This is a genomic window from Reyranella sp., from assembly GCF_052439685.1.
Lineage (GTDB): Bacteria > Pseudomonadota > Alphaproteobacteria > Reyranellales > Reyranellaceae > Reyranella.
This window is the reverse complement of record NZ_JBQVQG010000010.1, coordinates 1-184018: the sequence shown is the minus strand read 5'-3', so window position 1 is coordinate 184018 and position 184018 is coordinate 1. Positions and strand designations below refer to the sequence as shown.

Annotated in this window: 166 protein-coding genes, 1 tRNA gene and 1 pseudogene; 87 read left to right on the top strand and 81 right to left on the bottom strand. The window is 66.8% G+C overall.

The window, feature by feature from the left end:
- Positions 1-118 precede the first annotated feature (118 nt).
- The 3 genes from ACT6UX_RS15520 to ACT6UX_RS15510 are packed head-to-tail and all read right to left on the bottom strand — an operon-like array spanning position 119 to position 3331.
- Positions 119-1321 (bottom strand): pyridoxal phosphate-dependent aminotransferase, encoded by a 1203-nt coding sequence (locus tag ACT6UX_RS15520; RefSeq protein ID WP_444776056.1) that lies wholly within the window; start codon positions 1319-1321, stop codon positions 119-121.
- A gap of 20 nt (positions 1322-1341) precedes the next feature.
- Complete coding sequence (locus ACT6UX_RS15515; RefSeq protein ID WP_444776055.1) at positions 1342-2190, bottom strand: DMT family transporter; 849 nt, start codon at positions 2188-2190, stop codon at positions 1342-1344.
- Position 2191: 1 nt separating this feature from the next.
- Complete coding sequence (locus ACT6UX_RS15510; protein ID WP_444776054.1) at positions 2192-3331, bottom strand: amidohydrolase family protein; 1140 nt, start codon at positions 3329-3331, stop codon at positions 2192-2194.
- 85 nt (positions 3332-3416) lie between these two features.
- Here ACT6UX_RS15510 and ACT6UX_RS15505 point away from each other — a divergent pair, with 85 nt between their 5' ends.
- From ACT6UX_RS15505 to ACT6UX_RS15495, 3 genes are read left to right on the top strand one after another with little or no spacing between them, the layout of a single operon-like run.
- Positions 3417-5162 (top strand): flavin-containing monooxygenase, encoded by a 1746-nt coding sequence (locus tag ACT6UX_RS15505; RefSeq protein WP_444776053.1) that lies wholly within the window; start codon positions 3417-3419, stop codon positions 5160-5162.
- Between the two features lie 46 nt (positions 5163-5208).
- On the top strand, positions 5209-5679 hold the full coding sequence (locus ACT6UX_RS15500; RefSeq protein WP_444776052.1) for a CHRD domain-containing protein: 471 nt from the start codon (positions 5209-5211) through the stop codon (positions 5677-5679).
- Complete coding sequence (locus ACT6UX_RS15495) at positions 5679-6446, top strand: SDR family NAD(P)-dependent oxidoreductase (RefSeq protein WP_444776051.1); 768 nt, start codon at positions 5679-5681, stop codon at positions 6444-6446. Before ACT6UX_RS15500 ends, ACT6UX_RS15495 begins: the two co-directional genes overlap by 1 nt.
- A 46-nt stretch (positions 6447-6492) precedes the next feature.
- Here ACT6UX_RS15495 and ACT6UX_RS15490 read toward each other — a convergent pair whose 3' ends face one another.
- Genes ACT6UX_RS15490 through ACT6UX_RS15475 form a run of 4 tightly spaced genes read right to left on the bottom strand, consistent with a single transcriptional unit; the run spans position 6493 to position 8999 of the window.
- Complete coding sequence (locus ACT6UX_RS15490; protein WP_444776050.1) at positions 6493-6858, bottom strand: type II toxin-antitoxin system death-on-curing family toxin; 366 nt, start codon at positions 6856-6858, stop codon at positions 6493-6495.
- On the bottom strand, positions 6855-7082 hold the full coding sequence (locus ACT6UX_RS15485) for a hypothetical protein (RefSeq protein ID WP_444776049.1): 228 nt from the start codon (positions 7080-7082) through the stop codon (positions 6855-6857). Before ACT6UX_RS15485 ends, ACT6UX_RS15490 begins: the two co-directional genes overlap by 4 nt.
- Before the next feature lie 50 nt (positions 7083-7132).
- Positions 7133-7960 (bottom strand): amidohydrolase family protein, encoded by an 828-nt coding sequence (locus ACT6UX_RS15480; protein WP_444776048.1) that lies wholly within the window; start codon positions 7958-7960, stop codon positions 7133-7135.
- Between the two features lie 10 nt (positions 7961-7970).
- Positions 7971-8999, bottom strand: coding sequence for an aldo/keto reductase (locus ACT6UX_RS15475; protein ID WP_444776047.1), 1029 nt, complete (start codon positions 8997-8999; stop codon positions 7971-7973).
- A 64-nt stretch (positions 9000-9063) separates the two neighbouring features.
- Here ACT6UX_RS15475 and ACT6UX_RS15470 point away from each other — a divergent pair, with 64 nt between their 5' ends.
- On the top strand, positions 9064-9717 hold the full coding sequence (locus ACT6UX_RS15470) for a glutathione S-transferase family protein (RefSeq protein ID WP_444776046.1): 654 nt from the start codon (positions 9064-9066) through the stop codon (positions 9715-9717).
- A 162-nt stretch (positions 9718-9879) separates the two neighbouring features.
- Here ACT6UX_RS15470 and ACT6UX_RS15465 read toward each other — a convergent pair whose 3' ends face one another.
- The 6 genes from ACT6UX_RS15465 to gpt all read right to left on the bottom strand — a co-directional run bounded on the left by ACT6UX_RS15465 (position 9880) and on the right by gpt (position 16892).
- Positions 9880-10746: a TauD/TfdA dioxygenase family protein gene (locus ACT6UX_RS15465; protein WP_444776045.1), complete on the bottom strand. Its 867-nt coding sequence runs from the start codon at positions 10744-10746 to the stop codon at positions 9880-9882.
- A gap of 115 nt (positions 10747-10861) precedes the next feature.
- Entirely contained in the window at positions 10862-12202 is a 1341-nt protein-coding gene (locus ACT6UX_RS15460; protein ID WP_444776044.1) for a tetratricopeptide repeat protein, read from the bottom strand.
- Between the two features lie 40 nt (positions 12203-12242).
- Positions 12243-14279 carry a bifunctional aldolase/short-chain dehydrogenase gene (locus ACT6UX_RS15455; protein WP_444776043.1) on the bottom strand — a complete coding sequence of 679 codons (2037 nt, stop codon included), beginning with the start codon at positions 14277-14279 and terminating at the stop codon, positions 12243-12245.
- 8 nt (positions 14280-14287) lie between these two features.
- On the bottom strand, positions 14288-15289 hold the full coding sequence (locus tag ACT6UX_RS15450) for a Bug family tripartite tricarboxylate transporter substrate binding protein (RefSeq protein WP_444776042.1): 1002 nt from the start codon (positions 15287-15289) through the stop codon (positions 14288-14290).
- Positions 15290-15301: 12 nt separating this feature from the next.
- Entirely contained in the window at positions 15302-16315 is a 1014-nt protein-coding gene (locus ACT6UX_RS15445) for a zinc-dependent alcohol dehydrogenase family protein (protein WP_444776041.1), read from the bottom strand.
- A gap of 73 nt (positions 16316-16388) precedes the next feature.
- Positions 16389-16892, bottom strand: a complete 504-nt coding sequence (gene gpt, locus ACT6UX_RS15440; protein ID WP_422034328.1) for a xanthine phosphoribosyltransferase — start codon at positions 16890-16892, stop codon at positions 16389-16391.
- Positions 16893-17031: 139 nt separating this feature from the next.
- Here gpt and ACT6UX_RS15435 point away from each other — a divergent pair, with 139 nt between their 5' ends.
- The 15 genes from ACT6UX_RS15435 (at position 17032) to ACT6UX_RS15365 (ending at position 31215) form a co-directional block, all read left to right on the top strand.
- The gene (locus tag ACT6UX_RS15435; RefSeq protein ID WP_444776040.1) at positions 17032-17760 is read left to right on the top strand and encodes a TerC family protein; all 729 of its coding nucleotides are present in this window, start codon (positions 17032-17034) and stop codon (positions 17758-17760) included.
- Positions 17761-17765: 5 nt separating this feature from the next.
- Complete coding sequence (locus ACT6UX_RS15430; protein WP_444776039.1) at positions 17766-18197, top strand: universal stress protein; 432 nt, start codon at positions 17766-17768, stop codon at positions 18195-18197.
- Positions 18198-18259: 62 nt separating this feature from the next.
- Positions 18260-19435 carry a deoxyguanosinetriphosphate triphosphohydrolase gene (locus tag ACT6UX_RS15425; RefSeq protein ID WP_444776062.1) on the top strand — a complete coding sequence of 392 codons (1176 nt, stop codon included), beginning with the start codon at positions 18260-18262 and terminating at the stop codon, positions 19433-19435.
- Between the two features lie 215 nt (positions 19436-19650).
- On the top strand, positions 19651-21393 hold the full coding sequence (gene argS / locus ACT6UX_RS15420; protein ID WP_444776038.1) for an arginine--tRNA ligase: 1743 nt from the start codon (positions 19651-19653) through the stop codon (positions 21391-21393).
- Between the two features lie 147 nt (positions 21394-21540).
- Positions 21541-22308: an SPOR domain-containing protein gene (locus ACT6UX_RS15415; RefSeq protein ID WP_444776037.1), complete on the top strand. Its 768-nt coding sequence runs from the start codon at positions 21541-21543 to the stop codon at positions 22306-22308.
- 198 nt (positions 22309-22506) lie between these two features.
- A complete protein-coding gene (gene nagZ, locus ACT6UX_RS15410; protein ID WP_444776036.1) occupies positions 22507-23538 on the top strand; it encodes a beta-N-acetylhexosaminidase in 1032 nt (343 codons plus the stop codon).
- A 54-nt stretch (positions 23539-23592) separates the two neighbouring features.
- Positions 23593-24471: a segregation and condensation protein A gene (locus tag ACT6UX_RS15405; protein ID WP_444776035.1), complete on the top strand. Its 879-nt coding sequence runs from the start codon at positions 23593-23595 to the stop codon at positions 24469-24471.
- A gap of 11 nt (positions 24472-24482) precedes the next feature.
- Entirely contained in the window at positions 24483-25592 is a 1110-nt protein-coding gene (gene scpB, locus ACT6UX_RS15400) for an SMC-Scp complex subunit ScpB (protein WP_444776034.1), read from the top strand.
- Between the two features lie 110 nt (positions 25593-25702).
- Positions 25703-25975, top strand: coding sequence for a twin-arginine translocase TatA/TatE family subunit (locus ACT6UX_RS15395; RefSeq protein WP_444776033.1), 273 nt, complete (start codon positions 25703-25705; stop codon positions 25973-25975).
- 28 nt (positions 25976-26003) lie between these two features.
- Positions 26004-26525, top strand: a complete 522-nt coding sequence (gene tatB, locus ACT6UX_RS15390) for a Sec-independent protein translocase protein TatB (RefSeq protein ID WP_444776032.1) — start codon at positions 26004-26006, stop codon at positions 26523-26525.
- A gap of 71 nt (positions 26526-26596) precedes the next feature.
- Entirely contained in the window at positions 26597-27412 is an 816-nt protein-coding gene (tatC, locus tag ACT6UX_RS15385; protein ID WP_444776031.1) for a twin-arginine translocase subunit TatC, read from the top strand.
- A gap of 2 nt (positions 27413-27414) precedes the next feature.
- Positions 27415-28731, top strand: coding sequence for a serine--tRNA ligase (serS, locus tag ACT6UX_RS15380; protein ID WP_444776030.1), 1317 nt, complete (start codon positions 27415-27417; stop codon positions 28729-28731).
- Positions 28728-29525, top strand: coding sequence for a 5'/3'-nucleotidase SurE (gene surE, locus ACT6UX_RS15375; RefSeq protein ID WP_444776029.1), 798 nt, complete (start codon positions 28728-28730; stop codon positions 29523-29525). Before serS ends, surE begins: the two co-directional genes overlap by 4 nt.
- A 9-nt stretch (positions 29526-29534) precedes the next feature.
- On the top strand, positions 29535-30182 hold the full coding sequence (locus tag ACT6UX_RS15370; RefSeq protein ID WP_444776028.1) for a protein-L-isoaspartate(D-aspartate) O-methyltransferase: 648 nt from the start codon (positions 29535-29537) through the stop codon (positions 30180-30182).
- A gap of 148 nt (positions 30183-30330) precedes the next feature.
- Complete coding sequence (locus tag ACT6UX_RS15365; protein WP_444776027.1) at positions 30331-31215, top strand: peptidoglycan DD-metalloendopeptidase family protein; 885 nt, start codon at positions 30331-30333, stop codon at positions 31213-31215.
- Positions 31216-31297: 82 nt separating this feature from the next.
- Here ACT6UX_RS15365 and ACT6UX_RS15360 read toward each other — a convergent pair whose 3' ends face one another.
- Positions 31298-31633, bottom strand: coding sequence for a DUF1491 family protein (locus tag ACT6UX_RS15360; RefSeq protein WP_444776026.1), 336 nt, complete (start codon positions 31631-31633; stop codon positions 31298-31300).
- Between the two features lie 135 nt (positions 31634-31768).
- On the opposite strand from ACT6UX_RS15360, the gene ACT6UX_RS15355 reads away from it, so the two are divergent.
- Positions 31769-33577: an ABC-F family ATP-binding cassette domain-containing protein gene (locus tag ACT6UX_RS15355; protein WP_444776025.1), complete on the top strand. Its 1809-nt coding sequence runs from the start codon at positions 31769-31771 to the stop codon at positions 33575-33577.
- Between the two features lie 329 nt (positions 33578-33906).
- Here the strand turns inward: ACT6UX_RS15355 and ACT6UX_RS15350 are convergent, their stop codons facing one another.
- Entirely contained in the window at positions 33907-35334 is a 1428-nt protein-coding gene (locus ACT6UX_RS15350; protein ID WP_444776024.1) for a M20 family metallopeptidase, read from the bottom strand.
- A gap of 39 nt (positions 35335-35373) precedes the next feature.
- A complete protein-coding gene (locus tag ACT6UX_RS15345) occupies positions 35374-36654 on the bottom strand; it encodes a hypothetical protein (RefSeq protein ID WP_444776023.1) in 1281 nt (426 codons plus the stop codon).
- 178 nt (positions 36655-36832) lie between these two features.
- Here ACT6UX_RS15345 and ACT6UX_RS15340 point away from each other — a divergent pair, with 178 nt between their 5' ends.
- Both ACT6UX_RS15340 and ACT6UX_RS15335 read left to right on the top strand, forming a co-directional pair.
- Positions 36833-38377: a peptide chain release factor 3 gene (locus ACT6UX_RS15340; protein ID WP_444776061.1), complete on the top strand. Its 1545-nt coding sequence runs from the start codon at positions 36833-36835 to the stop codon at positions 38375-38377.
- A 283-nt stretch (positions 38378-38660) separates the two neighbouring features.
- Positions 38661-40379, top strand: coding sequence for an N-acyl-D-amino-acid deacylase family protein (locus tag ACT6UX_RS15335; protein ID WP_444776022.1), 1719 nt, complete (start codon positions 38661-38663; stop codon positions 40377-40379).
- A gap of 91 nt (positions 40380-40470) precedes the next feature.
- Here ACT6UX_RS15335 and ACT6UX_RS15330 read toward each other — a convergent pair whose 3' ends face one another.
- The gene (locus ACT6UX_RS15330) at positions 40471-41310 is read right to left on the bottom strand and encodes an amidohydrolase family protein (protein WP_444776021.1); all 840 of its coding nucleotides are present in this window, start codon (positions 41308-41310) and stop codon (positions 40471-40473) included.
- Positions 41311-41330: 20 nt separating this feature from the next.
- Positions 41331-42566: a CaiB/BaiF CoA transferase family protein gene (locus ACT6UX_RS15325; RefSeq protein ID WP_444776020.1), complete on the bottom strand. Its 1236-nt coding sequence runs from the start codon at positions 42564-42566 to the stop codon at positions 41331-41333.
- Positions 42567-42682: 116 nt separating this feature from the next.
- On the opposite strand from ACT6UX_RS15325, the gene ACT6UX_RS15320 reads away from it, so the two are divergent.
- The 3 genes from ACT6UX_RS15320 to ACT6UX_RS15310 all read left to right on the top strand — a co-directional run bounded on the left by ACT6UX_RS15320 (position 42683) and on the right by ACT6UX_RS15310 (position 44047).
- Entirely contained in the window at positions 42683-43033 is a 351-nt protein-coding gene (locus tag ACT6UX_RS15320) for a RidA family protein (protein WP_444776019.1), read from the top strand.
- Positions 43034-43082: 49 nt separating this feature from the next.
- Positions 43083-43430 carry a RidA family protein gene (locus ACT6UX_RS15315; RefSeq protein WP_444776018.1) on the top strand — a complete coding sequence of 116 codons (348 nt, stop codon included), beginning with the start codon at positions 43083-43085 and terminating at the stop codon, positions 43428-43430.
- A 122-nt stretch (positions 43431-43552) separates the two neighbouring features.
- Positions 43553-44047: a hypothetical protein gene (locus ACT6UX_RS15310; protein ID WP_444776017.1), complete on the top strand. Its 495-nt coding sequence runs from the start codon at positions 43553-43555 to the stop codon at positions 44045-44047.
- A 160-nt stretch (positions 44048-44207) separates the two neighbouring features.
- Here the strand turns inward: ACT6UX_RS15310 and ACT6UX_RS15305 are convergent, their stop codons facing one another.
- A complete protein-coding gene (locus tag ACT6UX_RS15305; protein ID WP_444776016.1) occupies positions 44208-44363 on the bottom strand; it encodes a GIY-YIG nuclease family protein in 156 nt (51 codons plus the stop codon).
- Between the two features lie 225 nt (positions 44364-44588).
- The gene (locus tag ACT6UX_RS15300) at positions 44589-45992 is read right to left on the bottom strand and encodes an FAD-binding oxidoreductase (protein WP_444776015.1); all 1404 of its coding nucleotides are present in this window, start codon (positions 45990-45992) and stop codon (positions 44589-44591) included.
- Between the two features lie 71 nt (positions 45993-46063).
- Here ACT6UX_RS15300 and ACT6UX_RS15295 point away from each other — a divergent pair, with 71 nt between their 5' ends.
- From ACT6UX_RS15295 to ACT6UX_RS15285, 3 genes are read left to right on the top strand one after another with little or no spacing between them, the layout of a single operon-like run.
- Positions 46064-47314, top strand: coding sequence for a thiolase family protein (locus ACT6UX_RS15295; protein WP_444776014.1), 1251 nt, complete (start codon positions 46064-46066; stop codon positions 47312-47314).
- 9 nt (positions 47315-47323) lie between these two features.
- Positions 47324-48220, top strand: a complete 897-nt coding sequence (locus tag ACT6UX_RS15290; RefSeq protein WP_444776013.1) for an SDR family NAD(P)-dependent oxidoreductase — start codon at positions 47324-47326, stop codon at positions 48218-48220.
- 17 nt (positions 48221-48237) lie between these two features.
- The gene (locus ACT6UX_RS15285) at positions 48238-49419 is read left to right on the top strand and encodes an adenylate/guanylate cyclase domain-containing protein (RefSeq protein ID WP_444776012.1); all 1182 of its coding nucleotides are present in this window, start codon (positions 48238-48240) and stop codon (positions 49417-49419) included.
- Positions 49420-49433: 14 nt separating this feature from the next.
- On the opposite strand, the gene ACT6UX_RS15280 is transcribed toward ACT6UX_RS15285, so the two are convergent.
- On the bottom strand, positions 49434-49880 hold the full coding sequence (locus tag ACT6UX_RS15280; RefSeq protein WP_444776011.1) for a flavodoxin domain-containing protein: 447 nt from the start codon (positions 49878-49880) through the stop codon (positions 49434-49436).
- An 80-nt stretch (positions 49881-49960) separates the two neighbouring features.
- On the opposite strand from ACT6UX_RS15280, the gene paaG reads away from it, so the two are divergent.
- From paaG to ACT6UX_RS15265, 3 genes are read left to right on the top strand one after another with little or no spacing between them, the layout of a single operon-like run.
- Positions 49961-50758 (top strand): 2-(1,2-epoxy-1,2-dihydrophenyl)acetyl-CoA isomerase PaaG, encoded by a 798-nt coding sequence (paaG, locus tag ACT6UX_RS15275; protein WP_444776010.1) that lies wholly within the window; start codon positions 49961-49963, stop codon positions 50756-50758.
- Between the two features lie 28 nt (positions 50759-50786).
- A complete protein-coding gene (locus tag ACT6UX_RS15270; protein WP_444776009.1) occupies positions 50787-51569 on the top strand; it encodes an enoyl-CoA hydratase-related protein in 783 nt (260 codons plus the stop codon).
- Between the two features lie 47 nt (positions 51570-51616).
- Positions 51617-52549, top strand: a complete 933-nt coding sequence (locus ACT6UX_RS15265; RefSeq protein ID WP_444776008.1) for an SMP-30/gluconolactonase/LRE family protein — start codon at positions 51617-51619, stop codon at positions 52547-52549.
- Positions 52550-52573: 24 nt separating this feature from the next.
- Here ACT6UX_RS15265 and ACT6UX_RS15260 read toward each other — a convergent pair whose 3' ends face one another.
- From ACT6UX_RS15260 to ACT6UX_RS15235, 6 genes are all read right to left on the bottom strand, one after another.
- A complete protein-coding gene (locus ACT6UX_RS15260) occupies positions 52574-53944 on the bottom strand; it encodes a DUF2235 domain-containing protein (RefSeq protein ID WP_444776007.1) in 1371 nt (456 codons plus the stop codon).
- 83 nt (positions 53945-54027) lie between these two features.
- Positions 54028-55419: a malonyl-CoA decarboxylase domain-containing protein gene (locus tag ACT6UX_RS15255; RefSeq protein WP_444776006.1), complete on the bottom strand. Its 1392-nt coding sequence runs from the start codon at positions 55417-55419 to the stop codon at positions 54028-54030.
- 60 nt (positions 55420-55479) lie between these two features.
- Positions 55480-56316: a hypothetical protein gene (locus ACT6UX_RS15250; RefSeq protein WP_444776005.1), complete on the bottom strand. Its 837-nt coding sequence runs from the start codon at positions 56314-56316 to the stop codon at positions 55480-55482.
- Complete coding sequence (locus ACT6UX_RS15245; RefSeq protein ID WP_444776004.1) at positions 56313-57449, bottom strand: hypothetical protein; 1137 nt, start codon at positions 57447-57449, stop codon at positions 56313-56315. The genes ACT6UX_RS15250 and ACT6UX_RS15245 overlap by 4 nt, the downstream gene beginning before the upstream one ends.
- 97 nt (positions 57450-57546) lie before the next feature.
- Positions 57547-58179 (bottom strand): DNA-3-methyladenine glycosylase family protein, encoded by a 633-nt coding sequence (locus tag ACT6UX_RS15240; RefSeq protein WP_444776003.1) that lies wholly within the window; start codon positions 58177-58179, stop codon positions 57547-57549.
- Positions 58176-58727 carry a methylated-DNA--[protein]-cysteine S-methyltransferase gene (locus ACT6UX_RS15235; RefSeq protein ID WP_444776002.1) on the bottom strand — a complete coding sequence of 184 codons (552 nt, stop codon included), beginning with the start codon at positions 58725-58727 and terminating at the stop codon, positions 58176-58178. Before ACT6UX_RS15235 ends, ACT6UX_RS15240 begins: the two co-directional genes overlap by 4 nt.
- 124 nt (positions 58728-58851) lie before the next feature.
- Between ACT6UX_RS15235 and ACT6UX_RS15230 the strand changes: the two genes are divergently transcribed.
- The 3 genes from ACT6UX_RS15230 (at position 58852) to pcaF (ending at position 62054) form a co-directional block, all read left to right on the top strand.
- Entirely contained in the window at positions 58852-60081 is a 1230-nt protein-coding gene (locus tag ACT6UX_RS15230; RefSeq protein ID WP_444776060.1) for a DUF3419 family protein, read from the top strand.
- Positions 60082-60107: 26 nt separating this feature from the next.
- Complete coding sequence (locus ACT6UX_RS15225) at positions 60108-60731, top strand: class I SAM-dependent methyltransferase (protein WP_444776059.1); 624 nt, start codon at positions 60108-60110, stop codon at positions 60729-60731.
- A 120-nt stretch (positions 60732-60851) separates the two neighbouring features.
- Positions 60852-62054, top strand: coding sequence for a 3-oxoadipyl-CoA thiolase (pcaF, locus tag ACT6UX_RS15220; RefSeq protein ID WP_444776001.1), 1203 nt, complete (start codon positions 60852-60854; stop codon positions 62052-62054).
- Between the two features lie 104 nt (positions 62055-62158).
- On the opposite strand, the gene pncA is transcribed toward pcaF, so the two are convergent.
- From pncA to purD, 5 genes are read right to left on the bottom strand one after another with little or no spacing between them, the layout of a single operon-like run.
- Positions 62159-62767 (bottom strand): bifunctional nicotinamidase/pyrazinamidase, encoded by a 609-nt coding sequence (gene pncA / locus ACT6UX_RS15215; protein WP_444776000.1) that lies wholly within the window; start codon positions 62765-62767, stop codon positions 62159-62161.
- Between the two features lie 12 nt (positions 62768-62779).
- Positions 62780-63904, bottom strand: a complete 1125-nt coding sequence (gene tgt, locus ACT6UX_RS15210; protein ID WP_444775999.1) for a tRNA guanosine(34) transglycosylase Tgt — start codon at positions 63902-63904, stop codon at positions 62780-62782.
- Positions 63901-64944, bottom strand: a complete 1044-nt coding sequence (gene queA, locus ACT6UX_RS15205) for a tRNA preQ1(34) S-adenosylmethionine ribosyltransferase-isomerase QueA (protein ID WP_444775998.1) — start codon at positions 64942-64944, stop codon at positions 63901-63903. The genes tgt and queA overlap by 4 nt, the downstream gene beginning before the upstream one ends.
- 21 nt (positions 64945-64965) lie before the next feature.
- Positions 64966-66093 (bottom strand): MBL fold metallo-hydrolase, encoded by a 1128-nt coding sequence (locus ACT6UX_RS15200; protein WP_444775997.1) that lies wholly within the window; start codon positions 66091-66093, stop codon positions 64966-64968.
- A gap of 58 nt (positions 66094-66151) precedes the next feature.
- On the bottom strand, positions 66152-67432 hold the full coding sequence (gene purD, locus ACT6UX_RS15195) for a phosphoribosylamine--glycine ligase (RefSeq protein ID WP_444775996.1): 1281 nt from the start codon (positions 67430-67432) through the stop codon (positions 66152-66154).
- A 57-nt stretch (positions 67433-67489) separates the two neighbouring features.
- Between purD and xseA the strand changes: the two genes are divergently transcribed.
- The 3 genes from xseA (at position 67490) to ACT6UX_RS15180 (ending at position 70317) form a co-directional block, all read left to right on the top strand.
- Positions 67490-69013, top strand: coding sequence for an exodeoxyribonuclease VII large subunit (gene xseA, locus ACT6UX_RS15190; RefSeq protein ID WP_444775995.1), 1524 nt, complete (start codon positions 67490-67492; stop codon positions 69011-69013).
- A 126-nt stretch (positions 69014-69139) separates the two neighbouring features.
- Positions 69140-69871, top strand: a complete 732-nt coding sequence (locus ACT6UX_RS15185) for a ribonuclease activity regulator RraA (RefSeq protein WP_444775994.1) — start codon at positions 69140-69142, stop codon at positions 69869-69871.
- 11 nt (positions 69872-69882) lie between these two features.
- On the top strand, positions 69883-70317 hold the full coding sequence (locus ACT6UX_RS15180; RefSeq protein WP_444775993.1) for a hypothetical protein: 435 nt from the start codon (positions 69883-69885) through the stop codon (positions 70315-70317).
- Here ACT6UX_RS15180 and ACT6UX_RS15175 read toward each other — a convergent pair.
- From ACT6UX_RS15175 to ACT6UX_RS15155, 5 genes are all read right to left on the bottom strand, one after another.
- Entirely contained in the window at positions 70314-70715 is a 402-nt protein-coding gene (locus ACT6UX_RS15175) for a RidA family protein (RefSeq protein ID WP_444775992.1), read from the bottom strand. The genes ACT6UX_RS15180 and ACT6UX_RS15175 overlap by 4 nt on opposite strands.
- Positions 70716-70734: 19 nt before the next feature.
- The gene (locus tag ACT6UX_RS15170) at positions 70735-71115 is read right to left on the bottom strand and encodes a VOC family protein (protein ID WP_444775991.1); all 381 of its coding nucleotides are present in this window, start codon (positions 71113-71115) and stop codon (positions 70735-70737) included.
- 82 nt (positions 71116-71197) lie between these two features.
- Positions 71198-71458, bottom strand: coding sequence for a hypothetical protein (locus ACT6UX_RS15165; protein ID WP_444775990.1), 261 nt, complete (start codon positions 71456-71458; stop codon positions 71198-71200).
- Between the two features lie 89 nt (positions 71459-71547).
- Positions 71548-72600: a glycosyltransferase family 4 protein gene (locus tag ACT6UX_RS15160; protein ID WP_444775989.1), complete on the bottom strand. Its 1053-nt coding sequence runs from the start codon at positions 72598-72600 to the stop codon at positions 71548-71550.
- Between the two features lie 4 nt (positions 72601-72604).
- Positions 72605-73417: a UDP-2,3-diacylglucosamine diphosphatase gene (locus ACT6UX_RS15155; RefSeq protein WP_444775988.1), complete on the bottom strand. Its 813-nt coding sequence runs from the start codon at positions 73415-73417 to the stop codon at positions 72605-72607.
- 123 nt (positions 73418-73540) lie between these two features.
- Between ACT6UX_RS15155 and ACT6UX_RS15150 the strand changes: the two genes are divergently transcribed.
- Positions 73541-74476, top strand: coding sequence for a diacylglycerol/lipid kinase family protein (locus ACT6UX_RS15150; RefSeq protein WP_444775987.1), 936 nt, complete (start codon positions 73541-73543; stop codon positions 74474-74476).
- 7 nt (positions 74477-74483) lie between these two features.
- On the opposite strand, the gene ACT6UX_RS15145 is transcribed toward ACT6UX_RS15150, so the two are convergent.
- The 5 genes and pseudogenes from ACT6UX_RS15145 to ACT6UX_RS15125 all read right to left on the bottom strand — a co-directional run bounded on the left by ACT6UX_RS15145 (position 74484) and on the right by ACT6UX_RS15125 (position 80003).
- A complete protein-coding gene (locus ACT6UX_RS15145) occupies positions 74484-75704 on the bottom strand; it encodes a lytic murein transglycosylase (protein ID WP_444775986.1) in 1221 nt (406 codons plus the stop codon).
- A gap of 13 nt (positions 75705-75717) precedes the next feature.
- The gene (locus tag ACT6UX_RS15140) at positions 75718-77343 is read right to left on the bottom strand and encodes a TldD/PmbA family protein (RefSeq protein WP_444775985.1); all 1626 of its coding nucleotides are present in this window, start codon (positions 77341-77343) and stop codon (positions 75718-75720) included.
- Between the two features lie 16 nt (positions 77344-77359).
- Positions 77360-77578, bottom strand: a complete 219-nt coding sequence (locus tag ACT6UX_RS15135) for a hypothetical protein (RefSeq protein ID WP_444775984.1) — start codon at positions 77576-77578, stop codon at positions 77360-77362.
- A 143-nt stretch (positions 77579-77721) separates the two neighbouring features.
- Positions 77722-79431 (bottom strand): annotated as a pseudogene (gene leuA, locus ACT6UX_RS15130) (2-isopropylmalate synthase); the annotation flags it as partial.
- 260 nt (positions 79432-79691) lie between these two features.
- Positions 79692-80003: a hypothetical protein gene (locus ACT6UX_RS15125; protein ID WP_444775983.1), complete on the bottom strand. Its 312-nt coding sequence runs from the start codon at positions 80001-80003 to the stop codon at positions 79692-79694.
- Between the two features lie 123 nt (positions 80004-80126).
- Between ACT6UX_RS15125 and ACT6UX_RS15120 the strand changes: the two genes are divergently transcribed.
- The 4 genes from ACT6UX_RS15120 (at position 80127) to ACT6UX_RS15105 (ending at position 84367) form a co-directional block, all read left to right on the top strand.
- On the top strand, positions 80127-81320 hold the full coding sequence (locus ACT6UX_RS15120) for a CaiB/BaiF CoA transferase family protein (RefSeq protein WP_444775982.1): 1194 nt from the start codon (positions 80127-80129) through the stop codon (positions 81318-81320).
- A gap of 46 nt (positions 81321-81366) precedes the next feature.
- Positions 81367-82356, top strand: a complete 990-nt coding sequence (locus tag ACT6UX_RS15115; protein WP_444775981.1) for a Bug family tripartite tricarboxylate transporter substrate binding protein — start codon at positions 81367-81369, stop codon at positions 82354-82356.
- Between the two features lie 115 nt (positions 82357-82471).
- Complete coding sequence (locus ACT6UX_RS15110) at positions 82472-83464, top strand: Bug family tripartite tricarboxylate transporter substrate binding protein (protein ID WP_444775980.1); 993 nt, start codon at positions 82472-82474, stop codon at positions 83462-83464.
- Between the two features lie 198 nt (positions 83465-83662).
- Positions 83663-84367, top strand: coding sequence for a hypothetical protein (locus tag ACT6UX_RS15105; protein WP_444775979.1), 705 nt, complete (start codon positions 83663-83665; stop codon positions 84365-84367).
- A 58-nt stretch (positions 84368-84425) separates the two neighbouring features.
- Here ACT6UX_RS15105 and ACT6UX_RS15100 read toward each other — a convergent pair whose 3' ends face one another.
- Both ACT6UX_RS15100 and ACT6UX_RS15095 read right to left on the bottom strand, forming a co-directional pair.
- Positions 84426-84848, bottom strand: coding sequence for a DUF2852 domain-containing protein (locus tag ACT6UX_RS15100; protein ID WP_444775978.1), 423 nt, complete (start codon positions 84846-84848; stop codon positions 84426-84428).
- A 96-nt stretch (positions 84849-84944) separates the two neighbouring features.
- Positions 84945-85583 carry a TetR/AcrR family transcriptional regulator gene (locus tag ACT6UX_RS15095; protein ID WP_444775977.1) on the bottom strand — a complete coding sequence of 213 codons (639 nt, stop codon included), beginning with the start codon at positions 85581-85583 and terminating at the stop codon, positions 84945-84947.
- 125 nt (positions 85584-85708) lie between these two features.
- Here ACT6UX_RS15095 and ACT6UX_RS15090 point away from each other — a divergent pair, with 125 nt between their 5' ends.
- Positions 85709-86695, top strand: coding sequence for an endonuclease/exonuclease/phosphatase family protein (locus ACT6UX_RS15090; protein WP_444775976.1), 987 nt, complete (start codon positions 85709-85711; stop codon positions 86693-86695).
- Between the two features lie 3 nt (positions 86696-86698).
- Here the strand turns inward: ACT6UX_RS15090 and ACT6UX_RS15085 are convergent, their stop codons facing one another.
- The 3 genes from ACT6UX_RS15085 to ACT6UX_RS15075 form a co-directional block, all read right to left on the bottom strand.
- Positions 86699-88120, bottom strand: coding sequence for an MATE family efflux transporter (locus ACT6UX_RS15085; protein ID WP_444775975.1), 1422 nt, complete (start codon positions 88118-88120; stop codon positions 86699-86701).
- Between the two features lie 97 nt (positions 88121-88217).
- Positions 88218-88796: an HD domain-containing protein gene (locus tag ACT6UX_RS15080; RefSeq protein ID WP_444775974.1), complete on the bottom strand. Its 579-nt coding sequence runs from the start codon at positions 88794-88796 to the stop codon at positions 88218-88220.
- 22 nt (positions 88797-88818) lie between these two features.
- The gene (locus ACT6UX_RS15075) at positions 88819-90336 is read right to left on the bottom strand and encodes a UbiD family decarboxylase (protein WP_444775973.1); all 1518 of its coding nucleotides are present in this window, start codon (positions 90334-90336) and stop codon (positions 88819-88821) included.
- Positions 90337-90366: 30 nt separating this feature from the next.
- Here ACT6UX_RS15075 and ACT6UX_RS15070 point away from each other — a divergent pair, with 30 nt between their 5' ends.
- A complete protein-coding gene (locus ACT6UX_RS15070; protein WP_444775972.1) occupies positions 90367-91089 on the top strand; it encodes a hypothetical protein in 723 nt (240 codons plus the stop codon).
- Positions 91090-91194: 105 nt separating this feature from the next.
- Here the strand turns inward: ACT6UX_RS15070 and ACT6UX_RS15065 are convergent, their stop codons facing one another.
- The 7 genes from ACT6UX_RS15065 to ubiA form a co-directional block, all read right to left on the bottom strand.
- Positions 91195-91854, bottom strand: a complete 660-nt coding sequence (locus tag ACT6UX_RS15065; RefSeq protein ID WP_444775971.1) for a glutathione S-transferase family protein — start codon at positions 91852-91854, stop codon at positions 91195-91197.
- A gap of 16 nt (positions 91855-91870) precedes the next feature.
- On the bottom strand, positions 91871-92755 hold the full coding sequence (locus ACT6UX_RS15060; protein WP_444775970.1) for an HpcH/HpaI aldolase/citrate lyase family protein: 885 nt from the start codon (positions 92753-92755) through the stop codon (positions 91871-91873).
- A gap of 21 nt (positions 92756-92776) precedes the next feature.
- On the bottom strand, positions 92777-93232 hold the full coding sequence (locus ACT6UX_RS15055) for a CreA family protein (protein WP_444775969.1): 456 nt from the start codon (positions 93230-93232) through the stop codon (positions 92777-92779).
- Position 93233: 1 nt separating this feature from the next.
- Positions 93234-94139 carry a DMT family transporter gene (locus tag ACT6UX_RS15050; RefSeq protein ID WP_444775968.1) on the bottom strand — a complete coding sequence of 302 codons (906 nt, stop codon included), beginning with the start codon at positions 94137-94139 and terminating at the stop codon, positions 93234-93236.
- Between the two features lie 139 nt (positions 94140-94278).
- Positions 94279-95031, bottom strand: a complete 753-nt coding sequence (locus ACT6UX_RS15045; RefSeq protein ID WP_444775967.1) for a hypothetical protein — start codon at positions 95029-95031, stop codon at positions 94279-94281.
- 71 nt (positions 95032-95102) lie between these two features.
- Positions 95103-95774: a class I SAM-dependent methyltransferase gene (locus ACT6UX_RS15040; RefSeq protein WP_444775966.1), complete on the bottom strand. Its 672-nt coding sequence runs from the start codon at positions 95772-95774 to the stop codon at positions 95103-95105.
- Positions 95774-96697, bottom strand: coding sequence for a 4-hydroxybenzoate octaprenyltransferase (ubiA, locus tag ACT6UX_RS15035; RefSeq protein WP_444775965.1), 924 nt, complete (start codon positions 96695-96697; stop codon positions 95774-95776). The genes ACT6UX_RS15040 and ubiA overlap by 1 nt, the downstream gene beginning before the upstream one ends.
- Before the next feature lie 60 nt (positions 96698-96757).
- Here ubiA and ACT6UX_RS15030 point away from each other — a divergent pair, with 60 nt between their 5' ends.
- From ACT6UX_RS15030 to ACT6UX_RS15010, 5 genes are all read left to right on the top strand, one after another.
- On the top strand, positions 96758-97546 hold the full coding sequence (locus tag ACT6UX_RS15030; protein WP_444775964.1) for a 16S rRNA (uracil(1498)-N(3))-methyltransferase: 789 nt from the start codon (positions 96758-96760) through the stop codon (positions 97544-97546).
- A gap of 144 nt (positions 97547-97690) precedes the next feature.
- Positions 97691-99055: a glutamate--cysteine ligase gene (locus ACT6UX_RS15025; RefSeq protein ID WP_444775963.1), complete on the top strand. Its 1365-nt coding sequence runs from the start codon at positions 97691-97693 to the stop codon at positions 99053-99055.
- Between the two features lie 14 nt (positions 99056-99069).
- Entirely contained in the window at positions 99070-99924 is an 855-nt protein-coding gene (locus ACT6UX_RS15020; protein ID WP_444775962.1) for a VOC family protein, read from the top strand.
- A gap of 20 nt (positions 99925-99944) precedes the next feature.
- On the top strand, positions 99945-100490 hold the full coding sequence (locus ACT6UX_RS15015; RefSeq protein WP_444775961.1) for a hypothetical protein: 546 nt from the start codon (positions 99945-99947) through the stop codon (positions 100488-100490).
- 1 nt (position 100491) lies between these two features.
- Positions 100492-101478: a ketopantoate reductase family protein gene (locus ACT6UX_RS15010; RefSeq protein ID WP_444775960.1), complete on the top strand. Its 987-nt coding sequence runs from the start codon at positions 100492-100494 to the stop codon at positions 101476-101478.
- Positions 101479-101547: 69 nt separating this feature from the next.
- On the opposite strand, the gene tldD is transcribed toward ACT6UX_RS15010, so the two are convergent.
- Positions 101548-102909 carry a metalloprotease TldD gene (gene tldD / locus ACT6UX_RS15005; RefSeq protein WP_444776058.1) on the bottom strand — a complete coding sequence of 454 codons (1362 nt, stop codon included), beginning with the start codon at positions 102907-102909 and terminating at the stop codon, positions 101548-101550.
- A 198-nt stretch (positions 102910-103107) separates the two neighbouring features.
- The gene (locus tag ACT6UX_RS15000) at positions 103108-104079 is read right to left on the bottom strand and encodes a zinc-binding dehydrogenase (RefSeq protein WP_444775959.1); all 972 of its coding nucleotides are present in this window, start codon (positions 104077-104079) and stop codon (positions 103108-103110) included.
- Positions 104080-104283: 204 nt separating this feature from the next.
- Between ACT6UX_RS15000 and ACT6UX_RS14995 the strand changes: the two genes are divergently transcribed.
- A complete protein-coding gene (locus tag ACT6UX_RS14995) occupies positions 104284-104922 on the top strand; it encodes a 2OG-Fe(II) oxygenase family protein (protein ID WP_444775958.1) in 639 nt (212 codons plus the stop codon).
- A 25-nt stretch (positions 104923-104947) separates the two neighbouring features.
- Here the strand turns inward: ACT6UX_RS14995 and ACT6UX_RS14990 are convergent, their stop codons facing one another.
- The gene (locus ACT6UX_RS14990) at positions 104948-106489 is read right to left on the bottom strand and encodes an AMP-binding protein (protein ID WP_444775957.1); all 1542 of its coding nucleotides are present in this window, start codon (positions 106487-106489) and stop codon (positions 104948-104950) included.
- Positions 106490-106720: 231 nt separating this feature from the next.
- On the opposite strand from ACT6UX_RS14990, the gene ACT6UX_RS14985 reads away from it, so the two are divergent.
- The gene (locus ACT6UX_RS14985; RefSeq protein WP_444775956.1) at positions 106721-107389 is read left to right on the top strand and encodes a hypothetical protein; all 669 of its coding nucleotides are present in this window, start codon (positions 106721-106723) and stop codon (positions 107387-107389) included.
- A 129-nt stretch (positions 107390-107518) separates the two neighbouring features.
- Here the strand turns inward: ACT6UX_RS14985 and ACT6UX_RS14980 are convergent, their stop codons facing one another.
- Positions 107519-109867 carry a Tex family protein gene (locus tag ACT6UX_RS14980; protein ID WP_444775955.1) on the bottom strand — a complete coding sequence of 783 codons (2349 nt, stop codon included), beginning with the start codon at positions 109865-109867 and terminating at the stop codon, positions 107519-107521.
- A 179-nt stretch (positions 109868-110046) separates the two neighbouring features.
- Between ACT6UX_RS14980 and fghA the strand changes: the two genes are divergently transcribed.
- Positions 110047-110895 (top strand): S-formylglutathione hydrolase, encoded by an 849-nt coding sequence (gene fghA, locus ACT6UX_RS14975; protein WP_444775954.1) that lies wholly within the window; start codon positions 110047-110049, stop codon positions 110893-110895.
- An 84-nt stretch (positions 110896-110979) separates the two neighbouring features.
- A tRNA-Leu gene (locus tag ACT6UX_RS14970) sits at positions 110980-111064 on the top strand.
- 70 nt (positions 111065-111134) lie between these two features.
- Here the strand turns inward: ACT6UX_RS14970 and mnhG are convergent.
- Genes mnhG through ACT6UX_RS14940 form a run of 6 tightly spaced genes read right to left on the bottom strand, consistent with a single transcriptional unit; the run spans position 111135 to position 117150 of the window.
- Positions 111135-111515 (bottom strand): monovalent cation/H(+) antiporter subunit G, encoded by a 381-nt coding sequence (mnhG, locus tag ACT6UX_RS14965; RefSeq protein ID WP_444775953.1) that lies wholly within the window; start codon positions 111513-111515, stop codon positions 111135-111137.
- Positions 111512-111793, bottom strand: coding sequence for a K+/H+ antiporter subunit F (locus ACT6UX_RS14960; protein ID WP_444775952.1), 282 nt, complete (start codon positions 111791-111793; stop codon positions 111512-111514). Before ACT6UX_RS14960 ends, mnhG begins: the two co-directional genes overlap by 4 nt.
- Positions 111790-112275: a Na+/H+ antiporter subunit E gene (locus tag ACT6UX_RS14955; protein WP_444775951.1), complete on the bottom strand. Its 486-nt coding sequence runs from the start codon at positions 112273-112275 to the stop codon at positions 111790-111792. Before ACT6UX_RS14955 ends, ACT6UX_RS14960 begins: the two co-directional genes overlap by 4 nt.
- Positions 112272-113894, bottom strand: a complete 1623-nt coding sequence (locus ACT6UX_RS14950; protein ID WP_444775950.1) for a monovalent cation/H+ antiporter subunit D — start codon at positions 113892-113894, stop codon at positions 112272-112274. The genes ACT6UX_RS14955 and ACT6UX_RS14950 overlap by 4 nt, the downstream gene beginning before the upstream one ends.
- Positions 113894-114229 (bottom strand): Na+/H+ antiporter subunit C, encoded by a 336-nt coding sequence (locus ACT6UX_RS14945; RefSeq protein WP_444775949.1) that lies wholly within the window; start codon positions 114227-114229, stop codon positions 113894-113896. Before ACT6UX_RS14945 ends, ACT6UX_RS14950 begins: the two co-directional genes overlap by 1 nt.
- Entirely contained in the window at positions 114229-117150 is a 2922-nt protein-coding gene (locus tag ACT6UX_RS14940) for a monovalent cation/H+ antiporter subunit A (protein WP_444775948.1), read from the bottom strand. The genes ACT6UX_RS14945 and ACT6UX_RS14940 overlap by 1 nt, the downstream gene beginning before the upstream one ends.
- Positions 117151-117451: 301 nt before the next feature.
- Here ACT6UX_RS14940 and ACT6UX_RS14935 point away from each other — a divergent pair, with 301 nt between their 5' ends.
- The gene (locus ACT6UX_RS14935) at positions 117452-118282 is read left to right on the top strand and encodes an alpha/beta fold hydrolase (protein WP_444775947.1); all 831 of its coding nucleotides are present in this window, start codon (positions 117452-117454) and stop codon (positions 118280-118282) included.
- Between the two features lie 64 nt (positions 118283-118346).
- Here the strand turns inward: ACT6UX_RS14935 and ACT6UX_RS14930 are convergent, their stop codons facing one another.
- Positions 118347-119051: a carbonic anhydrase gene (locus ACT6UX_RS14930; protein WP_444775946.1), complete on the bottom strand. Its 705-nt coding sequence runs from the start codon at positions 119049-119051 to the stop codon at positions 118347-118349.
- A 151-nt stretch (positions 119052-119202) separates the two neighbouring features.
- On the opposite strand from ACT6UX_RS14930, the gene ACT6UX_RS14925 reads away from it, so the two are divergent.
- From ACT6UX_RS14925 to ACT6UX_RS14915, 3 genes are read left to right on the top strand one after another with little or no spacing between them, the layout of a single operon-like run.
- Positions 119203-119979 carry an SDR family NAD(P)-dependent oxidoreductase gene (locus ACT6UX_RS14925; RefSeq protein WP_444775945.1) on the top strand — a complete coding sequence of 259 codons (777 nt, stop codon included), beginning with the start codon at positions 119203-119205 and terminating at the stop codon, positions 119977-119979.
- 29 nt (positions 119980-120008) lie between these two features.
- Positions 120009-120485 (top strand): hypothetical protein, encoded by a 477-nt coding sequence (locus tag ACT6UX_RS14920; RefSeq protein WP_444775944.1) that lies wholly within the window; start codon positions 120009-120011, stop codon positions 120483-120485.
- Position 120486: 1 nt separating this feature from the next.
- Positions 120487-122091: a GMC family oxidoreductase gene (locus ACT6UX_RS14915; protein WP_444775943.1), complete on the top strand. Its 1605-nt coding sequence runs from the start codon at positions 120487-120489 to the stop codon at positions 122089-122091.
- A 2-nt stretch (positions 122092-122093) separates the two neighbouring features.
- Here the strand turns inward: ACT6UX_RS14915 and ACT6UX_RS14910 are convergent, their stop codons facing one another.
- A complete protein-coding gene (locus ACT6UX_RS14910; RefSeq protein ID WP_444775942.1) occupies positions 122094-123389 on the bottom strand; it encodes a tetratricopeptide repeat protein in 1296 nt (431 codons plus the stop codon).
- 137 nt (positions 123390-123526) lie between these two features.
- Here ACT6UX_RS14910 and ACT6UX_RS14905 point away from each other — a divergent pair, with 137 nt between their 5' ends.
- A complete protein-coding gene (locus tag ACT6UX_RS14905) occupies positions 123527-124177 on the top strand; it encodes a LysE family translocator (RefSeq protein WP_444775941.1) in 651 nt (216 codons plus the stop codon).
- Positions 124178-124211: 34 nt separating this feature from the next.
- On the top strand, positions 124212-125375 hold the full coding sequence (locus ACT6UX_RS14900; RefSeq protein WP_444775940.1) for an MFS transporter: 1164 nt from the start codon (positions 124212-124214) through the stop codon (positions 125373-125375).
- 15 nt (positions 125376-125390) lie between these two features.
- Here ACT6UX_RS14900 and ACT6UX_RS14895 read toward each other — a convergent pair whose 3' ends face one another.
- The gene (locus ACT6UX_RS14895; protein WP_444775939.1) at positions 125391-127022 is read right to left on the bottom strand and encodes a GMC family oxidoreductase; all 1632 of its coding nucleotides are present in this window, start codon (positions 127020-127022) and stop codon (positions 125391-125393) included.
- 185 nt (positions 127023-127207) lie between these two features.
- On the opposite strand from ACT6UX_RS14895, the gene ACT6UX_RS14890 reads away from it, so the two are divergent.
- From ACT6UX_RS14890 to ACT6UX_RS14865, 6 genes are all read left to right on the top strand, one after another.
- On the top strand, positions 127208-128212 hold the full coding sequence (locus tag ACT6UX_RS14890; protein ID WP_444775938.1) for a Bug family tripartite tricarboxylate transporter substrate binding protein: 1005 nt from the start codon (positions 127208-127210) through the stop codon (positions 128210-128212).
- A 29-nt stretch (positions 128213-128241) separates the two neighbouring features.
- Entirely contained in the window at positions 128242-129078 is an 837-nt protein-coding gene (locus ACT6UX_RS14885) for a phytanoyl-CoA dioxygenase family protein (RefSeq protein WP_444775937.1), read from the top strand.
- A gap of 13 nt (positions 129079-129091) precedes the next feature.
- On the top strand, positions 129092-129856 hold the full coding sequence (locus ACT6UX_RS14880; RefSeq protein WP_444775936.1) for an SDR family NAD(P)-dependent oxidoreductase: 765 nt from the start codon (positions 129092-129094) through the stop codon (positions 129854-129856).
- A gap of 51 nt (positions 129857-129907) precedes the next feature.
- Positions 129908-131380, top strand: a complete 1473-nt coding sequence (locus tag ACT6UX_RS14875) for a two-component system sensor histidine kinase NtrB (protein WP_444775935.1) — start codon at positions 129908-129910, stop codon at positions 131378-131380.
- On the top strand, positions 131377-132030 hold the full coding sequence (locus tag ACT6UX_RS14870; protein WP_444775934.1) for a response regulator transcription factor: 654 nt from the start codon (positions 131377-131379) through the stop codon (positions 132028-132030). The genes ACT6UX_RS14875 and ACT6UX_RS14870 overlap by 4 nt, the downstream gene beginning before the upstream one ends.
- Before the next feature lie 73 nt (positions 132031-132103).
- Positions 132104-132505, top strand: coding sequence for a response regulator transcription factor (locus ACT6UX_RS14865; RefSeq protein WP_444775933.1), 402 nt, complete (start codon positions 132104-132106; stop codon positions 132503-132505).
- Between the two features lie 54 nt (positions 132506-132559).
- Here the strand turns inward: ACT6UX_RS14865 and ACT6UX_RS14860 are convergent, their stop codons facing one another.
- From ACT6UX_RS14860 to ACT6UX_RS14845, 4 genes are read right to left on the bottom strand one after another with little or no spacing between them, the layout of a single operon-like run.
- A complete protein-coding gene (locus tag ACT6UX_RS14860; protein ID WP_444775932.1) occupies positions 132560-133072 on the bottom strand; it encodes a Dps family protein in 513 nt (170 codons plus the stop codon).
- 5 nt (positions 133073-133077) lie between these two features.
- Complete coding sequence (locus ACT6UX_RS14855; RefSeq protein ID WP_444775931.1) at positions 133078-133224, bottom strand: hypothetical protein; 147 nt, start codon at positions 133222-133224, stop codon at positions 133078-133080.
- Between the two features lie 7 nt (positions 133225-133231).
- On the bottom strand, positions 133232-134812 hold the full coding sequence (locus ACT6UX_RS14850; protein ID WP_444775930.1) for a DHA2 family efflux MFS transporter permease subunit: 1581 nt from the start codon (positions 134810-134812) through the stop codon (positions 133232-133234).
- The gene (locus ACT6UX_RS14845; protein WP_444775929.1) at positions 134809-136038 is read right to left on the bottom strand and encodes an HlyD family secretion protein; all 1230 of its coding nucleotides are present in this window, start codon (positions 136036-136038) and stop codon (positions 134809-134811) included. Before ACT6UX_RS14845 ends, ACT6UX_RS14850 begins: the two co-directional genes overlap by 4 nt.
- Positions 136039-136211: 173 nt before the next feature.
- On the opposite strand from ACT6UX_RS14845, the gene ACT6UX_RS14840 reads away from it, so the two are divergent.
- The 6 genes from ACT6UX_RS14840 (at position 136212) to ACT6UX_RS14815 (ending at position 142840) form a co-directional block, all read left to right on the top strand.
- Positions 136212-138506: an FdhF/YdeP family oxidoreductase gene (locus tag ACT6UX_RS14840; protein ID WP_444775928.1), complete on the top strand. Its 2295-nt coding sequence runs from the start codon at positions 136212-136214 to the stop codon at positions 138504-138506.
- Between the two features lie 14 nt (positions 138507-138520).
- Complete coding sequence (locus ACT6UX_RS14835) at positions 138521-140134, top strand: Na+/H+ antiporter (protein WP_444775927.1); 1614 nt, start codon at positions 138521-138523, stop codon at positions 140132-140134.
- Between the two features lie 78 nt (positions 140135-140212).
- On the top strand, positions 140213-141265 hold the full coding sequence (locus ACT6UX_RS14830) for a catalase family peroxidase (RefSeq protein ID WP_444775926.1): 1053 nt from the start codon (positions 140213-140215) through the stop codon (positions 141263-141265).
- On the top strand, positions 141262-141828 hold the full coding sequence (locus tag ACT6UX_RS14825) for a cytochrome b (RefSeq protein WP_444775925.1): 567 nt from the start codon (positions 141262-141264) through the stop codon (positions 141826-141828). Before ACT6UX_RS14830 ends, ACT6UX_RS14825 begins: the two co-directional genes overlap by 4 nt.
- Positions 141829-141897: 69 nt before the next feature.
- Positions 141898-142248: an SET domain-containing protein gene (locus ACT6UX_RS14820; protein ID WP_444775924.1), complete on the top strand. Its 351-nt coding sequence runs from the start codon at positions 141898-141900 to the stop codon at positions 142246-142248.
- 91 nt (positions 142249-142339) lie between these two features.
- Positions 142340-142840 (top strand): DUF421 domain-containing protein, encoded by a 501-nt coding sequence (locus ACT6UX_RS14815; protein WP_444775923.1) that lies wholly within the window; start codon positions 142340-142342, stop codon positions 142838-142840.
- Positions 142841-142845: 5 nt separating this feature from the next.
- On the opposite strand, the gene ACT6UX_RS14810 is transcribed toward ACT6UX_RS14815, so the two are convergent.
- The gene (locus ACT6UX_RS14810) at positions 142846-143826 is read right to left on the bottom strand and encodes a Gfo/Idh/MocA family protein (RefSeq protein ID WP_444775922.1); all 981 of its coding nucleotides are present in this window, start codon (positions 143824-143826) and stop codon (positions 142846-142848) included.
- 235 nt (positions 143827-144061) lie between these two features.
- Here ACT6UX_RS14810 and ACT6UX_RS14805 point away from each other — a divergent pair, with 235 nt between their 5' ends.
- From ACT6UX_RS14805 to ACT6UX_RS14795, 3 genes are all read left to right on the top strand, one after another.
- Positions 144062-153634: a choice-of-anchor I family protein gene (locus ACT6UX_RS14805; RefSeq protein ID WP_444775921.1), complete on the top strand. Its 9573-nt coding sequence runs from the start codon at positions 144062-144064 to the stop codon at positions 153632-153634.
- A 187-nt stretch (positions 153635-153821) separates the two neighbouring features.
- The gene (locus ACT6UX_RS14800) at positions 153822-154628 is read left to right on the top strand and encodes a glycoside hydrolase family 25 protein (RefSeq protein ID WP_444775920.1); all 807 of its coding nucleotides are present in this window, start codon (positions 153822-153824) and stop codon (positions 154626-154628) included.
- 94 nt (positions 154629-154722) lie between these two features.
- Complete coding sequence (locus ACT6UX_RS14795) at positions 154723-156327, top strand: ABC transporter substrate-binding protein (RefSeq protein WP_444775919.1); 1605 nt, start codon at positions 154723-154725, stop codon at positions 156325-156327.
- 7 nt (positions 156328-156334) lie between these two features.
- Here ACT6UX_RS14795 and ACT6UX_RS14790 read toward each other — a convergent pair whose 3' ends face one another.
- The 3 genes from ACT6UX_RS14790 to ACT6UX_RS14780 all read right to left on the bottom strand — a co-directional run bounded on the left by ACT6UX_RS14790 (position 156335) and on the right by ACT6UX_RS14780 (position 159913).
- Entirely contained in the window at positions 156335-157663 is a 1329-nt protein-coding gene (locus tag ACT6UX_RS14790) for an LLM class flavin-dependent oxidoreductase (RefSeq protein WP_444775918.1), read from the bottom strand.
- Positions 157660-159024, bottom strand: coding sequence for an LLM class flavin-dependent oxidoreductase (locus ACT6UX_RS14785; RefSeq protein WP_444775917.1), 1365 nt, complete (start codon positions 159022-159024; stop codon positions 157660-157662). Before ACT6UX_RS14785 ends, ACT6UX_RS14790 begins: the two co-directional genes overlap by 4 nt.
- A gap of 100 nt (positions 159025-159124) precedes the next feature.
- Entirely contained in the window at positions 159125-159913 is a 789-nt protein-coding gene (locus ACT6UX_RS14780; protein ID WP_444775916.1) for a YggS family pyridoxal phosphate-dependent enzyme, read from the bottom strand.
- Between the two features lie 230 nt (positions 159914-160143).
- On the opposite strand from ACT6UX_RS14780, the gene ACT6UX_RS14775 reads away from it, so the two are divergent.
- Genes ACT6UX_RS14775 through ACT6UX_RS14765 form a run of 3 tightly spaced genes read left to right on the top strand, consistent with a single transcriptional unit; the run spans position 160144 to position 164103 of the window.
- Complete coding sequence (locus tag ACT6UX_RS14775) at positions 160144-162375, top strand: VTT domain-containing protein (protein ID WP_444775915.1); 2232 nt, start codon at positions 160144-160146, stop codon at positions 162373-162375.
- Positions 162372-163061 carry an endonuclease/exonuclease/phosphatase family protein gene (locus ACT6UX_RS14770; RefSeq protein ID WP_444775914.1) on the top strand — a complete coding sequence of 230 codons (690 nt, stop codon included), beginning with the start codon at positions 162372-162374 and terminating at the stop codon, positions 163059-163061. Before ACT6UX_RS14775 ends, ACT6UX_RS14770 begins: the two co-directional genes overlap by 4 nt.
- 25 nt (positions 163062-163086) lie before the next feature.
- Positions 163087-164103 (top strand): ATP-dependent DNA ligase, encoded by a 1017-nt coding sequence (locus tag ACT6UX_RS14765; protein WP_444776057.1) that lies wholly within the window; start codon positions 163087-163089, stop codon positions 164101-164103.
- 10 nt (positions 164104-164113) lie between these two features.
- Here the strand turns inward: ACT6UX_RS14765 and ACT6UX_RS14760 are convergent, their stop codons facing one another.
- Entirely contained in the window at positions 164114-164380 is a 267-nt protein-coding gene (locus ACT6UX_RS14760; protein WP_444775913.1) for a DUF6496 domain-containing protein, read from the bottom strand.
- A 330-nt stretch (positions 164381-164710) separates the two neighbouring features.
- On the opposite strand from ACT6UX_RS14760, the gene ACT6UX_RS14755 reads away from it, so the two are divergent.
- The 4 genes from ACT6UX_RS14755 (at position 164711) to ACT6UX_RS14740 (ending at position 168377) form a co-directional block, all read left to right on the top strand.
- Positions 164711-165535 carry a BON domain-containing protein gene (locus tag ACT6UX_RS14755; protein ID WP_444775912.1) on the top strand — a complete coding sequence of 275 codons (825 nt, stop codon included), beginning with the start codon at positions 164711-164713 and terminating at the stop codon, positions 165533-165535.
- Between the two features lie 215 nt (positions 165536-165750).
- Positions 165751-166890, top strand: a complete 1140-nt coding sequence (locus ACT6UX_RS14750; protein WP_444775911.1) for an aromatic ring-hydroxylating oxygenase subunit alpha — start codon at positions 165751-165753, stop codon at positions 166888-166890.
- Positions 166891-166968: 78 nt separating this feature from the next.
- Positions 166969-167487 (top strand): DUF1993 domain-containing protein, encoded by a 519-nt coding sequence (locus ACT6UX_RS14745; RefSeq protein WP_444775910.1) that lies wholly within the window; start codon positions 166969-166971, stop codon positions 167485-167487.
- An 86-nt stretch (positions 167488-167573) separates the two neighbouring features.
- Positions 167574-168377 carry an SDR family NAD(P)-dependent oxidoreductase gene (locus tag ACT6UX_RS14740; protein ID WP_444775909.1) on the top strand — a complete coding sequence of 268 codons (804 nt, stop codon included), beginning with the start codon at positions 167574-167576 and terminating at the stop codon, positions 168375-168377.
- Here the strand turns inward: ACT6UX_RS14740 and ACT6UX_RS14735 are convergent.
- Together ACT6UX_RS14735 and ACT6UX_RS14730 are read right to left on the bottom strand one after the other, a co-directional pair.
- Positions 168374-169465: an MFS transporter gene (locus ACT6UX_RS14735; protein ID WP_444775908.1), complete on the bottom strand. Its 1092-nt coding sequence runs from the start codon at positions 169463-169465 to the stop codon at positions 168374-168376. The genes ACT6UX_RS14740 and ACT6UX_RS14735 overlap by 4 nt on opposite strands.
- The gene (locus ACT6UX_RS14730; RefSeq protein ID WP_444775907.1) at positions 169411-169665 is read right to left on the bottom strand and encodes a hypothetical protein; all 255 of its coding nucleotides are present in this window, start codon (positions 169663-169665) and stop codon (positions 169411-169413) included. The genes ACT6UX_RS14735 and ACT6UX_RS14730 overlap by 55 nt, the downstream gene beginning before the upstream one ends.
- A 195-nt stretch (positions 169666-169860) precedes the next feature.
- Here ACT6UX_RS14730 and ACT6UX_RS14725 point away from each other — a divergent pair, with 195 nt between their 5' ends.
- Entirely contained in the window at positions 169861-171300 is a 1440-nt protein-coding gene (locus ACT6UX_RS14725) for an MFS transporter (RefSeq protein WP_444775906.1), read from the top strand.
- A 1057-nt stretch (positions 171301-172357) separates the two neighbouring features.
- On the opposite strand, the gene ACT6UX_RS14720 is transcribed toward ACT6UX_RS14725, so the two are convergent.
- Both ACT6UX_RS14720 and ACT6UX_RS14715 read right to left on the bottom strand, forming a co-directional pair.
- Positions 172358-173221 carry a response regulator gene (locus ACT6UX_RS14720; protein ID WP_444775905.1) on the bottom strand — a complete coding sequence of 288 codons (864 nt, stop codon included), beginning with the start codon at positions 173219-173221 and terminating at the stop codon, positions 172358-172360.
- 12 nt (positions 173222-173233) lie between these two features.
- Positions 173234-173674, bottom strand: coding sequence for a response regulator (locus ACT6UX_RS14715; RefSeq protein ID WP_444775904.1), 441 nt, complete (start codon positions 173672-173674; stop codon positions 173234-173236).
- 557 nt (positions 173675-174231) lie between these two features.
- Here ACT6UX_RS14715 and ACT6UX_RS14710 point away from each other — a divergent pair.
- From ACT6UX_RS14710 to ACT6UX_RS14695, 4 genes are all read left to right on the top strand, one after another.
- Positions 174232-176181, top strand: coding sequence for an ATP-binding protein (locus tag ACT6UX_RS14710; RefSeq protein WP_444775903.1), 1950 nt, complete (start codon positions 174232-174234; stop codon positions 176179-176181).
- A gap of 532 nt (positions 176182-176713) precedes the next feature.
- Positions 176714-177796: an efflux RND transporter periplasmic adaptor subunit gene (locus ACT6UX_RS14705; RefSeq protein WP_444775902.1), complete on the top strand. Its 1083-nt coding sequence runs from the start codon at positions 176714-176716 to the stop codon at positions 177794-177796.
- Between the two features lie 4 nt (positions 177797-177800).
- The gene (locus ACT6UX_RS14700) at positions 177801-180959 is read left to right on the top strand and encodes an efflux RND transporter permease subunit (protein WP_444775901.1); all 3159 of its coding nucleotides are present in this window, start codon (positions 177801-177803) and stop codon (positions 180957-180959) included.
- Positions 180960-181085: 126 nt separating this feature from the next.
- Complete coding sequence (locus tag ACT6UX_RS14695; RefSeq protein ID WP_444775900.1) at positions 181086-181415, top strand: hypothetical protein; 330 nt, start codon at positions 181086-181088, stop codon at positions 181413-181415.
- Here ACT6UX_RS14695 and ACT6UX_RS14690 read toward each other — a convergent pair.
- On the bottom strand, positions 181403-182974 hold the full coding sequence (locus ACT6UX_RS14690) for a phospholipase D-like domain-containing protein (RefSeq protein ID WP_444775899.1): 1572 nt from the start codon (positions 182972-182974) through the stop codon (positions 181403-181405). The genes ACT6UX_RS14695 and ACT6UX_RS14690 overlap by 13 nt on opposite strands.
- A gap of 49 nt (positions 182975-183023) precedes the next feature.
- On the opposite strand from ACT6UX_RS14690, the gene ACT6UX_RS14685 reads away from it, so the two are divergent.
- Positions 183024-183797, top strand: coding sequence for a potassium channel family protein (locus ACT6UX_RS14685; RefSeq protein WP_444775898.1), 774 nt, complete (start codon positions 183024-183026; stop codon positions 183795-183797).
- Positions 183798-184018 lie beyond the last annotated feature (221 nt).

The window sequence follows — 184018 nt, the reverse complement described above, 5'->3', positions numbered from 1 at the left end:
CGCTAAACGCCGTCGTCAGAGATGGCACTCAATGGCAGCAGCCGCGACCCACCTGAAAACAAGACGGTTGCTCCGCTACGCCTCGCTGCGCTCGGCTTCGGTCGAGACGACGGAATCTTCAATGCAGGTCGGCACAGAATTCCTGGATACGCGTGCAGCCCTCGCGCAGGCTCGCCATGTCGGTGGCGTAGGAAATCCGGAAATAGGGACTCATCCCGTAGGCGGCGCCCTGGACCGTGGCGACGTGCTTCTCCTCGAGCAGGGCGGTGACGAAGTCGGTGTCGCTGGCGATCCGCTTGCCGCCCTTCGTCGTCTTGCCGATGCAGCCCGCGATGTTGGGGAACACGTAGAACGCGCCCTCCGGCATGTGACAGGTGACGCCCTTGGCGGCCCGCAGCATGGCCACGACCTCGTCGCGTCGCTTCTGGTAGTCGGCGGCGCGTTCCTTGAGCAATTCCTGGGGACCGTTCAGTGCGGCGGTAGCGGCGGCCTGGCCGATCGTCGAGATGCCGGAACCGATCTGACCCTGCATGTTGGTCATCGCCGCGATCATCGCGCGCGGGCCGCCCGCGAAGCCGACCCGCCAGCCGGTCATGGCATAGGCCTTCGATGCGCCGTTGACCGTCAAGGTGCGGTCCTTCAGGGCCGGTTCGACCTCGGCCACGGTGCTGAATATCGCGTCGCCGTAGACCAGGTGCTCGTAGACGTCGTCGGCCATCACCAGCACGTGGGGATGCTTCAGCAGCACGTCGCAGATCTGGCGCATCTCGGCCGGCGAACAGACCGCGCCCGTCGGGTTGTTGGGGAAGTTGAGCACCACCCACCTGGTCTTCGCCGTGATGGCGGCGTCGAGATCGGCGGCGCGCAGCTTGAACTGGTTGTTTTCCGGGCAGGAGACCGAGACCGGCCTGGCGCCGGCGATCACCGCCTGGTCGGCATAGGAGATCCAGCCGGGCGCCGGGATGATGACCTCGTCGCCCGGGTTCACGCTGGCCATCAGCGCGTCGTACATGATCTGCTTGCTGCCGTTGGAGACCATGATCTCGTCCAGCGCATAGTCGAGATTGTTGTCGCGCTTGAACTTCCGCTGGATCGCTTCCTTGAGCGACTTCACGCCGTCCTGCGGCGGGTACTTGGTGTCGCCCGCCAGTGCCGCCTGATGCGCGGCCTCGATGGCATGGGCCGGGGTGGGGAAATCGGGTTCGCCCGAGGACAGGCCCACGATCTTCACACCCTGGGCGCGCAGATCGCGCACCTTGCGGGTCATCGCGGCCGAGGCCGACACCTTCACGTTCTTCAGACGATCGGCAACCTCGAACATGTATCCCCTCAGACCTAGCTTCAGCTCTTCTTGCGAATGGTGAGCGCGATGCCGCCCAGGATGGCCGCCGAGGCGAGCAGCAGCCGGGCGGTGATCGGTTCGGCGAGTAGCACCGCGCCGCCCAGGGCGGCAATGGCCGGCACGCAAAGCTGTATTGTGGCGGCCGACGTTGCGGTGAGCGCCGGAAGCGCGGCGTACCACAGCACGTAGCCCAGGCCCGAGGTCACGGCGCCCGAGACGACGGCATAGAACAGACCCATCGGATCGGGGCTGGCCTCCGCGGCTGCAGCCAGACTGATGACAGCAGCGAAGGGCACGGCGCGGATGAAGTTGCCCCCGGTCGCGGCAGTCGGGTCGCCGGCCTTGCGACCGAGCAGGGAGTAGATGCCCCAGGCGAGACCCGCCACCAGCATGAGCGCCGCGGCCAGGTAGGGCGGTGCGGAGAGGCCGGGCAGCAGCAGCCAGACGAGGCCGGCGATCGCCACCAGGACGCCGACCAGCCGCAAGCCTTGCAGCCGCTCGCCGGAGAACAGGCCGTAGGCCGTCATGGTGAGCTGCACGGCGCCGAACAGCAGCAGGGCGCCGGTCGCGGCGGTGAGGTCGCGATAGGCGAAGGAGAAGCAGACGGCATAGCCGAACAGCATGGCCGCCATCGGCCAGCTTCCCGCCGCGGTCGGCCGCTTTCCTCGCGCGCGGAGCAGGATCGCCAGAAGCAGCGCGCCGGAGGCGAGCCGGATCGACGTGAACGTCGCGGCGTCGATCGACGTGTCGCGCAGGGCGACACGGCAGAGCAGCGAGTTGCCGGCGAAGGCGAGCATTGCGAAGACGATCAGGAGGGCGGTGCGCGCGCCTCCGCTCTCCCGACTCATATCAGTGCGCGAGCCCGTAGAGCTTCACCGCATTGTCGCGCACGATCTTGCGCTTCACCTCGGGCGAGACGCCGGTCAGTTCCCTGGCCAGGAACTCCTGGCTGTCGGGCCAGATGCCGTCGGGATGCGGGTAGTCCGAGCCCCACATGACATTGTCCTCGCCGAGATGGCGCAGCAGCTCGATGCCCACCGGGTCGGTCTGGTAGGTCGCGTAGAACTGCCGGTGCCAGTATTCCGACGGCTTCATCTTGAGGTCGAGGTCCTGGAACTGGTCCTCCCATTCGAGGTCCATGTGCTGCAGCACATAGGGGATCCAGCCGAGCCCGGCCTCGCCGATCACGATCTTGAGGTTGGGATAGCGCGCGGGCGCCCCCGAGTAGATGAGACCCATCAGCATGGTGCTCATGTGCATCTGGAAGCCGGTGATGTGCACGGCGAAGATGCGACGCTGGATTTCGGGTGTGAACCTGGCGACGTCGGGTGAGCGGCCGCCGATCGTATGGAAATGCAGCGGGATGCCGGTCTCGTGGCCGAACTTCCACAGCGGCTCCCAGAACGGGTCCCAGAGCGGCGTCATGTCGGGGCGGTTGGCGATATCGAGTCCCTTCACGCCGCGCTTGGCGCAGCGCATCGCCTCGGCGACCGACTCTTCCATGTCGTAGTTCGGGATGTTGGCCAGGCCGACCAGACGATCGGGTGCCTGCTGGCAGAAATCGTGGAGCCAGTCGTTGTAGATGCGCAGCATCACGATCGCGGCCTCTGGATCGTTCAGCCGGCCGCTCGATCCCAGCACGCCGTACAGCACCTCGGCCTGCACCCCGTCGCGATCCTGGTCCTTCAGCCGATGGTCGACCTCGGTCAGCCGGCGGATGCCCTTTTTGCCGTCGCTGTAGAGGCCGGTCGAGGCCATGCGGTCGGAGCGGTGGATGATGCCCGGCACATATTCGCGTCCCGCCGAGCCCATGCCGTTGACCAGTCCGAACTTTGCGCCGTTGGCGCTCGTCCACTCGGGTCCCTTGGGGCCATCGACGACATGCGGCATGCGCGCTTTCATCGATGCGGGTGCGTTGCTGGTGAAGAGATCCGGCGGCAGCCAGATCAGGTCGATGTGTCCATCCGCGGAAATCACGTCGTATTTCATCGTTGGTCCTCCCGGGCGCCCATTCCTCTGGACTCGTCCTTCTTCTAGAGTGCGCCGCCTGCATGTCCGTCGCAATGGGATGACAATGACCGAGACCGAGTGGCTTACCGAATTTGCGTCCGCGTTGAAGCGATCCGACATCGATGCTGCGACGGCGATGTTTGACGAAGAATGCTACTGGCGCGACCTCGTCGCGTTCACCTGGAACATCGTGACGCTCGAGAGCCGCTCTGCGATTTCAGACATGCTCAAGGCGCGCCTCAGCGATGTGAAGCCCGACTCCTTCAAACCCGCAGGGCGGCCGGGCTGGTTCACCTTCGAGACCGCGCAGGGCCGCGGCACGGGGCATGTTCGTCTGAAGGACGGCAAGGCCTGGACCTTCTTCACCGCGCTGATGGAGCTGAAGGACTTCGAGGAGAAGAAGGGGCCGTCGCGCGAGAATGGCACGCAGCACGGGGCCTTCAAGGATCGCGTGACCTGGACCGACCGCCGCAAGGCCGATGCGAAGGAGCTGGGCTACGACCGCCAGCCCTACGTGCTGGTGATCGGCGGCGGTCAGGGCGGCATCGCGCTCGGCGCCCGCCTGAAGCGGCTCGGCGTTCCGACCCTGATCGTCGACAGCAACCCGCGGCCGGGCGACGCCTGGCGCAATCGCTACAAGTCGCTCTGCCTGCACGATCCGGTCTGGTACGACCATCTGCCGTACCTGCCGTTCCCCGATCACTGGCCGGTCTATACGCCCAAGGACAAGATGGGCGACTGGCTCGAGTCCTACACCAAGATCATGGAACTCGATTACTGGTCGTCGACCACGTGCAAGAGCGCGTCGTTCGACGAGAAGAAGGGCGAGTGGACGGTCGTCGTCGAACGCGACGGCAAGGACGCGACGTTGACGCCGAAGCAGCTCGTGATCGCGACCGGCATGTCGGGCTTCCCGGAGATTCCGAACTTTCCCGGCGCCGACCGCTTCAAGGGCAAGCAGCATCATTCCAGCCACCATCGCGGCGGCGAAGGCTGGGCCGGCAAGACATGCGTCGTCGTGGGCTCGAACAATTCCGCGCACGATATCGCCGCCGACCTGTGGGAGCACGGCGCCGACGTCACCTTGCTGCAGCGCTCGCCGACCCTGGTCGTGCGCGCCGATACGCTGGCGCGCAACCGGCCGCTCTATTCGGAGGAGGCGGTGGCGTCCGGCATCACCACCGAGATCGCCGACCTCACCGTCGCGTCGATGCCGTACGGCGCGCTGCCAAGCGCCATGCAGCCTGTGGTCGAGCAGATCCGGCACGACGATGCGGATTTCTATGCGCGACTGGAGAAGGCGGGATTCAAGCTGACCTTCGGCGAGGACAATACCGGCATCGGCCCGATGTATCTGCGGCGCGGCTCCGGCTACTACATCGACGTCGGCGCCTCGGAGCTGATCGCCGACGGCCGCATCAAGCTCAAGTCCGGTGTCGAGATCGAGCGACTGACCGAGGACTCGGTGGTGCTGAACGACGGCACCGAGCTGAAGGCCGATCTCGTCGTCTATGCGACCGGCTACGGCTCGATGAACCAGTGGGCAGCCGCGCTGATCTCGCCCGAGGTCGCCGACAAGGTCGGCAGGTGCTGGGGCCTCGGCTCCGACACCGCCAAGGATCCCGGCCCCTGGGAAGGCGAGCTGCGCAATATGTGGAAGCCGACGGCGCAGGAGAACCTGTGGTTCCACGGCGGCAACCTGATGCAGTCGCGGCTCTACTCGATCTTCCTGTCGCTGCAGCTCAAGGCGCGCCAGGAGGGCCTGCCGACGCCGGTGTACGGCCAGGGCCCGGTGCATCACAAAGCGTGATCGAGGGCGGGGACGCCGGCGCGATTGGCGACGTAGACTAGAAACCATGAGCCTCCCGTCCCGCCGCACGATCCTCTCCTTTGGCCTGTCCCTCGGGCCGCTGCTCGCGGCCTCGGCCTGCTCGTTCAACATGGGCGAGCCCAACCTGCCGAAGACCGACCTGCGCGCGGACCTGAGCGGTGCGCGCGAGGTGCCGGCGACCGACAGCAAGGGCGAGGGCTACTTCGCAGCCACCTACCGGCCCTCGACCAAGGTGCTGGAGTACAAGATCAACCTGGTGCGCCTGAGCGGGCCGGTGCGCCAGGTCGGCCTCTACGGCCCCGTGGCGCCCGACCGGAATGCCGTGCAGGTCGTTCCCATCGATATCCCGTTCTACGCCGACCGTTCGACCATGAACGACGGCGTGACTCTCACCGAGCAACAGGCCCGTGAAGTCCTGGGCGGTCTCTGGTATGTCAACGTGATGACCGAGAAATATCCCGACGGCGAAATTCGCGGTCAGATCGTGAAGCGCTGATGCCCTACCCGGAAATGAAGGGGAAGGTGGCGCTCGTCACCGGCGGCAGCAGCGGCATTGGCCTGGCGACCGTCGCCGCCTTCGCGCGCGAGGGCGCCACCGTGATCCTGGCCAGCCGCAGCGAGAGCCGGGCAAAGACCGCGCTCAAGACCATCAAGGGCGCCGAGCGGGAGAACGTGTCGTGGATCGCCTGCGACGTCTCGAAAGGCAAGGACGTCGCGAAGCTCTGCGCCGCGATCGCGAAGAAGCACGGCCGCCTCGACTATGCGTTCAACAATGGCGGCAGCGGCGGCTATGTCGGCCCGGTGGCAAGCGGCGACGAGACCGGCTGGCGCAAGACAATGGACGGCTACCTCACCTCGGCCTTTCTCTGCCTGCGTTACCAGATTCCGCTGATGCTGGAGCAGGGCCATGGCGTGATCGTCAACAATGCCTCGGTCGACGGGCTGCGCGGCTATCCGTTTCCCGGCGGCGCGGCCTATTCCGCCGCCAAGCACGGCGTGATCGGCCTGACGCGGAGTGCCGCGCTGGAGAATGCCAAGGCGGGCTTGCGCATCGGCGCGATCTGTCCGGGCTGGGTCGACACGCCCGCGATCACCCGATACCTGAAGGATCCGAAGCTGAAGGCCGAGATCCTGCGCCAGACACCGCGCGGAAAGATCGCCTCCGCCGACGAGATTGCAGCGAGCGTGCTCTGGCTCTGCTCGGACGGCGCGTCCTATGTGATCGGCAGTCCGCTGATCATCGACGGCGGCTACATGGCCTGACGCCTGAACGAATCGTTCCGGCGAATTCACTCGGCGAGTGGTTGGTTCAGATTTTCATCCGGAGCCATTTCAGGAGTTCATCGAAGCGGAAGTTACCAGTCTCATGGAGATTCGCGATGAAGGCGTAAGCTTCATCGGCGGGCACGTTCAATTCGACGTCGTTGATGGCAAGGAAGGTATAGATCGCGGCAAAAGCCGTGCGCTTGTTGCCATCGATGAAAGCGTGGCTCTGCGAGAGACTTTCCCACAGTGCTGCTGCCTCTTCGGCAAGATCGGCATAGTAGCCGGTCTGCGGCCGGAACAGAGCCGCTTCGAGAAGGCCGGGATCACGCAAGCCGTGCGATCCACCGTATCGATCTATCTGGTCATCGTGAATCGCCAGCACGTCCGCGATCGTGAGGTAATCCTTCACTTCGCCAGCTTCTTGTAGAGTTCGGCATACTTCGCATGGCTCCGTTGGTACGCTTCCATGACGTGGGCGCGCGGCCGGCCGAGGCGGCGCTTTTCGAGCAGGTCGATAAGCGCCTCATCGACGAGAGCCTGAAGCTGGCGGCCCTCCTTCTCGGCCAGTCGTCGTACGGCCGCCAGCGTCTTTGCATTGACCTGGGTCGCGAATTTCTCTCGGGTAGCAGCCATGTTTGCACCTCCATCTTGATGCATCATGATACATCAAGATGGAGATTCGGTCAGTCGAACTTCAGCTTCCAGTCGATCCATTCGCACAGGCCGCGGCCCATCACGTCCTCGAGGTCGCGTCCCTTCAGCCACGGCAGTTCCTCGGTGAAGAAGGTCACGCACTGGCGGTAGGTGCACTGCATGCGGGTGATATCGGTGCCCCAGAAGAAGCGCTTGGGGCCGAAGGCATCGAAGATGCGGTGCAGCCCGTCCTGGATGTTGCGGAACGGATAGCCCTTGGTCGAATAATGCGGCGCACCGGTTGCCTTGACCGCGACGTTGGGCAGTTTGGCCAGCGCCACCAGCTTGTCGAGATGGATGAAGGCCTCCTCGTCCTGGCCGTGGCGGTTGAGGCCGCAATGGTCGACGATCATCTTGAGGTTGGGGTGCCTCTCGGCGATCTCGCGGAACTTGTCGGGGAAGATGCCGCCCATGGTGGCGACCGGGATGCCCTCCTTCTCGGCGGCCGGCCACACCCAGTCGAGCAGCCCGTCGTTCAGCCATTTCTGCTCGGCCGGCTGCAACAACGCCCAACGCAGGCCCATCATGCCGGGCTGGTCGCGCCAGCCCTTGATGCGATTGCGGCTCTCGGGGTCCTGCAGCGGGAACTGGCCCATCACCGCGAAACGGTCGGGATATTTCTGCGCGGCATCGAGGGCGAGCTGGTTCGAGGTCGGATCCCAGCTGTAGGGCGGATGGATCAGGGCCGCATCGACACCGGCTTCGTCCATCTCCTTCAAGGCCTGTTCGGCGGTGAAGCTCTCGACCTTGCGATGCAGGCCCGAGGGCGGCGTCACGGTCTGCGACCAGATGTGGATCTGCGCGTCGACGATCTTCATGTCGGTTTCCTCAGTTTGGGGTCGGCGCCGCGGTGTCGAGCAGCTTTTCGCTCTTGAGCTCGCTCCACAGCTCGACCGGAATCTTCACGTTCATGTAGGCCACGTTCTGCTTCACCTCCGCGACGCTGAGCGCGCCGGGAATGACGGAGCAGAAAGCGGGGTGGAACAGCGGGAACTGCATCGCCGCGGCGCCGAGCGGCACGCCGTGCCGCTGGCACGCTGCCTCGATCTTCTGCGCCTTCTCGACGAGATGTTGAGGTGCCGCGACATAGTCGTGCGTCGCGCCGGTCTTAACGTTGCCGGTCAGGATGCCGGAATTGTACGGCCCACCCAGGATCACCGAGACGCTGCGCTTCGTGCACTCCGGCAGGAACTCCTCCAGTGCGCCCTGTTCGAGCAGGGTGTAGCGGCCGGCCAGCAGCATGCAGTCGAAGTCGCCGGCCTTGATGAAGCGCGTGCTGGTGTCGCTCTCGTTGATGCCGACGCCGATCGCGGAGATGACACCGGCCTTGCGCAGTTCGTCCAATGCGCGGAAGCCCGAGTCCATCACCGTCTTGAAGCGCTCGTCGAGGATCGCGCGATCCCTGATCGTCCAGAAATCGACGTCGTGGACCAACGCGATGTCGATCCTGTCGATCCCGAGCCGGAGATGCGAATGCTCCAGCGAGCGCATCACGCCGTCGTAGGTGTAGTCGAAGGTCGGCACGAAGCCCGGCAGGCCGTTCTCGCGGAAGTCCTTCGGCAAGACCTCGCCCGGTTTCCTCACATGCAGGATGCGGCCGATCTTGGTCGACAGGACATAGCTGTCGCGCGGCTTCTCGCGCAGGGCGGCGCCCATGCGCAGCTCGCTGCGGCCATAGCCGTAGAAGGGCGAGGTGTCGAAGTAGCGGATTCCGGAATCGTATCCGTCGTTGGTGATCTGCACCGCCTCCGCATCGGAAATGGTGGCGCGGAAACCGCCCATCGGCGCGCCGCCGAGCCCGATCTCGGTGACTTCGAGTTTCGTTTTCCCGACCTTCCGGCGCTTGAGCGCTGTCATGTTCGTTTCCTCCGAGGACGCGCGAGAGTACGAATTGCCTCGGGTCAACGCCACAGGAGAGACCATGCCACCGGAGACAATGAGCGAGCGCCTCGTTCTGCACGGCAGTTTCACGTCGAGCTCGAGCTACAAGCCGATGCTCTTCCTGGCGCTCTCGGGCCTGCCGTTCTCGTTCCGCACGGTCAATCTGAAGAACGGTGTGCAGAAGGAAGCAGCGCATCTCGCGATCAACCGCTACGGCCAGGTGCCGGTGCTGCAACATCGCGGCCTGACGCTGGTGATGTCGAACGTGATCCTCGACTATCTGGCGCGCACCACCGGCCATTTCGAGCCGAAGTCCGAACAGCATCGCTGGCAGGCGCGCGAGTGGCTGTCGTGGGAGAACGACGCCATCTCCAATGTGGCGCGGGTCCGCCACTTCGCGCGCTTCCGTCCCGATGTGTCGCAGGACATCGTGAACTACTTCCGGCCCGGCGCCGAAGCCGCGCTCGACTTCGCCGACAAGTCATTGGCCGGCCGCGAATGGCTGGTGGGCGATGCCTGCTCGATCGCCGACATCGGCTGCTGGGGCCGCATGGTCTTCGCCCACGAAGGCGGCCTGTCGATCGATTCGCGGCCCAACCTCGCGGCCTGGCGCGACCGGATCAAGGCACTGCCGGGCTTCGCGCTGCCCTACGATCTGATCCCAAAGAAGGATACGGAGATTGAGGGGCGCTAAGCGATTGCCAAGAAACCACCTCACCCTGAGGAGCGCTCCACAGGAGCGCGTCTCGAAGGGTGGGCACGAGCACCATGCCTGTTGCCCATCCTTCGAGACGGCCGCTGCGCGGCCTCCTCAGGATGAGGTGATGTTGGTTCGGAAAGCCGGGCGGGTAGGTCTTTAAGCCGCCTGCTGCCCCTCGACCGTCGGGCCTTCGCTCATGGTCGTGGTGCGGCGCAGGTCGCGGACGATGTTTAGATCGTCGAAGCGGCGGACGCGGTGCATGGTCGTGCGGTTGTCCCAGATCACGAAGTCATGCTTCGTCCAGCGATGGACGTAGACGAACTCGGGCTGCGTCGCATGTTCCATCAGGTCGCGGATGAAGGCCATCGCCTCGGGCCGCGGCCAGCCGACGATGGCGCCGATATGGGCCGAGAGAAGGAGTGACTTGCGGCCGGTGACCGGATGGGTACGCACGAGCTTGTGCAGCACCGGCTTCATGCGGTGGCGTTCCTCGTCGGTGAAGTTGGTGAAGCCGAGCTGGCCGCGTGAATAGATCAGCGAGTGCTCGCAGACCAAATCCTCGATCTCGGCCTTGGTCGCGTCGTCGAGCGCGTCGTAGGCGGCGCGCATGTCGGCGAATTCGGTGTTGCCGCCGTCGCGCGTCACGATGCGGCCGCTCAGCAGCGAGTAGCGCGCGGGCACGATGCGGAACGTGGCGTCGGAGTGCCACAGCCGGTTGCCCAGCGCGGCCATGCGACGGCGATCGTCGCGCTCCAGCTTCCTGTTTTCCTTGTCGAGGTTGGAGACGTCGGCGAAGGCATCGTGCAGGCGCATGTCCGCCGCGGTCATGCCCGTGTTGGCGGCTACCTGCAGCGGGCCGAAATTGCGCGTGAAGTCGAGCTGCTGCTCGTCGGTCATGTCCTGACCGGGCATGACGAGCACGGCATACTTGTCCATGCCGGCCTCGAACGCCGCGACATCGGCCGGTGTCAGCGGCCGCGTCGCATCGAGGCCGGTCAGTCGGGCGGCGAACAGGGGCTGCATTTGCTGGAGAGGTTCGATCTGCATTCGCCAAGATGAACATGGCGGGCCATGTCGAGAAACGCCTTTCCTGCAGGGCGGCCGCGCGAAACCGCCGCCCCGTCCCGGCGGTCGCGTGTCAGGCCGTCGGCATCTGCGCGGAACCGGCGTCGCGAGCCCGGGCGAGGAATGCCCGGTTGACCGGGCTGTGGGACTTGAGCGCCAGCCGCTCATGGGCGATCGCCTCGGCGGCGTCGCGCATGTTGCCGCGCAGGGCGGCCTCGGTCAGCGTCCAGTCGATGACATCGCGTTGGGCATGGCTTCCGCCGAAGGCGTTGGCGATGAAGCGCACGGGATGCAGCAGTTCGACCGCGGCGCGATAATCACCGTTCCAGAAGGCGCCGAAAGCCTCGATCAGCGGGAATGCCGTCGCACGTCCCCAGCTGGCGCTTTCGCTCACGGCCGGCTCGTTCTCACGATAGGCCATCGCGAGTCGCGTCACGTCCTTCTGCCGGCCGGCGCCGAGATAGGACATGACGGCATGCCAGTCGTTGAACGGATAGGTGTTCCCGTCGGCGTGCGCATCCCAGGCCGATGCGAGTTCAATCCAGCGATCGCCCACGTCATGGCCCACCAGGTGCAGTCTCCACAGCAGCGCGCTGGCATCGACCATGTCGAGCGCCACGACGCTCTTGTCCTTTCGGATCGCGCCGTCATAGAGCGCCAGCACCTGGTCTCTCTGACCGAGGTCGAGATGATACAATGCGCGGTGCCACCAGTTGTGGACCTTGAAGAAGCAGGCGTCCCCCGCCCAGTAGGGCTCTCGCGCGACCATCCAGCCAATCCCGTCCTGCGCCCGGCCTTGCATCTCCATCACGTGAGCCACGGCGTGGTGGGCCCAGCAATCGAGAGGCTGAAGATCGAGCGCGCGCCGGCCGGTCTCCTCCGCGCGGAGATAGTCGCCGGTCTCCTCCTGGCCGAATGAAAGCATGCCGAGCAGGATGGAGTAGCCCGGCATGTCGGTGGACCAGGAGGGCAGTGCGCGGGCGATGCGGTCGCGCAGGTTGCGCGCATTGGCACGGAAAAAGTCGATCTGGTGGCCGACCTGCAGTGCGATCAGGTCGCGTGGAAAACGCATGCTCAGCCGGTCGAGTGTCACGGCCGCAAGGGTCCAGTCGCCCGCGACCATGTGCTCGAGGGCCGCGAGGTGCCACGCCTCGCGCTCATCGAGGGCGAGGTTCCTGATTTCGCCGATTGCGGCCCGCGCCTGGCCCACGGCGTCCGGCTCGGTCGCAAGTCCGAGCAGATGGGCTTGCAGGAGGTGCGCCATCGCGAAGCGCGGTGCCGCCTCGATTGCCTGCGCGAGCAGGGTCATCGGGTCGCCGTGATAGACGTTGAACGCCTCGACCGCCTTCTCGTAGAGCGCCGCCGCCTCGGTTGTCGTGCCCGAAAGCGCGTGTCCTTGCCGATCCTTGATCATGAGGCCCTCCGCGGAACGGCGCTGCTTGTTGTCTCGGGCGCTATCGCAGGGCGGCCGCGATGTTCCCACCGTCGACGGTCGTGACAGCCCCCGTCGTCTTCGCCGCCTTGGCCAGCGAAACGAAGGCCTGTGCGACATCGTCGGCCGTCACTTCGAGGCCGAGCAGGTTGCCGCCCATATAGTCGGCCTCGCTGAGACCACGTGCCTTGGATCGCTGGGCAATCATGTCATCCGTCAGCAGGCCGGTGCGGATGCGGTCGGCGTTCACGGCGTTGGCCCGGATGCCGTCGCCGCCATGGTCGAGCGCATACTGGCGCATCAGGAACAGGGTCGCCGCCTTGGGCAGGCCATAGGGGCCGAAGTCCGGGCCGGGATTCACCGCCTGCTTGGAAGTATTGAACAGCAGGCAGCCGCCCAGCCCCTGGGTGCGCATGATGCGCACGGCGTTCTGCGCCACGCTCTGATGCGCCCAGAAATTGAGTTCGAAGCTTTTACGCAGCACAGCCTCGTCGACGTCGCCGATGCGACCCTGCCAGGCGGCGCCTGCGTTGGAGACGACGATGTCGACGCCGCCGTACGTGGCTGCGACCGTGTCGAACGCGGCGCGCACCGATTTCGGATCGGTCACGTCGCAGGCGATGCCGAAGCCCTTTACCCTGGAGACGTCGCGGTCGAGTACCGCTACTTCCGCTCCCTCGCGCGCGAAGGCGGCCGCCGTTGCCGCACCAATGCCCGAGGCGCCGCCGGTCACGACGACGATGCGCCGCGCCAGCGGCTTCTCGGCCGCGGCGCTGAGCTTGGCCTGTTCCAGCGACCAGTATTCGATGTCGAAGATGTCGGGCTCGGGAATGCACTCGTAGGTGCCCAGCCGCTCGGCGTCGGCGATGACCGCCACCGTCGTCTCGGCGAGATCGGCCGCGATCCTGGCATCCTTCGAACTGTTGCCGATACCGAACAGGCCGACGCCCGGCACGAGTGCCACGCGCGGGATCGGGTCGAGCTCCTTCTTCGCCGTGATCTGCTTGCCGTTGTAGCGCGAGAAGTAGGCGTGATAGTCGGCTGCGAACTTGGTCAGCGCGGCCTTGGCCTCGCTCTTGAAGGTGTCGAGCTTGCCGGCTTCCGGCGCGGGCGCAATGAAGGCCACGTTCTTGGTGCGGATCGCATGGTCGGGCGTCACCGGACCCTGCTGGCTGTAGCGCGCGATCTCCTTGCCGTTCACATAGGCCAGGATCTCGGGCGAGCTGCGGAACTCGAACACGAAGCGCTGCGTGGCTTCGCGGCCGCCATTCTTCGCCGGCAGCGAGAACAGTCCGCGCAGGATCGGCGCGATCTCGGCGGCCGTCGCAGGGCTCGCGGGCAGGGTGGCGCCGGGGAAGATCTTGCGCGTGGCCTTGGCGAGGCGCTGCTCGGCCATGATCACGAGATCGATCATCCGGACATAGGCTTCCTCGGCGGTCGCGCCCATCGAGAAGATGCCGTGCTTCAGCAGGATCAGGCCCTCGACGTCGGGGTTCGCCTTGGCGATCTCGGCGGTCTTCTTGGCCAGCGCGAAGCCCGGCATGACGTAGGGCACCAGCGCCGCGCGCTTGCCGTAGAGGTCGGCGGCCAGCTCGGCGCCGTCGGGCTGGTCGGTCAGCGCCAGCACGGCGTTGGAATGGGTGTGGTCAATGAACTTGTGGGGCAGGAACGCGTGCAGCAGCGTCTCGACCGACGGGTTGGGCGCCTTGCTGTCGAGCAGGTTGGCGCGCTGGACGTTGACCATGTCCTCGTCGCTGAGCGCCTGCAGCCCCTCCAGCTCGCGCAGCGGGGCGAGGCGGACGGCCGGCAGGCCGGGCGCTTCGATCGTGCCCATGTCCCAACCGCTGCCCTTGACGCAGAGCACGTCGAGCGGCTGGCCGGTGACGTCGGCCATGCGCGTCTTCACCGAGGTGTTGCCGCCGCCATGCAGCACCAGCTTCGGCTCGCCGCCCAGCAGGCGCGTCGTGTAGACCCGCAGGGCGAGGTCCTCGCCGATGCCCTTGGCGGCGTGGCTCGCGATGGCTTGCTGGGCGTCGTCGTCGGACCAGAGGTTCTTCATGGCGCTGCCTATTCTCCCGGCTCGATCCCGGCATCCTTGGCGATCTTCACCCAGGTCGCGATCTCCCGCTCCTGGTAGGGCTTGAACTGCGCGGGGTCGCGCGGCTCGACGGTGAAGCCGAGCTTGTCGATCTTCTCGACGACCTCGGGCTTCTTCAGGCTCTTCATGATTTCGCCCGACAGACGGTCGAGCGCCGGTTGCGGCGTCGCCGCCGGTGCGAAGAAGGCGGCCCACGACGAGGCGTTGGCGCCGGTCACGCCCTGCTCCTCGAGCGTCGGCACGTCGGGGAGCTGCGGGTTGCGCTTGGCGCTGCCGATGGCGATGGCGCGGATCGTGCCCGCCTTGATCTGAGCCAGCACGCTGGGCAGCGTCGAATTGGAGATGTCGATGCGACCGCCGACCAGGTCCTGCACCAGCGGCGGCGCGCCGCGATAGGGCACCTGGGTCATCTTGATGCCGGTGCGCGCCATGAACAGTTCGGTCGACAGATGCGAGCCCGAGCCGATGCCGGTTGAGCCGTAGTTCAGCTCGCCGGGCCTGGCCTTGGCGAGCGCGATCAGTTCCTGGATGTTCTTTACCGGCAGGTCGTTGCGCACGACGAAGACATGCTCGAAGGCGCCGGCGCCGGCCAGCGGCGCGAAGTCCTTCACCGCGTCGTAGCCCGGCTCCTTCAACATGAACATGTTGTTGCCGTGCGTCTGGTTGTTGCCGAACGTGATCGTCTGGCCGTCGGGCTTGGCCTTGGCGACGGCACGCGTGCCGATGGCACCGGCGCCGCCCGAAACGTTCTCGACCACGACCTGCTGGCCGAGCGGGCCGGAGATGTCGGCGGCGACGATGCGCGCGATGACGTCGGTGGGACCGCCGGCCGGATAGGCGACGACCATCTTGATCGGGCCGGACGGTTGCCAGGCCGATTGTGCGTTCTGGGCGAAGGCGGGCCCAGAGAAAACAGACTGGGCGAAGGGCGCGGCCAGCAGGCCGGCGCTGAACAGACGACGCTTGATCATGAGATCTGCTTCCTAGGCGTGTGAAATGACGATCTTGCCGAAATGCTTCTGGCTCTTGAGGTGCCGGTAGGCGGCCTGGGCCTCGGCGAACGGGAACACCTTGTCGATGACGGGCTTCAGTCCGTTGGCCTCGATGGCGCGGTTCATCGCCTCGAACATCTGCGTGCTGCCGACATAGAGGCCCTGGACCTTGAGGTTGCGGCGCAGGATCGGCATGGGATCGAGCGTCGCCATGCCCGTCAGCAGCCCGATCACCGCGATCGAACCGCCGAGGCGCGTGGCCATGAAGGAGCGTGGCAGCGTGCCGGCGCCGCCGACCTCGACGGTGATGTCGGCGCCGCGGCCGCCGGTCAGCTTCAACGCTTCCTGGTCCCAGTCCGGCGTCGTCTTGTAGTCGATCACCGCCTCGGCTCCCATCTGCTTCAGCCGTTCGGCCTTGGCGGTGGAACTCGAAGTGCCGATGACGCGGGCGCCGAACATCCGCGCGAACTGCAGTGCGAAGATCGAGACGCCGCCGGTGCCCTGGATCTGCACCACGTCGCCCGCCTTGATATGGCCGATCTCGACCAGCGCGTTCCACGCCGTGACGGCGGCGCAGGGGAGGGTGGCGCCCTCCTCGTAGCTGAGATGCGCCGGCAGCTTCACGACGCCTTCTTCTTCCAGTACCGCGAGTTCGGTCAGCATACCGTCGATCGCGCCGCCCATGGCGGAGGGCATGGCGCTCTCGCTGATGGCGCCGCCGAACCAGCGCTGCATGAAACAGCCCGCGACCCGGTCGCCGACCTTGACCCGGCTGACCCCGGGCCCGACCGCGACGACCTCGCCCGCGCCGTCCGACAGCGGGATCAGGTCGGGCTTCGGCGCCGAGCGTGCATACTGCGCCTCGATGGTGAGCAGGTCGCGGTAGTTCAGCGAGGTCGCCCTGACCCGCACCAGCACCTGCCGCGGTCCCGGCGTCGGATCCGGCCGCTCGGCCAGGGTGAGCGAGTCGATGCCCTTGGGGGCGGGGATGACGTAGCACTTCATTCGTTGGCTCCCGGTTCGGCGCACATCGTAATGTCCCGCACAATGGCGGTGGTGCAGGCGGGGTGCGCCATCGTCACTTGGCGTCGCCCTTCAGTTCGATGATGGTCTTGGCCATGACGGCCTCCTGGTCCCAGGGGAACAGGATCCAGGTGTCCTGGCTCACTTCGGTCACGTAGCTGTCGACCACCGGCCGGCCGGCGGGTTTTGCATAGACCGTGGCGAAATGAGCCTCGGGCAGCATGGCGCGCACGGCGCGGGCGGTGACGCCGGTGTCAACCAGATCGTCGACGATCAGCCAGCCGGCGCCCTTGTCCTGCTCGGCTGAGGTGCCTTTCAGCAGCTCCACCTTGGCGCCGCGTTCCATGCGGTCGTAGGTCGAGCAGCAGACCGTGTCGATCAGGCGAAGATTCAGTTCGCGCGCAATGATGGCGGCCGGAACGAGCCCGCCGCGGGTGATCGCGACCAGGCCCTTGAAGGGTCCGAGGTCGGCCAGCCGCCAGGCCAGGGCCCGCGCGTCGCGATGCAGTTCCGTCCACGAGACGGGGAACATCCTGTTGTAACCAGCACTGCCCGCCATGCGATTTCGTCCCTGGATCCTGTCCGGTTTGGCTTGCCCCTACGGGAGGGCTGCACTAACACCTTCGGCCGAAGCTTAGAAGCGTGCGCCACGGGGATACAGGGCGCGCGGGAGAATATGGTACGAGGACCGCTGAAAAATGGGATTTGAGCTGACGCCCGCTTTCTGGAGCGGTCTGACCCAGATCATTCTGGTCAACATCATCCTGTCGGGCGACAACGCCCTCGTCATCGCGCTCGCCTGCCGGAACCTGGAGAAGAAGCACCAGCGGCCGGCCATCATCATCGGCAGCGGCGGCGCCATCCTGCTGCGAATTCTGTTCGTCCTGATCGTCGACTACCTGTTGTCGATCCCGTTCCTGAAGCTGTGCGGCGGCCTCCTGCTGCTGTGGATCGGCGTCAAGCTGGTCCAGGGCGAGGAAGAGGGCGAGGACGGCGTCAAGGCGGCCAGCTCGCTGGGCTCGGCCATCCGTACCATCATCATCGCCGACGCCGTGATGAGCCTCGACAATGCCATCGCCATCGCCGCTGCCGCCAAGGGCGATACGGTACTGATGGTGTTGGGCCTCATCATCTCGATTCCGCTGATCGTGTTCGGCGCCACGCTGATCATGGCCCTGCTCAACCGCTTCCCGGTCATCGTCATCGCCGGCGGCGCACTGCTGGGCTGGATCGCGGGCGAGGTACTGGCCACCGACCCGGGCTATGCCGCCAAACTCACCGCGATCACGCCGCACGCCAAGACGATCCTCGAGATCGGCTGCGCGGTCCTGGTCGTCGCTGTCGGCTATTTCCTCCAGCATCGGGCGAAGCAGAAGCACCGGGAGCACGATCCGGTCGATCTCGCGGCAACCAAGGGCAAGGAGTAGCGACCATGCACAAGATCAGTGCCATCCTCGTGGCGGTCGACGGTTCGGAGACTTCCGATCGCGCTGTCCAGCACGCGCTCGACATGGTCGCCACCGGCTGCGCGGCCGAGCTGCATCTCCTGAACGTCCAGCCGAGTGTCGGCGGTGCCGTCTCGTCCTTCGTCTCGCGCGAGCAGATCGATTCCTATCATCGCGAAGAAGGCGAGAAGGCCCTCGCTTCGTCGGTGGCACTGGCCGAGAAGGCCTCGGTGACGGCCAAGAAGCATGTCGGCGTCGGCCGTCAGGGCGAGGTCGTCGCCGACTTCGTCCGCAAGCTGAGCGCCGGCCTGGTCGTGATGGGCACGCGCGGCCATACCGGACTCGCCGGCGTGCTGCTGGGCTCGGTCGCGCAGGACGTGATCGCCCACTCCAAGGTGCCGGTCACCCTCGTCAAGTAGCCATTTCGGCCGCGACGGCGTAGAACGCGGGCCCTGCAGGAGGACCGCGTTTGGCCGAGGAGATGTGGCGACACGAGGCGCTGGCGCCCTATGCGACGCTGCCGTGGCAGAGCAAGGGGCGGTATCATCGCGAGGCCGAGTCGCCGAGCCGAAGCCCGTTCCAGCGCGACCGCGACCGCATCATCCATTCGACGGCGTTCCGGCGGCTGAAGCACAAGACCCAGGTCTTCGTGTTCCACGAGGGCGACCATTACCGCACACGCCTCACCCATTCGCTCGAAGTCGCCCAGATCACGCGCACGATCTGCCGCGTGCTGCGCCTCGACGAGGATCTCGGCGAGGCCGTGGCGCTGGCCCACGATCTCGGGCACACGCCGTTCGGCCATGCCGGTGAGGAGGCGCTGCACGGCGTCATGGCCCCCTATGCCGGCTTCGACCACAACGCCCAGACCTTGCGCATCCTCACCAAGCTCGAGGACCGCTATGCCGAGTTCAACGGGCTGAACCTGACCTGGGAAACCCTGGAGGGAGCAGTCAAGCACAACGGCCCGCTGTTGAGGCCGGGCCGGGCGCTAACCGAATTGCCCGCCGCCATCGTCGACTATTGCAAGGACCACGATCTCGAGCTCGATGGCCATGCCGGGCCGGAAGCGCAGGTCGCGGCGCTGAGCGACGACATCGCCTACAACAACCACGACATCGACGACGGGCTGCGGGCCGGTCTGTTCGAGGTCGCCGACCTGCTCGACCTGCCGCTGGTCGGCGAGATGTTCTCGCTGGTGAGTACCAAGTATCCCGGCATCGACCAGACCCGTCTGATCCACGAGGCGGTGCGCCGGGTGATCAACGCCATGGTCGAGGATGTCGTGGCCGAGACGAGGCGCCGGCTCGCAGAAGCTGCGCCGAAGTCGGTGGCCGACATCCGCGCTCACGGCCGCCCCGTCGTGGCTTTTTCCGAGGCGATGGCCGAGACCGAGAAGACCGTGAAGCGCTTCCTCTACACGCGCATGTACGAGCACTGGAAGCTCAACCGGTCGCATTCCAAGGCCCGCCGCGTTGTGGTCGACCTGTTCGAGCTCCTTTTTGCGGAGCCCAACTGTCTGCCCTCGCCGTGGCGCGAGAAGGCCGAGCAGGCCGGCACCCACGCCCGCGCCCGCGTGGTCGCCGACTACATCGCCGGCATGACCGACCGCTTCGCCCTCGACGAGCACCGGCGGCTTTTCGACCTGTATTCGTAAGGCCTGTAGCGCGTACCAATTAGTTTCCGTCGTCTCGACGGGAGCCTCGCGCAGCGAGGCGTAGTGGACAGACCTTTTTTCGTCCCCGAGGCGGCTATTGGCGGAAAAGAGGTTTCTCCACTCCGCGCCTTCGGCGCTCCGGTCGAAACGACGGATGGTTTGTTGAGAGCCCCCTCCCGGATGACAAAAGGCGCGGATTCGGCAATACCCGCCCCATGAATCCCTACCGTCATTTCATCGGCGAGATCGTCGCGGCCCTCCAGTCCCTGCAGGCCGCGGGCGAACTGCCCGAAAAGCTCGATTTTTCCGCCATCACGGCCGAGCCGCCGCGCGATGCCGCGCACGGCGACATCGCGACCAACGCCGCGATGGTCCTGTCCAAGGCGGCAGGCAAGAAGCCGCGCGACATCGCCGAGCCGCTGCTGGCGCGCCTCAAGGCCAATCCCGACGTGGTCGACGGCGCGGTGGCGGGGCCGGGCTTCCTCAACCTCAAGATCGCCGACGGGTTCTGGCGCGGGCGTCTCGCTGACTGCCTGAAGGCCGGGGTCGCCTATGGCGATTCGACGATGGGCGAGGGCGCCAAGGTGAATGTCGAGTATGTCTCGGCCAACCCGACCGGCCCGCTGCATGTGGCCCACGCACGCGGCGCGATCGTCGGCGACGCGCTGGCCAACCTGCTGCACAAGGCGGGCTTCGACGTCACCAAGGAATACTACATCAACGACGCGGGCGCGCAGGTCGACAAGCTCGGCCAGTCGACCTATCTGCGCTACCGCGAGGCGCTCGGCGAGACGATCGACTCGATCCCCGAGGGACTCTACCCCGGCGAATATCTGAAGGAAGTGGGTGCCGCGATTGCCAGGCGCGACGGCGCGCGCTGGATCGGCAAGCCGGAATCCGACTGGCTGCCGGAGATGCGCGCCTTCGCCATCGCCACGCTGATGACGGAGATCAAGACCGACCTCGAGACGCTGGGCGTCCATATCGACGTCTTTTCGTCGGAGCGCGCCCTGGTCGAGAGCGGTGCCGTCGACCGCGCGTTCGAGGAGCTGACGAAGCAGGGCCTCATCTACCAGGGGCGGCTGGAGCCGCCCAAGGGTCAGCTTCCGGACGATTGGGAGGATCGTGAGCAGACGCTCTTCCGGGCCACCCAGTTCGGCGACGAGGTCGACCGTCCGCTCAGGAAGTCGGACGGGAGCTGGACCTACTTCGCCAACGACATCGCCTATCACCACGACAAGTACCGCCGCGGCTTCGCCGACATGATCGACGTGTGGGGTGCCGACCATGGTGGCTACGTCAAGCGCATGAAGGCGGCGGTGAGCGCCATCACCGGCAAGCAGGGCGAGCTCGACGTGAAGCTCTGCCAGCTGGTGCGCGTCATGCGCAACGGCGAGCTGGTGCGTATGTCCAAGCGCGCCGGCACTTTCGTCACCCTGCGCGACCTGCTCGACGAGGTCGGCCCCGACGTCGTGCGCTTCACCATGCTCACGCGCAAGAACGACGCGCCGTTCGACTTCGACCTCGTGAAGGCCACCGAACAGTCACGCGACAACCCGGTCTGGTATGTCCAGTATGGCCATGCGCGGACGCGCTCCGTGATGCGCCAGGCCACGGCCGCGGGCATTGCGGTCGACGGTCTCGCCGGCGCGCCGCTTGACCGCCTCTCCGACACGGGCGAGCTCGCGCTGATCCGCATGATCGCCCAGTGGCCTCGCCAGGTCGAAGCGGCGGCGGTGGCGCACGAGCCCCATCGCATCGCTTTCTATCTCTATGACCTGGCAGCCGCCTTCCACTCCCACTGGAACCGGGGACGGGAGGAGCCGGGCCTGCGTTTCGTGATCGAAGGCGACTCCGATCTCACCCGGGCGCGACTGGCATTGGTACAGGGAATCGGATTTGTGATAGGATCAGGTCTAAAGGTCTTCGGCGTCACACCCGTCGATGAAATGAGATAACAAATGCATGTTCGCCGGTCCCCCTCCGGCGACGGACCAACAATCTACCGGCCCAACGAGTCGGTAGCTGTGCGGCTCGATCCTCCGCCTCGGCCCGTCGCGCATGAACCCGATTCGATACCCCCGCCGCCGCGGGACTCGCTGCTCATGCGGGTCAACCGTCGCCGCGGCCAGATCCTCACGGTGATGGTGTCGGTCGCGGCCGTCGCGAGCTTCGGATCGGTGGTCTGGTGGGCGCACAACCAGGACGTCAAGGCAGGCGGCCGCGGACTGGAACCGCTGGTCGTGCAGGCGCCGACCACGCCGTCACGCGTCAAGCCGGAGAATGCCGGCGGCCTCGTGCCGCCCAATCAGGACAAGGAAGTCTTCAACCGCATCTCGCCGGGTACTGTGCCGACGCAACCCGAGAAGCTGCTGCCCGTCGCCGTGACGCCCAAGCTGCCGCCCAATGGGCTGCCGCTGCCGGCCGCGCCGAAGGAGACAGAGGCGGCGACGAGGACGCCGACGCCGCTGCAGCCAGCCTCTACCGCGGCGGCGCCGGCCGTCACCGAACCGAAGGTGCCCGCCAATCCGCCGAACATGCAGCCGGCGACCAATACGCCGACCACGACCGAGAGCGGTCCCAGCATCGCCAGCCTGATCGAGAACATGTCCGGTCCTACGGGCGGCTGGCGTATCCAGGTCGCCTCCGTGAAGAACGAAGACGTTGCCAAGTCGACCTGGGCGCGGCTGCAGAGCGCGCACGGCGAGCAGCTGTCGAGCCTGCGCATGCAGGCCGTCCGCGTGGATCTCGGCGATCGCGGCGTCTGGTACCGCGTGCAGGCGGGCCCGCTCGACGAGAAGCAGGCTCATTCCGTCTGCGCCTCGCTGAAGGCCCGCAAGGCCGACTGCGTCTCGGTCCCGCCCGCCCGCTAGGATGTGGATTGAGACGACGGAATTCGCAATCAATCCCTTCCCCATTCAGATGGGGAAGTTCCCCGTCAGACGGGGCGATGGGGTCAAGGGCCGAGCAAAGATCGGCCACTCTCTGACCCCTCCGTCGGCTTCGCCGCCACCTCCCCATTTGAATGGGGAGGAAAGTAATTCTGCTTCGCCCAGAAAGAGGATTTGCCGATGAGCCTCCCGCGCGCTCTGATCCTGGGCTGCGCCGGGACCGAACTGTCGGCGGAGGAGCGGGCCTTCTTCCGCGACGCCGATCCGCTGGGCTTCATCCTGTTCGCCCGAAACATCGGCACGGTCGAAAGCACCCGCCGCCTGGTCGACGACCTGCGCTCCTGCGTGGCGCGCGGCGAGGCGCCGGTTCTGATCGATCAGGAAGGCGGACGGGTGGCCCGGCTGCGGCCGCCGCTGTGGCGCAAGGCGCCGCCCGCCCGGCTGCTGGGCGATCTTTATGCCCGCGACCCCGATGCCGGACTCGAGGCGACGAGACTCAATTCCCGGCTGCTGGCAGCGGACGTGGCCGGGATCGGTTGCGACGTCGACTGCCTGCCCGTTCTCGACATCGCCTTTCCCGAGACCCACGCCGTGATCGGCGACCGCGCCTATGCCGACCGGCCCGAACCGGTCGCAGCGCTGGGCCGGGCCGCGGCCGAAGGGTTGATGGCCGAGGGCGTGCTGCCGGTCATCAAGCACATTCCCGGGCATGGCCGGGCCACGGTCGACAGCCACGAGGCGCTACCCAGGGTCACGGCCTCGCGCGCCGAGCTGGAGCGGACGGATTTCGTGCCCTTCAAGCTGCTCTCGGACCTGCCCTGGGCCATGACCGGTCATCTCCTGTTCGAGGCGATCGACCCCAAGGACTGCATCACCGTTTCTGCCGGCTCCGTGCAGAGCGTGATCCGGGCCCATATCGGGTTCGACGGGCTGCTGCTGTCGGACGATCTTTCGATGCAGGCGCTGGGCGGGTCGCTCGGCGAACGGGCGGCCCGGGCTCTTGCTGCCGGCTGCGACATCGCCCTGCACTGCAACGGCCGGATGGCCGAAATGGTCGAGATCGCGGGCCACACCGGTCAGATGACGGAGCGCGCCCATCGACGTTTCCAGGACGGCCGCAGTTTTCTCGCCCGCCATCGGGACCCCGCAGGCGCCCGCGGGCTCGCCGACGCGGCCCGTCGGGTCGCCGAACTCCTCCCGGAATGGGGATAAGGCGCGGCCAAATCCTGTGGCGGCACGCGCGTCCGCTCACTAAACCGGGACAGCATGACCGAACCCGCCAGCCCGCCCCCCGAGGAGGCGTCCGCCGCCGACGGCGCAGCAGCGCCCGTTGAAGCGACGGCTGCCGCGCCCGCGGCGCCGCCGGGCGACGCGTTCGCCGCGACCGGACCCGACGTCATCGCGCCCGGCGAGGGCGAGCTGATCGTCAATCTCGAGGGCTTCGAAGGCCCGCTCGACCTCCTGCTGAACCTCGCACGCGACCAGAAGGTCGACCTGCGCAAGATCTCGATGGTCGCCCTCGTCGACCAGTATCTCGCCCACATCCACCAGGCGCGCCGCATGCGGCTGGAGCTGGCGGCCGATTATCTCGTGATGGCGGCATGGCTCGCCTACCTGAAGTCGCGCCTGCTGCTGCCCGCGCCACCGGCGGGAGAGGAACCGTCGGGCCAGGAAATGGCGGACGCGCTGCAATGGCAGCTGCGCCGCCTCGAGGCGATGCAGGAGGCGGGCGCGCGCCTCATGGCACGCCCGCAGCTCGGCCGGGACATCTTCTCGCGCGGCCAGCCCGAGGGCATCGTCGTCGTGCGCCGCGCCGTGTGGGACGTGAAGCTCTACGACCTGCTGAGCGCCTACGGCTCGCAGGTCAGGCCGAAGGACGCCGACACCTACCAGATCAAGCCGATGGAGTTCTTCTCGGTCGAGGAAGCGGCGGAGCGCCTCGGCCGCATGCTGGGTATCGCCATCGACTGGCAGTCGCTCGAAGCCTTCCTGCCGGCCGGCCTGACCGATCCCGCGCGTCGCCGCTCGGCGATCGCCGCGACCTTCGTGGCCGGCCTCCAGCTCGCCAAGGACGGCCAGATCGAGCTGCGCCAGACCGAGCGCTTCGGTCCCATCCATTTGCGCAAACGTACTGACCAGCAGTGACGGTCCCCGACATGTCAGACACCGAGAACACCACCCCCCAGGTCGAGGACGCCGACGAGCGCGCGCTCGCCCCCGAAGAGGCCGCCGCGACGGATGAGGCCGGCAAGGACGACGAAAAGAAAGAGGATGACGACGTCGAGGACGGCGACGCGGACGACTCCGAGGATGATGATGATTCGGACGACGACGACGACGACGATTCGGACGACGACGAAGATGATGACGAGTCGGATGACGACGACTCGGACGATGAGGACGAAGACGAAGACGAAGACGATTCCGACGACAAAGAGCAGGGCGAGGATGACGGCGGCGCCGAAAAGCCGGCAAAGGATTCTGCCGTAGAAGAGAATTCGTCACCGGACGCGCCCGTCGAGAATGTCCTGGTCGAGACCGTGGCCGCTGAGGCCGTCGCGGTGGCGGCACTGTCCACGGCGGCGGCGGCTGCCGCCCCGGCCGGCGAGGTGACCGACGTCGTGTCGCCCGATCATGCCCAGCATCTGCGGCTGCTCGAGGCGTTGATTTTCGCCGGCACCCAGGCGCTCGGCGAGAAGGAGCTGGTGGAGAGGCTTCCCAACGATGCCGATGTGAAGCGTCTGCTGGCCGATCTCGCGGAGCTGTATGCCGCCCGCGGCGTGAACCTCGTGCAGGTGGCGGGTGGCTATGCCTTCCGTACGGCGCCCGATCTCTCCGAGAAGCTCAAGATCGAGAAGCCGGTGACGCGCAAACTGTCGCGGGCCTCGGTCGAGACGCTGGCCATCATCGCCTACCACCAGCCGGTGACGCGCGCCGAGATCGAGCAGGTTCGCGGCGTCGGCCTCAGCAAGGGCACGCTCGACCTGCTGTTCGAACAGAACTGGATCAAGCCGATGGGTCGCCGTCGGGCGCCCGGCAAGCCGGTGACCTGGGGCACCACGGACTTCTTCCTCGAGCATTTCGGCCTGCCGAACCTGGACGATTTGCCGGGCCATGAGGAATTGAAGGCCGCCGGGCTCTTGGATGCCCGCTCGCAGCCCCCCATATTCAGACCAGACGAGCCCGATCTGCCGCTCGAGCCGACGGAGGACGAGGCCGACGAGCCTCTCGCCGTCGAGGAAAGCCCCGCGGAACCCGGGCGCTGACGCCTCAGAACCACCTTATTCGACAGGTTGCCGGGGCTTCGTGACGGGTGCCATAATCAGCACACGTAATTCGACACGCCGATTGCAATCGATCTTGGGAGCATTGTGAAATGGGAAGCTTCAGCATCTGGCACTGGCTAATCGTGCTGGCCGTCGTGCTGCTGCTGTTCGGCGGTCGCGGCAAGGTCTCGCAGCTCATGGGCGACTTCGGCAAGGGCCTCTCGGCCTTCAAGAAGGGCGTCGGGGGCAGCCAGGAGGAGACACCGCCGCAGGCTCAGCCGGGTACGCAGCCGGGCGACAGCGCCAAGCCGATCTCGGCGCAGGCGACGACGACCCCTCCGAGCGGAACGGTCCACCACCAGGACAGCGCCGCTAAGGTCTAAGAGCGGCCTTGTGAGGGCCTGAACGGCCATGTTCGGTATCGATAGTCCTGAGTTGATGGTCATTGCGGTCGTGGCGCTCGTCGTCATCGGCCCCAAGGAACTGCCCGGCCTGCTGCGCAGCTGGGGCAAGTGGATGGCGCAGATGCGCGGCATGGCCTCGGAATTCCGCGGCCATGTCGATGAGATGGTGCGCCAGGCCGACCTCGACGACGTGAAGAAGCAGCTGACCGCGACGCCCGGCCTCGACCTGCAGGCACTCGACCCGACGCGGGAGATCAAGAGCGCCCTCCAGGAAGGCATGGCCGAAGGCGAGAAGGCGATGGCCGAGGCCAAGGCCCAGCTCGACAATCCCCTCGTGGAACCCGAATCGGCCCCGCAGATCGCGGCCGAAGCCCAGCCTGCGCTCGAAAGCGCCCCGGCAACGCCCGTCGCGGCCACCGAAGCAATGCCGGCGATGGTGCCGGTCGCTGCCGAATCGGCCGTACCCGAAGCTCCGGCGCCGGTTGTTTCAGCCGATGAGAAGCCGGCCAAGGCCGTCGCGGCCGGCTGAGCGCCAACTTGCGCTTTGAATTGCGCCCCAAAGGGCGGCATAACGCGGCTCCCAACGCTGCGAAGTAATCCGTGACCCAGGCATACGACGGACCCGAAGACGACAAGCCGATGCCGCTTCTCGATCACCTGATCGAGCTGCGGAAGCGACTGATCTATGCGCTGATCTGCTTCTTCGCCGTCTTCTTCGTCACGTTCTATTTCGCCAAGCCGATCTTCTCGTTCCTGATCCAGCCGGCGCTGGCCGACGGCTACAAGGTCATCGTCCTCGATATCTTCGAGTTCTTCTTCGTCACGGTGAAGCTGTCGGCCTTCGTGGCGCTGATCGTGGGCTTCCCGCTGATCGCGGTGCAGATCTGGCTGTTCGTCGCGCCGGGACTGTATCGTCACGAGAGGCGCGCCTTCGTGCCGTTCCTCGTCGCCACGCCGTTCATGTTCTATGCCGGCTGCGCGCTCATGTACTATGTCGTGCTGCCGTACGTGATCAACTTCATGCTGACGCAGTACGCGCCGCCCGACATCGAGAAGACGCTGAGATCGTCCGACTATCTCGAACGCATCCTGCAGCTCGTCTTCGCCTTCGGCTTCGCCTTCGAGGTTCCGGTCCTGCTGACCCTGCTGATCCAGGTCGGCATCGCCACCACCGAGGGGCTGAAGTCCAAGCGCCGCTATGCCGTCGTCGTGGCCTTCGTGATTGCCGCCGTGCTCGCGCCGCCCGACGTGGTGAGCCAGATCGCGCTCGCGATCCCGCTGATGGCCTTCTACGAGATCAGTATCCTGATCGGTGGCGTGATCGAGCGGAAGCGGGCGGCTGAAGAGAAGGCCGCCGAGGAGGCCGAGAAGAAGGCCGAGGAAGCCGAAAAGTCCGACCAGGCGACCGGTAGCTAGACATGCACGACATAAGATTCATCCGGGAGAGCCCCGAGGCGTTCGACGCCGGCCTGAAGAAACGCGGTCTCGCGCCGCTTTCGGCCGAGATCCTGGAGATCGACCGGCGCCGCCGCGCCGCCATCTCCGACAGCGAAGCCATCCAGGCGAAGCGCAAGGCGCTCAGCCAGCAGATCGGCATGGCCAAGCGCAAGGGCGAGAACGCCGACGCGCTGATGGCCGAGGTTGCCAACCTCGAGCAGAGCCTGAAGGACGGCGAGCGCGAGGCGAGTCGCCTCGACGAGGAGCTGCGCATCCGCCTCGAGGTGATCCCGAACCTGCCGTTCGACGAGGTGCCCGAGGGCGCCGACGAGACCGCCAACGTCGAGATTCGCCGTGTCGGCAACCAGCGTAATTTCGGCTTCCCGCCGAAGGATCATGTGGCGCTGGGCGAGGCGACCGGCGAAATGGACTTCGCCGCCGCCGTGAAGATCTCCGGCTCGCGCTTCGTGTTCCTGAAATCGCATCTCGCGCGGCTGGAACGGGCGCTGGCGCAGTTCATGCTCGACCTGCACACGGTCGAGGGCGGCTACACCGAGGTCAATCCGCCGCTGCTCGTGAAGGATACCGCCGTCTACGGCGTCGGCCAGCTGCCGAAGTTCGCCGAGGACATGTTCCACACCGACAACGGCTTCTGGCTGATCCCCACCGCCGAGGTCTCGCTCACCAACCTGGTGAACGACATGGTGCTGGAGGAGAAGGAGTTGCCGCTGCGTTTCACGGCCTTCACGCCCTGCTTCCGCTCCGAGGCGGGGTCGGCCGGCAAGGACACGCGCGGCATGATCCGCCAGCACCAGTTCCCCAAGGTCGAGCTGGTCAGCATCACGACGCCGGAACAGTCGGTCGACGAGCACGAGCGGATGACGGGCTGCGCCGAGGAAGTGCTGAAGCGGCTCGGCCTCGCCTATCGCACGGTCGTGCTGTGCGGCGGCGACATGGGCTTCGGATCGCGCAAGACCTACGACATCGAGGTCTGGTTGCCCGGCCAGAACGCCTATCGCGAGATTTCGAGCTGCTCGAACATGGGCGACTTCCAGGCCCGCCGCATGAATGCGCGCTACCGGCCGAAGGAAGGGCCCAAGGGCAAGGGAGGCGCGACGCGCTTCCTCAATACCCTCAACGGCTCGGCGCTGGCGGTCGGCCGCACCCTGGTTGCCGTGCTGGAGAATTACCAGAACGAGGACGGTTCGGTGACGGTACCGGAGGCGCTGCGCTCCTACATGGGCGGCCTCGAGCTCATTCCCGCGCCCCCTGCGGCGTCTGCGCCGGCGCAGAAATGAAGGTCGCCAACCTCGCCAAGGCACGCATCCTCGTCACCAACGACGACGGTATCCACGCGCCCGGGCTCGAGGCGCTGGTCGAGATCGCGACCCAGCTTTCGAGCGACGTCTGGATCGTGGCGCCCGAGGTCAACCAGAGCGGCGCCGGCCATTCGCTGTCGCTGTCGCGGCCGATCCGCGCGCGCGAGGTGAGCGAGGGCAAGGTCGCGGTCGACGGCACGCCGACCGACTGCGTACTGTTCGCCGTCAAGCACCTGATGAAGGACCGCAAGCCCGACCTCGTCCTGTCGGGCGTCAACCGCGGCACCAACATCGCCGACGACGTGACCTATTCCGGCACCATCGCGGGCGCCATGGAAGGTTGCCTGCTCGGCATCCCCTCGATCGCCTTCAGCCAGGCCTACATGCACGACCATCCGGTGAAGTGGGGCACCGCGACGGCCCACGGCGCCGCCGTGGCGCGCCGGGTGCTGGCGCTCGACTGGCCGCGCAACGTGCTAGTCAATGTCAATTTCCCCGATGTGGTCGCGGGTTCGGTTCGGGGCGTGCGGGTCACGCACACCGGCACGCGCGGCTTCGGCGGCCATATCGTCGAGCGCAAGGATCCGCGCGGCGGCACCTACTACTGGATCGGCTACGCCCCGCAGGAGAGCGAGATCGACGCGGCCAGCGACATCGCCGCCGTCCGCTCGGGCCACATCTCGGTGACCCCGCTGCACCTCGACCTGACGCACGAGAGCATGCGCCGGAAGCTCGTCGCGGAGTTCGAGGCGGCGCCCGTCGAACTCGGCTGAGGGGGCGACGTGAACGTCCCCGCCATGCAGCGGCTGATCGCCGAACTGCGCAACTCGGGCATCACGGACGAAAACGTGCTGGGCGCGATCGCCTCGGTCGACCGCGAGCGCTTCGTGACGCAGACCTTCGCCGAGCGTGCCTGGGAGAATACGGCGCTGCCCATCGCGTTCGGCCAGACGATCAGCCAGCCGCTGGTGGTCGCCGCCATGACCGAAGCGCTGCGGGTCGGTCCGCGCATGAAGGTGCTGGAGATCGGCACCGGCTCCGGTTACCAGGCCGCCGTGCTGGCCAAGCTCGCGCGCCGCGTCTACTCGGTCGAGCGCTTCAAACCGCTCTCCAAGGCCGCCGAGCGATTGCTGCTCGACCTCGGCATCTACAACGTCGTGGTCGACATCAACGACGGCAGCAAGGGATGGCCGGGGCAGGCGCCGTTCGACCGCATCATCGTCACCGCCGCGGCAGAAGAGCGCCCGCAGGCGCTGATCGACCAGCTCGCCGTCGGCGGCATCCTGATCGTGCCGGTGGGCCGCGATCCCACCTCCCAGGTCGTCGAGCGCATCGTCAAGAACGAGAGCGGCCTGCAACGCGACACGCTGATGCCGGTGCGCTTCGTCCCGCTGGTCGCAGGGCCATTGCCGGTATTGGGGTCCGGATAAGCAGCGATCGGGTCAAGGCCCCGGTGACGGTTCTTATCCATTCTGCGCCGTGCGGCCCTCCGCGCTTCGGTCGCTACGCGCCCTGCAACGCTCGGTGCCGCCGGAGGCTCCGCTTTGGCGGAGCGTGCTAATGCGGTACACTTCACACATGAAGAACGCCCCTCGCTTCCCCTCGCGATGGGCCGGCCGCATGCACACGCTGGGTACAATGGCGGTGCTGTCGGTCGCGCTCGGCGCCTGCAATACCGTCATGGGTGCCCGTGAAGGCACCATGGAATATCCCGGATCCGCTGCCGGTCCGAATGCCGTTCCGGTCTATGTCGTTCGGGACAAGGACACGGTCGACGGCCTGTCGCGTCGCTACGGCGTGCCGTCGCAGACCATCATCGATCGCAACAACCTCAAGGCGCCTTATACGATCAAGCCTGGGCAGACGCTCGCCATGCCGGGCGCCCGGTTCGTGCAGGACAGCTACGGGGAGCCGGCCAGCCAGCAGACCGCCGCTGCCAATCCCAATGCACCCTCCTCGGTGAAGCGCGAAGGTCTGGCGCCGCCGCCGGGCTCTTCGCAGGGCGAGGCGCCGCGCTCCGCCGCGCCCGCGGGCGAGCCGACGCCGCTCAGCAAGACTTCGGTTACCGTGCCGGCCACGCCGCCCGTAGCGCGGATGATCTGGCCGGTCCACGGCAAGGTCGTCTCGGGCTATGGCACCTCGGGCGGCCAGAAGAACGACGGCATCGACATCGCCGCCGCCAAGGGCACGCCGGTGAAGGCGGCCGAGGGCGGCAAGGTCGTCTATGCCGGAGGCGAGGTCGCCCGCATGGGTAACCTGCTGCTGATCGACCATGCCGGCGGCTACATCACGGCCTACGGCAACAACGAAGAGCTGCTCGTGAAGAAGGGCGACGTGGTCAAGAAGGGCCAGACCATCGCCAAGGTCGGCAATTCCGGCGGAACGGCCGAGCCTCAGCTCCATTTCGAGGTCCGCCGCTCCGGCAAGACCATCGACCCGAGGACGGTCCTCGGCCCGCAGTGACGGGAAAGGTCATTCGTCCTTACGTCGCTCCCGGACATTGCTGCCCAATGTCCTGACGCTCACGGGCCGAGCTTCGCTCGGCCTATACGATCTTGCCGATCATCTTGTACTCGCCCTTGCGGTCCTCGATTTCGAGGACCCAGAGGTCGGGATCGCGGGCGACCTGGCGGGCGATGTAGGCGTCGGCCTCCGCCTCGGTGACGGGCGCTGGGCCCGTGCCGCGGCTCCACGCCGGCTCGTCGCCGAGCGTGCTGGTCTGGGTGAACACGGTCACGCCGGCCTCGAAGCGGTTGATCTTCAGCAGCACCGTTCCGACATCGGGATCGCCTCGTCGCACGACGGCTGCCGGAATGAACGCGCGGTCGCACAGGCGTATCTGCGCGCTGACCCAAAGTCCTGTCGTGAGCCCCATTACCATGCGGCCTTCATGGCGGGCGCCGCCCGGCCCGTCAAACGCAGGCTTCGCGCTTGCCCCAACCCGGGCTTCGCCCTTGCCCCAACGCGGGCTTCGCCCTTGCCGAGGCGGACGGGTTCGGCCAATACAGCGCGCTCCATGGCCGATCCTCCTCTCCTCGCGCTGAGCGACATCCGCTTCCATCTCGGCGACCAGACCATCCTGGCCGGCGTCGATCTCGGCATCGCGCCGGGCGAACGCCTGTCGCTGGTCGGCCGCAATGGCGCCGGCAAGTCGACCCTGCTGCGCATCCTGGCCGGCGCGCCGATCGCCGATTCCGGTGAGCGCTTCGCCCAGCCCGGCGCGACCGTCGCCACCCTGCCGCAGGAGCCGGATTTCTCCGGCCACGCCACGGTCGCCGACTATGTCGCCTCCGCTCTCACCGATTCGCTGGGGCCGGACGATTATCGCGTCGCCGCCATCCTCGAGGACATGAAGCTCGACAGCGGGCGCGATCCGACCACCCTGTCGGGCGGCGAGGCGCGCCGTGCGGCGCTGGCGCGCGTGCTGATCGGCGAGCCCGACGTCATGCTGCTCGACGAGCCGACCAACCATCTCGACCTGCCGACCATCGAATGGCTGGAAGAGAAGCTCTCGAAGTGGCGCGGCGCCTATGTGCTGGTGAGCCATGACCGGCGTTTCCTCACCAATCTGTCGCGCGCCGTGCTGTGGCTCGACCGTGGCATCGTGCGCCGCCTCGACAAGGGCTATGGCGAGTTCGAATCCTGGTCGAACGACATCATCGAGCGCGAGGCGACGGAGCGGCACAAGCTCGACCGGCTGATCGAGCGCGAGACCGAGTGGGCCGGCAAGTCGATCCGCGCCCGCCGCACGCGCAACGAGGGCCGCCTGCGCGCGCTCAACGCCCTTCGCCAGCAGCGCAGCCAGCAGATCGGCCCCGTCGGCCGCGCCACCATCGAGGCCGGCAGCGCCGAGGCCTCGGGGGCGCTGGTCGTCACGGCGCGCAACATCACCAAGCGCTGGGGCGACAAGCCCATCGTCGAGGATTTCTCGACCCGCATCTTCCGCAAGAACCGCATCGGCCTGATCGGGCCGAACGGTGCGGGCAAGACGACGCTGCTCAAGATGCTGATGGGCGAGCTGGAGCCCGACAGCGGCACGGTGAAGCTCGGCGCCAACCTGATGCCGGTGGTGATCGACCAGCGCCGCATCGGCCTCGATCCCGACAAGACGCCGTGGGAGACGCTGGCCGACCGCAACGACCATGTGCTGGTGCGCGGTCACCTCACGCACGTGATGACCTACCTGCGCGAGTACCTGTTCCGCGACGAGCAGGCGCGCCAGCCGGTGCGCACCCTCTCGGGCGGCGAGCGCAACCGCCTGCTGCTCGCCAAGGCGCTGGCCGCGCCGTCGAACATGATCGTGCTCGACGAACCGACCAACGATCTCGACGCCGACACGCTCGACCTGCTGCAGGAGGCGCTCGACGATTACGACGGCACCGTCCTGCTGGTGAGCCACGACCGCGACTTCCTCGACCGGCTCGTGACGTCGACGATCGTGCTCGAAGGCGACGGCACGGCGACCGAATATGCCGGCGGCTACAGCGACTACGTGGCCCAGCGCGGCCCGAGGGTGGAGCCCACGGGCGTCACGCCGTCGCGCGCCAAGGCGAAGCCTGCGGCGGCCAAGGACAGCGGTCAGGGCAAGGCCCGCCTCGGCTACAAGCGCGAACGCGCCCTGGTCGAGCTGCCCAAGAAGATCGAAGCCCTGCAGGCCGAGATCGCCACGTTGCAACAGGCGCTGGCCGACCCCGACCTCTACCGCCGCGATCCCAAGTCCTTCCAGGCCAAGACCACCCGCATCGGCACCGCGCAGGCCGAGATCGAAGCCGCCGAGACGGAATGGCTGGAGCTCGAGATGCTGCGCGAGGAACTGAGCGGCTAAGGGCTTTCCGCTTCAAGTTCATCCACACCCCGCCCTCATCCTGAGGAGCACGCCGAAGGCGTGCGTCTCGAAGGATGGGCAACAAACGTGGTGCTCGTGCCCATGCTTCGAGACGCGCTCCTGCGGAGCGCTCCTCAGCATGAGGTTGGTGGGGGTGATTCCTTTGCGTCTGGAAGGACTTTGGCTCCCGTCGTCTCGACCGGAGCGCGTAGCGCGGAGTGGAGAGACCTCCTCTCCACAATTTGACGGCAATTGGCAGAGAGAAGGCCTCTCGACTGCGCTTCGCTCCGCTTCGGGCGGGGTAACCCCCGCCCTTAGGCGACGGAGTGTTACTTTTGCTTCCTCGCGTAGTGCGCCGCGATCATCAGCGCGGTCGCGACCGTCACCTTCTTGCCCGTCGGGATGTGCAGGAACTCGTTGGGGCCATGCGCATTCGAGTGGGGGCCCAGCACGCCGGTGATCACGAACTGCGTCTTGGGGAATTTGTCGCCCAGCATGCCCATGAACGGGATCGTGCCGCCTTCGCCCATGTAGGCGACCGGCTCGCCGAACGCTTCCTGCGAGGCGTCGTTCACCGCCGTTTCCAGCCACGGCGCCAGCGGCGGCGCGTGCCAGCCGCTCTGGCCACCTTCGCCGGCGTCGAACTCGACGGTGGCGCCGTAGGGCGGATCGGACTCCAGCGCCTTCTTCATGGCCTTCACGGCCTCCTTGGCGTCGAGCGTCGGCGGCGTGCGCACGCTGATCTTGGCCTCGGTGTAGGGCAGCAGCACGTTGCCGGCATCGACCGGCTCGGGATAGCCCGCCATGCCGACCGTCGCGAGCTGCGGCCGCCAGGTGCGGTTCAGCACCATCTGGCCGAGATCCTCGACCATCGGCTTGGTCGTGCCGGCGAACGGGAACTTGCGATAGACCTCCTCGCCCAGCACGCGCGCGGCCTCCGAGGCCTGCGCGATGCGCTGCGGCGGGATCTGCACGAACAGCTCCGGCAGTTTCATCTCGCCGGTCGCCTCGTCCTCAAGGCGCGTGAGCAGCGCGCGCGTGATGCGGAAGGAGGAGGGCACGATCCCCGACGCGTCGCCCGAGTGCACGCCCTCGTTCAGCACGGTCACCTTCAGCGTGCCGGCCGCGATGCCGCGCAACGACGTGGTGAGCCACATCCGGTCCCAGTCGCCGCAGCCGGAATCGAGGCAGACGACCAGCGACGGATCGCCGATCCGGTCGAGCAGGTGGTCGACGTAGAAGGGCAGGTCGTAGCTGCCGGACTCCTCGCAACCCTCGATCATGATGACGCAGCGGGCGCGCGGCACCTTCTGCTCCTTGAGAGCCAACAGCGCCGCGAAGCAGGCATAGATCGCATAGCCGTCGTCGGCGCCGCCGCGGCCGTAGAGCTTGTCGTCCTTGCGCACCGGGATCCACGGCCCCATGCCCTCGGCCCAGCCCTTCATCTCCGGCTGCTTGTCGAGATGGCCGTAGAGCAGGACGGTGTCGTCGTCGGCGTCGCCCGGGATCTCGATGAAGATCAGCGGCGTGCGCCCCGGCAACCGCACCACCTCCATCGTCGCGCCCGCGAAGGCCGCCACATGCGGCCGCGCCCAGTCGGTCATCAGGGTGACCGCCTGCTCCATGTAACCGTTCTCCTCCCACTTCGGATCGAAGGACGGCGACTTGTTGGGGATGCGGATGTACTCGGTGAGCGACGGCAGGATCTGCTCGTCCCAGAAGCTGCCGATGAAGGTCTTGAGCTGGTCGGGGTTCATGGGCGGGAGTTTAGTCCCCCGCTAGGCCCTCGCAAACTCTCAGCTCTTGGTCGCCTCGACCTTCTTCTCGGATTTATCCTTCTCAGACTCATCCTTCTCGGCCTTCTCCGCCTCGTCTTCGACGGGGGGCTTCGCTTCTTCTTCCGCCGGCTCTTCTTCCTCCGCTTTCACGGCCTTCTCCGCCTCACCCTCGGTGGGCTTCTCCGCCTCGTCTTCGACGGGGGCCTTCGTGTCCTCGTCCGCCGGCTCTTCTTCTTCCGCCTTTACGGCCTCCTCGGCCTTACCCTCAGTGGGCTTCTCCGCCTCGTCTTCGACGGGGGCCTTCGCGTCCTCGTCCGCCGGCTCTTCTTCTTCCGCCTTCACGGCCTTCTCGGCCTCGGCCTTCGCAGGCTCCACCGGCTCGATATTATCGGGATCGAACCATGTCGCGGCGCGGTCGAAGGCGGCGACGAGGGCGGCGGCTTCGATCGGGTCGACCAGGGTTTCGAAGCCGTGGAGGATGTTGTTGCGGATGCGGCGCAGGGTATCGAGCTGGCGCAACCGGTCCTTCGACAGATTGAAGCGTGGATCCTCGAACAGGCTTTCGAGCGGGACGGTCCGGTCGCCTTCCATGTCGGCGTGGCGCTTGACCTCGCGTTCGAAATTCACGGCGGCGTTCAGCACCGCCTGGTAGGGCATCTTGAGGTCGAGCAGCTGCTTCGGCGCCAGCGCTTCCACGGGGGTCCGCTTGGTGGGCGCGTGGGCGAGGTTGCGGAAGAGGGGGCGCTGGCCGTCTTCGGGCTTTTCCGGCTCGGGTTCGGGCAGGGCGCCCTGCTCCTTCAACTCCTCGATGCCGACCCGGATGCTGACGAAGTCGTTGGCGGGCTTGGGGGCGGGCTTCGGGACCGGGCTCGCCGCAGACTCGGGGACGGGTGCCGCGACGGGCACGGGCGCCGGTTCGTCGACCGGTTTGGCGACGGGTTCGACGATGGGTGTGGGGAGGGGCTCGGCCGTCGGCGCGGCGATGAGCGCGGGCGCGGGCTCCGGTTCCTTTTCCGGTGCTTTCTCGGGAGCCGGCAACTTGAGCGGCTCGGGGGCAGGTGCGCTGACGGCGGCCGGCGCCGGTGGCTCGGTCCGGCCCGTCCGCGCGGCGCGCAGGACCAGGCCCTGCGCCGCCAGGATGCAGAAGAACGCCACGCCGCCCGCCGTCACGCCGTCGAGCGGCATCTGCTTGGCCTGTGCCACCAGCGTTCCGTAGGCCGCGCCGCCGGCCAGCGGGAGCACCAGCTCTTTCAGCACGCGTAGCGCGATTGGCGTCCTGCCAGCCTTCTTCTTGTCCATAGACCCCAATCCATTCGCTCCGGCTCCCCTCAGTGAGAGGGCGCTGCCGGAAAAGCCCGCGCCCTACTAACAAACCTCACGAGTTGACGCCAACGGACCCGTCCGCTACCCCCTCGCCACCCCGAAGGACCCCCAAAAAGTGCCCGATTCCGCCGCTCTTCCCGCTTCCGACGCCCGTCTGGCTGGCCATCCCGCCGGGCTCAGGCGCACGTTTGCGATCATCTCGCATCCCGACGCCGGCAAGACGACGCTGACGGAGAAGCTGCTTCTGTTCGGCGGCGCCATCCATGTCGCCGGTGCCGTGAAGGCGCGCGGCGAGGCGCGGCGGGCGCGCTCGGACTGGATGAAGATCGAGCAGCAGCGCGGCATCTCGGTCACCACCTCGGTGATGCATTTCGAGTATGGCGGCGCGGTCTTCAACCTGCTCGACACGCCGGGCCATGAGGACTTCTCCGAGGACACCTACCGCACCCTGACCGCCGTCGATTCGGCGGTGATGGTGATCGACGCCGCCAAGGGCATCGAGGCGCGCACCCGCAAGCTGTTCGAGATCTGCCGCCTGCGCGACGTGCCGATCATCACCTTCATCAACAAGATGGACCGCGAGTCCAAGGATCCGATCGAGCTGCTGGACGAGGTCGCCTCGACCCTGGCGCTCGACGTCTCGCCCATGACCTGGCCGACCGGCTCGGGCCAGAACTTCAAGGGCACCTACGATCTCAACAACAACCGCATGCTGGTGTTCGACAACACCGACAGGAGCCGCATCGGCGAGGTGATCGAGAACTACACCATCGCCGATCCGAACTTCGCCGAGGAGGTCGAGCTGGTGCGCGCCGGCTATCCGGCGTTCGATCTCGAAAGCTATCGCGCCGGTCATCTCTCTCCGGTGTTCTTCGGCTCGGCCTACAACAATTTCGGCGTGAAGGAGCTGCTCGACGCGATCGCCGCCTGGGCGCCGCCGCCGCGGCCGCAGCCCGCCGAGCCGCGTCCCATCGAGCCGACCGAACCCAAGGTCTCGGGCTTCGTGTTCAAGGTCCAGGCCAACATGGACCCCAACCATCGCGACCGCATCGCCTTCCTGCGCCTGTGCAGCGGCAAGTTCCGCCGCGGCATGAAGCTGACGCAGATGGGCACGTCCAAGGTTCTGTCGGTCAATTCGCCGATCCTGTTCTTCGCCCGTGAGCGCGAGATCGTCGACGAGGCGTGGCCCGGCGACATCATCGGCATTCCCAATCACGGCGTGCTGCGGGTCGGCGACACGCTGACCGAGGGCGAGGCGATCAAGATCGTCGGCATTCCCAACTTCGCGCCGGAAATCCTGCGCCGCGTGCGGCTGGAGGATCCGATGAAGTCCAAGCAGCTGCGGCGCGCGCTGGAGGATCTGGCCGAGGAGGGCGTGACCCAGGTGTTCCGCCGGGTCATCGGCGGCGACCATATCGTGGGTGTCGTCGGCGAACTGCAGCTCGACGTGCTCAAGACCCGCGTCGAGGCCGAGTACAACGTCCATATCGATCTCGAGCCCGCGCCGTTCGAGACCGCGCGCTGGATCTCGGCCGAGACCAAGGCCGACCTCGAAGAGTTCATGTCGGCCAATCGCGGCGGCATGTCCGAGGATCGCGATGGCTCCCCGGTGTTCCTCGCCCGCAACGCCTGGGAACTCGGCTACATCGCCGAGAAGAGCCCGAAGGTGAAGTTCTCGGATATCCGCGAACGCGCTTAGCGTCTTATATCAGTCTTCCAAAAAGGCACCTCACCCTGAGGAGCGGTCCACCGGACCGCGTCTCGAAGGGTGGGAACGAGCACTTCGTCTGTTGCCCATCCTTCGAGACGGCCGCTGCGCGGCCTCCTCAGGATGAGGTGGTGGGTGAACTCGACGCGGAAAGACTCTACTGGTTTCGCCGCACTCAGAATGGCCGCACGCCTGTAATGCATGGCTCCGGGCTTTCCGGGCCCGGCCTTGTGTGAAAGGCTTGCCGTCCCAGTACAGAACAGCGGGACGGGCCATGCACGACATCGTCATTCGCGGCGGGACCATCGTCGACGGCACGGGCGCGCCGGCGTTCCAGGGCGACGTCGCACTCTCCGGCGACAGGATCGTCCAGGTCGGCGGCAAGGCCGGTCCGGCCAGGCGCGAGGTCCAGGCCGAAGGCCGGCTGGTCACGCCGGGCTGGGTCGATGTCCATACCCACTATGACGGCCAGGCCACCTGGGACCCGGTGCTGGCGCCGTCCTCGTGGCACGGCGCCACGACCATCGTGTTCGGCAATTGCGGCGTCGGCTTCGCGCCGGTGCGAGCTGAGCACCAGAAGGCCCTGATCGAAATGATGGAGGGGGTAGAGGACATTCCCGGCATCACCCTCACCGAAGGCCTCACGTGGGACTGGGAGAGCTTCCCGGAATATCTCGACGCGCTGGAGCGCCTGCCGCGTACGATCGATATCGGCGCCCAGGTCGCCCACCATCCGTTGCGCGTCTATGCGATGGGCGAGCGCGCCATCAACCGCGAGAGGGCGACCGCCGAGGACATCGAGCTGATGGCGCGGCTTACCGAGGAGGCGCTGAAGGCCGGCGCCGTCGGCTTCACCACCAGCCGCACCGACCAGCACAAGACGCTGGCCGGCGACCTGGTGCCCGGCCGCTATGCCGAGCATGAGGAGCTGATCGCCATCGGCAAGGCGATGGGCCGTGCCGGCGTCGGCACGTTCGGCTTCCTGTCCGACTTCGACGACGAGAAGGCGGAGTGGAGCTGGGTCCGCCAGGTCGCGCGGGAGAGCGGCCGGCCGGTCTGGTTCCTGCTGACCGACCGCAGCTACGATCCGCAGCGCTACAAGCGCCTGATGGACGGCGTGCGCGCCGCGCGCGCCGATAACCTACCGCTTTACGCCCAGGTCGCCGGGCGCCCGGTGGGCCTCACGCTCGGCCTCAACACCTCGCTCAATCCGTTCGGCCTGCGCGAGGGCTATGCCGAGCTGGCCCATCTGCCGCCGGCCGAGATGCTGGCGAAGCTGCGCACGCCCGAGGTGCGCCGCCTGATCCTGTCGCAGGAGGCCTCGCCGCGCCTGCTCGAGGTGCTGCCGCCGCTGTCGCGCCAGATCGCGACGCGCTGGGACCGTATGTATCCGCTGGGCGACAAGCCGGACTACGAGCCGGCGCCGGAGCGCAGCATCGAGGCGCTGGCCAAGGCCCAAGGCGTGACGCCGCAGGAATATTGCTACGACTATCTGGTCGGGGCCGAGAACCGCATGGTCTACTTCCCCGTCACCAACTACGTGCACGGCGATCTCGAGGTCGTGCGCGAGCTGATCGAGGATCCGCACACCATCCTCGGCCTGTCCGACGGCGGTGCGCATTGCGGTGTGATCTGCGACGCCTCGCTCAACACCTCGATGCTGCAGCATTGGGTGCGCGATCGCTCGCGCGGCCCGCGCCTCGGCCTGGAGTTCGTGGTCAAGCGCATGACCAGCAGCACCGCCGACTTCTACGGCTTCAAGGATCGCGGCCGCCTGCAGCCGGGCCTGAAGGCGGACGTCAACGTCATCGACTTCGACGGCCTGACCCTGCACAGCCCCAAGATGATCTTCGACCTGCCGGCCGGCGGCCGCCGCTTGGTCCAGAGCGTCGACGGCTACGACATGACGATCTGCTCCGGCACGCCGATCTTCGAGAAGGGCGTCGAGACCGGCGCGCGTCCCGGCAAGCTGGTCCGTTCGACGGCCGACTGAGACTGAAGCATATCGGTTTTTCCAAAAGCCACCTCAGGATGAGGTGGTGTGGGTGAACTCGAAGCGGAAAGACTCTACAACAACAAGGGCATCACCTCTTCGGCGACCAACCATAGGCCTTGGCGCAGGCGCCGCCCATCAGCATCGCCCGCTCGCTGTCGCTGAGCGTCTTCGTCTCGAGGAACGGCTTCACCGCATTCTCGTAGTTCACCACGGCGAAGGCCCGCGTCCAGTCGGTGCCCCAGAGGCAGCGCTCGAAGCCCCAGGCGTCGAAGATGCGCTTCAGCGGCTCCCAGATGTCGGGATACGGATAGGGCTGCTTCGAGAGCGTGCAGGCGCCGCTGATCTTGATCACGGCGTTCGGGCGCTTGGCGAGCTCGAGGATCTTCGGCAGGTCGGCCCAGGGTTCGGCCGGCGCGGGCGGGACGCGCGGCTGCAGGATGCCGAGATGGTCGACGATGAAGCGCGTCTCGGGATGGCGGTCGATGATCTGCATGCCCTCGTCGACCTGGCCCCAGAACAGGAAGTTGAGCGGCAGGTCGTACTGAACGGCGGCCTTGCAGATGCGGTCGAGGCCGGGATGGTCGGCGGCGCGCTTCTCCTCCTCGCGCAGGAAGATACGGATGCCGACCGCGCCCTGCGTCTCCTTCCACTTCGCGACGACGTCGGCCACGTTCTCGTCGTCGGGATCGACCGGCTTCACGATGGCCATGCGGTTCGGATGACGCCGCGCCACCTCCTCGGCGTAGCTGGCGTCATAACGGTAGGTCGCGAAAGGCGAGATCATGATTGCGCCGTCGACGCCGACCGCGTCCATGGCCGCGACCATCTCGTCTCCCGTCACGTGCGCGGGCCAGTTCGGGATGGTGGCCCAGGGCCGTTGCAGCGTGTTCGCCTCGTAGGCGTGGACCTGGGAATCGATGATCGGCATGGGGTGCTTCCTCTCTTTCGTTACTTCTTCTTCCGCTCGGTCACCGGCACGGTGACTTCATCGGTGCGCAGCTTGCCCAGCTCCTCCGTGCCGAGGCCCAGCAATTCGCCGAGCACCGCATCGGTATGCTGGCCCAGGGTCGGTGCCGGGCGCTTGATCTCCGACTTGCCGCCGGTGTGGAGCCGGATGGGGGAGATCGGCACGCGGGTCTTGCCGCGGCGCGGATGCTCGACATCGACCCAGAAGCCGCGCGCCTCGAGATGCGGATCGTAGGCGACCTCGCGCGCAGTCTTCACCGGGGCACACGGGACGCGCGCTTCGGTGAGCGCGGCCAGCACCTCGTCCTTCGTCTTCGGCAGCGTCCAGGCGCCGACCATGTCGTCGATCGTCGACATGTTCTTGGCGCGGCCCGGCGTCGTCATGAACTCGGGATTGGTCAGCAAATCCTCGCGGCCCAGCATCTCGCACATCGATACCCAGTGCCGCTCGGCCGAGGTGAAGATCGCGACATAGCCGTCGCGGCAGCGATAGGTGTTGTACGGCGCCATCGCCAGCGCGGGGTGACGGTTGCCGGTACGGTCGGGCACGTTCTTGTCGCCGTCCATCACGGCACCCAGCGCCGAGGCGATCGAGATTGCGCCGGCCTCGTGCATGGCGACCTCCACCCGCTGGCCCTTGCCCGTCCGTTCGCGTTGCACCAGCGCGCCCAGGATGCCGGCGCAGAGATGGATGCCCGCCAGGAAGTCACAGACCGCGGCGCCGGCCTTGGTCGGCGGCCCGTCGGCATCGCCGGTGGCGTTGGTGATGCCGCTCATCGCCTGGATGGTGACGTCCATGGCGGCGAGGTCGCGATAGGGACCGTCGAGGCCAAAGCCCGAGCTGCCGCCATAGACCAGGCGCGGGTTCAGTTTGCTCAGCACCTCGTAGCCGAGGCCGAGCCGGTCCATGACGCCGGCGGCGAAGTTCTCGATCAGCACGTCGGCCTTCTCGACCAGCGCCAGGAACAGCTCCTTGCCGCGCGGCTGCTTGAAGTCGAGGACCACCGACTCCTTGTTGGAGTTCAGCATGACCAGCGGATAGGGCTCGACCTCGCGCTTGCGGCGGCGCACCACGTCGCCCTCCGGCGGCTCGATCTTGAGCACGCGCGCGCCCATGAAGGCGAGCTGCAGGCCGCAATAGGGACCATTGTAGATCTGCCCGAGATCGAGGACGAGCATGCCGTCGAGCGGCCGTCGGATCTGGGGCGGGATGGTCATGGCGTTTTCTCCGGTAGGCTTACTCGAACTGTAACGCGATCCGGCCGCACAGGCAGCGCGGAGTGCACATTCGGTCCGTTGTGCGAGGGGACAGTGCCGTTTATGAGGGGCGGATCATGAGCACCATCACGCGAATCGACTGCGGCCCGCGCATGAGCGAGGCCGTCATCCTGGGCAACCGCATCCACTGCTCGGGCATGATCCCCGAGGATACGAGCCTCGACATCACCGGCCAGGTCCGGCAGGCGCTGGCCGAGATCGACTCCCTGCTGGCCAAGGGCGGCAGCGACAAGTCGAAGATCCTCACCGCCACGATCTGGCTGAGCGATATCGCGGATTTCGCCGCCATGAACGAAGTCTGGGATACCTGGGTCACGCCGGGCCACACGCCCGCCCGCGCCACCGTCCAGGCCCGGCTGAACGACCCGGACATGAAGGTCGAAATCATGGTCGTCGCGGCGATCTAGCCTCTGCTAAGGTCCCGCCCGTTTTCCAGTTTCATCGAGGAGAGACAATATGAGCATCAAGCGCATCAACGCCGGCGCCCGCATGAGCAGCGCCGTGGTCCACGGCGATACGGTCTATCTCGCCGGCCTCACCGCCGACGACGCAAAGGCCGACGTGAAGGGCCAGACCCAGCAGATCCTCGCCAAGGTCGACAAGTTCCTGGCCGAGGCCGGCACCGACAAGTCGAAGGTGCTGTCGGCCAACATCTGGCTGACCGACATCTCGACCTGGAGCCAGATGAACGAAGTGTGGGACGCCTGGGTGTCCCCCGGCAACGCCCCGGCCCGTGCGACGGTCGAAGCCAAGCTCGCGGCTCCCGGCCTCTCGGTCGAGATCATGATCCAGGCCGCCAAGTAAGCGCGCACCTGTTTCGAGAGAGAAAGGGCCGGCAGTCGCCGGCCCTTTGCTTTGGCGGGCACCGTCTTGACGGAATTGCCCATCGTCGGCTCTTATCCGCCCGAACTCTGGGGAGAGGTCGGATGTTGGTGAAGAGCGTACTCGCGGGCCTGTGCCTCGCGGGGTTGTCGTCGATGGCGCTGGCGCAGAACAACCCGCAGCCTTACGGCAAGGGCTTCGACAGCTGGAATTTCACGCGCGTGAAAGAGTCGAGCGGCGTCACCAACTGCCGCGCCTTCCGCCGGGTCGGCGGCCGCGACGACATCATGGCGATGCGCACCGACGGCTATTCCTATCTCAGCGTCCGCGCCGAGGGCCGCAAGGGCAAGTTCCCCAATTCCATCATCGTTCCCCTGCGCGAACCGGCGAACGGCATGCAATGGGACAACACGATCGCGGCCGACGGGAAACGCATGTGGGTCGCCCTGCCGCCGGCGGCCATCGAGATCATCGCAGCCAAGGGTGGCTACAGCATGCTGCTGGGCGGCAGCGAGGACCGCGACGACGTCAATCTCGGCAAGAGCGCCCCCGCTGCCTGGAAACGCGTCAAGGAATGCATCGTCGACTCGGGCGGGTGAGGGGCGGTCCGCCATAGCCCGACTTCGGCTGTTTGTTCTTCCAGCTACCCCCTCATCCTGAGAGGCTGGCTCGAAATGAATTGAATCGATTGAAGCACTTACCTCATCCTGAGGAGCGCCGCGAAGCGGCGCGTCTCGAAGGATGGGCCACAGACGTGATCTAAGTGCGTCTCTTCGCCAGCTCTTGAAGTGATCCGTAGTCGCCTCGAATGAGCGCTTCTTTCTTGGCACGGGACCAGCCCTTGAGCTGCCGTTCCACGGCGACGGCGTCGATGATGTTCTGGAAGTGCTCACCCCAGAGCAGCTTCACGGGCAACCGCTTCGAGGCATAGCCGCCATGGGTTCCATTGTTGTGCTCGGATACGCGGCGCTCCCATGCGTGCAGAGCCTACGTCGTAACTATCGTCAGCACATTTCAGCAGATAGACGTAGGCGCCAGGCTCCTCGGACATTCGAGCATTCGTCTTGTTGCCCATCCTTCGAGACGGCCGCTGCGCGGCCTCCTCAGGATGAGGTGGTGCGGGTTGCAGGCGCTTAGCCTCTAATTGATCGGCCCGATGATCTTGCCCGGGTTCATGATGTTGTCCGGGTCGATCGCCTTCTTGATCGCGCGCATCAGCGACATCGCCTCGCCGTGCTCGGCGTAGAGGTACTTGATCTTGCCGATGCCGACGCCGTGCTCGCCGGTACAGGTGCCGCCGAGATGCTGGGCGCGCGCGACCATGCGGTCGTTCAGCGCTTCGGCCTTCGGCAGGTAGGTCGGGTCTTCGGGATCGACCATCATGGTGAGATGGAAGTTGCCGTCGCCGACATGGCCGACGATGGGGGCGTAGAGGCCGTTGGCCTGGATGTCCTTCTGGGTCTCCAGAATGCACTCGGCCAGTCGGCTGATCGGCACGCAGACATCGGTCGCCCACATGCCCCAGCCCGGCTTGTAGGCCTTTGCGGCCCAGGCGGCGTCATGGCGGGCCTGCCACATCCTGCTGCGCTCCTCGGCCTGGTTGGTCCAGGCGAAGTCGCCGCCGCCATGCTCGGCGGCGATGGCCTGCACCATCTCGGCCTGTTCCTTGGTGCCGGCCTCGGTGCCGTGGAACTCGAGCAGCAGCAGGTTCTTCTGCGGCAGCGTGAGCTTGGAATACTGGTTCACCGTGTCGACCGTGTAAGTGTCCATCAGCTCGATGCGCGCCACCGGGATGCCGGACTGGATGGTCTGGATCACGGTGTTGACCGCGCCTTCCAAGGTGTCGAAGGCGCAGGTCGCCGCGACCATCGATTCCGGCGTGCCGTAGAGGCGGAGCGTGATCTCGGTGATGACGCCCAGCGTGCCCTCGGAGCCGACGAACAGCTTCACCAGGTCGTAACCCGCGCTCGACTTCCGCGAGCGGCGGCCGAGCTGCATGATCCGGCCGTCCGGCGTCACGACCTGCAGCGACAGCACGTTCTCGCGCATCGTGCCGTAACGCACCGCGTTGGTGCCCGAGGCGCGCGTGCTGGTCATGCCGCCGATCGAGGCGTCGGCGCCGGGATCGATCGGGAAGAACAGGCCGGTCGCGCGGAGATACTCGTTCAGCTGCTTGCGGGTAACGCCGGGCTGCACGACCACATCGAGGTCGGCTTCGTTGACCTGCAGCACCTTGTTCATGCGGCTGACGTCGAGCGAGATGCCGCCGTTGGGGGCGCTGATATGACCCTCCAGCGAGGTGCCGGTGCCGAACGGGATGATCGGGGTCTTGTGGCGGGCGCAGAGCTGGACGATCTGCTGCACTTCCTCGGTCGATTCGGCGAAGACCACGGCGTCGGGCAGGTGGGCTTCGTGATACGAAATGTCCTTGCCATGCTGTTCGCGCACGGCGTGCGCGGTGCTGACCCGGTCGCCGAACAGCGCCTTCAGCTCGGCGATCGTGGCATCGACGTTGAGGGGTTTCGCCTGGGCCGCTACAGCCATGCTCGTTCTCCTAGCGTAAGCCGTTTGGATACGCTCAAATGCGACCAAAGCCAACCTGAGGAAACCGCCCCATGCGCGACGTCTACATGATCGGCGCCTACACGACCGTCTTCAAGAAGCACCCCGGCCTGAGCTTCGGCGATCTTGCCCGGGAGGCCTATCTGGGCACCCTGGCCGATGCCGGCATGGACAAGGGCACGGACATCGAGACCGGCTGGCTGGGCAATTGCGGCATGGGATTCTGGGGCCAGAACTCGATCCGCGGCCAGGCGCTGTTCCAGCCGCTGGTCGAGGAGGGACTGTTCCCGGCGCGCGTGCCGATGTTCAATGTCGAGAATGCCTGCGCCACCGCGTCGACCGCCTTCATGGGCGCCTGGAAGGACGTGCTGGCCGGCACCCACGAACTCACCTTCTGCCTCGGCGTCGAGAAGCTGTTCAGCCCGGAGGCGCCCGAGCGCACGGCGGGTCTGTTCAACCAGGGCTACATTACCAGCCAGCACGACCGGCTGGTCGAGGAGATGGACCGGGTGGCTGCGATGGTCGGCTCCGAATTCAAGCCGGGCGATGACCGCACGATCTTCATGGATACCTATGCCATGCAGGCCAAGTGGCACATGTGGAAGTACGGCACGACCCAGGCCCAGATCGCGGCCGGCGCCGCCAAGAACCACAATTACGGGGCGCTGAACGAGAAGGCGCAGTACCGCTTCCAAATGACGCCGCAGTCGGTTCTGGAGGACCGCCCGGTGTCGTTCCCGCTGACCCGCGCCATGTGCGCGCCGATCGGCGACGGCGCGGCAGGGGCCTTGTTGTGCTCGGCGGAGTATCTGGCGAAACAGCCGAAGCAGGTCCAGGACCGCGCCGTGAAGATCGCGGGCGTCGGCTTCTCGGGCGGCATGTACCGCAACCTCGACGAGCCGGGCCTGACGCGGGCGGCCGCCGACAAGGCCTACCGGATGGCCGGGCTGGGACCGGAGGACATCGACGTCGCCGAGGTCCATGACGCCACCAGCTTCTGCGAGATCTACCAGTGCGAGATGCTGCGCTTCTGCCCCGAGGGCGAGGGCGGCACGTTTGTCGAATCGGGCGCCACCGGCCCCGGCGGCAAGCTGCCGGTCAACACCTCGGGCGGCCTGGTCTCCAAGGGCCACCCGGTCGGCGCCACCGGCCTGTCGATGCTGGCCGAACTCGCGACGCAGCTGCGCGGCGAGGCCGGTGCCCGTCAGGTGGAAGGGGCCAAGGTGGCGCTCGCCGAGAATGGTGGCGGCGTGATCGGTATGGAAGAGGCCGTCGCCTCGGTCGTAATTCTCAAGAAAGAGTAGAGGACAGACATGACAATCCGCTTCGACAATCGCGTCGCCATCGTCACCGGTGCGGGCAACGGGCTCGGCCGCGCCCACGCGCTGCTGCTGGCCAGCCGTGGCGCCAAGGTGGTCGTGAACGATCCGGGCGGCGCGGTCGACGGTAAAGGCGGCGGCCACGCCGCGGCCGACAAGGTGGTCGACGAGATCAAGGCGGCGGGCGGCATCGCCGTCGCCAACTACGATTCCGTCGCCGAGGCCGCGACCGCCGCCAACATCGTGAAGACCGCCGTCGATGCCTTCGGCACGGTCGACATCGTGGTGAACAATGCGGGTGTCCTGCGCGACAAGACCTTCCACAACATGACGACCGAGGATTTCGAGTTCGTCGTGAAGGTCCATTTCCTCGGCACGGCGTATGTGACCCATGCCGCCTGGCCGATCCTGCGCGCCAAGGCCTATGGCCGCATCGTCGTGACCTCCTCGAACTCGGGCATCTACGGCACGTTCGGCCAGTCCAACTACGGCGGCGCCAAGCTCGCGGTCGTGGGCTTCATGAACGCGCTCCGGCTCGAGGGCCAAAAGTACAACATCATGATGAACGCGCTGGCGCCGATCGCCGCCACGCGCATGACCGAGAGCCTGATGACGCCGGAGGCGTTGGCCAAGCTGAGGCCCGAGTTCGTGTCGCCGATGGTCGCCTATCTGTGCAGCGAACAATGCCAGCGCACCGGCGACATCTGGAGCGCCGGCGCCGGCACCTTCGCGCGCATCGAGTATCGCGAGGCCGAGGGCCTGCGCATCGACGGTCGTGCGCCGACCATCGAGGACGTGGCCGACAATATCGACAAGATCGCCGACGTCTCGGCCAGCCGTGTCTTCCGCACCTCCGGCGAGGAAGTCGCCGCCGTCGTGAGCGGCTCCTGAACGGCGAGGCGCCTCCTGTGACCGCACCGGCAGCGGATCGCCTGCTGCCGGTCGCGAAGTGGCTGATGCGGGAAGGCCGGCTCATCCGGAGGCCGGACGCCTTCATCGAGCAGCTGATGAACCGCGTGCTCGAAGCCGGCGTGCCGGTCTGGCGGATGTATGTCGGCCTCCAGCTCGTCCACCCGCAGCTCCAGGCCATGGGCTATCTGTGGCGGCGCGGCGAGCGCGTCGAATCGGTGGCGCGCGCCTATGGCGTTCAGTTCACCCCGGCCTATATCGGCAGCCCGATCCAGGAAGTGCGTGAAGGGGGAGCGCCGGTCCGCTACCGGCTCGATCGCCTGACCGAGCGTCACCATCACGTGCTGCACGAGGTGAAGGACGGCGGCGGCACTGATTACTTCTCGCTGCCGATGCATGTCCGTCGCGACGGACCGCTGCCGGTCGTGGCCTTCGCGAGCGACCACAAGGGAGGCTTCAGCGAGGCCGACATCGACGACCTCACCCGCCTGGTCGACATGATGGGCGCCGTGACGGAGATGCACATCGAGGAGAGCGTCGCACAGACCGTCGCCCAGACCTATCTCGGCCGCCACGTCGGCGAGCGCATCCTGCACGGCATGATCCGGCGCGGCGACGGCGAGGAGATCCGGGCGGTGCTGTGGTTCTCCGACCTGCGCGACTTCACGGGCCTCAACGAGCGCCTGCCGCCGGACCAGGTGCTCGAGCTGCTGAACAACTACTTCCAGCTCGTGGGCGATGCCCTCGCCAAGCATGGCGGCGAGATCCTGAAGTTCATCGGCGACGGCGTGATGGCCTATTTCCCAGCGGAGGATGCGCTTTTCATGCCGATGGTGACGTCGGCCGCGCTCGACGCCGCGCGCCAGCTGATCGCCGACGCCGAAGCCGCCAACGAGGCGCGCGCCACGGGCGGTGCCGAGCCGATCAGGTTCGGCATCGGCCTCCATGTCGGCACGGTGACCTTCGGCAATATCGGCACCGAGGACCGGCTCGACTTCACCGTCATCGGCTCCGCCGTCAACCGCGCCTCGCGGCTGGAGGGCCTCACCAAGGCGCTGGGCGTCCGCGTCTGTGCCTCAGCAGAATTCAACGCCGATTGCCCGCGCCCGATGAAGTCGCTCGGCAAACACCGCCTGCGCGGCGTCCGCGAACCGGTCGAGATCTTTACGCTGCCGGATTGACGAAGGACCTTTCCTCAGACCTTCGTCTTCCAGCCTTCGATCCAAGTGAGGGCTTCCTCGTCGGGGAGGGGCTGTTCGGAGGCGTCGATTTCGAGACGGTCGCCGACCCTCTTCGCGCCGCACAGTTCCAGGACCTGGTCGACCTTCTTACCCCCGCCGCAGAACGTGTCCTGGTAGGTCATGTCGCCGAGCGCGATGACGCCGTAGCGATGGCCCGACAGATTTGGCTTGTCGCGCTGCAGCGCCTCGACCAGCGGCAGGATGTTGGTCGGGATGTCGCCCGACCCGTGGGTCGCGCAGACGACGAGGAGCACGTCGTGCGCCCGCAGGTCGGCAGCGGTCGCCGCCTTGTCGGTAACGTCGACGGCGTGTCCGGCACTCGCCAGCACGGGTTGCAGCGCGTCGGCCACCATCTGGGCATTGCCCGACTCGGTGCCGACCAGGATCAGGATCGTGGCCATGCATCCCGATACGGGACCGAATGCCGCGATGCGACGCGACCGGATGGCGCGGCCGATTCGGCCATGCCAGTCTTGCTGTCATGGAAGAAACGCCTGTTCTGTCCGCCCTCGAGGGCGGCGTGCTCACCCTGACGCTCAACCGCCCGCAGCGGCTGAACGCGATGAGCCATCAACTGATCGACGCCATGAACGCCGAGCTGAAGCGTGCCCGCGAGGACGATGCGGTGCGCGCCGTCCTGCTGACCGGCACCGGCCGCGGCTTCTGCGCCGGCGCCGATCTGGCCGGCGGCGGCCCCGGCGATGCCTCATCCCAGGGCCCGCGTGACGTCGGCGCCGCGATGGACCGCATCTTCAACCCCATGATCCGGGCCATGCGCGATCTGCCCAAGCCAATCGTGGCGGCCGTCAACGGCGTGGCGGCGGGCGGCGGCGCCAACCTGGCGCTCGCCTGCGATATCGTGATCGCCGCACGCTCGGCGCGGTTCGACCAGGCCTTCGTCCGGATCTCGCTGATCCCCGATCTGGGCGGCACCTGGTTCCTGCCCCACACGGTGGGTGACGCCCGCGCCCGAGCGCTGGCGATGCTCGGCGCCTCGGTGCCGGCCGATGAGGCCGCGCGCATGGGCATGGTCTGGCAGGTCGTCGACGACGCCGCGCTGATGGAAGAGGCCGGCAAGATCGCAAAGAAGCTCGCCACCGGCCCGACCCGCTCCTATGCCGCGATCAAGGGCGCGATCAACGCCGCCGCCACCAACACGCTCGACCAGCAGCTCGACCTCGAACGCGACCATCAACGCGAGCTGGGCAAGAGCGAGGATTTCAAGGAAGGCGTTGCGGCCTTCCTCGCCAAGCGTGCGCCCAACTTCACCGGACGTTAAACAAAGTCAGTCGAGAGACGAGAATCAGATGACCTACGAGAAGATCCAGATCGCCAAGGAAGACGGTCTCGCCACCCTGACCCTCAATGCGCCGGACCGGCTGAACGCCGTGTCGCGCAAGATGATCGGCGAGCTGAAGCAGTGCTGGGAGGAGCTCGCCGCCGATGCCTCGGTGCGCGCCGTGCTGCTGACCGGTGCGGGCCGTGGCTTCTGCGCCGGCGCCGACCTCGCCGACCCCGATCGTGGCAGCACGTCGGACTCGGGCGAGGCGCTCGACAAGTTCTTCAATCCCGTGATCCGCCTGATGCGCAGTATCCCGAAGCCGATCGTGGCGGCGGTGAACGGCCCGGCGGCCGGGGTCGGCATGAGCTTCGCGCTGGCGTCCGACATCGCCATCGCGGCCAAGTCGGCCTCGTTCCTGCAGGCCTTCGCGCGCATCGGCCTGCTGCCCGACGGCGGCAGCACCTGGTTCCTGCCGCGCCTGGTGGGCGAGCAGCGCGCCCGGGCGCTGGCCATGCTGGCGCCGCAGATCAGCGCGCAACAGGCCAAGGACTGGGGCCTGATCTGGGACGTGGTCGAGGATGCCGACCTCATGAAGACGGCGGGCGACCTCGCGCGCCGCCTCGCCGACGGACCGACGATGTCGCTCGCCCGCATCAAGGAGGCGATGAACCGGGCCAGCGGCAACACGCTTTCCCAGCAGCTCGACGTCGAGCGCGACTTCCAGCGCGAGCTGGGCAAGAGCGAGGATTTCAAGGAAGGCGTCGCGGCCTTTCTCGCCAAGCGCAAGCCTGCCTTCAAGGGCCAGTAAGCGTTCAAGGGCCAGTAGGAACGACAAGAACCACGGGAGAGACGACCATGACGACGCCGTTCAAGGAGATCACCTCCGGCCTCAAGTTCCCCGAGGGGCCGGTGGCCATGCCGGACGGCTCGGTCATCCTGGTCGAGATCGCGCGCGAGACGCTCACGCGCGTCACGCCGGACGGCAAGCAGCACGTCATCGCGACGCTAGGCGGCGGTCCCAACGGCGCGGCCATGGGCCCCGGCGGCAAGATCTACGTGACCAACAATGGTGGCTTCAACTGGATAGAGCGGCCCGGTGGCCGACTGTTCCCCGGCACGCAGCCCGCCTCGTACAAAGGCGGTTCGATCCAGGTGGTCGATCCGGAGACCGGCACGTTCGAGACGCTGTACGACAGCTGCGACGGCCGCAAGCTGAACGGCCCCAACGATCTGGTGTTCGACGATGCCGGCGGCTTCTGGTTCACCGACCTCGGCAAGACGCGCGAGTACGACAACGACCGTGGCGCCGTCTACTACGCCAAGGCCGACGGCTCGAAGATCGAGCAGAAGGTGTTTCCGCTGGAGCGGCCCAACGGCTGCGGCCTCTCGCCGGACGGCAAGATCCTCTACGTCGTGGAGACGCCGACCGCGCGCCTGTGGGCCTTCGACCTGTCGGCGCCCGGCACCATCAAGGATGCCAACGGCGCCTATCGCGGCGAGAAGGGCCGGGTGGTGGCGGGTCTCGGCGGCTACCAGATGTTCGATTCGCTGGCCGTCGATTCCGCGGGCCACGTCTGCGTCGCGACCCTGATCACCGGCGCCGTCTCCGACATCTCGCCCGACGGGCAGTCGGTGACGCAGTACAAGCTGCCGGACCCGATGGTCACCAACGTCTGCTTCGGCGGACCGGACCTGCGCACCGCCTACGCCACCCTCTCGATGACCGGCAAGCTCGTCAGCTTCGAGTGGCCGCGCCCGGGCCTGAAGCTCGAATATCTGAACAAGTAGGCTGTTGCGCGGAGCGCCGGCAGGTCAGCTGGTCGGCACGGCGCTCTCGATCGCCGCGAGCGCCTTCGCGGCGTCGGCCTCGTTGTCGGGATCGAGCGTTTCGCCGCTCCAGTCGACGATCTTGATGGGTGACTCCAGGTCCGCCCCGGCATAGGTCTGCCGCACGATCTCGATGATCTCCAGCAGGTTCCGCGGCGCATAGACTTCCGTGCGGCCGTTGACCGTGATCTTCTGATTGAGCCGCTCCAGCAGCGAGATATGGATGGCCTCGCCGATCGTCGTGTCGCGACGATCGTAGGACACGGCTTCCTGGCGCCAGCCGGGCGTGGGGATCGGTCGGTTGGCCAGCGCGCGCCAGGCAAAGGGAAAAAGCTTGTAGGGGAGCGTGCGTGCATCGTGCTGGCCGAGCCGTGAGCAGGCGGTGCCGGCATCCCGCCATTTGGCCTTGGCCCTGTCGATGGGGAAGTCCGGGCAATGGACCGCCAGCCGCTTCAGCATCCAGTCGAGCGTGACGTCGTCCAGCGACGCCAGCTCGGGGTCGCGCCGCCGGCGTTCGGCCGAGACGTAGCCGCCGCCTATGTCGGCATGGGCGCCGGGAAACCAGACCTGCTCGACCTTGCCCTTCAGCTTCTTGAAGCGGGGGCTGCGCCAGACGGCGGCGCGGAACGGCCCGCGATGCTCGTCCACGGCCATCGCCTGCAGGTTCACTTCGGTGATCGACGAAAGCTCGACATCGTGGAAGCCGTACTTCTCCCGGTTGAGCCTGGAGAACCACCATTCGAAGGGGATGCCGAGCGCCCCGACCGTATCGAAGACGGCGAGGCATTTCACGCGCACGTCCGCGCGATCGTGCACCAGCCCGTCGAGCTGAACGCTGACCGCCGGCACCCGGTCGGCGGGCGGCGTGCGATAGTTGCCCCAGGCCAGTGCCTCGTTCTTCCGGCTGCAGTTGCCGCGGGTCAGCAGGCCGGAGGCGCCGATATATCCCACCAGCGAGCGCGCGGTGTAAGCGCCGCGCGAGAAGCCGAAGACGTAGAGGTCGCAGCCCTTTTCGTAGTGATAGGACAGAAACTTGTAGGCGCGGCGTATATTGTCATGCATGCCGATGCCCAGCACGCCGCCCTTGAACCTGTCGAAGGCGCCCGTGCCGACGCCACGCTGGTAGAGGACGATGTTCTCCTGGCCGTCGGTGACGTAGCCGTGCGTCAGCTTGCCAATGGTGGCCGCGGTCTCGGTCGATGTCTCCCGCAGCGTCCTGACGATCAGGTCTTCGAGCCGGACGATGTTGGTGTCGTTGTCGCCGGCCGCCGGGTCGTTCCACGTGCCGTCGAGCAGCAGGATGATGCGCTTCTTCCGGGACGCAGGCACGCCTGCCGCCATCTCCGTCGTCGACATTCGTCGTTCCCCGCAGGTGAGAGGGGAACTACACCATCAATTGCAGGGCGCGACCACATCGCCCGTCGCTGCAGGGGCGCATATCAACCCTTCGTCTGCCCGCGCACCTCGCGGCTGGCGACGGCCTTGCCGGCGGCATAGGCCTCGTGGTTGGCATCGACGTCGGACAGCTTGTAGCGGTAGTTCACCATCATCCCGTAGGATTGCTTGAAGCCGTTGGCGCTGGTGTCGCCCAGCCAGTTCAGCCGCTCGACGACGGCGCCGTTGCCGAGATGGAAGTGCGCCACCCGGTCGAGCGCGCGGCCCTTGTCGGTGGCGGTGAGGTAGACGGCGGCAAGGCGCGTCAGGATCGGCCGCAGCGCCTTGTCGATGGCCGGCACCTCCCACCAGTTCGGCCGCCCCAGCAGCTTGAGGACGGCCGCGGCGCCGTAGGCGTCGTCGATGACCGGCCCCAGCGAGGCGATCTCGCCCTGGGTCAGCGCGCCGTCGCCCTCGGTCTTGAACCGGTGCTCGACATGCTGGCGCAGGCCCGGGATCGGCGAGAGGGTGGCGAAATCCTTGATGTTGGGCAGGTCGCGCGAGAGCTGGTCGGCCACCCGCTTGATCAGGAAATTGCCGAAGCTGATGCCGGCCAGGCCCTGCTGGCAGTTCGAGATCGAGTAGAAGATCGCGGTGTTGGCACGCTTGGGATCGTGCGTCTCGTCGCGCGCGTCGAGCAGGCGCTGGACGTTGCCGGCCATGCCGTCGACCAGGGCCACCTCGACGAAGATCAGCGGCTCGTCGGGCATGCGCGGATGGAAGAAGGCGAAGCAGCGGCGGTCCGAATCGAGCCGGTTCTTGAGGTCGCGCCAGGAGCGGATGGCGTGGACCGCCTCGTAGGTCACCAGCTTTTCCAGCAGGGAGGCCGGCGAGGCCCAGTCGATGCGCACCAGGTCGAGGAAGGCCACGTCGAACCAGCCACCCAGCAGCGAGCGCAGATCCTCGCTCAGCGCCTTGGCGGCCGCATCGCTGCGGCCCAGCGCCAGCAGCTCGGCGCGCAGGTCGACCACGAACTTCACGCCCTGCGGCACGCCGACGAACTCGCGCAGCAGCCGTACTGCCGGTGGCTCCAGCTCCCGTAGCAGCGCCCGGGTGGGCTCCTTGCCCGTGCGCCAACGGTCGACCGTCTTCATCGCGGCCTCGCGCGGCAAGCCGTAATCGCGCGCCAAAGTCAGCAGGAACTTCTTGCGGCCGGCGGCCGACAGCGACAGGTAGGCCTGTCCCAGTTCGGCGGCCCGGCCGCGACGCGCCGTCTCGCCGCCCTTGCCTTCGAGGCAGGCGTCGATCCGGCTCTTCAGGCGGGGGATGTCGTCGTCGGGCAGATCGGGACGGAGCGGCGCCCCCACCGCCTCGCGGGCGCCGCGGGCGGTGTCGACGAAAGCGGTACGAAGTCGTTCGAGGGTACGGTCGACGGTATTGGAGAAGAGCAGGGCCATACGCAGATTATGTCACAGCAAACGTGTCACTCCAGTGGCGGCAGATGAACGCGGCTTTACCTATCTGATGCCATCGTAGAGACGCAGCAAGTTGCCGACACCCAGGGGCGCCTTCTTGTCACGGGCAAGAGCATACGCGGCGCCGAGGTCGCCGCGTTGCGCACGCGCGGTCGCCAACGCCTGCCAGGCTAAATGACCCGGTGCAAAGTCGTTGGAGCCCTGGCGCGATCCAGTAGCGGTCAGCCTTTGCGCGAGACGGCTGCCTGCCTCGAAGTCTCCCGTAAGCGCCAGGGCTTCGCAGGCAAGCGCCAGGAAAAGGTCGCGGGCGGCCTGGCTCTCGATGCGAAGGGCCCATTTGTCGGGATCGGCACGCGTGTCCGTGAGGCGGGTCGCCAGGAAGAGAGTCGCCAGGCCGACGAGCCTCGCCCGCACGACGTCTCCCGCCAACGCTCGACCTGTCGTATCGGCCGCCAGTCTGGAATTGATGTCCTGTGTCGTGCGTTCCGACAGTCTCGAAACCAGACTTGCGGTTTCTCCTCCGAGCCCGGCCTGCGCATAGTCGACCATCCATTGGGGCGTGCGCAGGAATCGACCTTGGTCGCCTTCATCGGCCGCGAGGTAGTGGTCGCCGAGAGTGGCGAGCAGGGCTCGCAGGATTTCAGTGCTTTGCGAGGTTCGTTCCATGGTCCGCCGCGCGGTGATCGAAGCATGCGCCACCGTGAGGGCAAGTGTCTTGTCCTCGGTTCCTTGCAAGGCGGTCGGAAGGGGCGTCGCCAGGTTGCGCGCTGAAAGGCCGGCCGCCATGCCGAGGTAGAGTTTGGGCGGAACGGCGTTGTTCACGAACCTGCTTTCGCGGATCAGCCTCGGCACGTCGTCCGGCGACGACAGGAGCGTCAACATCCGTCCGACGAAATAGGCGTTCCAGCGCTCCGAACGAGCACGTAGTCGCCGCGTCCGCGCAGTTCGACGCTCCCCACATAGTCCAGGATCGACTGGGCGACTGCGTCCTGCTGGGCGCGTGCGAAGGCGACACCCAGCGACAGGAGGGCAGGGGGAACACCTGCTCCACAGTCGACATAGCCGGACTTCGCAAAGCTGTAGTCGGGATCGATCGACAGCAAGGGCTTGGTCGGGCCGGTGCAGTCGTAAACCGATTCGGAAAGTCCGGGAGCACGCATGGCGGTTGCCATCGCAGTCGTGCTGCCCGTTATCAGGCGTGCGATCGCGGTTGCGCTTGTCGTCTGGCCGCGCCGAATCGCTTCGACCGCGGTCAGCTCGATCGCGTTGATGCGGGCAGCCGGGTCGACATAGTGCGGCAGGAGAATGGGAAGTACCGAGGCGTCACCGGATTTCTGCGCAAGGACGGCCGCACGCGTCATGGCGCTGTCTATGTCCCGCGGATCGGCCTTCATGGTGTTTCGCGCCCATCCGAGGAGGTCCGCCACCTTGTTCGTCCGGCAGGCCTCCGTGAGCAGGGCAATCAGCCATTGGTCCTGAGAGCGCATCCACCCCTGGACCAGTTCGTTGGTCGCCAGCGCCTCGCCCTCGGCCCGGGTCTTCTTCACGAAGGCGTCGAGGTCCACGACGGCGCGCTTGCCTGCCTCCAGACCGTCGCGGGAGGTAACGCCGGTCACATACCAGCCGACATAGGCCGGGATCTGGCTGGCGATGGTCTTCTTTGCCACCAGCAGCATTTGAAGGACTTGCTTGTCGCCGGCCTGGATCGACTTGCGGTCCGCTTCGTCCAAAGGCAGGTAGCTGTCGCCGATCTGGGCCAGCAGCCGGTTGCGATCGTCCGGTTTGGTCGCCAGCTCCGCCAGAGACGCTGCTTGTGCCAGCAATCTGGACGCGTCGCCCGGCGCGCCCATCCTTTCGTAGGCCTTCGCGAGATCGATGAGTTCCCAGGGCAACCGGGAACCACCGCTGCCCTGCACCGCCCGTTCGAGGCCGCGTACCGCCGCGAGCTTGGAATCCTGGGTTTGTGCCCAGGTGGGATTCCCCAATACATGAATCCACATCAGGGTGAGCAAATAGAAGTAGCGCTGAGGCTGTGGCGAAGTCATCGGACAGAGGATACGCGGTTGGGTAGCGGAAGCGATACGATATCTGCCTGCGCTTGTGTCGGCCTCAGGGCTGATCGAGCACGCGCCACAGATACCAGCTCGCCACCGTGCGATAGGGCCGCCACTTCCGGCCGGCCTTCTCAAGCGCCTGCGGCGACGGCAGCGCGCGTTTCCTGAAGGCCTTCGCGTAGGCCTTGCGCAAACTGTAGTCGTCGACCGGCAGCACGTCGGGGCGGCCGAGGCGGAACATCAGGAACATCTCGGCGCTCCAGCGGCCGATGCCACGCACCATCACCAGGCGCTCGATCAACTCAGCATCGGGGATCTCCTGTGCCACGTCGAGCGTGGGCAGCTCGCCGTCCTCGACGCGGCGGGCGAGATCCTGGACCGCCAGAACCTTGGCGCGCGACAGGCCGCAGCCGCGCAAGGCCTCGTCCGGCGTCTTCAGGATGTGACGCGGTGTGAAACCGTCGGGCGCGTCTGGGTAGAGCGCCTCGACCCGGCCGTAGATAGTGGCCGCTGCCTTGTTGGAGAGCTGCTGGTAGACGATGGCTTCGGCCAGCGCGCCGAACAGGCTGCGCGCGTGTTTCAGCTCCATGCGGAACGGGCCGACCGTCGCGATGATCGCGGCCAGTGCCGGGTCGGCGGCCCTGAGATGCGCGACGGCTTTGGCGGGCTTGAAGGGAAAGCCGCTCATCGGGCCGCGAACAGCGGTCCCGCGCCGACCTCGGGAGCGCCCTCGATCTCCAGCATGCGCCGCTTGGTCGAGACGCCGCCATTGGCCGAGAAGCCGCCCATCTTTCCGTCGGCGCCCAGCACGCGATGGCAGGGCACGATGATGGCCACCGGGTTCTTGCCCAGTGCCTGGCCGACTTCGCGCGATTCGTGCGGCACGCCGAGGCGCCGGGCGATTTCGCCATAGGTCATGGTGCGGCCGGGCGGGATGGTGCGGGCCACCGCGTAGACCCTGCGGTGGAATTCGGGCGCGGCCTCGAGGTCGAGCGGGATGTCGGCGAGTTCGACGGCGCCGCCCGCCAGCAGCGCCTGCACGCGGTCGAGCGCGCGCTGCACGCCGGCCGGCACGGAATCCGCCTCGGCGGCGCCCGGCCAGCGTCGCTTCACGCGGGCACGCGTCGCGGCGGCGGTCGGCTCGGGCAGCTGAAGACCCGCGATGCCGCGGCCGCTCCAGGCGATGGCGCAGGTGCCGATCGGCGTGTCGAACAGGGCAAATCCTTGGGCGCTCATGGCTGAACCTTCCGGCCTAACCGGTCATCCCGTCAAGTCCGCAAACCCACAGGGTCCGTCATCAAACTGGCACCGACCACGGCTAGCGTCGGCGAGTCGATATAGAGCTGGAGTCGCTGGGTTGATCCATCCGCGGGCTGAGAGCAATTCGCTCCTGAAGCAGGCGGTGCGCCGCCACAAGGTCATGTCCCGCGAAGGGATGCTGGAGAAGCTGTTCGAGCGGCTGTTCCGTGGCCTCGTCTACGCCCAGATATGGGAAGATCCCGAGATCGACCTGGAGGCGATGGTGCTCACGCCCGATTGCCACGTCGTAGCCATCGCATCGGGCGGCTGCAACATCCTGTCCTATCTCACGGCCGATCCGGCGCGCATCACCGCCGTCGATCTCAGCCGCGCCCATGTGGCGCTCAACCGGCTGAAACTCACGGCGGCGCAGAAGCTTCCGGCCTGGGCGGATTACTATCGCTTCTTCGGCGCCGCCGACTCGCGTGCCAATCCGCGCGTCTACGACCGCGAGATCGCACCTCATCTCGATGCCGAGAGCCGCGCCTACTGGGAGGGCCGCAGCCTGCACCGCGGCGGCCGGCGCCGTATCTCGATCTTTGCGCAGAACGCCTATCGCCATGGCGTGCTCGGCCGCTTCATCGGCGCCGCGCACGTCGCCGCGCGCGTCTATGGCGTCGACTTCGGCAAACTCCTCGCCGCGCGGACCATCGAGGAGCAGCAGCGCTTCTTCGACACGGTGCTGGCGCCGCTGTTCGACAAGCCGGCCGTGCGCTGGGCCACGTCGAACCGCCTGTCGCTCTATGGCCTGGGCATCCCGCCGGCGCAGTACGAGGCGCTGGCCGGCGGCCGCGACATGGGCCTGGTGCTGCGTGACCGGGTCGAGCGGCTGGCCTGCGGATTCAGCCTCGACGACAATTACTTCGCCTGGCAGGCCTTCGGTCGCGGCTATGCGCGCGACGCAAGGGGTCCCCTGCCACCCTATCTCAGGCAGGAGAATTTCCCCGCGGTGAAGCGGGGCGCCAAGCGCGTCGACGTCATGAACCGATCGGTGACCGACTATCTCGCCTCCTGTCCCGCTGGCTCGCGCGACCGCTACGTGCTGCTCGACGCGCAGGACTGGATGACCGACGCCCAGCTCAATGCGCTCTGGGCCGAGATCACGCGCACGGCGCGGCCGGGCGCCCGCGCGATCTTCCGTACCGCCGCCGAGCCCTCGCTGCTGCCAGGCCGGGTCGCGCCCGCGCTGCTCGACCAATGGCACTACGAGGCCGAGGCGTCGCGCGCCTTCACTGCACGCGACCGATCGGCCATCTATGGCGGCTTCCATCTCTATGTGCTGAAGCCGTGAGCACGACGCTTGCCAACGCCGGTCTGATGGACCGGATCTACCGCCGCCAGCGCCACGTCTACGATCTCAGCCGCAAATACTACCTGCTGGGCCGCGACCGGCTGATCGAGGGCCTCGCGCCGCCGCCGGGCGGTCGCGTGCTGGAGATCGGCTGCGGCACTGCGCGCAACCTGGTCGCGGTGGCGCATCGTCATCCCGCCGCACCCCTGTTCGGCATCGACCTGTCGCTCGAGATGCTCGACACGGCGCGCCGCCGCGTCGACCGAGAGGGACTGGTCGCGCGAGTGCGGCTGGCCCATGCCGACGCCACGCGCTTCGATCCGGCGCTGCTGTTCGGCGTGCCGGGCTTCTCGCGCATCTTTTTCTCCTACACGCTGTCGATGATCCCGGAATGGGAGCAGGCGCTGGCGCAGTCGGTCGTCTGGCTGCAGCCCGGCGGTGAGTTGCATCTCGTAGACTTCGGCGGCCAGGAGCGGCTGCCGCGCTGGTTCCGCGGCGGCCTGCGCCAATGGCTGGCGCTGTTTCACGTCATCCCGCGCGACACGCTGGAGGCCGCCCTGGCGCGGCTGCCCGGCGACATCGAGGTCCGGCGCTTCGAGCGGCCGCATCTCGGCTATGCCCAATACGCCGTCTGCCGCCGCGCGATCTAGTCCGCCATCCCCTCAAAGACATGGCGCCCCTGTCCCAGGGGCATCGCGCGGGGCATTGGCAACCGCCCGTGGCGGGTGCTAACCCGACAGCAACGATTGCCTGAGTTGGGAGTACCCAAGATGACCGAAGCCTTCATTTGCGACGCGATCCGCACCCCCGTTGGCCGCTACAATGGTGGCCTGGGCGCCATGCGGGTCGATGACCTGGCCGCGCATCCGATCAAGGCGCTGATGCAGCGCAACGCCAATGTCGACTGGGGCTCGGTCGACGACGTCATCTATGGTTGCGTGAACCAGGCCGGCGAGGACAACCGCAACGTCGCCCGCATGGCGGGCCTGCTGGCGGGCCTGCCGGTCGAAGTGGCCGGCGCCACCGTGAACCGTCTCTGCGGCTCCGGCCTCGAAGCGGCGGGCCACGCCGCCCGTGCCGTGAAGCTGGGCGAGGCCGACCTGATGATCGCCGGCGGCGTCGAGGGCATGACCCGCTCGCCCTACGTGATGGGCAAGCCGGAGAGCGCCTTCGACCGTTCGATGAAGCTGGAGGACACGGTGCTGGGCTGGCGTTTCGTCAATCCGCGCATGAAGGCGGCCTATGGCGTCGACCCGATGGGCCAGACCGCCGAAAACGTCGCCACCGAGCACCAGATCAGCCGCACCGACCAGGATGCCTTCGCCTATCGCAGCCAGCGCCGCTGCAAGGCCGCCCAGGATCGCGGCTTCTTCGAGAAGGAGATCGTCAAGGTCTGCGTGAAGAAGGGCAAGATGGAGATCGTCGTCGAGAAGGACGAGCATCCCCGCGGCGACACGACGATGGAGACGTTGTCCAAGCTGTCGGCGGCGTTCCGCGACGGCGGCTCGGTGACGGCCGGCAACTCCTCGGGCCTCAACGACGGCGCCTGCGCCATGATCATCGCCTCGGAAGCCGCCGCCCGTGCCAACGGCCTGACGCCGCGCGCGCGCATCCTCGGCACCGTGTCGGCCGGCGTGCCGCCGCGCGTCATGGGCATCGGCCCGGTGCCGGCGACGCAGAAGCTGCTGGCCAAGCTCGGCATGACCATCGGCGATTTCGACACGATCGAGCTCAACGAGGCGTTTGCCGCCCAGGCGCTGGCCGTGCTGCGCCAGTTGGGTCTTGCCGACGACGCCGAGAACGTGAACCCGAACGGCGGCGCGATCGCGCTCGGCCATCCGCTGGGCGCTTCGGGCGGCCGCCTGATGATCACCGCGCTCAACCAGCTCGAGGCCACCGGCGGCAAGCGCGCGCTCGCCACCATGTGCATCGGCGTCGGCCAGGGCATTGCGCTCGCGCTGGAGCGTGTGTGAGGTCTCGACACCGAGACCTTTTCTGAGGCGTGCGGCGCCCGCGCTTCGGTCGCCTCGCTCCCTGCAGCGCTATACGCCGCCGGTCTGCGCCAGCGGCGCAGCACCTAGGCCGTAGCGTTCAAATTGATGCCCGCGCGGCGCATGTCGCTCATCATGCGCTTGCGGCTGTCGTCGAGGTCGATGGCGGCCGTGGCTTCGACCACCACGGCGACGTCGAAGCCCGCCTGGCGTGCGTCGATGGCCGACCAGGCGACGCAGTAGTCGAGCGCGAGGCCGCAGAAGACCAGTTTCGTGAACCCGCGCGCCTTCAGGTAGCCGTCGAGGCCGGTGCGGGTCATGCGGTCGTTCTCGCGAAACGCCGAATAGGAATCGATGCCGGTGTGGAATCCCTTGCGCACGATCATCTGCGCCTTGGTGATCTCCAGGTCGGTATGGAAGGCGGCGCCCGGCGTGCCCTGCACGCAATGGTCCGGCCACAGGACCTGCGGCCCGTAGGGAAATTGCACGGTGGAGAAGGGCTCCGCGTCCTGCCATGAACTCGCGAACGAGGCATGGCCGGCCGGATGCCAGTCCTGGGTCAGCACGACATGGTCGTGGCGGCCGATCAGGCGATTGACCAGCGGGACGATGGCGTTGGCGCCGGCAACGGCCAGCGCACCGCCCTCGCAGAAGTCGTTCTGGACGTCGACGACGATCAGGGCCTCGTTCGGCATCGGTACGCTCCGCTACAGGGGTGGGATGTCGCCCAGCGCCTGGTCGCGCTCGAACGCGGCGACCCACGACTCCAGGCTCTTGCTCTCGATGGCGCCGCGCAGCCCGCGCATCACGTCCTGATAGTAGTGGAGATTGTGCCAGGTGAGCAGCATGGCGCCCAGGATCTCGTCGGCGCGAATCAGGTGATGCAGGTAAGCACGGCTGTGGTGCCTGCAGGCGGGGCAGCCGCACTGCTCGTCGATCGGACGCGGATCGTCGCGATGGCGGGCGTTGCGCATGTTGAGCTCGCCGCGCCGCGTGAAGGCCTGCGCCGTGCGGCCGGCGCGCGTCGGCATCACGCAGTCGAACATGTCGATGCCGCGCTTCACGGCGCCCACGATGTCGCCGGGGCGGCCGACGCCCATCAGGTAGCGGGGCCGATCGGCAGGAAGCATCGGCACCGTGTAGTCGAGCGTGCCGAACATCAGTTCCTGGCCCTCGCCGACGGCGAGGCCGCCGACCGCGTAGCCGTCGAAGCCGATGTCGACCAGTGCCTTCGCGCTTTCCGCACGCAGCTCGGGGAAGGTGCTGCCCTGCACGATGCCGAACAGGCCGTAGCCCGGCCGCTCCACGAAGGCCCTGCGGCCGCGCTCGGCCCATTTCATGGAGAGCCGCATCGAGAAGGCGGCTTCCGGCTCTTCGGCGGGCCAGCTCGTGCATTCGTCGAACGACATGGTGATGTCGGCGTCGAGCAGGCGCTGGATGCCGATCGAACTTTCGGGCGTCAGGCGATGCTGCGATCCGTCCTTGGGCGAGCGGAAGGTGACGCCGTCGGGATCGAGCTTGCGCAGCTCCTTGAGGGACATCACCTGGAAGCCGCCCGAATCGGTCAGGATCGGGCCCGGCCAGTTCATGAATTTGTGCAGGCCGCCAAGGGCTGCCACGCGCTCGGCGCCCGGCCGCAGCATCAGATGGAAGGTGTTGCCCAGCACGATCTCCGCGCCGGTCTCGGCGACCGACTGCGGCAGCATCGCCTTCACGGTGCCGGCGGTGCCGACCGGCATGAAGGCCGGGGTCTCGATCGTGCCATGGGCGGTCGTGATGCGGCCGCGGCGGGCCGCGCCGTCGTTGCCCAGCAGCTCGTAGGAAAGGCTCATCGGCGCAACAGACAACAATCGCCGTAGGAATAGAAGCGGTATCGCGCAGCGACGGCGTGCTCATAGGCCTGCTTCATGCGCTCGAGCCCGGCGAAGGCGGAGACCAGCATGAACAGGGTCGAGCGCGGCAGGTGGAAGTTCGTCAGCAGCAGATCGACGGCGCGGCACCGGAAGCCCGGCGAGATGAAGATGTCGGTCTCGCCGCTCCATGGCTTGACGGCGCCGTCATGCTCCCGTGCCACGGTTTCGAGGAGACGCAGCGAGGTCGTGCCGATCGAGACGATGCGGCCACCCAGGATGCGCGTTGCCTCGACGGCGCGCGCGGTCGCCTCGGAAACCTCGCCCCATTCGGCGTGCATCGTGTGCGCGTCGGTGTCGTCGACCCGCACCGGCTGGAACGTGCCCGCGCCGACATGCAGCGTCACGCCCGCCGTGGTGATGCCGCTGTCGGCGAGCGCCGCCATCAGCTCCGGCGTGAAATGCAGGCCGGCGGTGGGGGCGGCGACGGAACCGTCATGCTTGGCGAACAGCGTCTGATAGTCCTTCCGGTCCTGCGCGTCGGCGGTGCCGCCGCGAATGTAGGGAGGCAGAGGTACCGTGCCTTCCTGCTCGAGGGCCGTGAGAAAGGCGTGACCCTCCTGGTCGAAGGCCAGGACCAGCGAGCCGTCTTCCGCCTTGGAGTCGACGCGGGCGCGGAGGCCCGGGAAGACCAGCGTATCGCCTGGCTTCAGCCGCTTTCCGGGCCGGGCAAAGGCACGCCAGCGCCGGTCGCCGAGATCGCGGATCAGCAGGGCCTCGACCGCCACGTCCTGACGGATGCCCTGGCCCGGCCGGACGCCCTTCAGCCGCGCCGGGATGACCCTGGTGTCGTTGAAGACGAGGAGGTCGCCACGCCGCAGCAGGCCGGGCAGCGACCGCACCGTGCGGTCGTGCAGCGTCTCGCCCGTGACGTCGAGCAGGCGCGCGGAGTCGCGCGGGGAAACAGGCCGCTGGGCGATCAGATCGTCCGGCAGCGCAAAATCGAAAAGGTCGACGCGCATTGTTTGAGGATCTGGCCTGCGTCAGGTCTGGCCGATGTCCATGACCACGCCGTCCGAATCGTCGGCAGGGGGCAGGGTATTGAGATCGGCCAGCGCCACGAAGCGGTGCACGCCGTCGACGACGACCCGCTTCACGCGCGCGCGCGTCTCCAGGCAATGGAGATGCGCCAGGGTCTCGCCGAAGGCGAAGACGATCTGGTTGTTGTCGAGATGGCGGGGAAACAGGATCGGCACCATGTCCCAGCCGGTCGCGCCCTCCGGTCCCCTGCGGGCGATCGCCACTTCCATGTCGTTCAGCCGCGCATCGTGATGGGCAACGAGCTGGTCGAGCCGCGTGTGCAAGCCGATGAAGGGGAAGCCGTGACTCGGCAGGACCAGCGCGTCAGCCGGCAGGCGGCGGAAACGCGAGAAGCCGTCGAGGAACCAGGTCAGCGCATCGGCCAGCGGCTCGTTGGGCCACACGCCGACATTGGTGCTGATCTTGGGCAGCACCTGGTCGCCCGCGATCATCACGTTGAGTTCGGGGCACCACAGCGAGGCGTGTTCGGGTGCGTGGCCGCGGCCGACGATGACGTCCCAGCGATGCCCGCCGATGGTGATGGGATGCGCATGGATCATGCGGCGGAAGGCGGTCGGCAGCGGCACCACGCCCTTGGCGTAGCCGCCCTTGTGGCGGTGGAAGTTGGCGATGCGGTCGGCCGGCACGCCATTGCGCGCGACATGGGCCGCCCGCGTCTCCTCGCTCTCGACGAAGTCGTTGCGTGCGGCCTGCGCGCTCATGTACTCGCCCAGCGTCATGTAGAGGGGCGCGTTCCACTTCTCGCACAGCCAGCCGGCGAGGCCGATATGGTCGGGATGGAGATGCGTGCCGATCACGCGCACCACCGGCTTGCCCTGGAGCTTCTCGGCGAAGATTTTCTCCCACAGGGTTCGCGTGTCCTGCGAATTGATCCCAGTGTCGACGATCGTCCAGCCGTCCTTCTCCTCGACCAGCCACAGGTTGATGTGGTTGAGCTGGAACGGCAGCGGCATGCGCAGCCAGTAGATACCGGGGGCGACGTTCTTGATGTCGCCGGGTTCCGGCACGTCACCACAGGGAAAGCGAAGCTGGGCCAGCAGGCGCTGGGATTCGGAGAGGGCGTCAGGCATGGGCGGGAAACTAGAGGATTCTCCCGCCGCCGTCTCCGGGGGAGGGCGCATGCCAGCCTTACGAGGCCTTGAGCGCCCGCCAGGCGATGTCCTTGCGGTAGAAGCCCTCGGGCCAGTCGATCAGGTCGATCGCACGGTAGGCGCGGGCGCGGGCTTCCTCGACGGTCGGGGCCATGGCGCTGACGTTCAGGACCCGGCCGCCATTGGCCAGGATCTTCCCGTCCGGGCCGGCCTTGGTGCCGGCGTGGAAAATCTGCACGCCCTCGACCCTGGAGGCCTCGTCTAGTCCGCGAATCTCGCTGCCCTTGGGATAGGAATCGGGATAGCCGCTGGTCGCCATGATCACGGTGACGGCGGCATCGGGCGACCAGCGCAGGTCGAGATGCTTCAATCCGCCCTCGGCACTGGCCAGCAGGGCCGGCACGAGGTCGGACTTCAGCCGCATCATCAGCACCTGCGTCTCGGGATCGCCGAAGCGGCAGTTGTATTCGACCAGCCGCGGGCCCTTGGCGTCGATCATCAGGCCGGCATAGAGCACGCCCCTGAACGGGGTACCGGCCTGGGCGAGCGCCCGCACGGTCGGCAGCACGATCTCGTCCATCGTGCGCTGCTGCATGGCGGCGTCGAAGATCGGGGCGGGCGAATAGGCGCCCATGCCGCCGGTGTTCGGGCCCGTGTCGCCGTCGAAGGCGCGCTTGTGGTCCTGGGCGCCGACCAGCGGCAGGACATGCTCGCCGTCGGTCAGGGCGAAGAAGCTCGCTTCTTCCCCTTGCATGAATTCCTCGATCACCACCGAGGCGCCGGCCGCGCCGAAGCGGTTGCCCGAGAGCATGTCGCGCACGGCTTCGATCGCCTGGTCGACCGTCTCGGCGATGATCACGCCCTTGCCGGCGGCGAGACCGTCGGCCTTGATCACGATCGGCAGGGGCTGGGACCTGACATAGGCCTCGGCCGGTCCGACCTCGGTGAAGCGCTCGTAGGCGGCCGTCGGGATGTTGTTGGCGCGGCAGAGTTCCTTGGTGAAACTCTTGGAGCCCTCGATGCGCGCGGCGGCCTTGGACGGGCCCCAGGCCTTGATGCCCGCTTCGGCGAAGGCGTCGGCCATGCCGGCCACCAGCGGCGCGTCGGGGGCGATCACCACGAAGTCGATCTTCAGCCGCTGCGCCAGCGCCACCTGGCCCGGGATATCCTCAGCGCCGACGTCTTCGACGCATTCGGCAACCTGCGCGATGCCGGCATTGCCCGGCGCGCAGTACAGTTTCGTGCAGAGCGGCGAGGCCGAAATCGCCCAGCACAAAGCATGTTCGCGGCCGCCGCCGCCCACCACCAGGATTCGCATGGCGAGGCTTTGACCACAGTTTGCGCCGGGGGCACAAGCGGCTAGGTTCGGGCCCAGATGGAAAACCTCGACGCCCCGGCTGCCCCCTCGAACGTCCCGGAATTCTCGGTTTCCGAACTCTCCTTCGCCCTGAAGCGCGAGATCGAGAGTTCGTTCCCGAGGGTGCGCGTGCGCGGCGAGATCAGCCAGCCTTCCTTCCCGCGCTCGGGCCACTGCTACTTCCGTCTCAAGGACGAGAACGCCGTGATCGATGGAGTCTGCTGGAAGGGCTCGATCCCGCGGCTCGGCATCAAGATCGAAGAGGGGCTGGAGGTCATCGCCACCGGCAAGCTCACCACCTATGCCGGTTCCTCGCGCTACCAGATCATCGTCGACCGGCTCGAACTGGCGGGCGAAGGCGCGCTGCTCAAGCTGCTGGAGGACCGGCGCAAGAAGCTGCAGGCCGAGGGTCTGTTCGATGCCAGCGCCAAGCGCCCGCTGCCCTACCTGCCGCAGGTGGTGGGCGTCGTCACCTCGCCGTCGGGCGCCGTGATCCGTGACATCCTGCACCGCCTCAGCGACCGCTTTCCCTGCCACGTGCTGGTCTGGCCGGTGGCCGTGCAGGGCGAGAAGGCGGCGGGCGAGGTGGCCCGCGCCATCGCCGGCTTCAACGGATTGTCGGAAGACGGGCTCGTGCCGCGGCCCGATGTGCTGATCGTGGCCCGCGGCGGCGGCTCGCTGGAAGACCTGTGGGCGTTCAACGAGGAGATCGTGGTGCGGGCTGCCGCGACCTCCGCCATCCCGCTGATCTCCGCCGTCGGCCATGAGACCGACACGACCCTGATCGACTTCGCCTCCGACCGCCGCGCCCCGACGCCGACCGCCGCCGCCGAGATGGCCGTTCCGGTGCGAGCCGACCTGATGACCGAGACGCTGGACTATGCCAAGCGCCTGGTCGGCGGCATGACGCGCCTGCTGCGCGAACAGTCGATGGAACTGGCCGGCCTCGCCCGCGGCTTGGGCGATCCGCGGCGCCTGATCGAGGAGCGCCAGCAGCGGGTCGACGTGAGCGGCGAGCGGTTGTCACTCGCCGCGCGTCAGCTCGTCGAACGACGCGCGCATCAGCTCTCGGCCGCGCGCCTCGTAAGCCCGCAGGCGGTGATCGCCGCCAAGGAACAGGCGCTGGTCGCCGAGGGCCGTGCGTTGAACCGTGCGGTCGACCGTTTCAAGAGCGACGCGCTGCAGAAGTATGCCCGCGCCTTCGACCGGCTCGACCAGCTGGGCGACCGCCTGAAGCGCCACGGCAACGACCTCCTGTTGAACGGCCAGCGCCAGGTCGACCAGGCGGCCAAGTTGCTGGAGAGCTACTCCTTTCACTCGGTCCTGAATCGCGGCTTCGCCCTGGTCCGCGACCAGGAAGGCCAACCCGTCCTCGCCGCCGCCGACACAAGCGCCGGCCAGACGATCAGTATCGAATTCAGTGATGGCCGCGTCGGCGCGCGCGTGACGGATGGAGCGGGTGCGGCGAAGCCGGTTGCGGCTCCGCCCTCCTCACCGCGTCGTCGCGATGACGGCACTGGCAATCAAGGGTCGCTGCTCTGACGCACGAGCCTTGATGAGATGAAAATTGTCATCCCGAGCGTAGCGAGGGACCTTTAAGATCAAAGCAAAGATCCCTCGGCTTCGCCTCGGGATGACAATGATGGTGTTGCGAGGGGGAGAGCGCCAATGACCGCTGAACCGCTGTCGGCCGAGACGATCAAAAACTTCCTGTATGCAAGCACGGCGACCGTCTCGATGCAGATGCTGAAGCGCGGGTTTCGCAATGTCGCGGTGAACGGGGTGAAGCCGCTCAATCCGGCGGCGGCGCGGATCGTGGGGCCGGCCTATACGTTGCGCTACATCCCGAGCCGCGAGGACATCGACAAAGCGCCGAGTCCCAGCGATCCGCCGAATGCGCAGCGCACCGCGATCGAGGAATCGCCCGCGGGCTCGGTGCTGGTGATCGCCACCGAGGGCAACACGCGCTCAGGCACCTTGGGTGACATCCTGGCACTGCGTCTCAAGGTGCGCGGTCTCGCGGGCGTGCTGAGCGACGGGGCGATGCGCGATTCGCCGGTGATCGGCAAGTTCGACTTCCCTGTCTATTGCTCGGCCGCCGCGGCGCCGCCCAGCATGGCCAACCTGCGCCCCGTCGAGGTCCAGGTTCCGGTCGGGATCTGCGGCGTTCCGGTCTATCCCGGCGACGTCATCGTGGCCGACGAGGACGGCGCGATCGTCGTGCCCCGGCATCTCGCCGACGAGGTGGCGCGCGATTCCTTCGAGCAGGAGCGGCTGGAGAAGTTCGTCGCGATCCGGGTGGGACAGGGCCATCCGATCACCGGCACCTATCCGCCGAACGACGAGACGAAGAAACTCTATCAGGCGTGGATCAAGGCCGGTGAGCCTGCCGGCGGGTGAGGAGGTCAAACATGCGTGTTTCATCGATCGCCGTGCTGCTGATACTCGGCCTGGCCGCCTGCGAAAGCTCGAACGTGGCGATGGCGCCGCCGGGCCAGGATGTTGCCGGCAAGCAGTTCGCGCCGCCGCCACCCGGCATGGGGGCGCTCTATTTCTTCAATCCGTCGACGGCCAGCCCGGTGCTCAACGTTACCGCCAACGGCCAGGAGATCGGACGTCTCGGCACGCAGACCTGGATGCGCACGGAACTCGCTGCGGGTCCGTACACGCTGCGCTGCCGCGGCGGCGGTTCGGCGAATGCGATGAACATGGAGATCGCGCCCGGCAACATCCGCTACGTCGACGTGCAGATGCTGCCCGGGCAGTATGTCTGTGCGATCCGCGAGACCGATCCGGGCTCGGGTCAGGCGGGCGTGATGAGCGGCAGCCGCGCGGCGCAGTATTAGGCCGCCGCGGGAATGCGGGCGATGACCTTGATTTCGAAGTCGAACCCCGCGAGCCAGGTGACGCCGACGGCCGTCCAGTTCGGATAGGGCGCCTCGCCGATCTCCTCGCCGCGCACCTTCATCACGGTCTCGAACTGGGCCTCGGGATTGGTATGGAACGAGGTGACGTCCACCACGTCGTCGAAGGTGCAGCCTGCGGCCGCCAGAATCGCCCGCAGGTTGGCGAAGGCGCGCCGGACCTGATCCTCGAATACCGGTTCCGGCGATCCGTCGTCACGGCTGCCCACCTGGCCCGACACGAAGAGGAGATCGCCCGAGCGGATGGCGGGCGAATATTTGTGGGCATTGTAGAGCGCATGCCGGCCGTTTGCCGGGAAGACCGCGTCGCGTTTGGCCATGTCGCAAATCCTTCTGAAGCTAACCCGGAGGGTCGCCGTAGGGTTTGGTGATGAGCTCGAGCATGTGGCCGTCGGGATCCTCGAAATAGACGCCGCGCCCGCCGTAGAGATGGTTGATCTCCCCCCGGCCGCTCTTGTTGGGATGGGCGTAGTAGGGGATGCCTGCCTCGCGGATGCGGCCAAACGAGGCTTCGAATTCGGCATCGTCGACGAGGAAGGCGTAATGCGTCGTGCTGGGATGGGGCGTGCCGATGAAATCCAAGGTGACGCCGTTGGACATCTGCACCGGGCGGAACGGACCCCATTGCGGCCCCGCTTCGATGCCCAGGATGCCGGCCAGGAACTCGGCCGACGCATCCTTGTCCTTCACATGGACGATCAGGTGATTGAGGGCTGGCATGGAAGTCTCCTGCGGGCTGTCCTCAACGTAGGCAGGCCGCAGACGACTTCAACCGGTTACGCGCCGGTGAGCAGTGGGACGATCAGCCGCCGCCCTTCTCGCAGACGAAGGCCTTGAAGGTGATGATGTCGCTGGGGACGCCATTGGCCTTGCAGTAGGCTTCGAATTCTTCCGGCGTCACGGGCACCATCTTGATGGCATGCCGACGGCTGCGCCAGTCGGACATGCGGCTCATCTCCTTCATATGCCAGTCGGCATAGGAGCTCAGCGGATAGTGCTTCACGGTGCGCTGCAGCACCTCATGATCGGATGCGGTCACCTTGGCGAAGTACTGGATAGCCATGACAGTCTGCCTTCAGGAATGCGGACGCCGCATCTACTCTCCAACGGGGGTGGGCCGCAACCCAGAATGAATGAGGCTGGTGCCGCCGTTCAAGGCGCGGCGGCGTCGGGCAGCACGCGATTGCGCAGCGGCTGCCAGTGACTGCGCGGAATGACCTGCAGCGCCTCCAGGAACTGCCGCGCACAGCGTTCCCAGGTGAAGGTTTCCGCATGCCGGCGGCAATCCTCGGGATCGCGCGACACCGCGGCGAGGCAGGCCGTGCGAAGATCCTCGTCGAGCGCTCCAACTTTCGGATCGGTCACCACGTCGAGCGGTCCGGGCACGGGATATCCCGCGACCGGCGCGCCGGAGGCGAGCGCTTCGACCATCACGAGGCCGAACGTGTCGGTGACGCTCGGGAAGACGAAGCAGTCAGCCTGTGCATAGCGATACGAAAGCTCGTCGGGGGCGACCGAGCCGAAGAAGCGCGCGTTCGCATAGCGGCGCTGCAGCGGCTTCAGCTGCGGCCCGCCGCCCACCACCCACTTGGTGCCGGGCAGATCGAGGTCGAGGAAGGCCTTGATGTTCTTCTCGATGGCGACACGGCCGGCATAGAGCCAGATGGGGCGCGGATCGCCGGTGTCCTCGTGCGGCTGCGGCTTGAAGGCGGTGATGTCGACGCCGCGCGACCAGGGGACGAGGTTCCTGAAGCCGCGCGCGCCGAGTTCGTCGCGGATCGCCGGCGACACGACCAGCACGCCGGCAGAAGGCGCGTGGAAGCGGCGCACGAATGCGTAGCTCCACGACAGCGGCAGCAAGATGCGGGCACGGACATATTCCGGGAAGCGCGTGTGATAGGCGGTCGTGAAGGGGATGCCGCGCCGCCGGCAGAAGCCGCGCGCCGCCCAGCCGAGCGGTCCCTCGGTGACGAGATGGATGGCATCGGGCGCGAAAAGATTCAGCATGTGGCTGAGCCGCGAGGAGGGGAACAGCGACAGCCGGATTTCGGGATAGGTCGGGCAGGGCAGAGTACGGAACCGGTCGGGGCCGAATACCTCGACCTCGTGGCCTTCGGCGCGAAGGATGCGCGCGACCGTCTCGAGCGTGCGAACGACACCGTTGATCTGAGGCCGCCAGGCGTCGGAAACGATGGCAATGCGCAAGCGTCTACTCCGCGGCGAGCTGGACGTGGGACAGAGGCAGGCGCGACTCGCGGCGAGCCATCTCGTCCGCCCAATGGACGATGCGCAGGCGGCCGTCGAAATCCTCGACGAGCGCCGTGCAACTCTCGACCCAGTCGCCGTCGTTGCAGTAGAGCACGCCGTCGATCATGCGCATCTCGGCGTGATGGATGTGCCCGCACACGACGCCGTCGACGCCGCGGTGGCGGGCCTCGCTGGCCACTGCCCTCTCATAGTCGTTGATGAACTGCACGGCGTTCTTGACCCGGTGCTTCAGGAAGGCCGAGAGCGACCAGTAGGGCAGGCCGAGCTTGCGGCGTCCCCAGTTGAAGATCGTGTTGAGGCGCAGCGCCGCGGCATAGGCCCAGTCGCCGAGGATCGCGAGCCATCGGGCGTAGCGCACGATGCCGTCGAACTGGTCGCCGTGGATCACCAGCAGCTTGCGGCCGTCGGGCGTCTCGTGGATCGCCTCGTCCTGCACGCGCACGTCGCCGAAGGTGAGCTGGCAGTATTGCCGCGCCGCCTCGTCGTGGTTGCCCGGAATGTAGACCACGTTCGTGCCCTTGCGGGCCTTGCGCATGATCTTCTGCACGACGTCGTTGTGGCTCTGTGGCCAGTACCACCAGCGCTTGAGGCGCCAGCCATCGACGATGTCTCCCACCAGGTAGAGATGCTCGCTCTCGTTCTTCTTCAGGAAGTCGAGAAGCAGGTCGGCCTGGCAGCCGCGTGTGCCGAGATGGATGTCGGACAGGAAGATCGCCCTGTGCCGGGCCGGCTGGTGGCGTTCGTGGAGTGTCATGAGGAAGGCACGGTCATGTGGATAGTGTCGGCCGGCACAAAATCTGTTGTGCGAGATTGCACGGTACGCTTGGGATTGTGTAAGGCAGCCGTTGCGTGGAGGTGTATTGGTTGTGACTGTTCTATGACATTCGCCTCGACCATCGGTGCCGCACCATCGGTGCTCCTCATCTTCAATCCGACCGCCGGCCGCCGCCGCCGCGGACTGGTCGACGCGGTCGTGCGCCACGTGCGCGCGCACGGCTGGACGGTCGACGTCGTGGAGACGGCAGCGCCAGGAGACGCGCGCCGCCATGCCGAGCGGTGCGATGCCGGACGCTATGGCGTGATCGCGGTCGCGGGCGGCGACGGCACGATCAACGAGGTGGTGAACGGTCTCGCGGCCCGCGCGGCCACGGCGCCGCCGCTCGCTCTCGTGCCGCTGGGAACCGCCAACGTGCTGGCGCACGAGCTGGGACTGGGCTCGACCGCTTCGGCGCTCGCCCAGGCGATCACGGCCGGCCGCGAGGTGCTGATGCATCCGGGCCGGGCCAGCGGCGCCGACCGTCCTCGCTGCTTCTCGCTGATGGCTGGCGCGGGCTTCGATGCCAAGGTGGTGGCAGGCGTCAGTGCGCCGCTGAAACGCCGCTGGGGCAAGGGCGCCTATGTCTGGCGCTCACTGGTCGAGGCGAGGCGCTACCGTCCGGTGCGTTATGCCGTGGAGATCGACGGCGTCCGTCACGAGGCCGCATCGGTGATCGTGACGCACGCCCGTCACTATGCCGGCCCCTATGTCGTGGCGCCGCAAGCGTCGCTCGACGCCCCGCTGCTGCATGTCTGCCTGTTCGAGCGCTGGGGCTGGATGCACGCGCTGCGCTTCGGAGTGGCCCTCGTGCTGGGCGCGCTGCCGCGGACGCCCGGCTATCGTGTCGTCGTCGGCCGGGAGGTCAGGATATCGGTCCTCAACGATGCCGGCGAACGGCGGCGCCAGCCGGTCCAGATCGACGGCGACGACGCGCTGACCTTGCCCGTTTCGATCGGCCTTTCGACCGAAACGGTGCGGCTGTTGGCGCCGGGCTAGAGCGTCCTCACCGGACGGACTGCAGGCGGCGCACCGATTCCTGCGTCGGATGGCCGTCGGCCGGCAGCGCCTGCTGCTGCTGGAAGAGGCGCAGTGCCGAGCGGGTCTTGGGACCGAGCAGCCCGTCGGCCTCGTCCTTGTAGAGGCCGAGGCGCGCCAGGCGCATCTGCATGTCGATGACGGTGTTGCGCGAGATCGGCGCATCGTCGGCCGGAGCCTGCTGCTGCACCGGCGGGCCGCCTGCGATCTGGCGGGCCAGGATGCCGACCGACAGCGCGTAGAGCGTCGAGCGGTTCCAGTTCATCACCGCCTTGAAGTTCGGATAGATGATGAAGGCAGGTCCCCGGAAGCCGGCGGGCAGCAGGATCGAGGCGGCATCGTCGACCGCGGGCAGGGCGCCGCCGTTCATCTTCTTGACGCCCATCGCGGCCCAGGCCTTCACCGGTTTCTCGACCGTCGTGTCGGCCTGGTCGAGCGGGAAACCCTGGGGCAGCATCACTTCCTCGCTCGACGGGAGACCGGGCTTGAAGCCGACGCCGCGCAGGTAGTTGGAGGCCGAGGCGAAGGCGTCGGGCAGGCTGTTCCAGATGTCGATCTTGCCGTTGCCGTCGCGGTCCACCGCCCACCGGGTGAAGGTCGAGGGCATGAACTGCATGTTGCCCATGGCGCCGGCCCACGAGCCACGCATCTGGTCGCTGGTCATGTGGTTGGTGTTCAGGATGCGCAGCGCCTGGACGGTCTCGTTGCTGAAGAATTCCTTGCGCTTGGTCATGCAGGCGAGCGTCGCGACGGAGCGCACGACGCGGAAGTCGCCCATGTAGGTGCCGTAGTTCGTCTCGATGCCCCAGAAGGCCATGATGTATTGCGGCGGGATGCCGTACTCGGCCTGCAGCTGGTCGAGCAGAGCGCGATGCTGCGCCAGTTTCTGCTGACCCTTCTGGATGCGATCGAGCGAAACCGTACCGCCGACATACTTGGCGTAGGTCAGCGAGAATTCGGGCTGGCGGTTGTCGAGATCGACGACCTTCTGGTCGGGCGTCAGCCCCTGGAAGGCGCGGTCGATGACCGATGCCGGTACGCCCTGCTTCAGCGCATCGGCCTTGATGCCGGCCAGGCAGTCGCGGAAGCCGCCATCCTGGGCCTGTGCGGGCGCAGCCCCGAGGAAGGCGGGGCCGCAGAGAAGCGCCGTCGTTGCGGCGAGAATTCGTGCATTGGGCATGAAGGTCATGCCCGCCAGTTTATCACGAGCCGGCGACGGTCAGCCCTTCAATTCTGACGGTCGGGGCGTTGGTCGAACTCTTGAATTCGAGGTCGTTCGCGGCCGTCATGTTGAGGAACATGTCCTTCAGGTTGCCGGCGACGGTGATGCCGCTCACCGGCCAGGCGAGCTCGCCATTCTCGATCCAGAAGCCGGAGGCGCCGCGGCTATAGTCGCCGGTCACGCCGTTGACACCGAAGCCGATCATGTCGGTGATGTAGAGACCGCTCTTGATGTCGCCGATCAACTCCTTCACCGAAAGCTTGCCCTTCTCGAGATAGAAATTCGAGGTGGTGGGCGAGGGCGGGCCGGAGACGCCGCGCGAGGCGTGGCCGGTCGGCGCGAGGTTGAGCTGTCGCGCCGCCGCGAGGTCGAGCAGCCAGGTGGTCAGCACGCCGTCGTCGATCACCGCGCGGCGCGAGGTCGCGAGGCCTTCGGCATCGAACGGACGGCTGCCCAGTCCGCGCTTGCGCAACGGATTGTCGAGGATGCGGATGCCCTCGGCGAAGACGCGCTCGCCCATCTTGTCCTTGAGGAACGACGTGCCGCGCGCCACGGCGCGGCCGTTGATGGCGCCGGCGAGATGGCCGATCAGGCCGCCCGAGACGCGGCGGTCGTAGATCACCGGCACCCGCGCGCTCTGCGCCTTGCGCGGGTTGAGGCGGCGCACGACGAACTTGCCGGCATTGCGGCCGACCTTGGCGGCCGACATCAGGTCTTCGAGATGGACGGCACTGGCCCACTCATAGTCGCGCTCCATGCCGGTGCCTTCGCCGCCCAGCACCGAGCAGGACAGCGAGAAGCCGCTGCGGCTGTAGCCGCCGGAAAAGCCGTTGCTGGCCGCCAGCATGACGGAGGTGCGGCCCCAGCCGGCTTCGGCGCCCTCGGAATTGGTCACGCCCTTCACGGCGCGCGCGGCATCCTCGGCCTCGCTCGCCAGGGCCAGCAGCTTGCGGGCCGTCGGGCGGGTCCTGTCGTCGAGGTCGAGGTCCGGCCACGTCCGGGCCAGCAGCTCCTCGGGCGCGAGGCCGCAGATCGGGTCTTCGGGGACGGCGCGGGCCATGTCGACGGCGCGGCTCGCCAATTCCCGGAGCGAGGCGGGCGCGAAGTCGGTCGAGGAGACGAAGGCCTGGCGCTTGCCCACGAAGACGCGCAGGCCGAGGTCGCGGCCCTCGCTGCTCTCCAGCTTCTCGCGCTTGCCCAGCCGCTGCGCCACCGAGATCGACTCGCCGTTGACGTAGAGCGCGTCAGCCGCATCGGCGCCGAACTCTTTTGCCCATTTCAGCAGGTCGTTGAGCAGATTGGCGTCGGGTGCCCCCGCCGGCCGCGTCGTGCGAGCAATCTTCGTAGCGGCCTTGGCGGCAGGCTTGCGCGCCGGCAACCTGGCGACCTTCGGTGCCTGCCGCTTCACCGTCTTCGAGGCGACCTTCGTCGGCTTCTTCGGCGCAACCTTCTTCCTCGGCGCAACCTTCTTCGGCATTGCCTTCTTCACCACCTTCCGGGTGGCGGGCTTCGCCGACTTCTTCGCAGCCGGCTTCTTGGAAGCCGGCTTCTTCACAGTCGGCTTCTTCGGGGAGGATTTGGGGGCGGTCTTTTTCGCTTTGGCCATGAGGCCGTTCTACGCGCTAACGGCCCGTGTCGTCGAGATAGTAGGAGAAGAACAACACGCCCGTCGCGACGATACCGAGTGTCCAGAATGTGGCACGCACGAGGTCGGCGATCATGGCCTGCTCGGGCCACAGGCGGGCCACCGCATCGCCCACGAACTGGTGGCCAAGGATGCCGATCATCGTGCCCAGCGTGAGGGAAATCGCGGCGTTCCAGACGTGACGGGCGCCGCGCATGAAGGGGCCTTCGGCCCGCCGGCGTGTCGCAACAGGATCGGGAAGAGCCACTTCTTCAGTCCATGACCAGTGCGGGCGCGCGGGAGGGTTCCCGCGCGCCGGATGCTAACGCCCTCCCGGGAGGGGCGGTACCGCGATTTGAGCGCGGCCGCGCGGTTGGCGGCGCAGGTCACGGCCTTGAGCGAGGCCGCCACGATGTTCGAATCCATGCCGACGCCCCACAGGACCTTGCCGCTCGGCGTCTCGGCCTCGATGAAGCTGACCGCTTGGGCATCGGAACCGGCGCCCGTCGCGTGCTGGTGATAGTCGCGGACCCGGATCTGGATGCCGCAATTCTTGCCCAGCGCATCGACATAGCCCGCGATCGGGCCGTTGCCGCGGCCCGAGATGGTGGCCGATTTGCCGTTGAAGGTCACCTTGGCATCGAGAAGCCGCACGTCGGGATGGTCGGAGTCTGGCACCGTCGTATGGCTGTCGAACTCCACCGGCGAGGCGTTCTCGAGATACTCCTTGCGGAACGTGTCCCAGATCAACGCTGGCTGGATTTCCTTGCCGGTCTCGTTGGCGATCTGCTGGATCACCTTGGAGAATTCGACCTGCAGCAGCCGCGGCATGTCGATGCCGTAGTCGCTCTTCAGGATGTAGGCGATGCCGCCTTTGCCCGACTGGCTGTTGATGCGGATGATCGCCTCGTAGCTGCGGCCGAGATCGGCCGGGTCGATCGGCAGATAGGGCACTTCCCAGACCTTGCTGTTCGAAGAGTCGAGCGACTTGAAGCCCTTGTTGATCGCGTCCTGGTGCGAGCCCGAGAAGGCGGTGAAGACGAGGTCGCCGCCATAGGGATGACGCGGATGGACGGGCAGCTGGTTGCAGTATTCGACCGTCTGCCGGATCTCGTTGATGTTCGAGAAGTCGATCTCGGGATCGACGCCCTGCGTGAACATGTTGAGGCCGAGCGTCACCAGGTCGACGTTGCCGGTGCGCTCGCCGTTGCCGAACAGGCAGCCCTCGATGCGGTCGGCGCCGGCCATGTAGCCGAGCTCGGCCGCTGCCACGCCGGTGCCGCGGTCGTTGTGCGGATGCAGGCTGAGGATCATCGAGTCGCGGTACTTGAAGTTGCGATGGCACCATTCGATCTGGTCGGCATAGACGTTGGCCGACGACATCTCGACGGTGGCCGGCAGGTTGATGATCATCTTCTTCTGCGGCGTCGGCTTGTAGACGTCGCCGACGGCGGCGCAGATGTCGCGCGCGAATTCGAGCTCGGTGCCGGTGAAGCTTTCGGGCGAATACTCGAACACCCATTCAGTCTTCGGGTCGGCGTCGGCCATCTGCTTGACCAGCTTGGCGCCCGAGACGGCGATGTCGATGATGCCGGCATAGTCGAGACCGAACACAACCCGTCGCTGCAGGGTCGAGGTCGAGTTGTAGAGATGGACGATGACGCGCCTGGCGCCGCGGCAGGCCTCGAAGGTGCGCTCGATCAACTCGGGACGGCTCTGCGTCAGCACCTGGATGGTGACGTCGTCGGGGATCATCTTCTTCTCGATGAGTTCGCGCACGAACTCGAAGTCGGTCTCGGAGGCGGCCGGGAAGCCGATCTCGATCTCCTTGAAGCCCATGTCGCAGAGCAGCTTGAACATCCGCGTCTTGCGGTCGGAGTCCATCGGCTCGATCAGCGCCTGGTTGCCGTCACGCAGATCGACCGCGCACCAGATCGGCGGCTTGGTGATCACGGCGTTCGGCCACTTGCGATCGGGGAGGGGCACGGGCTTGAAGGGCACGTACTTCTCGGCCGCGATCGGCATCATGGGCTTCTGGGGATTGGTGTCGTGAGGGTTTTGGGATGACATGACGTAGCTCCTCGCGCCGCGCACGGCCGTATGGCTCAAACGAACACTGCGATGGATGGAATTGAGGCGGCGACTGGTTGGGTAAAACAGAGACGAACGACAAGCGATCCGCAGGGCCCTTCCGGTTTTCCCGGTCGGGCGGCGGATCAGCCAATAAGTCGTAGCGTCGTCAGTCGCAGCATGATGGCGGCGACAATCGTCGATTTGCCCGCGCCCGTCAACCCGCCTTCGCCTGAGTGCGAGAAGCTGGCCTCAGCGGATCACCGCAGGGGAACGTCGATCCCGATGCTGAGATTTCCGCCGCGCGGATAGGCAGGGCCATAGACCGGCGCGTAGGCGACCGGCGGGGCATAGACCGGAGCAGGGTAAACGACCACGGGACGAGGCGCGTAATAAACCGGGCGCGGCGGCGGCACGACGATGACTTCACGGTCGTAGTGGTGGTGATGATGATGGTGCTTGTGGTGCCCCCGGCCCTTCTTCCAATCGCCGGCCATCGCGACGGAGGCGGTGAGCATGACGGCGCTCGCCATCGCAAGCGAACCGGCCAGACGCAGGACGTCGATGTTCATTTTTGCGCTCTCCTTTGCTGCAGGATGAAACGCCCTGCGCGAACCGGATGTTGCCTGTGAATTCGCCCTGGGATGGTGACCAACTTGTGGTAAGCGGGAAGCAAGAATCGGAGGAATCATCAGATGGCAGGTCCGTTGGACGGCGTTCGCATTCTCGACTGCACGACCGTCGTGCTGGGTCCGTGGGCGGCGCAGCAATTGGGCGATCTCGGGGCGGACGTGATCAAGATCGAGCCGCCCGAAGGCGACACGACTCGTCAGCTGGGGCCCGCCCGCAACCCCGGCATGTCCGCCTTCTATCTCGGCTGCAATCGTTCCAAGCGCTCGATCGTGCTCGACCTCAAGCAGGACGCCGGCCGGGCCGCGCTGTTCAAGCTCGCCGAGACCGCCGACGTCATCATGCACAACTACCGGCCCGAGCCGGCCAAGCGACTGGGCGTCGAGTACGAGAAGTTCGAGAAGATCAATCCGCGCATCGTCTACCTTGCGACCTATGGTTACCGCTCTGCCGGCCCGATGGGCGCCAAGGCCGCGTACGACGACATCATCCAGGCGGGCTCCGGTCTCGCGGCGCTGCAGACCGTGGTCGCGGGGCAGCCGCGCTTCCTGCCGACCATCGTGGCCGACAAGACGAGTTCGAACGGCGTTGTCTCCGCCCTGCTGGCCGCCCTGTTCGCGCGCGAGCGCACGGGCAAGGGCCAGTCGGTCGAAGTGCCGATGTACGAGACTCTCGTCTCGTTCGTGATGGTCGAGCATCTCTACGGCGAGACCTTCGAGCCGGCGCTCGACACGGCGGGCTACAAGCGCGTGCTCAACAAGGAGCGCCGTCCCTATCCGTCGAAGGACGGCTACTTTGCCCTGCTGCCCTACACCGACAATCACTGGCGGGAGTTCTGCACCCTGGTCGGCCGCGAGGACCTCGCGCAGGACGAGCGTTTCCAGGGCATGGCCAACCGTCTCAAGAACGTCGAGCAATACTATTCGACGTTGGCCGGCCTGTGCGCCGAGCGCACCAATGCCGAATGGGTCGAGTTGCTGAAGAACTCCAACGTGCCGCACGGGCCGGTGAACACGCTCGACGACCTGTTCGTCGATCCGCAGCTTGAGGCGACCGGCTTCTGGAAGCATGTCGATCATCCGACCGAGGGCAAGCTGCGCATGGCTGACATCCCGCCGCGCTTCAGCAAGACCAGGCCGGAGATCACCCGGCTGCAGCCGCGGCTGGGCGAGCACAGTATCGAGGTCCTGCAGGAGGCCGGGTTTACGCAGGGCGAGATCGACGCCATGCTCAAGTCGGGCGCGACCAGGACGGCCTAGAAGGGCCGCCTCGACGAGGAGTCGCCGCCCATCGGGGGAGGCGACCATGATTCTGCGGACAACGCGGCGCGACCTGCTGCGCTATGGCTCACTCTCGGCGTTGGCGGCGTCACTGCCAGCGCCGGTCCTTGCGCAGGCCTGGCCGGCCAGGCCGATCAAGATCATCTGCACCTATCCGGCGGGCGGACTCACCGACATCTTCGCCCGCGCCTATGGCGAGTACGTCGCCGAGAAGACCGGCCAGCCCGTGATCGTCGAGAACAAGGCGGGCGCGGCCGGCGCGATCGGCGCGGAGATCGTCAGGCAGGCGCCGCCGGACGGCTACACGCTGATGTTCACCAACTCGACGACCATGGTGCAGAACAAGGCGCTGTTCAAAAAGCTGCCTTACGACCCCGACAAGGACTTCGCGCTGGTCGCCTGGTTCAACACCGGACACCTGCCGACGATGGTGAACAAGGACGTTCCGGTGAGGAACATCCCGGAATTCGCCGCCTGGGCGAAGGGCCGGAAGGTCTCGCTCGCCACCTACGGCATCGGCTCCTTCGCCCATATCGTCACCGAAACGCTGAACCGCCATTACGGCCTCGAGATCGAGGGCGTTCACTATCGCGGCGAATCGGCGATGTGGCAGGACGTGGCGTCGGGCGCGGTGCAGGGCGCTACCGGCAGCTACGCCTCCGGTGCGGCGGTCCTGCAGGCGGGCAGCGTCAAGCCGATCGCGGTGCCGACGATGGTGCGCATGAAGAAGCTGCCCGACATCGCGACTTTCTACGAGCAGGGGCTGACGGAGAAAGCGTTCCAAATTCGCGGCTGGGTCGGCTGCGCCGCACCGGCCGGCACGCCACCGGAGGTAGTGCAGAGACTCTCAACGCTCATGGTCGAGGCCGGCAGGACCGAGCGCGTCCAGAAGATCAACGACACCTTCGCGATCGACGAGGGCGCGCGCGACGCCGCGTATTTCCGCCGGGTGCTCGACGAAGAGGGGCCGGTCTCGATCGAGGTCATCAGGAGCCTGGGGATCGAACCCCAGTAGGCTGACCGCACTGCGGCGTGGCCTTTACGCAATGCGAAATCGCGGCCATGCTTCTCCCAGGCGCATCCAGACGGCCCCGACCGTCAAAAAAAATCGCGCCGTAGGGAGGCAATCGATGATCGTGCGTGCGTCGCGACGTGATGTGCTGCGTTATGGCTCGGCCGCGGCAGTTGCTGCTGCTCTGCCGGCTCCGGCGATTTCCCAGGGAGCCTGGCCCAACAAACCCATCCGCATCATCTGCGGTTATCCCGCGGGCGGTCTCACCGACACCTTCGCCCGCGCCTATGGCGAGTACATCACCCAGAAAACCGGCCAGCCGGTGTCCGTGGAGAACAAGACCGGCGCCAGCGGCGCGATCGCGGCCGAGCAGGTGAAGTCTGCTGCGCCCGACGGCTACACGCTGATGTGGACGATCTCGACCACGATGATCATGAACAAGGTGCTGTTCAAGAAGCTGCCCTACGATCCGGACAAGGATTTCGTCCTGATCTCGTGGATGGATGCAGGCCATCTGCCGCTGATCGTGAATGCCAAGCTGCCGGTGAAGACTCTGGCCGAACTCGCCGACTATGCACGCGCCAACAAGACCAGTCTCGGCACCTACGGTGCCGGTTCCTACAGCCATGTCGCCGTCGAGGCGCTCAACCGCCACTACAAGCTCGGCATGGAGGCCGTGCATTACCGCGGCGAGGCGCCGATGTGGCAGGACGTGGCTTCCGGCGCGGTACAGGGCGGCAGCGGCAGCGTCGCCGCTGCCTCGGGCGTGCTGCAGTCGGGCAACGGCCGGCCCATCGCGGTGCCGACCAGAAAGCGGATGGCCAAGCTACCCGACGTGCCGACCTTCCTGGAGCAGGGGGTGACCGACAAGGCCTTCCAGGTCCAGGGCTGGATCGGTCTGGTCGGTCCCGCCGGCATGCCGAAGGAGATCGTCCAGAAGCTCTCGGACCTGATGGTCGAGGGCGGCAAGAGCGAGCGTATCCAGAAAATCCTCGCCACCTTCGGCATCGACAATGCAGCGCGTGATCACGTCTTCTTCGAGAAGATCGTGGCCGAGGAGGGGCCGGTCTGGATCGAACTGGTGAAGGGGCTGAACCTCGAGCCGCAGTAGCGGGCGAAGCGGCCGAATCCGGCCCGGTGCTTGTCCGAGCGCCGGAGTCGGGTGATCTGGTGACGCAAACTCCATGCCGAAAATAGAGGCGTCCGCCGGCTATTCGCGATTGCACTTCTGCTCGTTCTGATTGTACCTGTAGAGAGGGTGCGAGCCGCTACCGCAGTCAGAAATCGAACCGAAGGGACCGGCGCGTTCATGGCCCTAGACGTCTATGTAGGGCCGCTCACGCGCTATTACGCGGGGGCCTGGGAAAGTGCAGCCGAAACCGCAGCGCGCAAACGTGGGGCGCCGCGTCCGGCCGGGTCCGGGGAAGCGACAGGCGCCGCTCGAAGCCAGGACCAGATTCGTCCGAAGGTGCTCGCCTGGCGCGCAGTGCTGGCCAAGGCATTGGGCGATCGGGTCGACGCTCCCCTCGACTGGGGAGAGACCGAAACGGCGCCGTGGTTCACCCATCGGCCGGGTTGGGATGGATTCGGGTCGCTGGTCCTCTGGGCCGCCTATGCGGAGAATCCGAGCTTGCGGATGCCTACGGTGCTGCCGGAAGACTGGGATGACGACGTCGCGCTCGCCCGATCCACCTCTGATGGTTTCCGCTCGCGTTTCTCGCATCTCGTGCGGAACGTCGAGCTGTGGCTGCCGGTCGCCTTCGAGATCACGTTCGAGGGCGAGGATGTCGACGGTCGGCGCGTGGTGATGGGGTCGGTGACGACGCTGCGTCGTCAGTTGGCGGATTTGAATGCTGCAATCTGGAAGGCTTCGGCCGCCGATATCGCAACCTGGGGCCGGATGCCGCCCGAGCAGCGGACTGTGCAAGGGTGCGCGCGCTACGCCTTCGCGCTCCTCGCCGACCTGGCCAAGCGGGCGGACGCCGAACGTCTGCCGATGAAGCTCGACTACTGACGAAAACGCCCGCGGTGTGAACCGCGGGCGCCTCGTGGACAGGCCTTGTCGTTGAGTCTCAGGATGCGCTGGGGGCCGGCGGCGTCTCTGTTGCCGGGCGGTTGCGACGGTCCGCCATGAACTGGTCGAACTCGGCGCGGTCCTTGGCGGCGCGCAGCTTGTCGAGGAAGTCGCGGAACTCGCGCTGCTCCTGATCGAGGCGGTTGATCGTCTCCTCGCGATACTCGTCGAAGGCGACATTGCCGCTGCTGCTGCTGCGGCCCCAGCCGGAGCGCCGCTTCCAGCCGCGGAATTCCTCACGGCACGAGCGGCCGTCGGGCATGTTCCAGTGACCGTAGCGCTTCGAGCAAAACATGCGTCCACTCCCTTTGAGATAGATGAGCAGGGCCAGGCCAACCGGCCAGAACAGGATGAAGCTCAGCACCGTCAGGGCGATCCACGCCGGCTTGCCGAGGTCGTCTATTTTTTCGATCAGGCCCATATGGGAGCCCCCTTTGCTGATGTTAACGATGTGAATGTTAACGACATTTACATTGGGCATCGCGAGCCCGGGAGTCAATGGGTCGGCGAAAAACTTTCAGCGCGACGTGGGAAAGCCCAGTCCCTGCAGATAGATGAGGACCTCCGATTCCAGCAGCTCCTCGGCCGTCATGGGCAGCGGACGGCGTCCTGAATCGCCGCGCCCGAACAGCGAGGCGATCCCGTGCGCCATCGACCAGATGTGCAGGCCCATCATCAGTGCGGGCGGGCGCCCGGCGGCCGGGAGCAGGATGACGAGCTGTTCGGCGGCGGCGCGCAGCACGGCAAAGGCGCGTTCCGAGGCGGTTCGCAGTTCGGGGTTGGTATCGGGCGAGATGCCGGATTCGAACATGGCCGCATAGTAGGCAGGCTCGGACCGCGCGAAGGTGAGATAGGCCCTGCCGATATTGTGGAAGGCCGTGACAGGGTCGGGCTTCCCGTTGGCCCAGCCGGTCGAAAGCATTGCCGCGAAGCGCTCGAAACCTTCACGCGCCACGTCGGCCATCAGCGCGTCGCGGTCGCGAAAGTGGCGGTACGGGGCGGCCGGGCTCACACCGGCGGAGCGCGCGGCGTCGGCGAAGGTGAAGCCTGCCGGCCCCTTTTCCTTGATGAGTTCGCGAGCGGCCTTGATCAGCGCCTCGCGCAGACTGCCGTGGTGATACTTCCGCTCCTCACGGTCGTTGCGCTTCCAGCTCATGTTAAGCCAGTTTACATTAAAGCCCCTGCCTGCAACAGCCGCAGGATATGCGGAGATGGGCCGTGTTGTGGTCGGCCGGATGTTTCTACGCTCTGCCTGCGCGAAGAGGAGAGCGGGGGGCTTTCATGCACCATGGCGACGTGTCACCGGAGATTGCGGCGGGCCTGCTGGCCCTGAAGAAGCGAATCGACGCCGCGAAGATTCCACCCTCGAAGCTCGACGAGACGATCAATGTCGCGGTCTGGAACATCCGTGAATTCGGCAAGAAGCGGCGCACCGTGGCGGCGCTGCATTACATCGCCGAGATCCTCGGCCAGTTCGACCTGATCGCGCTGGTCGAGCTGCGCGACAATCTCGAGGATTTCGGCAGGGTCTGCCAGTTCCTGGGGCCGAGCTGGGATCTCGTCTATTCCGACTGGATGTCCGATGCCGGCGGCAACCGCGAGCGCACGGGCTTCCTCTACGATCGCCGTGCTGTCGTGTTCAACGGGCTGGCGGCCGAGGTCGATGCGCCGCGCGCCAAAAAGGCCACCGAGTATCTCGCCGCGCAGTCCTTCTGGCGCGCGCCCTACATGTGTTCGTTCCGCGCCGGCAATTTCGACTTCATCGCCATCGCCACCCATGCGCGCTGGGGCGACAGCCTCGAAGGCCGCGAAGCCGAGCTCGGCATGCTGGCCGACTGGATCGACGCGCGGCAGAAGGACAAGTCGGTCGAGGATCACGACCTGATCGTGATGGGCGACTTCAACACACCGAGCCTCGACGACAAGACCTTCAAGGCGCTGACGCGGCGCGGCCTGCAGGTACCCGACTCGCTGCTCGAGCTCACGGCGGGTGACGTGGCGGTGAAGGGTTCCAATCTCGGCAAGACGATGCGCTACGACCAGATCCTGCACCTGCCGACGGCCAAGAAGCGCTTCACCAACTTCGGCGGCACGCTCGACTTCCACGTCTCCGACGCGTCGATCAAGCAGCTCTTTCCGCGGCAGGCCATGACGCGCACCCAGTTCACCTACCAGCTCTCCGACCACTTCCCGGTCTGGGTACAGATCAAGACCGACATCGACGGCGAGCGCCTGACGCAGATCGTGCAGAACGCGAAGAAGGATTGACGCTCAACGCGACACTTCGCCGACCAGGATGTCTTCCGTCACCTTGCCGGCAAGTTCTTCTTCCGGCTCGATCAGGCGCTTCTTCTTCCAGTCGCCCTTGGCGTAGAGGCAGAGCGTGATCAGCGCGGTGACGATGTTGGAGACCGGCAGCGCCCACCAGATTCCCTGCTCGTGCAGGTCCGTATGCTTGGAGAGCACGTACGCCAGGGGAAACTGCACGACCCATTGCGACACCAGGGTCAGCACCATCGTCAGCACCATGTTTCCCGAGGCGCGAAACACGCCGGTCAGCGCGAATTGCAGGCCGAGGAAGCCCCAGGCCAGTGACATGATGCGCAGGAAGCCCGCACCGGCCGCGATCACCGCGGGATCGGTCGGGACGAAGAAGGCGACGAACTGTGGCGCGAACAGGAAGACCAGAAGGCCGAACGCGGAGAGGCTGCCAAATCCCAGCAGCCCGCCCAGCCGTCCGATCTGCGCCGCGCGCTCGATGTTGCCGGCACCGATGTTCTGTCCGACCAGCGTCGAGATCGCCATCGACAGACCCATCGCGGGTACCATCACGACCTGCAGGATGTTCGAGCCAACGCCGTAGGCGGCCAGCGTCAGCGTGCCGAAGCTCGCGATCAGGAACGTCATCACCATCAGGCCGAGCGCCCGCGCCGAGAGTTCGACGGAGGCGGGAAGGCCGAGGAAGAACGCGCGCTTCACGTAGCCGAAATCGGGGATGAAATCGCGCCGCCGCACATGGATGCCGTGCAGGCCGATGCGCAGGATGGCGATGCCGATGATGGCCGCGATCGCCTGCGTGACCAGCGTGGCGATGGCCGCGCCCATCACCCCATAGCCGGGCACGGGACCCCAGCCGAAGATCAGCAGCGGGTCGAGCACGAAGTTCAGGAACACCGTGCCCAGCACGATGTAGACCGGCAGGGTTGGCCGGCCGATGCCGCGCATGATCGCCTGGAAGACGAAGAAGGTGAAATTGAAGACGATGCCCACGAACGACACGCGCATGAAGCCCAGCGCACCGGGATAGACGTCGGGCGCCACGCCCATCAGCCGCAGCAGGGCCGGCGAACAGAAATAGCCGATCGTGCCCAGCACGATCGACGCCAGGATCACCATGAGCAGCGTCTGGCCCGCGACGTGCGCTACCATCGTGTCGTTCCGCGCGCCGACATACTGCGCGATCAGTGTCGAGCCGGCGAGCGACAGGCCCGAGCCGATGGCGAAGGTCAGGAACAGGACGGGAAAGCTGATCGACACCGCCGCCACCGCCGCCCCGCCCAGCCGCCCGACCCAGAAGGCATCGATGATCTGGTAGGCCGACTGCAGCACGTTCGCCGTCACGATCGGCACGGCGAGCGTCAGCAGCGAGCGGAGGATCGGACCTTCGAGGAGTTTGTTGGGGGCGGGCGGCACGCAGGTCCCTTGAGGGTGCAATGAGACTTTTCTGCGGGTCTCAACGCACCGAGGGTCACGCGGCTCCTGTCACAAGGAGTGCGGCGGCCTGCGCTGATTACTTGGTCTTCGCGAAGATCGCCGAATAGACCGACGCCTGCTTGGGCGCCTTCAGCACTTCGTCGATCAATGGGCGGAAGGTCTCGATCGGGAGGTTCGGGTAGTTCCTGTCGAAGGCCGGGCTGTCGTACTTCTCGCAGAACTCGACCGTGTCGTTGAAGTACGGGCTGTCCCTGTACTGGTCGCGCGCATTCCGATCGAGGCCGAGCTTGCCCCAGAAGTAGTATCCTTGGAACACGCCGTGCTGCTGCAGGATGAAGTGGTTTCGGTCGTCGATGAAGGGCCGCAGGATCTCCGCGATCACCTCGGCATGATTGTAAGGGGCGAGCGTGTCGCCGATATCGTGGAACAGCGCACAGACGACATACTCCGCGCTGCGCTTGTCGTTGTAGGCGCGCGTCGCCGCCTGCAGGCAATGGTCGTAGCGGTCGATCGGAAAGCCACCGAAATCGCCCTTCAGCAGGCTGAGATGCGCGATCAGGTGATCGCCGACCTTGCTGGCGATCTCGGCCTGGCCCTTGGCGATGGCCTTGAGGTCATCGACCGTCGCGTTCTCGAGATTGTTGAAATCTTCCATCCCATCACCTTGTTGTTCAGGCTCAGCGCCAGATTTTCCTGCCCGATCCGGGCAGCCCCAGACTCGTCCACATCGCGTCGACCTTCTCGACCACCGCGTCGTCCATACGGATCTGCCGGCCCCATTCGCGATTGCTCTCGCCGGGGAATTTGTCGGTGGCGTCGAGGCCGATCTTCGAGCCGAGGCCCGACACGGGGCTGGCGAAGTCGAGATAGTCGATGGGCGTGTTCTCGATCACCGTGATGTCGCGCGCCGGGTCCATGCGGGTCGACAGCGCCCACATCACGTCCTTCCAGTTGCGCGCGTCGATGTCGGCATCCACCACGATCACCCACTTGGTGTACATGAACTGCCGCAGATAACTCCACACGCCCATCATCACGCGCTTGGCGTGGCCGGCATACGCCTTCTTCATCGACACGACGGCGATGCGATAGGAGCAGCCCTCGGGCGGCAGCCAGAAGTCGACGATCTCGGGGAACTGCTGCTGGAAGAGGGGAATGAAGACCTCGTTCAGCGCCTCGCCCAGCACGCTGGGTTCGTCGGGCGGCCGGCCGGTGAAGGTCGACAGGTAGATCGGCTTGCGCCGCATGGTGATGGCGCTGATCGTGAAGACCGGGAACGGCTCGACGCTGTTGTAGTAGCCGGTATGGTCGCCGTAGGGGCCTTCGTCGCCGTAGTCGTCGAGGCTGACATGGCCCTCGAGCACGATCTCGGCCTCGGCCGGCACCTTGAGCGGTACGGTCTTGCACGCGACCAGCTCGACCTTCTTGCCGCGCAGCAGTCCCGCGAACTGATATTCCGACAGCGTGTCGGGCACCGGCGTCACCGCGGCCAGGATGGTGCCGGGATCGGCGCCGATCACCACGGCGGCCGGCAGCGGCTCGCGCTTGCCGGACTTCTGCCAGCGCTGGTGATGCTGCGCGCCGCCGCGATGCTTCAGCCAGCGCATCAAGGTCGTGTTCCGGCCCGTCACCTGCAGGCGATAGATACCGAGGTTGAAACTGTCCTGCTTGTCGCCTTTCGGGTTCGGCCCCTGCGTCACCACCAGCGGCCAAGTGATGAGCGGCGCCGGTTCGCCCGGCCAGCAGGTCTGGATCGGCAGCTTCGAGAGGTCGATGTCGTCGCCGGTGAGGACGATCTCCTGGCAGGGTGCCGAATTCACGGTCTTCGGCTTCATCGCCATGACGGTGCGCACCATCGGCAGCATTTCCAGCGCCTCGCGCCAGCCGCCCGGCGGCTCGGGCTGGCGCAGCAAGGCCAGCGTCTCGCCAACGGCGCGCAACTGGCCGGGCTCGCGGTCCATGCCCCAGGCGACCCTTTCGACCGTGCCGAACAGATTGACCAGCACGGGGATGTCGGAACGCGTGCCGTCGGGCCGCACGACGTTCTCGAACAGCACCGCCGGGCCCTTTTCGGCCAGCAGGCGGGTCTGGATCTCGGTCATTTCCAGGTGCGGCGAAACCGGCGCGGTGACGCGGACGAGCCGGCCACTCTTCTCCAGCCGGTCGATGAAGTCGCGAAGCGAGGCGTAAGGCATGCTAGGCACGTCGTTTAGAGGGGCGGACCGATGAGATCAAACGGCATTCCCGTGGAGTTCGAGGACCTGCTGAGCCGTGCCGGCCGGCGCGTGCTGGCGGGCACCCATCCTTTGTGCGGGGCCCTGGCCAATCCGCGGACGCGGTTTCTGGCGGCGGAGGACCTGCTCGACCGTGCCAGGGCCGCGCGTGTGCGGCGGACGCTCGAAGCCGAGCTGCAGGACGTGCTGGAACCCATCGAGCGGCCGATTCCGCCCGACTCGATCTTCGATATGAAGCAGGACTATGCCGAGCTGCTGCCCAAGAGCAGCCGGGCGCGGACCATCTATTTCGAGAGCCGCCGCGAGCCCGGCGTGAAGGCCGCCGAGCGGATCGGTCTTGCGCGCATGATGCGGTCCGAGAGTTTCCACGCCTTCGCCGAGGCGTTGGCGGGGCGCACGCTCAAGTCGGGCTGGGGCCTGCAGGTGCTGCGCTACGGCCCGGGGGATTATGCCGGGCCGCACAACGACCACCATCCGGAGAACGAGAAGGCGAAGGGCGGATACATCGACCTGCATCTCAGCCTGTGCACCCCCGGCGTCGAGCACCAGTGGCTGGTCTATAGCCGCGCCGGCCATTTCAGCGAGATCGTCTCGGTGGCCAGCCCCTCGACCGTGACCGCCTATCGCCTGCCGTTCTGGCACTACACGACGCCGCTGGTCGGCACCCCGAAGGCCGGACGCTGGGTCCTGCTGGGGACGTTCTTGTATCGGTGATTCGGGCACGCTTGACGGCAGTGCGTACGACGTACGCTTTCAAAATAGAATTCGTCGTCTCGACCGAAGCGCCGAAGGCGCGCAGCGGAGAGACGACGGAGTGAGTTAATCGCGATCCGGGGCGCCCAGCGGGAAGAGCGGCCGGAACGGGCGCGCCTCCTCGACGCAGCGGGCGAACGACGGTCTTGCCAGCAGGCGCGTGCGGTAGGCGCGCAGTACCGGATAGGATTCGGGGATCCGGTGCACCCAGTCGGCGTAGAAGAGCGACGGCGCGGCAGCGCAGTCGGCCATCGTGAAGTCGCTGCCGGTCGCCCAGGTGCGGCCGGCCAGTTCGGAATCGAGCCAGGCGTAGGCGCGTTCAAGCTTCTCGATGGCTGCGTCGTGGCCGTCCTTGCGCTTGGTCGGATCGCCGGTGAGCGCGCCGTCGACCGCGAGCTGCATCATGTTCATCACATGCAGGTCGAAGAAGCGGTCGAGGAAGCGCACGTCGAGCGCCGCCATCGGGTCGGCGGGGATCAGGCGCAGCGCGCCCGGATGCGCGAGCTGCAGATACTCGATGATGATGCTGGTCTCGACGACGGCGCGGTCGCCGTCGACCAACACGGGGAACTTGCGCAGCGGCCAGCGCTTCAGCCACTCGCCGACATGCTCGGGTGTTTCCTGCCCCAGCGCGCGGAACTCGAACGGCGTGGCGTTCTCGTAGAGCGCCATCAACACCTTCTGGGTGTAGGACGAAAAGAGGTGGCCGTAGATCGCAAGCGACATTGCCAGGGACTCCCGTTCAGCCGGTCTTCGTCCAGGAAGCGGCCCGGGCAAGCAAACGTTCCGCCCGGATGACGATGGGCAGGTCGACCATGCTGCCTTCGAAGGCGACGGCGCCCTCGCCATTGGCCTTGGCGACCTCGAAGGCGGCGAGCAGGCGCCGCGCGCGGTCGATCTCGGCGTCGGACGCGCCATATTCCTCGTTGATGATCGGCACGTGGGCGGGATGGATGCAGGAGGCGGTGGTGAAGCCCAGTTCGCGGCCGCGCTTCAGGCCGGCACGGTAGGAGTCGAGATCGTCGATCTTGGCGAGTTGGCCCATCGAACCCATCGGCAGGATGCCGGCGGCGCGGCAGGCGGCCAGCCCCTGCATGGCGAAGACGTACATGCTGTCGGCCGACGGGATGGCGCCCATGTCGGTGGCAAAATCCTCGCCGCCGACCGACATGCCGGCCATGCGCGGCTCGGCGGCGATGGCGAAGAGATGCGGCAGGGCGGCCGTGGTCTCGATCAACACCAGGAAACGCGTGTGACCGATCTCCATGCCGAGCTGCGTCTCGCGTTCGGTCACCAGCTCGGCCAGCAGGCGCACATGCTCGGGGCCCATCACCTTGGGCAACATCAGTGCCGAGACGCCGGGCATCACGGCGGCCTCGATGTCGGGCACCGCCAGCTCCAGCGGGCGGTTGATGCGGACCACGACGTCGGCGCCGTTCTGCGCCACCCGCGGCACGGCGGCGGCGAGGGCGGCGCGCGCCTCGGCCTTCTTCGACGGGATGATTGAATCCTCGAGGTCGAGGATCAGGGCGTCAGCGCCGCGCGTATGGGCCTTGGCGATGAAGCGTTCGGCCAGCACCGGCACGAACATCAGCGAGCGCCAGTTGGGCGTGGGACGGGTGGTCATTCCATTGTTCTCCGGAAGAAGTCAGCGCAGGCCGACGGGGACGACGCTGATCGAGTTCTGCGGGCTGCCCTCGATCACGCGGTCGGTATAGGTGAGATAGATCAGCGCACGGCGCTTGGGATCGTAGAAGCGCACGACCTGCGTGGTCTTGAAGATCAGCGAGGCGCGCTCGCTGAACACTTCGTGTGGGCTCTTGAGCTTCTCGGCCTTGTCGGCATCGACCGGGCCGACCTGGTGGCAGGAGATCGAGGCATAGGGCGGGTCCTCAGCGAGGCCGACCATGCCCTTGAAGCCGCCGGTGCGGGCACGCGCGAGATAGCAGGTGATGCCCCCGAGGTCGGGATCGTCGAACGCTTCGACCACGATCTTGTCGTTGGGGCCCAGCCACTTGAAGCGATAGCCGACCGAGCCGATTTCCTCGGCCGCGGCGGGGAGTGCCACGAGGAGGGCGAGGGCGGCGAGGATCGCGCGTTTCATGTCAGACTCCTTTGCTGGCCGGACGAGTGGCGAGGAACAGGCCGGGCAGAACCAGGGCCGTCCCAATGAGATGGTACCATTGCGGCGTCTCGCCAAGGACGATCCAGGCGAGGATGCCGACATAGAGCGGGCCGAGATACATGGACACGCTGGTGACGGAGGGGCCGAGCTCGCGCACGCAATAGGCGAAGGCGCCGTAGGCGCCGACGCCGGGGATGACGGCGAGCACCAGGAACGAGGCCCAGGTGCGCCAGTCGCCGAGGTCCGGCGCCTGCCAGAAGAGCGCCTCGCCGATCGTGAACGGCAGCAGGACGAGGGAGCCTGCAAAGGAGATGGCGCAGAGGCGCGTCAGCGGATCGAGCGCGCTCGGCCGCGCCTTGAGCAGCACCGAATAGACGCCCCAGCAGGCAGAGGCGGCCGCGATCCAGAGATCGCCCTCGGTGAATTGCACCGACAGGAGATTCTCGATCCGGCCTTTGGCGAACACCGCGGCGACGCCGGCGAGGCAGAGCACGATGCCGGCGATACGGCCCATCGTGAGACGCTCGCGATAGAGAAGGCGGCCCAGCGCCACGACCAGGATCGGCGAGGCGGCGTAGATCAGGCCGATGTTCAGCGCCGGCACCGAGCGTGCGCCGATATAGACCCAGGCGCCGCAGATCCACATGCCGATCGCGCCCAGCAGCAGCAGGTCGCGCCATTCGCGCGCGAGGGATGCGCGATGCCGCACGAGACGTGGCCAGGCGAAAGGCAGCAGCAGGACCGCCACGAAGAACCACCGCCCCAGCGCCAGCGCGTTCGGCGGCACGAAGGTCGCGTAGCGCGCCATCAGCATGTTCACGGCGAACATCGCGGGCGTGAGCAGCAACAGCGTCCAGGCGATGCGGCGGCGGGTGAGGGACGACACGGCGGAGTTCTAGCACGGGGAGGTTCGGAAACAGCCCGTCGTCTCGACCGGAGCCTCGCCCCTCGAATACCTCGGGGTAAACTCCGCGAGGCGCCTGCGGCGCTTCGGTCGAGACGACGGAGAGTATTGGAAGACGCCCTCAGCTCGGGCGCAGGCCGTCCTTGGGATATTCGCCGCCGGCGTCCTTGATGGCCTGCTTGTAATTCTTCTCGGAGTTGAAAGGCTCCATCTTCGGGAAGTCGCGCGGCTTGCCGGGGCGGATCTCGCCGGTCGAGGGCGTCACGATCAGCAGCTCGCCCCTGCGGCCGAGCAGCGGGATCTCGCGCTTCCAGCGTGAGTAGACGCGGCGCGCCGTCGCGGAGAAGGTAACATAGGTGTCGAACTCGTCCTTGTCCTTGATGAAGAGTGCCTCATAGGTCGTGATGAACTCCTCGACGAACGGCCGGTCGACGATCTCGAGGTTGGACATCATCCAGCAGCGATCCTCGAACACCCAGTAGGTACCGATGCCGACGAATTGCTTCTGCCGCGTCAGGTAGGGAAAGAAAGGGAAGCCGCGGCAGGCGATCGTGCGGTTGTCGCGCTCGCAGTGGCGAGCACCCTTGCAGTGGATGGCCATGCAGTCGGAGGTCAGTTCCTCGACGATCATCCGGGTGGAATAGTCGTAGGGCTTGAACTTGGACCACAGGTCGGTGCGGGTCTTGAGCAGCTCCCACTCAGCCTTGTGCACCACCGGGACCGCGTTCTGCGTCGAACAGCAGACCGGCTCTCCGTCGTTCAGCGGCGCGCACTTGCGGCCACAATCGAAGCGCGAGACCGGGGTGTTGAAGCCGTCGTACAGGCTCGCAAAGTCGGCGGCGCTAATCTTTGTTTTCTTGGTGCTAGGGGGCATGGGTCTGCTGTACCCCGATCCGTGTGTGAAAGAACAGTTACGGAATTATAACAGCCTGCCGCCGAATAGCTTCACGAAACGGGCAGGACACGCCAGACGACGGTCTCGCGCATGCCCCGGTTCTCGAGCTGCAGCGAGGTCGGGATCTCGTAGCGTCCGCGCTCCTCGAGGCCCTGGGCGCTGAAATAGTTGCGGCCGGGGTCGCCCAGCAGGACCAGCCGGCCCTTGGCGGCATGGCTGCGCAGCCAGGCCAGGGCTTGCACCGACATCTCGCGCTCGTAACAGACGTCGCCCGCGATCACGACGTCGGCCTCGGGGGCTCCGGGCGCTCCCGCCAGCCAGTCCTCGCTGCTCGTGTCGATGGCAAGACCGTTGGCCGTGGCGTTGAGGCGGGCGGCGACCAGGGACAGCTGGTCGATGTCGTTGGCCACCACCGAGGCCGCGCCGCAGTGTGCTGCCGCCATCGAGGAAACGCCCGAGCCGGCCGCGAAGTCGAGCACGCGCTTGCCCCTGACGAGCCCGGGGTTGTCGAGCAGGTAGCGCGCCACCGCCTGACCGCCGGGCCAGCAGAAGGCCCAGTAGGGCGGGTCGACGTTCTTCTCCTCCAGCCACGACTCGGTGGCCTGCCAGATCGGGACATATTCGCTGGCCAGCCACAGCCTGAACTCCGGCACCATCGCCGGTGCTTCGAGCGCGGTGTTGGTGCGGATGAATCCCTCGGGGTCCTCGGGCAGCTTGGACATCAGGCAATCCTGTCGACGATGAGGGCCGCCAGCATGAGCCAGCCGACGAGGCGATTGGACTTGAAGCGCATCAGGCAGTCGGCCTGGTCGTGGGGTTTCAGCAGCGCGATCTGCCAGCAGAGATGTACGGCGATGCCGGCCAGCAGCACGAAATAGCCGATGCCGAGCGGCGCCAGCACGCCGGTGGCGATCCAGAAACCGATCGCCAGCACCGCAAAGAAGCTCAGCCAGCGCCGGGGCGCGGCGGCGAAGCGGCGGGCCGTCGAGCGCACGCCGACCACCGCATCGTCGCGCTGGTCCTGCATGGCGTAGATCGTGTCGTAGACCATCGTCCAGGCGACGCCGCCGAAATAGAGTGCGACGGTGGCCCAGGAGAGCGTGCCGGTGACGGCGGCGTAGCCGACCAGCGCGCCCCAGTTGAAGGCGAAGCCCAGCACCACCTGCGGCCAGGAGGTGATCTTCTTCATCGTCGGATAGATCGCGACCAGCACCAGAGAGAGCAGCGCCACGCCGCCCGCGAACTTGTTGAGCTTGAACAGGACGGCGGCGCCCACCGCGCCCTGCAGCGCCATCCAGATCAGCGCGTGGTGCAGCTTCAGCTCCCCCGACGGCAGCGGCCGCCCGCGCGTGCGCTCGACACCGGCATCGACCTTGCGGTCGACGATGTCGTTCCAGGTGCACCCCGCGCCGCGCATGGCGATGGCCCCAACCGTGAACAGCGCCATGTAGCCCGCGAGCTGGGCCCAGTTGGGTGTCGCAGCCAGCGCCGACGACCACCAGCAGGGAAACAGCAGCAGCCAGATACCGATCGGCCGGTCCCAGCGCGCCAGCCGCCCGTAGGGGCGCGCCCACGGCGGCAGGTAGCGCAACGTCCAGTGCGTCGTGTCGATATCGGTGAAGCCGGTTGTCCGCCCGGCGGTCATAGCGTCATCATGCGCTTCATGATGCAGCTATGCGCGACAATGATCCATGAAGGCAAATAGATGAGTGCGGCACGTCTCTTCGTCGGGGCGGATCTCGCGCCCGGCGCCGAAGTCCCGTTGGACGAGGCGCAGGTCCACTATCTGCGCAACGTCATGCGGCGGCCCGATGGTGCGCCGCTGCTCCTGTTCAACGGCCGCGACGGCGAATGGCGCGGCACCCTCTCGTTCCGGGGGAAGAAGTCCGCCGTCGCCGAACTGGGAGAGCGCACGCGCGAGCAGGCGCCCGAGCCCGATGTCTGGCTGTGCTTCGCGCCGGTCAAGCGCGCCCGCATCGATTATATCGCCGAAAAGGCCACGGAGCTGGGCGCCTCCGTCCTGCAGCCCGTGGTGACGCGCCACACCGCGGTCGAGAGGGTCAATGTGGGGCGCCTGCAGGCCAATGCGATCGAAGCAGCGGAGCAGACCGAGCGGCTCACCGTGCCCGAGGTGCGCGAACCGGTCGAACTCGGAAAGTTCCTCGACGGCTGGCCCGCGGGACGTCGCCTGATGATGTGCGACGAGACCGGCGGCGGGCCGCCCATCGCCGAGGCGCTGTCGCAGCTCGACGACGCGGCACGCGCGGCACCCTGGGCGATCGTGATCGGCCCTGAGGGCGGCTTCGCCGAAATCGAGCTTCAGGCGCTCCGTCGCATAAAGGATGTAATGTCGGTGGGACTCGGTCCCCGCATCCTGCGGGCCGACACGGCGGCGCTGGCAGCGCTTGCATGCTGGCAGGCGCTGGTCGGCGACTGGCGGCGCCGGACACCGCGTCTCAGCGGCGATTATCGCGCCTCCAGGGTTACCGTCTGAGCGCTTGCGCAGGCCCCCGGCGATGTGGGAGAGAGCGAATCGAACAGGATGAACCAGCCGCGGGCTCGGGTGAGGTTTTCTCATGCGACCGCGCCGCTCCAACAGCCTTCACACGGCGCGGAGCGATCAGGGAGAGTTGATCGTATGTCCGCACCTCCGTCGGGCGGCGGCGCGCCGATCGAAAATCGGCGGCAGCTGATTGAATACTTCGCGGCCGGCAACAAGCCCCGCGCCATGTGGCGCATGGGCACCGAGCACGAGAAGTTCGGCTACCACACCAAGACGCTGAAGCCGCTGGCCTACGACGGGCCTGACGGCATTCGCGCCATGCTCGAAGGCCTGACCCGGTTCGGCTGGGAGCCGGTGGTCGAGGGCAACAACCCGATCGCCCTGCTGCGCGGCAAAGCGAGCATCACGCTGGAGCCGGGCGGACAGTTCGAACTGTCGGGTGCGCCGCTCGAGACGCTGCATGAGGCAGCGGCCGAGAACAGCCAGCACATCGACGAGGTGAAAGAGGTCGCGGGCGAGATCGGCGCGTCGTTCATCGGGCTGGGCTTCGCGCCCGAATGGACGCGCGAGGACATGCACTGGATGCCCAAGGGTCGCTACAAGATCATGCGCGAGTACATGCCCAAGGTGGGCAAGCTCGGCCTCGACATGATGCTGCGCACCTGTACCGTGCAGACCAATCTCGACTTCGACTCCGAAGCCGACATGGTGAAGAAGTTCCGCGTCTCGCTGGCACTGCAGCCGATCGCCACCGCCCTGTTCGCCAACTCGCCGTTCAAGGAGGGCAAGGAGGCCGGCTTCAAGAGCTACCGCAGCCACATCTGGACCGACACCGATCCCGACCGTTGCGGCATGCTGCCTTTCGTGTTCGAGAACGGCTTCGGCTTCGAGCGCTATGTCGACTACATGCTCGATGTGCCGATGTACTTCGTCTATCGCGACGGCAAGTATATCGATGCGGCCGGCCAGAGCTTCCGCGACTTCCTGAAGGGCAAGCTGCCGGCGCGTCCGGGCGAGCTGCCCTCGATCAACGACTGGGCCGACCACATCACGACGGCCTTCCCCGAGGTGCGGCTGAAGCGCTACCTCGAAATGCGCGGCGCGGATTCCGGTCCGCTGGGTGCGCTCAATGCGCTGCCGGCGCTGTGGGTCGGCCTGCTCTACGACCAGGGCGCGCTCGATGCGGCGTGGGACCTGGTCAAGGACTGGAGCACCGCCGACCACGATTTCCTGCGCGCCGAAACGCCGAAGTCGGGCCTCGCCACGATGTTCCGCGGCCGGGTCCTCTCGGAACTGGCGCGCGACGTCGTCGAGATCGCGCATGCCGGCCTGCGCGCGCGCAAGCAGCTCAATGCGGACGGCGCCGACGAGACCATGTACCTGGCGCCGCTCGACCGCGCCGTGGCCAGCGGCCAGGCGCCGGCCGACGAACTCCTCGCCAAGTGGCATGGTGAATGGAAAGGGTCCTTCGCGGCGCTGTTCCGCGACTGCGCCTACTGAGGTAAGGTCGCGACATGCTCGATCGTTGCGACCGCGTCCAGATCGCCGTGCAAGACGCCGCCAAGGCGGCGCAGCGCTTCGGCCAGTTGCTCGGCAGCCAGGTGTCGCGGCAGGACCATAGCCGGCACCTTTCGGCCAAGCGCACCATCCTGGCCGTCGGCGAGAGCGAGTTCGAGCTCTGCGAGCCCGACGGCGCAGGCCTCACCCAGGATTTCCTGAGCCGCCGCGGCGAAGGCCTGATGACTGCCGGCTACTGCACCGCCGACCTCGACGGCATGGTGAAGCGCTGGGAAGGTCTCGGCATTCCCTACGATCTCGACAACGAGCAGCTCTATCTTTCGGCCGAGACGACCTTCGGGTTGCCGATGGTGATTTCCGAGAGCACCTACCGGCCGAGGGTCGGCCCGGTGTCGTTCCTCTACGAGACCACCAACACATTGATGAGCGACTGGCGCCGCGTCGCTGCGGTCTATGCCGGCCTGTTCGGACTCGATCCCGCGCGCTTCAGCGAGATCGGCAGCGAGCGCTTCGGATACATCGGCACACTCACTCTGTTCGATCCGCCCAACCGGCTCGACCGCATCGAACTCAGCCAGGTTACCGACAATGTGCAGGCGATGGGCCGCTACGCTCACAAGCACGGCGACTCGCTCTACATGTGCTACGTCGAGGTTCACGACTGGCCGAACGTGCGTCAGCGCCTGCTCGACGCCGGTGCGCGCTATACGCCGCGTGGCTCGGATCCCGTGACGGATCCCGACGGCGGCTGGATCCACCCGAAGGAACTGCACGGGGTGCTGCTCGGCGTCTCGCGCACCGGTCTGGCCTGGGACTGGTCGGGCCGCGAAGAATTGGTGCCGCCCGCATGAGTTTGTCGAAGAGTATTGGAATGACCCGTCGTTCGTTCGTTTTCACGGCTCCGGCCTTTTCGGCCGTTCCGACGGTCGTCTATGCCCAGTCCGACCAGTGGCAGACCGTTGTGGGGTCCGACCTGCGCTTCCGGCTGGAGATGCCGGCACCGGTCAACAAGAGCACCGCGGGCGAGAAGGAGAAAGGTCACGCCGGCGAGCGGGTCGCCTGGGCCGCCAAGCGCGCCGACGAGATGTTCGACTTCGACTATGTCGACTACGAGCCCGGCTGGTTCTCGTCCAAGGACAGCAAGGAGATGGCGCGCGAACTGGGGCGCGGCGAGGCCGAGAAGGCCTTTCCCCGTGCCACGTTCAAGTACGTGCTCGACGAACCGGTCACCCTGCAGGGCTGGGACGGCTACGCGCTCGATATCGCCGATCAACAGGGATCGCTGGTGATGATGCGCACCTACATCGTAAAGGACCGGCTCTATCGCCTGCTGGTGACGGCAAAGAACGACGAGGAGACGAAGGCCGCGGCGGCGCGTTTCCTGAACTCGCTGCGGTTCGCGGAGACCAAGAGCTAGGATGCGTATCTGCGTTTTCGGGGCCGGCGCGATCGGCGGCAACTATGCGACGCGTCTCGCGGCGGCCGGTAACGAGGTCTCCGTCGTGGCGCGCGGTCCCCATCTCGAGGCGATCCGCGCCAAGGGGCTCACGCTGCTCACGGGGGACAGGACCATCGTCGCCAAGGTCGCGGCGAGCGACCGGCCGGCCGATCTCGGCCCGCAGGACGTGGTGATCTCGACCCTGAAGGCGTCCAGCCTGTCGGCGATCGCCGACACGGTGGCGCCGCTGCTCGGGCCCGAAACGGCCGTCGTCTTCGCCCAGAACGGCATTCCCTGGTGGTACGGGCATGGGCTGGGCAAGGACCGCCCGAAGGCGCCCGACCTGTCGCGCCTCGATCCCGGCGGCGCGCTGCAGAAGTCCGTGGGCTTCGACCGCACCCTGGGCGGCGTCATTACTTCGTCCAACCACGTGATCGAGCCCGGCGTCGTGCGCAACATCTCGCCCGAGCGCAACGTGCTCTGGGTCGGCGAGCCTGACGACAGTCAGACGCCGCGCATCGTGAAGCTGCGCGAGACGCTGATCGCGGCCGGCATATCCTCGCCCTCGACCACCGACATCCGCTACGACATCTGGCACAAACTGATGGCCAACCTCACCGGCTCGACGCTGTGTCTCATCCTGCGCCAGCCGACGACCATCCAGGCGACGCCGATGGTCAACCGCCTGGCCCGCCGGGCTCATGCCGAGGCGCTGGCGGTCGCCGCGGCGCACGGAGTCAGGCTCGACGATTCGTCCGAGGTCCGCTACGGGCCCAAGCGCGTCTACCCAGACCATCGCCCGTCGATCCTGCAGGACTACGAAGGCGGCCGGCCGATGGAGGTCGAGGCGATCGTGCGTGCGCCGGTCGCCTTCGCAAGGGCTGCCGGCGTCGACACGCCCACGCTCGACGCCATCGAAGCGATCTGTGTCAGCCTCGCGGAATCAAAAGGCCTCTATCAGTCCTGACCCCGAGCGTCGCCGCTGGTGCCCAATCGGGCTGCCAGCGACAGGTGCTCGGCTAACGACCTCGCAATCTCAGGTCGCGGTGCCGCCGACCGTGAGCGCGTCGATGCGCAGGGTGGGCTGGCCGACGCCGACGGGGACGCCCTGGCCGTCCTTGCCGCAGGTGCCGATGCCCGGATCGAGCGACATGTCGTTGCCGACCATGCCGACGCGGGTCAGCGCATCCGAGCCGGCACCGATCAGGGTGGCGCCCTTGACCGGGCGGCCGATCTTGCCGTCCTCGATCAGGTAGCCCTCGGTCACGCTGAACACGAACTTGCCCGAGACGATGTCGACCTGGCCGCCGCCGAAGTTGGCGCAGTAGAGGCCCTTCTTCACCGAGGAGATGATCTCCTTCGGGTCTTTGTCGCCGCCCAGCATGAAGGTGTTGGTCATGCGCGGCATCGGCGCGTAGGCGTGGCCCTGCCGGCGGCCGTTGCCGGTCGGCTTCACGCCCATCAGGCGCGCGTTCATGCGATCCTGCATGAGGCCGACCAGGCGGCCATCCTCGATCAGCACGTTGCGCTGCGTCGGCGTGCCCTCGTCGTCGATGGTGAGCGAGCCGCGGCGGTCGTTCAGCGTGCCGTCGTCGACCACGGTGACGCCCGGCGAGGCGATCATCTCGCCCATCAGGTGGCTGAACATCGACGTCTTCTTGCGGTGGAAGTCGCCTTCCAGCCCATGGCCGACCGCCTCGTGCCACAGCACACCCGACCAGCCGGCGCCCAGCACGACCGGCATCTCGCCGGCCGGCGCGTCGATCGAATCGAGGTTGACCAGCGACTGGCGGATCGCCTCGTCGGCTTCCTTCTGCCAATAGGACGGCAGGAAGATGTTGCCATAGGCGGCGCGGCGGCCGCTGCCGGTGCTGCCGGCTTCCATGCGCGAGCCGTCGGCGCAGACAACGCTGACGTTCAGGCGCACCAGCGGGCGGACGTCGGCGGCGCGCCAACCGCCGGCGCGGACGATCTCCACGACCTGCCACGAGCCCGACAGCGAGACCGAGACCTGGCGAGCCTTGGGCTCCTTGCCCCGCACATAGGCGTCGATCTCCTGCATCAACGCGACCTTCTGGGCGAAGGGCACACCGTCGATCGGATTGTCATCGGCATAGAGCAGCCGGTTGGTGCCGCGCGGAGACTCGTCGGAGGTGCCGCCGCGGCCCGAGCGCACGGTCTTCACCGTCTCGGCCGCGCGCTTCAGCGCCTGCTCGTCGAGCGCCGAGGCGTGCGCGAACCCCGTGACGTCGCCCGCCACCGAGCGCAGGCCGAAGCCCTGCGAGGTGTCGTAGGATGCGCTCTTCAGCTTGCCGTCGTCGAACGACAGGCTCTCGCTCTGGACATATTCGAGGAACAGCTCGCCATCGTCGGTGCCGGCCAGCGCGTCGTCGACCATCTTCTCGGTCTTGCGCTTGTCGAGGCCGTCCTTGCCGAAGAACAGGCCGTCGGCGGTGGCGAGATGGTTGATCGACTTGCTCATTGCGGCACACCTTGCTCTTTTGTCGTCCTGAGCGCAGCGAAGGACCAAGCGCCAGCTACAGACACATCGATGTTGTGAGGTCAGGTCCCTCGCTGCGCTCAGGACGACACCGGCTCACACCACCAATACGATCTTCCCAAAATGGGCATTGGCCTTCATGTGCGCAAGCGCGGCGGCGGCCTCGGACAGGGGGAAGGTCTTGTCGATCGGCAGGCTGAGCTTGCCTTCCTCGATGGCCGTCCAGAGGTCCTTGCGGGCGGCCTGCACGATGTCGCGCACCTCCTCGGGGCTGCGGGTGCGGAAGGTCACGCCGATATAGTCGATGCGCTTCAACGCATGCAGGTCGAAGTTGAACTCGCCCTTCATGCCGCCCAGCCGGCCGACATTGACGATGCGGCCGAGGATGGCGGCGGCTTCCATGTTCTGGTTCATCACGCCTCCCGAGACCTGGTCGACGATCACGTCGACGCCCTTGCCGCCGGTCGCTTCCTTGACCTTCTCCGGCCATTTCGGATCGCGCGTGTCGATCGCCACGTCGCAGCCGAACTCGCCCAGCCGGGCGCGACGGGCGTCGTTGGTCGAGCTGCCGAGCACGACCGAGGCACCCATGATCTTGGCGATCTGCATGCCGAGCAGGCCGACGCCCGAGCTGGCGCCCTGGATCAGCACGGTCTCGCCCTTCCTGAGGCGGCCGGCGCCGACCAGCGCATTGTGCATGGTCTGCACAGCCACGGGCATACAGGCGGCCTGCTCGTAGCTCATGTTGTTGGCCGGGATCTTGTGGGCGCGGCCGGCATCGGTGACGGCGTATTCGGCGAAGCCGCCGGCCGCCGCGCTCATGACCCGGTCGCCCGGCTTGAAGTCCTTCACGTCGGGGCCGACCGCCTCGACCTCGCCCGCACATTCGAGGCCGACGATGGTGCCGGGGCCGCCGATGCGGCCGTGCGAATGGCCCGACGCGACCGCGAGGTCGGCGCGGTTCAGCGACGCGGCCTTCACCTTGATCAGGATTTCGTTGCCCTTCGGCGCGGGCTTCGGGGCGTCGGTGAACTGGACGCCCTGGTCGGTGACGACGGCTGCCTTCATGGCGGATCTCCCCTGGAAAAGGCTTGGTGACTCAGGGTTCCTGCTTAGCAGGCAGGAGACCGGGGGCCTATGCCCGTCCCGCGCCGTTCACGGTTTTACTGGAGATCGTTTCGATTGGTGAGGAGGTTCCGGAGGCTGGGTGCCCTTCGTTGTGAAAGAACAAAAAGCGCACTAGAAATCGAAAGACGTGGAGGGGAAGAGGATATGAAAATCAAGCAGCAGGTCCAGGAGCTGTTCCCGACGCCGCTCTGGATCCTCGACATTGCCCCCGCGGACGCGGCGCCTTTCAACGCCAGTCTCAGGGCCGAGATCGAAGCGATCATTGCGCCGCGCCCCCCGCTGCAGAGCGGCCGGAACTGGCAGACGCCGCACGACCTGCATACGCGACCGGGCTTCGCAGAACTGACTGGCTTGATCGAAGTCTCCGCGAAGAGCGTCCTGGAATATCTTCAGCTCGAGCGCTTTCCACTGATGATCACGGGCTGCTGGGCCAACGTGAATCCGCCGGGCAGCTACCATCCTACGCACGCCCACCCGAACAATTTCCTGAGCGGCGTCTACTACGTCGACATACCCGGCAGCGGCACCGATATCGTCTTCCAGGATCCGCGGCCGATCTCGATCATGCCGTGGAGCGGCAAGCCCACGAACGTGACGGCCAATGCATCCGTAGCCCAGCCGCAGCCCGGCCGGATGGTGATGTTCCCGTCGTGGCTGCGCCACCACGTGCCTTCCAACGAAGGCACGACGGAGCGCGTCAGCATCTCGTTCAACCTGATGTTCACCAACTACGCCGAGACGCTGGCCGCCCCGAGGTGGAAGGCGTCGGCGGGCGCTTCGTAGCGGTGGTGCCCGACGTTGCCGCTGACTAGGCGATCTTGCTGGCCATGCCCTGCCAGTAGCGGTCGCGCAGCAGGCGCTTGTAGAGCTTGCCGGTCGGATGGCGCGGCAGTTCCTCTTCGAAGTCGATGCTGCGCGGGCACTTGATCGCGGAGAGGTGCTGCTTGCAGTAGGCGATCAGCTCCTCGGCGAGCGCGGGGCTCGCGTCGGCCATGTCGCGGGGCTGCACGACCGCCTTCACTTCCTCGCCGAAGTCCGGGTTGGGCACGCCGAACACGGCGCAGTCCATCACCTTCGGGTGGTTGATCAGCAGGTTCTCGCACTCCTGCGGGTAGATGTTCACCCCGCCGGAAATGATCATGAAGGCCTTGCGGTCGGTCAGGTGCAGGAAGCCGTCGGCGTCGAGATAGCCCACGTCGCCGAGCGTGCTCCAGCCCTTGGGATGGCGCGACTCGGCGGTCTTCTTCGGATCGTTGTGATACTCGAACGCACGGCCCTCGGCGAAATAGACGGTGCCGGATTCGCCGGTCGGCAGCTCGTTGCCCTCGTCGTCGCAGATCTTGAGCTTGCCGATGATGGCGCGGCCGACCGTGCCCTTGTGCGCCAGCCATTCCTGGGCGTTGCACATGGTAAGGCCGTTGCCTTCGGTCCCGCCGTAATACTCCCAGATGATCGGGCCCCACCATTGGATCATCGCTTCCTTGGTCGGGATCGGGCAGGGCGCGGCGGCATGGATCGCGCACTTCAGCGACGAGACGTCGTACTTCGCGCGCACCTCGTCGGGGAGCTTGAGGAAGCGCACGAACATGGTCGGCACGACCTGGGTGTGCGTGATCCGGTACTTGGGGATCAGCGCCAGATATTCCTCGGCGTCGAAATGCTCCATGATCACCGAGGTGCCGCCCAGCCGCATGACGCTCATGTTGAAGCGCAGCGGAGCCGCATGATAGAGCGGCGCCGGCGACAGATAGATCGTGTTGCTGTCGATGCCGTAGAGCCTGCGGCTGACTGCCAGCAGCGGATTGTCGAAGTCGATCGGCTGCCTCTCGACCACCGGCATGACGCCCTTGGGCCGGCCCGTCGTTCCCGACGAATAGAGCATGTCGTGGCCGGCCGTTTCGTCGGCGATGGGCGTCGCGGGAAAGCGCGCGACCGCTTCCTCCCAGGAGGCGTAGCCGGGGACCGTGCCGTCGATCATGAAGCGATGCGGCGCGCCCTTCATGAGCGGCACCAGTTCGGCGGCCTTGTCGGCCAGGGCCTTCGAGGTGACGAACAGCCGGGCGCCGCAATCGGTGACGATGTAGTCGACCTCGGCGGCAGTGAGGCGCGAACTGATCGCCGTGTAGACCAGGCCCGAGCGCTGGGCGCCCCAGCAGATCTCGAAGAAACGCGGATTGTTCTCGAGGAAGATCGCGACATGATCGCCGGCCTGGAGGCCGAGCGAACGGAAGAGCTGCGCGATGCGGTTGGACTGCTCGTCGAGCTGGCGATAGGTCACCGTCTCGCCGCTGCCGGCCATGATGTAGGCGGGCTTGTCGGGATGGGTGCGGGCGTGATGATAGGGATGCATGACGGCCGCATAAGAGCCGACCGGCACAACACTCGCAAGCGTTGTGCCAGTTCCGCTGGTCGGCTTGTTTGCCGCATCCGGTTGGGCGCGATTGCGAGACAATGGGAAGGCTCGTCTGGCGAAGATCAGGTTTCCCGGCCTTTGACTCCGTGGCCGAGGCTGATGAAGCTCGCGCTTGACGCTCGGTCGTTACCCACGCGGTCGAGTGCAACCTCAATCGGATAAGCTGGCATGCGCTGGACGGCAACGAACTCGGCTTCTGGAATTGGCTGCCTCTTCCTCTCCGTGGTGGCGCTTTCCTGCCTCCCGATGGCGGCTCTTACGAAGGTTCCGGAGGCCCGCGACCCTCAGGGGGCCGACGGGCGTCCGACAACCATTCCTGGCATCATGCAGAGTTTGAAGGCAGCAATCTCAACCGGTGTATTGCTGCAAGAAGGCTTCTATCTCGAAAAGAACCTCAAGAGTTACTTTGGCGCCACCATGGTGGACTGGCGGGAAAAGCCTGCGCCGGATTTTCGATCGGGTTACTTGCCAACTTTTTCAATATCCACCCCGCCTCAAACGATAGGCGGTTCCAAAATCGAGGCGATCTCGGCGACGTTCTTGTATCGCTCAGAGCCAGACAAGGTGACCGCCGTGTGGTCGTTTGTCCTGACAGAGTCTTCCGACGTTGACTTCGACTCCATCGAATCGCTCTACGGCCATGGCTGGCAGGTTGCTCCACCCGAGCTTCCTTCGATTCACAGAAAGCAAGCGGTCGCAACGCGCCCGCGCGGCAACTCCCACATCGTCTATGCCGGCAGCGACGATCGGCAATCCTACGAGATCGAGTTTCGCTTCTATCCGAACGCCACGCTGCTCACGGTGGACGTCGCCCTTGAAAGGAAGGCGCAACCTTGAGTTGACGGGGGAGTGTCGGCGGCGTGTTCCAACGAAGTCGCTCGGCAAGCCACTAAGCGGGCGTCGCGCCTCTACAAGGCGGGACCGTTCTGACGCAGTCGCACCCACCTCTCTCCGATGGCGCGAGGATCAGCGTGTTCCCTTGCCGCCTCCGACGCCGGCCCGGCGCAAAGCGTCGGCAAGGGCGCTAGCGGGGGCGCTGGCCTTTGCCGGTTGCACGCGGGCCTGATCGCGCCTCGAGGCGCCGCCGCCGCTTTCGGGGCGGCCGGAGCGTGCCGCCGGGCTGCCGGCCTCGTCGTCGAGTCGCAACGACAGGGCGATGCGCTTGCGCGGCTTGTCGACGTCGAGGACTTTCACGCGCACGATGTCGCCCGGCTTCACCACACTGCGGGGATCCTTCACGAAGGTCTTCGACAGCGCCGACACGTGCACCAGCCCGTCCTGGTGGACGCCGATATCGACGAAGGCCCCGAACGCGGCCACGTTGGTGACGACGCCTTCGAGGATCATTCCCGGCTCGAGGTCGTCCAGCGTCTCGATGCCGGCCTTGAACTCCGCCGTCTTGAAGGCCGGACGAGGATCGCGTCCCGGTTTCTCGAGCTCGCGCAGGATGTCGGTGACGGTCGGCAGGCCGAACCGCTCGTCGACGAAAGTGCTCGGCGACAGGGCGCGAAGGACGGGCGCATTGCCGAGAACGGCATCGATCCTGCTCTTGGTCGCCTCCAGGATCCGGTGCACCACCGGATAGGATTCGGGATGCACCGCCGAGGCGTCGAGCGGATCGTCGCCGCCGGGGATGCGCAGGAAGCCGGCGCACTGTTCGAAGGCCTTGGGGCCGAGACGCGGCACGTCCTTCAGCGCCTTGCGCGAGCGGAAGGCGCCGTTCGTGTCGCGGTGGGAGACGATGCTCTGGGCCAGCGACGTGCCGATGCCGGAGACGCGCGCCAGTAGCGGCGCCGAGGCGGTGTTGAGATCCACGCCGACGCCGTTCACGCAATCCTCGACCACCGCGTCGAGCGAGCGCGACAGCTTGAACTCGCTGAGATCGTGCTGGTACTGGCCGACACCGATCGACTTGGGATCGATCTTAACCAGCTCCGCCAGCGGATCCTGGAGACGGCGTGCGATCGATACGGCGCCGCGCAAGGTCACGTCGAGGCCGGGGAGTTCCTCCGATGCATAGGCCGACGCCGAGTAGACGGAGGCCCCGGCTTCCGACACCACGATCTTCTGCAGCTTGAGATCCGGCAGACCTTTCACCACCTCGATCGCCAGCTTGTCGGTCTCGCGCGAAGCGGTGCCGTTGCCGATCGCGATCAGCTCGACCTTATGTTCGCGCACCAGCCTCGCCAGGATGGCGAGTGCTTCGTCCCAGCGCCGCTGCGGCTCGTGCGGATAGATCGTGCTGGTCGCCACGACCTTGCCGGTGGCGTCGACGACGGCGACCTTCACGCCGGAGCGGAAGCCGGGGTCGAGCCCGAGGGTCGGCCGCGTGCCGGCCGGCGCGGCCAGCAGCAGGTCGCGCAGGTTCGAGGCGAACACCCGCACCGCTTCTTCCTCGGCTGCCGTCCACAGGCGCAGCCTGAGGTCGATCGACAGCATGATCGTGATCTTGGTGCGCCACGCCCAGCGCACCGTGTCGGCCAGCCACTTGTCGCCCGGCCGTCCCTGGCCGGAAATGCCGTAGGTCCGCATGATGCGAAGCTCGTAGGCGGTGGGAACAGCCTGTGCCGCGGGCGGGCGCGTCGCGGGATCGTCGGGTTCGACGGTCAGGCCGAGGATTTCCTCGCGTTCGCCGCGGCACAGGGCCAGCACGCGATGCGAGGGCATCTTGGCCAGCGCCTCGGAGAAGTCGAAATAGTCGCTGAACTTGGCGCCGGCTTCCTGCTTGCCCTCGCGCACCTTGGAAACGAGGCGACCGTTGGCCCAGAATTCCTCGCGCAGCGCGCCGATCAGGTCGGCATTCTCGGCGAAGCGCTCGACCAGGATGGCGCGGGCGCCTTCCAGCGCCGCCGCGGCCGTGGCGACGTTCTTGTCGGCCGACACGAAGGGCTCGGCGCGGACCAGCGGATCGACGGTCGGATCGCCGAGCAGCAGGTCGGCCAGCGCCTCCAGTCCCGCTTCCTTGGCGATCTCGGCCTTGGTGCGGCGCTTGGGCTTGTAGGGAAGGTAGATGTCCTCGAGACGGCCCTTGCTGTCGGCCGCCAGGATCGCCGCTTCGAGCGTCGCGTCGAGCTTTCCCTGCTCGCGCACGGACTCGAGGATGACCTTGCGCCGGGCTTCGAGTTCGCGCAGGTACACCAGCCGCTCCTCGAGCGTGCGGAGCTGGGCATCGTCCAGCGAGCCGGTGACTTCCTTCCTGTAGCGCGCGATGAAGGGGACCGTCGCGCCGCCGTCGAGCAGCTCGACTGTGGCCTGGACCTGTTGTTCCTTGACCCCGAGTTCTCCGGCAATGCGCGCCTGGATGGATAGCACCAAGAAACACCTCTGGGTCGGATGAGAGAGAGGGGAGCGCACGCGTGTGCCACTCCGGGCCGCGGATATGAACGGCGCGCCTGTGGGACTTCAAGCGGATTGTTCGCTTGCACAATGGCTTGCGAAGCGCTGTGCTCGGCGCCGCCTTCAATGTTCGAAGGTCGCGTAACGATGGTGAGCAGATGGCCGATGTGACGATACGAAGCGAGCAGGCCTGCTTCGGCGGGACGATCGGCTTCTACAGCCATGCCTCGACGGAGATCGGTACCGAGATGAAGTTCTCGGTCTTCGTGCCTGCGCAGGCATCCGCGCGGCCTCTTCCGGCGCTCTACTTCCTGGCGGGTCTCACCTGCACGGAAGAGACCTTCATGATCAAGGCGAACGCCCTTCGTCATGCGGCCGAGCTCGGCCTCGTCCTGGTGGCGCCGGACACCAGCCCGCGCGGTCTCGGCCTGCCGGGCGAGGACGAGGACTGGGATTTCGGCACGGGGGCGGGCTTCTATCTCGATGCCGAGGCCGAGCCGTGGCGGCGGAACTATCGCATGTACTCCTACGTGACGCGCGAATTGCCCGCGCTGGTCGAAGCCCGCTTCCCGGTCGACACGGCGCGGCGCGGCGTGTTCGGTCACTCGATGGGCGGCCACGGCGCGCTGGTGGCGGCGCTCAGGAATCCGCAGGCCTACCGGTCGGTCTCGGCCTTCGCGCCGATCTGCAACCCCGTCGCCGTGCCCTGGGGTGAGAAGGCGTTCGGTAACTATCTCGGCCCGGATCGGGCGCGGTGGGCGTCGTGGGATGCGAGCGAGCTGCTGAAGCAGGGAAGCCGCTTTGCCGGACCAGTCCTCGTCGACCAGGGGCTGAAGGACGAGTTTCTCGGCCCCCAACTGCGGCCCGATGCCCTCGAAGCGGCGGCCGCAGGCGCCGGGCAGGAACTGGTGCTGCGGCGGCATGAGGGCTACGACCATTCCTACTGGTTCATCCAGACCTTCATCGAAGACCATCTGAAATGGCACGCCGAGAGGCTCCGCGCCTGAGTTTTGCCAGCAGGGGGAGGGGACGCGGCCACCGCAGTTGACCCGGTTCCACCCTTCGGCTTTATTCCCCGCGCACGATAGTGTGCCCCCGTGGCGGAATTGGTAGACGCGCCTGACTCAAAATCAGGTTCCTCACGGAGTGTTGGTTCGAGCCCGACCGGGGGTACCATCTCGCCTAGTCTAGAGAACGTGGCAGACGGGCGTTTGTGTTTCCCGAAGCCCCGCTCGGACGGACGCCGTCAGATGGCGTCGCCCGATTTCGTCTCGCCCTCGGTTCTGAGCGGCGGCGGGAGATCGGCGGTGTTCTCGCTGCGATCGCGATAGAGGGCGGCGCGGCCCAGCAGCATCAGCGTGACCGGCGTGGTCACGGTCACGAACACCGCGATCAGAACCTCGTGCACCACCAGGCGCGACTGCAGGACCGAGAACAGGAGGATGGATCCGAGCAGGATGCCGCCGGTGCCCCAGGTGGCGCCCAGGGACGGGGCGTGAATGCGATCGTAGAAGGTCTTGAGGCGCACCAGTCCGATGGCGCCGATCAGCGTGAGGCCGGCGCCCAGCAGGACGAAGAACGAGACGACGAGGGCGGCCCAGAGCGGCAGATCCGCAGCGTGGTTCATTCGATGATCTCCCCGCGCATCAGGAACTTGGCGAGCGCCAGCGTGGCGACGAAGCCCAGCAGGGCGATCACCAGCGCCGCCTCGAAGTAGAGCGTGCTGCCCGTCCGCATGCCGAAGACCAGCAGGAGCAGCATCGCGTTCACGTAGAAGGCGTCGAAGGCCACGATGCGATCCTGTGCCCTGGGACCGCGCATCATGCGGAAGGCGGCGACGACCATCGCCAGTCCGAGCAGGATCAGGGCGACCAGCAGGGACCAGGAGAGGATCGTCGCGCTCATACCAGTATCTCCAGCAGCAGCCGTTCGTAGCGGTTCTTGATCAGGTCTATCCAGTGCATCTCGTCGACCAGGTCGAAGACGTGGATCAACAGTTTGTTGGCGGTCGAATCGTACTCGACCCAGGCCGTTCCCGGCGTGCAGGTCAGGATGCCGGCGAGGACCGCCAGTGCCGCCGGCTCGCGCAGCTCGAGTGGCACGATGACGAAACCGGACACGCGCCTGTGGCCGGTGGGGAACAGGATCAGCCGGGCGACGGCCACGTTCGAGCGCCAGACGTCGATCAGGACGATCGCCACCAGCTTGGGAATGAGATGCCAGCGCCTGATCCGGGACCGCGGCGGCTGCAGCGCGGCGGTCACGTTCGAGGCCGCGACGCCGATCACGCTGCCCAGCACGACATGTCCGAGCGACACGCCGTTCAGCAGCAGCCACATCGCCAGGAGCGAGACTGCGAGCAACGGATAGGGCAGGAGGCGGCTCATTGCAGGCCCGCCTTGGCCGGCGGAATGCGCGGCGCCGACAGCACGTCCTCGACATAGGAAGAAGGGGCGAGCACGGAGCGCGCGGTCTCGTCCATGTACTGCATCACCGCCCCACCCTTCACGGCGAGGACGAGGGTGAGCAGCAGCAGGGCGACGACCGGGGCCACTTCCACCGCGAGGACCCGTGGCGCGATCGCATCGACGGGGGCCCAGAAGGCGCGGATACCGACGCGCGACAACGTCATCAGGGTCGCGACTCCTGACAGGAGCAGCAGCACGATGAAGGACCAGTTCGCGACCGAGAGGCCGGCCGTGGCCCCTTCGCCGGCCGGCGCGAAGAGCGCCGCCAGGAGGGCCAGCTTGGCGACGAAGCCGGACAGCGGCGGCAGGCCGATCAGCAGCAGGGCGCAGGCGACGAAACAGGCGCCGAGGAGGGCCAGGGTACCGGGAAAGCCTATTCCGCCCTCGGTCGTCGTCTCCTCCTCGTCGGGCTCGGCGCCCATCGTTTCAGCCGTGACGGCGATCAGGTCGGCGCCGGGATTCTGGCCTCGCTCGATCAGCTCGATCAGGAGGAAGAAGGCGCTGATCGTGAGGGTCGAACTGGCGAGGTAGAAGAGCGCGCCGCCAGTGACCTGGGTATCCGACAGGCCGATGGCCGCCAGCACCGTGCCGGAGGAGATCATGAGGCTGAAGCTCGCGATCCGGGTCATGGCTTGCGAAGCGAGCACGCCCAGGATGCCGAAGGCGATCGTCGCCAGGCCGCCCGCGAACAGCAGCGTGCCGCCGTAGCCCGCGGCGTCGCCGGCCTCACCGCCGAACAGCAGGGGCCGCAGGCGCAGGAGCGCATAGAGGCCGACCTTGCTCAAGATGGCGAAGATGGCGGCGACGGGCGGGGCTGCTGCCGGATAGGCGCTGAGCAGCCAGAAGCCGAGGGGCCACATCGCCGCCTTCACCAGGAAGGCCATGGCGAGGATCGCCGCGCCGACCTCGAGCAGCACCCGGTTCTCGGCGGCGAGCGCGGGAATCCGCGCGGCCAGGTCGGCCATGTTCAGCGTTCCGGTGACGCCGTAGATCAGGGCGACGCCGACCAGGAAGAAGAAGGCGGCCGTCAGATTCACGACGACATAGTGTAGGCTCGCCTGCACGCGCCGCGGACCCGATCCGTGCAGCAGCAGGCCGTAGGACGAGGCCAGCATGACCTCGAAGAAGACGAAGAGGTTGAAGAGGTCGCCGGTGAGAAAGGCGCCGTTCACGCCCATGACGAGGAACTGGAACAGCGTATGGAAGTGGTGGCCGACCGTGTGCCAGCGCGCCATCGAGAAGATCAGCGACGCGGTTGCGAGGACCGCCGTCAGCAGGACCAGCATGGCCGACAGGCGATCGAGCACCAGCACGATGCCGAACGGTGCCGGCCAGTTGCCCAGCAGGTAGACGCCGGGCGCGTCGGTATCGGCGGCCTGCAGCAGGGCGATGGCGATTGCCAGGTTCGCCAGGGTGGAGAAGAGGTTGATCAGACCCTTCAGGAATTGCCGCCGCTCGTCATAGACCGCCAGCAGCGCGCCCGCCACAAGCGGCACCACGATGGGAGCGATGATCAGATGATGTGCCCAGCCCGCCATCACCGCTCCTGACCGTCGACATGGTCGGTTCCGGTGAAGCCGCGGGCCGCCAGCAGCACCACGAGCAGCAGCGCGGTGGTCGCGAAGCCGATCACGATGGCCGTCAGGACCAGCGCCTGCGGCACCGGATCGGCATAGTCCGCCAGGGTGCCCGTGGTCGACGCGAGAACCGGCGGCGCACCGGAGCGCAGCCGGCCCATGCTGAAGATGAACAGGTTGACCGCCAGCGCGCAGAGGGACAGGCCGATCACGACCTGATAGGTGCGCGGCCTCAGGAGCAGCCAGACGCCGGAGCCGGCCAGGATTCCGATGCAGGTCGCGAGGAGCAGCGCCATCACCCTTCCTCCCGCACGGCCTGGGCCGTCGTGGTGCGCGAGGCGCGGAGGTTGCGCACCGACTGGTGGGCGAGCGCAATCAGCGTGAGCACCGTCGCCCCCACGACCAGGCCGAAGACGCCCAGGTCGAAGAACATCGCGGTGGCGGCGGGCACGCTCCCGATCAACGGAATGTCGACATACTGCGAATGCGAAGTCAGGAACGGATAGCCGAACAGCCACGAGCCCATTCCGGTCATCGCGGCCAGGAGCAGGCTCAGCCCGATCCAGTTGACCGGCAGGATGCGAAGCCTGTCCTCCACCCAGATCGTGCCGGAGGCCAGGTATTGCAGGATGAAGGCGGTCGCGAGCGTGATGCCCGCGGCGAAGCCGCCACCGGGCAGGTCGTGGCCACGCAGGAACAGGTAGATCGCCAGCACGATGATCACCGGGAACAGCCACTTCATGATGACCGACGGCACCAGCAGATAGTCGCCGAGCGTGTCACCCGCCTTGCGGTCGGGTTCGGCTTCGTCGAAGGCGTTCTGCCGGCGCTGCTGCAGCGGCGAGCCGACATTGTCGGGCGCCGGCCGGAAGCGACGCAGCAGGGCGAAGATGGTGAGGGCGACCACGGCGAGCACGGTGATCTCGCCCAGCGTGTCGAAGCCGCGGAAGTCGACGAGGATCACGTTCACGACGTTGCGGCCACCGCCTTCGGTGTAGGCGCGTTCCAGGAAGTAGCTGCCGATGGATTCGGGCAGGGGCAGCACCATCACGGCATAGGCCAATGTCGCCATGCCGGCGCCGACGACGAAGGCGATCCCGAGGTCGCGCGACCGCCGCAGCCGTCGCCGCCAGGGATTCTCCACCGTCGTTATCTCCTCGAAGCGCTTTGGCAGCCAGCGCAAGCCCAGCAGAATCAGGATCGTGGTCACGACCTCGACCAGGAGCTGCGTCAGCGCGAGGTCGGGAGCGGAGAACCAGGCGAAGGTGATGCAGGTCGCGAGGCCCGCCCCGCCCAGCAGGACGAGGGCGACCAGCCGATGGTACTTGGCCTGGTAGGCGGCGCCGACCGCGCAGCCGGCGCCGGCCAGCCAGACCAGCGCGAGCGCGGGATCGATGTCGCTTCCCGCCGGCCATCGCAGGCTGAGGCTGCCCGTCGCGAATGGCACCAGCGCCGCGAGGGCGGCCGCCAGCAGCAGGATGCGCAACTGCGGCTGAAGGCGGCGCGTGCTGACGAACATCTCGGCCGCCCGAGACCATTTCAGGGACAGCACGACCACGCCGCGTTCGAACAGATGACGGCCGTTCAGGTGGCGCAGCAGCGGCGGTCCCTCGGGACTGTGCCGCAGGTAGTTCTTGAGTGCGAGGTAGAGCAGTGCGCCCGCGACGAGCGCCACCGCGCTCATGATCAGCGGCAGGTTGAAGCCGTGCCAGACGGCGAGGCTGAAGACCGGCGTGCGGGTGCCGAGCACGGACTGCACGGCCGTGAGCAGGTAGGGGCCGACGGTCGCCGCGGGGAAGATGCCGACCACGAGGCAGGCCAGCACCAGGAACATGCTGGGGACGCGCATCCAGAACGGCGGCTCGTGCGGTTCGCGCGGCAGGTCGGCGGGCTTGGCGCCGAAGAACACCGAATGGATGAAACGCAGCGAATAGGTGACGGCGAAGGTGCTGGCGATCACCGCGACATAGGGCTGCGACGTGTCGAGCAGCGAGTGGACATGGGTCTCGATTGCCTCGGCGAAGAACATCTCCTTCGACAGAAACCCGTTGAGCAGCGGCACGCCCGCCATGGCGGCGCTCGCCACCATGGCCAGGGTGGCGGTTACCGGCATGTAGTGGAACAGGCCTCCCAGCTTGCGCATGTCGCGCGTGCCGGTCTCGTGGTCGATGATGCCGGCCGCCATGAACAGCGAGGCCTTGAAGGTCGCGTGGTTCATCATGTGGAAGATCGCGGCGACTGCACCCAGCGGACTGCCCAGGCTCAGCAGCATGGTGATCAGACCGAGATGGCTGATCGTCGAATAGGCGAGGAGTCCCTTCAGGTCGTGCTGGAAGATGGCGAAGAACGCCCCCAGCACAAGCGCGGCCATGCCCGCAAGTCCCAGAAGCCCGAACCATTCGGGCGTTCCGGCCATCACCGGCCACAGGCGCGTCAGCAGGAAGACGCCAGCCTTCACCATGGTCGCCGAGTGCAGCAGGGCCGAGACCGGCGTCGGCGCCGCCATGGCATTGGGCAGCCAGAAGTGGAACGGGAACTGCGCGCTTTTGGTCAGCGTGCCCAGCAGGATGAGAATGAGGGCCGGCAGGTAGAGAACGTGCGAGCGGATGGCGTCGCCCGAGGCCAGCACCTGGTCGAGATCGTAGCTGCCGACGATCTGCCCGATCAGTACGACGCCTGCCAGCAGGGCCACGCCGCCGAAGCCCGTAATGACCAGGGCCATGCGGGCGCCGTCGCGTGCACCGGCCGTGTGGTTCCAGTATCCGATCAGCAGGAACGAGAAGATGCTGGTCAGCTCCCAGAAGAACAGGAGGATGATCAGGTTCCCGGCGATGACGATGCCGAGCATGCTGCCTATGAAGGCGAGCAGGAACGAGAAGAAGCGCGGCACGGGATCGTTCGGCGACATGTAATAGCGCGCATAGAGAACGACCAGGAAGCCGATGCCCGTCACCAGCAGGGCGAACATCCAGGCGAAACCGTCGAGGCGCAGCGAAAACCCGAGGCCGAGTGCGGGAATCCATTCGGCTTCGCTGCGCAGCACCTCGCGCTCGACGATCGCAGGATAGGCAGAGACCAGCAGGAAAAGGCAGATGAGCGCGACGCCGCCGGCGAGCCAGGCTTCCGAGTTACGCGCGTTGGGGCGGAACGTCGCAGCGAGGAGGCTGCCCACGAAGGGAAGAACGATCAGGATGGTCAGCAGTACGTCGTCGGTCATGAGCCTTGGCGATGCGTATCCGGGGTGTGTCTGCGGCTAACTCTAGCATTTTCGGCTCAAATAGTTCCTCCGAGACGATTCTTCGCGTGCGGATTTCGATTCCGTGCCGAGCGGACCAGCCCAAGCGAAGCTGCAGGCGGATCGTGGCGATGCGAGGGCCATGGACGGACCTCTGTCGATCCGCTCGGTGCGTGCGATCGATGGATTGTACTTTGGTATAGGGCGTTGCCTGCTCATGTACGATGGCGTCGGCAGGCTTTCTCCGACAACCTCACGTGGCGTTCACGCAAGGAGACATGACATGGCATTCATCACGACGAAGGACGGCACCCAGATCTTCTACAAGGATTGGGGTTCCAAGGATGCGCAGACCATCGTGTTCCATCATGGCTGGCCGCTGAGTGCGGACGACTGGGACGCCCAGATGCTCTTCTTCCTGGGCAAGGGCTACCGGGTGATCGCTCACGATCGCCGCGGGCATGGCCGCTCGACACAGACCGATACCGGCAACGAGATGGACACCTATGCCGCCGACGTCATCGAGCTCGCCGACCATCTCGACCTGAGGAACGCGGTCCATATCGGCCATTCGACCGGCGGCGGCGAGGTCGCGCGGTATGTCGCGCGCGCCAAGTCGGGGCGTGTCGGCAAGGCGGTCCTGGTCAGCGCCGTGCCGCCGATCATGGTGAAGTCCGACAAGAACCCGAAGGGCCTGCCCATCGAGGTCTTCGACGGTCTTCGCACCGCCCTCGCGGCCAATCGCGCGCAATTCTATCTCGATGTCGCCAGCGGCCCGTTCTATGGCTTCAACCGTGAGGGCGCGAAGGTCCTGCCCGGGACGATCCAGAACTGGTGGCGACAGGGAATGATCGGTGGCGCCAAGGCGCATTACGATTGCATCGCGGCCTTCTCGGAGACCGATTTCACGGAGGATCTCAAGGCGATCACCGTGCCGACGCTCGTGATGCACGGCGACGACGACCAGATTGTTCCGATCGCGGACGCGGCCGAGCTTTCTATCAAGCTCCTGAAGCAGGGCACGCTCAAGATCTACAAGGGCTATCCGCACGGCATGCTGACCACGCATGCCGACGTGCTCAATCCCGACCTGCTCGCCTTCATCAAGGCCTGAGTGGTCGATCGACATCGATGCAGGACCTCCTGCATCGATGTCACGACCGGATCCGCGCCGATCGTCAGACCATCATCACCTTGCCAGTGGGCAGGTCATAGTAGGCGCCGACGACCTTGAGCTTTCCTGCGGCGACCATGTCGCCCAGGATCGGCTTCTCGGTCTGCAGGCGGCGGACGTTGGCCTGCACGTTGGCGATCATCGCGCGCTGCTGGAGATCGGGACCCGCGGTCTTGAGCACCGGCTCGATGCCGGGCTTCATGGCGCGCACGAGGTCGCCGATATGTCCGGGCAGGTTGTTGCCCTTCTGCAGCGCGTCGACGGTGGCGTTCACCGCGCCGCAGCTCGTGTGGCCCAGCACCATGATCACCTTCGTGCCGAGCACGGCAGCGCCATATTCGAGGCTGCCCAGCCCGTCCGGCGTGACGAAGTTGCCGGCCACCCGGACGACGAAGAGTTCGCCCGGCGCCTGGTCGAACGCCAGTTCCGGCGCCACGCGCGAGTCTGCGCAACCAAGGATCGCGGCGAACGGTGCCTGGCCCTGTGTGCGGGCGACACGGCCGGCAGAGAAATCACGCTCCGACATTTTACCGGACGCGTAGCGTGCGTTGCCTTCCATCAGGCGGGCCAGCGCGGCATCCGGCGTCTCGACCGAGCGGGTCGGCTGCGCCAGAGCGGATTTCGACGCCACGGCGCCGAGCGCGGCCGTGACGGCGAGACTACCGATGCCCGAGAACAGACCGCGACGCGACGGACAGAAATTGCACATGATTCCCTCCCTTGATTGGAGTCTCAGCATACTTTGTGAAGTAGAGAGAGCAAACCAACTCGGTGCATAGCTGAAGTTGACGGCGTTCGTGCGGCCGGTGCGCTTGAGCGATGCGCGGACGATGTCATGCTGCCCTTCCATGGAGGTCCACATGTCCGCCAACGTTCTCGACCGCTTTTGTCTGACGGACCGCACCGCTCTGGTGACCGGCGCACGCCGCGAAATCGGCAGGGCCATCGCGCTCGCGTTGAGCGGTGCTGGGGCTCGGCTCGCGATCCATCATGCAGGCACCGATGAAGAGGAAGCCGATGCCGCCTCCGTCGTACGCGAGATCGAGCAGGCCGGCGGAACGGCACGGGTCTTTGGACAGGACTTCGCACTTGCGGAAGCGGGGCGCCGGCTGGCGGCGGCCGTCTCGGCCTGGTCGCCGGTCGACATCCTGGTGCTGAACGCCTCGATCGAGATTCCGGAATCCTACGATTCGATTTCGCGCGAGAGGTTCGACCGCCAGATCGACGTCAACCTGCGCAGCCCGCTGGAGCTGCTGCAGGATCTCGTGCCGCCGATGGGCCGTCGTGGCTGGGGGCGTGTCGTCACCATCGGCAGCGTGCAGCAGGTGAGGCCGCACCCGCAGATGATGGTCTATGCCGGGACCAAGGCCGCTCAATTGAACTGGGTCTGGAATCTTGCCCGGCAGTTCGGCGGGCAGGGCGTCACGGTGAACAACGTGGCGCCCGGTGCGATCCTGACGGCGCGCAATCGCGAGCAGATGGCGGTGGAGGGCGAGGCGCTGGTGCAGCGGATCCCGGCCGGCCGTCTCGGCCAACCCGATGATCTCGCGGGCGCCGCCCTGCTCCTCTGTTCGGACGCCGGCGCCTACATCAACGGCGTCAATCTTTACGTCGATGGGGGCCGCGCGATCGCCTAGGATCGTCCCTGTACGTCACCAGGGTTCACATGGCCGCCGCTCCCCAGACTCCGCTTTCCGCCGCCGAAACCGACGTTCTCGAGACAGTCGCCGGAACGATGATTCCCGAAGATGCCGCCCTCGGCATGCCGGCCGCGGACGACCCCGCCATCCTCGACGACATCGTTCGATCGATTGGACGGGACCTTCCATTGGTCCGCGAAGCCTTGAGTGCAATCGTGGCCAAGGCCGGCAATGGCTTCGCCGACAGGGACCGCGACGCGCGGGAAGCCGTGATCAACGACTGGTATGCGGGCGGCGGCGCGCCGGCGGCTGCGCTCGGGCGGGTCATCCTCAGCGCCTATTATCGCGACGATCGCGTCCTCGTGGCGCTCGGGCACGAAGCGCGGTCGCCCTTTCCGAAAGGGTACGTGCTGGAGCAGGGCGACTGGTCGCTGCTCGACGCGGTCCGCGACCGGCCGCCCTTCTGGCGCGACGATCGCATCGTTGGCACTGGAGAGCGCTGACATGGCCGCCAACGAGAAGGTCGATGTCCTGATCATCGGGTCCGGTGCATCGGGCGCGGCGGTGGCGTGGAGTCTCGCCGAAACGAAGATGCGCATCCTGTGCCTGGAGCAGGGCGACTGGATGAAGCCGACCGACTTCCCCAGCAACGGGCGCGACTGGGAGGCGCGGCGCTACACCGATTTCGAGATCAGTCCCAATCGTCGTGGGCGCGAGACCGACTATCCGGTCAACGACGACAATTCGCTGATGAAGATCGCCAACTTCAACGGCGTCGGCGGCGGTACCCTGATCTATACGGCCCACTGGCCGCGCATGCATCCCTCGGACTTCAAGGTGAAGTCGCTGGATGGCGTGGCCGACGACTGGCCCGTCGACTATTGGGCGCTCGAGAAGTTCTACGAAGAGAACGACCGCATGATGGGCGTCTCGGGGCTGGCCGGCGATCCCGGCGTGCCGCCGCGCCATCCGCCCATGCCCCCAATCGGGCTCGGCAAGACCGGTACACGCTATGCCCAGGCGATGAACCGGCTGGGCTGGCACTGGTGGCCGTCGGACACCACCATCGCCACGACCGACTATGAAGGCCGGGCCAAGTGCATCAATCTCGGCCACTGCACGCCGGGTTGCGCGCAGGGCGCCAAGGCCAGCACCGACATCACCTATTGGCCGCTGGCGCTGCGCGCCGGCGTCGAGCTGCGCACGCGCTGCCGGGTCCGCGAGATCACCACCGACGAACGCGGCATGGCGGCCGGCGCCATCTACTACGATGTCGACGGTGTCGAGCATTTCCAGGCGGCCGAGGTCGTCATCCTGGCCTGCAACGGCGTCGGCACGCCGCGCCTGCTGCTGAACTCGGCGTCCGCGAAGTTTCCCAAGGGGCTCGCCAATTCCTCGGGCATGGTCGGCCGGAACCTGATGCTGCATCCCTGGCCGATCGTGTCCGGCTATGTCGAAGAACCGATGGATGGCGGACGCGGTCCCATCAACTGCATCTGGAGCAAGCAGTTCTACGAGACCGATCCGTCGCGCGACTTCGTGCGCGGCTACACGCTGCAGTTCGGCCGTGGCACCGGGCCGGCCACCCAGGCCGTGATGGGCGCCGCGTCGGGGCTGCTGCCGTGGGGCCGCGATCATCATCGCCGCTACGCGAAGATGCTCGATCACCGGCTGAGCATCGGCGTCGCCTGCGAGGATCTGCCCGAGGAGCACAACACCGTCACCCTCGATCCGGTGCTGAAGGACAGCAACGGCATCCCGGCGCCCAAGATCGACTATACGATCAGCGAGAACACCCGCCGCATGATGGAGCACGGCATTGCCCGCGCCGAGGAGATCCTGACGGAGGCCGGCGCCACCGATCTCTTCGCCTCGCGCACGGCGCTCAATTATCCAGGCCATCTGCTCGGCACGGCGCGCATGGGCACCGACCCGAAACGATCGGTCGTCAACGAATGGGGCCGCAGCCACGACGTGAAAAACCTGTTCATCGTCGACGGCAGCATCTGGGTGACTTCGGGCGGCGTGAATCCGACGTCGACCATCCAGGCACTCGCGCTCTACGTCGCCGACCAGATGAAGCAGCGGCTGGCGACCCTGTTCGACTGACTTCAGGCCAGGGCGGCGACGGGCAGACTCGCCGGGCCGGGGCGACGGTCCGCGATCAGGCGACGGGCCTCTGTCTCACACCCGCAAGCCAGATATGCCCGTAGCAACGTCGCTTCCACCAGGTCGCCCTGCGCGCGGCTGCCGCCGATCCGTTCGCGCTCGGGCAGTATCGGCTCGATCAGGCGGATCGTCGTTGCATAATCGCCGCGTTGGTAGGCCGCGAAGGCGCGGGCCACGGCGGGGATGACGGACCCGGAAGGGTAGCGGCCGGCATTGGCCAGCTGTTCGATCGCGTGGGCCCAGTCCTCGAGTGCCGCATCGTCGGCGGTGGCGGCATAGGTGAGGCCGACATGCCAGTCGGCGAGCGACATGCCCGGGCGCGGCAGCTTCTCGCGCGCATAGGCCTTGAGCTTCGCCCAGCGGGCAGGATCGCGCGGATGGCCGGCCAGTTCGGAGCGCCAGAGGAAGGACGCGGAATCGGAGAGCTTCTGGTGAACGGCGCCGCGGTGATCGTCGGCGCAGAAGGCGTCGGCGTAGAGGCGAAGACCGGCTTCCAGGTTGCCGGCGTGAAGTTCGAACAGGCCGAGATGCCAGCTGAGATGGCCGAACAGCCCGCCGCCGCGATCGTAGATCGGCAGCCAGTCGCGCAGGAAGGCGATGCCGGCATCGCGCTCGCCCGTCTCGTAGCAGAGATGGGCGAAGGCATGAGCGCCATAGGCGTTGCGCCGGTACCGCGCGAGGGAGCGCTCGATCATCGGGCGTGCCTCCTCGTGCCGGCCGATCTCCGACAGCGCCATGCCGCGATGGGCCTCGAACCACCAATCCTCGCCGTAATGCGGGTCGAGCCCGTCGAGGAAATCGGCAAGGTCCTGCTCGCGCCCCGAGAGGCCCGACATGCCGATCAATCCGCCCTGGTTGGCCGCGAGGCTCAGCACCAGCGCGTCGCGCGGCCAGGTCTGCACATGGGCCCGCAGCGCAGCCAGAGCGGCAACCGGCTGGCCGGCGAACAGCGACCGAAACACCTCGATCTGGCTTTGCTCGCGCGCCGAGACTCCCGTGGCGAGCGCCGAGGCCGTGGCGAGGTCGGCGCGCATCTCCTCCATCCGGCCGGCGAGCTGGGACGCCCGGGCCCGGCCGATCCAGGCCAGTGCAAAGGCCGGATCGGCGGCGATGGCGCGGTCGAACGCGGCGGCCGCGCCGGGATACACCGTCAGCAGAAGGTCGCCGCCCTCGACATAGGCGTCGCGCGCGATGACGCTCGCGGTCGAGAGGGGAAGGCCGTAGCGGTCCGTCAGCATATCGTCACCACAATCCGTCATTGTCCGCCATCACCGTGCGTCGACCGGGACGCGCTTTCAAGCTTCCGGCAGGGTGGAAGACGTCGCATTGTGAGATCGGTATCGGGTGATCGCCCTGTTGCGGAAGGACGCATGCAATGGACTTCGTGCCCAATCTGGTCGGTCTCGCCACGATGCACCTTCTGATGGCCATGCTGCCGGGGCCGAACACGGTCGTGGTCGGATGGTACTCGGCAACACGCTCCCGCAGCGATGGTCTCAAGGCGGTTGCGGGCGTCGTCGTCGCCTCCTTGCTCTGGGTCGTGCTCGCCATCGGCGGCGTGGGAGCGCTCCTCCTCGAGGCGGGATGGCTCTATCGGGCGCTGCGATTCGTGGGCGCGGCCTACCTTATCTACGTGGGCGTCCGGCTGCTGCGGGCCGGGTTCGGGCCGAAGGGGAACGCACAGGGAGCGCCACCGCAGCTGGCGGGGCGCAACCCCTTCACGGCCGGGCTCCTGACGACGCTCAGCAACCCGAAGTCCGCGGTTTTCTGGACCAGCGCCTTCCTCGTGGCGCTGCCGCCGCATGCGCCGGGCTGGGTCTATCCCATGATCGTGGCCATCGTCGCCGTCCAGTCCGCGATCTGGTACGGCACGCTGGCGCTGTTCTTCTCGACCGGCGTGGCCCAGAAGCTGTACCAGCGCATTGCACGCGCGCTCGACCTTCTCGCCGGCGGCGTGATGGTCGCCCTGGGCCTGAAGCTCGCGGACGAGCTGCGGCGCGAGATTTTCGTCAAGGTGGCGGCCTGAGTTCGGGCCTGCCCGGCCGGCTCGCCAATTGACGATGCGACGTCATCTCCGTGTCCTCGTCGTCCTCGGCCTGACCCAGATTGCCGGATGGGGGATGATCGGCATCCTGCCGGTGATTGCGCCCAGGGTGGCGGCAGAGTTCGGCATCTCCCTGTCGTCCGTATTCCTCGGCACCTCGGCGATGTTCGTCGCCATGGGACTCGCTGCCCCCTGGGCGGGGCGCGCCTTTCGCCGCTTCGGATCGCGACAGGCGATGACCGTGGGCGGCGCCGGGATCGGTCTCGGCCTGTGCCTGCTGGCGCTGTCTGCGAACCTCGCTGTCTTCCTGATGGGCTGGGGCATGATCGGACTGGCCGGCGCCCTGTTCCTGACGACCGCAGCCTATGCCTATGTCGCATCCTATGCCGACGATGATGCGCGCAGCCTGATCGGCACGCTGATGCTGGTGACCGGCCTCGCCGGCAGCGTCTTCTGGCCCGTGACCGCATTCATCGAGAATCTGGTTGGCTGGCGCGGTGTCGGCGTCACCTATGCCGCGATCATGGCGCTGCTCGTCTGCCCGCTGGTCTGGTTCGGCCTGCCCGCGATTGAAGACAAGATGGCCACGCCGTCGAGTAAGGGACAACTGCGCACGGGACCGGTCTTCGTCCTGATGGTGGCCGCCATCGCCCTGAACGGCTTTGTCACCTTCGGCATCGACGCGGTGGGAATTCAGCTCCTCAAGGCGATGGGCATGGACCTCGCCGGCGCCGTCGCGATCGCTTCGCTGCTGGGTGTCTTCAAGGTCGGCGGGAGGGTGATCGATCTGCTGGGCGGACGGCGATGGGACGGCCTGTCCACCGGAGTCGTTGCAGGGGCGATGATCCCGATCGGCCTCGCGGTCATCTGGATGGGGGGCGCGGGCATTGTGCCCGTCGCGGGCTACCTCGCACTTTACGGGCTGGGCAGCGGCGCCTTCGCCGTGGCGCGGGCCACCATGCCGCTCGTCTTCTTCCAGAAGGCCGATTACGCGGCGGCGATGTCGACCATCGCCCTGCCCCTGAACCTGATCAACGCCCTGGCCCCACCTGTTCTCGCCGGGCTCATGTCAGGCATCGGCGCGCAAGCGACCTTTGCGGCGCTTGGCGCGCTCAGCATCACGGCCTTCGCGATCCTGCTGCTGTTGAACCGTATGAGAGGCAACGCTCGCAACATCTGACGGTGCGCCTTTTCCTCACGCCGCCCGCGCCACATCCGCTGCAGCCAGCAGCATCGAAGCGCATTTCTCGCCGATCATGATGGTGGGCGCGTTGGTGTTGCCGCTGGTGAGTGTCGGCATGATCGAGGCGTCGGCGATCCGGAGGCCGGCGATGCCGTGGACGCGAAGTTCGGAATCGACCACGGCGCGCGGGTCGTTGCCCATCTTGCAGGTGCCGACCGGGTGATAGGTCGTCTCGGCATTGTTGCGCACCCATTCGAGCAACTCGGCGTCGCTCTGGAGGTGGGCGCCGGGGGCGATCTCCTGGCCGGTGACTTCCTTGAGCGGCGAGGTGGCCATCAGCTCGCGGCCCTTGCGCAGCACGTTCACGATGCCGGTGCGATCGTGCTCGGTGGACAGGAAGTTGAAGCGGATCGCCGGCGGTTCGGCGGGATCGGCCGACTTGATGTGGACCGAGCCGGTGCTCTCCGAGCGCAGCACGTTCACATTCATGGTGATGCCCTTCTGGGCCGAGACGCGGCGCTCCTTGCCGACCATCTCGTAGAGGAAGGGTGCGATCGAGATGGTGGCGTCGGGCGAATCGAGCCCGACGCGCGTGCGGAAGTAGAGTCGGATCGGTACGGACGTGGAGGCGAGGAAGCCCTCGCGGAGCACCGCGTATTTCAGCGCCTCGCGGGCCAGCCGCCAGCCGCGCGCATTGTCGTTGAAGGTGAGGTTCTTGCCGGTGATCTCGAATTTCATGCGCGGCGAGTAGTGGTCGCGCAGGTTCTCGCCGACCCCTTGCAGCTCGTGCACCGGCGTGATGCCGAGCGCGCGCAGCCGCTCGCCCTGACCGATGCCCGAGAGTTCGAGCAGTTTCGGCGAATTGATCGAGCCGCCGGAGACGATGACCTCGCGAGTCGCCCGTGCCTCGCGCTTCTCGCCGTTGATCGAATAGCGCACGCCGACGCAGCGTTTGCCGTCCAGGATGAGGGACTCGGCGACGGCGCCCTGGTCGATCTGCAGGTTGGCGCGATGGCGTGCCGGATCGAGATAGCAGAAGGCGGTGCTCTGGCGGCGGCCCTTGGTGATCGTCACCTGGGACATGCCGATGCCTTCCTGCGAGGCGCCGTTCTGGTCGGGATTGTAGGGCAGGCCCATCTTCTCGGCCGCTGCGATCATCTTCTCGAGCAGCGGCACCTTGTTACGCGGCGTGTGGGTGACGGGGAGGATGCCGTCGCGGCCGCGGAACTCGTCGGAGCCGCCCTCGAACCGTTCCATGCGCTTGAAGATCGGCAGCACGTCCTGGAAGCTCCAGCCGCGATTGCCGAGCTGGGCCCAGTGATCGTAGTCCTGCGCCTGGCCGCGGATGTAGACCATCCCGTTGATCGAGCTGGAGCCGCCCAGCATGCGGCCGCGCGGCACGGCGATCCGCCGCCCGCCCGAACCTTCGTCGGGCTCCGACGAGTAGCACCAGTTGACCGCCGGATCGTCGATCATCTTGGCGACACCGACCGGCACCTTCGACCAGAAGAAGTTCGAGCCCTGCGTCCCCGCTTCGAGCAGCAGCACGCGATATTTGCCGCTCTCGGTCAGCCGGCTCGCGACCACCGCGCCCGCGGACCCTGCACCGACGACGATGTAGTCATAGGTCGAGTCTCTCTGCATTTCGTTTTCTCCCTTGGGCGTCAGGGGAGCAGGCCGTACGCGTCCTGACAAGACTTGCCGGGGCGTGAAGCGGTCTCGGGTTTCGCCAATGGGAACGGGATACCCGGGTCCCGCCTTGCGGAGTCGGGTTCGGCATCATTGTTGCTGGCTTCGGGAGGCCGGTCCTACAGTTCGAGGCGTTTCCCATGTCCATTCGCACGGTCCATCCGATGCATACCCGCAAGAATTTTCTCAGGCTCGGGCTCGCCGCCGTGGCGACCGCCGGTCTTCCCCGGTTCGCGAGCGCCCAGGATGTCTATCCCGACAAGCCGGTGCGGGTCGTCGTCTCCTATGGCGCGGGCGGCGCGATCGACGTCGTGGCGCGCATCATCTCCGAGCACATGACCGGGACGCTCGGCAAGACGGTGCTGGTCGAGAACAAGCCGGGCGCCGGATCGACCATCGCGGCGGACCTGATCGCCCGTGCCGCACCGGACGGCTACAATCTCCTGGTCACGGGCATGGCACATTCGGTCATCCCCGAACTCTTCCCGCAGGTCACCTTCGATCCGGCGACGGCGTTCCAGCCGATCAGCCATCTCGGCCTGATGCCGTTCGTGCTGGCGGTGCATCCGTCCGTGCCGGCCACCGACTACAAGAGCTTCATCGCCTATCTCCGGGCTCATCCCGGTACCGTGAACTGCGGCTCCGCCGGCCCGGGCAGCTCGGCCGATCTCGGCCAGATGCTGCTGGCCAAGATGGAGAACATCGAATTCACACGCGTGCCCTATCGCTCGACGCCGGCAGCGATGAACGATCTCGTCGCGGGCCGGGTCGGCTTCATGATGGACTCCCAGAACGTGCTGGTGCCGCATGTGAAGAGCGGCGCGGTGCGTGCCTTCGCCGTCTCGTCGCTCGAACGTTCGCGCCTGGTGCCCGAGGTGCCGACGCTCGACGAGCTCGGCCTCAAGGGTTTCGAGGCCGGCAGCTGGCAGGCGATGCTGGCGCCCGCGAAGACGCCGCGGCCCGTCGTCGACCGAATCGTCAAGGCGGTCGAGGCCGCACTGAACGATCCCGCCATCCGCGCCCGCTATATCGAGCTGGGATACAATCTCCCGCAAAAGACCGGCCCCGAGGCGCTGTCGGTCTTCCTCGCCGCCGAGGCGGCCAAGTGGGGGCCGCTGGCCAAGGCGACCGGCACCGGCGGCTGATCTCATTGGAACAGCGAAGGGAGCAACAAGTGACCAAGCTCAGCCAGGCCGAGGTCGACGCCTTTCATCGCGACGGGTTCTTCGCGCCCGTCGATGTCTTTTCCCCGGAGGAGGCGAGGGCCTGGCGCGCTGACCTCGAAGCCTTCGAGCGCACTCTGCCGCCCGGACCCGTCTCGGCGGGCGACCGGCGCAAGCTCCATGTCCGGCTGCCCTGGGCGCGTGACCTCGTCCAGGATCCGCGCCTGCTCGACGTGATGGAGCAACTGCTCGGCCCCGACATTCTGGCCTTCACAAGCACCTTCTTCATCAAGGAACCGAACACCGATGCCATCACCGCCTGGCATCAGGACGCGACCTTCTTCGGCCTGTCTCCCTACGAGCATGTCACCGCCTGGGTGGCGCTCTCCGAGGCCTCGATCGAGGCGGGCTGCATGGAGTTCGCGCCGGGCAGCCATCGGCTGGGTCAGCTCGCGCACGGGCAGACGGCGACGCCGGGCACCATCAATGCCGGTGCCCGCTCGATCAGCGAACCGCTCGACACCTCACGCGCCGTCTTCGCGCCGGTCAAGACCGGTCAGGTGTCGCTGCATCACACGCTGATCGCGCACAATTCGCGGCCGAACCGCAGCGACGACCGGCGTATCGGCTTCGGCATCAGCTACATCCCCGCCCATGTGCGCCATGGTGGCAGCAAGCGCATGACGGCCACGCTGGTGCGCGGCGTTGATCGCTACGGGCATTTCGATCTCGAGGACGATCCACGGACGCTCGATGCCGACGCCCAGGCCGAGGCCCACAAGCGCGCCTATGGACGCTATCGCGAGGGCCATGCCGAACAGCAGGCGCGCTACGGCGTCATCGCCTGACCCCGGAGAGACAATGAAACCGCTGCAGGGAAAAGTGGCCATCGTGACGGGCGCCTCGTCGCCCGTGGGCATCGGCGCCGCCGTGGCGCGCCGGCTGGCGGCATCGGGCGCGAGGCTGCTGCTGGTGGCGGACGATTCGCCGGAGGCGGTGGCAAAGGAATGCGCCGGATTGCTGGGTGATGCCGAAGGCGTGGTGCCCCTCACCGTCGACCTGGGCGATGCCGGCGCGGTGCTGGCCATGGTCGTCGAAGCCGAGAAGCGCTTCGGCCGGATCGACCTGCTGGTCAACAATGCCGCCATCCGCCTGAACCGCAACTTCGGCGACTTCACCGCGGCGGAGTTCGACAAAGCCGTCGCTGTCAATCTGCGCGCGCCGTTCCTGGCCAGCCAGGCGGTGCTGCCGTCGATGCGGCGCCAGGGCGGGGGACGCATCGTGCATGTCGCGAGCCAGCTCGGCTCGGTCGCCTATCAGACGCGCACGATCTACGGCATGACCAAGGCGGCGCTGATCCATCTCGCCAAGTCGATGGCGCTGGAACTGGCGCGTGAGAATATCCAGGTCAACACCGTGTCGCCGGGACCGGTCGCCACCCAGCCGCTGCTCGATCGCGCCCGCGACCAGCCGGAGGAATCCGCCCGGCGCATGGACTACGTGCCGATGGGCCGCTTCGGCCGCCCGGAAGAGATCGGCGAAGTCGTGCACTGGCTGCTCACCACCGATGCCTCGTTCCTGACTGGCCAGGACCTGATCGTCGACGGCGGCTACACGATTCACTGATTCGGTCGCGCGGCAAAGACCGCTCGCTCGCACTGGCGCTGCGAGGCTACCATGCGCGCCAACGTTGTGGAGCGTCTCTTCATGTCCCCTTACGTCCCGGCGCCCCGGAGGACGAGGATCGTCGTGCCCGTGCTGACGGCCATCGTCGCCGTCGCGATCTTCGTCGTCGACACGCTGACGCCGCTCGATATCGCCGTGGCGGTGCTCTATGTCGCCGTGGTCCTGCTGGCGGTCGACTTCGCGGGATATGCCGGCATCCTGGCGATCGCTGCGGGCTGCGCCGTGCTGACGGTCGCGAGTTTCGTTCTCACCCACGATCTCACGCTGGGAACGGGGGCGATGCTGCGCTGCTTCGTCAGCCTCGCCGCCATTGCGATCACCGCGCTGCTGGCAGCGCGCAACCAACTGGCGGTGGCGGCGCTACGCGAGCAGGCCGATCTCCTCGACCTCACGCACGACACGGTGTTCGTGCGCGACCGTGACGACGTGATCAAATACTGGAATCGCGCGGCAGAGGACCTCTATGGCTGGCGCAGCGACGAGGCGATCGGCCAGCCGGCGGCGACACTGCTGAGGAAGATATTTCCGGTGCCCTATCCGGTGATCCTCGAAGAGCTGGAGCGCGAGGGCCGCTGGGAGGGCGAGATCGTCCATACGTGCCGCGACGGCCGGCCGGTCGCGGTGAGTTCGCGCTGGGCGCTGCAGCGCGATTCGCAGGGGCGGACGGCTTCCGTTCTCGAAACCAACACCGACGTCACCGCCCAGCGCGCCGCCGAGGACAAGCTCGACCGCACGCGCAGCGAGCTCGCGCATCTGTCGCGCATCGCCACGATGGGGGAGCTCACCGCCTCGATCGCCCACGAGGTCAACCAGCCGCTCGCCGCCATCGTCGCCAACGGCGAGGCTGGCCTGCGCTGGCTGGGGCGCAGTACGCCGGATCTGGGCGAGACGAAGAAATCCATCGAGGCGATGCTGCGCAACGCCCAGCGCGCCAGCGACGTCGTGCGCCGCCTGCGCGCTCTGTCGGCCAAGGCAGCGCCCGTCCACGCACTTCTCGATCTCGCAGCGGTCGCCGAGGAGACCGTGCAGCTCGTCGAGCGGGAGCTGCGCGTCCAGGGCGTCCGGCTGTCGGCCGACCTTCCCGCGGGCTTGCCGCCGGTGGAAGGCGATCGCGTCCAGCTCCAGCAGGTGCTGCTCAATCTCCTGCTGAATGCCATCCAGGCTCTGGGCGCCGTGCCCGCCGAACGGCGTACGATTTCTGTTAGAGTGCAGCGGGGTAAGCGCGAGAGCCTGGGAGATGCCATCGTGGTGACAGTCGAGGATACCGGCGCGGGGATTGCCGAAGCCGACCTTGTCCGCCTGTTCGACGCCTTCTTCACGACCCGCAGCGACGGCATGGGCATGGGCCTGTCGATCTCGCGCTCGATCGTCGAAGCCCATGGCGGTCGGATCGAAGCCGCCAACCGGCCGGAAGGCGGGGCCACGTTCCGGCTCTGCCTGCCGGTGGCCGGGAGCGCGGCATGAACCGCCGGCAGCCCGCGCCCGGCCCGGCGGAGGCGACGCCCGTGGTCTTCGTCGTCGACGATGACGAGGAGCTGCGGCTGGCGCTCGACAATCTCTTCCGGTCTGTCGGCTTGCAGGCACGGCTCTTCGGTTCGGCCGCGGAGTTCCTGAAGGCGGGCGCGGGCGATGCGCCCGGCTGCCTCGTCCTCGACATCCGGCTGCCGGGCGTCAGCGGCCTCGAATTCCAGGGGCAGCTCGCCCGCATGGGGATCGAGCTGCCCATCGTCTTCATGACCGGCCACGGCGACGTGCCGATGTCCGTGCGCGCCATGAAGGCCGGCGCGGTCGATTTCCTCACCAAGCCGTTCCGCGACCAGGACATGCTCGATGCCGTCGCCTCGGCGATCGAGGCGGACCGGCAGCGCCGCGCCGCCTCAGAAGCTGGACGGGACGTCCGCGCGCGCTTCGAGAGCCTGTCGCCGCGCGAGCGCGAGGTGATGACCCTGGTGACGCGCGGCCTCATGAACAAGCAGGCCGCCGGCGAGCTGGGCTTGAGCGAGATCACCGTGAAGCTCTATCGTGCCCAGGCGATGCGCAAGATGGGCGCCGGCACGCTCGCCGATCTGGTACGAATGGCCGAGCAGCTGGCCCTGCATGCCGCTCGTGGCTAGCACGCTTTCTGCGATTTCATAAACGTACGTATGGCTACCGGCGTCGCATGGCCTGCCGCAGATTGGCGCCGCCATGTCACCCACTCCTCACTCCTCAAACCGCGGTTCGCCACCCTGCATCGCCATCGTCGATGACGATGAGCAGGTGCGCGAGGCGTTGGGCAACCTGCTGCGATCGGTGGGCTACGAGGTGCGGGCCTTCTGCTCGGCCGAAGATTTCCTCGAGCGGCCGGAGGGCGAGGCCTTTTCCTGCCTCGTGAGCGACATCCAGATGCCTGGCATGGGCGGGCTCGAGCTGCAGAAGTGCATCGCACGGTCCGGCACTCCGCTGCCGGTCATTTTGATGACCGCCTTTCCGCGCGATCACGTGAGACGCCAGGCCGAGGAGCAGGGGGCGGCCGGCTTCCTCCCCAAGCCGTTCGACGGCAGCCGCATGATCGAGTGCGTCGCGCGCGCCCTGCGGCCGCCTGAGTAAGGCCCCGTCGCCTCGCCCGTTGCCAGGCATCGGTCGCGACGACGGGTGTCCCGACTATCCGTGGGCCCGGGCGCTTTCGAACAAGAACCACGTCCGGCGCTCGGTCTCATCGATCCAGACCTCGACCAGGCTCGCCGTCGCGACGTCGTTATGCTCGTCGCACAGCGCATGGACCTCGCGCAGGATCGAGGTGAGCTGGCGATTGTCGTCGCGCAGCTCGGCCAGCATCGTGCCCGGCGGGACGAAATCGGCATCGTTGTCGAGCAGGCGCTGCTGGCGGGCGATCTGGCCGATCGAGCGCAGCGTCGTGCCGCCGATCTTGCGGGCGCGTTCGGCGATCGGGTCGGTCATGGCGAAGATCTGGTCGGCCTGTTCGTCGAGCATCAGGTGATGGTCGCGGAAGTGCGGCCCCGACATGTGCCAGTGGAAATTCTTGGTTTTCAGGTAGAGCGCGAAGCAGTCGGCCAGCAACGCCGTGAGAGATGACGCCAGGTCCTTGACGGCGCTCTCGGAGAAGGTGCTGGGCGTCTGCAGGGCGGCGGTCCTGCGATCCTGGACGGTGCTCATGGGCTTTACTCCTTCGTGAATGGGAACGGGTGGACTTGATGCACCTGGTGGATCTCTCCCGGCGTGGCGAAGGCCACGACGACGGTGAGCGTCATCGCGATGCAGACGATGACGAAAGCGAGGAAGAGGTCGACTTTCAGCAGCTTGCGCATGATTGCCTCAGTGGGCCGCCGGCGCGTGGCCGCCGAGCTTGACCTTGCGCAGGGTGAGCGCGAGGGCCGCGGCGGACAGGGAGATCGCCATGAGCGTCCAGAACACGTCGATGAAGGCCAGGAACGAGGCCTGCGTCGCGACCTGCTGGCCGATCCAGGCGATGGCCTGCTTCTGGGCCAGCAGTGCCGAGCTGCCATGGCTCGCGAAGTAATCGATCGCCTGGCGCAGCGTCTCCTGGTAGGCGGCGCCCGACGGCACGGCGTGCTCGACCAGCCGGCTCTGGTGGAACTGCTCGCGATGGGCCAGCACGTTGGACGACAAGGCGATGCCGAGCGAGCCGCCGATGTTGCGCGCGACGTTGACCAGTGCGGACGCCTGGTCGACCTTGTCCGCCGCAATGCCTTCATAGGAGGCCGCCGTGATCGACAGGAAGATCAGCGGCAGGCCCACACCCAGCATCATGCGCGAGTGGGCGAGGTACCAGAAGCCGACATCGCCATAGATCGAGGTCAGATTGTACATCGAGAGCGCGATGATCGAGCCGCCGGCGACGATCAGGTACTTGGGCTGGATCTTCGTCAGCAGGCGGCCGGTGATGAACATCATTGCCATGGTCACCAGGCCTCCCGGCGAGAGGACGAGGCCGGCCCAGGTGGCGGTGTAGCCGAGATCCTGCTGCACGAGCTGCGGCAGGAACTGCGTGGTCGCGAGCAGGATCGCGCCGGTCGCCAGCATCACGAGGAAGCAGGCGCCGAACTGCCGAGTCGCCACCATGCGGATGTCGATCGCCGGATTGCGGCGCGTCATCTCCCACGGGATCATGAGGAGGAAGGCGAGCGCGCAGACGGCAGCCACGGCAACGATGAAACCCGAGCCGAACCAGTCGTCCTCGAGGCCGCGGTCGCATACGATCTCGAGCGCACCCAGGAATGTCGCGACGAGCGCGAAGCCCACGAGGTCGAAGCCGCCGTCGGTCCGCCGCAGCCGCTGCCGTTCCTTGACCTGGGCCTGCGTCTCGCGCAGCAACAGCGCGATCGAAACGATCGTGAACAGGCCGACCGGACCGTTGATGAGGAAGCACCAGTGCCAGGAGGCGTTGTCGGAGAGCCATCCGCCGAGCGTCGGCCCAACCACGGGTGCCACCACCACGGCGACGCCGAACAGGGCGAAGGCCTGTCCACGTTTCGCGGGCGGGAATGTATCGACCAGGATCGACTGGGAAACCGGCACCATACCGCCGCCCGCGATGCCCTGCAGGACGCGAAACAGCAGCAGCGCCTGCAGGTTCCAGGCGAAGGCACAGAGCACGGAGCTGACGGTGAACAGGGTGAGGCAGGCAATGAAGAAGCGCCGCCGGCCGATCCGGCGGACCAGGAAACTGCTGGCCGTCAGGCTGATCGCGTTGGAGACGAGATAGGTGGTCACCACCCAGGACGCCTCGTCTTCGCTGACGCCGAGGCCGCCCGCGATATAGGGCAGGGCCACGTTGGCGATCGTTGTGTCGAGCACTTCCATGAAGGTGGCGATCGCCACCACCACGGCGATGAGCCAGGGATTCGGTGCCCGGGCCGCCGTCGCGGCGCTCACAGCCAGCTCCGCAGCCGCTCGTAGAGGGATGGCGCAGAGTCGGTCCGCACCGTGGGAACCACGGACATGCCCGGTCCCAGCGCCACGTCGGTCGGTGCATGGTCGATGACGACCTTCACCGGCACACGCTGCACGATCTTGACGTAGTTGCCGGTGGCATTCTCGGCCGGCAGCAGCGAGAAGGCGGTGCCGGACCCTGGCTGCACGCTGGCCACATGACCGTGGATCTCACGTCCGGGATAGGCATCGATGCTGAAGCTCACCGGCTGGCCTGGACGCATCGCGTCGAGCTGCGTCTCCTTGAAGTTGGCGACGACCCAGATATCGTCGGGGACGAACATCGACAGCGCCGTGCCGGCCTGCGCGAACTGGCCGACCGCGGCGCCGAGTTGGACGATGCGTCCCGGCTGGGCCGCCTTCACCGTCGTGTAGGAGAGGTTGAGTTGCGCCTGGTCGCGTCGCGCCTGCTCCTGCTGCAGGCTGGCGACCGCCGAGTTGCGTTGCGCCTTGAGCGATTCCAGTTGGCGATTGGCGACGATGACGTTGGCGCGTGCGTTCGCGAGCGCGGCCTGCTGCTGGTAGAGTTCCGATATCGCAAGTTCGCCGGTCTGGCGGCTCGACCAGCCCTCCTTGGCCAACTCGCCATAGCGCTCCGACTGCTGCTGCGCGTAAACGAGGCGGGCCTCGCTGAGCTTCACCTGCGTCTCGCTGGCCGTGATCTGCGCCTGCTGGACCTGCATCTGCGCGTCGATATTGGCAATGCCGGCCTGTGCTGCGGTGACGGCCGCCTCCGCCTGGGCCAGTGCCACACGGTAGTCGCGCTCGTCGATATGGGCGATCACGTCGCCGGAGGCGACATGCTGGTTGTCGGTGACCGGGACCGATGTCAGGTAGCCCGGCACCTTCGGCGCGACCGCGAACTGTCGCGCGGCGATGAAGGCGTCGTCGGTCGTGGCGAAGTGGGCGTTGTAGTCGACATAGAGGCCGCCTGCCGAGACCGCGATGATCAGGGCCAGCAGGCCGGCGCCGCCCAGCAGCGCGTGGCGCTTCGTGAAGCCACCGTGCGGGACCTTCTTGGACGGTGCCTCGTCGGTTTTCGCCGGCTCATCCAGGAGGAGTCTTTCCGGGGCTGCCGCCGGATCCGCGGTGACGGGTGCGGCGGGCGGGGAGCTGGGCTCCGTCGGGCGGCGGAGCGGGATCAGCGTAGCGGGGCGGCGGAGCGACATGACGGGGTCTCCTATCGCGGGCCACGCACTGTCGCGGGGCTGAACGAGAGGATAGGCATCGCGCAGAAACCGCCAATTCAGATGGACGTCTGATGAGGGTAAACTTTGGTATAGGCAGTCAAACGCCGGTTTTTCGCCGAGGATGGGCCATCGCATCCGATCGGAGCAGGACCATGGCCGAGACCAGGCGCATTCGCCCCTACAGGCAGCCCGCCGGTGGATGGGGCGCCCTGAAGGCGCTGGGCGAGCATCTCGTCGAGCAGGGCATCGCGATCAAGGGGGCGAAGACGCTCCTGCGCATGAACCAGCCCACGGGCTTCGACTGTCCGGGCTGCGCCTGGCCCGATCCCAAGCATACGTCCTCGTTCGAGTTCTGCGAGAATGGCGGCAAGGCGGTGGCGTGGGAATCGACCGCCGAGCGCTGCACGCCGGAGTTCTTCGCCGAGCACACCGTCTCGGAACTCGAAGGCTGGAGCGACTACGACCTCGAGATGGCGGGGCGGCTCACGCACCCGATGGCCTACGACGCGGCGAGCGACCGCTACCTGCCGGTGAGTTGGGACGAGGCCTTCGCGACCATCGGCCGGCACCTGGCGGCGCTGCCCGATCCGAACATGGCCGAGTTCTACACGTCGGGCCGCACCTCCAACGAGGCGGCGTTCCTCTACCAGCTCTTCGTGCGCGAGTTCGGCACCAACAATTTTCCCGACTGCTCGAACATGTGCCACGAGGCCACCAGCGTCGGCCTGCCGCTCTCGATCGGTGTGGGCAAGGGGACGGTCCTGCTGGAGGACTTCGACAAGACCGACTGTATTTTCATCTTCGGCCAGAATCCCGGCACCAACAGCCCGCGCATGATGACCAGCCTGCGCAACGCCTCGCGGCGCGGCGCCACCATCATGTCCTTCAACCCGTTCCGCGAGCGCGCGCTCGAACGCTTCCAGGCGCCTCAGGACCCGGTCGAGATGGTGATGCTGAGCGCCACGCCGATCAGTTCGCGCCTCTATCAGGTACGTGTCGGTGGCGACGTCGCGGTGATCAAGGGCCTGATGAAGGTCCTGGTCGAAGCCGACGAAAGCGCGCGCGGCGCAGGAGGTGCCGCCGTGCTCGACTGGGATTTCATTCGCGAGCACACGCTGGGCATCGACGCGCTGATCGCCGACCTGAAGGCCGCCGACTGGGCATCGCTCGAACGTCAATCCGGGCTCGTCCGGTCCGAGATCGAGGAGGCCGCGCGGGCCTACATGAAGGCCGGGCGCGCCATCGTCGTCTACGGCATGGGCATCACCCAGCATCGCCACGGCGCGCAGGCGGTGCAGCAGCTCGCCAACCTCTGCCTGCTGCGTGGCAACATCGGCCGCGAGGGCGCGGGCATCTGCCCGGTGCGCGGTCATTCGAACGTGCAGGGCGACCGCACGGTCGGCATCACCGAGATTCCGGCCGCCGACTTCCTCGTGCGACTGGGCAAGCGGTTCGGTTTCACGCCGCCCTCGGCGCCCGGCCACAACGTCGTCACCGCGCTCCAGGCGATGGCGCGCGGCGACGTGCGTGTGTTCTTCGGCATGGGCGGCAACATCGTGGCGGCGATGCCCGACTGGCAGGTGACGCGCGACGCCTTCCGCCGGCTCGACCTCAGCGTCCATGTCTCGACCAAGCTCAACCGCAGCCATCTGGTGCGCGGCCGGGAAGCCCTGATCCTGCCCTGCCTCGGACGCACCGAGCTCGACGTCCAGGCGACCGGTCCGCAATCGATCACCGTCGAGGATTCGATGTCGATGGTTCACGCGTCGCTCGGCCTGAACAAGCCTGCCTCGGAGCATCTGAAGAGCGAACCCGCCATCGTGGCCGGCATCGCCCGGGCGACGCTCGGGACGCGCTCGGTCGTGCCGTGGGAGGAACTGGTCGCCGATTACGATCGCATCCGCGACGCCATCGAGGACGTGTTCCCGATCTTCGAGGCTTACAATGAGCGCATCCGCGTGCCCGGTGGTTTCCATCTCGTCTCGACGGCACGCGAGCGCGTCTGGAAGACCGGCTCGGGCAAGGCGAATTTCCTGATCTACGACGGCATCCGCGAGGATCCGGTGCAGAAGGACAATGACGTGCTCTGGCTGACCAGCGTGCGCAGCCACGACCAGTACAACACCACGCTCTACTCGATGTCCGACCGCTACCGCGGCGTCCATGGCCAGCGCGACGTCGTCTTCCTCGGTGCGACCGAGATCGAAAGGCTGGGGTTCGAAGCCGGCGATCGCGTCGACATCGTCGCGGTGAACGGCGACGGCATCGAGCGCCGCGTGCGCGGCTATCAGCTCGTGGCCTATTCGTTCCCTGAGGGAAGCTGCGCCGCCTACTATCCGGAGACCAATCCACTGGTGGCGCTGGATGCCCACGATCCGATGAGCTTCACCCCCTCCTACAAGGGAATCCCCGTGCGGCTGGTTCGTGCCGTGACGGGCGCCGCCTGACGGGAGTGCAAGCCATGGCCCCGCTCGAGATCGTCCTGATCCTGCTTTCCGTCGTGGTGGTGAGCGGCGCTTGCGCCCGCATGCTGCCGCTGCCGGTGCCCGTGCCGCTCGTCCAGATCGCGCTCGGCGTCTTCGTCGCCGCGGTCGCCAATCTCGGCGTCAGGCTCGATCCGCAGGTCTTCTTCGTGCTCTTCCTGCCACCTTTGCTGTTCTTCGATGGCTGGCGGCTGCCCAAAGCCGGTTTGGTGCGCGACAAGGGGATGATCCTGGCCCTCGCGCTCGGTCTCGTCGTCTTCACGGTGCTTGGCCTGGGCCTGCTGATCCATTGGATGATCCCGGCCATGCCAATGGCCGTGGCCTTTGCGCTTGCGGCGGTGATCTCGCCGACCGATCCGGTCGCGGTAAAGGCCATCTCCGCGCGGGTGCCCGTGCCGAAGCGCCTCATGCGACTCCTCGAAGGCGAGGCGTTGCTCAACGACGCGTCAGGCCTCGTCTGCCTGCGGTTTGCGGTGGTCGCTGCGCTGACCGGCACCTTCTCGCTGGTCGATGCCGTGGGCAGTTTCGTGTGGGTCTCCGTCGTTGGGGTGGCGGCCGGCTTCGCCGTGACCACCGTGGCGGCCCATCTGAAGAACTGGGTGTCGCGCCGCTATGGCGAGGATGTCGGCGCGCAGATCCTGATCAGCCTGCTGATTCCCTTTGGCGCCTACTTTCTTGCCGACATGGTCGGGGCTTCGGGCATCCTGGCCGCGGTCGCAGCCGGCATTACCATGGGCTATGTCGAACAGGGCGGCGGAGCGCTCGCCGAGACGCGGGTGCGGCGCAGCGCCGTGTGGGAGACGATCCAGTTCGGCGCCAGCGGCGTCATCTTCATCCTGCTGGGCGAGCAGCTCCCGCGGATCGTCAGTGGCGCTGCCGAGGTGGTACGCGAGACGGGCCATGCCGAGATCTCCTGGCTGCTCTTCTACGTTGCGGCGATCACGTTCGGCGTGGCCGCGCTGCGTTTCGCCTGGGTGTGGGTGCTGGTGCGCGTGGCGCTGGGCCGGGCAGCCAGCTGGCGGCTGGTCGCGGCCCTCACCATCGCAGGCGTGCGTGGCACCGTCACCCTGGCGGGTGTGCTGTCCCTGCCATTCATGCTGGCCGATGGCAGCCCGTTCCCGGCGCGCGACCTCGCGGTGTTCCTGGCGGCGGGTGTGATCATCACATCCCTGATCGCGGCGACCATCCTTTTGCCCGGCCTGCTGCGACACCTCGACTTTGCCGCCGAGCCGGGCGAGGAGGCGGCGGAGGATGGCGCGCGGGTCGCGGCCGGAGAGGCGGCGCTGGCGGCCATCGCCCGCGCCCAGGGTGGGCTCGCAAATCGCCCCGGCGACGCGGATCTGGGGGCGGAAGCGGCGACGCGGGCCATGGCGCCCTATCGCCAGCGCATCGACGCGCTCTCGCGATCGGGCGCGGAGGGCGACGCGGCGCGTCGCATCGACGCTCTCGAGCGGGAGCTGGAACTGGTCGGCATGCGGGCGGAACGCGAGCGTCTGCTCCAGCTCACGCGTAGCGGCCACCTGTCGGACGAGGCGGCGCGCAAGCTCGTGCGCGAGGTCGATCTCGTCGAAGCGCGCATCGCGGGCGCCTGACGTTCACGTGCTCTTGAGAGGGCGGCGCGCGTTGCGCCGGCCATACTGCACACTCACGACGACCGGAAAGTGTTCTCCATGTCCCGATCATCTCCTCGCAGTCCCGTCATGCCGTTGGCCGTGATCGCCCTGGTCCTCGCGGGGAGTGCGGCCGCGTTCGCCTATACGGCAGGCTGGCTGTCGCCCGAGCGCCTGACGCCAACCCGGCTCGTTGCCGCACTGGCGCCGCCCGGTGGCCCAGCGCCCGGTCATCGGCGCAACCATGCCAAGGGCGTGTGCTTCACCGGCGAATTCCAGTCGAACGGCAATGGCGCCTCCCTGTCGAAGGCGCAGGCCTTCACGGCGGGCACCTGGCCGGTGCTCGGCCGCTTGAACCTCGCTACGCCCAATCCGAACGCCGCGGATGCGACGGTGCGGGTGCGGGGCATGGGCCTGCAGATTGCGACCCCGGACGGCGATGTCTGGCGCAGTGCGATGATCGACCCACCGGTCTTCGCGGTGTCGACGCCGCAGGCCTTCTACGATCTGCTGCAGTCGGCGCCAAAGGGCGCGGAGGCGATGAAGGCGTTCATCGGCCGGCATCCCGAGTTCACGGCCTTCGCCGGCTGGGCCGGCTCCGCGCCCTGGACCTCCAGCTATGCCGAGGACCCGTTCAACAGTCTCAACGCGTTCCTGTTCACCGATGCCGGCGGGACGACCCGCGCTGTCCGGTGGTCGCTGCGGCCGGCGGCGACGCCGGTGCCGATCGCGCCCGATGAACTCGCCAAGCGCGGGCCGAACTATCTCGAACAGGAGATCGCGAGCCGGGTCGCCGCCGCCCCGCAGCGCTGGACGATGGTGGTGACCGTCGCCGAACCCGGCGACGTCACCGCCGATCCCAGCAAGGCGTGGCCGGCCGGCCGGGGCACGGTCGAGGTCGGCACGCTGGTGGTGAACAAGATCATCGCCGAGCCGGACGGTCCGTGCCGCGACATCAACTTCGACCCGACCGTGCTGCCGCGCGGCATCAGCGTCTCCGACGATCCGTTCCCCGCCGCCCGTTCCTCGGCCTATGCGCGATCCTACGATCTGCGGACCTCCGAGGCGAAGGACTATCCGAGAACGGCCGGCGCGGGGAGTAACAAGCCATGAGCAGCCCGATGAACCACACCCGCTTCTCCGGCGCCCAGCGCCTGCTGCACTGGACGATGGCCGCCGGTATCGTGGCCATGCTGTTCATCGGCGTCGGGATGCTGTCCACCGTAGCACCGTCCTACGTGCCACTGGTCGCGACGCACAAGACCCTGGGCGTCGCGCTGTTCGCGCTGGTGCTGGTGCGTCTCGTCCTGCGCCTGGTCCTGGGCGCACCGCCGCTGCCCGCCAGCCTGCCGCCCCTGATGCGGCTCGGCGCGGTCCTCTCTCACTGGGGCCTCTATGGCCTGATGATCGTCATGCCGTTGCTGGGCTGGGCGATGCTGTCGGCGGCCGCCTATCCGGTGGTGCTGTTCGGCCATTTCCGGCTGCCGCCGATCCTGCCGCAGAGCGACTCCCTGCACACGCTGCTGTGGGGCGCGCATCGCTGGCTGGCCTTCGCCTTCTTCGCGCTGATCCTGCTGCACGTCGCGGCGGCATTGTTCCATGCCCTGGTCCGCCGGGACGGCGTCTTCGAGGCGATGTCACCGCTGCCGTCCGGCAAGCCCGAGCGGCCGGCATGAGGGTGTGTTCTCCGGTCCGTCGCGGAGTGCTATGGCGGGGGCCGCTCCTGGCCAGATGAGAGACGTGCTGTGAAAGTCGTGGTGAAGAAGTCGAAAATTCACGGCATGGGCCTGTTCGCGACGGAAGAGATCCCGTGGGGCACCAAGGTCATCGAGTACAAGGGCGAGCGAATTCCCGACAAGGTCGCCTTCGCGCGCATCGCCGAAGGGGCCGACTGCATCTTCGAGCTGGGCAAGAACATGAGTATCGACGGCGCCTCCCGGGGCAACGAGGCGCGCTTTGCCAACCATCGCCGCCGCAACCCCAACTGCTTCATCTTGCGCGACAAGGGTCGGATCTGGATCGTGGCGGGGATCGAGGGTGTCGCGGCGGGCGAGGAGATCACGTTCGACTACGGGTCGACCTTTTATCCCAGGTGACCGGTGCTCGACGCCCGGATTGCTTGGCGACCGCAACGTGCTGCGGTCTCGGGCGTTGCTGGCGGCGGGCTGGTTCGGACGGGAGGCTTCCTTGCATTGGCTGCTGTCGATCGACTGGGAGTCGATTTTCGTGCCCACCGTCGCCCTGGCCGAGCTGGCGGTGCGCGCGATCCTTCTCTACGCCATCATTTTCGTCCTGATGCGACTGGTGCTGCGGCGCCAGCTCGGTGGCATCGCCCCCTCGGACATCCTGGTCATCGTGCTCATCTCCGAAGTGGCGGGAAACGGCTTCGTGCCCGAGACTCGCTCGATCAGCGAAAGCGCGTTCGTCGTCCTCGTGATCCTGATGTGCAGCTACTCGATCGAATGGCTGCAGTTCAGGTTCCCGGCGCTGGAGCGCCTGACCCGCGGGCCGAAGCTCAAGCTGATCGATGACGGCCGCGTACTCTACCGCAACATGCGGCGGGAGTACGTGACCGAGAGCGAGCTGATGGCACAGCTCCGCGAGAACGGCCTCGACGACTGCAGGCAGGTGAAAGTGGCCTGCCTCGAGGCGGACGGCCGCATCAGCGTGATCAAGAAGGGCGACTGACGGTCCTAAGTCGAGCGCTTCGCGAGAAGCGCCTCGACGATCTCCTGAACGTTCAGCGCTTCCTCGAGCGTGGCGAGATGATGGGCCTCGCCGCGTGCCAGTCTGGCCACGCCTTCGAGCTGCCGCTTCAGGGCCAGTGGCCGGGCCCGCTCGTTGGGCATGGCATCGGGCGCGGGCTGCCAGGTGCCGTCGGGCAGGCGGCGCTCCGCGATCGACCAGTCGCAGAGGCGTACGGCGCTGCGATCGCCCTCCAGCATCCAGACATTGTGATCGTCCTTCGCCGTCCCGCCGACCGCACCCGAGAGCGTCACCGGCAGGTCGCCGGCGCGGAGCGTGGCCGCGATGCGCCGTTCGGACTTGTCCGACTCCGGAAACCAGGCCTCGCCGGCGAGATCGTGCAATGGCCCGACGAGACGCCGCGCCAGGAACAGAAAGTGCGAGACCACCTCGCGGGTGAAGCCGCCCTGTTGTGGCCTGTCCAGCCACGCCACGGCATCGGCCTGCCAGGGGCGCGGCCAGACCTTGAAGCCGACGTCGATGTCGATGCGCCGCGGCGTGCCGATCTCGCCCTTGTCGAGCCAGTCGCGGAGGGCCGCCACCGCGAAGGAGGAGGCGAAGGGGAAGTTCACGGCGCCCCGGGTGCCGGCTTCACTCACGAAGGCACGCGCGTCGGCGACGTCGACCGACAGCGGCTTCTCGCCGAAGAAGCTCTTGCCGGCGGCGAGGGCCGCACGTGCGTGTCCGAGATGCGAGGCCGGGGGCGAGGCGACATAGACGCAATCGCTGGCCGCGATCACCGCCGTCGCGTCGGTGAGACGCGGCACGGCCGGGAAGGTCTTTTCCATCCGCCGCATTGCCTCGGGCGAAGGATCCCAGACACCGCACGCATGAACCACGGCGCCGTCCTGCTGGAGGATCGCGCCCAGCAGACGCTCGCCCATGATACCGGCACCGATGATGCCGATGGCTACGCTACGGCCGGCCATTCTGCCTCCTTGATTTGTTGTCCCATCACAAGATCGCACGAAACATCAAAAAGAAATCCCGACAAAATCTTTTGTTATGCACTGCCAGTGACATCGACTCGTAAGCGAGCGGCCGTAAGGAAACGCCCGACGATTTACTGACGCCGCTTCCTCGGCGCCGATCGCAGCGCGATTTCGGCGAAGGGCGGAGCCATGTCCGCGGGCGTCGCGCTTATCAACGGGGAGATACAATTCCATGTCGACCTCATACCACTCGCTGGCGTCCGGCACCTTCACTCAGGACTGGAGCAACATTGACCAGATCACGACCAGCGACGACTGGTCGGACGTGCCCAGCATCATGGGATACAGAGGCGACGACCTGACGAGTGCGACTGGCACCGATCCTCGCACGCTGACCGCGGATGGGACGCCGGTCATCGACGTCAATGCCAACGAGACCAACCCCACCACGTTCACCACGGGCGGCGTCACCGAGTTCCATCTCGACAACCCGACCATTGCGCTCGCCGGATCCGGTACCGCCGACGCGCCCTCGCTGGTTTTCTATCTCGATGCCACCGGCCGGCAGGACATCCGCGTGCAGTTTTACGCGCGCGACGTCGAAACGTCGACGGACAATGCGGCCCAACCGCTCAATGTGCAGTACCGCATTGGCTCGACGGGGGCCTGGACGAACGTAACGGACGGCTACTTCGACGACGTGACGATGTCGGGGACGACGGTGGTGGAGAATCGGGTCGACGTCACCCTCCCGGCCGACGCCAACAACCAGCCTCAGGTCCAGGTCCGCGTCATGACGACCAACGCTGCCGGCGCCGACGAATGGGTGGGGATCGACGACATCAACATTTCCAGCACCGCCGCCAGCGCACCGATCGATCTTTCGACCTATGTCCTGGTTGCCCGTTACGACCTGCCGGAACCGACGCGGACCACCGCGCCCGCCAACAGCGTGCTCGCCCAGGAAGTCTCGGGCGTCACGTACAACTGGGACACCGACACGCTGTTCGTCGTCGGCGACGGCGGCACGTCGGTCGTCCAGGTGAGCAAGACCGGGCAGCTGATCGATTCGATGACCCTGGCGCAGGGCGGCAGCCCGCAGGGAACCACGTTCTACGATCCGGAAGGGATCACCTATATCGGCAACGGCAAGTTCGTGATGACGGAGGAGCGCGACCGCCAGGCGGTCGAGTTCACCTACGCAGCCGGAACCGTGCTCGATCGCAGCGGCGCGAAGACCGTCGACCTCGGGACCTTCGTCCAGAATATCGGCCTGGAAGGCCTCACCTACGACCCCTCGACCGGCGGATTCATCTTCGTGAAGGAGTCGGGGCCGGAGGGGATTTTCCAGACCGGCATCGACTTCGATGCCGGCACCGCCACCAACGGCTCGTCGAGTACCGAGAATTCGGTCGATCTTTTCGATCCGACCCTGGCCGGCCTGGCCGATTTTGCCGACGTCTTCGCCCTGTCGAACCTGCCCGCCTTGAACGGATCGGCGGAGGCGGGCCATCTGCTGGTGCTGAGCCAGGAAGACGGCAGGATCGTCCAGATCGATCGCGCCGGGCAGGTACACAGCTCGCTCACCATCGTTTCCAATCCCGGCAATCCGCTCTCGGTCCCGGCCCAGCAGCATGAAGGCCTGACCATGGACCGCGACGGCAATCTGTACGTCGTCAGCGAGAATGGCGGCGGCGACTTCGATCATCCCCAGCTCTGGGTCTATGCACCGTCATCGGCTCCCAACCAGGCGCCGACGGCCGTCGCGCTGGACAACCAGACCAATACACTGCCGGAAAACACCAACACGGCGACGCGGATCAAGGTAGCGGATGTCGCGATCACCGACGACGGACTGGGCACCAACCAGCTGACCGTCACCGGCGCGGACGCCGACTTCTTCGAGGTCGACAGCAACGGCCTGTACATCAAGGCGGGGACGACCCTCGATTTTGAAACCAAGTCGATCTACTCCGTTGCGGTCAACGTCGATGACGCCAGCGTGGGCGATTCGCCGGAGGCGACGGCGACGTTCACGCTCAGTCTCAGCAACATCGAGGACGAGGCTCCCGCCGCGCCGGCGCTCTACGTCTCGGAAGTGGCGCCCTGGTCCAGCGGCAACAGCCCCGCTGCCCTGGGAGTCGACTGGTTCGAGATCACCAATGGCGGCACGAGCGCCATCGACATCACCGACTGGAAGATCGACGATAGCTCGGCGTCCTTCGCCAACGCGGTGCTGCTGAACGGCATCACCACGATCAACCCCGGCGAGTCGGTGATCTTCCTCGAGGCCGCTTCCGGCGATTTCGCGGCCAAGAAGGCGGCTTTCCTGGAGACGTGGTTCGGTGCGAATCCGCCCGCCAACCTTCAGATCGGCAGCTACGGCGGCAGCGGCGTCGGCCTCAGCACGGGCGGCGACGCGGTCAACCTCTACAACGCCGCGGGCGTCCTGCAGACAGGCATCACGTTCGGCACCTCGCCGGCCGGTCCGTTCCCGACGTTCGATAACTCGGCCGGCCTGAACAACACGACGGTCTCTCAATTGAGCGCCACGGGAGTGCATTCGGCCTTCGCCGCGGCGGGCGATGTGGCAGAGATCGGCTCGCCGGGCACGGTCGGCAAGGTGTTCGTCTCGGAAGTGGCGCCTTGGTCGAGCGCCGTCGCTTCCATTGGCGCCGACTGGTTCGAGGTGACCAACAGCAGCGCCTTCGCGGCCGACATCACCGGCTGGAAGATGGACGACAATTCGGGCTCGCCGACTGCCGCCGTGGCGCTGAGTGGCATCACCACCATCCAGTCCGGAGAATCGGTGATTTTCCTCGAGGTCGCCAATGCCGGCGAGTTCGCGTCGAAGAAGGCCGCCTTCCTGTCGACCTGGTTCGGAACGACCCCGCCCGCCGACCTGCAGATCGGCAGCTACAGCGGCAGCGGGGTCGGCCTGAGCACCGGCGGCGATGCCGTGAACCTCTACAACGCCGCCGGCGTGCTGCAGGCGACCGTGGCATTCGGCGCGTCCCCGGCCGGCACGCCGCTCGCGACGTTCGACAATGTGGTGGGCGCGAGCGGCGCGCCGACGCCGATCTCGCAACTCAGCGTCACCGGGGTCAACGGGGCGCTCGCTGCCGCGGAGGATGCCAGCGAGATTGGTTCGCCCGGCCAGATCGCTTCCTCCAGCCCGATCGATACCACGGCGCCGACCCTCGCCTCCGCGACCCCGGGCGACAATGCCGCGGGTGTGGCGTCGTCCGCCGACATCGTCCTGAACTTCAGCGAGGCCGTCAAAGCCGGCACGGGCGACATCACCGTCACGAACGGCGCCGGCGACGTGCGCACGATCACGATCGGCATCAACGATTCGGACGGCATGGTGACGGTCAACGGCAACCAGGTCCGCATCGACCTCGCGACCGGACTGGCTGACGGCAGCCATTACGACGTGATCGTCGCGGCCGGCGCGATCGAAGACACGGCCGGCAACGACTTCGCGGGCATTGCGGCCGGCGGGCTCGGCTTCACCACGGCTGGCCCGGCGCTCACCGCCATCTACACCATCCAGGGCGCCGGCCATCGGTCGACCCTAGCGGGCACGACCGTGACCACCCAGGGCGTGGTGACGGCCATCGACAGCAACGGCTTCTACATCCAGGACGCCACCGGCGACGGCAATGCCGCGACCTCGGACGCCGTCTTCGTCTTCACCGGCAGTGCCCCCACCGTCACCAAGGGGCACCTCGTCCAGGTGATGGGCACCGTATCGGAATTCATTCCCAACGGCGCGGCGGCGGGCAGCCTGTCGCTCACCCAGCTCACCGCTCCGACCGTGACCGACATGGGAGAGGGCCCGGCTATCGCCGCCGTGCAGATCGGCGGCAGCGCCGGCCTGAAACCGCCGACCTCAAACCTCGACGATGACGGCCTCACCAGCTTCGATCCGGTCAACGACGGGATCGACTTCTTCGAGGCCCTCGAGGGCATGCTGGTCACGGTCAAGGCGCCGGTCGCCGTCAGCCCGACCAACGGCTTCGGCGAGATCTTCACCATCGTCGACAATGACGACAACCTGGCCAACGGCCTCAATACCAACAGCCCGAGCGCGCATGGCGGCGTGATCGTCGCCGGCGGCACGTCGTCGTTCGGCAACACCAACACGGTGGGCGGCGACTTCAACCCGGAGCGCATCCAGATCGACGACGATAGCGGCATACTCGCCGGCTTCGTCACACCGAGCGTCAACGTCGGCGCCCAGCTCGGCGACGTCACCGGTGTCGTGAGCTACGCGTTCGGCCAGTACGAGGTCGTGGCCACCGAGGCCTACGCCGTGACTTCGCGAGGCACGCTGGCGCCCGAGGCGACGTCTCTCGTCGGCACGGGCAGCCGCCTGACCGTCGCCAACTACAATATCGAGAATCTCGATCCGGCCGACGGCGCGGCCAAGTTCAACGCGCTGGCGCAGCAGATCTTCGGGAATCTCAAGGCGCCTGACATCCTGTGCCTGCAGGAGGCGCAGGACAATAACGGCCCGACCAACGACAGCGTCACCTCGGCCTCGACCACCCTGCAGATGCTGGTCGACGCCATCAACACCCTCAGTGCCGCCTCGGGCGGCACGGCGCGGTATGCCTTCCAGGACAATCTGTTCATCGGAGACGACCTGAACGGTGGCGAGCCCGGCGGCAATATCCGCGTGGCCTATCTCTACCGCGTCGACCGCGGCGTCGACCTGATCGAAAGCTCGCTGCGCACCATCGACGCGAACGGCGCGGCCACGACCGTGGTCGGCGGCAACGCCGCCGCCGGGCATCCCTTCTTCGCCTCGCGGCCGCCCCTGGTCGCCGACTTCACCTTCAACGGCCAGACGATGACCATCGTCAACAACCACTTCTCCTCGAAGTCGGGCAGCGGAGCGCTGATGGGCACCCAGCCGCCATTCGACGCGGCGGAGGATACCCGGGCGGCGCAGGCCCAGGCGGTCAACATCTTCGTCGACTCCCTGCTGGCCGCCGATCCGGACGCCCGGGTCGTGGTGGCGGGCGATCTGAATGAGTTCGAGTTCGAAGAGCCGATGGCGGTGCTGCAGGGCACGGCCACCTACCGGGATGGCGCCGACGCCGACGCGCTGCCGGAATACACCACCGGGGGCATCGCGGTTCTCGACTCCCTGTCGGAGATGCTGCCGGTCGACCAGCGTTACGACTACGTGTTCGACGGCAACTCGCAGTCGCTCGACCAGATGTACGTGACCGACGCCGCCCGCGCCGGTGCGCAGTACGATATCGTGCACATGAACGCCGAGTTCGCGAGCCAGGCGAGCGATCACGACGCGCTGGTGGCGAGCTTCGACATGTCGGCGCGGGTCTCGACCGCGCCGACCGGCGAGATCTCGTTCGAGGTCGCGAGCTCGCTGACCCTGGCGGGCGCGGAAATCTCGGCCTTCGACGCCGCCAGCGACCGGATGTTCACGACCTCCAGTGTGGGACTCCAGGTCGTCGACCTGGCCAACCCCGCGGCGCCGGCGCTGATCGCCACGATCAACTTCACCACCCTGGGTTTCTCCACCACCGACATCACCAGCGTCGCGGTCAGAAACGGCATCGTGGCCGTCGCGCTGCCGGCCGCCGACAAGACCCAGCCCGGCCAGGTGGTGTTCCTCAAGGCCTCGGACCATACGCTGCTCGGATCGGTCCAGGTGGGCGCGCTGCCGGACATGCTGGTCTTCACGCCCGACGGCAGGACGGTCCTGGTGGCCAACGAGGGTGAACCCGACGCCAGCGGCGCCGACGCGGCGGGGTCGGTGAGCATCATCGACCTGTCGGCAGGCGTGTCGGCGGCGACCGTCAGGACCGCGACCTTCGACAGCTTCAACGGCCAGGAAGACGCATTGCGCGCCGAGGGCGTGCGCATCTTCGCCGGCAAGTCGGTCTCGATGGACGTCGAGCCCGAATACATCGCGATCTCGCCGGACGGCACCAAGGCGATGGTGACGCTGCAGGAAGCCAACGCGCTGGCGATCCTCGACATTGCGACCGGCACCTTCACCGACATCGTGCCGCTCGGCCTCAAGGACTGGACTGGCCTCAAGCTCGACGTCAGCGACCGCGACGGGCCCAACGGTACGACAGCCATCAACCTGATCACCGACTCGCACCTCTTCGGCATGTACATGCCGGATGCCATCAGCGGCTACCAGGTGGGCGGCCAGACCTTCTACGTCATGGCCAACGAGGGCGACGATCGCGACGATTTCCTGGCACCCGACGAGACCATCCGCGTCAGCTCGGGCTCGTACGATCTCGACAATGCGCTCTATCCCGACGAGGCCGCGCTGAAGAGCCAGGCCGAGCTCGGCCGCCACACCGTGTCGAACGGCCCCGGCCTGCGCGGCGACACCGACGGCGATGGCGACATCGACCAGATGCTGACCTACGGCGGCCGGTCGTTCTCGATCGTCGACTCGGCGGGCACCCGCGTGTTCGACAGCGCCGACGTGATCGAGCGCATCATCGCGGAGCATTATCCCGCCCTGTTCGATGATACGCGGAGCGACAACAAGGGCCCCGAGCCGGAAGGCATCGTTATCGGGACCGTGGGCGGCCATACCTACGTCTTTGTCGGTCTCGAACGCTCCAACATCACGCTCGCCTTCGACATCACCGATCCCGCCAACGTCACCTATACCGGCGCCGCCTACAACGCCGGAGACCTGAGCCCCGAGGGCCTGCTGTTCATTCCGGCGGCCGATTCGCCCACCGGCAAGGACTTGCTGGTCTCCAGCAACGAGGTGAGCAACACCGTCACGATCTTCGAGGTCAACCCGCCGCCGCCCTTCACGCTGCAGCTGCTACACCTCTCCGACGCCGAGGCGGGACTGCTGGCGGGCGACACCGCGCCCAACCTGGCGGCCCTGGTCGATGCCTTCGACGGGCAGTACGCCAACACGCTGATCCTGTCCGGCGGCGACAATTTCCTGCCAGGCCCGTTCCTCAACGCCGGCACTGATCCCTCGCTCAGCGCCGTGGCCGGCATCGGCACCACCGGGGCGGGCCGTCCCGACACTGCGATCCTCAATGCCATCGGAGTCGAGACCTCGACCATCGGCAATCATGAGTTCGACCTCGGCTCGACGGCGTTCCGCGACGCCTTCTCGCCCTCCGGCGCCTGGGGCGGCGCCAACTTCCCCTACCTCTCGTCGAACCTCGACTTCTCCGGCGATGCGGTCCTCGCGCCGCGCTACACCAACACGCTCGACGGCGGTACCGGCACGTCGATCGCCGAGGCCGGCACGCTGAAGGGCCGCATCGCTCCGGCGGCGGTCGTCACCGAGGGCGGCCAGAAGATCGGCATCGTCGGCGTCACGACGCAGGTTCTGGAATCGATCTCCTCGCCCAACGGCACCGAGGTCAAGGGCTTCCCCGGGGGCGCCGGTCCCAACGGCGAGGTCGACGACTTGACCCTGCTGGCCGCGCAGCTGCAGCCGATCATCGACGAGATGATCGCCGAAGGCATCAACAAGATCATCGTGACGTCGCACCTGCAGCAGATCGCCAACGAGCAGCTGCTTGCGACCAAGCTCAAGGGCGTCGACATCATCCTCTCGGCCGGCTCGCACACCCGGCTGGGCGATGCCGACGACGAGGCGGTGGCCTTCCCGGGCCACGAGGCGAGCTTCGACGACACCTATCCCATCGTCACTCAGGGCCTCGACGGCAAGACGACGGTGATCGTCAACACCGATGGCGAGTACACCTATCTCGGCCGCCTGGTCGTCGACTTCGACGCCAACGGCGACATCATCATGGGCAGCCTCACCGAGAACGTCTCGGTAAACGGCGCCTACGCTGCGACCACGGAGACCGTGGCGGAAGCGTGGGGTGTCGACGAGGCCGAACTGGAGACGACGGCCTTCGCCGACGGCACGAAGGGCGACCAGGTGCGCGACATCACCGAGGCGGTCGATGCGGTGATCGCGTCCAAGGACGGCACCGTGTTCGGCTTCACCGACGTCTATCTCGAGGGCGAACGGGCGTTCATCCGCTCGCAGGAGACCAACCTCGGCAACCTGTCCGCCGACTCCGGCATCTATGCCGCGAAGAAGGCCCTGGGCGACGCCGCCGACGACATGTTCATCGTCGGGCTGCGCAACGGTGGCGGGATTCGGGCCCAGATCGGTTCGGTCGACCAGGAAGGCGACAAGGTCGCACCGATCGCCAATTCCGATGCCGGCAAGCCGGCCGGCGGGGTCTCGCAACTCGACGTCGAGAACGCGCTGCGCTTCGACAACAAGACCATGGTGTTCGACACCGATGCGGCCGGCCTGAAGACCATTCTGGAGCACAGCGTCGCGGCCGGCGCCAACCAGGGCCGCTTCGCGCAGATTGGCGGCCTGCGCTACTCCTATGATCCGGACAATGCGGCCGGCTCGAAGGTGATGAACATCGCCCTCGTCGACCAGAACGGGGTCGTGATCCGGCACGTGCTGGAGAACGGCGTGGTGTCCGACGATGCGCCGGGCGTGATCACCGTGTCGACCACGTCCTTCACCGCCAACGGCGGCGATGGCTATCCTATCAAGGCCAATGGCAGCAACTTCCGCTTCCTGCTGAACAACGGCGTGCTGGGACTTCCGGTCGACGAGGCGCTCGACTTCACCCTCACGGCCAACACGCCGACCGATGCGCTGGGCGAACAGGATGCATTCGAGGCCTACATGCAGGCGCGCCATGGCACGTCCGACCGGGCCTACGACACGGCCGACACGCCCGAGGCGCTGGATATCCGCATCGAGAACCTGAACAGCCGGGCCGACGGCGTGTTCGCTGCCTCCGGCTCGGGTGGCGACGGCAACGATCACGTCACGGGAACGGAAGCCATCGACGACCTCATGGCCGGCGCGGGCCACGATACGGTGAGCGGTGGCGCCGGCGCCGATCTGATCGACCTCGGCAGCGGGGCCGACGTGATGCGCGACAGCCTGTCCAACCTGAACGGCGATCGCATCTCGGGCTTCGGCCTCAGCGATATGCTGGACATCGACGGTGCGCTCGTCGGGCGCTCCAACCTCATCGTCACCAAGACGGTCGACGGCGTGACGCTCGGCGCGGGCGGGTCGACCTTCCATCTGGTCGGCGACTTCGCCGCCGGCGATTTCCTCGCGGTGACCCGCGGCGTCGGCGTCGACGCCCACACCAGCATCACCTTCGAGCGGTATCTGCCGACGCTCTCGGAGGGCGTCGGGGTCAACCCGGCCCTGATCAACGGCATCGCCAGCGAGGAATTCCTCACCGGCGATGGCAACGTCGAGTTCACCCTGAGCATGCGGTCCGCCACCTCCGAGTACAAGAACAGCCTCGGCAGCTACATGGTGGCGGCGGACGGCACGATCTCCGATGTCCGGATCCTGTTCAGCAACACGCTGGGCGCGGGCTCCGCGACCGTGAACCTCGGCAAGCCCGACGCCAACGAGAAGATCGGCTTCTTCCTGGTCCAGGACGGGTACGACGCCTACGGTAACCTGCCGAGCGACCTGTCCTTCGTGAATCCGGGGACGTTGACGGTGGCCGATCTCGACAACGGCCTGCCGCCGGCACTGCGCAGTGCGACCCTCGGCCAGCTCAACGGCGCACACATCTTCCACTCGTTCTCGACGCTCAACCCGGGCGACGCGAACCAGGCGCTGTCCGGCATCTCCACGAACGGCCGCGAACTCCTCATCGGCTTCGAGGACCAGGCGGTCACGTCGGGCGACAACGACTTCCAGGACGTCGTGTTCAGCATCCGCGTGAACTCCGACGGCCTGCTCGTCGTCTGACAGAAGGGAGGGCGACGAGGCCGGGCATTACCCAACTCGGCCTCGTCGTCTTCAATCGCGCGAGAATAATTATCGGGGCTCGGCCACGCTGCCAGTTCCCGCCGAGAGATCGATCAGCCGGGAATAGGGACGCCAGGGGACTGCTGGGGCGGCTTGCCGGGCGCGTGGAACGTCGTACTCTTGCGTCATGATCTCCCGCCGAACGATCCTCTCCGGCCTGGCCGCCACGACGGCCGCCGCCTGCACCCCGCAACAGCCGGTTTCGACCGCCATGCGCTATCCGATCGCGCCGCCGCCACCGGACCGGGCGACGATGGGCGTGGATGCGGTGATCGATCTCAGCCGCAGCGTCACGGTCACGGATTTTCGGGCGGTGCGCCGCAGCGGCATGCTCGGCGTCGTCCACAAGGCGACGGAAGGCGGCGACTATCTCGACACGGCCTATGCCGGCCGGCGACCGCAGGCGGAGGCGGCGGGGCTGCTGTGGGGCGCTTATCATTTCGGCACGGGCCAGACCTCGGGCGCGCGGCAGGCCGCGTACTTTCTCTCCGTCGCGCGGCCCGGCCCGCGCACCCAGCTCGCGCTCGATCTCGAAGCCAACGAGAACAATCCGAACAACTCGATGCGGCTCGACCAGGCCGAGGAGTTCGTGCAGGCCGTCGCCGCGGCGACCGGCCGGCTGCCAGTCGTCTACGTGCATCCGACCTGGGCCAACGGCGATCCGCTGCCGAATTCCAACCTCAGCCTCGGCGCGCGCATAACGCCGGACTCGATCGTCGCCCGCTGCGGTCTGTGGATCGCCGACTATCACGACTCGCCCGAAGTGCCGATCGCCTGGGAGCAGACGGGCTGGCGCCTCTGGCAATATGCCGGCGACGAGAGCGTCGGCAAGCCGGCCTACGGCCAGACCAACATCGTGCAGGGCGTCAGCCACTGCGACCGCAACCTGTTCAACGGCGGCGCAAGCGAGCTGCAGGGTTTCTGGGGCGCGTGATCGCTCCTCGATGCGAGGGCGATCTTGAAGCTGTGACCTAGCACGTGTTTTGCTTCATGCTCCTCGACGGCGCAGGTCGCCGGAGGGTTTGGGCATGCTGGCAAACGTAAGGCGCAGGGTCCTCGGTCATCTGGTCGGCGGAGCAGCGGCGGCTCTGCTGGCCGCTCTCCCGGTAATGGCATCGGCGCAGAAGCCGCCCTCCACCCTGAAGGTCGTGATGCATTCCGACCTCAAGGTGATCGATCCGATCTGGGTGTCGGCGCAGATCGGGCGCACGCATGCCTATCTCGTCTACGACACGCTGTTCGCGCTCGATGCCGACCTGAAGCCGCAGCCGCAGATGGTCGATAGTTACACGGTGAGCCCGGACGGGCTGGTCTATACCTTCAAGCTGCGCGACGGCCTCTCGTGGCACGACGGCGCGCCGGTGAAGGCCGAGGACTGCATCCAGTCGGTCAAGCGCTGGGCCGAGCGCGACGGCGTCGGCCAGCGCCTGATGCAGCACACGCAGTCGTTCGACGTCGTCGACGACAAGACCTTCAAGCTCACGCTGAAGAATCCCTACGGCTTCGTCATCGCCTCGCTGGCGAAGCCCGGCAGCACCGTGCCCTTCATGATGCCCAAGCGCGTCGCCGACACGCCGGGCACGCAGCAGATCAAGGAGGCCACCGGTTCGGGGCCGTGGATCTTCAAGGCCGACGAGTGGAAACCCGGCGAGAAGGTCGTCTACGTCAAGAATCCCAACTACAAGCCGCGCGCCGAGCCGCCCTCGGGTCTGGCCGGCGGCAAGGTCGCGAAGTTCGACCGCATCGAATGGCTGGCGATGCCCGACATCCAGACGGCGGCCAACGCGCTGATGACCGGCGAGATCGATGCCATCGAGGCGCTGCCGCTCGACCTCGTGCCCATGGTCGAGAAGAACAAGTCGATCGCCTTCATGCGCGGCAAGTATCCCGGCCAGTACACGTTCCGCCTGAACTGGCTGCACCCGCCGCTCGACAATCCGAAGATCCGCGAGGCGATCGGCTATGCGATCGACCAGCGCCCCTATCTCGAGGCCCAGATCGGCAACGAGAAGTTCTTCCAGCTCTGCAAGGCCTACTTCATCTGCAGCACGCCGCTGGCCAGCACCACGGCGATGGACGGACGTCTCGAAGGCAACGTCGCCAAGGCGCGCGAGCTCCTGAAGGAGGCGGGCTACGACGGCACGCCGCTGGTGGTGATGCACACGACCGACCTGCCGGCGCTGATGAACCTCGCACCGGTTGCGAAGTCGCAACTCGAGCGCGCCGGTTTCAAGGTCGACATGCAGTCGATGGACTGGCAGACGACCGTGGCCCGCACCAACAAGCGGGACGCGCTGGACAAAGGCGGCTGGAGCGTCTTCCTGACGAGCTGGGGTGCGCTGGATTCGTCCGACCCGATCGTGTCGCAGAACCTCAATGCCTCCTGCGAGAAGGCGACGCCCGGCTGGCCGTGCGACAAGCGGATCGAGGAGCTGCGCGACCAGTTCGCGCTCGAAAGCGACGCGGCGAAGAAGAAGGCGATCGCCGACGAGATCCAGACCCGCGCCGTGACGCTGGGCACGCACTATCCGCTGGGCGAGTGGTACGGCCAGTTCGCCTACCGCACCAACACCAAGGGCTGGATGCCACCGATGACGGCGATGCTGTTCTGGAACGCGGAGAAGACGCCTTAGCCGCAACTCACGGCAGGAAGGGGTCGGCCGGGATCGGCAGGCCCATGTTCTCGCGCAGGGATGCGCCCCGGTACTCGGGCGGGCGCAGGCCGCGGCGCTGGAGTTCCGGCACGACCAGCTCGACGAAGTCGCGCAGGCTGCGCGGCTGGACGGGCATGGAGAGCATGAACCCGTCGCATGCCTTGCCGGTGTACCAATCCTCCATCATGTCGGCGACCTCGACCGGATCGCCCTTCACCATGTTGCCGCCCATCGACGGCAGGACGCGTTCGTAGGTGCCGCGCACGCTCAAGCCCTCGCGCGCCGCCATCTCCAGCACCGAGCGGCCGATCGCGGTGCCGCCGACGCTTTCGCCCGGGCTCGCCGGCATCGGCCCGTCGAGCGGGGCGTCGGTCAGGTCGAAACCCACCAGCTTCGACAAATAGCTGACGGCGAGCGACGGGGCGATTAGGCCCTGCAGTTCGTCATAGAGCGCGTCGGCCTCGGCGCGGGTGCGGCCGACGAACACGCTGAGCGCGGGCAGGATCTTCAGCGCATCGGGCGGACGGCCGTACTTCGGCATCCGGCCCTTGATGTCGGCATATTCCTTCTGGGCCTGCGCCTTGCTGCTGGCGGTGCCGAACAGGCCCTCGCCGCCATAGGCCGCCAGCTCCTTGCCGGCCTCCGACTGGCCGGCCATGAAGACCACCGGTTGGCCCTGCGGCGTGCGGGCGACATTGAGCGGTCCCTTGACCGCGAAATGCGCGCCGCGGTGATTTGTCAGGCGAACACGCGCCGGGTCGAGATACTGTCCCGTCGCCTTGTCCTGCGGGAAGGCATCGGTCGCCCACGAATTCCAGAGAGCGCGCACGACGTCGAGGCTTTCCTGCGCCCGCTCGTAGCGCTCGACGCGGCCCATATGCTCGTCGCGGCCGAAATTCTTGGCATCCTCGACATACTGCGTGGTGACGAGGTTCCAGCCGGCCCGGCCGCCGCTCAGATGATCCAGCGAGGCGAACTTGCGGGCGATGCTGAAGGGCTCTTCGTAGGTGGTGGTCGCCGTGGCGACCAAACCGATCTGATTTGTGTGCTGCGCCAGGGCGGCGAACAACGTCACCGGCTCGAACACCGCCGGACGGTCGGACGGGCTGTTGGCGGCGAACAGGGCAGGCTTGTCCATCTGCCGCACGCCGTTGCCGTCGGCCAGGAACATCATGTCGAGGCCGCCGCGTTCGGCGATCTGCGCCATCTCGACCATGCATTGCAGCTGCATGGTGGTCGTGGGGAAGGAATCGCGATGCCGCCAGCCACCGAGATGGCCGCCCAGAGCGCCGCCGGTGAAACCGAGCACCATCATGCCGCGCCGCGCTCCGTTGTTGCCGCCTCGGGCTGCCACCGGCTCGGCGCGTCGGGCAGGCCGAGATGGCCGCGCAAGGTCGTGGTCTCGTACTCCCTGCGGAAGATGCCGCGGCGCTGCAACTCGGGCACGACCAGGTCGACGAATTCGCTGAGGCCGCGCGGCTGGACCGGCGCCATGATGGTGAAGCCGTCGCCGGCCTTGCTGCGCCACCAATCCTCCATCTCGTCGGCGACCTGCGTCGGGCTGCCCTTGAACACCGGGCCGCCCAGCGCCGGCAGCGTGCGCTGGTAGGTCTCGCGGATCGTAAGGTTGTCGCGCCGGGCCATGTCGATGATGTAGCGGCGCAGGCTGCTGCCGCCCAGCGTCTCCTCGGCGAGATCGTCGAACGGCAGCGGGCCGTCGAGCGGCAGGGTCTCGAGATCGTGCACCAGCATCTTGGAGAGATAGTGCACACCCAGCGGAGGCGAGATCAACGACTGCAGTTCCAGGTACAGATCCTCCGCCTCAGCGGCGGTGCGGCCGGTGAAGACGCTGACGCCCGGCAGGATCTTCAGCGTGTCGGGCGAACGGCCGTAGCGCGCCATGCGGCCCTTGATGTCGGCATAGGCGTCGATGCAGTCCTGCTTGGTGGTGCCGGCGCCGAACAGCGCGTCGGCATAGCGCGCCGCCAGTTCCATGCCGGGAGCGGACTGGCCGGCCATGAACACGATGGGCCGGCCCTGCGGCGTGCGCGAGATGTTCAAGGGCCCCTTCACGGTGAAATGCGCGCCGCTATGGTCGATCGGCTGCACGCGCGTCGGGTCGAGATACTGGCCGCTCGCCTTGTCCTGCGGGAAGGCATCGTCGGCCCAGCTGTCCCACAGGGCCGCAACCACTTCGTAGAATTCCTGGGCCCGCGCATAGCGGTCCTCGCGGCCCATATGTTCGCTGCGGCCGAAGTTCAGCGCGTCGCCGGCATTCGACGCCGTGACCAGGTTCCAGCCGGCGCGGCCCTTGCTGATATGGTCCATCGAGGCGAAGCGGCGCGCCACCATCCAGGGCTCGTCGTAGGTGCTGGTTGCCGTGGCGACGACACCGACATGCCGGGTGACCATCGACACGGCGGAGAGCAGGGTCGTCGGCTCGAAGAAGGACGGTCGCGCCGAGGGATGATTGGCGGCAAACAGGGCCGGGCGGTCCATGTCGCGCACGCCGTTGCCGTCGGCCAGGAACACGCAGTCGAACTTTCCGCGTTCGGCGATCTGGGACATCTCGATGAAGGCTTCGAGATTCATCACCGGTCTGTCGAAGGCATCCTTGTGGCGCCAGCCGCCGAGATGGCCGCCGACGAGATTGGGAATGCAGGCGAGATGCATCATGGCCTCGGCTCCTCGTTGGGGCACCGTCGGCCGCCGGTCCGTATGGCACGACCGCCAGCCTCGCCAGATGCCGTCGCAAGAACCGGGCCGTGGAGGGCGCCTACGGCTTCTCCGCCACCGGCCAATAATGGCCGTCGGGCGTCGAGCGCTTGCCGAAGATCGCCTCGCCGACGCGCACGACGTCGGCGCCCTGCACGATCGCCTCCTCGAAATCGTTCGACATGCCCATCGACAGTTCCCGGATCGCCGGATCGTGCCGCAGGGCCGTATCGCGCAGGTCGCGCAGGCGCTCGAAGCAGGGACGGACCTTGTCGAGCTCGGTGCTGAACACCGCGAGCGTCATCAGCCCACGCGGCTTCAGTCGCGGAAAGCGCCGGAGTTCGTCGAGGAAGGGCAGCAGCTCGCCGGGCTGCAGGCCGTATTTGCTTTCCTCGGCCGACGTGTTCACCTGCACGTAGACGTCGAGGGAGCGATCCTCCCTGTCGAGGCGCGCGTCGAGCGTCTCGGCCAGCCGCACGCTGTCGAGCGCATGGAACTCCCGCGCGAAGCGGGTCAGGTACTTGACCTTGTTGGTCTGCAGATGTCCGACGATGCACCAGTCGATGGCGAGGTCCGAAAGCTCGGCGCGCTTGGCCACGGCTTCCTGGATCTTGTTCTCGCCGAAGTCGCGGATGCCCGCCTGGTAGGCGAAGCGCAGGACGTGGGCCGGCACCGTCTTGGTGATCGGCAGCAGGCGCACCGACTCGCGCGGCCGTCCGGCACGGGCGCAGGCCCGCACGATCCGCTCTTCCACGGAAGCGAGGTTGCGGCTGAACATGGCGAGGGGATCGGGACCGAAGCGCTTGATGTCTTCGGCGGTCAGGATTGCGGGTTCGGAAGAGGCGTTCATGGGTATCCGGCCAGAGGGTCCGGTAGAGATACCCTAGTCGAGTTTGCGCGTCGCTATGAACACGCCGATGCCGACGGCAATCGACACCGTCGTCACCACGATGACGACCGGCCACAACAGGCCACCCAGAAAATCCAACATGAGGCGTGAACGAGCGCGATGCAGGGGCGTTCCCTATTTCGTGGCTTTGCGCTGCGGATCATTGGAGGCCGACCGGCGTTATAGGCGCCATGTCGCCTCTGTTTCAGACTGGACGCACGGTGTGGAAGGTCGAGCGGGCGCGCCGGGCGGCGGTGCTGGTCGACGGCGCGGCGTTCTTCGCAGCGGTGCGCGAGGCTTTCCTGCAGGCGCGGCGCACGATCTTCATCGTCGGTTGGGACATCGACAGTCGTACCGAGCTGGTGGGCGACCGGTCACCCACCGACGGATTGCCGATCAACCTTGCGGCCTTCCTGACGGAATTGACCAAGCGGCGGCCGGAGCTGCAAATCCACCTGCTTCTCTGGGATTATTCCCTCGTCTACGCGCATGAGCGCGAACCCCTGCCGCGCCTGTTTCTCAACTGGCAGATGCCGCCGCAGGTCACCTTCTGCCTCGATTCGACGGTGCCATTCGGATCCTCGCAGCACCAGAAGCTGGTTGTGGTGGATGATACGCTGGCCTTCTCGGGCGGCCTCGACCTGACGATCCGGCGCTGGGACACCAGCCGCCACGAGCCCGACAATGCGCGGCGCGTCGATCCGGCGGGCGAGCCCTATCGGCCGTTCCACGATGTCCAGATGATGGTCGATGGCGAGGCGGCGCGCGCCCTGGCACTGCTGGCACGGGCGCGCTGGTGCCATGCCAATGGCGGCGAGCCCGAGGTCCGGCCGGAAGGCGAACCCTGGCCCGAAAGCTTCGAGCCCGATTTCACCGACGTCGCGGTCGCGATCGCCCGCACCCAGCCGCGCTATCATCGCGAGCATGAAGTGCGGGAGGCCGAGGCGCTGTTCGTCGACAGCATCGCGTGCGCCGAGCGCACGATCTACATCGAGAACCAGTTCATGACCTCCGGCGTAGTCGCCTCGGCGCTCGCCCGCCGGCTGCGCGAGCGGCCGGAACTCGAGGTCCTGATGATTGCGCCGCGCAGCCACGATTCCTTCGTCGAGCGGCGGACCATGCGCAACGGCCGCATCCGCTTCTGGCGCACCGTGAAGGGGGCGGGCGGCGATCGTGTCCGGCTGGTCTATCCGTCGATCGACCAAGAGGGCCAGTCCACCTACACGATGATCCATTCCAAGATCATGATCGTGGACGACTGGCTCCTGCGGGTGGGATCGGCCAACCTCAACAACCGCTCCATGGGCGCCGATACCGAGTGCGACCTCGCGATCGAGGCGTCGACGGATCGGGAGCGCGCCACCATCACGAGGCTGCGCAATCGCCTGCTCGGCGAGCATTGTGGCGTCTCGGAGGAAGAGGTCGCGGCGGCCGTGTCACGGGAGCGCTCGCTGGTGCGCGCGGCCGACCGGCTGTGCGGCAACGGCCACTGTCTCACCGCGATCGACGATGGCCAGCCCGACCGCACCATTTTCGCCCGTCTCGCCGAACGGATCGCCGATCCGGCGCGGCCACTGCGGCTGGGTCGCCTCGCCGGCCGCTTTCTGCCGCGCCTACTGTTCCATGGCAGCCGCACCGTCGGCCGACGTCTGGCCAGGCGCGAGGATCGGCGCGCGGCCAGGAAGAGAGAGGCCGAAGCGGCGCGAGGGCCCGCATGCGGTCACGAGAGTTCGGCCGAGGAGGGACTGCTCGGCAAGGCGGGCATGCTGGTGGCGGGTGCGATCGGTCTGATCCTTCTCTTGACGCTCGCCTGGCAGTTCACCGGGCTGAGGGAGTTGGCGCAGCCCGACCATATCCGCGGCCTGCTGAAGGGCGCCGAAGGCGAGCCGTGGGCTCTGGGCATGGTCGTCGGTCTGTTCTTGTTGGGGGGTGCGGTGGCGTTTCCCGTCACCATTCTGATCCTGGCAACGGCCGCGGTGTTCGGCCCCTGGTGGGGCATGCTTTATGCCAGCGCAGGCGTCACGGCGAGCGCGGGGCTGATGTTCGCGGTCGGTGCCCGTTTCGGCCAGGAAGTGCCGAAGCGCCTGCTCGGCAAGCGCTGGGACAAGCTTCGCGACCGCCTGCAACGCCGCGGTCTTCTGGCGATGGTCGCGTTGCGCGTCGTGCCGGTGGCGCCGTTCTCGCTAATCAATCTCGCCGCGGGGGCCGGCTCCATCCGTTTCGTGGATTTCGCGCTGGGAACCTTGATCGGCATGGGACCCGGCATCGCCGCCATCGCGCTGATGGGCGACCGTATCGCGAAAGTCTTCGCCGATCCCAGCGCCGGGCAGATCGCCGTGCTGGTGCTTTGTGTCGCCGGCTGGATCGGCCTGTCCTTCGGCGCCCAGGCCATCGTGTCGCGGTTGGGGGAACGCACCACTTGAACTCCGTTCGCCTGATGACGTGGAACATCCACGGCGCGTTCGGTCGCAATCCGCGCTTCGACCTCGACCGGGTGATCGAGCTGGTGAAAAGCCATGCGCCCGACATCGTGGCCTTGCAGGAGATCGATTCGCGACGTGTCCGCCAGGCCCAGGCCGGAAATCCGTTCGACGTGCTGCAGGCGGCGCTGGGGTCGCACGGGATCGGCGCCAAGACGGTGGTGACCGCCGACGGCGAGTACGGCCAGGCGCTGATCAGCCGGTGGCCGCTCGAGAACACGCAGATCCACGATCTCTCCTATCCGGAGCGCGAGCCGCGGCGCGCCATCTGCACCGACGTCGCGACCCCCTTCGGCCCGCTGCGCGTGATCGCCACCCATCTCGGCCTCACCCTGCGCGAGCGTCGCAACCAGGCGATGGCGCTCCTGAAGATGCTGGGCCGGCTCGACCGTCCGACCGTCGCACTCGGCGACTTCAACGACTGGCTTTGGGCCGGCTCGGTCCGCCGCAGCCTCGCGCGCGCTCTGCCAGGCTTCAGCCGCCATCGCACGTTTCCAGCAAAGCTGCCGCTCTTCGAGCTCGACCGCATCTATCTCTTTCCGGCCTCGTCGCTGATCGGCAGCTGCACCGACCACCGCGCCCGCGATCTTTCGGATCACCTGCCGGTGATCGCCGACATCGAGCTCTAGCGTGGCGCGCACGGGCACCGTGGCGATGGAAGCCCGGCAGGTCGATGGCCTGCCCGACGGCAAAGGCTGGCAGTACGAACCGAAATGGGACGGGTTCCGCTGCCTCGCCCGGCGGGACGGCGACGAGGTCGAGCTGCGCGGCCGCTCGGGCAAGAGCCTGTCGCGTTACTTTCCCGAAATGGTCGCGGCGCTGGCGGGCGTCAAGCACCGGCGGTTCGTGCTGGACGGCGAGCTGGTCATTCCCGTGGCCAAGAGCCTGTCCTTCGAGGCGCTTCAGATGCGGCTCCATCCGGCCGCGAGTCGCATCCGGCGTCTCGCAGAAGAGACGCCGTCGCTGCTGATCGCCTTCGATCTCCTGGAGGACGAGAAGGGGCGGGACCTGCAGGCGGAGCCACTGTCCGGTCGGCGCGCGGCACTCGAACGATTTTTCGCGACGCTCGGCGCGGCCGAAGCATTTCGATTGTCGCCGAAGACGACGCGCCTCGCCGACGCGCGCAGATGGCTGAGCCGCGCCGGCGGCGGTGCCCTCGACGGTGTCATGGCGAAGCGCCTCGACGAATCCTACAAGGCGGGCGAGCGCGCGATGCTCAAGATCAAGAACCTGCGCAGCGCGGACTGTGTCGTGGGCGGCTTCCGCTACGCGACGGCGCGGAAGGAAGGCCGGAAGGAAGTCGGCTCGCTGCTGCTCGGCCTCTACAACGAGGCGGGCCTGCTCGACCACGTGGGCTTCACCTCTGCGCTCGGCAGTCTCGACCGCAAGGCGCTGACGGCGAAGCTCGAGAAGCTGAAGGGCGGCGGCTTCACCGGCGATGCGCCGGGTGGCCCCAGCCGCTGGTCGACAGAGCGAACCACGCAGTGGGTGCCGCTGAAGCCGAAGCTGGTCGTCGAGGTCCAATACGATCACGTAACCGGTCGCCGTTTTCGGCACGGCACCGGCTTCCTGCGGTGGCGCCCCGACAAGGCGCCACGCGACTGCTCCTTCGATCAACTCGTGCAGGAAGACCGCCCGTCACGCGTGATGCGTCTTCTCAAGTCTGCGTAGGAGCGCGCGCTCAGCCTTTCTTCTTGCGCGTCGCCGTGCTCTTGCGCTTCGCTGCCGTCTTGCGCTTCGTGCCGGTTTTCTTCCTTGCGGCGCTCTTCTTCTTCGCCGGCACCTTCTTGCCCTCGGCGCGCGCTTCGGACAGGCCGATGGCGATGGCCTGCTTGCGGCTCTTGACCGTGCCGCCCTTGCCGCCCGGACCGCTCTTCAGTGTGCCCTTCTTGCGGCGTTCCATCGCGCTTTCGACATCCTTGCTGGCGCTTCGGGAATACTTCGCCATGGTCCCTCCTTCTCCATCGGTCAGCGGCTAACGGTATGCTCGCGTTTTGGCTGCATGTTCCCGCCGGCGAGAGGGCAAAGGAAAGCCCGCGACCCCCTTTGCACATTTTGCGATGGACGAAGGGTGCGGGCTTTCCGCGGGAGATGCCAGGGACGAAGCGTTCGACCATCGCCAACGAAACGTGTGGCTCTCCCGCCTGTCACCAATGCCCGCGCGGCCCGATCGGTTGCCGCTGTCGGCAACTGGTTTTGCGCCGGCGCATTCCTCCGGTGCCGGCCGTGCGGAGAGAGGCCGGCCTCACCCCACGGCCTCACCCCATGGAGGAATTCAATGGCACGCCACGACGACTACTATCGCTTCCGCAACGATGCCTCCCGCGACGATCGCGGGTCCCCTCGCGACTCCATCTCCGGCGGCCGCGCCGGCCGGCGGTCGTATGACGACGAGAACGAAGATCGCAGCCGTTACGGCCGCTACGAAGGCGAACGCGGCGACATCTACCACTATGCGCCAGCCGGCCGCCGCGGCAGCGAGTATGGCGATGGCGGCGGCTCGTCCTATGGCCGCGGCAACTATGAGCAGGACGACATGTCCTCGGGCGGTCTCGCCGGCGGCGCACGGGGCTACGGCTACGCCCAAGGCCCCGGACAAGGTGGCGACAGATATACCGGCCGGGGCGGCTCGCTCGGCGGCATGAGCGGCGAGATGGGCGGCAGCCATTCCCAGGGGATGGGGCGCTACGATCGGGATCAGGGAAGGAGCGGCTGGTTCGGCGGTCGCCCCGGCAGCAGCCACGGCAGCGCCGGCCGGTACGGTAGTGAACATGCGGGCATGGGTGGCGGCTACGGCATCGGCGCGTCTGGCCAGGAACACCATCGCGGCAAGGGTCCCAAGGGCTACACGCGCTCCGACGACAGGATCCGCGAAGACGTGTGCGACTGCCTCACCGACGATCCCATGCTCGATGCCGGCGAAATCGAGGTCGAGGTCAAGGACGGCGAGGTGACCTTGTCCGGCACCGTGTCCGATCGTCTGGCCAAGCGTCACGCCGAGGACATGATCGATCGCGTGACGGGCGTGAGGGACGTCCAGAACAAGATCAAGGTGAAGGACCGTGATACCGGCCGCTTCTCGGGCAAGCAGGTGTCCGAGTGATGTGACGATGAGGGGAGGGCCCGGTTCGCTGCACCCTGGCCCGTCCTCCGTCTGGTTAGGATGCACCGAAATCGTCTGGGAAGGTGAGGTGGCCACACGGTGGTGGAGCGTAACGCCCGCTGCTTCCGCGCGTCTCGCAGCGCGGCTCGGGCGTTTGTTGCACCCGACGGCGTGCGGCTAATATCGCCCGCCCGCTTGCAGAGGAACGAACAAGAATGGCCGCGCTGCTGAACGAGACCGACCTGATCGATCGCATCCTGGCGCATATCGACGGCAAGACGACGGACAAGGGCACGGCGGTCTGGCGCGAGCCGGTCGAGAACTATCATTCGCCCGAGCGGTTTGCGGCCGAGATCGCGGTGTTGCGGCGCGTGCCGATGGCCTTCTGCCCGTCGGCAGCGCTGCCCGAGCCGGGCTCCTACATTGCGCGCACGACGGTCGGTACGCCGCTGCTGGTGGTGCGCGGCACCGACGGCGTGGTGCGCGGCTTTCGCAACGCCTGCCGCCATCGCGGCATGAAGCTGGAGGAGGGCGAGGGCTGCAAGCGCGCCTTAGCCTGTCCCTATCACGCCTGGACCTACGGTCTCGACGGTTCGTTGCGGCACGTGCCGGGCGAGGACGGCTTCCCCGGCCTCGACAAGGAAGCGCACGGGCTGGTGCCGGTGGCTTCGGTGCAGGAGCGGAACGGCATCGTCTTCGTGACGCAGGACGAGCCGCTGTCGGACGGGCCGCTCGGCGACCTGCCGGAGGTGCTGACCGACGACTACGTGCTGTTCAACAAGATCGAGTTCGACGACAAGGCGAACTGGAAGGTGCTGGGTGAGACCTCGATGGAGGGTTACCACATCAAGGCGCTGCACAATCAGTCGTTCTTCCCCTACGGCTACGACAATCTGAACGTGGTCGAGCTGCACGGCCGCAATTCGCGCATCGTCTTTCCATTCCGCCGCATCGAGAAGCTGCGCAGCCTGCCACGCGAGGAATGGAGCACGCAGGGACGCATCACCGACGTCCACCAGCTCTTCCCCAACACCCATGTCAGCGTGCTGTCGAGCCACGCGATCCTGATCATCCTCGAGCCGGTGTCGCCGTCGGAAACCCATTGGGTCGTCTACCAGCTCGCGCCGCGCATCAAGAACGGCAAGCCGCTCGACATCGAGCAGGCACGCAAGGACGCGAACTTCGTGCAGGAGAGTGGCATTCTGGAAGATCGCCACGCCGCCCGCGAGATCCAGGCCGGCCTGGCGGCCGGCGCCAACACCCATTTCACCTTCGGCCATTACGAGCAGGCGATCGGACACTTCCACCGGCATCTCACGGAACATGTCGAGATGCTGAAGGCGGGACAGCGTTAGCGAGCCCCGGTGCTGGCGGCGGTCGTTGGAATCGCGTAGGGCCTGCGCGCACATCCACCCATCCACTCCGAGGTTCGCATGATCCACACGCTCGTCGTTCGCCAGTTCAGCAAGATGCTGGGCAATCTGCTGGTCATCCTGAACGAAGCCGAGAAGTATGCCGGCGAGAAGAAGTTCGATGTCGCCGTGCTGCTGCAGGCGCGCCTGGCGCCCGATCAGTTCAACCTGATCAAGCAGATCCAGACGGCCTGCGACACCGCCAAGCTTGGCGCCGGGCGTCTGGCGGGGACCGAGAAGGACGCCCCCGTCAACGCCGATACCGAAGCGACGCTGGCGGAGATCAAGGCGCGCATCGAAGGCACCGTCGCCTATCTGCAGGGCTTCACGGCGGAGTCCTTCGCCGGCGCTGCCGAGCGGCGCATCACGCAGCCGCGCTGGAACGGCAAGTCGCTGTCGGGCGAGGAATTCCTCGTCCAGCACGTCATTCCGAATTTCTACTTTCACGTCACGACGACCTACGCGATCCTGCGCCACAACGGCGTTCCGGTCGGCAAGCGAAACTATCTGGGCGACATGCCCTATCGCGAACCGGCGTAATGCGCCGGGGACAATGAACGGAGCAACCGTTCCGAACGCGATGACGTAGACGGCGATGGCGGCACCGGTTTTTCAAGGGAAGAGACATGACAAAGCGGGTTGAAGGAAAGATCGCCGTCGTCGTCGGCGCGGGGCAGACGCCGGGCGAGACGATCGGCAACGGCACGGCGATCGCGGGGCTGCTTGCGCGCGAGGGTGCGACGGTGCTGTGCGTCGACCGCAGCGGCGAGCGCGCCGAGAAGACGGCCAAGGACATCTCGTCCACCGGCGCCGTCGTTTCGTCGATGGAAGCCGACATCACGGTCGCCGACGATTGCGACCGCATCGTCAAGCTGGCGATGACGCGCTACGGCCGAGTCGACATCCTGATCAACAATGTCGGCATCGGCGGCGGCGGCGATGCGCCGGCCCACCGCATCGAGGAGCGCGTGCTGGACCGCATCCTCGACGTGAATCTGAAGGGTATGTGGCACACGATCAAGGCGGCCATCCCGGTGATGCGGGCGCAGAAGTCCGGCTCGATCGTCAACATCTCCTCGCTGGCCGCCACCAGCGGCGCGACGCAGATGGCCTACGAGATTTCGAAGGCGGCGGTGAACCGGCTCACGACCCATGTGGCCCAGTCCAACGCCCGCTACGGCGTCCGCGCCAACGCCATCATGATGGGCTTCATGGATACGCCGATGGCGATCACGGGGATCGCGCAGGCGACCGGCCGCCCGACGGAGGAGGTCCGCGCCGAGCGCAACGCCATGGTGCCGCTGCGCGGCAAGATGGGCACCGGCCACGACACCGCCTACGCCGCGCTGTTCCTCGCTTCCGACGAGGCGCAGTTCATCACCGGCGAGATTCTGCGCGTCGATGGCGGCATGGGGCTGGGGCTGGCCTAGACTTTAAGGGCCGCCTGCCGGGCGCGCAGCTCGTCGCTGGGGCGAATGTCGCGTGAGCGGCTGTAGACCGTCACAGCGACCAGCAGCACCACGACCATGAAGCCGAACAGGGTGCGGTAGGCCTCCTCTGAGCGGGCACCATCGGGCAGGGGGGTGAAGGCCCCGACGATGACGCCCGACAGGGTCTGCATGCAGGCCACGCCCAGCATCACGCTGGTGTTCATGGTGGCGATGCCGCGGCCGATCAGCCGGTCGGGGAAGATACCGCGGCCATGGGTCATCACCATGGTGCTGGAAGCGCTCAGGAAGCCGATGCCGACGATGGCGCCCACGGCGACCCAGAGCGGCGCCTGGGCCCACAAGGCGAGCGTCGCCAGGATCGCGGTGATCAGCAGCGTGCCCGCAATGGCGATGCGCTTGCGCGTGTCGAACACACGGTCGAGCGGGCTGATGGTCAGCATGCCGATCTGATAGGCGATCACCGCGACCAGCAGCACGTTGCCGGATTCGACGCGGCTCAGGCCATGGACCTCGCGCAGGAACGGGCCGCCCCACAGGCCCTGCACGGTGAAGGTGCAGGCGTAGTTGCAGAAATTGAGCGCGATGATGAACTTGAGCTGCGGGTTCTTCAGTACCTCGCCCAGCCCCTGGATCATCTCCGCCGCCGTCTCGGGCCTGCGGTCGAGAAAGGGATGGCCGGGCGGCGCGTCGCGCACGATCACCCAGACGCCCAGCGTCGTCAGCGCGGTGAAGGCCACCATGATCGCGAACACGCCGCGCCAGCCGATTATCTCGGTGCCCCAGGCGAGCGGCGTGGTGGCGAGCAGGTTGCCCAGCAGTCCCACCGACAGCACGATTCCCGCCAGGGTCGCGAAGCGGTCGGGCGGGAACCAGCGCGAGATCACCACCATGCTGCCGATCAGCATGACGCCGAAGCCTGCGCCCATCAGCGCCCGGCCCGCGAGCAGCTGCGGCCAGCCTGCCGCCACCGTGAACAGCGCCGCGCCGATCACGGCGAGCACTAGCATGCCGGTCACGGTCCTGCGCGGCCCGTAGCGGTCGAACAGGAAGCCACAGGGGATCTGCATGGCCGAGAAGCCGAAGAAGAACGCGCCGGTGAGGGCGCGCCCAGCGCTTCCGGCCCGATGCCGAGGTCGCGCATCAGGTCGAGCCCGATCGTGACGTTGGCCGCGCGGAAGAAGTGGCTGGCGACATAGGCGGTCGCCAGGGTCGCCACGATGATGATGGCCTGCCGCCGGATGCCCCTGCTCATGCCGGGCGACGTCACGAAGCGTTTCCTCTGTCCATTGCCGCTTTCTCGTCCGGCCGGGCCGGCGGTGCGTTGGTTCTTGTCCGTAAGTGCTATCGACAGTGGAGGGACGCCGCAATCGCCGCGCACATCGTCGTTCCGCCCGCCGGATGCGGTTGCGGCCATGCGACTCCTTCCATGGGGGCGCCCGTGGCGGCTACACAAGAGGCGACCATGCGCTCCCTCGAACCACCGCCGCTGCGCGCCCTCGAACGACTGGCCATCCATCCAGGATTGATCGTCGGCGTCACCTGCGCCGGCGCGTTCATCGGGCAGCTCGATGCCAGCATCGTGCAGCTGGCGCTGCCGCGGCTGGCAGAGGGGTTCGACGTCCGGGTCGACGCGGTGCGCTGGGTAGCGATCGCCTATCTGCTGGCCTTTGCCGCGAGCCTCGCCGTGTCGGGCCGGGTCTCGGAGATGATGGGGCGCAAGCTGCCCTATCTCCTGGGGTTCGCGCTGTTCACGCTGGCTTCGCTGCTCTGTGGCTGGGCCGAGACGCTGGACCAGCTCGTGGCGCTGCGGGCGCTGCAGGGCGTGGGCGGGGGGCTGCTGGGCGCCAACAGCATGACGATTCTGATGACGGCAGTGCCCCAGGACAAGCGCCCGCACGCCATCGGCTGGTTCACGACGGCGCAGGCGGTGGGCGTCAGCACCGGGCCGATCGTCGGCGGCTTCCTGCTCGAACTGCTGGGCTGGCGCTGGATCTTCTGGGCGGCGGTGCCCTTCGGCCTGCTGGCCTTCGTGTTGGGCTGGCTGGTCCTGCCGCGGTCGCGGGACGAGGACGTGAAGCGGGACGAGACCTTCGACTTCGCCGGCGCAGTGCTGCTGGTGCCGGCGGTCGGATTGGGCGTGCTCGCGCTCACGCAGGTCTCGGTGTGGCCGCTGGCCTCGCCCGCGATGCTGGGCAGTGCCGCCGCGTCGCTGCTGTTCCTCGTGCTGTTCCTGCGCCGCGAGAAAAAGACGCGCTGGCCGGTCGTCGACGTCGAATTGTTCCGCACGCGCGACTTCGCGACGGGGTTCGTGGGCGTCGTGATGGGCTACGCGCTACTCTACGGGATGCTGTTCCTGATGTCCTTCGCCTTCGTGAAGGGGCTCGACAACCGCGCGCACGTAGCGGGGCTGAAGCTGGCCATCATCCCCATCCTGCTCGGCCTGGTAGCGCTGTTCGCCGCGCGGCTCGGCGCGCACTTCGGCGCGCGGCGGGTCGGCATCGCCGGCATGGCGCTGTGCCTGGTGGCGATCCTCGGGCTCGTCGCCATCGCCTTCGGGCCCGACCGGCTGGTGGTGCGCCTCGTCGCGCTGGCTTTGTTCGGCGCCGGGCTCGGCCTGTTTCTGGCGCCCAACAGCCACGCCACCATCGATGCCGCGCCCAAGGCCCATGCCTCCTCAGCCGGCGGGCTGGTCAATCTCGGCCGGGTGCTGGGAAGCTGCATCGGCGTCTCGGCCGCGTCCTCGATGTTGTCGTGGCGGCTCGGCCTGTCCGGCCACGACGACCGGATGGGACCGGCCTTCGTCGAGGCGGTGGCTGGCAGCCTTTTCGTACTGGCAGCCTTCGCCCTCGTGGCGATCGTGGCGTCGCTGGTGTCCCGGCAGGGTGGCTTTACTGGACGTTAACGTCCAATTCGCCAACCAGGATCCAGTCGCCGCCTGTCTTCCGCATACTGCTGCTTCGAAACATGGACGAAGTAGCTCTTCGGAAGGCCAGCAGACTGCAGCGCTCTCTGCTCCAGCCAGTCGACGGCATCCCGAGCTGGCTGCCACCGTTCGGTGTCGCGTGTGATGCCGTAGCTCCAGAATATAGAACGAGGGTTCGCGAATGCCGCACGCATGATCGGGATGCTTTTCCGGTAAGTGCGGCGACCGTGACCGCGAATGCAGACCACCGGCTCCGCTCGTCGCAGGATGTCGCTTGATGAGTATAACTCTGGAGCCTTCATAGCCGCCCCTGTTTCTGCTGCGTGAGAAGAAAGAACCAGTTTGGTGACATCTGCTCCGTACCCTTCAGGTTGGGAGCGAACCTCCATGGGTACACAGCTTTCGACGCGCAACGGCATGGCCCAGCCTGGCGGCGTGCGCAGTCCGATTCGGCCCTCTCCCCTGTCTTCCCCGGCGGCGAGCGACGCCGGAAGCACCAGAATGGTCGCGGTTCGTGTCGAGTTTCGAAGGGCCGGTCCCTAGAGCAGAATAGTCAGCAGCATATTTCCCACCATGCCTGACAACGCTGGAGCCTCGCGATCCCACGTTACCGAGGCTCCCTGAGTCGCGATGGCCGGCTCCCCACGCACCGGCCATCGCATTTCTCCCGATCGAAACCCCGGGAGTCGATCGGGGCCGGCCAGGAAAGTGCCTGGGACGCCGACGGTCTATCGGCCGAGCGAGAACTGCCACGCGAGGGGCGAGCCGAGCTCTTTCCGCGTAAGGCACGGGTTGTTGACCCGTCCGGAGACGAGTCGGCGCAGCTGCCACAGGTTGATGGGCATTCTGAGGAAAGCCGCGACGCCAGAACGATCGAGAGCTTCGGGCGGCACGAAATCAATCCGGCCCGATATAAGGATGACGGCAGCCTGCGGGGCAAGACGATGAACGCGGGCTGCGACAGTCATGCCGTCGATGTTGCGCTCTGGATTTCCGGCAGCCGTTGCTCGTCATGGATCGCATCTCGGCGGCCCGCTCACTTGTCAGCGTGCTGAGAGTCAGATTCTCTGCAAAAGGTTACATAGGAGCGTATGAACGACTGAACCGTCTCGCGTCCCTTCTCCGTGAGGTGCGCGGCAGCCCGGCGCCTGTCCTTCTCGTCTGGGGTCCGCATGAGCATGCCTTTGCTTTCCAATTCATGGATGCGTCGCAAGCCCGACGTCAGGGGCACGCCTGCCGAGCCACCCAACGCGGTCAGAGAAGTGCGCTCGCTGCGCAGTTCGCTGACGTAAAGGTCCAGGAGAATTTCCCAGCTTGCCTCGACGGCCAGCCCCGCTGGCAGATTCTCGCTGCGAACGCGCCGAAGCTTCCTGAGATTGGACAACACGACGATCGACATGGCTTCGACGTCGACGGATTTCGATTGCATCCGGGCATCGGGTTTTCCGTGGACCGGCATATCGTCCCGGTGGGGCGTGGCTTTCGAGAGGGACTGCGCCTGTCGCTCCAATTGCACGTCCCTGACGATCTGTATCAATCGGCGAAGGTCAACGGGCTTCGTCAGCAGGTCGCGGGCGCGGAGGCGGATCGCATCCACCGCGTGACCGAGGTCGGCGCTTCCGCTGATGAAGACGAGTTCGGGGAGTCGCGCCAGGTCCATCCGTCCGAGCCGCTGGGCCAGTTCCAGCCCATCCAGTTCAGGCATTCTAATGTCGGTTACTATGACGGAGGGAACCGGACCCTTCAGCAGGGCTTCGAGAGCCTCCCAGCCGGTGCTGGCGCCGAGGCAACTCAAACCTGCCCTCCTCAAGCTTGCGATCAGGTCCAAAAGTCCCGCCTCGTCGTCATCGACGACCAGGACATCGAGGTTCTCGCTTTGTGCAGCGGGCGGCTTTCTCATTCTTTCGTCCGCTCAGGCCGCGCCGGCTTGCCCAAGGCTTGGGGCTTCTGCCGCGTCACGGCATATTTCGATCGCTTGCCGTAACTGCGTCAGATCTATGGGTTTGCGCTGAAAGTGCGTCACGCCGAACGACCTGGCTTGCTGCTCGTCTTCCGGCGTGCCGTGTCCCGTGAGAACGACCGCTGGAATTGCCCTGCCTATAAGGCACGAATGCTCGGCAGCAAGGCGAAGAATATCGTAACCATTCACTCCGGGCATACGCAGGTCCGTCACGATCACGGTGATATCGTCGTGCGTGCACAACGCGTGAAGCGCGCTCTCGCCACTTAAACAGGCTGTGATGGAATAGAACCGTCCCAAGAATAAGGTAAGCAATTCAAGTGTGGCTTCATCGTCTTCAACGAGCAATATCTTGATGCCCGAGCGAGGTAAGCCTCCCTCGCAACCCGTCATGACTTCTCCCCAGCTTTCCGAGCCCCCTCTCCACTACGCAATGGCAGGACTATAGTTCAAGGCAATTGTAGCCTGCGCTCAATGCGCCCTTGCTTTAACCGCAGTGTAACAGCCAAAGTGGGACCGGTTTCTTTGGCGACGCACGAGAAGTTGTGAAATAGAAGGAGCGCTTTCCACATCGTGCAGCATTCGCCGGAAGAGGGCATGCGCCGAGGTTTTTCCAACAGGGGAGTTCCTGAAAAGCGTAGCTGTTCGCGCTGGGGGCGGCTCTCCAAAGACCCCCATGCAAAGTGCGACACTATGTCTTTATAGTGGAACGACGGAATTTATCGACCTTTTAAGAGCCCCTCAATATCGCCCTTGCCTCCCAAGTTATTTTCCATGCAAGGCATAGCGATATGGTCATGAGGTCCGAATGTCGCTCCGCGCTCCAGGCGGCAGCGAGATTTGCAGTTGCAATAGCCGCCATATGGTCATTCACGGCCGCCTTCCTGTGGCAACAGTATCTGTCCAGCATCGGAAACGCAGAAAGGTCCACCGGGCACCTTTCTCTCGTCATGGCGGAACTCGCCGACCAGAGCCTCACGGTCAATCGGCTGGTAATCGATTCCATGCTCGACTGGATCGCGGAAGAGGAGGTCGCGACCGAGGAGCAATACCGAAAAGTAGCGTCGAGCCGGAATTTCTACGACCGATTGATCGGGCGTACCGCGAAGTTGCCGACCATCGACGTCGCAACATTCATAGCGCCCGACGGCGCGGTGCTGAACTATTCGCGGGGCTATCCTCCGCCACCCATCAATCTGGCGGATCGCGACTATTTCATCGAGCAGATGAGCGACAACCCACCTCCACTATCGCTCGGAAAGGCCGTTCGAAACAGGGGGGTCGGGGAATGGACGTTCTACCTGGCAAGGGACGTCCGCGGGGATACCGGCAACAAGCTCGGCGTCGTGATTACCGGTGCCGGGGTGCCTTACTTCGACTCCCAGTTCCGGCGCATGCTTCGTCGGCATCAGGGCGGTGACTTGCGCTATGGCGATGCGGCCTTCCTCGTGCGCGATGACGGAGTCCTGCTCGCCGCCACATCCGATGACGCGCCCTTGGGTTCTCGTGTCTTTCCCGAGGAGAACTCGAACGACAGGACCGGCTCTTTGCCCAACGCCGTCGTCGCTCTGGGCCTGCCGCCCAACAGCCTGAGTTCGTCATCGCGCCTGACGACGTTCCCTGCGTATGTCGTCGCGGTGATCAACCCGGCGCCCTACCTGCTCGAGTGGAGGCAGACGGTCTGGGCCATGGTCTCCGCGGGAGTCGTACTTACCCTGCTGTCCCTCTTGGTTGGATGGCGGAACTACCATCTCTTGCAGGCGCGGGATCGTGTCCTCCGGCAAGAGGGAGAGCGGCGAGTCCTCTCTGCGATCTTCGGGTCTCCCCTCGCTCTCGCGGCACTGGTGACCCGGGATCGCCGGATTCTCTATTGCAATAGCGCTTTTTCGCTGGCCCTGGCTCCCGTCATTCGCGATGGCACCCTGGTTTGCGAACCGGAGGTCGACGGGAGCGGCGCGCTGGTGACTTTCCTGGAGAACGGCAAAGCCCGAGCCGATTTCACATTGCGCGTCTCCGGCAAGGAGTGCTCGCCGGCCTATCTGAGATTTTTCGGCGCGCGGGTGAATCGCGGAGAGGGCGACCACGAGATCGCCCTTCTGGGATATGACGACACGCAGAGGATGGAATCAGAGGCGCACATCATCCAGTCGTCCAAGTTGATCACTCTCGGTGAAATGGCAACGGGCATGGCACATGAGCTGAATCAGCCGCTCAACGTCATCAAGATTGCGGCGCAATCGGCGCTTTTGGAAATCGAAGACGTCAAAGAAATCGATGCTGGTGCGAATACACCCCTGCTCGCGTCCGCGGACTCCGTCATGTTCGTCAAGGCGCGCCTGCAGCGCGTCGTGGAGCAGGTGGATCGTGCGGCGACGATCATCGATCACATGCGAATTTTCGGCCGCGTTCCGGAGGGCAAGCCTCCTCTGATCGACGCCGCAGCCACCTGCCGGTCTGCGCTGCAATTGATCGGCCATCAGTTGCGCGACTCCCAGGTCAACGTCGCGCTCCGGTGGGGCGATGCACGCCAGTTCGTCAAATGCCACCCGGTGCTGCTTGAACAGGTCCTGGTCAACCTGTTGCTCAATGCGCGCGATGCAACAGCGGGCGTTGCGATGGCGGCACGTGAGATCTGCATCGAACTGCAAAACACCAATGACGAAGTGATCATCATCGTTTCCGACAATGGGCCCGGTGTCCCGCCGGCGCTGCGAGACAGGGTGTTCGAGCCTTTCTTCACGACCAAATCGGCAGAGAAGGGGACCGGGCTGGGGCTCTCGGTGTCCTACGGGATCGTGCGGGACAGTGGCGGCCGGCTGGAACTCCTCGACAGCGCGCAGGGCTGCAGCTTCCGTATTGTTTTCCCGGCTGTGACCGGCTCGGACACTAAAGCCAAGTGACCTCGGTCTACTATTCCCCGCGAAGGATTCGCGTCGTTTCCAACGGTGGAGTCGGCCGAGCCCCATGGCTGCCGGAGTTCCGTCTCGCCTCCTGCGGGTCGACCATCCACGATTGCCGGCTCGCCATGCGGGGATGGGCGTCGACAACGTCGTAGATCCCTATGGGGGCGAAACGGGAGACTGGGAGATGGTCCTCGCTCTCGTCGAAGCATCGTGCAAGGGGCTGGCAGTGGCACGGCTTTGACATCGATGAGTTGATCGCGCCCATCGGCGGAGACCCCCGGCAACGGCTGCCGCCTGGCTGGTCCGATTCGCCAGCAGCTGCATGGTCGCTTGATCTGCCTTATTGCAAAAGGTTATTGAATGATTCATGCAATTTGTCCCAGTCGGGCAGTATGCTTTTACGATGGTCAGAGGCCCGTTCATCGCAGGCTTCGACAGGATCCGGAGTTGAGAGATGAGATACGGGCCGCACGGTGTTGGACACCTTTCCCTCGGCCTGCGGCGACTTGTGCCCGGTCTCCTTCTCGCAATGGCTTTCGCTTTTCCCGCCGGTGCCCAGACCAAGCCTGCCGACAATGCGCCGCCGGTCGTGCTGGTGCGGCCGGTCGAGGTGCGGACGCTGGCGCCGCAGTCGGAATATGTCGGTCGCCTTGCCGTGTTCGACAAGGTCGAGCTGCGCGCCCGCGTCAAGGGCGTGCTGGGCAAGCGGGAATTTGCCGACGGCACAAAGGTGGCGGAAGGCCAACTCCTGTTCACCATAGATCCGACGCCCTACCGCATCGCCGTGAACCAGAAGCGGGCGCTGCGCGACGGGGCGCAGGCGGCGCTGATCAACGCCGACGCGCAGCTCAAGCGTGCGGCCGAGCTGCTGCGCACCAGCAACGTCTCGCAGGTCTCCTACGACCAGCGGCTGGCCGAGCAGCTGCAGGCCAAGGCCACGCTCGACGATGCCCAGGCGCAGCTTGACGATGCCGAGCTGCAGCTTTCCTACACGAAGATCACCGCGCCGATCGCCGGCCTGATCGGCCGCTCCTCCGTCTCGCCCGGCAACCTCGTCGGGCCGGAGTCGGGCGTGCTCGCTACCATCGTGAACGAGCGCCAGATCCGGGCCCTGTTCTCGGTCCCCCAGGCGGACCTGCTGAACGTGCGCCGCGACCTGCGTATCGGCGAGGCGCTGGCCGTGCGGTTGCGCCTGGCCGACGGCAAGCTCTATTCCGAGAAGGGCAAGGTCGACTTCATCGACGTCGCGGTCGATCCCACCACCGACGGCCAGATGGCGCGCGCGGTGTTCGAGAATGCCGACGAGCTGCTGACCGACGGCCAGACGGTGCGGGTCATCGTCGAGGGCAACGAACCGGCCAAGGTGATGGTGGTGCCGCAGGCCGCCATGGCGATCGACCAGACCGGCCGCTACGTCTACGTGGTCGACGGCAAGGGCGTCGTCGAGCAGCGCCGCATCACCATCGACTTCGTGCGCGACGGCATGATCGCGGTGACGGGCGGCCTCAAGGAAGGCGACCGGGTCATCGTGCAGGGCCAGCAGCGGGTGCGCGCGGGCATGGTGGTCGAGGCGCAGGCCGCGCCGGCTGCCGCCGGCCAGCCGAAGCGCTGATCCCATGGGCATCGCCGCCGTCTTCATCCGCCGCCCCAGGCTCGCCTTCGTCGTCTCCGCGATCATGACCATCGCGGGCCTGCTGGCGCTGGGCAGCCTGCCGATCGCGCAGTTCCCCAACATCGTGCCGCCCGAAGTCACCGTCACGACCAGCTTCCCCGGCGCCTCCGCCCAGGTGGTCGAGGAGAGCGTGGCGCAGATCATCGAGCGCAACGTCAACGGCGTCGAGAACATGATCTCGATGAAGTCGACTTCGGGCAGCGACGGCAGCTACGCCCTCAGCATCTATTTCAAGGTGGGCTCGAACCCGCAGGACCATACGGTCAACGTCAACAACCGCATCCTGCGCGCCATGCCGCAGCTGCCCGACGAGGTGCAGCGCAACGGCGTGCTGGTGAAGAAGCAGTCCTCGGCGCTGCTGCAGGTGGTCGCCGTCTATTCGCCCAAGGGCACGCGCGATGCGCTGTTCCTGTCGAACTTCGCCACCATCAACGTGCTCGACGCCATGCAGAGGGTGCCGGGCGTCGGCTCGGCCGGCCTGTTTGGCGGGCTCGACTATGCCATGCGCGTGTGGCTCGACCTCGACCGCATGTCGAGCCTCGGCGTCACCTCGCAGGACGTGGTCAAGGCGATCGAGGCCAAGAACATGCAGGCCGCGGTCGGCCGGGTCGGCGCCGCACCGCTGCTCGACGGCGTCGACTTCCAGCTCAACATCACCGCCAAGGGCCGCCTGACCTCGCCCGAGGAGTTCGGCAACATCACCGTGCGCGCCAACCCCGACGGCGCATTGCTGCGGATCCGCGACATCGGCCGTGTCGAGCTGGGTTCGGCCAATGCCGACGTCACCACGCGCTACAACGGCAAGCCGGCGGCCGGCATCAACGTCTACCAGCTTGCGGGCGCCAACGCGCTGGCCACCGCCGAGGGCGTCCGCCAGATACTGAAGGATCTCGAGGACCGGCTGCCCGAGGACGTCGCCTTCGAGGTCATGTACGACACGACCGTGTTCGTCGAGGCGACGATCCACAGCGTGGTGAAGACGCTGATCGAGGCCTTCGTGCTGGTCGCGGTCGTGGTCTTCCTGTTCCTGGGCAGCGTGCGGGCGACCCTGATCCCCATCGTCGCCGTGCCGGTGGCGCTGATCGGCACCTTCGCGGTGATGCAGATGATGGGCTTCTCGCTCAACACCGTGTCGTTGCTGGCGCTGGTCCTGGCGATCGGCATTGTGGTCGACGACGCCATCGTCGTGGTCGAGGCGGTCGAGCACACTTTGGAGAAGGAGCCGCATCTCACGCCGGCCGAGGCCACCGAGAAGGCGATGGCCGAGGTCACGGGACCGATCATCGCCATCACCCTGGTGCTGCTCTCCGTGTTCATCCCCACGGCCTTCATGCCGGGCATCGCCGGCAAGCTCTACCAGCAGTTCGCGCTTACCATCTCGGTCGCCATGGTGATCTCGGCGATCAACGCGCTGTCGCTCTCGCCGGCGCTGTGCGCCCTGCTGCTCACCCGTCGCAGCGCGCCGCGCGGCCTGATGGCCCGCATCCAGCGCGGTCTCGATGCCACGCGCAACGGCTACCTGAAGCTCGCGGCGCCGCTGATCCGGCGCAGCGTGCTCGCGGTCGGGCTGGTCGCGCTATTTGCGCTCGCTACCGGCGGGCTGCTGCGGATCGTGCCCACCGGCTTCCTGCCCGAGGAGGACCAGTCCTCCTTCATGGCCGAGATCCAGCTGCCCGACGCCGCCTCGACCAGCCGCACCCTGGAGGCGGTGACCGAGGTCGAGGCGATGCTGACGGGCCAGCCGTGGCTACAGAACTTCTTCACCGTGAGCGGCACCAGCCTGCTCGACGGGCTGAACCTGCCCAACCGCGCGATGATGATCGTCTCGCTGAAGCCCTATGCCGAGCGGCCCGGCCACGAGATGTCGGCCTTCGCGGTGCTGGAGCGGCTCAACAAGGCGTTCCAGCGGGTGGCCGCGGCCAACATCTATGCCTTCAACCCGCCGCCGATCGCCGGGCTCGGCAACTCCGCGGGCTTCGAGTTCGAGGTGCAGAGCCTCACCGGCGCACCACCGGAGGAGATCGTGGCGGTGGCGCGCGGCGTCATCAACGCGGCCCAGGCGGCGCCCGAGCTGGCCGGCGTCTTCACCACCTTTAGCGCCTCGACGCCGCAGATCCGACTGGAACTCGACCGCGACCGCGCCGAGACGCTGGGCGTCGCCATCCCCGACATCTTCGCCGCCCTGCAGACCGCGATGGGCAGCAAGAACGTCAACAACTTCAACATGTTCGGCCGCACCTGGACGGTGCGCGTACAGGCCGATGCCATCGACCGCCGCACCGTCGAGGACGTCAACCGGGTGCGCGTGCGCTCGGCGAGCGGCACGCTGGTGCCGCTGCAGGCGATGGCGACGCTGGAACTCACCACGGCACCCGCCACGATCAACCGCTACAACAACCTGCGCTCGGTGACGCTGAATGGCGCGCCGGCCGCGGGCTATTCGTCGGGCGAGGCGATCGCGGCGATGGAGCGGGTGGCGCGCGCCAGCCTGCCGCCCGGCTACGGCTTCCAGTGGGCGGGCACTGCGCAGCAGGAGAAGGAGGCGGGCAGCAAGACCGGCTTCGTGCTCGCCCTCGCGGTGCTGTTCGCCTACCTGTTCCTGGTCGGCCTCTACGAGAGCCTGGCGCTGCCGGTGGCGGCGCTGCTGTCGGTGATCGTCGGCCTGTTCGGCGCGCTGGCCGCGCTGTGGCTCACCGGCCTCGCCAACAACATCTACGCCCAGATCGGCATCGTCGTGCTGATCGCGCTGGCGGCCAAGAACGCCATCCTTGTGATCGAGGTCGCCATGCATGAGCGCGCGGGGGGCAGCGATCCGGTGACGGCCGCCACCTCGGCTGCCGGCCAGCGCTTCCGCGCGGTGATGATGACCTCCTTCGCCTTCATCCTCGGCCTCGTGCCGCTGGTGATCGCCTCGGGCGCGGGTGCGGCGACCCAGCGCGCCGTCGGCACCGCCGTGTTCGGCGGAATGCTGGCCGCCTCCTGCCTCGGCATCTTCGTGATTCCGGGCCTCTACGTCGCCTTCGAGAAGATGCGCCGGGCGGTGCCCGATATGCTGCGGAAACCCTTTCGCGGGCTGAAGCGTCCGGAGAAGCACCAGGGCTGATACGTCGCCGCGCGCACGGCGGCTTCATAGAGCCGCGCTGGCCTTCGAGGAGAGGCAGGAGCTGATTGCGGGGCGGGGATCCCGCCGGTACGCTTCCGTGCCTGCCGCTCCACCGGGAGATGCCGCGTGTCCGCGAGAACCATCCTCATCACGATCGGGCTTTCGGCCTGGCTGCTGGCGTCGGCAATGGTCTTCCTCATCGTCTCCTATACGACCTTCTTCGGCGTCGCCGTCATCGGCCTCGCCATCTGCTATGTCAGCACCAGGTTCGAACTCGATGAGGACGCGAGCTTCCTCGCGGTCCGGCAGCAGGCCAGGCGCGATCTGTCGCCGGAGCAACGCCTCTCCGTGCACCACGAGCAGTCGCTGGCGAACCAGTCGGCGCGCTTCTTCAAGCTGTTTGGCCTGGGCCTCGTCGTCATTGGCCTTTGCGGCGGGCTCTACTACCAGCTCTGATGCCGCCTCAGGCGGCCCCTGATCCGGCCGGCGCGTTCGCGCAGGCCGCGCAGCAGGCCGCCGTTCGACATCGCCTCGAACACGTCCTCGGGTCCTTCGGGGTCGAGCACCTGGTTGTCGGCCAACCACTTCTCGACCTCCTCGAGGTCGGGAATCTCGTAGGGCCGCAGCGATCGTCCCTCGCCGCGCAGTGCCTCGATGGCTTCGATCAGCGAGCCCTTCGCCTCGATCGCCGCGGCGACCTCGTCGCCGGGGACGCCCAGATGCTCGGCGAGCAGGCTGTCGCGCAGCGCGCGGATCTCGCCCGCGGCGCCCTCGTTGCCGGGATGGGCGGCGTCGATCGTGACGTCGCACTCGGTGTCGAGGCGCATCGAGCGGTTGTTCATGTTCGACGAGCCGACATGCAGCACCTCGTCGTCGACGATCGTCATCTTGGCGTGCACGTAGATCGGCTCGCCCGCCTTGGTGAAGGGATGATAGAGGCGCAGGCGCCCGTGCCGGTCGAGCCGGTGCAGCGCCTCGTAGAGGCGGGCGCGGGCGGTGTCCATGGCGACCGGCTCCAGCCAGCCCTGCGACTTGAAGGGATTGACCAGCACGATCTCCGGCCCGTCCGGCTCCTCCAGCCGGCGAGCGATCGCCTCGGCGATGCGGCGCGACGCGAAATACTGGCTCTCGGCGTAGATGTAGCGCTGGGCCCGGGCGATCAGCGCGAGATAGGTCGCCTCGATCTCGCGCACCGGGGCCTCGCCCTCGCCCTCGGGGCGCGAGCGGCAGATCGCCACCGCGATGTCGCGGAACTCCGCGTCGAGCCCGTCGGGCCAGCAGCCGCCGGCGCCCTCCACCGGCGCAAGCTCGGCGCCGCCCGCCATCCTCCAGCGCTGCCGGGACAGATCGCCCAGCGCCGCCGCTGCCGGGCCCTCCAGGATGGTGGTTGCATCGTGCCAGGGCGCGTAAGGGGTGCCGTCCGGACCGATGCGGTGCGGATCGTGGTCGAGATGTTCCGGCGTGTCCCAGCGGTTGCTGGTCATGTCGATGCCGCCGCAGAAAGCCACGCAGTCGTCGATCACGACGATCTTGTGATGGTGCGAAGCGCCCAGGGTCGCCGCGCTGTCGAGCCGCGTGTGGATGCGGCGGTGTGCCATCCAGCGGATCAGGGTGAAGATCGTCGTGCCGCGGAACAGGCTCCGCACGGCGCCCATGTTCCAGCGCAGCAGGAAGACCTCGAGATCGGGATTGCGCTTGACCAGCCACAGCACGAATTCGCCCAGGGTGCGCGGCTCGCCGGGCAGCCGCTCGTCGGAGAGCTCGATGCGGGCGTCGAAGTCCCAGCCGATCAGCATGATGCGCTTGCGGGCCTTCAGCATCGCCTTGCGGCCGACCTCGAAATAGGCCTTCGCGTCGACGATCAGGCCAGCCCGTGTCGCGGTCTCCCGCCGCCAGAACGGGGCCGTTGTGTCGATGCTCGCCGCGTCGGTGCCGTCGGTGTCCTTCATGGGCCCACGGTAGCGCATCTGGCGGTCGTTTGGGTGACGACGGGCCTGCGGCAGTGGCGGGGACATGGCGGGCGGGCTCCGGTGCCCCGACGCCGGGGCCGTGGTATCTGGAGGCATGGCAACGACGGCATTGCGCGAAAAGTTCCAGGATCTCTATTTCGGCGACAGTCCGGAGGCGCGACGGTTCCGTTACGGCCTGGTCGGCTTCGACATCGCCACCATCGCCGTGTTCCTGCTCTCGCCGTTCGGCGGACATCAGCCGTGGATGATCGCCCTCGACCTCGCCATCGGCATCCTCCTGTCGGTCGAGTTCGCGGCGCGGCTGTGGGTGCAGCGCCGGCCGCTGCGCCACCTGTTCACCCTCTCCTCGGCGGCGGACCTGATCGTGATCCTGTCGCTGCTGCTGCCGGTCTTCCTCGAGAACCTGGCCTTCCTGCGCATCGCCCGGGCGCTGCGCCTGCTGCGCTCCTACCACCTGCTGCGCGACCTCAGGCACGATTCCGAGTGGTTCCGGCGCAACGAGGACATCATCCAACGCACGGTCAATCTCGGCGTCTTCATCTTCATCGTGACGTCGGTGGTCTTCGTCACCCAGCACCACATCAACCCGAACATCGCGACCTACATCGACGCGCTCTACTTCACCATCACGACGCTCACGACCACGGGCTTCGGCGACATCACCCTGACCGGCCCCGGCGGCCGGCTGCTCGCCGTGATCATCATGGTGGTCGGCGTCGGCCTGTTCCTGCGCCTGCTGCAGGCCATCTTCCGGCCCAACAAGGTGCGCTTCGAATGCCCGTCCTGCGCGCTGCTGGTGCACGACCTCGACGCGGTGCACTGCAAGCATTGCGGCATCGTCCTGCAGATCCCGAACGAGGGGATCTAGGGGCTGGTCGGGGCTCGAGCCTTCCCGGGCAAAGCCGAACCATACTCCCCACCTCATGCTGAGGAGCGCTCCGCAGGAGCGCGTCTCGAAGCATGGGTACGAGCACCGCGTTTCATGCCCATCCTTCGAGACGGCCCTTCGGGCCTCCTCAGCGACTGTGTCTGAGGTCAAGCGTTTTGCCATGGTGTCCTATCTCTGAGGATGGCGTTGAGGATGACAAG

What these genes read in the sequence shown, in the direction of transcription:
- ACT6UX_RS14765 (WP_444776057.1), top strand. Translation starts at nt 163,087, where the DNA reads ATGGAAGCCCGGCAGGTCGATGGCCTGCCCGACGGCAAAGGCTGGCAG.
- ACT6UX_RS15485 (WP_444776049.1), bottom strand. Translation starts at nt 7,082, where the DNA reads ATGGCTGCTACCCGAGAGAAATTCGCGACCCAGGTCAATGCAAAGACG.
- ACT6UX_RS15030 (WP_444775964.1), top strand. Translation starts at nt 96,758, where the DNA reads ATGAGTGCGGCACGTCTCTTCGTCGGGGCGGATCTCGCGCCCGGCGCC.
- ACT6UX_RS14865 (WP_444775933.1), top strand. Translation starts at nt 132,104, where the DNA reads ATGTCACCCACTCCTCACTCCTCAAACCGCGGTTCGCCACCCTGCATC.
- ACT6UX_RS14960 (WP_444775952.1), bottom strand. Translation starts at nt 111,793, where the DNA reads ATGAGCGCGACGATCCTCTCCTGGTCCCTGCTGGTCGCCCTGATCCTG.
- pcaF (WP_444776001.1), top strand. Translation starts at nt 60,852, where the DNA reads ATGACCGAAGCCTTCATTTGCGACGCGATCCGCACCCCCGTTGGCCGC.
- ACT6UX_RS15155 (WP_444775988.1), bottom strand. Translation starts at nt 73,417, where the DNA reads ATGACACTCCACGAACGCCACCAGCCGGCCCGGCACAGGGCGATCTTC.
- ACT6UX_RS15270 (WP_444776009.1), top strand. Translation starts at nt 50,787, where the DNA reads ATGACCTACGAGAAGATCCAGATCGCCAAGGAAGACGGTCTCGCCACC.
- ACT6UX_RS15185 (WP_444775994.1), top strand. Translation starts at nt 69,140, where the DNA reads ATGACCGCTGAACCGCTGTCGGCCGAGACGATCAAAAACTTCCTGTAT.
- ACT6UX_RS14920 (WP_444775944.1), top strand. Translation starts at nt 120,009, where the DNA reads ATGGCCGCCGCTCCCCAGACTCCGCTTTCCGCCGCCGAAACCGACGTT.
- ACT6UX_RS14825 (WP_444775925.1), top strand. Translation starts at nt 141,262, where the DNA reads ATGAGCAGCCCGATGAACCACACCCGCTTCTCCGGCGCCCAGCGCCTG.
- ACT6UX_RS15020 (WP_444775962.1), top strand. Translation starts at nt 99,070, where the DNA reads ATGCTCGATCGTTGCGACCGCGTCCAGATCGCCGTGCAAGACGCCGCC.
- ACT6UX_RS14955 (WP_444775951.1), bottom strand. Translation starts at nt 112,275, where the DNA reads ATGAGCCGCCTCCTGCCCTATCCGTTGCTCGCAGTCTCGCTCCTGGCG.
- ubiA (WP_444775965.1), bottom strand. Translation starts at nt 96,697, where the DNA reads ATGACCGCCGGGCGGACAACCGGCTTCACCGATATCGACACGACGCAC.
- ACT6UX_RS14915 (WP_444775943.1), top strand. Translation starts at nt 120,487, where the DNA reads ATGGCCGCCAACGAGAAGGTCGATGTCCTGATCATCGGGTCCGGTGCA.
- queA (WP_444775998.1), bottom strand. Translation starts at nt 64,944, where the DNA reads ATGCGCGTCGACCTTTTCGATTTTGCGCTGCCGGACGATCTGATCGCC.
- ACT6UX_RS15145 (WP_444775986.1), bottom strand. Translation starts at nt 75,704, where the DNA reads ATGACCTTCATGCCCAATGCACGAATTCTCGCCGCAACGACGGCGCTT.
- ACT6UX_RS14830 (WP_444775926.1), top strand. Translation starts at nt 140,213, where the DNA reads ATGTCCCGATCATCTCCTCGCAGTCCCGTCATGCCGTTGGCCGTGATC.
- ACT6UX_RS14940 (WP_444775948.1), bottom strand. Translation starts at nt 117,150, where the DNA reads ATGACCGACGACGTACTGCTGACCATCCTGATCGTTCTTCCCTTCGTG.
- ACT6UX_RS15080 (WP_444775974.1), bottom strand. Translation starts at nt 88,796, where the DNA reads ATGGAAGATTTCAACAATCTCGAGAACGCGACGGTCGATGACCTCAAG.
- tgt (WP_444775999.1), bottom strand. Translation starts at nt 63,904, where the DNA reads ATGAGCCTTTCCTACGAGCTGCTGGGCAACGACGGCGCGGCCCGCCGC.
- ACT6UX_RS14740 (WP_444775909.1), top strand. Translation starts at nt 167,574, where the DNA reads ATGACAAAGCGGGTTGAAGGAAAGATCGCCGTCGTCGTCGGCGCGGGG.
- mnhG (WP_444775953.1), bottom strand. Translation starts at nt 111,515, where the DNA reads ATGAACCACGCTGCGGATCTGCCGCTCTGGGCCGCCCTCGTCGTCTCG.
- ACT6UX_RS14875 (WP_444775935.1), top strand. Translation starts at nt 129,908, where the DNA reads ATGCGCGCCAACGTTGTGGAGCGTCTCTTCATGTCCCCTTACGTCCCG.
- ACT6UX_RS15335 (WP_444776022.1), top strand. Translation starts at nt 38,661, where the DNA reads ATGCACGACATCGTCATTCGCGGCGGGACCATCGTCGACGGCACGGGC.
- ACT6UX_RS15475 (WP_444776047.1), bottom strand. Translation starts at nt 8,999, where the DNA reads ATGACAGCGCTCAAGCGCCGGAAGGTCGGGAAAACGAAACTCGAAGTC.
- ACT6UX_RS15170 (WP_444775991.1), bottom strand. Translation starts at nt 71,115, where the DNA reads ATGCCAGCCCTCAATCACCTGATCGTCCATGTGAAGGACAAGGATGCG.
- ACT6UX_RS15065 (WP_444775971.1), bottom strand. Translation starts at nt 91,854, where the DNA reads ATGTCGCTTGCGATCTACGGCCACCTCTTTTCGTCCTACACCCAGAAG.
- ACT6UX_RS15165 (WP_444775990.1), bottom strand. Translation starts at nt 71,458, where the DNA reads ATGGCTATCCAGTACTTCGCCAAGGTGACCGCATCCGATCATGAGGTG.
- ACT6UX_RS15435 (WP_444776040.1), top strand. Translation starts at nt 17,032, where the DNA reads ATGGGATTTGAGCTGACGCCCGCTTTCTGGAGCGGTCTGACCCAGATC.
- ACT6UX_RS15150 (WP_444775987.1), top strand. Translation starts at nt 73,541, where the DNA reads ATGACATTCGCCTCGACCATCGGTGCCGCACCATCGGTGCTCCTCATC.
- ACT6UX_RS15095 (WP_444775977.1), bottom strand. Translation starts at nt 85,583, where the DNA reads ATGAGCTGGAAGCGCAACGACCGTGAGGAGCGGAAGTATCACCACGGC.
- ACT6UX_RS14700 (WP_444775901.1), top strand. Translation starts at nt 177,801, where the DNA reads ATGGGCATCGCCGCCGTCTTCATCCGCCGCCCCAGGCTCGCCTTCGTC.
- tldD (WP_444776058.1), bottom strand. Translation starts at nt 102,909, where the DNA reads ATGGTCGACGACGCGCTGGCCGGCACCGACGATGGCGAGCTGTTCCTC.
- ACT6UX_RS14755 (WP_444775912.1), top strand. Translation starts at nt 164,711, where the DNA reads ATGGCACGCCACGACGACTACTATCGCTTCCGCAACGATGCCTCCCGC.
- ACT6UX_RS14895 (WP_444775939.1), bottom strand. Translation starts at nt 127,022, where the DNA reads ATGCAGAGAGACTCGACCTATGACTACATCGTCGTCGGTGCAGGGTCC.
- ACT6UX_RS14735 (WP_444775908.1), bottom strand. Translation starts at nt 169,465, where the DNA reads ATGCAGATCCCCTGTGGCTTCCTGTTCGACCGCTACGGGCCGCGCAGG.
- ACT6UX_RS14880 (WP_444775936.1), top strand. Translation starts at nt 129,092, where the DNA reads ATGAAACCGCTGCAGGGAAAAGTGGCCATCGTGACGGGCGCCTCGTCG.
- ACT6UX_RS14800 (WP_444775920.1), top strand. Translation starts at nt 153,822, where the DNA reads ATGATCTCCCGCCGAACGATCCTCTCCGGCCTGGCCGCCACGACGGCC.
- ACT6UX_RS15315 (WP_444776018.1), top strand. Translation starts at nt 43,083, where the DNA reads ATGAGCATCAAGCGCATCAACGCCGGCGCCCGCATGAGCAGCGCCGTG.
- ACT6UX_RS14690 (WP_444775899.1), bottom strand. Translation starts at nt 182,974, where the DNA reads ATGTCCCCGCCACTGCCGCAGGCCCGTCGTCACCCAAACGACCGCCAG.
- ACT6UX_RS15110 (WP_444775980.1), top strand. Translation starts at nt 82,472, where the DNA reads ATGATCGTGCGTGCGTCGCGACGTGATGTGCTGCGTTATGGCTCGGCC.
- ACT6UX_RS14710 (WP_444775903.1), top strand. Translation starts at nt 174,232, where the DNA reads ATGGCGGAACTCGCCGACCAGAGCCTCACGGTCAATCGGCTGGTAATC.
- ACT6UX_RS14780 (WP_444775916.1), bottom strand. Translation starts at nt 159,913, where the DNA reads ATGAACGCCTCTTCCGAACCCGCAATCCTGACCGCCGAAGACATCAAG.
- ACT6UX_RS14890 (WP_444775938.1), top strand. Translation starts at nt 127,208, where the DNA reads ATGTCCATTCGCACGGTCCATCCGATGCATACCCGCAAGAATTTTCTC.
- ACT6UX_RS14720 (WP_444775905.1), bottom strand. Translation starts at nt 173,221, where the DNA reads ATGAGAAAGCCGCCCGCTGCACAAAGCGAGAACCTCGATGTCCTGGTC.
- ACT6UX_RS15295 (WP_444776014.1), top strand. Translation starts at nt 46,064, where the DNA reads ATGCGCGACGTCTACATGATCGGCGCCTACACGACCGTCTTCAAGAAG.
- ACT6UX_RS14860 (WP_444775932.1), bottom strand. Translation starts at nt 133,072, where the DNA reads ATGAGCACCGTCCAGGATCGCAGGACCGCCGCCCTGCAGACGCCCAGC.
- ACT6UX_RS14855 (WP_444775931.1), bottom strand. Translation starts at nt 133,224, where the DNA reads ATGCGCAAGCTGCTGAAAGTCGACCTCTTCCTCGCTTTCGTCATCGTC.
- ACT6UX_RS15175 (WP_444775992.1), bottom strand. Translation starts at nt 70,715, where the DNA reads ATGGCCAAACGCGACGCGGTCTTCCCGGCAAACGGCCGGCATGCGCTC.
- ACT6UX_RS14840 (WP_444775928.1), top strand. Translation starts at nt 136,212, where the DNA reads ATGGCCGAGACCAGGCGCATTCGCCCCTACAGGCAGCCCGCCGGTGGA.
- ACT6UX_RS14930 (WP_444775946.1), bottom strand. Translation starts at nt 119,051, where the DNA reads ATGTGCAATTTCTGTCCGTCGCGTCGCGGTCTGTTCTCGGGCATCGGT.
- ACT6UX_RS15450 (WP_444776042.1), bottom strand. Translation starts at nt 15,289, where the DNA reads ATGATCAAGCGTCGTCTGTTCAGCGCCGGCCTGCTGGCCGCGCCCTTC.
- ACT6UX_RS15120 (WP_444775982.1), top strand. Translation starts at nt 80,127, where the DNA reads ATGGCAGGTCCGTTGGACGGCGTTCGCATTCTCGACTGCACGACCGTC.
- ACT6UX_RS15455 (WP_444776043.1), bottom strand. Translation starts at nt 14,279, where the DNA reads ATGAAGAACCTCTGGTCCGACGACGACGCCCAGCAAGCCATCGCGAGC.
- ACT6UX_RS14795 (WP_444775919.1), top strand. Translation starts at nt 154,723, where the DNA reads ATGCTGGCAAACGTAAGGCGCAGGGTCCTCGGTCATCTGGTCGGCGGA.
- paaG (WP_444776010.1), top strand. Translation starts at nt 49,961, where the DNA reads ATGGAAGAAACGCCTGTTCTGTCCGCCCTCGAGGGCGGCGTGCTCACC.
- ACT6UX_RS15430 (WP_444776039.1), top strand. Translation starts at nt 17,766, where the DNA reads ATGCACAAGATCAGTGCCATCCTCGTGGCGGTCGACGGTTCGGAGACT.
- ACT6UX_RS14805 (WP_444775921.1), top strand. Translation starts at nt 144,062, where the DNA reads ATGTCGACCTCATACCACTCGCTGGCGTCCGGCACCTTCACTCAGGAC.
- ACT6UX_RS14745 (WP_444775910.1), top strand. Translation starts at nt 166,969, where the DNA reads ATGATCCACACGCTCGTCGTTCGCCAGTTCAGCAAGATGCTGGGCAAT.
- ACT6UX_RS15515 (WP_444776055.1), bottom strand. Translation starts at nt 2,190, where the DNA reads ATGAGTCGGGAGAGCGGAGGCGCGCGCACCGCCCTCCTGATCGTCTTC.
- ACT6UX_RS15025 (WP_444775963.1), top strand. Translation starts at nt 97,691, where the DNA reads ATGTCCGCACCTCCGTCGGGCGGCGGCGCGCCGATCGAAAATCGGCGG.
- scpB (WP_444776034.1), top strand. Translation starts at nt 24,483, where the DNA reads ATGTCAGACACCGAGAACACCACCCCCCAGGTCGAGGACGCCGACGAG.
- ACT6UX_RS15395 (WP_444776033.1), top strand. Translation starts at nt 25,703, where the DNA reads ATGGGAAGCTTCAGCATCTGGCACTGGCTAATCGTGCTGGCCGTCGTG.
- fghA (WP_444775954.1), top strand. Translation starts at nt 110,047, where the DNA reads ATGGCCGATGTGACGATACGAAGCGAGCAGGCCTGCTTCGGCGGGACG.
- ACT6UX_RS14950 (WP_444775950.1), bottom strand. Translation starts at nt 113,894, where the DNA reads ATGGCGGGCTGGGCACATCATCTGATCATCGCTCCCATCGTGGTGCCG.
- ACT6UX_RS14905 (WP_444775941.1), top strand. Translation starts at nt 123,527, where the DNA reads ATGGACTTCGTGCCCAATCTGGTCGGTCTCGCCACGATGCACCTTCTG.
- ACT6UX_RS15345 (WP_444776023.1), bottom strand. Translation starts at nt 36,654, where the DNA reads ATGGACAAGAAGAAGGCTGGCAGGACGCCAATCGCGCTACGCGTGCTG.
- ACT6UX_RS15460 (WP_444776044.1), bottom strand. Translation starts at nt 12,202, where the DNA reads ATGATCAAGGATCGGCAAGGACACGCGCTTTCGGGCACGACAACCGAG.
- ACT6UX_RS14995 (WP_444775958.1), top strand. Translation starts at nt 104,284, where the DNA reads ATGAAAATCAAGCAGCAGGTCCAGGAGCTGTTCCCGACGCCGCTCTGG.
- ACT6UX_RS14810 (WP_444775922.1), bottom strand. Translation starts at nt 143,826, where the DNA reads ATGGCCGGCCGTAGCGTAGCCATCGGCATCATCGGTGCCGGTATCATG.
- ACT6UX_RS15015 (WP_444775961.1), top strand. Translation starts at nt 99,945, where the DNA reads ATGACCCGTCGTTCGTTCGTTTTCACGGCTCCGGCCTTTTCGGCCGTT.
- surE (WP_444776029.1), top strand. Translation starts at nt 28,728, where the DNA reads ATGAAGGTCGCCAACCTCGCCAAGGCACGCATCCTCGTCACCAACGAC.
- ACT6UX_RS15140 (WP_444775985.1), bottom strand. Translation starts at nt 77,343, where the DNA reads ATGGCCAAAGCGAAAAAGACCGCCCCCAAATCCTCCCCGAAGAAGCCG.
- ACT6UX_RS15255 (WP_444776006.1), bottom strand. Translation starts at nt 55,419, where the DNA reads ATGGCCCTGCTCTTCTCCAATACCGTCGACCGTACCCTCGAACGACTT.
- ACT6UX_RS15045 (WP_444775967.1), bottom strand. Translation starts at nt 95,031, where the DNA reads ATGCCCCCTAGCACCAAGAAAACAAAGATTAGCGCCGCCGACTTTGCG.
- ACT6UX_RS14925 (WP_444775945.1), top strand. Translation starts at nt 119,203, where the DNA reads ATGTCCGCCAACGTTCTCGACCGCTTTTGTCTGACGGACCGCACCGCT.
- ACT6UX_RS15060 (WP_444775970.1), bottom strand. Translation starts at nt 92,755, where the DNA reads ATGACCACCCGTCCCACGCCCAACTGGCGCTCGCTGATGTTCGTGCCG.
- ACT6UX_RS15125 (WP_444775983.1), bottom strand. Translation starts at nt 80,003, where the DNA reads ATGAACATCGACGTCCTGCGTCTGGCCGGTTCGCTTGCGATGGCGAGC.
- ACT6UX_RS15260 (WP_444776007.1), bottom strand. Translation starts at nt 53,944, where the DNA reads ATGTCGACGACGGAGATGGCGGCAGGCGTGCCTGCGTCCCGGAAGAAG.
- serS (WP_444776030.1), top strand. Translation starts at nt 27,415, where the DNA reads ATGCACGACATAAGATTCATCCGGGAGAGCCCCGAGGCGTTCGACGCC.
- ACT6UX_RS14750 (WP_444775911.1), top strand. Translation starts at nt 165,751, where the DNA reads ATGGCCGCGCTGCTGAACGAGACCGACCTGATCGATCGCATCCTGGCG.
- ACT6UX_RS15180 (WP_444775993.1), top strand. Translation starts at nt 69,883, where the DNA reads ATGCGTGTTTCATCGATCGCCGTGCTGCTGATACTCGGCCTGGCCGCC.
- ACT6UX_RS15055 (WP_444775969.1), bottom strand. Translation starts at nt 93,232, where the DNA reads ATGAAACGCGCGATCCTCGCCGCCCTCGCCCTCCTCGTGGCACTCCCC.
- ACT6UX_RS15325 (WP_444776020.1), bottom strand. Translation starts at nt 42,566, where the DNA reads ATGACCATCCCGCCCCAGATCCGACGGCCGCTCGACGGCATGCTCGTC.
- ACT6UX_RS15040 (WP_444775966.1), bottom strand. Translation starts at nt 95,774, where the DNA reads ATGTCCAAGCTGCCCGAGGACCCCGAGGGATTCATCCGCACCAACACC.
- ACT6UX_RS15010 (WP_444775960.1), top strand. Translation starts at nt 100,492, where the DNA reads ATGCGTATCTGCGTTTTCGGGGCCGGCGCGATCGGCGGCAACTATGCG.
- tatB (WP_444776032.1), top strand. Translation starts at nt 26,004, where the DNA reads ATGTTCGGTATCGATAGTCCTGAGTTGATGGTCATTGCGGTCGTGGCG.
- ACT6UX_RS14790 (WP_444775918.1), bottom strand. Translation starts at nt 157,663, where the DNA reads ATGATGGTGCTCGGTTTCACCGGCGGCGCTCTGGGCGGCCATCTCGGT.
- ACT6UX_RS15090 (WP_444775976.1), top strand. Translation starts at nt 85,709, where the DNA reads ATGCACCATGGCGACGTGTCACCGGAGATTGCGGCGGGCCTGCTGGCC.
- ACT6UX_RS15445 (WP_444776041.1), bottom strand. Translation starts at nt 16,315, where the DNA reads ATGAAGTGCTACGTCATCCCCGCCCCCAAGGGCATCGACTCGCTCACC.
- ACT6UX_RS15235 (WP_444776002.1), bottom strand. Translation starts at nt 58,727, where the DNA reads ATGAGCGCCCAAGGATTTGCCCTGTTCGACACGCCGATCGGCACCTGC.
- ACT6UX_RS14685 (WP_444775898.1), top strand. Translation starts at nt 183,024, where the DNA reads ATGGCAACGACGGCATTGCGCGAAAAGTTCCAGGATCTCTATTTCGGC.
- ACT6UX_RS14900 (WP_444775940.1), top strand. Translation starts at nt 124,212, where the DNA reads ATGCGACGTCATCTCCGTGTCCTCGTCGTCCTCGGCCTGACCCAGATT.
- gpt (WP_422034328.1), bottom strand. Translation starts at nt 16,892, where the DNA reads ATGGCGGGCAGTGCTGGTTACAACAGGATGTTCCCCGTCTCGTGGACG.
- ACT6UX_RS14870 (WP_444775934.1), top strand. Translation starts at nt 131,377, where the DNA reads ATGAACCGCCGGCAGCCCGCGCCCGGCCCGGCGGAGGCGACGCCCGTG.
- ACT6UX_RS15425 (WP_444776062.1), top strand. Translation starts at nt 18,260, where the DNA reads ATGTGGCGACACGAGGCGCTGGCGCCCTATGCGACGCTGCCGTGGCAG.
- argS (WP_444776038.1), top strand. Translation starts at nt 19,651, where the DNA reads ATGAATCCCTACCGTCATTTCATCGGCGAGATCGTCGCGGCCCTCCAG.
- ACT6UX_RS15135 (WP_444775984.1), bottom strand. Translation starts at nt 77,578, where the DNA reads ATGCGCGGCGCCCGTCACGTCTGGAACGCCGCGATTTCCCTCACGCTG.
- ACT6UX_RS14985 (WP_444775956.1), top strand. Translation starts at nt 106,721, where the DNA reads ATGCGCTGGACGGCAACGAACTCGGCTTCTGGAATTGGCTGCCTCTTC.
- ACT6UX_RS15520 (WP_444776056.1), bottom strand. Translation starts at nt 1,321, where the DNA reads ATGTTCGAGGTTGCCGATCGTCTGAAGAACGTGAAGGTGTCGGCCTCG.
- ACT6UX_RS15495 (WP_444776051.1), top strand. Translation starts at nt 5,679, where the DNA reads ATGCCCTACCCGGAAATGAAGGGGAAGGTGGCGCTCGTCACCGGCGGC.
- ACT6UX_RS15115 (WP_444775981.1), top strand. Translation starts at nt 81,367, where the DNA reads ATGATTCTGCGGACAACGCGGCGCGACCTGCTGCGCTATGGCTCACTC.
- ACT6UX_RS15470 (WP_444776046.1), top strand. Translation starts at nt 9,064, where the DNA reads ATGCCACCGGAGACAATGAGCGAGCGCCTCGTTCTGCACGGCAGTTTC.
- nagZ (WP_444776036.1), top strand. Translation starts at nt 22,507, where the DNA reads ATGAGCCTCCCGCGCGCTCTGATCCTGGGCTGCGCCGGGACCGAACTG.
- ACT6UX_RS15350 (WP_444776024.1), bottom strand. Translation starts at nt 35,334, where the DNA reads ATGAACCCCGACCAGCTCAAGACCTTCATCGGCAGCTTCTGGGACGAG.
- ACT6UX_RS15310 (WP_444776017.1), top strand. Translation starts at nt 43,553, where the DNA reads ATGTTGGTGAAGAGCGTACTCGCGGGCCTGTGCCTCGCGGGGTTGTCG.
- ACT6UX_RS15225 (WP_444776059.1), top strand. Translation starts at nt 60,108, where the DNA reads ATGGACCGGATCTACCGCCGCCAGCGCCACGTCTACGATCTCAGCCGC.
- ACT6UX_RS15405 (WP_444776035.1), top strand. Translation starts at nt 23,593, where the DNA reads ATGACCGAACCCGCCAGCCCGCCCCCCGAGGAGGCGTCCGCCGCCGAC.
- ACT6UX_RS15000 (WP_444775959.1), bottom strand. Translation starts at nt 104,079, where the DNA reads ATGAAGGCAGCCGTCGTCACCGACCAGGGCGTCCAGTTCACCGACGCC.
- ACT6UX_RS15265 (WP_444776008.1), top strand. Translation starts at nt 51,617, where the DNA reads ATGACGACGCCGTTCAAGGAGATCACCTCCGGCCTCAAGTTCCCCGAG.
- ACT6UX_RS14990 (WP_444775957.1), bottom strand. Translation starts at nt 106,489, where the DNA reads ATGCATCCCTATCATCACGCCCGCACCCATCCCGACAAGCCCGCCTAC.
- ACT6UX_RS14705 (WP_444775902.1), top strand. Translation starts at nt 176,714, where the DNA reads ATGGCTTTCGCTTTTCCCGCCGGTGCCCAGACCAAGCCTGCCGACAAT.
- ACT6UX_RS14760 (WP_444775913.1), bottom strand. Translation starts at nt 164,380, where the DNA reads ATGGCGAAGTATTCCCGAAGCGCCAGCAAGGATGTCGAAAGCGCGATG.
- ACT6UX_RS14785 (WP_444775917.1), bottom strand. Translation starts at nt 159,024, where the DNA reads ATGATGCATCTCGCCTGCATTCCCAATCTCGTCGGCGGCCATCTCGGC.
- ACT6UX_RS15070 (WP_444775972.1), top strand. Translation starts at nt 90,367, where the DNA reads ATGAGATCAAACGGCATTCCCGTGGAGTTCGAGGACCTGCTGAGCCGT.
- ACT6UX_RS15480 (WP_444776048.1), bottom strand. Translation starts at nt 7,960, where the DNA reads ATGAAGATCGTCGACGCGCAGATCCACATCTGGTCGCAGACCGTGACG.
- ACT6UX_RS15465 (WP_444776045.1), bottom strand. Translation starts at nt 10,746, where the DNA reads ATGCAGCCCCTGTTCGCCGCCCGACTGACCGGCCTCGATGCGACGCGG.
- ACT6UX_RS15300 (WP_444776015.1), bottom strand. Translation starts at nt 45,992, where the DNA reads ATGGCTGTAGCGGCCCAGGCGAAACCCCTCAACGTCGATGCCACGATC.
- ACT6UX_RS14775 (WP_444775915.1), top strand. Translation starts at nt 160,144, where the DNA reads ATGTCGCCTCTGTTTCAGACTGGACGCACGGTGTGGAAGGTCGAGCGG.
- ACT6UX_RS15240 (WP_444776003.1), bottom strand. Translation starts at nt 58,179, where the DNA reads ATGAGCGGCTTTCCCTTCAAGCCCGCCAAAGCCGTCGCGCATCTCAGG.
- ACT6UX_RS15290 (WP_444776013.1), top strand. Translation starts at nt 47,324, where the DNA reads ATGACAATCCGCTTCGACAATCGCGTCGCCATCGTCACCGGTGCGGGC.
- ACT6UX_RS15360 (WP_444776026.1), bottom strand. Translation starts at nt 31,633, where the DNA reads ATGGTAATGGGGCTCACGACAGGACTTTGGGTCAGCGCGCAGATACGC.
- ACT6UX_RS14910 (WP_444775942.1), bottom strand. Translation starts at nt 123,389, where the DNA reads ATGCTGACGGACCGCTACGGCCTTCCCCTCTCGACCGCGAGCGTCATC.
- ACT6UX_RS14845 (WP_444775929.1), bottom strand. Translation starts at nt 136,038, where the DNA reads ATGTCGCTCCGCCGCCCCGCTACGCTGATCCCGCTCCGCCGCCCGACG.
- ACT6UX_RS15415 (WP_444776037.1), top strand. Translation starts at nt 21,541, where the DNA reads ATGCGGGTCAACCGTCGCCGCGGCCAGATCCTCACGGTGATGGTGTCG.
- ACT6UX_RS15500 (WP_444776052.1), top strand. Translation starts at nt 5,209, where the DNA reads ATGAGCCTCCCGTCCCGCCGCACGATCCTCTCCTTTGGCCTGTCCCTC.
- purD (WP_444775996.1), bottom strand. Translation starts at nt 67,432, where the DNA reads ATGCGAATCCTGGTGGTGGGCGGCGGCGGCCGCGAACATGCTTTGTGC.
- ACT6UX_RS15365 (WP_444776027.1), top strand. Translation starts at nt 30,331, where the DNA reads ATGAAGAACGCCCCTCGCTTCCCCTCGCGATGGGCCGGCCGCATGCAC.
- ACT6UX_RS15280 (WP_444776011.1), bottom strand. Translation starts at nt 49,880, where the DNA reads ATGGCCACGATCCTGATCCTGGTCGGCACCGAGTCGGGCAATGCCCAG.
- ACT6UX_RS15330 (WP_444776021.1), bottom strand. Translation starts at nt 41,310, where the DNA reads ATGCCGATCATCGATTCCCAGGTCCACGCCTACGAGGCGAACACGCTG.
- ACT6UX_RS15200 (WP_444775997.1), bottom strand. Translation starts at nt 66,093, where the DNA reads ATGCCTGACGCCCTCTCCGAATCCCAGCGCCTGCTGGCCCAGCTTCGC.
- ACT6UX_RS14935 (WP_444775947.1), top strand. Translation starts at nt 117,452, where the DNA reads ATGGCATTCATCACGACGAAGGACGGCACCCAGATCTTCTACAAGGAT.
- ACT6UX_RS15505 (WP_444776053.1), top strand. Translation starts at nt 3,417, where the DNA reads ATGACCGAGACCGAGTGGCTTACCGAATTTGCGTCCGCGTTGAAGCGA.
- ACT6UX_RS15320 (WP_444776019.1), top strand. Translation starts at nt 42,683, where the DNA reads ATGAGCACCATCACGCGAATCGACTGCGGCCCGCGCATGAGCGAGGCC.
- xseA (WP_444775995.1), top strand. Translation starts at nt 67,490, where the DNA reads ATGGAAAACCTCGACGCCCCGGCTGCCCCCTCGAACGTCCCGGAATTC.
- ACT6UX_RS15355 (WP_444776025.1), top strand. Translation starts at nt 31,769, where the DNA reads ATGGCCGATCCTCCTCTCCTCGCGCTGAGCGACATCCGCTTCCATCTC.
- ACT6UX_RS14945 (WP_444775949.1), bottom strand. Translation starts at nt 114,229, where the DNA reads ATGGCGCTGCTCCTCGCGACCTGCATCGGAATCCTGGCCGGCTCCGGC.
- ACT6UX_RS14715 (WP_444775904.1), bottom strand. Translation starts at nt 173,674, where the DNA reads ATGACGGGTTGCGAGGGAGGCTTACCTCGCTCGGGCATCAAGATATTG.
- pncA (WP_444776000.1), bottom strand. Translation starts at nt 62,767, where the DNA reads ATGCCGAACGAGGCCCTGATCGTCGTCGACGTCCAGAACGACTTCTGC.
- ACT6UX_RS15510 (WP_444776054.1), bottom strand. Translation starts at nt 3,331, where the DNA reads ATGAAATACGACGTGATTTCCGCGGATGGACACATCGACCTGATCTGG.
- ACT6UX_RS15105 (WP_444775979.1), top strand. Translation starts at nt 83,663, where the DNA reads ATGGCCCTAGACGTCTATGTAGGGCCGCTCACGCGCTATTACGCGGGG.
- ACT6UX_RS15100 (WP_444775978.1), bottom strand. Translation starts at nt 84,848, where the DNA reads ATGGGCCTGATCGAAAAAATAGACGACCTCGGCAAGCCGGCGTGGATC.
- ACT6UX_RS14835 (WP_444775927.1), top strand. Translation starts at nt 138,521, where the DNA reads ATGGCCCCGCTCGAGATCGTCCTGATCCTGCTTTCCGTCGTGGTGGTG.
- ACT6UX_RS14725 (WP_444775906.1), top strand. Translation starts at nt 169,861, where the DNA reads ATGCGCTCCCTCGAACCACCGCCGCTGCGCGCCCTCGAACGACTGGCC.
- ACT6UX_RS15075 (WP_444775973.1), bottom strand. Translation starts at nt 90,336, where the DNA reads ATGCCTTACGCCTCGCTTCGCGACTTCATCGACCGGCTGGAGAAGAGT.